Annotated in this window: 220 protein-coding genes, 4 tRNA genes and 4 pseudogenes (2 of these 228 cut by a window edge); 159 read left to right on the top strand and 69 right to left on the bottom strand. The window is 64.3% G+C overall.

All coding sequences use genetic code 11. The annotated features are described in order from the left end of the window. Positions 1-1,325 carry the 5' portion of a glycerol-3-phosphate 1-O-acyltransferase PlsB gene (gene plsB / locus ACYUME_RS20455; RefSeq protein WP_460416568.1) on the bottom strand. The gene continues 1,165 nt to the left of window position 1, outside the view, so the window shows 1,325 of its 2,490 coding nt (coding positions 1-1,325); it begins with the start codon at positions 1,323-1,325; the stop codon falls past the left edge of the window. Between the two features lie 228 nt (positions 1,326-1,553). Between plsB and ACYUME_RS20450 the strand changes: the two genes are divergently transcribed. Further along, complete coding sequence (locus tag ACYUME_RS20450) at positions 1,554-1,763, top strand: cold-shock protein (protein WP_011535295.1); 210 nt, start codon at positions 1,554-1,556, stop codon at positions 1,761-1,763. 77 nt (positions 1,764-1,840) lie between these two features. On the opposite strand, the gene ACYUME_RS20445 is transcribed toward ACYUME_RS20450, so the two are convergent. The 4 genes from ACYUME_RS20445 to ACYUME_RS20430 form a co-directional block, all read right to left on the bottom strand. After that, entirely contained in the window at positions 1,841-2,218 is a 378-nt protein-coding gene (locus ACYUME_RS20445) for a hypothetical protein (RefSeq protein ID WP_279887587.1), read from the bottom strand. 16 nt (positions 2,219-2,234) lie between these two features. Further along, positions 2,235-3,047, bottom strand: coding sequence for a putative RNA methyltransferase (locus ACYUME_RS20440; protein WP_460416565.1), 813 nt, complete (start codon positions 3,045-3,047; stop codon positions 2,235-2,237). Then, positions 3,047-4,198, bottom strand: a complete 1,152-nt coding sequence (gene dapE / locus ACYUME_RS20435) for a succinyl-diaminopimelate desuccinylase (RefSeq protein ID WP_460416563.1) — start codon at positions 4,196-4,198, stop codon at positions 3,047-3,049. The genes ACYUME_RS20440 and dapE overlap by 1 nt, the downstream gene beginning before the upstream one ends. Positions 4,199-4,394: 196 nt before the next feature. Further along, on the bottom strand, positions 4,395-6,986 hold the full coding sequence (locus ACYUME_RS20430; RefSeq protein WP_460416561.1) for a glycosyltransferase: 2,592 nt from the start codon (positions 6,984-6,986) through the stop codon (positions 4,395-4,397). 240 nt (positions 6,987-7,226) lie between these two features. On the opposite strand from ACYUME_RS20430, the gene tcdA reads away from it, so the two are divergent. After that, entirely contained in the window at positions 7,227-8,036 is an 810-nt protein-coding gene (tcdA, locus tag ACYUME_RS20425) for a tRNA cyclic N6-threonylcarbamoyladenosine(37) synthase TcdA (RefSeq protein WP_279887594.1), read from the top strand. Between the two features lie 72 nt (positions 8,037-8,108). On the opposite strand, the gene ACYUME_RS20420 is transcribed toward tcdA, so the two are convergent. From ACYUME_RS20420 to ACYUME_RS20405, 4 genes are all read right to left on the bottom strand, one after another. Further along, positions 8,109-8,519: a SufE family protein gene (locus tag ACYUME_RS20420; protein ID WP_460416559.1), complete on the bottom strand. Its 411-nt coding sequence runs from the start codon at positions 8,517-8,519 to the stop codon at positions 8,109-8,111. Further along, on the bottom strand, positions 8,516-9,721 hold the full coding sequence (locus tag ACYUME_RS20415; protein WP_279887598.1) for a cysteine desulfurase: 1,206 nt from the start codon (positions 9,719-9,721) through the stop codon (positions 8,516-8,518). Before ACYUME_RS20415 ends, ACYUME_RS20420 begins: the two co-directional genes overlap by 4 nt. Before the next feature lie 80 nt (positions 9,722-9,801). Then, on the bottom strand, positions 9,802-10,836 hold the full coding sequence (dapD, locus tag ACYUME_RS20410; RefSeq protein ID WP_279887599.1) for a 2,3,4,5-tetrahydropyridine-2,6-dicarboxylate N-succinyltransferase: 1,035 nt from the start codon (positions 10,834-10,836) through the stop codon (positions 9,802-9,804). A gap of 44 nt (positions 10,837-10,880) precedes the next feature. After that, positions 10,881-11,228, bottom strand: coding sequence for an ArsC family reductase (locus ACYUME_RS20405; RefSeq protein ID WP_279887600.1), 348 nt, complete (start codon positions 11,226-11,228; stop codon positions 10,881-10,883). A 279-nt stretch (positions 11,229-11,507) separates the two neighbouring features. Here ACYUME_RS20405 and ACYUME_RS20400 point away from each other — a divergent pair, with 279 nt between their 5' ends. After that, positions 11,508-13,154 (top strand): Na+/H+ antiporter, encoded by a 1,647-nt coding sequence (locus tag ACYUME_RS20400; RefSeq protein ID WP_279887601.1) that lies wholly within the window; start codon positions 11,508-11,510, stop codon positions 13,152-13,154. Here ACYUME_RS20400 and ACYUME_RS20395 read toward each other — a convergent pair. From ACYUME_RS20395 to map, 4 genes are all read right to left on the bottom strand, one after another. After that, complete coding sequence (locus ACYUME_RS20395) at positions 13,147-13,899, bottom strand: M12 family metallopeptidase (protein WP_460416557.1); 753 nt, start codon at positions 13,897-13,899, stop codon at positions 13,147-13,149. The two genes, ACYUME_RS20400 and ACYUME_RS20395, sit on opposite strands and share 8 nt — an antisense overlap. A 113-nt stretch (positions 13,900-14,012) precedes the next feature. Continuing rightward, positions 14,013-15,215, bottom strand: a complete 1,203-nt coding sequence (gene dapC / locus ACYUME_RS20390) for a succinyldiaminopimelate transaminase (protein ID WP_460416555.1) — start codon at positions 15,213-15,215, stop codon at positions 14,013-14,015. 21 nt (positions 15,216-15,236) lie between these two features. Then, positions 15,237-17,939 (bottom strand): [protein-PII] uridylyltransferase, encoded by a 2,703-nt coding sequence (locus ACYUME_RS20385; RefSeq protein WP_460416553.1) that lies wholly within the window; start codon positions 17,937-17,939, stop codon positions 15,237-15,239. 26 nt (positions 17,940-17,965) lie between these two features. Further along, the gene (gene map, locus ACYUME_RS20380; protein WP_279887918.1) at positions 17,966-18,748 is read right to left on the bottom strand and encodes a type I methionyl aminopeptidase; all 783 of its coding nucleotides are present in this window, start codon (positions 18,746-18,748) and stop codon (positions 17,966-17,968) included. Positions 18,749-19,094: 346 nt separating this feature from the next. Here map and rpsB point away from each other — a divergent pair, with 346 nt between their 5' ends. The 23 genes from rpsB to ispD all read left to right on the top strand — a co-directional run bounded on the left by rpsB (position 19,095) and on the right by ispD (position 45,067). Continuing rightward, positions 19,095-19,832, top strand: coding sequence for a 30S ribosomal protein S2 (gene rpsB / locus ACYUME_RS20375; protein ID WP_028690678.1), 738 nt, complete (start codon positions 19,095-19,097; stop codon positions 19,830-19,832). 185 nt (positions 19,833-20,017) lie between these two features. Then, entirely contained in the window at positions 20,018-20,881 is an 864-nt protein-coding gene (tsf, locus tag ACYUME_RS20370; protein WP_008094914.1) for a translation elongation factor Ts, read from the top strand. Between the two features lie 181 nt (positions 20,882-21,062). Then, positions 21,063-21,806, top strand: coding sequence for a UMP kinase (gene pyrH / locus ACYUME_RS20365; protein ID WP_166883533.1), 744 nt, complete (start codon positions 21,063-21,065; stop codon positions 21,804-21,806). Continuing rightward, positions 21,803-22,360 (top strand): ribosome recycling factor, encoded by a 558-nt coding sequence (frr, locus tag ACYUME_RS20360; RefSeq protein ID WP_279887917.1) that lies wholly within the window; start codon positions 21,803-21,805, stop codon positions 22,358-22,360. Before pyrH ends, frr begins: the two co-directional genes overlap by 4 nt. A gap of 18 nt (positions 22,361-22,378) precedes the next feature. Beyond that, a complete protein-coding gene (uppS, locus tag ACYUME_RS20355; protein ID WP_460416550.1) occupies positions 22,379-23,134 on the top strand; it encodes a polyprenyl diphosphate synthase in 756 nt (251 codons plus the stop codon). After that, on the top strand, positions 23,134-23,949 hold the full coding sequence (locus ACYUME_RS20350; RefSeq protein ID WP_460416548.1) for a phosphatidate cytidylyltransferase: 816 nt from the start codon (positions 23,134-23,136) through the stop codon (positions 23,947-23,949). Before uppS ends, ACYUME_RS20350 begins: the two co-directional genes overlap by 1 nt. Then, positions 23,946-25,136 (top strand): 1-deoxy-D-xylulose-5-phosphate reductoisomerase, encoded by a 1,191-nt coding sequence (gene ispC / locus ACYUME_RS20345; protein ID WP_279887914.1) that lies wholly within the window; start codon positions 23,946-23,948, stop codon positions 25,134-25,136. Before ACYUME_RS20350 ends, ispC begins: the two co-directional genes overlap by 4 nt. A gap of 42 nt (positions 25,137-25,178) precedes the next feature. Next, complete coding sequence (gene rseP, locus ACYUME_RS20340; RefSeq protein WP_460416546.1) at positions 25,179-26,531, top strand: RIP metalloprotease RseP; 1,353 nt, start codon at positions 25,179-25,181, stop codon at positions 26,529-26,531. Between the two features lie 75 nt (positions 26,532-26,606). Continuing rightward, entirely contained in the window at positions 26,607-28,967 is a 2,361-nt protein-coding gene (bamA, locus tag ACYUME_RS20335) for an outer membrane protein assembly factor BamA (RefSeq protein WP_279887911.1), read from the top strand. A gap of 44 nt (positions 28,968-29,011) precedes the next feature. After that, a complete protein-coding gene (locus ACYUME_RS20330) occupies positions 29,012-29,515 on the top strand; it encodes an OmpH/Skp family outer membrane protein (protein ID WP_279805038.1) in 504 nt (167 codons plus the stop codon). A 1-nt stretch (position 29,516) separates the two neighbouring features. Beyond that, a complete protein-coding gene (lpxD, locus tag ACYUME_RS20325) occupies positions 29,517-30,572 on the top strand; it encodes a UDP-3-O-(3-hydroxymyristoyl)glucosamine N-acyltransferase (RefSeq protein WP_279887909.1) in 1,056 nt (351 codons plus the stop codon). A 114-nt stretch (positions 30,573-30,686) separates the two neighbouring features. After that, the gene (fabZ, locus tag ACYUME_RS20320; RefSeq protein ID WP_051097422.1) at positions 30,687-31,127 is read left to right on the top strand and encodes a 3-hydroxyacyl-ACP dehydratase FabZ; all 441 of its coding nucleotides are present in this window, start codon (positions 30,687-30,689) and stop codon (positions 31,125-31,127) included. Further along, positions 31,124-31,900, top strand: coding sequence for an acyl-ACP--UDP-N-acetylglucosamine O-acyltransferase (lpxA, locus tag ACYUME_RS20315; RefSeq protein WP_460416544.1), 777 nt, complete (start codon positions 31,124-31,126; stop codon positions 31,898-31,900). Before fabZ ends, lpxA begins: the two co-directional genes overlap by 4 nt. 1 nt (position 31,901) lies before the next feature. Next, positions 31,902-33,029, top strand: coding sequence for a lipid-A-disaccharide synthase (gene lpxB, locus ACYUME_RS20310; protein ID WP_279887904.1), 1,128 nt, complete (start codon positions 31,902-31,904; stop codon positions 33,027-33,029). A gap of 1 nt (position 33,030) precedes the next feature. After that, positions 33,031-33,654: a ribonuclease HII gene (rnhB, locus tag ACYUME_RS20305; protein WP_279911425.1), complete on the top strand. Its 624-nt coding sequence runs from the start codon at positions 33,031-33,033 to the stop codon at positions 33,652-33,654. A gap of 161 nt (positions 33,655-33,815) precedes the next feature. After that, the gene (gene dnaE, locus ACYUME_RS20300; protein WP_460416542.1) at positions 33,816-37,340 is read left to right on the top strand and encodes a DNA polymerase III subunit alpha; all 3,525 of its coding nucleotides are present in this window, start codon (positions 33,816-33,818) and stop codon (positions 37,338-37,340) included. A 105-nt stretch (positions 37,341-37,445) separates the two neighbouring features. Beyond that, entirely contained in the window at positions 37,446-38,393 is a 948-nt protein-coding gene (locus tag ACYUME_RS20295) for an acetyl-CoA carboxylase carboxyltransferase subunit alpha (protein WP_279884742.1), read from the top strand. Positions 38,394-38,449: 56 nt separating this feature from the next. Then, positions 38,450-39,733 carry a tRNA lysidine(34) synthetase TilS gene (gene tilS, locus ACYUME_RS20290; protein WP_460416540.1) on the top strand — a complete coding sequence of 428 codons (1,284 nt, stop codon included), beginning with the start codon at positions 38,450-38,452 and terminating at the stop codon, positions 39,731-39,733. Between the two features lie 270 nt (positions 39,734-40,003). Next, positions 40,004-41,632 (top strand): CTP synthase, encoded by a 1,629-nt coding sequence (locus ACYUME_RS20285; protein ID WP_279884737.1) that lies wholly within the window; start codon positions 40,004-40,006, stop codon positions 41,630-41,632. 3 nt (positions 41,633-41,635) lie between these two features. Further along, entirely contained in the window at positions 41,636-42,481 is an 846-nt protein-coding gene (gene kdsA / locus ACYUME_RS20280) for a 3-deoxy-8-phosphooctulonate synthase (RefSeq protein WP_110992405.1), read from the top strand. 153 nt (positions 42,482-42,634) lie between these two features. Then, positions 42,635-43,924 carry a phosphopyruvate hydratase gene (gene eno, locus ACYUME_RS20275; RefSeq protein WP_460416538.1) on the top strand — a complete coding sequence of 430 codons (1,290 nt, stop codon included), beginning with the start codon at positions 42,635-42,637 and terminating at the stop codon, positions 43,922-43,924. 157 nt (positions 43,925-44,081) lie between these two features. Then, positions 44,082-44,363 carry a cell division protein FtsB gene (gene ftsB / locus ACYUME_RS20270; protein WP_011535259.1) on the top strand — a complete coding sequence of 94 codons (282 nt, stop codon included), beginning with the start codon at positions 44,082-44,084 and terminating at the stop codon, positions 44,361-44,363. Then, on the top strand, positions 44,360-45,067 hold the full coding sequence (gene ispD / locus ACYUME_RS20265) for a 2-C-methyl-D-erythritol 4-phosphate cytidylyltransferase (RefSeq protein ID WP_460416536.1): 708 nt from the start codon (positions 44,360-44,362) through the stop codon (positions 45,065-45,067). The genes ftsB and ispD overlap by 4 nt, the downstream gene beginning before the upstream one ends. A gap of 116 nt (positions 45,068-45,183) precedes the next feature. On the opposite strand, the gene ACYUME_RS20260 is transcribed toward ispD, so the two are convergent. Next, positions 45,184-46,080, bottom strand: coding sequence for a LysR substrate-binding domain-containing protein (locus ACYUME_RS20260; RefSeq protein WP_460416534.1), 897 nt, complete (start codon positions 46,078-46,080; stop codon positions 45,184-45,186). A gap of 108 nt (positions 46,081-46,188) precedes the next feature. Between ACYUME_RS20260 and ACYUME_RS20255 the strand changes: the two genes are divergently transcribed. The 8 genes from ACYUME_RS20255 to rpoS all read left to right on the top strand — a co-directional run bounded on the left by ACYUME_RS20255 (position 46,189) and on the right by rpoS (position 53,431). Beyond that, positions 46,189-47,301 (top strand): S-(hydroxymethyl)glutathione dehydrogenase/class III alcohol dehydrogenase, encoded by a 1,113-nt coding sequence (locus ACYUME_RS20255; protein ID WP_279884724.1) that lies wholly within the window; start codon positions 46,189-46,191, stop codon positions 47,299-47,301. 10 nt (positions 47,302-47,311) lie between these two features. Continuing rightward, positions 47,312-48,160 carry an S-formylglutathione hydrolase gene (gene fghA, locus ACYUME_RS20250; RefSeq protein WP_279884722.1) on the top strand — a complete coding sequence of 283 codons (849 nt, stop codon included), beginning with the start codon at positions 47,312-47,314 and terminating at the stop codon, positions 48,158-48,160. A 177-nt stretch (positions 48,161-48,337) separates the two neighbouring features. Then, entirely contained in the window at positions 48,338-48,811 is a 474-nt protein-coding gene (gene ispF, locus ACYUME_RS20245) for a 2-C-methyl-D-erythritol 2,4-cyclodiphosphate synthase (RefSeq protein ID WP_460416532.1), read from the top strand. Continuing rightward, positions 48,808-49,866, top strand: coding sequence for a tRNA pseudouridine(13) synthase TruD (truD, locus tag ACYUME_RS20240; protein WP_460416530.1), 1,059 nt, complete (start codon positions 48,808-48,810; stop codon positions 49,864-49,866). The genes ispF and truD overlap by 4 nt, the downstream gene beginning before the upstream one ends. Then, positions 49,854-50,603, top strand: a complete 750-nt coding sequence (surE, locus tag ACYUME_RS20235; protein ID WP_279884714.1) for a 5'/3'-nucleotidase SurE — start codon at positions 49,854-49,856, stop codon at positions 50,601-50,603. The genes truD and surE overlap by 13 nt, the downstream gene beginning before the upstream one ends. A 38-nt stretch (positions 50,604-50,641) precedes the next feature. Beyond that, positions 50,642-51,280, top strand: a complete 639-nt coding sequence (locus ACYUME_RS20230; RefSeq protein WP_279884747.1) for a protein-L-isoaspartate(D-aspartate) O-methyltransferase — start codon at positions 50,642-50,644, stop codon at positions 51,278-51,280. 180 nt (positions 51,281-51,460) lie between these two features. Further along, positions 51,461-52,318 carry a peptidoglycan DD-metalloendopeptidase family protein gene (locus ACYUME_RS20225; protein WP_460416528.1) on the top strand — a complete coding sequence of 286 codons (858 nt, stop codon included), beginning with the start codon at positions 51,461-51,463 and terminating at the stop codon, positions 52,316-52,318. Positions 52,319-52,423: 105 nt separating this feature from the next. Then, entirely contained in the window at positions 52,424-53,431 is a 1,008-nt protein-coding gene (gene rpoS / locus ACYUME_RS20220; protein ID WP_279884708.1) for an RNA polymerase sigma factor RpoS, read from the top strand. A gap of 498 nt (positions 53,432-53,929) precedes the next feature. On the opposite strand, the gene fdxA is transcribed toward rpoS, so the two are convergent. The 4 genes from fdxA to ACYUME_RS20200 all read right to left on the bottom strand — a co-directional run bounded on the left by fdxA (position 53,930) and on the right by ACYUME_RS20200 (position 59,698). Next, a complete protein-coding gene (gene fdxA, locus ACYUME_RS20215; protein WP_279884706.1) occupies positions 53,930-54,253 on the bottom strand; it encodes a ferredoxin FdxA in 324 nt (107 codons plus the stop codon). A 139-nt stretch (positions 54,254-54,392) separates the two neighbouring features. Continuing rightward, on the bottom strand, positions 54,393-56,966 hold the full coding sequence (mutS, locus tag ACYUME_RS20210) for a DNA mismatch repair protein MutS (protein ID WP_460419405.1): 2,574 nt from the start codon (positions 56,964-56,966) through the stop codon (positions 54,393-54,395). A 467-nt stretch (positions 56,967-57,433) separates the two neighbouring features. Beyond that, a complete protein-coding gene (locus tag ACYUME_RS20205; protein ID WP_460416525.1) occupies positions 57,434-59,392 on the bottom strand; it encodes an acyltransferase family protein in 1,959 nt (652 codons plus the stop codon). A 174-nt stretch (positions 59,393-59,566) separates the two neighbouring features. Then, on the bottom strand, positions 59,567-59,698 hold the full coding sequence (locus ACYUME_RS20200) for a hypothetical protein (protein ID WP_279884703.1): 132 nt from the start codon (positions 59,696-59,698) through the stop codon (positions 59,567-59,569). 99 nt (positions 59,699-59,797) lie between these two features. On the opposite strand from ACYUME_RS20200, the gene ACYUME_RS20195 reads away from it, so the two are divergent. The 45 genes and pseudogenes from ACYUME_RS20195 (at position 59,798) to recX (ending at position 93,103) form a co-directional block, all read left to right on the top strand. After that, positions 59,798-60,535, top strand: a complete 738-nt coding sequence (locus tag ACYUME_RS20195; RefSeq protein ID WP_279884701.1) for a LexA family transcriptional regulator — start codon at positions 59,798-59,800, stop codon at positions 60,533-60,535. Positions 60,536-61,003: 468 nt separating this feature from the next. Continuing rightward, a complete protein-coding gene (locus ACYUME_RS20190) occupies positions 61,004-61,657 on the top strand; it encodes a hypothetical protein (protein ID WP_279804952.1) in 654 nt (217 codons plus the stop codon). Further along, entirely contained in the window at positions 61,658-61,996 is a 339-nt protein-coding gene (locus tag ACYUME_RS20185) for a hypothetical protein (protein ID WP_279884699.1), read from the top strand. Positions 61,997-62,025: 29 nt separating this feature from the next. Next, complete coding sequence (locus ACYUME_RS20180) at positions 62,026-62,379, top strand: phage holin family protein (RefSeq protein ID WP_279884696.1); 354 nt, start codon at positions 62,026-62,028, stop codon at positions 62,377-62,379. Positions 62,380-62,393: 14 nt separating this feature from the next. Continuing rightward, on the top strand, positions 62,394-62,576 hold the full coding sequence (locus tag ACYUME_RS20175) for a hypothetical protein (protein WP_279884694.1): 183 nt from the start codon (positions 62,394-62,396) through the stop codon (positions 62,574-62,576). Between the two features lie 84 nt (positions 62,577-62,660). After that, the gene (locus ACYUME_RS20170; protein ID WP_279884692.1) at positions 62,661-63,152 is read left to right on the top strand and encodes a phage tail tube protein; all 492 of its coding nucleotides are present in this window, start codon (positions 62,661-62,663) and stop codon (positions 63,150-63,152) included. A 14-nt stretch (positions 63,153-63,166) separates the two neighbouring features. Continuing rightward, entirely contained in the window at positions 63,167-63,517 is a 351-nt protein-coding gene (locus ACYUME_RS20165) for a phage tail assembly chaperone family protein, TAC (protein WP_279884690.1), read from the top strand. A 29-nt stretch (positions 63,518-63,546) separates the two neighbouring features. After that, entirely contained in the window at positions 63,547-63,801 is a 255-nt protein-coding gene (locus tag ACYUME_RS20160) for a hypothetical protein (protein WP_460416521.1), read from the top strand. Between the two features lie 66 nt (positions 63,802-63,867). Further along, positions 63,868-65,118 (top strand): phage tail tape measure protein, encoded by a 1,251-nt coding sequence (locus ACYUME_RS20155; RefSeq protein WP_460416519.1) that lies wholly within the window; start codon positions 63,868-63,870, stop codon positions 65,116-65,118. Positions 65,119-65,134: 16 nt separating this feature from the next. Beyond that, complete coding sequence (locus ACYUME_RS20150; protein ID WP_279884682.1) at positions 65,135-65,467, top strand: phage tail protein; 333 nt, start codon at positions 65,135-65,137, stop codon at positions 65,465-65,467. Between the two features lie 15 nt (positions 65,468-65,482). After that, on the top strand, positions 65,483-66,235 hold the full coding sequence (locus tag ACYUME_RS20145) for a phage minor tail protein L (RefSeq protein WP_279884680.1): 753 nt from the start codon (positions 65,483-65,485) through the stop codon (positions 66,233-66,235). A 3-nt stretch (positions 66,236-66,238) separates the two neighbouring features. After that, positions 66,239-67,003 carry a C40 family peptidase gene (locus tag ACYUME_RS20140; RefSeq protein ID WP_460416517.1) on the top strand — a complete coding sequence of 255 codons (765 nt, stop codon included), beginning with the start codon at positions 66,239-66,241 and terminating at the stop codon, positions 67,001-67,003. A 40-nt stretch (positions 67,004-67,043) separates the two neighbouring features. Beyond that, complete coding sequence (locus ACYUME_RS20135) at positions 67,044-67,634, top strand: tail assembly protein (RefSeq protein WP_279884675.1); 591 nt, start codon at positions 67,044-67,046, stop codon at positions 67,632-67,634. 64 nt (positions 67,635-67,698) lie between these two features. Further along, entirely contained in the window at positions 67,699-68,313 is a 615-nt protein-coding gene (locus tag ACYUME_RS20130) for a tail assembly protein (RefSeq protein WP_279884673.1), read from the top strand. A gap of 104 nt (positions 68,314-68,417) precedes the next feature. Further along, positions 68,418-71,306 (top strand): annotated as a pseudogene (locus ACYUME_RS20125) (TipJ family phage tail tip protein); the annotation flags it as partial. 354 nt (positions 71,307-71,660) lie between these two features. Continuing rightward, complete coding sequence (locus ACYUME_RS20120) at positions 71,661-72,755, top strand: phage tail tip fiber protein (protein ID WP_460419403.1); 1,095 nt, start codon at positions 71,661-71,663, stop codon at positions 72,753-72,755. A 15-nt stretch (positions 72,756-72,770) separates the two neighbouring features. Next, positions 72,771-73,094: a hypothetical protein gene (locus ACYUME_RS20115; protein WP_460416514.1), complete on the top strand. Its 324-nt coding sequence runs from the start codon at positions 72,771-72,773 to the stop codon at positions 73,092-73,094. Further along, positions 73,094-73,771 carry a hypothetical protein gene (locus ACYUME_RS20110; protein WP_460416512.1) on the top strand — a complete coding sequence of 226 codons (678 nt, stop codon included), beginning with the start codon at positions 73,094-73,096 and terminating at the stop codon, positions 73,769-73,771. The genes ACYUME_RS20115 and ACYUME_RS20110 overlap by 1 nt, the downstream gene beginning before the upstream one ends. An 86-nt stretch (positions 73,772-73,857) precedes the next feature. Further along, a complete protein-coding gene (locus ACYUME_RS20105; RefSeq protein WP_279911427.1) occupies positions 73,858-74,469 on the top strand; it encodes a hypothetical protein in 612 nt (203 codons plus the stop codon). Positions 74,470-74,471: 2 nt separating this feature from the next. Beyond that, positions 74,472-75,014 carry a tail fiber assembly protein gene (locus ACYUME_RS20100; protein WP_460416510.1) on the top strand — a complete coding sequence of 181 codons (543 nt, stop codon included), beginning with the start codon at positions 74,472-74,474 and terminating at the stop codon, positions 75,012-75,014. Between the two features lie 29 nt (positions 75,015-75,043). Beyond that, positions 75,044-75,541, top strand: coding sequence for a hypothetical protein (locus tag ACYUME_RS20095; RefSeq protein WP_279880733.1), 498 nt, complete (start codon positions 75,044-75,046; stop codon positions 75,539-75,541). Further along, on the top strand, positions 75,538-76,095 hold the full coding sequence (locus ACYUME_RS20090; protein WP_279880736.1) for a phage baseplate assembly protein V: 558 nt from the start codon (positions 75,538-75,540) through the stop codon (positions 76,093-76,095). Before ACYUME_RS20095 ends, ACYUME_RS20090 begins: the two co-directional genes overlap by 4 nt. A 78-nt stretch (positions 76,096-76,173) precedes the next feature. Further along, positions 76,174-76,470 (top strand): hypothetical protein, encoded by a 297-nt coding sequence (locus tag ACYUME_RS20085; RefSeq protein WP_460416508.1) that lies wholly within the window; start codon positions 76,174-76,176, stop codon positions 76,468-76,470. Continuing rightward, on the top strand, positions 76,470-77,177 hold the full coding sequence (locus ACYUME_RS20080) for a hypothetical protein (protein WP_460416506.1): 708 nt from the start codon (positions 76,470-76,472) through the stop codon (positions 77,175-77,177). Before ACYUME_RS20085 ends, ACYUME_RS20080 begins: the two co-directional genes overlap by 1 nt. Before the next feature lie 8 nt (positions 77,178-77,185). Then, a complete protein-coding gene (locus ACYUME_RS20075; RefSeq protein ID WP_460416504.1) occupies positions 77,186-78,406 on the top strand; it encodes a pyocin knob domain-containing protein in 1,221 nt (406 codons plus the stop codon). Positions 78,407-78,418: 12 nt separating this feature from the next. After that, entirely contained in the window at positions 78,419-78,799 is a 381-nt protein-coding gene (locus tag ACYUME_RS20070; protein WP_460416502.1) for a tail fiber assembly protein, read from the top strand. 103 nt (positions 78,800-78,902) lie between these two features. After that, entirely contained in the window at positions 78,903-79,229 is a 327-nt protein-coding gene (locus tag ACYUME_RS20065; RefSeq protein ID WP_279880746.1) for a GPW/gp25 family protein, read from the top strand. Continuing rightward, positions 79,226-80,107 carry a baseplate assembly protein gene (locus ACYUME_RS20060; protein WP_460416500.1) on the top strand — a complete coding sequence of 294 codons (882 nt, stop codon included), beginning with the start codon at positions 79,226-79,228 and terminating at the stop codon, positions 80,105-80,107. The genes ACYUME_RS20065 and ACYUME_RS20060 overlap by 4 nt, the downstream gene beginning before the upstream one ends. Position 80,108: 1 nt before the next feature. Beyond that, a complete protein-coding gene (locus ACYUME_RS20055; RefSeq protein WP_279880750.1) occupies positions 80,109-80,717 on the top strand; it encodes a phage tail protein I in 609 nt (202 codons plus the stop codon). Further along, positions 80,710-82,197 (top strand): phage tail protein, encoded by a 1,488-nt coding sequence (locus ACYUME_RS20050; RefSeq protein ID WP_460416498.1) that lies wholly within the window; start codon positions 80,710-80,712, stop codon positions 82,195-82,197. The genes ACYUME_RS20055 and ACYUME_RS20050 overlap by 8 nt, the downstream gene beginning before the upstream one ends. 95 nt (positions 82,198-82,292) lie before the next feature. Then, a complete protein-coding gene (locus ACYUME_RS20045; protein ID WP_279880754.1) occupies positions 82,293-82,646 on the top strand; it encodes a phage tail assembly chaperone in 354 nt (117 codons plus the stop codon). Between the two features lie 82 nt (positions 82,647-82,728). Continuing rightward, complete coding sequence (locus ACYUME_RS20040; RefSeq protein ID WP_460416495.1) at positions 82,729-83,895, top strand: phage tail sheath subtilisin-like domain-containing protein; 1,167 nt, start codon at positions 82,729-82,731, stop codon at positions 83,893-83,895. 13 nt (positions 83,896-83,908) lie between these two features. After that, positions 83,909-84,418, top strand: coding sequence for a phage major tail tube protein (locus ACYUME_RS20035; RefSeq protein ID WP_279880758.1), 510 nt, complete (start codon positions 83,909-83,911; stop codon positions 84,416-84,418). A gap of 12 nt (positions 84,419-84,430) precedes the next feature. Further along, positions 84,431-84,733, top strand: coding sequence for a phage tail assembly protein (locus tag ACYUME_RS20030; RefSeq protein WP_460416493.1), 303 nt, complete (start codon positions 84,431-84,433; stop codon positions 84,731-84,733). A gap of 326 nt (positions 84,734-85,059) precedes the next feature. Beyond that, positions 85,060-86,658, top strand: a complete 1,599-nt coding sequence (locus tag ACYUME_RS20025; protein ID WP_460416491.1) for a hypothetical protein — start codon at positions 85,060-85,062, stop codon at positions 86,656-86,658. Positions 86,659-86,670: 12 nt separating this feature from the next. Next, a complete protein-coding gene (locus ACYUME_RS20020) occupies positions 86,671-87,516 on the top strand; it encodes a phage tail protein (protein ID WP_460416489.1) in 846 nt (281 codons plus the stop codon). Further along, entirely contained in the window at positions 87,491-87,697 is a 207-nt protein-coding gene (locus ACYUME_RS20015; protein ID WP_460416487.1) for a tail protein X, read from the top strand. The genes ACYUME_RS20020 and ACYUME_RS20015 overlap by 26 nt, the downstream gene beginning before the upstream one ends. A 46-nt stretch (positions 87,698-87,743) precedes the next feature. Further along, complete coding sequence (locus ACYUME_RS20010) at positions 87,744-88,778, top strand: phage late control D family protein (RefSeq protein WP_279880770.1); 1,035 nt, start codon at positions 87,744-87,746, stop codon at positions 88,776-88,778. Between the two features lie 143 nt (positions 88,779-88,921). Then, entirely contained in the window at positions 88,922-89,131 is a 210-nt protein-coding gene (locus tag ACYUME_RS20005) for a Com family DNA-binding transcriptional regulator (protein WP_279880772.1), read from the top strand. Next, positions 89,118-89,669, top strand: coding sequence for a glycoside hydrolase family 19 protein (locus ACYUME_RS20000; RefSeq protein ID WP_460416484.1), 552 nt, complete (start codon positions 89,118-89,120; stop codon positions 89,667-89,669). The genes ACYUME_RS20005 and ACYUME_RS20000 overlap by 14 nt, the downstream gene beginning before the upstream one ends. Further along, entirely contained in the window at positions 89,666-90,172 is a 507-nt protein-coding gene (locus ACYUME_RS19995; RefSeq protein WP_460416482.1) for a lysis protein, read from the top strand. Before ACYUME_RS20000 ends, ACYUME_RS19995 begins: the two co-directional genes overlap by 4 nt. Before the next feature lie 53 nt (positions 90,173-90,225). Beyond that, complete coding sequence (locus tag ACYUME_RS19990; protein ID WP_460416480.1) at positions 90,226-90,795, top strand: hypothetical protein; 570 nt, start codon at positions 90,226-90,228, stop codon at positions 90,793-90,795. Between the two features lie 174 nt (positions 90,796-90,969). Further along, positions 90,970-91,452: a CinA family protein gene (locus ACYUME_RS19985; protein WP_460416478.1), complete on the top strand. Its 483-nt coding sequence runs from the start codon at positions 90,970-90,972 to the stop codon at positions 91,450-91,452. 104 nt (positions 91,453-91,556) lie between these two features. Then, the gene (gene recA / locus ACYUME_RS19980; RefSeq protein ID WP_460416476.1) at positions 91,557-92,624 is read left to right on the top strand and encodes a recombinase RecA; all 1,068 of its coding nucleotides are present in this window, start codon (positions 91,557-91,559) and stop codon (positions 92,622-92,624) included. An 8-nt stretch (positions 92,625-92,632) separates the two neighbouring features. Continuing rightward, a complete protein-coding gene (recX, locus tag ACYUME_RS19975; protein ID WP_460416474.1) occupies positions 92,633-93,103 on the top strand; it encodes a recombination regulator RecX in 471 nt (156 codons plus the stop codon). Between the two features lie 62 nt (positions 93,104-93,165). Here recX and ACYUME_RS19970 read toward each other — a convergent pair whose 3' ends face one another. Beyond that, positions 93,166-94,284: an LOG family protein gene (locus ACYUME_RS19970; protein WP_279880784.1), complete on the bottom strand. Its 1,119-nt coding sequence runs from the start codon at positions 94,282-94,284 to the stop codon at positions 93,166-93,168. 310 nt (positions 94,285-94,594) lie between these two features. Here ACYUME_RS19970 and ACYUME_RS19965 point away from each other — a divergent pair, with 310 nt between their 5' ends. Next, positions 94,595-94,801 carry a hypothetical protein gene (locus tag ACYUME_RS19965; protein WP_279880787.1) on the top strand — a complete coding sequence of 69 codons (207 nt, stop codon included), beginning with the start codon at positions 94,595-94,597 and terminating at the stop codon, positions 94,799-94,801. A 1-nt stretch (position 94,802) separates the two neighbouring features. On the opposite strand, the gene ACYUME_RS19960 is transcribed toward ACYUME_RS19965, so the two are convergent. Then, on the bottom strand, positions 94,803-95,222 hold the full coding sequence (locus tag ACYUME_RS19960) for a quorum-sensing-regulated virulence factor family protein (protein ID WP_460416471.1): 420 nt from the start codon (positions 95,220-95,222) through the stop codon (positions 94,803-94,805). A gap of 214 nt (positions 95,223-95,436) precedes the next feature. Here ACYUME_RS19960 and ACYUME_RS19955 point away from each other — a divergent pair, with 214 nt between their 5' ends. The 3 genes from ACYUME_RS19955 (at position 95,437) to ACYUME_RS19945 (ending at position 97,493) form a co-directional block, all read left to right on the top strand. Continuing rightward, the gene (locus tag ACYUME_RS19955) at positions 95,437-96,147 is read left to right on the top strand and encodes a tRNA-uridine aminocarboxypropyltransferase (protein ID WP_279880792.1); all 711 of its coding nucleotides are present in this window, start codon (positions 95,437-95,439) and stop codon (positions 96,145-96,147) included. Between the two features lie 256 nt (positions 96,148-96,403). Next, complete coding sequence (erdR, locus tag ACYUME_RS19950; RefSeq protein WP_279804904.1) at positions 96,404-97,054, top strand: response regulator transcription factor ErdR; 651 nt, start codon at positions 96,404-96,406, stop codon at positions 97,052-97,054. A gap of 73 nt (positions 97,055-97,127) precedes the next feature. Beyond that, positions 97,128-97,493, top strand: a complete 366-nt coding sequence (locus ACYUME_RS19945) for a diacylglycerol kinase (RefSeq protein ID WP_460416469.1) — start codon at positions 97,128-97,130, stop codon at positions 97,491-97,493. Here the strand turns inward: ACYUME_RS19945 and finR are convergent. Then, entirely contained in the window at positions 97,490-98,416 is a 927-nt protein-coding gene (finR, locus tag ACYUME_RS19940) for a LysR family transcriptional regulator FinR (RefSeq protein ID WP_279880796.1), read from the bottom strand. The genes ACYUME_RS19945 and finR overlap by 4 nt on opposite strands. Before the next feature lie 120 nt (positions 98,417-98,536). Between finR and fpr the strand changes: the two genes are divergently transcribed. After that, positions 98,537-99,316: a ferredoxin-NADP reductase gene (fpr, locus tag ACYUME_RS19935; RefSeq protein ID WP_279880798.1), complete on the top strand. Its 780-nt coding sequence runs from the start codon at positions 98,537-98,539 to the stop codon at positions 99,314-99,316. Between the two features lie 175 nt (positions 99,317-99,491). On the opposite strand, the gene tsaA is transcribed toward fpr, so the two are convergent. From tsaA to rimO, 5 genes are all read right to left on the bottom strand, one after another. Beyond that, complete coding sequence (gene tsaA, locus ACYUME_RS19930) at positions 99,492-100,187, bottom strand: tRNA (N6-threonylcarbamoyladenosine(37)-N6)-methyltransferase TrmO (protein ID WP_460416466.1); 696 nt, start codon at positions 100,185-100,187, stop codon at positions 99,492-99,494. A 6-nt stretch (positions 100,188-100,193) separates the two neighbouring features. Further along, positions 100,194-100,655 (bottom strand): YehS family protein, encoded by a 462-nt coding sequence (locus tag ACYUME_RS19925; RefSeq protein ID WP_279880802.1) that lies wholly within the window; start codon positions 100,653-100,655, stop codon positions 100,194-100,196. Positions 100,656-100,704: 49 nt separating this feature from the next. Next, positions 100,705-101,415, bottom strand: a complete 711-nt coding sequence (locus ACYUME_RS19920) for an rRNA pseudouridine synthase (RefSeq protein WP_460416465.1) — start codon at positions 101,413-101,415, stop codon at positions 100,705-100,707. 73 nt (positions 101,416-101,488) lie between these two features. Then, positions 101,489-101,971 carry an acetyltransferase gene (locus tag ACYUME_RS19915; protein WP_460416463.1) on the bottom strand — a complete coding sequence of 161 codons (483 nt, stop codon included), beginning with the start codon at positions 101,969-101,971 and terminating at the stop codon, positions 101,489-101,491. A 95-nt stretch (positions 101,972-102,066) separates the two neighbouring features. Further along, entirely contained in the window at positions 102,067-103,398 is a 1,332-nt protein-coding gene (gene rimO, locus ACYUME_RS19910) for a 30S ribosomal protein S12 methylthiotransferase RimO (RefSeq protein WP_279880809.1), read from the bottom strand. 236 nt (positions 103,399-103,634) lie between these two features. Between rimO and ACYUME_RS19905 the strand changes: the two genes are divergently transcribed. Beyond that, complete coding sequence (locus tag ACYUME_RS19905) at positions 103,635-105,533, top strand: potassium transporter Kup (protein ID WP_460416462.1); 1,899 nt, start codon at positions 103,635-103,637, stop codon at positions 105,531-105,533. 100 nt (positions 105,534-105,633) lie between these two features. Here ACYUME_RS19905 and ACYUME_RS19900 read toward each other — a convergent pair whose 3' ends face one another. The 4 genes from ACYUME_RS19900 to ACYUME_RS19885 all read right to left on the bottom strand — a co-directional run bounded on the left by ACYUME_RS19900 (position 105,634) and on the right by ACYUME_RS19885 (position 110,214). Beyond that, positions 105,634-106,926 carry a virulence factor family protein gene (locus ACYUME_RS19900; RefSeq protein ID WP_279880814.1) on the bottom strand — a complete coding sequence of 431 codons (1,293 nt, stop codon included), beginning with the start codon at positions 106,924-106,926 and terminating at the stop codon, positions 105,634-105,636. Then, the gene (mprF, locus tag ACYUME_RS19895; RefSeq protein WP_460416460.1) at positions 106,926-109,568 is read right to left on the bottom strand and encodes a bifunctional lysylphosphatidylglycerol flippase/synthetase MprF; all 2,643 of its coding nucleotides are present in this window, start codon (positions 109,566-109,568) and stop codon (positions 106,926-106,928) included. Before mprF ends, ACYUME_RS19900 begins: the two co-directional genes overlap by 1 nt. 359 nt (positions 109,569-109,927) lie before the next feature. Beyond that, positions 109,928-110,004: transfer RNA gene (locus tag ACYUME_RS19890), tRNA-Met, on the bottom strand. Between the two features lie 133 nt (positions 110,005-110,137). Then, positions 110,138-110,214, bottom strand: a tRNA-Met gene (locus tag ACYUME_RS19885). A 211-nt stretch (positions 110,215-110,425) separates the two neighbouring features. Here ACYUME_RS19885 and dinB point away from each other — a divergent pair. Then, entirely contained in the window at positions 110,426-111,484 is a 1,059-nt protein-coding gene (gene dinB / locus ACYUME_RS19880; protein WP_460419401.1) for a DNA polymerase IV, read from the top strand. Positions 111,485-111,515: 31 nt separating this feature from the next. Here the strand turns inward: dinB and ACYUME_RS19875 are convergent, their stop codons facing one another. From ACYUME_RS19875 to ACYUME_RS19865, 3 genes are all read right to left on the bottom strand, one after another. Beyond that, positions 111,516-112,469 (bottom strand): hypothetical protein, encoded by a 954-nt coding sequence (locus tag ACYUME_RS19875; protein ID WP_460416458.1) that lies wholly within the window; start codon positions 112,467-112,469, stop codon positions 111,516-111,518. A gap of 21 nt (positions 112,470-112,490) precedes the next feature. After that, entirely contained in the window at positions 112,491-114,206 is a 1,716-nt protein-coding gene (locus ACYUME_RS19870; protein ID WP_460416456.1) for a proline--tRNA ligase, read from the bottom strand. A gap of 157 nt (positions 114,207-114,363) precedes the next feature. Next, positions 114,364-115,644 carry an OprD family porin gene (locus ACYUME_RS19865; protein WP_460416454.1) on the bottom strand — a complete coding sequence of 427 codons (1,281 nt, stop codon included), beginning with the start codon at positions 115,642-115,644 and terminating at the stop codon, positions 114,364-114,366. Between the two features lie 772 nt (positions 115,645-116,416). On the opposite strand from ACYUME_RS19865, the gene ACYUME_RS19860 reads away from it, so the two are divergent. Beyond that, positions 116,417-116,836, top strand: coding sequence for an HIT family protein (locus ACYUME_RS19860; protein WP_460416453.1), 420 nt, complete (start codon positions 116,417-116,419; stop codon positions 116,834-116,836). Between the two features lie 14 nt (positions 116,837-116,850). Beyond that, a complete protein-coding gene (locus ACYUME_RS19855; protein WP_279880877.1) occupies positions 116,851-117,051 on the top strand; it encodes a SlyX family protein in 201 nt (66 codons plus the stop codon). A 20-nt stretch (positions 117,052-117,071) separates the two neighbouring features. On the opposite strand, the gene ACYUME_RS19850 is transcribed toward ACYUME_RS19855, so the two are convergent. Continuing rightward, positions 117,072-117,665 carry a cold shock domain-containing protein membrane protein gene (locus tag ACYUME_RS19850; RefSeq protein WP_460416451.1) on the bottom strand — a complete coding sequence of 198 codons (594 nt, stop codon included), beginning with the start codon at positions 117,663-117,665 and terminating at the stop codon, positions 117,072-117,074. Between the two features lie 279 nt (positions 117,666-117,944). Here ACYUME_RS19850 and ACYUME_RS19845 point away from each other — a divergent pair, with 279 nt between their 5' ends. The 18 genes from ACYUME_RS19845 (at position 117,945) to ACYUME_RS19760 (ending at position 131,549) form a co-directional block, all read left to right on the top strand. Further along, positions 117,945-118,415, top strand: a complete 471-nt coding sequence (locus ACYUME_RS19845) for a Dps family protein (RefSeq protein ID WP_460416449.1) — start codon at positions 117,945-117,947, stop codon at positions 118,413-118,415. Positions 118,416-118,597: 182 nt separating this feature from the next. Continuing rightward, positions 118,598-118,921, top strand: coding sequence for a ribbon-helix-helix domain-containing protein (locus tag ACYUME_RS19840; protein WP_460419400.1), 324 nt, complete (start codon positions 118,598-118,600; stop codon positions 118,919-118,921). A 93-nt stretch (positions 118,922-119,014) separates the two neighbouring features. Beyond that, entirely contained in the window at positions 119,015-119,236 is a 222-nt protein-coding gene (locus tag ACYUME_RS19835; protein WP_460416447.1) for an FmdB family zinc ribbon protein, read from the top strand. Between the two features lie 92 nt (positions 119,237-119,328). Next, positions 119,329-121,104, top strand: a complete 1,776-nt coding sequence (aspS, locus tag ACYUME_RS19830) for an aspartate--tRNA ligase (RefSeq protein ID WP_279880832.1) — start codon at positions 119,329-119,331, stop codon at positions 121,102-121,104. A gap of 110 nt (positions 121,105-121,214) precedes the next feature. Continuing rightward, positions 121,215-121,967, top strand: coding sequence for a YebC/PmpR family DNA-binding transcriptional regulator (locus tag ACYUME_RS19825; RefSeq protein WP_460416445.1), 753 nt, complete (start codon positions 121,215-121,217; stop codon positions 121,965-121,967). 186 nt (positions 121,968-122,153) lie between these two features. Beyond that, the gene (gene ruvC, locus ACYUME_RS19820) at positions 122,154-122,678 is read left to right on the top strand and encodes a crossover junction endodeoxyribonuclease RuvC (protein ID WP_279880836.1); all 525 of its coding nucleotides are present in this window, start codon (positions 122,154-122,156) and stop codon (positions 122,676-122,678) included. Positions 122,679-122,786: 108 nt separating this feature from the next. Next, positions 122,787-123,404 carry a Holliday junction branch migration protein RuvA gene (ruvA, locus tag ACYUME_RS19815; RefSeq protein WP_279880838.1) on the top strand — a complete coding sequence of 206 codons (618 nt, stop codon included), beginning with the start codon at positions 122,787-122,789 and terminating at the stop codon, positions 123,402-123,404. Beyond that, positions 123,401-124,447: a Holliday junction branch migration DNA helicase RuvB gene (gene ruvB / locus ACYUME_RS19810; protein WP_240063769.1), complete on the top strand. Its 1,047-nt coding sequence runs from the start codon at positions 123,401-123,403 to the stop codon at positions 124,445-124,447. The genes ruvA and ruvB overlap by 4 nt, the downstream gene beginning before the upstream one ends. A 125-nt stretch (positions 124,448-124,572) precedes the next feature. After that, entirely contained in the window at positions 124,573-125,025 is a 453-nt protein-coding gene (ybgC, locus tag ACYUME_RS19805; protein ID WP_023628696.1) for a tol-pal system-associated acyl-CoA thioesterase, read from the top strand. Positions 125,026-125,027: 2 nt separating this feature from the next. Beyond that, entirely contained in the window at positions 125,028-125,723 is a 696-nt protein-coding gene (gene tolQ / locus ACYUME_RS19800) for a protein TolQ (protein WP_279880840.1), read from the top strand. A 14-nt stretch (positions 125,724-125,737) separates the two neighbouring features. Continuing rightward, positions 125,738-126,190, top strand: a complete 453-nt coding sequence (gene tolR, locus ACYUME_RS19795) for a protein TolR (RefSeq protein ID WP_054890995.1) — start codon at positions 125,738-125,740, stop codon at positions 126,188-126,190. After that, positions 126,190-127,254 (top strand): cell envelope integrity protein TolA, encoded by a 1,065-nt coding sequence (gene tolA, locus ACYUME_RS19790; protein ID WP_279880844.1) that lies wholly within the window; start codon positions 126,190-126,192, stop codon positions 127,252-127,254. Before tolR ends, tolA begins: the two co-directional genes overlap by 1 nt. Positions 127,255-127,301: 47 nt before the next feature. Beyond that, positions 127,302-128,552, top strand: coding sequence for a Tol-Pal system beta propeller repeat protein TolB (gene tolB, locus ACYUME_RS19785; RefSeq protein ID WP_279880882.1), 1,251 nt, complete (start codon positions 127,302-127,304; stop codon positions 128,550-128,552). A gap of 53 nt (positions 128,553-128,605) precedes the next feature. After that, entirely contained in the window at positions 128,606-129,103 is a 498-nt protein-coding gene (gene pal / locus ACYUME_RS19780; RefSeq protein WP_023381906.1) for a peptidoglycan-associated lipoprotein Pal, read from the top strand. 6 nt (positions 129,104-129,109) lie between these two features. Continuing rightward, positions 129,110-129,919: a tol-pal system protein YbgF gene (gene ybgF / locus ACYUME_RS19775; protein ID WP_460416441.1), complete on the top strand. Its 810-nt coding sequence runs from the start codon at positions 129,110-129,112 to the stop codon at positions 129,917-129,919. Between the two features lie 160 nt (positions 129,920-130,079). Continuing rightward, positions 130,080-130,727 (top strand): 7-carboxy-7-deazaguanine synthase QueE, encoded by a 648-nt coding sequence (queE, locus tag ACYUME_RS19770; RefSeq protein WP_279880848.1) that lies wholly within the window; start codon positions 130,080-130,082, stop codon positions 130,725-130,727. Between the two features lie 11 nt (positions 130,728-130,738). Next, the gene (gene queC / locus ACYUME_RS19765) at positions 130,739-131,413 is read left to right on the top strand and encodes a 7-cyano-7-deazaguanine synthase QueC (protein WP_279880851.1); all 675 of its coding nucleotides are present in this window, start codon (positions 130,739-130,741) and stop codon (positions 131,411-131,413) included. A gap of 60 nt (positions 131,414-131,473) precedes the next feature. Beyond that, positions 131,474-131,549: transfer RNA gene (locus tag ACYUME_RS19760), tRNA-Lys, on the top strand. 303 nt (positions 131,550-131,852) lie between these two features. On the opposite strand, the gene ACYUME_RS19755 is transcribed toward ACYUME_RS19760, so the two are convergent. Together ACYUME_RS19755 and ACYUME_RS19750 are read right to left on the bottom strand one after the other, a co-directional pair. After that, positions 131,853-133,385 (bottom strand): 4-hydroxyphenylacetate 3-hydroxylase family protein, encoded by a 1,533-nt coding sequence (locus ACYUME_RS19755; RefSeq protein WP_460416439.1) that lies wholly within the window; start codon positions 133,383-133,385, stop codon positions 131,853-131,855. A gap of 256 nt (positions 133,386-133,641) precedes the next feature. Then, positions 133,642-134,538, bottom strand: coding sequence for a LysR family transcriptional regulator (locus ACYUME_RS19750; protein WP_279880855.1), 897 nt, complete (start codon positions 134,536-134,538; stop codon positions 133,642-133,644). Between the two features lie 110 nt (positions 134,539-134,648). Here ACYUME_RS19750 and ACYUME_RS19745 point away from each other — a divergent pair, with 110 nt between their 5' ends. Genes ACYUME_RS19745 through ACYUME_RS19730 form a run of 4 tightly spaced genes read left to right on the top strand, consistent with a single transcriptional unit; the run spans position 134,649 to position 139,545 of the window. Beyond that, positions 134,649-136,118 carry an efflux transporter outer membrane subunit gene (locus ACYUME_RS19745; protein ID WP_460416437.1) on the top strand — a complete coding sequence of 490 codons (1,470 nt, stop codon included), beginning with the start codon at positions 134,649-134,651 and terminating at the stop codon, positions 136,116-136,118. Beyond that, a complete protein-coding gene (locus ACYUME_RS19740; protein ID WP_279880859.1) occupies positions 136,111-137,292 on the top strand; it encodes an HlyD family efflux transporter periplasmic adaptor subunit in 1,182 nt (393 codons plus the stop codon). The genes ACYUME_RS19745 and ACYUME_RS19740 overlap by 8 nt, the downstream gene beginning before the upstream one ends. Further along, a complete protein-coding gene (locus tag ACYUME_RS19735; RefSeq protein WP_279880861.1) occupies positions 137,289-138,818 on the top strand; it encodes a DHA2 family efflux MFS transporter permease subunit in 1,530 nt (509 codons plus the stop codon). The genes ACYUME_RS19740 and ACYUME_RS19735 overlap by 4 nt, the downstream gene beginning before the upstream one ends. A gap of 13 nt (positions 138,819-138,831) precedes the next feature. Next, positions 138,832-139,545, top strand: coding sequence for a siderophore-interacting protein (locus ACYUME_RS19730; protein WP_460416435.1), 714 nt, complete (start codon positions 138,832-138,834; stop codon positions 139,543-139,545). Between the two features lie 46 nt (positions 139,546-139,591). Here the strand turns inward: ACYUME_RS19730 and ACYUME_RS19725 are convergent, their stop codons facing one another. From ACYUME_RS19725 to ACYUME_RS19710, 4 genes are all read right to left on the bottom strand, one after another. Then, positions 139,592-140,353, bottom strand: a complete 762-nt coding sequence (locus tag ACYUME_RS19725; protein WP_460416433.1) for an FAD-binding oxidoreductase — start codon at positions 140,351-140,353, stop codon at positions 139,592-139,594. 14 nt (positions 140,354-140,367) lie between these two features. After that, a complete protein-coding gene (locus tag ACYUME_RS19720) occupies positions 140,368-141,420 on the bottom strand; it encodes a phenylacetate--CoA ligase (protein ID WP_460416431.1) in 1,053 nt (350 codons plus the stop codon). Positions 141,421-141,705: 285 nt separating this feature from the next. Next, entirely contained in the window at positions 141,706-142,995 is a 1,290-nt protein-coding gene (locus tag ACYUME_RS19715; RefSeq protein WP_460416429.1) for an NAD(P)/FAD-dependent oxidoreductase, read from the bottom strand. 52 nt (positions 142,996-143,047) lie between these two features. Beyond that, on the bottom strand, positions 143,048-144,598 hold the full coding sequence (locus ACYUME_RS19710) for an amino acid permease (RefSeq protein ID WP_460416428.1): 1,551 nt from the start codon (positions 144,596-144,598) through the stop codon (positions 143,048-143,050). Here ACYUME_RS19710 and ACYUME_RS19705 point away from each other — a divergent pair. Beyond that, entirely contained in the window at positions 144,590-144,889 is a 300-nt protein-coding gene (locus ACYUME_RS19705; protein ID WP_460416426.1) for a hypothetical protein, read from the top strand. The two genes, ACYUME_RS19710 and ACYUME_RS19705, sit on opposite strands and share 9 nt — an antisense overlap. 182 nt (positions 144,890-145,071) lie before the next feature. Here ACYUME_RS19705 and ACYUME_RS19700 read toward each other — a convergent pair whose 3' ends face one another. The 4 genes and pseudogenes from ACYUME_RS19700 to ACYUME_RS19685 form a co-directional block, all read right to left on the bottom strand. Next, a complete protein-coding gene (locus ACYUME_RS19700) occupies positions 145,072-146,841 on the bottom strand; it encodes a phosphoethanolamine transferase CptA (RefSeq protein ID WP_460416425.1) in 1,770 nt (589 codons plus the stop codon). Positions 146,842-147,846: 1,005 nt separating this feature from the next. Beyond that, positions 147,847-148,356, bottom strand: a pseudogene (locus ACYUME_RS19695) (methyl-accepting chemotaxis protein); the annotation flags it as partial. A 396-nt stretch (positions 148,357-148,752) separates the two neighbouring features. Then, positions 148,753-149,748, bottom strand: a pseudogene (locus ACYUME_RS19690) (PDC sensor domain-containing protein); the annotation flags it as partial. Positions 149,749-150,023: 275 nt separating this feature from the next. Further along, positions 150,024-151,376, bottom strand: coding sequence for an APC family permease (locus tag ACYUME_RS19685; protein ID WP_279885110.1), 1,353 nt, complete (start codon positions 151,374-151,376; stop codon positions 150,024-150,026). A gap of 562 nt (positions 151,377-151,938) precedes the next feature. Between ACYUME_RS19685 and ACYUME_RS19680 the strand changes: the two genes are divergently transcribed. Both ACYUME_RS19680 and nadA read left to right on the top strand, forming a co-directional pair. Next, complete coding sequence (locus tag ACYUME_RS19680; RefSeq protein ID WP_279885112.1) at positions 151,939-153,453, top strand: YdgA family protein; 1,515 nt, start codon at positions 151,939-151,941, stop codon at positions 153,451-153,453. Positions 153,454-153,733: 280 nt separating this feature from the next. Next, positions 153,734-154,792 (top strand): quinolinate synthase NadA, encoded by a 1,059-nt coding sequence (nadA, locus tag ACYUME_RS19675; RefSeq protein ID WP_460416423.1) that lies wholly within the window; start codon positions 153,734-153,736, stop codon positions 154,790-154,792. A gap of 116 nt (positions 154,793-154,908) precedes the next feature. On the opposite strand, the gene ACYUME_RS19670 is transcribed toward nadA, so the two are convergent. Then, positions 154,909-156,345: a M48 family metalloprotease gene (locus tag ACYUME_RS19670; protein ID WP_460416421.1), complete on the bottom strand. Its 1,437-nt coding sequence runs from the start codon at positions 156,343-156,345 to the stop codon at positions 154,909-154,911. A 106-nt stretch (positions 156,346-156,451) separates the two neighbouring features. Between ACYUME_RS19670 and ACYUME_RS19665 the strand changes: the two genes are divergently transcribed. Together ACYUME_RS19665 and ACYUME_RS19660 are read left to right on the top strand one after the other, a co-directional pair. After that, on the top strand, positions 156,452-156,691 hold the full coding sequence (locus tag ACYUME_RS19665) for a sulfurtransferase TusA family protein (RefSeq protein WP_011535136.1): 240 nt from the start codon (positions 156,452-156,454) through the stop codon (positions 156,689-156,691). Between the two features lie 21 nt (positions 156,692-156,712). Further along, complete coding sequence (locus tag ACYUME_RS19660) at positions 156,713-157,783, top strand: AI-2E family transporter (protein ID WP_460416419.1); 1,071 nt, start codon at positions 156,713-156,715, stop codon at positions 157,781-157,783. A 114-nt stretch (positions 157,784-157,897) separates the two neighbouring features. Here the strand turns inward: ACYUME_RS19660 and ACYUME_RS19655 are convergent, their stop codons facing one another. Together ACYUME_RS19655 and ACYUME_RS19650 are read right to left on the bottom strand one after the other, a co-directional pair. Further along, the gene (locus ACYUME_RS19655; protein ID WP_279885122.1) at positions 157,898-158,371 is read right to left on the bottom strand and encodes a peroxiredoxin; all 474 of its coding nucleotides are present in this window, start codon (positions 158,369-158,371) and stop codon (positions 157,898-157,900) included. 10 nt (positions 158,372-158,381) lie between these two features. Next, positions 158,382-158,942, bottom strand: coding sequence for a glycine cleavage system transcriptional repressor (locus ACYUME_RS19650; RefSeq protein WP_028692994.1), 561 nt, complete (start codon positions 158,940-158,942; stop codon positions 158,382-158,384). A gap of 260 nt (positions 158,943-159,202) precedes the next feature. Between ACYUME_RS19650 and dapA the strand changes: the two genes are divergently transcribed. The 5 genes from dapA (at position 159,203) to ACYUME_RS19625 (ending at position 162,903) form a co-directional block, all read left to right on the top strand. Next, positions 159,203-160,090 (top strand): 4-hydroxy-tetrahydrodipicolinate synthase, encoded by an 888-nt coding sequence (dapA, locus tag ACYUME_RS19645; protein WP_279885125.1) that lies wholly within the window; start codon positions 159,203-159,205, stop codon positions 160,088-160,090. Positions 160,091-160,107: 17 nt separating this feature from the next. After that, positions 160,108-161,223, top strand: a complete 1,116-nt coding sequence (gene bamC, locus ACYUME_RS19640) for an outer membrane protein assembly factor BamC (protein WP_279885126.1) — start codon at positions 160,108-160,110, stop codon at positions 161,221-161,223. Continuing rightward, positions 161,224-161,982 (top strand): MBL fold metallo-hydrolase, encoded by a 759-nt coding sequence (locus tag ACYUME_RS19635; RefSeq protein WP_279885128.1) that lies wholly within the window; start codon positions 161,224-161,226, stop codon positions 161,980-161,982. A gap of 29 nt (positions 161,983-162,011) precedes the next feature. Further along, positions 162,012-162,722, top strand: coding sequence for a phosphoribosylaminoimidazolesuccinocarboxamide synthase (gene purC, locus ACYUME_RS19630; RefSeq protein WP_004375217.1), 711 nt, complete (start codon positions 162,012-162,014; stop codon positions 162,720-162,722). Positions 162,723-162,813: 91 nt separating this feature from the next. Then, positions 162,814-162,903: transfer RNA gene (locus ACYUME_RS19625), tRNA-Ser, on the top strand. Between the two features lie 220 nt (positions 162,904-163,123). Here the strand turns inward: ACYUME_RS19625 and ACYUME_RS19620 are convergent. After that, positions 163,124-163,222 (bottom strand): annotated as a pseudogene (locus ACYUME_RS19620) (hypothetical protein); the annotation flags it as partial. Positions 163,223-163,721: 499 nt separating this feature from the next. On the opposite strand from ACYUME_RS19620, the gene ACYUME_RS19615 reads away from it, so the two are divergent. The 5 genes from ACYUME_RS19615 to mqo all read left to right on the top strand — a co-directional run bounded on the left by ACYUME_RS19615 (position 163,722) and on the right by mqo (position 169,850). Continuing rightward, the gene (locus ACYUME_RS19615) at positions 163,722-165,704 is read left to right on the top strand and encodes an acyltransferase family protein (protein WP_460416417.1); all 1,983 of its coding nucleotides are present in this window, start codon (positions 163,722-163,724) and stop codon (positions 165,702-165,704) included. 463 nt (positions 165,705-166,167) lie between these two features. After that, a complete protein-coding gene (locus ACYUME_RS19610) occupies positions 166,168-166,647 on the top strand; it encodes a hypothetical protein (protein WP_460416416.1) in 480 nt (159 codons plus the stop codon). Positions 166,648-166,658: 11 nt separating this feature from the next. Next, complete coding sequence (locus ACYUME_RS19605) at positions 166,659-166,901, top strand: hypothetical protein (RefSeq protein WP_460416415.1); 243 nt, start codon at positions 166,659-166,661, stop codon at positions 166,899-166,901. Between the two features lie 794 nt (positions 166,902-167,695). Next, positions 167,696-167,887, top strand: a complete 192-nt coding sequence (locus ACYUME_RS19600; protein WP_023630554.1) for a DUF4223 family protein — start codon at positions 167,696-167,698, stop codon at positions 167,885-167,887. Between the two features lie 325 nt (positions 167,888-168,212). Then, complete coding sequence (gene mqo / locus ACYUME_RS19595; RefSeq protein WP_460416413.1) at positions 168,213-169,850, top strand: malate dehydrogenase (quinone); 1,638 nt, start codon at positions 168,213-168,215, stop codon at positions 169,848-169,850. 169 nt (positions 169,851-170,019) lie between these two features. Here mqo and ACYUME_RS19590 read toward each other — a convergent pair whose 3' ends face one another. Further along, the gene (locus tag ACYUME_RS19590) at positions 170,020-170,355 is read right to left on the bottom strand and encodes an ArsR/SmtB family transcription factor (protein WP_279885141.1); all 336 of its coding nucleotides are present in this window, start codon (positions 170,353-170,355) and stop codon (positions 170,020-170,022) included. A gap of 45 nt (positions 170,356-170,400) precedes the next feature. On the opposite strand from ACYUME_RS19590, the gene ACYUME_RS19585 reads away from it, so the two are divergent. Then, entirely contained in the window at positions 170,401-171,492 is a 1,092-nt protein-coding gene (locus ACYUME_RS19585; RefSeq protein WP_460416412.1) for an NADH:flavin oxidoreductase/NADH oxidase, read from the top strand. 185 nt (positions 171,493-171,677) lie between these two features. On the opposite strand, the gene ACYUME_RS19580 is transcribed toward ACYUME_RS19585, so the two are convergent. The 5 genes from ACYUME_RS19580 to ACYUME_RS19560 form a co-directional block, all read right to left on the bottom strand. Beyond that, a complete protein-coding gene (locus ACYUME_RS19580; protein ID WP_460416410.1) occupies positions 171,678-172,916 on the bottom strand; it encodes an NAD(P)/FAD-dependent oxidoreductase in 1,239 nt (412 codons plus the stop codon). Between the two features lie 3 nt (positions 172,917-172,919). After that, positions 172,920-174,497, bottom strand: coding sequence for an aldehyde dehydrogenase (NADP(+)) (locus ACYUME_RS19575; protein ID WP_460416408.1), 1,578 nt, complete (start codon positions 174,495-174,497; stop codon positions 172,920-172,922). 159 nt (positions 174,498-174,656) lie between these two features. Next, positions 174,657-175,604 (bottom strand): dihydrodipicolinate synthase family protein, encoded by a 948-nt coding sequence (locus ACYUME_RS19570; RefSeq protein WP_460416407.1) that lies wholly within the window; start codon positions 175,602-175,604, stop codon positions 174,657-174,659. 41 nt (positions 175,605-175,645) lie between these two features. Next, positions 175,646-176,572, bottom strand: coding sequence for a 4-hydroxyproline epimerase (locus ACYUME_RS19565; RefSeq protein WP_460416405.1), 927 nt, complete (start codon positions 176,570-176,572; stop codon positions 175,646-175,648). Positions 176,573-176,682: 110 nt separating this feature from the next. After that, positions 176,683-178,299: an APC family permease gene (locus ACYUME_RS19560; protein ID WP_460416403.1), complete on the bottom strand. Its 1,617-nt coding sequence runs from the start codon at positions 178,297-178,299 to the stop codon at positions 176,683-176,685. A gap of 323 nt (positions 178,300-178,622) precedes the next feature. Here ACYUME_RS19560 and ACYUME_RS19555 point away from each other — a divergent pair, with 323 nt between their 5' ends. Next, entirely contained in the window at positions 178,623-179,402 is a 780-nt protein-coding gene (locus ACYUME_RS19555) for a PAS domain-containing protein (protein WP_460416402.1), read from the top strand. On the opposite strand, the gene ACYUME_RS19550 is transcribed toward ACYUME_RS19555, so the two are convergent. Beyond that, complete coding sequence (locus tag ACYUME_RS19550) at positions 179,390-180,277, bottom strand: LysR family transcriptional regulator (protein ID WP_279886508.1); 888 nt, start codon at positions 180,275-180,277, stop codon at positions 179,390-179,392. The genes ACYUME_RS19555 and ACYUME_RS19550 overlap by 13 nt on opposite strands. 189 nt (positions 180,278-180,466) lie before the next feature. Between ACYUME_RS19550 and moaB the strand changes: the two genes are divergently transcribed. Continuing rightward, positions 180,467-181,006, top strand: a complete 540-nt coding sequence (gene moaB / locus ACYUME_RS19545) for a molybdenum cofactor biosynthesis protein B (protein ID WP_279886511.1) — start codon at positions 180,467-180,469, stop codon at positions 181,004-181,006. A 211-nt stretch (positions 181,007-181,217) separates the two neighbouring features. On the opposite strand, the gene ACYUME_RS19540 is transcribed toward moaB, so the two are convergent. Continuing rightward, positions 181,218-182,117: a bestrophin family protein gene (locus ACYUME_RS19540; protein WP_279886513.1), complete on the bottom strand. Its 900-nt coding sequence runs from the start codon at positions 182,115-182,117 to the stop codon at positions 181,218-181,220. 21 nt (positions 182,118-182,138) lie between these two features. Further along, positions 182,139-183,158: a GTP 3',8-cyclase MoaA gene (gene moaA, locus ACYUME_RS19535; protein WP_460416399.1), complete on the bottom strand. Its 1,020-nt coding sequence runs from the start codon at positions 183,156-183,158 to the stop codon at positions 182,139-182,141. Between the two features lie 239 nt (positions 183,159-183,397). On the opposite strand from moaA, the gene ACYUME_RS19530 reads away from it, so the two are divergent. Continuing rightward, positions 183,398-185,728: an FdhF/YdeP family oxidoreductase gene (locus ACYUME_RS19530; RefSeq protein ID WP_460416397.1), complete on the top strand. Its 2,331-nt coding sequence runs from the start codon at positions 183,398-183,400 to the stop codon at positions 185,726-185,728. Between the two features lie 125 nt (positions 185,729-185,853). Here ACYUME_RS19530 and ACYUME_RS19525 read toward each other — a convergent pair whose 3' ends face one another. After that, complete coding sequence (locus ACYUME_RS19525) at positions 185,854-186,312, bottom strand: Lrp/AsnC family transcriptional regulator (RefSeq protein WP_279886520.1); 459 nt, start codon at positions 186,310-186,312, stop codon at positions 185,854-185,856. A 152-nt stretch (positions 186,313-186,464) separates the two neighbouring features. Here ACYUME_RS19525 and ACYUME_RS19520 point away from each other — a divergent pair, with 152 nt between their 5' ends. After that, on the top strand, positions 186,465-187,640 hold the full coding sequence (locus ACYUME_RS19520) for a trans-sulfuration enzyme family protein (RefSeq protein ID WP_460416395.1): 1,176 nt from the start codon (positions 186,465-186,467) through the stop codon (positions 187,638-187,640). Positions 187,641-187,745: 105 nt separating this feature from the next. Here ACYUME_RS19520 and ACYUME_RS19515 read toward each other — a convergent pair whose 3' ends face one another. Then, positions 187,746-187,982 (bottom strand): YdcH family protein, encoded by a 237-nt coding sequence (locus ACYUME_RS19515; RefSeq protein ID WP_460416393.1) that lies wholly within the window; start codon positions 187,980-187,982, stop codon positions 187,746-187,748. A gap of 117 nt (positions 187,983-188,099) precedes the next feature. On the opposite strand from ACYUME_RS19515, the gene ACYUME_RS19510 reads away from it, so the two are divergent. From ACYUME_RS19510 to ACYUME_RS19490, 5 genes are all read left to right on the top strand, one after another. Beyond that, complete coding sequence (locus ACYUME_RS19510) at positions 188,100-188,465, top strand: 5-carboxymethyl-2-hydroxymuconate Delta-isomerase (RefSeq protein ID WP_460416391.1); 366 nt, start codon at positions 188,100-188,102, stop codon at positions 188,463-188,465. A 164-nt stretch (positions 188,466-188,629) separates the two neighbouring features. Next, positions 188,630-190,267 carry a phosphoethanolamine transferase gene (locus tag ACYUME_RS19505; RefSeq protein ID WP_460416389.1) on the top strand — a complete coding sequence of 546 codons (1,638 nt, stop codon included), beginning with the start codon at positions 188,630-188,632 and terminating at the stop codon, positions 190,265-190,267. 93 nt (positions 190,268-190,360) lie between these two features. Further along, complete coding sequence (rnd, locus tag ACYUME_RS19500) at positions 190,361-191,494, top strand: ribonuclease D (protein ID WP_279886530.1); 1,134 nt, start codon at positions 190,361-190,363, stop codon at positions 191,492-191,494. Continuing rightward, a complete protein-coding gene (locus ACYUME_RS19495; RefSeq protein WP_279886535.1) occupies positions 191,491-191,784 on the top strand; it encodes a YcgL domain-containing protein in 294 nt (97 codons plus the stop codon). The genes rnd and ACYUME_RS19495 overlap by 4 nt, the downstream gene beginning before the upstream one ends. Before the next feature lie 76 nt (positions 191,785-191,860). Then, positions 191,861-192,793 (top strand): D-2-hydroxyacid dehydrogenase, encoded by a 933-nt coding sequence (locus ACYUME_RS19490; protein WP_460416386.1) that lies wholly within the window; start codon positions 191,861-191,863, stop codon positions 192,791-192,793. A gap of 64 nt (positions 192,794-192,857) precedes the next feature. Here the strand turns inward: ACYUME_RS19490 and ACYUME_RS19485 are convergent, their stop codons facing one another. Next, entirely contained in the window at positions 192,858-193,451 is a 594-nt protein-coding gene (locus tag ACYUME_RS19485) for a nitroreductase family protein (protein WP_279886541.1), read from the bottom strand. Positions 193,452-193,596: 145 nt separating this feature from the next. On the opposite strand from ACYUME_RS19485, the gene ACYUME_RS19480 reads away from it, so the two are divergent. After that, positions 193,597-194,046, top strand: coding sequence for a YcgN family cysteine cluster protein (locus ACYUME_RS19480; protein ID WP_279886543.1), 450 nt, complete (start codon positions 193,597-193,599; stop codon positions 194,044-194,046). Between the two features lie 26 nt (positions 194,047-194,072). Beyond that, the gene (locus tag ACYUME_RS19475; RefSeq protein ID WP_460416384.1) at positions 194,073-195,281 is read left to right on the top strand and encodes a hypothetical protein; all 1,209 of its coding nucleotides are present in this window, start codon (positions 194,073-194,075) and stop codon (positions 195,279-195,281) included. A gap of 138 nt (positions 195,282-195,419) precedes the next feature. On the opposite strand, the gene ACYUME_RS19470 is transcribed toward ACYUME_RS19475, so the two are convergent. Beyond that, the gene (locus tag ACYUME_RS19470) at positions 195,420-195,890 is read right to left on the bottom strand and encodes an RNA methyltransferase (protein ID WP_028693028.1); all 471 of its coding nucleotides are present in this window, start codon (positions 195,888-195,890) and stop codon (positions 195,420-195,422) included. A gap of 71 nt (positions 195,891-195,961) precedes the next feature. After that, positions 195,962-196,327, bottom strand: a complete 366-nt coding sequence (locus ACYUME_RS19465; protein ID WP_023632486.1) for a YajD family HNH nuclease — start codon at positions 196,325-196,327, stop codon at positions 195,962-195,964. A gap of 132 nt (positions 196,328-196,459) precedes the next feature. On the opposite strand from ACYUME_RS19465, the gene ACYUME_RS19460 reads away from it, so the two are divergent. Then, positions 196,460-196,735: a hypothetical protein gene (locus tag ACYUME_RS19460; RefSeq protein ID WP_460416382.1), complete on the top strand. Its 276-nt coding sequence runs from the start codon at positions 196,460-196,462 to the stop codon at positions 196,733-196,735. A 132-nt stretch (positions 196,736-196,867) separates the two neighbouring features. On the opposite strand, the gene ACYUME_RS19455 is transcribed toward ACYUME_RS19460, so the two are convergent. Next, positions 196,868-198,919 (bottom strand): S9 family peptidase, encoded by a 2,052-nt coding sequence (locus ACYUME_RS19455; protein ID WP_460416381.1) that lies wholly within the window; start codon positions 198,917-198,919, stop codon positions 196,868-196,870. A gap of 174 nt (positions 198,920-199,093) precedes the next feature. Between ACYUME_RS19455 and ACYUME_RS19450 the strand changes: the two genes are divergently transcribed. From ACYUME_RS19450 to ACYUME_RS19440, 3 genes are read left to right on the top strand one after another with little or no spacing between them, the layout of a single operon-like run. Further along, positions 199,094-199,600 carry an MFS transporter gene (locus ACYUME_RS19450; protein ID WP_460416379.1) on the top strand — a complete coding sequence of 169 codons (507 nt, stop codon included), beginning with the start codon at positions 199,094-199,096 and terminating at the stop codon, positions 199,598-199,600. A 17-nt stretch (positions 199,601-199,617) separates the two neighbouring features. Continuing rightward, positions 199,618-200,391, top strand: coding sequence for a class II glutamine amidotransferase (locus ACYUME_RS19445; protein ID WP_460416377.1), 774 nt, complete (start codon positions 199,618-199,620; stop codon positions 200,389-200,391). Positions 200,392-200,400: 9 nt separating this feature from the next. Further along, complete coding sequence (locus tag ACYUME_RS19440) at positions 200,401-200,922, top strand: DUF2937 family protein (protein WP_279887323.1); 522 nt, start codon at positions 200,401-200,403, stop codon at positions 200,920-200,922. Between the two features lie 43 nt (positions 200,923-200,965). Here the strand turns inward: ACYUME_RS19440 and ACYUME_RS19435 are convergent, their stop codons facing one another. Beyond that, positions 200,966-201,877 (bottom strand): LysR family transcriptional regulator, encoded by a 912-nt coding sequence (locus tag ACYUME_RS19435; protein WP_279887321.1) that lies wholly within the window; start codon positions 201,875-201,877, stop codon positions 200,966-200,968. Positions 201,878-202,006: 129 nt separating this feature from the next. Between ACYUME_RS19435 and ACYUME_RS19430 the strand changes: the two genes are divergently transcribed. Genes ACYUME_RS19430 through ACYUME_RS19415 form a run of 4 tightly spaced genes read left to right on the top strand, consistent with a single transcriptional unit; the run spans position 202,007 to position 205,710 of the window. Further along, complete coding sequence (locus tag ACYUME_RS19430; protein WP_279887319.1) at positions 202,007-203,293, top strand: MFS transporter; 1,287 nt, start codon at positions 202,007-202,009, stop codon at positions 203,291-203,293. Positions 203,294-203,303: 10 nt separating this feature from the next. Further along, positions 203,304-204,083 carry a 5-oxoprolinase subunit PxpA gene (locus ACYUME_RS19425; RefSeq protein ID WP_279887317.1) on the top strand — a complete coding sequence of 260 codons (780 nt, stop codon included), beginning with the start codon at positions 203,304-203,306 and terminating at the stop codon, positions 204,081-204,083. Continuing rightward, entirely contained in the window at positions 204,080-204,775 is a 696-nt protein-coding gene (gene pxpB, locus ACYUME_RS19420; RefSeq protein WP_460416375.1) for a 5-oxoprolinase subunit PxpB, read from the top strand. The genes ACYUME_RS19425 and pxpB overlap by 4 nt, the downstream gene beginning before the upstream one ends. Next, on the top strand, positions 204,772-205,710 hold the full coding sequence (locus ACYUME_RS19415) for a 5-oxoprolinase subunit C family protein (protein ID WP_460416373.1): 939 nt from the start codon (positions 204,772-204,774) through the stop codon (positions 205,708-205,710). The genes pxpB and ACYUME_RS19415 overlap by 4 nt, the downstream gene beginning before the upstream one ends. A 100-nt stretch (positions 205,711-205,810) precedes the next feature. On the opposite strand, the gene ACYUME_RS19410 is transcribed toward ACYUME_RS19415, so the two are convergent. Beyond that, a complete protein-coding gene (locus ACYUME_RS19410) occupies positions 205,811-206,989 on the bottom strand; it encodes a vWA domain-containing protein (protein ID WP_279887311.1) in 1,179 nt (392 codons plus the stop codon). A gap of 13 nt (positions 206,990-207,002) precedes the next feature. Then, positions 207,003-207,848 carry an AAA family ATPase gene (locus ACYUME_RS19405; RefSeq protein ID WP_279887309.1) on the bottom strand — a complete coding sequence of 282 codons (846 nt, stop codon included), beginning with the start codon at positions 207,846-207,848 and terminating at the stop codon, positions 207,003-207,005. Between the two features lie 297 nt (positions 207,849-208,145). Here ACYUME_RS19405 and cysK point away from each other — a divergent pair, with 297 nt between their 5' ends. From cysK to ACYUME_RS19335, 14 genes are all read left to right on the top strand, one after another. Next, the gene (gene cysK / locus ACYUME_RS19400) at positions 208,146-209,120 is read left to right on the top strand and encodes a cysteine synthase A (RefSeq protein ID WP_279887307.1); all 975 of its coding nucleotides are present in this window, start codon (positions 208,146-208,148) and stop codon (positions 209,118-209,120) included. 157 nt (positions 209,121-209,277) lie between these two features. After that, positions 209,278-210,213: an aspartyl/asparaginyl beta-hydroxylase domain-containing protein gene (locus tag ACYUME_RS19395; RefSeq protein WP_460416370.1), complete on the top strand. Its 936-nt coding sequence runs from the start codon at positions 209,278-209,280 to the stop codon at positions 210,211-210,213. A 14-nt stretch (positions 210,214-210,227) separates the two neighbouring features. After that, on the top strand, positions 210,228-210,959 hold the full coding sequence (locus tag ACYUME_RS19390) for a type II secretion system protein GspK (protein WP_460416368.1): 732 nt from the start codon (positions 210,228-210,230) through the stop codon (positions 210,957-210,959). Positions 210,960-211,048: 89 nt separating this feature from the next. Continuing rightward, positions 211,049-212,737, top strand: coding sequence for a GspE/PulE family protein (locus ACYUME_RS19385; protein ID WP_460416366.1), 1,689 nt, complete (start codon positions 211,049-211,051; stop codon positions 212,735-212,737). Continuing rightward, positions 212,737-213,927 carry a type II secretion system F family protein gene (locus ACYUME_RS19380; RefSeq protein WP_460416364.1) on the top strand — a complete coding sequence of 397 codons (1,191 nt, stop codon included), beginning with the start codon at positions 212,737-212,739 and terminating at the stop codon, positions 213,925-213,927. Before ACYUME_RS19385 ends, ACYUME_RS19380 begins: the two co-directional genes overlap by 1 nt. A 16-nt stretch (positions 213,928-213,943) precedes the next feature. Then, positions 213,944-214,354: a type II secretion system major pseudopilin GspG gene (gspG, locus tag ACYUME_RS19375; protein WP_279887300.1), complete on the top strand. Its 411-nt coding sequence runs from the start codon at positions 213,944-213,946 to the stop codon at positions 214,352-214,354. After that, the gene (locus ACYUME_RS19370; protein WP_279887298.1) at positions 214,355-214,795 is read left to right on the top strand and encodes a GspH/FimT family pseudopilin; all 441 of its coding nucleotides are present in this window, start codon (positions 214,355-214,357) and stop codon (positions 214,793-214,795) included. Then, positions 214,792-215,166 (top strand): type II secretion system protein, encoded by a 375-nt coding sequence (locus ACYUME_RS19365; RefSeq protein ID WP_279887296.1) that lies wholly within the window; start codon positions 214,792-214,794, stop codon positions 215,164-215,166. Before ACYUME_RS19370 ends, ACYUME_RS19365 begins: the two co-directional genes overlap by 4 nt. After that, positions 215,163-215,744 carry a prepilin-type N-terminal cleavage/methylation domain-containing protein gene (locus tag ACYUME_RS19360; RefSeq protein ID WP_460416361.1) on the top strand — a complete coding sequence of 194 codons (582 nt, stop codon included), beginning with the start codon at positions 215,163-215,165 and terminating at the stop codon, positions 215,742-215,744. Before ACYUME_RS19365 ends, ACYUME_RS19360 begins: the two co-directional genes overlap by 4 nt. Further along, positions 215,741-216,745 carry a PilN domain-containing protein gene (locus ACYUME_RS19355; protein ID WP_279887292.1) on the top strand — a complete coding sequence of 335 codons (1,005 nt, stop codon included), beginning with the start codon at positions 215,741-215,743 and terminating at the stop codon, positions 216,743-216,745. Before ACYUME_RS19360 ends, ACYUME_RS19355 begins: the two co-directional genes overlap by 4 nt. Then, entirely contained in the window at positions 216,742-217,335 is a 594-nt protein-coding gene (gene gspM / locus ACYUME_RS19350) for a type II secretion system protein GspM (RefSeq protein ID WP_279887291.1), read from the top strand. The genes ACYUME_RS19355 and gspM overlap by 4 nt, the downstream gene beginning before the upstream one ends. After that, entirely contained in the window at positions 217,328-217,822 is a 495-nt protein-coding gene (locus tag ACYUME_RS19345) for a hypothetical protein (protein WP_460416359.1), read from the top strand. Before gspM ends, ACYUME_RS19345 begins: the two co-directional genes overlap by 8 nt. A gap of 74 nt (positions 217,823-217,896) precedes the next feature. Next, the gene (gspD, locus tag ACYUME_RS19340) at positions 217,897-220,065 is read left to right on the top strand and encodes a type II secretion system secretin GspD (RefSeq protein ID WP_460419398.1); all 2,169 of its coding nucleotides are present in this window, start codon (positions 217,897-217,899) and stop codon (positions 220,063-220,065) included. A gap of 365 nt (positions 220,066-220,430) precedes the next feature. Continuing rightward, positions 220,431-221,318 (top strand): DMT family transporter, encoded by an 888-nt coding sequence (locus tag ACYUME_RS19335; RefSeq protein WP_279887288.1) that lies wholly within the window; start codon positions 220,431-220,433, stop codon positions 221,316-221,318. An 814-nt stretch (positions 221,319-222,132) separates the two neighbouring features. Here the strand turns inward: ACYUME_RS19335 and ACYUME_RS19330 are convergent. The 3 genes in view from ACYUME_RS19330 to ACYUME_RS19320 are tightly spaced (at most 23 nt apart) and all read right to left on the bottom strand, a layout consistent with a single transcriptional unit that may run on beyond the window. Beyond that, on the bottom strand, positions 222,133-222,579 hold the full coding sequence (locus ACYUME_RS19330) for a hypothetical protein (RefSeq protein ID WP_460416357.1): 447 nt from the start codon (positions 222,577-222,579) through the stop codon (positions 222,133-222,135). Further along, on the bottom strand, positions 222,555-223,436 hold the full coding sequence (locus ACYUME_RS19325) for an RHS repeat domain-containing protein (RefSeq protein WP_460416355.1): 882 nt from the start codon (positions 223,434-223,436) through the stop codon (positions 222,555-222,557). The genes ACYUME_RS19330 and ACYUME_RS19325 overlap by 25 nt, the downstream gene beginning before the upstream one ends. A 23-nt stretch (positions 223,437-223,459) precedes the next feature. Continuing rightward, positions 223,460-224,189 carry the 3' end of a hypothetical protein gene (locus ACYUME_RS19320; RefSeq protein WP_460416353.1) on the bottom strand. The gene runs 2,915 nt beyond the window's last position, so only the last 730 of its 3,645 coding nucleotides appear in the window; its start codon lies beyond the right edge, outside the window — the gene reads right to left on this strand; the stop codon is at positions 223,460-223,462.

The following is a 224,189-nucleotide window of genomic DNA, read 5'->3' as shown; positions in this document are numbered from 1 at the left end:
TCGCCCAGGTAGGTGCGGCCTTCCAGCACCCGCTCGTAACCGATGTACACCGGCACGAACACGATTGGCGTGCGCGAGGAGCGCAGGAAACTGCGCAGGGTGATCGCCAGCATGCCGGTGCGCGGCTGCAGCATGCGCCCGGTGCGCGAACGCCCGCCTTCGACGAAGTACTCCACCGGGAAACCCTTGGTGAACAGGGTATGCAGGTACTCGTTGAAGACCGCGGTGTACAACGGGTTGCCCTTGAACGTGCGGCGCATGAAGAAGGCACCGCCGCGGCGCAGCAGGCCGCCGATCACCGGCATGTTGAGGTTGATGCCAGCGGCGATGTGTGGCGGCGTCAGACCATTGCGGAACAGCAGGTAGGACAGCAGCAGGTAATCGATATGGCTGCGGTGGCAGGGCACGTAGATCACTTCATGGCCTGGGGCGATGCCCTGGACCTGCTCGATATGGTTGACCTTGATGCCGTCGTAGATCTTGTTCCAGAACCAGCTGAGCACCACTTCGAGGAAGCGGATCGCGGTGTAGGTGTAGTCCGAGGCGATCTCGTTGCCGTAGTGCAGTGCCTTGGCCTCGGCCTTGGCGTATGGGATCTTCTCGCGCTCGGCCTCGTCGCTGATGGCCTGGCGTACCAGCGGGTCGTGCACCAGGCCCTTGACCAGGTTGCGTCGGTGCGAGATGTCCGGGCCGATCACGGCGGTCTTCAGATTGCGAAAATGCACGCGCATGATGCGCTGGGCCATGCGCACGGTGCGTTCCTGGCCCTTGTTGTGCTCGACCAGCTCGCGCAGGTGAATGGGGGCGGAGAACTGAACGCGTGTCTTGCGCCCGAGGATCAGCACGCTCAGCAGGCGGCGCAGGCGTCCGGTAACCGCCCAGCTGTCGGCGAACAGCAGCTTCCAGGGGCTCGATTCACTGGCCGGCGTCTGGCCCCAGAACACGCTGACCGGAATGATCTGGGCGTCCTCTTCGGCATGCTGGCTGATCGCCGCGACCAGGCGTTCCAGCGTCGGCGGCGCGCCGCGCTTGTCGTGGCGACCGAGCCAGTCCGGGTCGGGCGTCAGGTAGAAGAAGGCCGCGGGTTCCTGCAGCGGGCCGACGACCACGGGCAACACCGGGCGTGGCAGCCCGGCCTTGGTGCATTCGTGGTCGATGACGGCGAGGTCGGTGAGCGACGGCGAGGGCAGGGCATAGAACACCGGCCGGCTGCGGTCGAGCTTGAGCGTCAGCGAGGATTGATTGATGGTTTCGGAGCGCACCCACAGGTAGAGAACGCGACGCAGGGCGCCGAAGATAAGGCGGCGCAGGGGGGAACGGGTCATGGGGGTGGGGCCCTGGTGAAGTTTCGGTGTTTTGCAGGCGGGTAGTCTGCCGTATCTGCGTAAGTTCAGCAAAAATCGGCAAAAATTCCCCCTGTCATGAATTTTTTTTGTTCCCTGTCATATACTCGGCCTGCCGCTTGCAGGATATTTCGGCAAGCTGCGTTAGGCGCGGGCGGTGAGCCCGTGTCGGCAAGGCGATCTTCAAAATAAAAATCCGGAGTAGTTCAGATGTCGTCTCGTGAGACTGGGAATGTGAAGTGGTTCAACGATGCCAAGGGTTACGGCTTCATTCAGCGCGAAGGTGGTGCGGACGTGTTCGTCCACTATCGGGCTATCCGCGGTGAGGGGCATCGCACCCTGGTCGAGGGGCAACAGGTTGAATACGCCCTCGTGCAAGGCCAGAAAGGCCTGCAGGCCGAGGACGTCGTCGGTCTCTGACCGTCGTCTTGAGCGGTAAGCTTCAAGCTGCAAGCTGTCCGTGGAGCTTGCAGCCTGATGCGATCGAACTTGTAGCTTCAGTTCGTACGCCAGGTGATTTCCTGCTCACCCTCGGCGCTGATGCGGATCCAGCGATCGGCATCTTCCTCCCCATCTTCCTCGGTCCAGCTCCCCGGCGCGCAACGCACTTCGACGTCGAGTGCGGCGAATGCCGCGCGGGCGCAGGCGATGTCGTCGGCCCACGGCGTCTGGTCGCTTTCCAGGTACAGACTGTTCCATTTCCCTACAGCTTTCGGTAACCAGGTGACCGGAATGTTACCGGCGGTGCATTTGAACGTCTGGCCTTTCTGCTTCCATTCGCTGCACGGGCCCAGGGCCTGGGTGAGCCAGGCGGCGATCTGCTTGTGGTCGACGTCTTCGTCCTTGAGGTAGATCTCGATATCGGGTTGACGCATGGGGGCTCCAGTGTGCTCAGTCTTGGCGCACGAAATAGTCATAACGCATGGAAACCGTGACCTCGAACGGCTCGGGCTGCTCGATCACCCGTGCGCGTTTCTCGGCGCTGGCACGCCAGCCGTGCGGCGTCATCGCCAGCAGATCGGCGCGGGCCTTGGCGTCGGCCAGGGCCAGGCGAAACTCGAGGACCTCGCCGTGGGCGTGGGCCATGCCTTCGGGTACCAGGGCCAGGTGCTTGTCGTCGGCGTACGGGCGCACTTCATCGTAGAGCACCTCGCGCAGCTCCATCAGGTGGCCGCTGGTCGGGCCGACCCGCATCAGACCGCCGCCTGGGGCGAGCAGGCGCTTGGCCTCCTGCCAGTCGAGCGGGCTGAACACGCTGGCGATGAAGTCGCAGCTGGCATCGGCCATGGGCACGCGGGCCATGCTGGCCACCATCCAGGTCACCTCGGGAGCGCGGCGGCAGGCACGCTTGACCGCCTCGCGGGAGATGTCCAGGGCGTAGCCGTCGGCCGCCGGCAGCGCCTGGGCAAGCTGCGCGGTGTAGTAGCCTTCGCCGCAGCCGATATCCAGCCAGGCCTGTGGCTGGCGCTCGACGGCGAGCTCGGCCAGGCGACGCGCCACGGGCGCGTAGTGGCCGGCGTCGAGGAAATCGCGACGGGCTTCGACCATGGCCTGGTTGTCGCCGGGGTCGCGGCTGTTCTTGTGCTGCACCGGCAGCAGGTTCAGGTAACCCTGGCGGGCGCGGTCGAAGCGGTGGCCGGCCGGGCAGGCCACGCCGTTGTCGAGGCGCGTCAGGGGCGCCTGGCAAAGAGGGCAGGCAAGCATCAGGCGAGCAACCGCACCAGGGTCTGGTAGTAGATCTCGGTCAGCAGGTCGAGGTCGCTGGCCAGGATGCGCTCGTCCACCTGGTGGATGGTGGCGTTGACCGGGCCGAGTTCGACCACCTGGGTGCCCATGGTGGCGATGAAGCGGCCGTCGGAGGTGCCGCCGCTGGTGGACGGTCGCGTTTCGCGGCCAGTGACCGCCTTGATGCTCGAGGACACCGCGTCGAGCAGTTCGCCCGGCTCGGTGAGGAACGGCAGGCCCGACAGCGCCCAGTCGATCGACCATTGCAGCTGGTGCTTGTCGAGGATCGCGGCGACGCGCTGCTGCAGGTCTTCGACCGTCGACTCGGTGGAGAAGCGGAAGTTGAACAGCGCGACCAGATCGCCTGGCACTACGTTGGTGGCGCCGGTACCGGAGTTGAGGTTGGAGATCTGGAAGCTGGTCGGCGGGAAGAACGCATTGCCTTCGTCCCAGTGCTCGGCTGCCAATTCTGCCAGGGCCGGCGCGGCGAGGTGGATCGGGTTGCGGGCCAGGTGCGGGTAGGCCACGTGGCCTTGCTTGCCACGCACGGTCAACTTGGCGCCGAGCGAGCCACGACGGCCATTCTTGACCACGTCGCCGAGCAGGGTGGTGCTCGATGGCTCGCCGACGATGCACCAGTCCAGGCGCTCGTTGCGTGCTTTCAAGCGCTCGACCACCGCCTTGGTGCCGTGGTGGGCCGGGCCCTCTTCGTCGCTGGTGATGAGGAAGGCGACCTTGCCACGGTGGTTCGGATGGTCCTGCACGAAGCGCTCGCAGGCCACCACCATCGATGCCAGGCTGCCCTTCATGTCGGCGGCGCCGCGGCCGCAGAGCATGCCGTCGGCATCGATCAGCGCCTCGAACGGCTCATGCTGCCACTGCTGCACGGGGCCGGTGGGGACCACGTCGGTGTGGCCGGCGAAGCACAGCACCGGACCGTCCTGGCTGCCGTGGGTGGCCCAGAAGTTATCGACGTCTTCGAAGCGCATCGGCTCGAGCTGGAAGCCGACGGCGCCCAGACGGTTCATCATCTGGGTCTGGCAGTCGGCGTCGAGCGGGGTGACCGAGGGGCGGCGGATCAGGTCGCAGGCCAGTTGCAGGGTGGGCGAAAGCTCGGCAGGGGCCGTCATTGAAGGACTCCGGGGCAAGGCAAGGCAGGAAATCTGAGGGGCGTTATCTTATATCAAACTGACAGGCCAATGGGGCCGCTGTGCGGCCCTTTCGCGACACAAGGCCGCTCCTACACAGGTACGCGATCCCCTGTAGGAGCGGCCTTGCCGAAGCGTCGGACCGGTCGGATAGGGGCGCGCAGCGCCCCCGGCATTCTCAAGCCTGTTGCGTTTCGGCGGCCTTTTCAGCGGGCTTGGGCAACGACGACAGCAACGCCATCACCAGCGCCGCCAGGTACGGCAAGGACTGCACCAGCAGCATCGCCACCCAGAAACGCATGTCCGAACTCGGCAGCCCCTGCACCAGGTAGATCCCCAGCGCCGCGCCCCACAGCAACAACATGATGAACAGCTCTTCGCGGGCTTCGGAAATCGCCACCAGCAGGCCATGGCTGTCGGCGTTCTTCGGTGTGCGGAAGAACGGCATGCTGCTGGTGAAGAACCCGTACAGCACCGCCTTGGCGATGGTGTGCGACAGCGCTAGCCCCGCCAGCGCGGCGGCGAAGGCATCCTTCAGGTCGACCCCCACCGCGCGGCGATAGAGGAAGACGATCTTGCCGACCTTGAAGAAGAACAGCGCCAGCGGCGGAATGGCGAACATCATCAGCGGCGGGTCGACCCGGTGCGGCACGATGATCATCGCCGCCGACCACAGCAGTGCGCCGACAGTGAAGAAGATGTTCATGCCGTCGGCGATCCATGGCAGCCAACCGGCCAGGAAGTGGTAGCGCTGGCCACGGGTCAGCTCGCTGCCCTTGCCGCGCAGCAGGGCGCCGGCGTGGTGCTTGATGATCTGGATGGCGCCGTAGGCCCAGCGGAAGCGCTGTTTCTTGAAGTCGATGAAGGTGTCGGGCATCAGGCCCTTGCCGTAGCTGTTGTGGGCATAGGCCGCCGACAGGCCTTTCTCGAACACGCGCAGGCCCAGCTCGGCGTCTTCGCAGATGCACCACTCGGCCCAGCCCAGCTCCTCGAGCACGCTGCGCCTGGTCATGGTCATGGTGCCGTGCTGGATGATCGCGTCACGGTCGTTGCGGGTGACCATGCCGATATGGAAGAAGCCCTTGTACTCGCTGTAGCACAGCTTCTTGAAGGCGCTCTCGTGCTGGTCGCGATAGTCCTGCGGCGATTGCACCACGGCGATCTTCGGGTCGGCGAAGTGCGGCACCATGTGCTTGAGCCAGTTGCGGTCGACGCAGTAGTCCGAGTCGATCACCGCGATCACTTCGGCATCCTTGGCCGTATGCGGGATCAGATAGTTCAGCGCGCCGCCCTTGAAGCCGGCCAGGGGCGCCACATGGAAGAACCTGAAGCGCTCGCCGAGCTTCTCGCAGTGGGCCTTGAGCGGCTCCCACACGGCGGGGTCCTTGGTGTTGTTGTCGATCACCAGCACTTCGTAGTCCGGGTAGTCCAGTGCGGCGAGGGCGTCGAGGGTCTGCTTGACCATCTCCGGCGGCTCGTTGTAGCACGGCACATGCACCGAAACCTTGGGGCGATAGGCGCTGTCGCCCTGCACGGGCAGGAACTCCCTTCGTCGCTTGTGGATCCACACGGCCTCGGCCAGTTCATGGGCTTCGGTCAGCAGCACGATGAACACCCCGAGAGCGCCCAGCGCCAGCAGCACGCCCACCGTCAGGCTGAACCAGGTGCTGTACTGCTGGCTGTAGTCGTAGGCGATCCACACCAGCACCGACCCGCACAGGAAGGTGATGAAGGTGAGGAAGGTGCGCCCGCGCTGGCGCAGGGCCGAGCCGTCGATCAGCAGGATGGCCAGGGCGATCATCGCCAGCACCACCGAGGCCACGGCCAGGGCGCGCCATTGCGGGATCGCCACGATCGGTCCTTCGAAGTTGAATTTCTGTTGGCGCTCGGCGTTGTAAACGCCCCAGTAGGCGCCTACCGAGCCTTCGTCGCTGGCCTTCCACGGTTGGTCGTAGGCTTCGATGACGAAGTAGTTGTAGCCGCGACGGTTGAGGGTATTGACCAGGGTGCGCAGGTAGATGGCCTGGTCAGCCTGGGTGGCGTCGGCGCCGCCGCGCATGCGGCCGTTGCTTGGCCAGCCGACCTCCGAGAGCAGCAGGGGCTTGCGCGGGAACTGCTTGCGCAGCTCGCGGGCACGATCCAGGACGAACTGCACCGAGTCCTGCATCGGCACGAACTCCCAGTACGGCAGGATGTGCGCGGCGACCAGGTCGACGTGCCTGGCCAGTTCCGGGTGGTCTTTCCAGATATGCCACTGTTCGCTGGTGGTCACCGGCACCTTGACCGCGGCGCGAACCCGGTCGAGGTAGCCGATCAGTTGCTCGGGGGTGACTTCCTCGCGGAACAGGGCTTCGTTGCCGACCACCACGCGTACCACGCTGCGCGAGGTGTTGGCCAGGCCGATGGCCTTCTCGATTTCGCGCTCGTTGCGCTCCAGGTCGTTGCTGATCCAGATGCCCAGGGTGACGCGCAGGCCCAGTTCCTCGGCCAGGCGTGGTACCTCGGCCTGGGTGCCTTCGACGGTGTAGATGCGGATGTTGTCGGTCAGCTTGTTCAACTGCTCGAGGTCCTGGCGGATCTCGTCCTCGCTGGGGTACTGGCCCTTCTGCGGGCTCTGGCCCAGGCGGAAGGGCGAGTAGGAAAAGCCGGAGATCTGCTCTGGCCAGGCGGGCGCGGAGACCGGGCGGTTGATCAGCGCCCAGAACCCGGTGAACAGCGCGGCGATGGCCAGGACCACCACCAGGTTGAGACCGAATTTGCGTGATGACATAGGTGTGCGTGATTCCGAAGAGGGGAGCGGGGTGGGGCCGTCGGGGTGTGAGTCCTACACTACCGGGGGTGCCGTCCATTGGATTTACGGACGAAGATGAAGTTCTGCGTCCGCTCTTTGTCGTCCATATCTGAGTGTTCGATAGGACATTAAAGCAGGGTTGGCACGACTGTTTCCAACGACAGCCCTTAATCACGCCGCTTGGCCTATAATGCGCGCCGGTTTTTTCGAGGTAGAGCCATGAGCACAGAAGATCCACGCTTTGCCGGCGTCGCCCGGCTGTACGGTGACGACGGCCTGCAGCGCCTGCGCCAGGCCCATGTGGCCATCGTCGGCATCGGCGGCGTCGGCTCGTGGGCAGCCGAGGCCATGGCCCGCAGCGGCGTGGGCGAGATCACTCTGTTCGACCTCGACGATGTCTGCGTGAGCAATACCAATCGCCAGGCCCACGCGCTGGAAGGGCAGGTCGGGCGACCCAAGGTCGAGGTGATGGCCGAGCGCCTGCGGGCGATCAACCCGGCCTGCACGGTGCATGCGGTGGCCGACTTCGTCACCCGCGACACCATGGCCGAGCACATCACCGAGCAGCTGGACTGCGTGATCGACTGCATCGACAGCGTGATGGCCAAGGCCGCGCTGATCGCCTGGTGCCGGCGACGCAAGATCGCCGTCGTCACCACCGGAGGCGCGGGCGGGCAGATCGACCCGACCCAGATCCAGATCGGCGACCTGAACAAGACCTTCAACGATCCGCTGGCCTCGCGGGTGCGTTCGACCTTGCGTCGGGATTACAACTTCTCGCGCAATACCAGCCGCAACTACGGCGTGCCGTGCGTGTTCTCCAGCGAGCAGCTGCGCTACCCCAAGGGGGATGGCAGCGTGTGTCTGCAGAAGAGCTTTGTCGGTGAAGGCGTGCGGCTGGACTGCGCCGGTGGGTTCGGCGCGGTGATGATGGTGACCGCGACCTTTGGCATGGTCGCGGCGAGCAAGGCCGTGGAGAAACTGGTGGCCGGGGCCAGGCGTCCGTCTGAGCGGGTCAGGCCTGAATGATCGAGTAGATCGCTATGGCCTGCTTCGCGGGCCTGTGGGAGCGGGTTTACCCGCGAAGCAGGCAGCGCCGATTCATCGATTGGAGGCGAGCTCAGCCATCCGCTGTAGCACGGCATGCAAGCCATTGCTGCGCGATGGCGACAACTGGCGCTCCAACCCAAGGCGGCCGAACCAGTCGCTCAGGTCCACCACCGCCAGCTCGTCGCGGTCCAGCCCCTGGACCCTGACCAGCAGCAGCGCCAGCAACCCGCGCAACAATCGCGCATCACTGGTTGCCTTGAACAGCCATTGGCCGTTCTCCTGGGTAGCGACAAGCCACACCAGGCTTTCACAGCCATGCACGCGGTTGGCATCGGTTTTTTCGCTGTCGTCCAGCGGCACCAATCGATCGCCCCATTGCATCAGCAGGCGAGCACGCTGCTCCCAGCCACGGGCCTGTTCGAAACTCTCCAACGCCTGGCTGGCTTCGGCCGACAGGCTCATCGCAGCAGCTCCAGGCCCTGATCGAGGGCCTCGAAGAAGCGCTGCAGGTCGTCACTGTCGCTGTACAACCCCAGCGACACGCGGATCGCGCCATCGAGTCCCAGCCCTTTGAGCAGAGGCATGGCGCAGTGATGCCCAGCGCGCACGGCGACACCCTGCTCGGTCAGCAAATGGGCGATATCGGCGTTGTGTATACCTTCGACGACGAAACTGGCCAGTGCCGCCTGGGGCGAGCCGAGCACGCGAATGCCCTCGCGATCCAGCAATCCTCGCAGCAGATGCCGATGCAGGCTTGCCTCATGGTTGGCCACGGCATTGGCATCCAGGCTGGCCAGGTAGTCCAGGGTAGCGCCTAGGCCGATGACCCCGGCGATCGGCGGCGTGCCGGCCTCGAAGCCCAACGGTGCCGGGCGGAAGCTGGCGTCCTGGTAGTCCGCCAACTGCACCATCTCGCCGCCATACTGCCAGTGGCGCAACAGTGCCAGCGCCTGCTGACGGCCATACAGCACGCCCACGCCGTCCGGGCCGTAGAGCTTGTGGCTGGAGAACACATAGAAGTCGCAGTCCAGTTGCCGCACATCGTGACGACCGTGGACTACGCCTTGGGCGCCATCGACCACGCTCAGCGCGCCCTGGGCGCGGGCGTGGGCCAGCAACGGCGCCAGCGGTTGCCAGGTCCCCAGCACGTTGGACAGCTGGCTGATCGCCAGCAAGCGGGTGCGCGGGCCGATCAGTTGCAGGGCCTGTTCCAGGTCGACATGCCCCTGGTCGTTCACCGGCAGGATCACCAGGCGCAGCTGACGTCGGTGCGCCAGCTGTTGCCAGGGCAGCAGATTGGCGTGGTGCTCCAGGGCGCTGACGGCGATTTCGTCGCCGGGCTCGAAGCGGTGTTCCAGGCCATAGGCCAGCAGGTTCAGTGCCGAGGTGGCCCCGTGGGTAAAGACGATCTGCCGTGCATGCTCGGCGTTGAGCCAGGCGGCGACCTTGTCACGGCTGCTTTCGAAGGCCTGGGTGGCCAGGGCTCCCGGCAGGTGTTGGGCACGGTGCACGTTGGCTGCGCCATGGCCATAGTAGTGGCTCAGGGCATCGAGCAGGGCCTGGGGCTTCTGGGTGGTGGCGGCGCTGTCCAGGTAGGTCTGGCGCTGCCGTTGCAGGGCGGCGATGGCGGGGAAATCGGCACGCCAGGGGGAGGGTTGGAACATGTTCGCGGGGCCTGGAATGAAAAATCGGGTCTGCCCGTAAGAGCAGACCCGATCTTATCACTTCGAACCTGAGTAGGTTCTCAGTTGTGCGCGTGCAGCGCCTCGTTCAGCTCGATGGCCGACTTGTGGGTCTTGCACTCCACCGCGCCATTGAGCGAGTTGCGACGGAACAGCAGGTCGGTCTGGCCGGCCAGGTCGCGGGCCTTGACCACTTTGACCAGCTGGTTGTTCTCGTCCAGCAGGTTCACCTTGGTACCCGCGGTGATGTACAGGCCGGCTTCGACGGTGTTGCGGTCGCCCAGCGGGATGCCGATGCCGGCGTTGGCGCCGATCAGGCAGCCTTCGCCGACCTTGATGACGATGTTGCCGCCACCGGACAGGGTGCCCATGGTCGAGCAGCCGCCGCCCAGGTCCGAGCCCTTGCCGACGAACACGCCGGCCGAGACACGGCCTTCGATCATCCCTGGGCCTTCGGTGCCGGCGTTAAAGTTGACGAAGCCTTCGTGCATGATGGTGGTGCCTTCGCCGATGTAGGCGCCCAGGCGCACACGGGCGGTGTCGGCGATGCGCACGCCGGCCGGGACCACGTAGTCGGTCATCTTCGGGAACTTGTCCACCGAGAACACTTCCAGCAGTTCGCCCTTCAGGCGCGCTTCCAGTTGCCGCTCGGCCAGTTCGGCCAGATCGACGGCACCCTGGTTGGTCCAGGCGACATTGGGCAGCAGCGGGAAGATACCGGCCAGCGATACGCCGTGCGGCTTGACCAGGCGGTGCGACAGCAGATGCAGCTTGAGATAGGCCTCCGGGGTCGATGCCAAGGCACCGTCTTCGGCCAGCAGGGTGGCGACCAGCGGCTTGTGGCTCTCGGCCAGGCGAGTCAGCAGGGCGGCCTGGGCAGCATCGACGCCCTTGAGGGCGTCGGCCAGTTGGGCGGCCTGGGCGGTCGTGAAGGCGATGGCCTGGTTGCCCCCTTCGTAGCCAAGGACTGGCGCGACGGCCGCGATCAGTTCGGCGGACGGCTTGAGCACCGGCAGCGCGTAGAAGACTTCCAGCCAGGCGCCCTGGCGGTTCTGGGTGCCGACACCGAAGGCCAGGCTGAACAGCGATTGAGACATGCGATTACCTCATGCGAAAAAGGGGGGGGGAGCGTAATGCGGGATCAGGCCAGCGCGGCGGCGTACGAGTCGGGCTTGAAGCCGACCAGGGTGCGATCACCAAGGTCGAGCACCGGGCGCTTGATCATCGACGGTTGGGCGAGCATCAGCTCGACGGCCTTGGCCTGGTCGAGGTCGGCCTTGCTGGCGTCGTCGAGCTTGCGGAAGGTGGTCCCGGCGCGATTGAGCACGACTTCCCAGCCGTGCTCATCGCACCAGCGGTTCAGGCTGTCACGGTCGATGCCTTGGGTCTTGTAGTCGTGGAACTCGAAACCGATGGCCTTTTCTTCAAGCCAGGTACGGGCCTTTTTCATGGTGTCGCAGGCTTTGATGCCGTAGAGAGTGTAAGCCATTGAATGCCTGGGGCTGCCGGGATCGACCAGGCATCCCCGATGCTCCTTGAAGATTGGGTGGGGCCGATTATGCGGCATCGATGGGACCGGCGCCACGGCTGCGGGCCGGAAGGCATGGGAGGATGTGTGTCACGGCGTCTCGCGTAGCATTGTGTTACATATTCCTGGGCAGGCTGCGACTATCGTGCAGCGGTCCAGGGTAGCCGGCGACCGCTAACATATTGTTTCAATGACGATGTTGCGCCCCACTGTTTGTCGAATCACTCAGGAAACTTGCCGATGCAGTCAGCCTATACCGTTCTTATCCTGCTGATGCTGGTGAGCGTGTCGAAATTGGTGGGGCGTGTGCTGCCGCTGCCGTTGCCACTGTTGCAGATCGCTGCCGGCGCCTTGCTCGCCTGGCCTACCTTGGGCTTGCATGTGGCACTGGATCCCGAACTGTTCCTGTTCCTGTTCCTGCCGCCCTTGCTGTTCGCCGATGGCTGGCGCATGCCCAAGCGCGAGCTATGGCGCATCCGTGGCCCGGTGGTGGCGCTGGCGGTGGGGTTGGTCCTGTTCACCGTGGTTGGCGCCGGCTACTTCATCCACTGGCTGCTGCCGAGCATACCGCTGCCGGTGGCTTTCGCCCTGGCCGCGGTCCTGTCGCCCACCGATGCCGTGGCCGTGTCGGCCATTACCCAGGACCGTCTGCCCACTCCCCTGATGCACATGCTGCAGGGCGAGGCCTTGATGAACGATGCGTCGGGCCTGGTGACCTTCAAGTTCGCCTTGGCGGCGGCGATCACCGGCGCGTTCTCGCTGACCCAGGCCAGCCTGACCTTCGTGCTGGTCGCCCTGGGCGGCCTGGCGGTGGGGGTGGCGCTGAGCTGGTTGGTCGGACGCCTGCGCATGTGGATGATCACGCGCGGCTGGGATGATCCAGCGACTCATGTCGTGTTCATGCTGTTGCTGCCGTTTGCCGCCTACGTGCTGGCCGAGCGACTGGGGGTGTCGGGCATCCTCTCGGCGGTGGCGGCGGGCATGATGCAGAGCTGGCTCGACCTGCTGCCGCGCCAGACCAGCACGCGCCTGCTCAACCGCAGTGTCTGGTCGTTGCTGGAGTTCGCCTTCAATGGCCTGATTTTCCTCCTGCTGGGGTTGCAGTTGCCGGACATCATCAAGGCTGTGGTCAGCGATGAAATGACCGTCTGGCCGACACTGGCGTGGCGCTGCCTGGATGTGGTGGCGATCTTCGCTGCCCTGGTGTTGCTGCGCTTCGTCTGGGTGCAGAGCATCTGGCGGGCAATCGGAGCGGTGCGTCGCTGGCGTGGCAAGCCCGCGCTGGTGCTGATGCCGACCGCGCGTTCCTGCTGGTTGCTGACCCTGGGCGGCGTGCGTGGCGCGGTGACCCTGGCCGGCGTCATGTCGGTGCCCTTGCTGATCGGGGCGGGCAAGGCGTTTCCTGAGCGGGATCTGCTGATCTTCATTGCCGCGGGGGTGATCCTGTTGTCGCTGGTCAGCGCCTGCATCGCCCTGCCGATCCTGTTGCGTGGCGTGACCAAGAGCCCGGACGAGCGCTTGCGCCAGGAAGTGCAGGAGGCCTGGCGGCGTACCGCGGAGGCGGCAATCCATGCGCTGGAGGCCGAGGACGTGACCGACGCCGGCGCCCCCCAGGACGCCGCGCAGGCCACGCTGGCCACCGAGCTCAAGGCGCGCTTGATGGCCGAGTACCGGGACGAGCTCGACAGTTACAACGACACCGCCGAGGCCCGGGCCCTGGCCGAACAGATGGACCTGCTGGAGCGTCGGTTGCGCTTGCGCGCACTGCGTGCCCAGCGTCTGGAGCTGTACGAGTTGCACCGCCAGCACCTGGTGGGCGACGAGGTGGTGCGCCAAGTGCTGGGAGAGCTGGACTTGAGCGAGGCGAATCTGGGCGCGGTCAAGTGAGGTCGGGTGAACCCTTGCCTGGGTAGATCATGCGCATGAACTGCTTGTCCTTGGCACTCAGTTCATGGCGCCAGCCCGAGGCGCAATCGCCAAGCGTGTGCGCCTGCCTGATGGGGTAGTGCATGATCGACCGACGATCGTAGCGCAGGGTGGTGCGCGGCTCGTAGGTGATGGGGTCGTAGTTTTGCCTGATCAGCCGCTCCAGCGTCTTGTCGAACGCGTGCCACGCGCGCTCCTGATCGCTGAATCGAGCGGCGATGTGGCGACGCAGTGCCGCCCTGTCCCAGGGAATGTTCGCATCGGGGTGCTGATGCTCGTGGAACAGGCCAAGAGCATGCCCGAACTCGTGCAGCACGGTGCTGTGGAAGTCGGGGTCAGTGGGTTTTATCCCCAGAGTCATGGTCTCGCCGTCCGCCACCAGCCGATGCTTGCCGTAATCGCTTTGGTTGAGCGTTTCCTCGGCATCGGTGCGGATGACGATCTCGGCATCCAGCTGGTCGTTGTCGGTCAGTACGAAGGACAGGTTGGCATGGTCGAGCCACTGCGAGGCAATCGTGAAGATCTGCTGCTTGAGTGCCTCGTCCGGTGTGCCCAGGAACGAGAGGCGCAGTGTCTGCCCGCCAGTCCAGAAGGTCTCGGGCAGGCCGATCGAGCGTTTGTTGCGGCCATTGACGACATTGCGCAGCCTGCCCTGCAGTGCCAGGCGTAGGTGGTGCACGGTTCTTTCCAGCAAAGGATCGTTCATGTTGCCCATCTCCAGAGTCAAGGAGCGGGCACTGTGCATGCGCAACGGTCTGGGCTGGTGGTATCCATGCATGCTTGCGGCTCGCGCTCGATGGCGCGAGCCGCAAGGGGGCGCTACCCTTGGCGCTGCTGGAGGAACGCGCGAATGCGCTCTGCTGCTTCGATGCATTCGGCCAGCGGCGCGACCAGCGCCATGCGCACGCGTCCAGCCCCAGGATTCACGCCGTCGACCTCGCGCGACAGGTACGACCCCGGCACCACGGTCACATGCTCGGCCTCGAACAGGTCGCGGGTGAAGTCCGCGTCGCTGCCAGACACCTTGGCCCACAGGTAGAAACTGCCGTCCGGACGTTGCACGTCCAGCACTGGTTGCAGGATGTCGAGCACGGCATCGTACTTGGCGCGGTACTGATCGCGGTTCTCGCGCACATGGCTCTCGTCCTGCCAGGCGGCGATGCTGGCCAGTTGGGTCTGCACCGGCATGGCGCAGCCATGGTAGGTGCGGTACAGCAGGAACGGCTTGATGATCTCGGCGTCACCGGCGACAAAACCCGAACGCAGGCCAGGCAGGTTGGAGCGCTTGGACAGGCTGTGGAACACCACGCAGCGCTTGAAGTCGCTGCGGCCCAGCTCGGCGCAGGCGCTGAGCAGGCCTGGTGGCGGGGCGTCCTCGTCGAAGTACAGCTCGCTGTAGCACTCGTCGGCGGCGATCACGAAGTCGTGCTCGTCGGCCAGGGCGATCAGCTTTTTCAGGGTGTCCATCGGCACCAGGGCGCCGGTGGGGTTGCCCGGGGAGCACAGGAACAGGATCTGGCAACGTTTCCATACTTCGGCCGGCACGGCGTCGAAGTCGGGGTTGAAGCCGTTGTTTTCCAGGCAGGGCAGGTAGTGCGGGGTGGCACCGGCCAGCAGGGCCGCGCCTTCGTAGATCTGGTAGAACGGGTTGGGGCTGACCACCAGGCCATCTGCCGAGCGATCGACCACGGCCTGGGTGAAGGCGAACAGCGCCTCGCGGGTGCCGTTGACCGGCAGGATATGGCGGTCGGCGTCCAGCCAGCCGGCCGGCACGCCGAAGCGCCGCTCGCACCACTGGCCGATGGCCTGGCGCAGGGCCGGCAGGCCCAAGGTGCTGGGGTAGACCGCCAGCTTGTCGAGGTTGTCGGCCATGGCCTTGGCGACGAAGGCCGGCGATTCGTGCTTCGGCTCGCCGATCGACAGGGCGATCGGGCGTTTGTCCGCCGCCGGCTTCACGCTCCCCAGCAGGGCACGCAGTTTCTCGAACGGGTAGGGCTGGAGCTGGGTCAGTGCTGGGTTCATTGGCGCAAGGTCTCGTTATCGTCAAAAGGTCATGCGGGTGGGGCTGGCATCGCTGGCCTGGCCGGCCTGCAGCTGCTGGACGATGGCCTCCTGCAGGCGGCTGCACAGCTGCGGATCGGACAGCGGCTGGTTGTCGGCGTCGGTGATGAAGAACACGTCCTCCACGCGCTCGCCGAGGGTGGCGATCTTGGCGTTCTGCAGCGAGATGTCGAACTCGAGGAAGATCCGCCCGATCCGCGCCAGCAGGCCGGGGCGGTCCGGCGCGGTGATCTCGAGGATGGTCACCGGTCGCTGGGCGTCGTTGAGGATGGTCACCTGGGGTGGAAAATCGAAGTGCTTGAGCTGACGCGGCACCCGGCGCTGGATGATGGTCGGGTAGTCCTCGGGGGTGCGCAGCGCTTCGGTCAGGCCGTCGCGGATCTGCCTGACCCGCTGCGGGTTGTCGCCGATCGAGCCGCCGTCGTTGTCGAGCACGATGTAGGTGTCGAGGGTGAACTGGCTGCTGGAGGTGATGATCCGCGCGTCATGGATGTTCAGGTTGAGCTGGGCCATGGCGGCCACGGTCACGGCGAAGAAATCGTGCTGGTCGGGGGCGTAGATGAAGATCTGCGTGCCACCCTCGAACTCGCGCTGGGTGGTTTCCTTGATCAGCACCAGTGGCCCGCCGTCGGCAGGCTGCTGGAGGATCGCATCGCTGTGCCAGGCCACGTCGGCGGCGGTGTGCTTGAGGAAGTAGTCGTCACCCAGTTGCGACCAGAGCTGTTCGACATCGTCCGGGTCGGTGCCCTCGCGCACCAGGATGTCGAGCGCGGCGCTCTGGGTCTGGCGGATCTGCTCCTCGCGGTCCAGCGGGTTCTCCAGGCCCCGGCGCAGCGCGCGCTTGGTCTCGGTGTAGAGCTGGCGCAGCAGGCTAGCGCGCCAGGAGTTCCACAGGCTGGGGTTGGTGGCGTTGATGTCGGCCACGGTCAGCACGTAGAGGTAGTCCAGGCGTGTTTCGTCGCCCACGTGCAGGGCGAAGTCGTTGATCACCTGTGGGTCGGAGAGGTCCTTGCGCTGGGCGGTGGTGGACATCACCAGGTGATTCTGCACCAGCCAGACGATCAGCCGGCTGTCCCACGCAGGCAGCTGATGACGCGCGCAGAAGGCCTGTGCGTCCACGGCGCCCAGTTCGGAGTGGTCGCCCTGGCGACCCTTGCCGATATCGTGATACAGGCCGGCCAGGTAGATCAGCTCGGGTTTGGGCAGGCGGCCCATGAGCTTGCTGGCCAGCGGGAATTTCTCGGAAACCGGGGTGTATTGCAGCTTGCGCAGGTGCTTGATCAGGTTGAGGGTGTGCGCATCGACCGTATAGATGTGGAACAGGTCGTGCTGCATCTGCCCGACGATCAGGCCGAACTCCGGCAGGTAGCGGCCGAGGATGCCGTAGCGGTTCATCCGCCGCAGGTTGCGGTGGATGCCGATCTCGCACTTGAACAGCTCGATGAACAGGCTGGTATTGCGGATATCGTTGCGGAACTTGTCGTCGATCAGGTGGCGATGTTCACGCAACAGGCGCACGGTGTCGGCGCGCACGCCTTTGATCTCGGGGTGCTGGGCCATCAGCACGAAGATCTCCAGCATGGCGAACGGGGTGCGTTTGAACACGTTCTGGTTGACCGCCTCTATATAGCCGTCGTGCAGGCGGAAGCGGGCGTTGAGTGGTTGCGTGGTGCCGCTGTCGTCATCGGCGAGGATCACCTCCTCGAAGTGCTGGATGATCAGGTCGCACAACTGGCTGATGCTCATCACCACCCGGTAGTACTGCTGCATGAACTGTTCGATCGCGCGCTTGGGGTTGTCGTCGGTGTAGCCCAGCAGCGCGGCGACGCTGCGCTGGTGGTCGAACAGCAGGCGGTCTTCGGCGCGTCCGGCGAGCATGTGCAGGGCGTAGCGCACGCGCCAGAGGAAGGCCTGGGACGAGGCCAGCAGCTCGTTCTCGCTTTCCAGCAGGAAGTCCTCGCCGGCCAGGGCGTGCAGGTTCAGGGTGCCGTACTGGCGCCTGGCCACCCAGAGCACGGTCTGGATATCGCGCAGACCACCTGGGCCGCCCTTGACGTTGGGCTCGAGGTTGTACTCGGTGTCGTTGTACTTGTGGTGGCGGGCCTTGAGCTCGGCGCGCTTGGCGAGGAAGAACTCCGCGGCAGGCCACATGTGCGCGGTGCTGGTGGCCTCGAGCATGCGCTGGCGCAGCGACTCGGGACCGGCGATGGTGCGGCTTTCCATCAGGTTGGTGATGACCGTCAGGTCGGCCCGGGCCTGCTCGGCGCATTCATCGACGGTGCGCACGCTCTGACCGACCTCCAGGCCGATGTCCCACAGCAGCGTGAGGAAGCGCTCGATGGCGTCGCGGTACTGCTCGTGCTCGGCGGCGTCGAGCAGGATCAGCAGGTCGATGTCCGAGAACGGGTGCAACTCGCCCCGGCCATAGCCGCCCACCGCCACCAGGGCGATGCCGTCCGGCGCGCCCCAGCTGAACTGGTGCCAGGCCTGCTGCAGGATATTGTCGACGAACCAGGCGCGGTCCTCGATCAGCCGGCGGATCTCGCGGCCTTCACGGAAACGCTTGTCGAGCACCTCGCCGGCCAGGCGGATGGCCTTCTTGAAGGCGGCGATAGGGCTTGCCTTGAGGGCCAGTTCCGCCTGGAACTGGCCACGGTCGAACAGCTCGGGATCCACCTGGGGCATCGAGTCGCGTTCCTGTGATGTGAATATCAGGCCGAGGTGCGCGGGATGGTGTCGTCCTTGCGCAGGGTGAAGATCTCGTAGCCGTTGGCGGTCACCACCAGGGTGTGTTCCCACTGGGCCGAGAGCTTGCGGTCCTTGGTAATGGCGGTCCAGCCGTCGCCCAGCACCTTGGTATCGGCCTTGCCCTGGTTGATCATCGGCTCGATGGTGAAGGTCATGCCTTCCTTGAGCTCCATGCCGGTGCCGGCCTTGCCGTAGTGCAGGATCTGCGGCTCCTCGTGGAACACCTTGCCGATGCCGTGGCCGCAGAACTCGCGGACCACCGAGAAGCCGTTCTTCTCGGCGTGCTTCTGGATCACTTCGCCGATGTCGCCCAGGCGGCAGCCCGGCTTGACCAGCTCGATGGCCTTGTACATGCATTCCTGGGTGACTTTCGACAGGCGCGCGGCCCACTCCGGCACGTCACCGACGTGGAACATGCGGCTGGTGTCGCCGTGGTAGCCATCCTTGATCACGGTGATGTCGATGTTGAGGGTGTCACCCTTCTTCAGCGGCTTGTCGTTGGGGATGCCGTGGCAGACCACGTGGTTGATCGAGGTGCAGATCGACTTCGGGTAGCCCTTGTAGTTGAGCGGGGCCGGGATGGCCTGCTGAACATTGACGATGTAGTCGTGGCAGATGCGGTCGAGTTCTTCGGTGGTGACACCGGGCTTGACGTGCTCTTCGATCATTTCCAGCACTTCGGCGGCCAGGCGGCCGGCGATGCGCATCTTTTCGATGTCTTCTGCAGTCTTGATGGTGACGGTCATACAGGCTCTCTACGGCGCCGCGTGCGGCGCGAACGAACGGGAAAGGCCGGATTCTACCAGAGCGCGGCGGCGATCTGTCGGGAGAGTCCCGTGGATCCGGTGGTCTATTGAGGGCATTCTGGCCGCAAAGCGCGGGTGCTGCAAAAACCGCTGACGGACGAAGCATCATCCGGGTTCCGTTCGCGTGCGGCCTGTGGTATAAAATGCGCCGCTTTCGGGGGATGTCCCTCGTCAGCTCAAACCCACACACGTGTCGACACGATGGCCTGGGTGCCCGGTTTCCCTGGAAACACGGGTTGGTCATTGGGATACGTGGAGGCCCAACCCGACTTATCAAGGAACTATCATGTCCCAAGTCAATATGCGCGATATGCTGAAGGCCGGTGTGCACTTCGGCCACCAGACCCGTTACTGGAACCCGAAAATGGGCAAGTACATTTTCGGCGCGCGTAACAAGATCCACATCATCAACCTGGAAAAAACCCTGCCGATGTTCAACGAAGCTCTGTCCTTCGTAGAGCGCCTGGCCCAGGGCAAGAACAAGATCATGTTCGTCGGCACCAAGCGTTCCGCCGGCAAGATCGTCGCCGAGCAAGCTGCTCGTTGCGGTTCGCCATACGTTGATCACCGTTGGTTGGGCGGCATGCTGACCAACTACAAGACCATCCGCGCTTCGATCAAGCGTCTGCGCGACCTGGAAACCCAGGCCGAAGACGGCACCTTCGCCAAGCTGACCAAGAAAGAAGCCCTGATGCGTTCGCGCGATCTGGAAAAGCTGGACCGCAGCCTGGGTGGTATCAAGGACATGGGCGGCCTGCCTGATGCCCTGTTCGTGATCGACGTCGACCACGAGCGCATTGCCATCACCGAAGCCAACAAGCTGGGCATCCCGGTCATCGGCGTTGTCGATACCAACAGCAGCCCGGAAGGTGTGGACTACATCATCCCAGGCAACGATGACGCCATCCGCGCCATCGAGCTGTACATGACTTCGATGGCCGACGCCGTCATCCGCGGCCGCAACAACGTTGCCGGCGGCACTGAAGTCTACGCTGAAGAAGCGGCTGCACCTGCTGCTGAGTAATTGACGCCTGGCGTCTACTTGGCACGCAAAAAGGGGGCTTGGCCCCCTTTTTGCCACCTTGAAATCCTGCTGTCAGCGAAGGCCCCGCATCATGGGCGAGCTGATATAAAGGCAGCGATTTGCAGAATTTAACGCCCGTGACGAGCGGGTGGAATGGTTGAAAAACTTTCCAAGAGGATTTTGAAATGGCAGCAATTACTGCAGCGCTGGTCAAAGAACTGCGCGAGCGTACCGGCGAAGGCATGATGGATTGCAAGAAGGCCCTGGAAAAGGCCGGCGGCGACATCGAGAAAGCCATTGACGACATGCGTGCCTCGGGCGCCATCAAGGCCGCCAAGAAGGCTGGCAACGTTGCCGCCGAAGGCGCCATCGCCGTCAAGACCGACGGTAAATCCGCCGTTCTGCTGGAAGTGAACTCGCAGACCGACTTCCTGGCCCTGCAAGACGACTTCAAGAACTTCGTTGCCGAAAGCCTCGAAGAAGCCTTCGCCCAGAAGCTGACCGACGCAGCTCCGCTGATCGCCTCGCGTGAAGCTGCTCGTGAAGCCCTGGTCGCCAAGTGCGGCGAGAACGTCAACATTCGTCGCCTGGTGCGCGTGGAAGGCGACGTTGTCGGTGCCTACCTGCACGGCAACAAGATCGGTGCCGTTGTTGTCCTGAAAGGCGGCGACGTCGAGCTGGCCAAGAACATCGCCATGCACGTTGCAGCTTCGAACCCAGAGTTCCTGGATGCGTCGGAAATCTCCGCCGAGGCCATCGAGCGTGAGAAGAACGTCTTCCTGCAGCTGAACGCCGACAAGATCGCCGGCAAGCCGGAAAACATCGTTGAGAACATGATCAACGGTCGTATCACCAAGTTCAAAGCCGAAGCCTCGCTGAAAGAGCAAGCCTTCGTCATGAACCCGGAAGTCAAGGTTGGCGAGCTGGCCAAGAAAGCTGGCGCCGAAATCGTTTCCTTCACCTACTTCAAGGTTGGCGAAGGCATCGAGAAGCCGGTTGACGACTTCGCTGCCGAAGTTGCCGCCCAGGTAGCTGCCGCCAAGCAGTAAGACGGACTCGTCTGTCGCCCCGAAGAGGCTGCCCGCTCACGCGCGCAGCCTCTTTGTCAAAGCGCGGAAGGGTTTATAAAGCCTTTCTTCGCTGGCACTGAAGCAGTGCCACGCTACAGTTAGCAGGCTGTGAACAGCCCGCACGGAATTTTCTAAAAGTACGCCGCAGGAGAGACTCGCAATGGCTCAGCAGGTGAGTGGTCGCCAACCTCGCTATAAACGCATTTTGCTCAAACTTAGCGGCGAGGCCCTGATGGGCTCGGAAGACTTCGGGATCGACCCGAAGGTGCTGGATCGCATGGCCCTGGAAGTGGGTCAGCTGGTGGGTATCGGTGTTCAGGTCGGCCTGGTGATCGGTGGTGGCAACCTGTTCCGCGGCGCCGCGCTCAGCGCAGCCGGCATGGATCGCGTCACCGGTGACCACATGGGCATGCTGGCCACCGTGATGAACGGCCTGGCCATGCGCGACGCCCTGGAGCGCTCGAACATCCCGGCGCTGGTCATGTCGGCCATTTCCATGGTCGGTGTCACCGATCATTACGATCGCCGCAAAGCAATTCGTCACCTCAACTCCGGTGATGTGGTAATTTTCTCCGCCGGTACCGGCAACCCGTTCTTCACCACCGACTCCGCAGCCTGCCTGCGAGCCATCGAAATCGATGCCGATGTCGTGCTGAAGGCGACCAAGGTCGATGGTGTGTACACTGCCGATCCATTCAAGGATCCGCACGCCGAGAAGTTCGATCACCTCACCTACGACGAGGTGCTGGATCGCAAGCTCGGCGTCATGGACCTTACCGCAATCTGCCTGTGCCGCGACCACAAGATGCCATTGCGGGTATTCAACATGAACAAGCCTGGCGCCCTGCTGAACATCGTGGTGGGTGGCGCTGAAGGTACTTTGATCGAGGAAGGCGAAGCATGATCAACGACATCAAGAAAGACGCGCAGGAGCGCATGGGCAAGTCCCTCGAGGCCCTGGCCCGCAACCTGGCGGCGATCCGCACCGGTCGCGCCCACCCGAGCATCCTGGACGGCGTCAAGGTGCCGGCCTGGGGCAGCGATATGCCGCTGAACCAGGTGGCCGCGATCACTGTCGAGGACGCCCGTACCCTGAAGATCGTCGCCCACGACAAGAACCTCAGCGCCGCCATCGAGAAGGCCATCCTGACTTCCGACCTGGGTCTGAACCCATCCAGCGCCGGCACCACCATTCGCGTGCCGATGCCGGCCCTGACCGAGGAGACCCGCAAGGGCTACACCAAGCAGGCCAGCGGCGTTGCCGAGGATGCCAAGGTCGCCGTGCGCAACGTCCGTCGCGACGCGCTCGCCGATCTGAAGAAGCTGACCAAGGACAAGGAAATCAGCGAGGACGAAGAGCGTCGCGCGGCTGACGAGATCCAGAAGCTGACCGACAAGTTCGTCGCCGAAGTCGACGCAGCCTTCAAAGCCAAGGAAAAGGACCTGATGGCCGTTTGAGGCCAGGGTTTCTCTTTAATGGAAAAGACCAAGTCGGCGGCACCTTCCTCGGTGCCGCGTCATGTCGCGATCATCATGGATGGCAACAACCGCTGGGCGAAGAAGCGTCTTCTGCCCGGCGTCGCCGGACACAAGGCGGGTGTGGATGCCGTCCGCGCGGTGATCGAAGTCTGCGCCGAGGCGAAGGTCGAAGTGCTCACGCTCTTCGCCTTCTCCAGCGAGAACTGGCAGCGTCCGGCCGAAGAGGTCGGGGCGTTGATGGAGCTGTTCTTCTCGGCCCTGCGGCGTGAGGCCAAGCGCCTGAACGACAACAACATCAGTCTACGCATCATTGGTGATCGATCGCGCTTCCATCCTGAGCTGCAGGCAGCGATGCGCGAGGCCGAGGCGGCCACGGCGGGCAGCAACCGCTTCATCCTGCAGATCGCCGCCAACTATGGTGGCCAGTGGGATATCGCCCAGGCCGCGCAGCGTCTGGCCAGGGAAGTCCAGGCCGGGCACCTGCGTCCGGACGATATCACCCCTGAGCTGCTGCAGACTTGCCTGGCCACCGGCGACCTGCCGCTGCCCGACCTGTGCATCCGCACCGGCGGTGAGCATCGCATCAGCAATTTCCTGCTGTGGCAGCTGGCTTACGCCGAGCTGTACTTCTCCGACCTGTACTGGCCGGACTTCAAACACGAGGCCATGCGCAGCGCGCTGGCCGATTTCGCTTCGCGCCAGCGCCGCTTCGGTAAGACCAGCGAGCAGGTCGAGGCTGGAGCCCGCGCTTAATGCTTAAACAACGCATCATTACCGCGCTGATCCTGTTGCCGATCGCGCTGGGCGGGTTCTTCCTGCTCAATGGTGGCGATTTCGCCCTGTTCATCGGCTTTGTGGTCACGCTCGGGGCCTGGGAGTGGGCGCGTCTGGCCGGCCTGGTGGCGCAGTCGCTGCGCATCGCCTATGCCGCGGTGGTCGCCGGGGCGCTGATGCTGCTCTACCTGATGCCGGACCTCGCGCCCTGGGTGCTGGGCGCCTCGGTGATCTGGTGGGCTTTGGCCACCTGGCTGGTGCTGACCTATCCGCGCAGCAACGAACTGTGGAGCAGCGCGGCATGTCGTTTGCTGATCGGTCTGCTGGTGCTGCTGCCGGCCTGGCAAGGCCTGGTGCTGCTCAAGCACTGGCCGTTGGGCAACTGGCTGATCCTGGCGGTCATGGTGCTGGTCTGGGCGGCCGACATCGGCGCCTATTTCTCCGGGCGTGCTTTCGGCAAGCGCAAGCTGGCGCCGCAGGTCAGTCCGGGCAAGAGCTGGGAAGGGGTCTACGGCGGCCTGGTGGTCAGTCTGCTGATCACCCTGGGCGTGGGCCTGACCCGCGACTGGAGCTTCGGTCAGGTAGTGCTGGGGTTGCTCGGCGCGGTGGTGGTGGTCATGTCGTCGGTGGTCGGTGACCTGACCGAAAGCATGTTCAAGCGCCGCGAAGGCATCAAGGACAGCAGCAACCTGCTGCCGGGGCACGGTGGCGTGCTTGATCGCATCGACAGCCTGACGGCGGCGATTCCGATGTTTGCCGTGCTGCTGTGGGCGGCTGAGTGGGGTGTGATGTGAGCGCCGTGCAACGCATAACCGTGCTGGGGGCCACCGGCTCCATCGGTCTGAGCACGCTGGACGTTATTGCCCGACACCCTGAACGTTATCAGGTGTTCGCCTTGAGCGGTTATTCGCGCATCGATGAGCTGCTGGCCCTGTGCGAGCGTCATCGTCCGGCCTTCGCCGTGGTGCCGAGCGCCGAGGCGGCCGAGCGGCTGCGCCAAGGGTTGGCCGCGGCCGGTTGCGCCACCGAGGTGCTGGAAGGCGAGGGCGGGCTGTGCCAGGTCGCATCCGCCAGCGAGGTGGACACGGTGATGGCCGCCATCGTCGGCGCAGCCGGCTTGCGTCCGACCCTGGCCGCGGTCGAGGCGGGCAAGAAGGTGCTGCTGGCCAACAAGGAGGCCCTGGTGATGTCCGGGGCACTGTTCATGGATGCGGTGCGTCGCAGCGGTTCGGTATTGCTGCCGATCGACAGCGAGCACAACGCGATCTTCCAGTGCATGCCTGGCGATTATGCCCGCGGCCTGAGCGCTGTCGGCGTGCGCCGGATCCTGCTGACCGCCTCCGGCGGCCCGTTCCGCGAAACCCCTGCCGAAGCGTTGCTGGATGTAACTCCGGAGCAGGCCTGCGCGCACCCTAACTGGTCCATGGGCCGCAAGATTTCGGTCGATTCGGCCAGCATGCTGAACAAAGGCCTTGAGCTGATCGAGGCCTGCTGGCTGTTCGATGCCAGGCCATCGCAGGTGGAAGTGGTGGTGCATCCGCAGAGCGTCATCCACTCGCTGGTGGACTACGTCGACGGCTCGGTGCTCGCCCAGCTGGGCAACCCGGACATGCGCACGCCGATCGCCAACGCCCTGGCCTGGCCGGAGCGCATCGATTCGGGCGTCGCGCCGCTGGACCTGTTCGCCATCGCTCGTCTGGATTTCCAATCCCCCGACGAACAGCGCTTCCCCTGCCTGCGCCTGGCGCGTCAGGCTGCCGAGGCGGGCAACAGCGCCCCGGCGGTGCTCAATGCCGCCAACGAAGTGGCCGTCGAGGCGTTCCTGCAGCGGCGTATCCGCTTCCCGGAGATCGCGGGTATGATCGAGCAGGTGCTCGACCAGGAGCCTGTGGTTCCACTGCCAACGCTCGATGCGGTGTTCGCCGCCGATCAGCGTGCCCGGGAGCTGTCCCGGGAATGGCTGCGACGCCACGGTCGCTGACCCTGGCGACCGACTCCGCCGAATGTCACCCGGAGACTGGACATGACTGCGCTTTACATGATTGTCGGCACACTGATAGCGCTTGGTGTGCTGGTCACGTTCCACGAGTTCGGTCACTTCTGGGTGGCCCGGCGTTGCGGCGTCAAGGTGCTGCGCTTCTCGGTCGGCTTCGGCACGCCGCTGGTGCGCTGGCATGATCGCCAGGGTACCGAGTTCGTGATCGCCGCGATTCCCCTGGGTGGCTACGTCAAGATGCTCGACGAGCGCGAGGGCGAAGTGCCGCCGGCGCTGGTCGAACAGTCGTTCAACCGCAAGAGCGTGCGTCAGCGCATCGCCATCGTCGCCGCTGGCCCCATCGCCAACTTCCTGCTGGCCATCCTGTTCTTCTGGGTGGTGGCCATGCTCGGCTCGCAGCAGGTGCGGCCGGTCATCGGCGCGGTCGAGTCGGGCAGTCTGGCGGCGACCGCCGGTCTGAACGTCGGCCAGGAAATCGTCTCCATCGACGGCAAGCCGACCAATGGCTGGTCGGCGGTCAACCTGCAACTGGTGCGGCGCCTCGGCGAGAGCGGCGTGTTGCGGGTGGGCGTGGTCGACGAGGGGGCGACGGCCGAGCGCCAGCATGAGATTCAGCTGAGCCATTGGCTCAAAGGGGCCGATGAGCCCGACCCGATCCAATCCCTGGGCCTGCGCCCCTGGCGCCCGGCAATGATCCCGGTGCTGGCCGAGATCGATCCCAAGGGGCCGGCCGCCGCCGCGGGGCTGAAAAGCGGCGACACGCTGCTGGCGCTCGATGGCGTGGCGCTGGCCGACTGGCAGCAGGTGGTGGACGCGGTGCGTGCCCGCCCGGATAGCAAGGTGACCCTGCGCATCGAGCGTGATGGCGCGCAACTCGAGGTGCCTGTCACCCTGGCGCGCAAGGGTGAAGGGCAGGCTTCCGGGGGGTACCTGGGGGCTGGCGTCAAAGCTGGCGAATGGCCGGCGCGCATGCTTCGCGAGGTCAGCTACGGACCGCTGGAAGCGCTGGGCGAGGGCCTCTCGCGCACCTGGAGCATGAGCGTCCTGACCCTTGAATCGCTGAAGAAAATGCTGTTCGGAGAGCTCTCGGTAAAAAACTTGAGCGGACCGATAACCATTGCTAAAGTGGCGGGCGCTTCAGCCCAGTCGGGCGTCGGGGATTTCCTTAATTTCCTGGCCTATCTGAGCATAAGCCTGGGGGTTCTGAATCTGCTGCCCATCCCGGTATTGGATGGGGGGCATTTGCTGTTCTACCTGATCGAATGGGCGCGCGGTCGCCCGCTCTCGGATCGGGTGCAAGGTTGGGGGGTCCAGATCGGTATCAGTTTGGTCATCGGGGTGATGTTGCTCGCCCTGATCAACGATCTGGGTCGACTATAAAAGCTTCGCTCAATCGCGAAACCTGCCGCCTCGTCGCGGCAGGTTGTTTATTGCCAGTTGGAATAAAAGGACTTCATGAAACGTCTGCTGCTAACTGCGGTGCTCTCCGCACTGATGATCGCTGAAGTTCACGCCGAGTCCTTCACCATCTCCGATATTCGTGTCAACGGCCTGCAGCGGGTGTCCGCTGGCAGCGTGTTCGGCGCATTGCCGCTGAATGTCGGCGACCAGGTCGACGACCGCCGCCTGGTCGAGTCGACCCGCTCGCTGTTCAAGACCGGCTTCTTCCAGGACATTCAGCTGAACCGCGACGGCAATGTCCTGATCATCAACGTGGTCGAGCGCCCGTCGGTCTCCAGCATCGAGATCGAAGGCAACAAGGCGATCAGCACCGAAGACCTGATGAAGGGCCTGAAGCAATCGGGCCTGGCCGAGGGCGAGATCTTCCAGCGCGCGACACTCGAAGGCGTGCGTAACGAACTGCAGCGCCAGTACGTCGCCCAGGGCCGCTACTCGGCCGAGGTCAACGCCGAAGTCGTGCCGCAGCCGCGCAACCGTGTCGGCCTGAAGATCAAGATCAACGAAGGCACCGTTGCCGCGATCCAGCACATCAACGTGGTGGGCAACACGGTGTTCGACGACGAGACCCTCGGTCAGCTGTTCGAACTGAAGACCACCAACTGGCTGTCGTTCTTCAAGAACGACGACAAGTACGCCCGCGAGAAACTGTCCGGTGACCTCGAGCGCCTGCGCTCCTACTACCTGGACCGCGGCTACATCAACATGGATATCGCTTCGACCCAGGTGTCCATCACCCCGGACAAGAAGCACGTCTACATCACCGTCAACATCAACGAAGGCGAGAAATACACCGTTCGCGACGTGAAGTTGTCCGGTGACCTCAAGGTGCCGGAAGACCAGGTCAAGTCGCTGCTGCTGGTGCAGCCAGGCCAGGTGTTCTCGCGCAAGGTGATGACCACCACCTCCGACCTGATCACCCGTCGCCTGGGTAACGAAGGCTACACCTTCGCCAACGTCAACGGCGTGCCACAGCCGAACGACCAGGATCACACCGTCGACATCATGTTCGTCGTCGATCCGGGCAAGCGTGCCTACGTCAACCGCATCAACTACCGCGGCAACACCAAGACCGAAGACGAAGTGCTGCGTCGCGAGATGCGCCAGATGGAAGGCGGCTGGGCTTCGACCTACCTGATCGACCAGTCCAAGACCCGTCTCGAGCGCCTGGGCTTCTTCAAGGAAGTCAACGTCGAGACCCCGCCGGTGCCGGGCACCGACGACCAGGTCGACGTCAACTACAGCGTCGAGGAGCAAGCCTCCGGCTCGATCACCGCCAGCGTCGGTTTCGCCCAGAGCGCCGGTCTGATCCTGGGTGGCTCGATCAGCCAAAGCAACTTCCTGGGTACCGGTAACAAGGTGTCGATCGGCCTGACCCGTTCCGAATACCAGACCCGCTACAACTTCGGCTTCGTCGACCCCTACTTCACCGCCGACGGTGTCAGCCTGGGCTACAACGCCTTCTACCGCAGCACCGACTATGACGACCTCGATGTCGACGTGGCCAGCTATGCGGTCGACAGCCTGGGTGCCGGTGTCAGCCTCGGCTACCCGATCAGCGAGACCTCGCGCCTGACCTACGGCCTGACCGTGCAGCAGGACAAGATCAAGACCGGCCGCTACACCGTCGACGAGATCTTCAAGTTCCTTCAGGACGAGGGCGACAACTTCCTGAACTTCAAGGCGTCGATCGGCTGGTCCGAATCGACCCTGAACAAAGGCGTGCTGGCGACCCGTGGTCACTCCCAGAGCCTGACCCTGGAAACCACCGTGCCGGGCAGCGACCTGTCGTTCTACAAGCTCGACTACCGTGGCCAGCTGTTCAAGCCGATCAACAACGAATACACCCTGCGCCTGCACACCGAGCTGGGCTATGGTGATGGTTTCGGTTCGACCTCCGGTCTGCCGTTCTATGAAAACTACTATGCCGGTGGCTTCAACTCGGTGCGTGGCTTCAAGGACAGCAGCCTGGGTCCTCGCAGCACGCCGAGCCGTGGCGCGGCCGTGACCGGCAACCAGGGCACCATCGCCGACCCGGATCAGGATCCGCTGCCGTTCGGTGGTAACGTGCTCGTCCAGGGTGGCGTGGAGCTGCTGTTCCCGCTGCCGTTCGTCAAGGATCAGCGTTCGCTGCGCACCTCCGTGTTCTGGGATGTGGGTAACGTGTTCGACACCAACTGCGGCTCCAAGCCCGATTGCGCGAAAGTCGGTTTCTCGGACATGGCCAGCTCGGTCGGTCTGGGGGTGACCTGGATCACCGCGCTGGGCCCGCTGAGCTTCAGCCTGGCGATGCCGATCAAGAAGCCGGACGACGCCGACACGCAGGTGTTCCAATTCTCTCTGGGCCAGACCTTCTGAGGTCGGCCCTCGCTTAACGACAACGGTTTATCCAGGAGTGCATCGTGCGTAAGTTGACTCAACTGGCCGTAGTGGCCGCGGCGCTGGTCGCCACCCCGGCTTTCGCCGAAATGAAGGTCGCCGTGCTGAACTATCAGATGGCGCTGCTGGAATCCGACGCGGCCAAGAAGTACGCCGTCGATGCGGAGAAGAAGTTCGGTCCGCAACTGACCAAGCTCAAGGGCCTGGAAAGCAGCGCCAAGGGCATCCAGGACCGCCTGATCAAGGGTGGCGACAAGATGCCTCAGCCGGAGCGCGAGCGCCTCGAGCTCGAGTTCAAGCAGAAAGCCCGTGACTTCCAGTTCCAGTCCAAGGAACTGAACGAGGCCAAGGCCGTGGCTGACCGCGACATGCTCAAGCAGCTCAAGCCCAAGCTCGACGGCGCCGTCGAGGAAGTGATCAAGAAAGGTGGCTACGACCTGGTGCTCGAGCGTGGTGCGGTGATCGATGTCAAGCCACAGTACGACATCACCCGCCAGGTTATCGAGCGCATGAACCAAGCGCGTTGATATGACCGTGACGATGACGCTCGGCCAGCTGGCCGAGGCCCTCGGGGCCACGCTGAAGGGCTCCGAGGCGCTGGAAATCACCGGCCTGGCCACCTTGCAGGAGGCCGGGCCCGGGCAATTGAGTTTCCTGGCTAACAAGCAGTACCGCAAGTTTCTGGACGATACCCAGGCCGGCGCGGTGCTGCTCAAGGCCGAGGACGCCGAAGGCTTCGCCGGCAGTGCGCTGATCGTCGCCGACCCTTACCTGGCCTATGCCCGTATTTCGCACCTGTTCGATCCAAAGCCCAAGGCTGTGGCGGGAATTCATCCCAGCGCCGTGGTGGCGGATGATGCACAGGTGGATGCCAGTGCCAGTATCGGCCCGTTCGCGGTGATCGAGAGCGGCGCGCGCATCGCTGCCAACGTGACCATCGGCGCGCATTGTTCCATCGGCGCGCGCTGTGTCATCGGCGAAGGTGGCTGGCTGGCGCCGCGGGTGACGCTGTATCACGACGTGACCATCGGCAAGCGTGTGGTGATCCAGTCAGGTGCGGTCATTGGCGGTGAAGGCTTCGGCTTCGCCAACGAGAAGGGCATCTGGCGCAAGATCGCGCAGATCGGTGGCGTGACGCTGGGCGACGACGTGGAGATCGGCGTGAATACCGCGGTCGACCGTGGCGCGCTGTCGGACACGCTCATCGGTGACGGCGTCAAGCTCGACAACCAGATCCAGATCGCCCACAACGTCCAGGTCGGTGACCACACGGCGATGGCGGCTTGCGTCGGTATTTCCGGCAGCACCAAGATCGGCAAGCACTGCATGATCGCCGGTGGTGTCGGCATGGTCGGGCATATCGATGTCTGCGATAACGTATTCGTCTCTGGAATGACCATGGTGACCCGTTCGATTACCGAACCTGGTGGCTATTCTTCCGGTACGGCCATGCAGCCGCTGGCCGAGTGGCGCAAGAGCGCCGCGCGTATCCGCCAGCTGGACGAGATGTCCAAGCGTCTCGGGCAGCTGGAAAAACGAGTCGACACCGTGACCTCAGGTGGCCAGCCGGCATCAGAAGGCTGATACCATTCCCTGAGCAAGCGTGAACCGTCGCTAGCTGGCTCCTCTTTGGATCTGCAAAAGGAGCGTGTGGTCAGCACCTGCGCTCCCTATTCTTATTACAGGCTTCCCCCCGAAATGATGGACATCAACGAGATTCGCGAATACCTGCCTCACCGTTACCCGTTCCTGCTGGTGGATCGGGTCACGGATCTGGACTTCGAGGCCCAAAGCATTCGTGCCTACAAGAATGTCAGCATCAATGAGCCGTTCTTCAATGGCCACTTCCCGGCGCATCCAATCATGCCGGGCGTGCTGATCATCGAGGCGATGGCCCAGGCGGCCGGAATTCTCGGATTCAAGATGCTCGACGCCAAACCGGCCGACGGCACCCTCTACTACTTCGTCGGCTCCGACAAGCTGCGCTTCCGCCAGCCGGTGCTGCCAGGCGACCAGCTGGTACTGGAAGCCAGATTCCTCAGCCGCAAGAGCATGATCTGGAAGTTCGAATGCCGTGCCCTGGTCGACGGCAAGCCGGTCTGCTCGGCCGAGATCACCTGCGCGGAACGCTCCCTATGAGTTCGATTGACCCACGGGCGATCATCGACCCCTCGGCCAGGCTGGCCGAGGGCGTCGAGGTCGGCCCCTGGTCGATCGTAGGCCCCGATGTGGAAATCGGGGAGGGTACCGTCGTCGGTCCGCACGTGGTGCTCAAGGGGCCGACCCGCATTGGCAAGCACAACCGCATCTTCCAGTTTTCCTCGATTGGCGAAGACACCCCTGACCTGAAGTACAAGGGTGAGCCGACGCGCCTGGTGATCGGCGACCATAACGTGATCCGCGAGGGTGTCACCATCCACCGCGGCACCGTGCAGGACCGTTCGGAAACGACCCTGGGCGACCACAACCTGATCATGGCCTATGCCCACATCGGCCATGACAGCGTCATCGGCAACCACTGCATCCTGGTCAACAACACTGCGTTGGCGGGCCACGTGCATGTGGGTGACTGGGCGATCCTGTCGGGCTACACGTTGGTGCACCAGTACTGCCACATCGGTGCCCACGCGTTTTCCGGCATGGGTACCGCGATCGGCAAGGACGTGCCAGCCTACGTCACGGTATTCGGCAGCCCGGCCGAAGCGCGCAGCATGAACTTCGAAGGTCTGCGCCGTCGTGGATTCAGCGACGAAGCGCTGCACGCCCTGCGTCGTGCCTACAAGATCGTCTACCGCCAGGGCCTGACCGTCGATGAGGCGCTCAAGGACCTGGAGGAACTGGTGAGCCAGTTCCCCGAGATCGATCTGTTCCGCCAATCGATCGCCAATTCCGCCCGCGGCATCACCCGCTGACATGGCGCGACTCTGCGTTGCGCTGGTCGCGGGCGAGGCCAGTGGCGACATTCTCGGCTCCGGCCTGATGCGGGCCATCAAGGCACGTCATCCCGATGTCCGTTTCATCGGTGTTGGCGGTCCCTTGATGGAAGCCGAAGGCATGACCTCCTATTTCCCGATGGAGCGCCTGGCCGTCATGGGCCTGGTCGAGGTGCTTGGACGCTTGCGTGAGCTGCTCAAGCGCCGCAAAGAATTGATCCAGACACTGATCGGCGAAAAGCCCGATGTGTTCATCGGCATCGACGCCCCCGATTTCACCCTCAATATCGAACTCAAGCTGCGCCAGGCCGGGATCAAGACCGTGCACTACGTCAGCCCGTCAGTCTGGGCCTGGCGTCAGAAGCGCGTGCTGAAGATCCGCGAGGGTTGCGATCTGATGCTGACCCTGCTGCCGTTCGAGGCGCGCTTCTACGAAGAACAAGGCGTGCCGGTGCGGTTCGTCGGCCATCCGCTGGCGGATACCATCCCCCTCGAAGCAGATCGCGGCGCGGCACGTGCCGAGCTGGGGCTGGGCGACGGCCCGGTGGTCGCGTTGATGCCTGGTAGCCGCGGCGGTGAGGTGGGGCGCCTGGGCGCCTTGTTCCTCGATGCCGCCCAGCGCCTGCGCGAGCTGGTGCCTGGCGTGCGCTTCGTATTGCCCTGCGCGAATGCCGCCCGGCGTGCCCAGGTCGAGCAGATGCTGGAAGGGCGCGAGCTACCGCTGACGCTGCTGGACGGTCGCTCGCATCAGGCGCTGGCTGCCTGTGACGCGGTGCTGATCGCCTCCGGTACCGCGACCCTGGAGGCGCTGCTGTACAAGCGGCCGATGGTGGTGGCCTACCGCCTGGCGCCGCTGACTTACTGGATCCTCAAGCGCATGGTCAAGAGCCCGTACGTGTCGCTGCCCAACCTGCTGGCCCAGCGCCTGCTGGTACCGGAGTTGCTGCAGGACGCCGCTACCAGCGAAGCCCTGGCACAGACCCTGGCGCCGCTGGTCAAGGACGGCTCGCAACAGACCGATAGCTTCGACCAGATCCACCGCACCCTGCGCCGCGACGCCTCCAACCAGGCGGCCGACGCGGTGCTCGCCCTGTTGAAGGACCGCTGACATGCAGATGGGACTGGATTTCAACCTGGTCGAAGAACTGGTGGCTGGCGTCGATGAAGTGGGCCGTGGCCCGCTGTGCGGCGCGGTGGTCACGGCGGCGGTGATTCTTGATCCGCGACGGCCGATCCTCGGTCTGAACGACTCGAAGAAGCTTACCGAAGCCAAGCGCGACGCACTGTTCGACGAGATCCGCGAAAAAGCCCTGAGCTTCTGCATCGCCCGGGCCGAGGTCGAGGAGATCGACCGCCTGAACATCCTCCAGGCCACCATGCTGGCCATGCAGCGCGCCGTCGAAGGGCTGCACATCACGCCGAAACTGGCGCTGATCGACGGCAACCGTTGCCCGAAACTGGCCGTGCCGGCGGCGCCGGTGGTCAAGGGTGACTCCCAGGTGCCGGCGATCGCGGCGGCCTCGATCCTGGCCAAGGTCACCCGTGATCGCGAGATGAGCGAGTTCGAGCTGATCTACCCGGGGTACGGGATCGGCGGGCACAAGGGCTATCCGACCCCGGTGCACCTCGAGGCCCTGGCCCGTCTTGGGCCGACGCCCATTCATCGGCGTTCGTTCGCCCCTGTTCGAGCCGCATGGGAAGCCCGTGAAGGGTTTTCCAGCTCTTTGATCTGATGCATTGGGGCCGCTCTGCGGCCCTTCGCGGGGAAACCCGCTCCCACAGGGATATCGATGAACCTGTGGGAGCGGGTTTACCCGCGAAGGGGCCCCAAAATGCATTGCGCAATTAAGCTACAATCCCGCCCTTGTCGTTCAGCACTGCTACAGGATCCTCCATGCCGGTCTCCTTCGTTCACCTTCGCGTGCACTCCGAATTCTCCCTGGTCGACGGCCTGGTGCGGATCAAGCCGCTGGCCAAGGCCCTGGCCGGGATGAACATGCCGGCGGTGGCGATCACCGACCAGAGCAACATGTGCTCGCTGGTGAAGTTCTACAAGACCGCCATGGGCGCCGGCATCAAGCCGATCTGCGGCGCCGATCTGTGGCTGGCCGGGGCCGATCCCGAGGCGCCGCTGTCGCGTATCTGCTTCCTGGCCATGAATCCCAAGGGTTATCGCAACCTCACCGAGCTGATTTCCCGTGGCTGGACCGACGGCCAGCGCAATGGCCTGGTCATCATCCAGCGCGACTGGATCGCCCCGGCCAGCGAGGGGCTGATCGCCCTGTCCGCAGGCAAAGAAGGCGATATCGGCGCGGCCCTGATGGCCGGACGCCAGGACGAGGCCGAGGCCCTGCTTGGGGACTGGATGGGCATGTTCCCGGATCGTTTCTACGTCGAACTGCAGCGCACCAACCGCGCCGGTGACGAAGAATACGTGCACGCCGCCGTGGCCCTGGCCGACAAGCTTGGCGCGCCGTTGGTGGCGACCAACGACGTGCGCTTCATCAAGCAGTCGGATTTCGACGCCCACGAAACCCGTGTGTGCATTGGCGAAGGCTGGACCCTCGACGACCCGCGCCGCCCGCGCGGCTACAGCGACCAGCAGTACCTCAAGTCGGCCGAAGAGATGGCCGAGCTGTTCAGCGACCTGCCCGACGCCATCGCCAACACCGTGGAGATCGCCAAGCGCTGCAACATCACCGTGCAGCTGGGCAAGTACTTCCTTCCCGATTTCCCCACGCCCAACGGCATGGGCATCGACGACTACCTGCGCCACGTCTCCCACGAAGGCCTGGAGGAGCGCCTGGCGGTGCTCTGGCCGAAAGAGACCACGCCCAATTACGAAGAGAAGCGCCAGGTCTACCTGGATCGCCTGAAGTTCGAGCTGGACATCATCATCCAGATGGGCTTCCCCGGCTACTTCCTCATCGTTATGGACTTCATCAAGTGGGCCAAGAACAACGACGTGCCGGTCGGCCCTGGCCGGGGCTCGGGTGCCGGTTCGTTGGTGGCCTACGTGCTGAAGATCACCGACCTCGATCCGCTGGCCTACGACCTGCTGTTCGAGCGCTTCCTCAACCCTGAACGTATTTCCATGCCCGACTTCGACGTCGACTTCTGCATGGATGGCCGCGACCGGGTGATCGACTACGTGGCCGAGGCCTACGGGCGCAACGCGGTGAGCCAGATCATCACCTTCGGCACCATGGCCGCCAAGGCGGTGGTGCGCGACGTGGCGCGGGTACAGGGCAAGTCCTATGGCCTGGCTGATCGCCTGTCGAAGATGATCCCGTTCGAAGTCGGCATGACCCTGGAGAAGGCCTACGAGCAGGAAGAGATCCTGCGCGACTTCCTCAAAAGCGACGAGGACGGCCGCGAGATCTGGGACATGGCCCTCAAGCTCGAGGGTGTCACCCGGGGCACCGGCAAGCACGCCGGTGGCGTGGTGATCGCGCCGACCAAGCTCACCGACTTCTCGCCGATTGCCTGTGACGAAGAGGGCGGCGGCCTGGTGACCCAGTTCGACAAGGACGACGTCGAGGCTGCGGGCCTGGTGAAGTTCGACTTCCTCGGCCTGCGTACGCTGACCATCATCAAGTGGGCGATGGAGATCATCAACCGCGAGCAGGCCAAGAAGAACCTGCCCGACGTCAACATCGACTTCATCCCGCTGGACGACCGCAAGACCTACGAGCTGCTGCAGAAAGCCGAGACCACGGCGGTGTTCCAGCTCGAATCCCGTGGCATGAAGGAGCTGATCAAGAAGCTCAAGCCCGACTGCCTGGAAGACCTCATCGCACTGGTGGCGCTGTTCCGTCCCGGCCCGCTGCAATCGGGCATGGTGGACGACTTCATCAACCGCAAGCACGGTCGCGCGGAGCTTGCCTACCCGCACTCCGACTACCAGTACGAAGGCCTCAAGCCGGTACTCGCGCCGACCTACGGCATCATCCTGTACCAGGAACAGGTGATGCAGATCGCCCAGGTGATGGCCGGCTACACCCTCGGTGGCGCCGACATGCTGCGGCGGGCCATGGGCAAGAAAAAGCCCGAGGAAATGGCCAAGCAGCGCGGTGGCTTCATCGAAGGTTGCGTGGCCAACAATATCGATGCGGACCTGGCCGGTAACATCTTCGACCTGGTAGAGAAGTTCGCAGGTTACGGCTTCAACAAATCCCACTCCGCCGCCTACGGCCTGGTGTCGTACCAGACTGCCTGGCTGAAGACTCATTATCCGGCGCCGTTCATGGCCGCGGTGCTGTCGGCGGATATGCACAACACCGACAAGGTGGTGGTGCTGGTCGAGGAAGTGCGCAGCATGAAGCTGCGCCTCGATGCGCCGGACGTGAACTTCTCCGACTTCAAGTTCACCGTCAACAACGATGGCCGCATCGTCTATGGCCTGGGCGCGATCAAGGGCGTCGGCGAGGGGCCGGTCGAGGCGATCGTCGAGGCACGGGCCGAGGGTGGTCCGTTCAAGGACCTGTTCGATTTCTGCGAGCGCATCGACCTCAAGCGTGTCAACAAGCGCACCCTTGACGCGCTGATCCGCAGTGGTGCGCTGGACCGCCTGGGACCGCATTTCCATGACGAGATCAAGGCCTACCAGGCCAACATCGACATCAACCGTGCGACCTTGCTGTCGGCGCTGAGCGAGGCGGTCAAGGCTGCCGAGCAGGCCGCCCATACCGCGGACAGTGGCCATGTCGACCTGTTCGGCGGCATGTTCGACGAGGCGGATGTCGACGTCTACGCCAACCATCGCAAGGTACGCGAGCTGACGCTCAAAGAGCGCCTCAAGGGCGAAAAGGACACCCTTGGCCTGTACCTGACCGGTCACCCGATCGACGAGTACGAGACCGAGATCCGCCGCTTCGCCCGCCAGCGTATCGTCGACCTCAAGCCGGCGCGCGACACCCAGACCATCGCCGGCATGATCATTGCCCTGCGGGTGATGAAGAACAAGAAGGGTGACAAGATGGGCTTCGTCACCCTGGATGACCGCTCCGGGCGCATCGAGGCCTCGCTGTTCGCCGACGCCTTCATGGGGGCCCAGGCCCTGTTGCAGACCGACGCCATGGTGGTGGTGGAGGGGGAGGTGAGCAACGATGACTTCTCCGGCGGCCTGCGCCTGCGGGTCAAGACCGTGATGACCATGGAGGACGCCCGGACCAAGCTGGCCGAGAGCCTACGCCTGAAGCTCAGCCACGAGGCACTCAAGGGTGACCGCCTCAGCTGGCTGGGTGAGCTGATCAACCGCCATCGCGGCGGCTGCCCGATCACACTGGAGTACACCGGCAGCGACGCCAAGGCCATGCTGCAGTTCGGCGACCAGTGGTCGATCGACCCGGCCGATGGCCTGATTCAGGCACTGCGTGACCAGTTCGGGCGTGAGAACGTCTTCCTGCAATACCGTTGAAACGACGAATTTTAATCTCGACCTTTATGCGCCTGATCCCTTAAGGTAGGGCGCCAAACGGATCCACCGGCCGGCCGCCTGGCCGTAGACCCAAGACGGAAGCCTATGAACCCGAATTTCCTCGATTTCGAACAGCCGATTGCCGACCTGCAAGCCAAGATCGAAGAGCTGCGCCTGGTGGGCAACGACAACTCGCTGAACATCAGCGATGAAATTGCCCGTCTGCAGGACAAGAGCAGCACCCTGACCGAGAGCATCTTCGGCAACCTGACCAGCTGGCAGATCGCCCGTCTGGCCCGTCACCCGCGTCGCCCGTATACCCTCGACTACATCGACCACATCTTCACCGAGTTCGAAGAGCTGCATGGCGATCGTCACTTCGCCGACGACGCCGCCATCGTCGGTGGCACCGCGCGCCTGAACGACAAGCCGGTGATGGTCATCGGTCACCAGAAGGGTCGCGAAGTGCGCGAGAAGGTGCGCCGCAACTTCGGCATGCCGCGTCCTGAAGGCTACCGCAAGGCCTGCCGTCTGATGGAGATGGCCGAGCGCTTCAAGATGCCGATCCTGACCTTCATCGACACCCCGGGCGCTTACCCAGGCATCGACGCCGAGGAGCGCAACCAGAGCGAGGCCATCGCCTGGAACCTGCGCGTGATGGCGCGGCTGAAGACGCCGATCATCGCCACCGTGATCGGTGAGGGTGGTTCCGGCGGCGCCCTGGCCATCGGCGTGTGCGACCAGCTGAACATGCTGCAGTATTCCACCTACTCGGTGATTTCGCCGGAAGGCTGCGCCTCGATCCTGTGGAAGACCGCCGACCGCGCGGCCGATGCCGCCGAGGCCATGGGTGTCACCGCCGAGCGCCTGAAGAGCCTGAACATCGTCGACAAGGTCATCCCGGAGCCGCTGGGCGGCGCCCACCGTGATCCGGCGCAAATGGCCGCGAGCGTTCGCGCCGACCTGATCGAACAGCTGGACATGCTCGGCAAGCTCGACAACGACGCGCTGCTCAAGCGCCGTTACGATCGCCTGATGAGCTACGGCCTCTGATGGATTCCGGGGGCCGCGAAGCGGCCCCCGGCGATCTCAAGCCCTGTGAGGCACTGATGCTCAACCTCACCCCCTGGCTCAACGCCCCCGCCTGGTACGTCGCCTTCTCCGGCGGCCTGGACTCCACCGTCCTCCTGCACCAGCTCGCCGACTACATCCGCAACCACCCCGCGCCCCCTCTGCGCGCCATCCATGTCCATCACGGCCTGCAAGCCGCCGCCGATGCCTGGCCTGACCACTGCCGAGCGGTATGCGCTGCCCTGGGTGTCGAACTCGATGTGGTCCCTGTCCAGGTCGCCCCCGGCGCCAGCCTCGAACAGGCGGCCCGCAATGCCCGCTACGGCGCCTTCGAAACACGGCTGGGCGCAGGCGAGGTGCTGTTCACCGGCCAGCACCGCAACGATCAGGCCGAAACCCTGCTATTGCGCCTGCTGCGCGGCGCCGGCCTGCGTGGACTGGCCGCCATGGCGCAACAGCGGCCGCTGGGCCAGGGCAACCTGGTGCGGCCGCTGCTGGGGTTGTCGCGCCAGCAGTTGCAGGCCTACGCCGACAGACACGGGCTGGTATGGGTCGACGACCCTTCCAACAGCGACACCACCTTCGCCCGCAACTTCCTGCGCGCAGAGGTCTTGCCAATGCTGCGCCAGCGCTGGCCCCAGGCCGAAGTCAGTCTGGCGCGCAGCGCCGAACACCTGGGCGAGGCGCTGGGGCTGCTGGACGAACTGGCCGCCAGCGACCTGGCACACGCCTGCGACAACGCGCCGCTGCCTTGGTCGGGATTGGACTCTCTGAGCCTTGCGGCACTCATCGCGCTGTCCCCGGCGCGCCAGCGCAACGCCCTGCGGTTCTGGCTAGGCCAGCGTACGCGCCTGCCAGATAGCCGCCACTGGGCCGGCTGGAGCGATCTGCGCGACGCGACGGCCGATGCCTGCCCGGTCTGGCGCCTGACCGATGGCGAGCTGCACCGCAGCCACGGGCGTATCTGGTGGCTGAGTGGCGATTGGCTGGGCACGGTGGCGGGCGAGCACCCCTGGCTCGACAGCGCGCAACCGTTGCGCCTGCCGGGCAATGGCAGTGTCCGTCTGGCGTCTGGTCTTGCGGGTAACGACCTGCATGTCCGCTACCGCCAGGGCGGCGAGATCATGCACCTGCCCGGTCGCGGTCGGCGCGATCTCAAGCGCCTGCTCAACGAGCTGCAGGTCCCGCACTTCGTGCGCCCGCGCCTGCCGCTGCTGTATCACGGCGAGCAATTGCTGGCGGTGGCCAACCTGCCCGAGCTGGCGCAGGCGGATTGCCAGTTGCACTGGCAGCCGCCGACGAGCGTGCAAGGTTTGAGCTGAAGGGTACATTCGGGTAGACTACCCTCCCTTCTTGATACAGCTTCTGTGGGTTGCGCAAAAACACAGGAGTTGCCGATTACCAAGCAGTTTTTTGCTGGGCTGATTTCTTAAAATGACGAGCGAGCTCCATGCCGGGGATACCCCTGGTCTGTACAGACGCGGCAGTTTTTCGAGATGCACTGTGATTGACGCAGGTGATCGGGGGCTTCGGCCTTCCTTCGCTTTCTCCGGCGGCCCATGCCGCCTTAACGCAGACTTCTAGGGTTTTTCATGACGCGCTACATATTCGTCACGGGCGGTGTTGTTTCTTCATTGGGGAAAGGCATTGCCTCGGCTTCCCTGGCGGCCATCCTGGAAGCGCGGGGGCTCAAGGTCACCATGCTCAAGCTGGACCCGTACATCAACGTCGACCCGGGCACCATGAGCCCGTTCCAGCACGGTGAAGTGTTCGTCACCCACGACGGCGCCGAGACCGACCTCGACCTGGGCCACTACGAGCGGTTCATCCGCACCACGATGACCCAGAACAACAACTTCACCACCGGCCGCATCTACGAGCACGTGCTGCGTAAAGAACGCCGTGGTGACTACCTGGGCGCGACCATCCAGGTCATCCCGCACATCACCGACGAGATCAAGCGCCGCATCATCAAGGGCGCCGGCGATGCCGACGTCGCGCTGGTCGAGATTGGCGGCACCGTGGGCGACATCGAATCGCAGCCGTTCCTCGAGGCGATCCGCCAGCTGCGCGTCGAAGTGGGCTCCAAGCGCGCCATGCTGATGCACCTGACCCTGGTCCCGTACATCGCCACCGCCGGCGAGACCAAGACCAAGCCGACCCAGCACTCGGTCAAGGAGCTGCGCTCCATCGGCCTGCAGCCGGACGTGCTGATCTGCCGCTCCGACCACCCGGTCGACGCTTCGTCGCGTCGCAAGATCGCGCTGTTCACCAACGTCGAAGAGCGTGCGGTGATCTCGCTGGAAGACGTCGACACCATCTACAAGATTCCTGGCGTGCTGCACGCCCAGGGCCTGGACGACTTCGTCGTCGAGCGCTTCGGCCTGCAGTGCAACAGCGCCGACCTGTCCGAGTGGGACAAGGTCGTCGACGCCAAGCTCAACCCTGAGCAGGAAGTGACCATCGCCATGGTCGGCAAGTACATGGAGCTGCTGGATGCGTACAAGTCGCTGATCGAAGCGATGAGCCACGCCGGCATCACCAACCGTACCAAGGTCAACCTGCGCTACATCGACTCCGAAGACATCGAGAACCAGGGCACCAGCCTGCTCGAAGGCGCCGATGCCATCCTGGTCCCGGGCGGTTTCGGCCTGCGCGGCGTGGAAGGCAAGATCACCGCGGTGCAGTACGCCCGTGAGAACAAGGTCCCGTACCTGGGCATCTGCCTGGGCATGCAGGTGGCCGTGATCGAGTTCGCCCGTAACGTGATGGGCTGGACAGACGCCAACTCCACCGAGTTCGACCGCAACAGCGGCCACCCGGTGGTCGGCCTGATCACCGAGTGGTCCGATGCCACCGGCGCGGTCGAGACCCGTACCGAAGCCTCCGACCTGGGCGGCACCATGCGCCTGGGCGCGCAGGACTGCCAACTGATCGCCGGCTCCAAGGTTCACGACTGCTACGGCAAGGATGTGATCACCGAGCGTCACCGTCACCGCTACGAAGTCAACAACGTCCTGCTGCCGCAACTGGTCGATGCTGGCCTGGTGGTTTCCGGTCGTTCCGAGGATGGTGCGCTGGTCGAAGTGGTCGAGTCCAAGGATCACCCATGGTTCGTCGCCTGCCAGTTCCACCCGGAATTCACCTCGACCCCGCGTGACGGCCACCCGCTGTTCAGCGGCTTCGTCAAGGCGGCCCTGGCACAGAAGAACAAGGCCTGATCCATGACTCAGAAGATCATTCGCGTCGGTAACATCGAGATCGCCAACGACAAGCCGTTCGTCCTGTTCGGCGGCATGAACGTCCTGGAGTCCCGTGACCTGGCCCTGAAGGTCTGCGAGGAGTACGTACGGGTGACCGAGAAACTCGGCATCCCGTACGTGTTCAAGGCCAGCTTCGACAAGGCCAACCGCTCGTCGGTGGCCTCGTACCGTGGCCCGGGCATGGAAGAAGGCCTGAAGATCTTCGAGGAGATCAAGCAGACCTTCAACGTGCCGGTGATCACCGACGTGCACGAGCCCTACCAGTGCGAGCCGGTGGCCAAGGTGTGCGACATCATCCAGCTGCCGGCCTTCCTGTCGCGCCAGACCGACCTGGTCGTGGCGATGGCCAAGACCGGTGCCGTGATCAACATCAAGAAGGCGCAGTTCCTGGCGCCCCACGAGATGAAGCACATCCTCGCCAAGTGCGTCGAGGCCGGCAACGACCAGCTCATCCTCTGTGAGCGCGGTTCGAGCTTCGGCTACAACAACCTGGTCGTGGACATGCTCGGCTTCGGCATCATGAAGCAGTTCGAGTACCCGGTGTTCTTCGACGTGACCCACTCGCTGCAGACGCCGGGTGGTCGCGCCGACTCCGCTGGCGGTCGCCGCGCCCAGGTCACCGATCTGGCCAAGGCCGGCATGAGCCAGGGCCTGGCGGGCCTGTTCCTCGAGGCCCACCCGGACCCGGACAACGCCAAGTGCGACGGACCGTGCGCCCTGCGCCTGGACAAGCTGGAGCCGTTCCTGGCCCAGCTCAAGCAACTGGACGACCTGGTGAAAAGTTTTCCGACGGTAGAAACCGCGTAAAGCTCGTTTCTCGGGTAAAGTACCGCCCGTTCCACCCCTGACCTGTCGGTCAGGGGCTCCCTTCGCCAGGCCTGCCCGTGCCATGTCGCCTGGTGAACGGCAAGAATTCCCAAAAGCTGCGTTGTTTTCGTCAATTCTGGAGTGCTTACAACAATGGCAAAGATCGTCGACATCAAAGGTCGTGAAGTTCTCGATTCGCGTGGCAACCCCACCGTGGAAGCCGATGTCCTGCTCGACAACGGCATCATCGGCAGCGCCTGCGCGCCGTCGGGTGCTTCCACTGGCTCGCGCGAAGCGCTGGAGCTGCGTGATGGCGACAAGAGCCGTTACCTGGGCAAGGGCGTGCTGAAGGCCGTCGCCAACATCAACGGCCCGATCCGCGACCTGCTGCTGGGCAAGGACCCGGCCGACCAGAAGGCCCTGGACCGTGCCATGATCGAGCTGGACGGTACCGAGAACAAGGCCAAGCTGGGCGCCAACGCCATCCTGGCCGTGTCCCTGGCCGCCGCCAAGGCCGCTGCCCAGGACCAGGACCTGCCGCTGTACGCGCACATCGCCAACCTCAACGGCACTCCGGGCCAGTACTCCATGCCGGTGCCGATGATGAACATCATCAACGGCGGCGAGCACGCCGACAACAACGTCGACATCCAGGAGTTCATGGTGCAGCCGGTTGGCGCCAAGACCTTCTCCGACGGCCTGCGCATGGGCACCGAGATCTTCCACCACCTCAAGGCCGTGCTGAAGGCCCGTGGCCTGAACACCGCCGTCGGTGACGAAGGTGGCTTCGCCCCGAACCTGGCTTCCAACGAAGACGCCCTGGCAGCCATTGCCGAAGCCGTCGAGAAGGCCGGCTACAAGCTGGGCACCGACGTGACCCTGGCCCTGGACTGCGCGGCTTCCGAATTCTATGAAGACGGCAAGTACAACCTGTCCGGCGAAGGCAAGTCGTTCGACGCCGAAGGTTTCGCCGACTACCTCAAGGGCCTGACCGAGCGCTTCCCGATCATCTCGATCGAAGACGGCCTGGACGAGTCCGACTGGGCCGGCTGGAAGATCCTCACCGACAAGATCGGCGCCAAGGTGCAACTGGTCGGCGACGACCTGTTCGTGACCAACACCAAGATCCTCAAGGAAGGCATCGAGAAGGGCATCGGCAACTCGATCCTGATCAAGTTCAACCAGATCGGTTCGCTGACCGAGACCCTGGAAGCCATCCAGATGGCCAAGGCCGCCGGCTACACCGCGGTGATCTCGCACCGTTCCGGTGAAACCGAAGACTCGACCATCGCCGACCTGGCCGTGGGTACCGCCGCCGGCCAGATCAAGACCGGTTCGCTGTGCCGTTCCGACCGCGTCAGCAAGTACAACCAACTGCTGCGCATCGAAGAGCAACTGGGCGCCAAGGCCGTATATCGCGGTCGTGCCGAGTTTCGCGGCTGAGCAAGAGATGGTAAAAAGGCAGCAGCCGGGGCCAGCTGAACGTTCGTACTGATCGTTCGGTTGTCTCCACGGGTTTCTGTCGACGAAGCCTGGCCTCGGCCAGGCTTCGTGCTATCGGAAGCTCGCCGCGGCGGCCTTTTTTACCCTGGATATCTTCATGCGCAGTCCCTATTGGTTGTTCCTCGTCCTGCTCCTGCTGCTCGGCGGCCTGCAATATCGCCTTTGGGTAGGTAATGGCAGCCTGGCGCAAGTGACCGAACTCAAGCAGCAGATCGCCGACCAGCATGCGGAAAACGAGCGCCTGCTGGAGCGCAATCGCGTGCTCGATGCCGAGGTCCTGGAGTTGAAGAAAGGTATGGAGACCGTGGAAGAACGGGCTCGTCATGAACTGGGAATGGTCAAGGAGGGCGAAACCCTCTACCAGCTGCCGCAGAAATGACAAACCACCTGCCGGCCTTCTGGGCCGTGATTCCCGCCGCGGGTGTTGGTGCCCGCATGGCTGCCGACCGTCCCAAGCAGTACCTGCAACTGGGCGGGCAGACGATCCTCGAGCATAGCCTCGACTGTTTCCTCGACCATCCCACGCTCAAGGGCGTGGTGGTCAGCATTGCCGAAGACGATCCGTACTGGCCTGGGCTGCGCTGCGCCAGCGATGCGCGCATCCGGTGTGCGCCGGGAGGGCGTGAGCGGGCTGATTCGGTACTCAATGCCTTGTTGTTGCTGCATGCCCAAGGGGCGTCCGACGACGACTGGGTGCTGGTGCACGATGCCGCGCGGCCGAACCTGGCGCGCAGTGATCTGGACAAGTTGCTGTCAGCCCTGGCTGAAGATCCTGTCGGTGGATTGCTCGCCGTTCCCGCCCGGGACACGCTTAAACGTGCCGACGGCGAGGGCAGGGTGACGGCCACGGTCGATCGCAGCACCGTCTGGCAGGCCTACACCCCGCAGATGTTTCGTCTCGGCATGTTGCATCGGGCGCTGGCCGAATGCCTGGTGTCCGATGTGGCGGTCACCGACGAGTCGTCGGCCATCGAATGGGCCGGTTATGCGCCGCGCCTGGTCGAGGGGCGCGGCGACAACATCAAGGTGACCCGGCCGGAAGATCTGGAGTGGTTGCGCCAGCGTTGGGCCGGGCGCCGTTGAAATAGGCGGTGCTGATGCGGATGCGTGGGAGCGGGCTTGCCCCGCGATGGCGTCAGCCTGGCAATCAGCGTCACTTGTTATGACGCTATCGCGGGACAAGCCCGCTCCCACGCTGTTTAGAGAGTCCTGTACTCCGGCAACTGCGCCAACCCTTCCTTCAGGTAATCGACCAGTCGGCGTACCTTCGGCGACTGGTGCCGCTGCTGCGGATACAACGCCCACACCGCCGTGTTCGGCGGCTGATGCCCCTCCAGTAACGACACCAGCGCCCCGCTGTGCAGATGCTCGAGCACGTAATAGTCCGGCAACTGGCACAGCCCCATCCCTTGCAATGCCGCGTCCAGCACCGCCTGGCCACTGTTGCAACGCCAGTTGCCCTGTACCCGCTGGCTGATCTCGCGACCCTCCTGCTGCAGCGCCCAGAGGTCGGAACTGCCGATCAGGCAGTTGTGCCGCGCCAGCTCCGACAGACTGTGCGGTCGACCATAGCGTTCCAGGTACGCTGGCGACGCGCACAGGTACATGCGCCGTGGCGCCAGGCGCGTGGCCACCAGCCGTGAGTCCTGCAGGCGTCCCAGGCGGATCGCCAGGTCCATGCCTTCATGCAGCAGATCGAGGGTACGGTTGCTCAACTCGACATCCACCCGCAATTGCGGATAAAGACCCATGAACCGCGTCACCAGCGGCACGATGAAGCGTTCGCCATAGGCCACCGCGCAGGTCATGCGCAGCAGCCCCTTGGGTTCGCTGGCGAGGTCGCCCATGGCGCGCAAGGCCTCTTCGCGACCATCTTGCAAGCGCTGGCAATGCTGCAGGAAGGTCTGCCCGGCCTCGCTCAGGGTGACTCGTCGCGTACTGCGGTACAGCAGGCGGGTCTGCAGGCGTTCTTCCAGGCGGGCGATCTGCCGGCTGATGTGCGAGGACGACACGCCCAGGCGTTCGGCGGCGGCGGTGAACTGGCCTGATTCGGCCACCGCGACGAACTCGTCGATACCCTCCCAGCGACTGCTCATGGATTATCCCTGTATGGCAATAATGTTTTGTAATTGGCTGGATTATTCATCAAAAGGCAGTGAATTACACTGGCAGCCAGTAACCGACACCTTCTCTGGAGACCTTTGATGATCAAGTCCCGCGCCGCCGTCGCCTTCGAGGCCAAGAAACCCCTGGAAATCGTCGAGGTGGACGTGGCCATGCCCAAGGCTGGCGAAGTGCTGCTGCGCGTCGTCGCCTCGGGCGTCTGCCACACCGACGCCTACACCCTGTCCGGCGCCGACCCGGAGGGCATCTTCCCGTCGATTCTCGGCCACGAGGGCGGGGCGATCGTCGAGGCGGTGGGCGAGGGCGTGACTTCGGTCGCCGTCGGTGACCATGTGATTCCCCTGTACACCCCGGAATGCGGCAAGTGCAAATTCTGCCTGTCGGGCAAGACCAACCTCTGCCAGGCCATTCGAGCCACCCAAGGCAAGGGCCTGATGCCCGACGGCACCACCCGCTTCAGCTACAAGGGTCAGCAGCTGTTCCACTACATGGGCACCTCGACCTTCTCCGAGTACACCGTGCTGCCGGAAATCTCCGTGGCCAAGATCCAGAAGCAAGCGCCACTGGAGAAGGTCTGTCTGCTCGGTTGCGGCGTGACCACCGGCATCGGCGCCGTGCTCAACACCGCCAAGGTCAAGCCGGGTGACACCGTGGCCATCTTCGGCCTCGGCGGCATCGGCTTGTCGGCGGTGATCGGCGCGGTCAAGGCCAAGGCTTCGCGCATCATCGCCATCGACATCAACCCGGCCAAGTTCGAGATCGCCCGCCAGCTGGGCGCCACCGACTGCATCAACCCGAAAGACTACGACCGCCCGATCCAGGAAGTGATCGTCGATCTCACCGACGGTGGCGTCGACTTCTCCTTCGAGTGCATCGGCAACGTGCAACTGATGCGTGCGGCGCTGGAGTGCTGCCACAAGGGCTGGGGCGAGTCGGTGATCATCGGCGTGGCCGGTGCCGGCCAGGAGATCGCCACCCGTCCGTTCCAGCTGGTCACCGGGCGCGTCTGGCGCGGTTCGGCCTTTGGCGGCGTGCGTGGCCGCAGCGAGCTGCCAAGCTACGTCGAGATGTCCGAGAAGGGCGAGATCCCGCTGGACACCTTCATCACCCACACCATGGGCCTGGAGGACATCAACAAAGCCTTCGACCTGATGCACGAAGGCAAGAGCATCCGTAGCGTGATCCACTTCTGAGGGCCTCGCCATGACCCTGGAAAACCTCTCCTGCCAGAAGAGCTTCGGCGGCTGGCACAAGCGTTACCGGCACAGCTCCAAGGTGCTCGGCTGCGACATGGTGTTCGCCGTCTACCTGCCGCCCCAGGCCGAGCAGGGCGAAAAGCTGCCGGTGCTGTACTGGCTCAGCGGCCTGACCTGCACCGACGAGAACTTCATGCAGAAGGCCGGCGCCCAGCGCCTGGCCGCGGAGCTCGGGCTGATCATCGTCGCGCCGGACACCAGCCCGCGTGGCGACCAGGTGCCGGGCGACCCGGATGGCGCCTGGGACTTCGGCCTGGGCGCGGGGTTCTACCTCAATGCCACCCAGCAGCCCTGGGCCCAGCACTACCGGATGCACGACTACGTGGTTGAGGAGCTGCCGGCCCTGATCGAGGCGCACTTCCCGGCGTCGGATCAGCGCGGCATCAGCGGCCACTCCATGGGCGGGCACGGCGCGCTGGTCTGTGCTCTGCGCAATCCTGGGCGTTATCGCTCGGTGTCGGCATTCTCGCCGATCAGCAATCCGATGGATTGCCCCTGGGGCGAGAAGGCGTTTTCCCGCTACCTGGGGGATGACCGTGCGCGCTGGCGGGAATGGGATGCCAGCGTGCTGCTGGCGGAGGCTGGTGAATGCCCGCCATTGCTGGTGGATCAGGGCGATCGCGATGACTTCCTCGAGAAGCAGCTCAAGCCGCAAGCGCTGGAGCAGGCGGCGCGCAAGGGGGGGCATGCACTGACCCTGCGCCTGCAGCCGGGCTATGACCATAGCTACTACTTCATCGCCAGCTTCATCGATGAGCACCTGCGTCATCATGCGGTGGCGCTGGGCAGGGTGTGAGCTGACAGCATGGTGTTGGCTTTTTCACGGGTAAACCCGCTCCCACAGGGTATCTGCAGCCCTCGGCTTGCAGCGTTCCTTGTGGGAGCGGGTTCACCCGCGAAGGGCTGCGCAGCAGCCCCAATACTGCATGAAAGCAGGTAGAATCACGCCCTGACTCAATCAGGGCGTTTTTCTATGCGTATTGGCCATGGCTACGATGTCCACCGTTTCTGCGACGGTGATTTCATTACCCTGGGCGGGGTGCGTATCCCCCATAAATTTGGCCTGCTGGCCCACTCCGACGGCGATGTGCTGCTGCACGCGGTAAGCGACGCGCTGTTGGGGGCTGCGGCGCTGGGCGATATCGGCAAGCATTTCCCCGACACCGATGCGCGCTACAAAGGTATCGACAGCCGCGAGTTGCTGCGCCACGTGCTGCGCATCGTCGCTGACAAGGGCTGGAAGGTCGGCAACGTCGACGCCACCGTCGTCGCCCAGGCTCCGAAGATGGCCCCGTATATCGAGACCATGCGCCAGCAGATCGCCGCAGACCTGCAGGTCGAACTCGACCAGGTCAACGTCAAGGCCACCACCGAAGAAAAGCTGGGCTTCACCGGCCGCGAGGAGGGCATCGCCGTGCATGCGGTCGCCCTGCTGCTGCCAGCATGACCGAATTTGAACTGCTGGGCCCTCGGGCCTCGGGCGAAGCCTTGGGCAGCGCGGTGCTCAAGGCGGTGGCCGAAGACTTCCAGGTCGATGAAGTCCTCGATATCCCGCTGTCCGGTCAGGGCGAGCACCTGTGGTTGTGGGTCGAGAAGCGCGACCTCAACACCGAAGAGGCGGCCCGTCGCCTGGCCCGAGCCGCCGGCGTGCCGGTGCGCGCCATCAGCTATGCCGGCCTCAAGGACCGCCAGGCCTTGACCCGCCAGTGGTTCAGCCTGCACCTGCCGGGCAAGGCCGACCCCGACCTGTCCCGCGCCGAGGACGACACCCTGCGGGTGCTCAAGCAGGTGCGCCACCAGCGCAAGCTGCAGCGTGGCGCGCATTCGGCCAATGGCTTCACCTTGCGCCTGACCGCGCTGCAGGCGGACCGTCAGGCCCTCGATGCCCGCCTGGAACAACTCAAGCAGCAGGGCGTGCCCAACTACTTCGGCAGCCAGCGCTTCGGCCATGCCGGTGGCAACGTGCACGACGCCCAGGACTGGGCCGCTCGCCAGGCGCTGCCCGAGCAGCGCAATGTGCGCTCGCGGATGCTGTCGGCCGGGCGCAGCTACCTGTTCAACCAGGTATTGGCGGCTCGGGTGACCGATGGCAGCTGGCAGCGCGCCCAGGTCGGCGACCTGCTGGCGTTCACCGACAGTCGCAGTTTCTTCCCGGCAGGGGAGGCCGAGTGCAGCGATCCACGCCTGGCCATTCTCGACCTGCACCCCACCGGTCCGCTGTGGGGCGAGGGGCAGTCGCCCTGCGCTGGCGCGACCCAGGCGCTCGAGAGTGACGTCGCCGCCCGCCATCCGGCATTGTGCCAATGGCTGGCACGAGCGGGCATGGATCACGAACGGCGCATCCTGCGGCTCCCTATCGGGCGTCTGACGTGGCATTATCCCGAGCCTGATATCCTGCAACTGGAATTCGTCCTTCCGGCCGGATGCTTCGCCACCGTGGTGGTGCGCGAACTCGTCGATCTGGTGCCGGCAGGGCAGACGGACAGCCCATGCGTATTCTGATTTCGAATGACGACGGTGTTACCGCACCTGGCATCGCCGCGCTGCATGACGCGCTGGCGGATTACGCCGAGTGCGTGGTGATTGCCCCGGATCAAGACAAGAGCGGTGCCAGCAGTTCGCTGACGCTCGACCGGCCGCTGCACCCGCAGACCCTGGCCAACGGCTTCATCAGCCTCAACGGCACGCCGACCGACTGCGTGCACCTGGGGCTGAACGGCCTGTTGCCGGAAACCCCCGACATGGTGGTGTCCGGTATCAACCTGGGCGCCAACCTGGGTGACGACGTGCTGTATTCCGGCACGGTCGCCGCGGCGCTGGAAGGGCGTTTCCTCGGTGGAACCTCGCTGGCGTTCTCGTTGCTTTCGCGCCTGCCCGACAACCTGCCGAGCGCCGCCTACATCGCCCGCCGCCTGGTCGAGGCGCAGTCGCGGCTGGAACTGCCGCCGCGCACCGTGCTCAACGTCAATATTCCCAACCTGCCGCTGGAGCACATCCGTGGCATCCAGCTTACCCGCCTGGGGCACCGGGCGCGGGCGGCGGCGCCGACCAAGGTGGTCAACCCGCGCGGCAAGGAAGGTTACTGGATCGCCGTGGCCGGAGATGCCGAAGACGGCGGACCGGGCACCGACTTCCACGCGGTGATGCAAGGCTACGTGTCGATCACGCCGTTGCAGCTGGACCGCACCTTCAACGATGCCTTCGAGCGCTTCGAGGGCTGGCTGGAGGGCGTGCTCTGATGCGCGAGCAGGACGATCTGATGCGGCGTGGGATCGGCATGACCTCCCAGCGTACCCGGGAGCGGCTGATCCAGCGCCTGTACGAAGAAGGCGTCTCGAACGCCAAGGTACTCGAGACCATTCGCCGCACCCCGCGCCATCTGTTCGTCGACGAGGCCCTGGCCCATCGCGCGTATGAGGACACGGCCCTGCCGATCGGCCATAACCAGACCATCTCCCAGCCGTTCATGGTCGCGCACATGAGCGAGTTGCTGCTCGAAGCCGGGCCGCTGGACAAGGTGCTGGAGATCGGCACCGGTTCGGGCTACCAGACGGCGATACTGGCCCAACTGGTCGAGCGGGTTTTTTCGGTGGAGCGGATCAAGGTCCTGCAGGACCGGGCCAAGGAGCGCCTGGTCGAGCTCAACCTGCGCAACGTGGTGTTCCGCTGGGGGGACGGTTGCGAAGGCTGGCCGGCGCTGGCCCCCTACAATGGCATCATCGTCACGGCCGTGGCGCCCGAGGTACCCCAGGCATTGCTCGATCAGCTGGCACCGGGCGGACGCATGGTGATCCCGGTCGGGCCGGCCGGGGAGGCGCAGCAACTGATGCTGATCGTGCGTGAGGAGCAGGGCTTCTCGCGCCGGGTGCTCGGTACGGTGCGCTTCGTGCCGCTGCTCAACGGCCCTGTGGCCTGAGCGACGCAGGCACAATAATTTGCGCCGCCAACGAATTAGTGCGCCTGGTGTCTGTCTATCTGGCGTGGCTCCTGGCGCAGACCGGGGCATGACGGGCCCCGCAAGGTGGGTGGCTCGGTTATAATTGAAACATTGTTGCATTTTGCAGCGTCATCTATTGGCACCATGAGGGGAGCGCGGGTGGGTCACACAGTCATGCGGCAGCGCAGGGATCGGTCGGGTTTGAGGCTTCTGGTGATTGCGCTGGCCATGGGCACCCTGCTGGCCGGTTGCTCCAGTACCGGCTCGAACGGCGCGCGTGTGGTCGATCGCAACAACGCGGCGCCCAAGCGTGCGACCGTGACCTCGGGGCAGTACATCGTCAAGCCCGGCGATACGTTGTTCTCCATCGCATTCCGCTACGGCTGGGACTACAAGGAGCTGGCGGCGCGCAACAATATCGCCGCGCCCTATACCATCCGCCCGGGCCAGCCGATTCGCTTCAGCAGCGGTGCTGGTGGCAGCACCACGGTGGTCACGACCAGCCCGTCTTCGTCGAGTCGGACCACGGTCATACGCCGTCCGGTCACGACTACCTCGCCCCCTGCCGGCAATGGCAAAAGTGCCACAACTGCCCCTTCCACCACCTCGCAAACGGTTGCCCAGGTGCCCGCCGCAGAGCGTGCCGTGGGCGGTTGGACCTGGCCGGCGAACGGCGTGCTGATTGGAAAATTCGCTTCAAACGGTAGTTTGAATAAAGGCATTGATATCGCCGGTGATTTGGGACAGCCTGTTTTTGCTGCGTCTGATGGAGCGGTGGTCTACGCCGGCAGTGGCTTGAGGGGCTATGGCGAGCTCATCATCATCAAACACAGCGATACCTACGTCAGCGCCTACGGTCACAACCGCAGGCTCTTGGTTCGGGAGGGGCAGCAGGTCAAGGCAGGGCAGACGATCGCAGAAATGGGGTCCACGGGCACTGATCGGGTGAAGCTGCATTTCGAGATTCGCCGTCAGGGTAAACCCGTCGATCCTCTCCAGTTCCTGCCACGCCGTTGATTGTTGTCCCAGCCTGTTCCTTGGATGTAGAGGGGACAGGCTCCAGCGCTGCCATGGAAAGGTGACGCTCGAGTCTGAGTTCGAACTCAGCAAAGGACTATAACAATGGCTCTCAGTAAAGAAGTGCCGGAGTTTGACATCGACGATGATCTGCTTCTCATGGAGACAGGCATCGTATTGGAAACGGATGTGGTGTCAGACGAACCTGCTGTACCTTCGGTTCGGACCAAGTCGAAATCGGGCGCATCGCCCAAGCAGCACAAGTACATCGATTACAGCCGGGCGCTCGATGCCACCCAGCTGTATCTCAACGAAATCGGCTTCTCGCCTCTGCTGTCGCCGGAGGAGGAAGTGCATTTCGCACGCCTGTCGCAAAAAGGCGACCCTGCCGGTCGCAAGCGCATGATCGAAAGCAACCTGCGCCTGGTGGTCAAGATCGCCCGCCGTTACGTCAATCGTGGCCTGTCCCTGCTCGATCTGATCGAGGAAGGCAACCTGGGCCTGATCCGGGCGGTGGAGAAGTTCGACCCCGAGCGTGGCTTCCGCTTCTCGACCTATGCGACCTGGTGGATCCGCCAGACCATCGAGCGGGCGATCATGAATCAGACCCGCACCATCCGCCTGCCCATTCACGTGGTCAAGGAGCTCAACGTCTACCTGCGGGCTGCCCGCGAGCTGACGCAGAAGCTCGATCACGAGCCGTCACCGGAAGAAATCGCCAGCCTGCTGGAAAAGCCGGTGGCGGAGGTCAAGCGCATGCTCGGTCTCAACGAGCGCGTGTCCTCGGTGGATGTCTCGCTTGGCCCGGACTCCGACAAGACACTGCTCGACACGCTCACCGACGACCGTCCGACAGATCCCTGCGAGCTGCTGCAGGACGATGACCTGTCACAGAGCATCGATCAGTGGCTCGGCGAGCTGACCGACAAGCAACGCGAGGTGGTGGTCCGTCGCTTCGGTCTGCGTGGCCATGAGAGCAGCACCCTGGAGGACGTCGGGCTGGAAATCGGTCTGACCCGCGAGCGTGTTCGGCAGATCCAGGTCGAGGGGCTCAAGCGTCTACGCGAGATCCTCGAAAAGAATGGCCTGTCCAGTGAGTCGCTGTTCCAGTAATCGCTACTCAGGTGAAATGCAAACGCCCCGATATCGTTCGGGGCGTTTGCATTTCACCCTGACCTGAGGCTGCTGACCTCCCCACCGCAATATTTATTTATCCACCCTCGTGGTACAGCGTGTAAGCAATTGCTTACTCGTTATGTAAGTAATCGCTGTAGGGATCAGTAAATCAATGTCGTTTTCAATGACGTACATTTCATAAGCGACTGAAAAATATGGAGTTTTAATTCAAATAAAAATCTAGCACCTGAAACAAGTGGGGAGATCTACCGCTTGTTTCCCCTCGGGGAATCGCTAGTATTCGAACTGTGTCGACGGACTGACACAGGCTTTCAAGGATGACGGCCAAGGACATCGCAGGACGCGATTCATCAGGATGATGATTGGGACATACAGGGACTACGGAAAAAATGTGGGCGGGTCAAACCGCCCCTTTTTTTTGCCCGTTGAAAATGAAAAAAGGCCCTTGCGGGCCTTTTTCGTATCCGGAGGCGATCAGCGTTCCAGGTCGGCAATCTTGCCTGGCTTGCCATCCCACTCTTCGGCGTCCGGCAGGGCGTCTTTCTTCTCGGTGATGTTCGGCCAGATCTCCGCGAGCTCGGCGTTCAGCTCGATGAAGTTCTCCATGCCGGCAGGTATTTCGTCTTCCGAGAAAATGGCCTGGGCTGGGCATTCAGGTTCGCACAGCGCACAGTCGATGCACTCGTCCGGGTGAATGACCAGGAAGTTCGGGCCTTCGTAGAAGCAGTCCACCGGACAGACTTCCACGCAGTCGGTGTACTTGCATTTGATGCAGTTGTCGGTGACGACGAAGGTCATTTCTAATTCTCTCCTCAGGCGACGGCAGCTTGCCCTTCCTTCCAGGGCAGCGCGGCTCACGGTGGTGGCTGCAGGCCAGGCTAATAACCTGCAGCACTCGCAAACCGCGCCGGATTCTACCAGCTTGCGCGGTGGGCCGTTATAACAGGTTTTTCAGTTGATATAGCATTTCGATAGCTTGGCGCGGCGTCATGTCGTCCAGGTCCAGCTTGCCCAGCTTCTCGATGGCCGGGTGTGGCAGGCTGGCGAACAGGTCGCTCTGGTGCGGCACGCTTGGCTCGCCCTTGCTCTTGCTGGCAATCGGCGCTTCATGGGGCAGGCTGGCGGTTTCCAGGCGGCCCAGGTGTTCGCGGGCACGCTGGATCACCGGCGCCGGCACTCCGGCCAACTGTGCCACGGCCAGGCCGTAGCTCTGGCTGGCGGGCCCGGGCAGCACATGGTGCAGGAACACGATGCGCTCGTTGTGCTCGGTGGCGTTCAGGTGCACGTTGGCCACCAGCGGCTCGCTCTCCGGCAGCACGGTCAGCTCGAAGTAGTGGGTGGCGAACAGCGTGTAGGCGCGCAGCTGGGCCAGGCGCTCGGCGGCGGCCCAGGCCAGCGACAGGCCGTCGAAGGTGCTGGTGCCGCGACCGACTTCGTCCATCAGCACCAGGCTGCGGTCGGTGGCGTTGTGCAGGATGTTCGCGGTCTCGCTCATCTCGACCATGAAGGTCGAGCGCCCGCCCGCCAGGTCGTCGCTGGAGCCGATACGGGTGAAGATGCGGTCCACCAGCGACAGCTCGCAGCGGGCGGCCGGCACGAAGCTGCCGATATGCGCCATCAGCACGATCAGCGCGGTCTGGCGCATGTAGGTGGACTTACCGCCCATGTTCGGGCCGGTGATGATCAGCATGCGCGTGCTGTCGTCCAGGCCCAGGTCGTTGGCCACGAACGGCGTGGTCAGTACTTGCTCGACCACCGGGTGACGGCCCTGGTCGATGCGCAGGCAAGGTTCGTCGACGAAGCTTGGGCAGTTCAGGTCCAGGTTCAGCGCGCGCTCGGCCAGGTTGCTCAGCACGTCCAGCTCGGCCAGGGCGGCGGCGCTGTCCTGCAGCGGCGCCAGGTGGCCGATCAGGGTCTCGAGCAGGGCGTCGTAGAGCATCTTCTCGCGGCTCAGGGCGCGGCTCTTGGCTGATAGGGCCTTGTCCTCGAATGCCTTGAGCTCGGGGGTGATGAAGCGCTCGGCGCCCTTGAGGGTCTGGCGCCGGATGTAGTCGCCCGGCGCCTGTTCGGCCTGCTTGGTCGGCAGTTCGATGTAGTAGCCGTGCACACGGTTGTAGCCGACCTTGAGGTTGGCAAGGCCAGTGCGGGCCTTCTCGCGGGCTTCCAGGTCGATGAGGAACTGGCCGGCGTTCTCGCTCATGGCCAGCAGCTCGTCGAGCTCGCTGTCGTAGCCGGTCTTGAGCACGCCGCCGTCGCGGATCACCGCTGGCGGGTTGTCGATGATCGCCCGCTCCAGCAGCCCGGCCAATTCAGGGTAGGTGCCGGTGATGGCGGCCAGGCGGGCCAGGTGCGGGGCTTCCAGTTCGGCCATGGCGTTCTGCAGCTCGGGCAGGGCGCCGAGGGCGTCGCGCAGGCGCGCCAGATCACGGGGCCGGGCGTTGCGCAGGCCGATGCGCGCGAGAATGCGCTCGATGTCGCCAATTTCCTTGAGCTGCGGTTGCAGCTTCTCGAAGCGGTAGCCGTCGAGCAGGCAGCGGATCGAGTCCTGGCGAGCCTTCAGCACTTTCAGGTCGCGCAATGGACGGTTCAGCCAGCGGGTCAGCAGGCGGCTGGCCATGGCGGTCTGGCAGCGGTCGATGACCGACTGCAGGGTATTGTCGCGCCCGCCGGCCAGGTTGATGTCCAGCTCCAGGTTGCGGCGGCTGGCGGCATCGAGGATGACCGTGTCGTCCAGGCGCTCGTGGCGCAGGCTGCGCAGGTGGGGCAGGGCGGTGCGCTGGGTTTCCTTGGCATAGCCCAGCAGGCAGCCCGCGGCGCCGATGGCCAGGGTCAGCTTGTCGCAGCCGAAGCCCTTGAGGTCCTGGGTGGCGAACTGCTGACACAGGCTCTTGCGCGCCGAATCGCGGTCGAAGTCCCATGGCGCGCGACGGCGCGCGCCCGGGCGTTTCTCCGCCGGCAGGCCCTGCGGCCAGTCGTCGGGGATCAGCAGTTCCACCGGGTTGATGCGCTCGAGCTCGGCCAGCAGGTTCTCCCAGCCCTTGATCTCCTGCACCGTGAAGTTGCCGCTGGTGATGTCCAGCACAGCCAGGCCGAACAGGCGCTCGTCGCCCAGCAGGGCGGCGATCAGGTTGTCGCGGCGCTCGTCGAGCAGCGCCTCGTCACTGATCGTGCCGGGGGTGATGATGCGCACCACCTGGCGCTCCACCGGGCCCTTGCTGGTGGCCGGGTCGCCGATCTGCTCGCAGATCACCACCGACTCGCCGAGCTTGACCAGCTTGGCCAGGTAGCCCTCGAGCGAATGGAATGGAATCCCGCACATGGGGATCGACTGGCCGGCCGACTGCCCGCGGGCGGTCAGGGTGATATCCAGCAGTTTCGCGGCCTTCTTCGCGTCTTCGTAGAAGATCTCGTAGAAGTCGCCCATGCGGTAGAACATCAGCTGGTCCGGATGCTGGTTCTTCAGCTTCCAGTACTGCTGCATCATTGGGGTGTGTGCGGAGAAGTCAGAAATTGCTTTATTCATCAAGTGGTTAGAGCATTTTTCTCAAAGGTGTGGGGCAAATTTGGGGTTTTCCGCTTTGTTTTTGGATGCTGTCCCAGATCTACTGAAACTCTGTCGAAGACTCGTCATCCATCCATTTTGCGTAGACCTCCACCAGCATGGTGAAGTCCTTGTAACCCATTTGCTGCGCGATGAGCGCAAGGTTACCACGGGCAGTCAGGCACCAGCACGCATAGGTGTGTCGAGTTTGGTTTTGCCCCGAGCCGGTGCCGCCACCAACGACGCGCTGCAGGCGGCATGATGGCGGGCGAGCGCGAGGCCATGAGGACGCAAACCATGGCTGATGCTGTCGATTTTGCCGATGACCGGGTTGAGTATTTTCTCCAGCTGTCGCTTCAGCGTCTTGCGCGGTTGACGCGGCGCCCGAAGCCTCCCGTTGCAGGATGCGCGGTGCGCCGCTTTCAGAGTTGGGGCGGTCAGTGGAAGGTGTCTGCCAGGCCGATATCGCGAAGTGCATCTGCGGAGCTGCGCGGGATGCTGGAAAATACATGTTTAACAAATGTGGCGGTCAAGTGGTTCCAGTCTTCCATGAACGGAACACCGTTTACACTGGCCGGACACTTGGCTTTCTGATAGCCGCACAGTAACTCGATGACGTCTACGAAATGATAATTCAGGTCGCTGGGCACATCGCTCGATGTTTGTGTTTGTGTCGTTGCTGGATAAATGGCTTTCTCCAAGCAGGCTCTTGAGTCTTTGCCACTGGCGAACATGGTGTTCATGCACGTCTCACCTTTGCTGGAATCGAGTTGGTAGTAATCGCCAAATATGTAGGCTTCAGCGCCAGTGCGTGCTTTCAGGGCTTTGAGTAGCTCGAACCTAAATTTGTTGGCCTGGTACTCGAAGGGGCGATGTGAAACCAGGAAGATTTTTTCAACTGATTTCAGAATCTCTTTGTCGTTTGCGTACCGGTCAAAGGCAGAGCAATTTTTCTCATATTTAGACTCGGTGGTTGTGACGGTGATACGGGAGCTATTTATGTCTACCTGGCAGTGGAGATAGCTGATCGAAATGGTACGGTACTGTTTGTGGTCGATGTTTTCATTGATGCCTATCGACCAGTTCGGAACATAAGAGTCGCCGATGATAAGGATGGTTTTTGCTGGGGCTTCTGCCGTCCGATAGATGGCACTGTTCTGTGAATCATTTGTGAAGCGCTGGAGCAGATCATGTTCCGCCTGTTGAGCGGTGAGCGGGTAAAAACCTTCTGCTCGCTCGGGGAACCCTGAGTTTGCGTTGCCGATGTACCCCACCACTGCCAGCGCCATGCCAGCCGCCAGCGCCGCCGAGATCACGGCGTTGGATGCCCGGCCCTTCGTTCTCCTCGCTGGATTCTCGATGAGCCTGTAACTGATGATGGAGAGCACGAATGTGAGTGCGATCAGCAGCGTGATGAGAGGTTTGCTCAGGTCTTGCGAGAAGTGGAGCTTGGCCAGTGCCAGCACGGGCTGGTGCCACAGATACGCGCTGTAGCTGAGCATTCCGACGAGCAGGGCTGCGCGCAGGGTGAGCAGGCGGTAGACCAGGCTCCCCTCGCGAGAGAACTGGATGATGAGTGCTGCCCCGACTACGGCAGGTAGCGTATGTAGGGCGCCCAGGTGCGCCATTTTCTTGTACGCGAAGATCGATACCAGTACCAACACCAAGCCAAGGGCGCTCATGATGCTGGTGAGCCGGCTGCTGGTTGGCTTCCAACCGATCATGGCAATGAGGGCGCCGGTCAGAATCTCCCATGCTCTGGCAGGCAGCAGATAGAACGCGCCTGTCTGGTCCTTTCCATAGAGCCAGACCGAAAAGGCGAGGCTCATAATCAGCAGAGCGCAAAGCAGCATGGTCAGTGAACGAGTTCCTGTCTTCCACAGCGCCAGAATGAGGAGGGGAAAGATAATGTAATACTGCTCTTCTACTGCAAGGCTCCATGTGTGCAAGAGCGGCTTGAGGCTTGCAGTGGTGTCAAAGTATCCGCTTTGCATCCAGAACAAAATATTCGAACTGAATGTCAGTGTGGCCAAGATGCTTTGGGCGAATGACTGCATTTCCGCCGGGGGAAGTGTGTACCAGGCAAACGGGATGGTGCACGCAATCACTAAGAACAACGCAGGTAGTATTCGCTTGGCTCGTCTACTGTAAAAAGATGAGAGCTTGAATGTTCCGGCGTTCTTCTCCATTAAAATGATGGAGGTGATCAAAAAGCCGCTGATGACAAAAAAGATGTCAACGCCTACAAAGCCGCCACGAAAGGAGTTTAACCCGGCATGAAACAAAATGACCGGCAGCACGGCTAGGGCGCGAAGTCCATCAATGTCCGGGCGGTATGATAAATGCCCGTTGTTTTTTAGGGCGCTATCTGTCCCTTGCATTTTCAGCGATGTCATTACGAGAGAAACTCCGGGTGAAAGCACGCTAAATCCGTAAGGCACGCATTTTACCCGTATTGAATTCGTCGGGCAAAAGTGGGCGCTCTGCCTGCCGACGATAAAGTAGCAAACCGGGAGAATACGCCAATATTCAGCACGGCCCGCCGAACCGGCAGACCCTTCCTGCTAGTTTCAGTCGTGGCTCCTGCGTGCAGCAAGGCCGAGGTGCTGCTGCTGGATCTGCGGCTGCCTGGTGAGTTCAGCGGCTTTACAGCCGGCGGTGGCGACGAAGTACTCGAGCTGGCGGAAGGTGAAGCCGATCATCGTGGTCCCTCTTGTGCCGTGGGGATTGCCTGGCCTGAGGCTACCCTATCCAGGGCGACGCGATTGCAATTTCGCCGCACTGCCGGCAATATGCATTTTATGCAAAAGCGCAACGTAGCCACCGTACTCAGAGAACTGCTCGATCGCCACGGCCTGTCACCGACGGAGCTGCACCGGCGCACGGGTGTACCGCAATCGACCCTGTCGCGGATCCTCGCCGAGAAGATCGTCGATCCGTCGGACAAGCATGTGTCGAGGATCGCCGAATATTTTGGCGTGAGCACCGACCAACTGCGGGGGCGTGCCGAGCTGGGCGAGTCGCGTGACGCGGCGCCCCTGACCCAGGGCCATTCGGCCCTGAGCGATATCAGCCTGTGGGACGATGAAACTCCCGTCGAGGACGACGAGGTGTCCGTTCCTTTTCTCCGTGAGGTCGAGTTGGCAGCAGGATCAGGAAGATTCGTCATCGAAGAGAGCGAGAACGCGCGCCTGCGTTTCGGCAAGCGCAGCCTGCGCCACAACGGTGTGCAGTTCGATCACGCCAAGTGCGTGACGGTGCGCGGCAACAGCATGTTGCCGGTACTGCGCGATGGCGCGACGGTCGGGGTCAACACCGGTCGATGCGGTATCGGTGACATCATCGATGGCGATCTCTACGCCATCAACCACAATGGCCAGCTGCGGGTGAAGCAGGTCTACCGTCTGCCTACCGGCATCCGCTTGCGCAGCTTCAATCGCGATGAACACCCCGACGAGGACTACAGCTTCCAGCAGATGCAGGACGAGCAAATCAGCCTGCTGGGTCATGTGTTCTGGTGGGGCATGTACGCCCGCTAACTCCCTTTCCCTGGAAAAGCCCGCTTCGGCGGGTTTTTTTTCGTCTTCAGAAAATCCCTACGGCCCGCATCCGCAAAGGCCCTCATGCATTTCAGCAAATGCACGTGCATAAATATTTCCAAAATTGCATTGACTGCATATGCATTGATGCATAACCTGTGTCTCAAGCCGGTCAGCAACCGGTTGTTACACAGGCAGCGATGAACAGGCCTCGACTGTTCAGAGGGTTGGCAACTGGCCCGGGTGTGCAGCGTAAAGCACCACGATCAGTTATCCGGCGGGCAGGCGGCCGCGGTCGGAGTCACCAATTTGAAGCGGAACCGCGCGGCGTCACCAGTCGTGGCCGGCGGTTCGACAACGCATTACTGAAAAGCCTGCGTGGCGGGCTTTTTGGAATGCCGAGGCAGTGCGAGGCGCTTGAGCTCTCGCCAGCTTCATACCTACGGAATTCATCGCAACGGAGGTGAAATGGGTTTCGAAATCATCAACATGGGCGCGGCGCCCACTGGCGTCGGCGGCGACACGGTGCGCACCGGCTTCGACAAGGTCAACCGCAACCTGGCGCAGCTCAAGGACCGCGCCCTGCAGCCCGACTACTCGACGCTGTCCGGCCAGCTGTACCGCGAGGTCGGCGTGATGGCGGTGTCCAACTACGTGAACGCGTTCACGCTCAAGACCAAGGTGCCCAGCGCCGGCGGCATTGCGCCGATGGTGCGCCTGCATGGCTGCCTGGCCACTTACACGTCGCCGATCACCATCGACCTGAGCTGGTACTTCTACGACGGCAAGATCGTCGCGGCCACCGCGCTGGTCAACACGTCCTCGCGGGAGATGGGCACCCTGGCCGCCAACAATGGCCTGCAGATCATCCTCTACGAGGAAAACGGCCTGGCCAACCTGTACCTGAAGTTCCCGGCCCGGGCCTACTACCCGCGCTTCGCGGTCAGTTGCCTGAACACCGGTGCGCTGGCCATGCCCGGAGGGCAGGAGTCGGACTGGGGCATCGTGGTCGACGGGCCGCCACCGGCCGCGGCCTTGCAGCAGGTGCCGTTCACCATCGTCACCACCCTCAACACAGCCAACTGCAAGGTCGGCAACGACGGCACGATCAAGGTGGCCTGAATGCGCGCAATCATCACGCTGCTCAACGACGGCAGCACCTACGACATCACCCCGGCAGAGGCGCGACTGGCCTCGCAGGCACTCGGCGAGGGCCGGTTCAGGATCACCGGCAGCCAGGGCCTGGTGCCTTTCCCGCCGGCCAGTGTCGGTTGGGGCTACTCGCTCAGCCACATGGACAGCAAGGCCGACGTGGCCATCGAGCATGACCCGGCCTCGGGCGACCTGCTGGTGACCGTCACCCGCGACGGCCAGCCCTATCGGCTGATCAGCACGCTGATGCTGCATGTCCTGGCCGAAGCGCTTCCCGACGTGCCGATCATCCAGTCGATGGAGGGATGAACATGGCCATTTTTCAAGGAGGGAGGACTTTGACAAACGAACAACAGGCACTGCTCGACATGCCGATCTGGCTGGTGATCGCCCTGGCTTTGCTGGGCGGTCTGTCCGGCGAAATGTGGCGCGCGGACAAGGCTGGTGCCCGTGGCTGGGCGCTGCTACGGCGCCTGGCGCTGCGCTCCGGGGCCTGCATGGTCTGTGGTGTCTCGACGGTCATGCTGCTGTACGCCAGCGGCATGTCGATCTGGAGCGCCAGCGCCTTCGGCTGCCTCACCGCCATGGCGGGCGCCGATGTCGCCATAGGCCTTTATGAACGCTGGGCGGCTCGCCGCCTGGGTATCGAGCAACCGGTGGCCGGCGCCGACGCCGACGACCGTGGACGCTGAAACAGGAGCCCCGCATGAGCGAAACGCAACTCGAAGCACTGTTGCTGGCCCTGGGCAACCAGGCTGCGGTGCAGACCGCCCTGGGCCAGTCGATCGAACGGCTGGCGCTGAGCAACGAACAACTGGTGGCCTATCTGAAGAGCCGTGAACCGGACCCTGACGCGCCGCCTTATCTGGATGGCTCGAAGCCAGCCTGAAGCTTTCCCCTTTATCTGTAGCACCCGACCGACCGTCCGGGATTTCCCGCGACGGCTTTCATCATGTTCAAGGAGAACACCCCTATGTCGATTCTTACCCAAGGCACCCAGATCTACGCACTGGTTCCACCGGTCTCCGGCACCGGTCCGCTCAGCGTGCTGCAAGTCGAGCACGTGACTTCGTTCGAACCGGGCGGCGCGCCGGCCGAGCAGATCGAGGACACCAGCCTCGACGCCGCGGAGCGCACCTACAAGAAAGGCCTGCGCACCCCTGGCACGGCCACCCTGGGCCTCAACGCCGATCCGACCAATGCCAGCCACATCCGCCTGCACCAGTTGTCCGAAGCCAAGGGCAACACCACCGTCAAGTGGGTGGTGGGCTGGTCCGACGGCAAGGATGTCGCGCCAACGGTCAACAGCAAGGGCGATGGCTTCGAGCTGCCGGCCACCCGTACCTGGTTTGCCTTCGAAGGCTACGTGGCCGACTTCCCGTTCAACTTCGCCCTCAACGCGGTGGTCACCACCTCGGTGAGCATCCAGCGCACCGGCGGCTCCACCTGGGCGAAAAAGGCCTGAGCCCGGAGGACTGAATGAACATCAATCAACTCAAGGCCCTGGGCGGCATCGTCGACAGCCAGCGCGTGCGCAAGGAAGTCGTCTGGAACCGGCCTGACCCACAGACCGGCGAGATGCTCGCCCAGACCCTGGTGGTGCATGTGCGCCGTCATTCGTTCGGGGTGATCGAGCGCCTGTTCGCCGAGCAGGAATCGTCCCACAGCCGCAATGCCCATTACCTCGCCGCGTCGATCAGCCTCGGCGAGGAGGGCGAGGAGCCACTGCGCGTCGAGGATGCCTTCAACCTCGAGCCGTCGCTGGGCTTCGTGCTGCTCAACGCCATCAACGAAGTCAACGGCACCGGAAACACCCCGGCAAAGAACTGACGGCCGCCGATGAGTTCTGGCACGAGCTGGTGCTCAACGGCATCGGCGGCCGCACGATTGGCGAGGCCAAGGAACGGCTGAGCTACGCGGAAGCCAGGGACTGGGCGCAGTACATCCAGCGCCATGGCTCCTTGCACGGCGGTCGCCGGCTGGAGGCCAGTATCGCCATGTTGGCGCTGCAGGCCAACCATCAAGCCGGTGGCAGCGCCGAGTTGATCGATTTCATGCCTCACGAGCGGCGCCAGGGGGTGTCGCTCGAGAGTGCCATGCAGCAGTGGTGCTGAAGACCGGCACCACCTTCTTCACGAAACCCGCCGCAGCGGGTTTCACCATGATCAGGGAGTAGGCCCATGGCAACCAACCTTGCCAGTTTCAGCCCGACGATCGACCTCTCCAGCCTCGAACGGGCACTGTCCAGGGCATCGGCCCTCAGTGACCGCACCCTGCGCGAGATGCAGAAGAACGTCGAGGCTTTCAACCAGAAGTACCTCAAAAGTGTGGGCGCCGTCGCCGATTCGAGCCTGGACATCTCGAGAAAGGCACTGGATCGCTTCCAGTCCGCCTATGCGCCACCTAGCTGGGATCAGGCGGTGCAGGACGATCCTGTCAGGCCCTACAGCGAAGCGCTGCGCAAGCAGCACGCCGCCACCGAGCTCGACGTGGCGAAGATGGGCATGAGCAAGCGCCGCGCCGGCCTGGCCGACCAGCTGTTCAAGGTCGACGAAGGCTACCGCGCCGAACGGGACCAGTTCGAACAGGCCAACCCGCTGGGCGCCAATGGCCCTGACGGGGCGAACTACCAGCAACAGCTGGAGGACATGCGCGCCCGGCATGCCGACATGACCAACCAGGTGCTCAACGACTATGACCTGATGAGTCAGGCGCGTGGCGACTGGATGGTCGGCGCGTCCGCGGCGTGGCAGGAGTATCTCGATACTTCCAGCAACGTCGCGGCGCAATCGCAAGCAGTCTTCGCCAGCGTCTTCGACCGCATGGGCAGCGCCGTGCAGACCTTCGCCACCACCGGCAAGCTGTCGTTCTCCGACTTCGCCAAGTCGGTGATCGCCGACATGGCCGCGCTGGCGGCCAAGACCGCGGCCTCCAAGGCGCTGAGCAGCCTGCTCGGGTTTGGCATGAACCTCGTCGGCTCGTGGTTCAGCGGTGGTTCCGCGCCCACCGCCACCAACATGTCCGTGGGCGGCACCAGTACCACCTTCACCCCGCAGCTCGACGTCAGCGGCCTGAAGTTCGCCAAGGGCGGTGCCTTCACCAACAGTGTCGCCACGGGTCCGACCCTGGCACCGATGGCGCTGTTCGGCGAAGCCGGTCCCGAAGCGATCATGCCACTGACGCGCGGCGCCGACGGCGCCTTGGGCGTCCGTGCCCTGGGCGCTGGCTCGGGCGCCAGCCACAGCAGTGAAGTGGTGATCCAGCAGACCATCAACGTGGCCGCTGGTGACGGTAACGCCGCGGCGGGCGAGGGCAATGCCCAGCGCCTGGCCAACGCCTATGCCGGCGCCGCCCGCCAGGGCGCCAGCGAGCAGATTTCCCGCGAGCTGATGCCGGGCGGGCAGATCTGGTCGGCCATCCATGGCCGTTGATCAAGGAGAACATCACATGGAAACCTTTACCTGGAGCCCCAGGACCGAACCGACCGGCACCGTGGAATACCGCGTGCGCACGGTGCAGTTCGGCGACGGCTACCAACAGGCGGTGGCCGATGGCATCAACAATCGCAGCCAGTCCTGGCCGCTGGTGTTCATCGGTGACGAGATCAAGATCCGCGCGATCGCCGAGTTCCTCGACCGCCACGCTGGCAGTCGTGCCTTTCGCTGGACCGCGCCACTGGGCAAGCCGGGCTTGTACCGCTGCAAGGGCTATCAGCCGACCGCCAAGGGCGGCGGCCTGTACAGCATCAGTGCGACCTTCGAGCAGGCTTTTCACCCATGACCGAGGAGAGCAGACATGGCTCTGATCAATGACATCCAGAAACTCGAGCCGGGCGCGGAAATCGTGCTGTTCGAGATCGACGGCAGCGAGTTCGGCGCCGACACCCTGCGCTTTCACGGTCATGCCATCACCCATGAGCCCGATGCCGTCGCTGCGGCGGACCAGGCCAAGGCCGACTTGCCGGCCCGCTCGATCTGGTGGCAGGGCAACGAGTACGCCGCCTGGCCGGTGCAGGTCGACGGCATAGGCGCCAACAGCAATGGTCGCGCCACGCGGCCGAAGTTCACCGCTGGCAACGTCGATGGCCGGGTCACCGCCTTGTGCCTGGCCTTCGAGGACCTGCTCAAGTTCAAGCTGACCGTGCGCCAGACCTTGGGCCAGTACCTGGATGCGCGCAACTTCGCCGCCGGCAATGCTCAGGCCGATCCTACCCAGGAAGCCCTGGAGATCTGGTTCCTCGACCAGAAGACCCAGGAGGACGACGAGCAAGTGCAGTGGGAGTTGTCGTCCCCCGGCGAGATCGACAACCACGGCTTGCCGGGTCGGCAGATGACCGCCTACTGCCATTGGGCCATGACCAATGGCTATCGCGGCCCGAACTGCGGCTACACCGGCAGCTTGCGTTTCGACGACGAAGACCGCCCCACCGACGATCCGGCCAAGGATCGCTGCAAGGGCGGCCTGGGCTCGTGCAAGCTGCGCTTCGGCGAGGCGGCCGAGCTGCCCCACGGCGGCTTTCCGGCCGTCTCGCTGATCGCCCGGAGCTGAACCATGGCACCGGAGCTGCTCGATGCGATTCGTGGCCATGCCGCCGAGGACTACCCCCGCGAAGCCTGCGGACTGGTCATCGAGCGGGCGGGGCAGTTGCAGTACCAGCGTTGCCGCAACACCGCCAGCGAGCCCGGCGAAGAGTTCCGCATCGATCCGCACGACTACGCGGCGGCGGAAGACCTGGGGGAGATCGTCGCGGTGGTGCATTCGCATCCCGATGCCAGCAGCCTGCCGTCCACCCGCGATCTGGCCATGTGCGAGGCCACGGGCCTGCCCTGGCATATCCTGTCCTGGCCGGAAGGCGACTTGCGCACGATCCGGCCCAAGGGCGACACGCCGTTGCTCGGACGCCCTTTCGTGCATGGCCTGTGGGACTGCTGGCAGGTGTGCGCCGACTGGTATCTGCGCGAATGGGGCCTGACCTTCCCCCACTACAGCCGCGAGGATGGTTGGTGGGAGGACGCCCAGGGCCCGAGCCTGTACGAGCAGGCCTATGCCAACGCCGGCTTCGTCGCGGTGGACACACCGCAACGTGGCGACATGCTGGTCATGGCCATCGGTCGCACCGCCCATCCCAACCACGCCGGCATCTACCTGGGCAGCGACCCCCGCCTGCCTGGCGAGCCATGGACGCCGACCGGCGCCGGCCCGTTCCTGCTGCACCATCTGTATGGACGCCCCAGCGAAGTGATCGTCTTCGGTGGCCCGTGGCTGGATCGCACTCGGCTGGTGCTGCGTCATCGCGATGCCGCCGCCAGCGGTTGAGCGGCTTTCGTTTCAAGCAGATTCTCACAGGAGGCCATAGATGGCTGTATCCGTGATCAATGCGCCAGCCACGACCACCATCAAGTTGTCCGGTGTGCTGGCGCGCAAGTTCGGCCGCGAGCACCGGCGGCGCCTGGACAGTGGCCAGGCCTGGGAGGTGTTCCGTGCCTTGCGCAACACCCTGGAAGGTTTCGAGCAAGAGATCCGTCGGCTCGACCGCCTGGGCATGCGCTTCGCGATCTTTCGCAATCGCCGCAACGTCGACAGCAATGCCTTCGCCCTGGGCGGCACCAGTGAACTGCGCATCGTCCCGGTGCTGGCCGGCAGCAAGCGTGGCGGCATCCTGCAGACCATCGTCGGCGCGGTGATGATCGTCGGCGGGCTGTACTTCGGGCAGACCTGGGCGGTGCAGATGGGCGCCGGCCTCATGGCCGGCGGCGTGATGCAGATGCTCAGCCCGCAGCCCAAGGGGCTCAAGCTCAGCGCCAGCCCTTCGAACACCCCAGGCTACGCCTTCGGCAATGCCCGCAACACCGTGACCACCGGCCTGCCGGTGCCGCTGTGCATCGGCAGGCGCCGCTGGGGCGGGGCGATCGTCAGCGCGGCCATCTACGCCGAGGATCGCCTGTGAGGGCAGGGCGCCACTCGGTCAATGCGGCTGCCCCTGGCAGCCGTCTTTCGCAGAAGGAGTTGCAATGTCAGCAGCCACCATTCATTCGCCGCTGACCCGTGTCAGGCTCGGCGGCCAACTGCGTCAGTTCGGCAAGACCTTCGAACTGGCGGTCAACACCCCGCGCGAGGCGATCAAGGCCTTGTGCGTGCTGCTACCTGGTTTCGAGCGGTTTCTCGCCAATGCCCGTTCGCGCGGGCTGGAGTTCGCCGTGTTCAACGACCACCGCAATGTCGGCGAGGCGGAGCTCGGTTTCCAGGCCCGGGAGGAAATCCGCATTGTCCCGGTGGTCGCCGGCAGCAAGCGCGCTGGCACCCTGCAGACCATCGTCGGCGTCGTGATGATCGCCGCCGCCGCCATCTACAGCGGTGGCGTCGGTGCCGCGTTCGCCTCGGAGGGGACGGTGGGCTTCGTCGCCAACATGGGCGCGGCCATGGCGCTGGGAGGCGTCATGCAACTGCTCAGCCCGCAGCCCAAGGGGTTGAGCATGAGCCAGGCACCGGAGAACACCCCCGGCTACGCCTTCGGCGCGGCGCGCAACACCACCGCCTCGGGCAACCCGGTGCCGCTGTGCGTCGGCAAGCGGCGCTGGGGCGGCGCCATCATCAGCGCGGCGATCTACGCCGAGGACCGGCTCTGAGCGCCAGGGTCACAATGCCAGGTACAGCGCCATAGCGGTCCTGAACCCCCGGCCATATTCAGCCAACCGCCTCGGAGGCGGTTTTTTTACGCCTGGAGGAACACATGGGCGAAACCAACAGACCCGTGATCACCGGTCGCAAAGGTGGTCAGAAGAAGCCCAAGACGCCGGTCGAGGCGCCGGACAGCCTGCGCTCCATCGCGGTCGCCAAGATGCTCCTGGCCATCGGCGAGGGCGAGTTCGCCGGCACGCCGACCGCCCGCGACATCTACCTCGACGGCACGCCGTTGATGGACGACCAGGGCAACTACAACTTCCCTGGTGTCAAATGGGAGTGGCGCACCGGCTCGGTGGAGCAACCCCACATTCCCGGCATCCCGTCGGTGGACAACGAGATCAGCCAGGGCATCGAGCTGCGCAGCGACAAGCCCTGGGTCCATGCCATCAGTGACACCCGCCTGTCGGCGGTGCGTCTGCGCTTTGCCTGGCCAGCACTGCAGGCCATGGATGGGGCCGGCAACATCAACGGTCATCGCATCGAGTATGTGGTCGAGGTGGCCACCGACGGCGGCGCCTACCAGGAAGTGCTCAAGGACGCGGTACATGGCAAGACCACCAGCGCCTACGAGCGTACCCGGCGCATCGACCTGCCCAAGGCGACGACCGGCTGGACCTTGCGCGTGCGCCGGCTGACGGCGAACCAGAACAACAACAAGGTCGCCGACACCATGCAGCTCGCCGGCCTGACCGAGGTGATCGACGCCAAGCTGCGCTACCCCAACACGGCGCTGCTGTACATCGAGTTCTCCGCCGAGCAGTTCCGCAATATCCCGGCGGTGACCGTGGAATGCCGTGGCCGCAAGTGGCCGGTGCCGAGCAACTACGACCCGGACACTCGCGCCTACATCGGCGTGTGGGACGGCACCTTCAAGGAGGCCTGGACCGACAACCCGGCCTGGGTCACCTATGGCATCTGCACCAACGACCGCTTCGGCCTGGGCCGCCGGATCAAGCCCTGGATGGTCGACAAGTGGGAGCTGTACCGCATCGCCCAGTACTGTGACCAACTGGTGCCGGACGGCAAGGGAGGCCAGGAGCCGCGCTTCATCTGCAACCTCAACCTGCAGAGCAAGGCCGAGGCCTGGTCGCTGCTGCGCGATATCGCCGGTATCTATCGCGGCATGACCTACTGGGCCCAGGGCCAGCTGTACAGCCTGGCCGACATGCCGCGGGCCACCGACTTCGACTTCGCCTACACCCGCGCCAATGTCATCGGCGGCAAGTTCAACTATTCCAGCGGCTCGGAGCGCAGCCGCTACAGCCGGGCACTGATCAGCTACGACAACCCGCTCAACAGCTACGACACCGATGTCACGGTGGTCACCGACGAGAAGCTGCAGCGTCGCTACGGCGACAATCCGCTGGAGATCAGCGCCATCGGTTGCACCCGCGAGTCCGAAGCGCAACGCCGTGGCAAATGGGCGCTGGCGACCAACGCCCGGGACCGTGGCATCAGTTTCCGGGTGGGCATGGACGGGCGCATCCCGTTGCCGGGCTTCGTCATTCCGGTGGCCGACGAACTGCTCGCCGGGCGCGCCATCGGCGGGCGAATCGCCACCGCCAGCGGCCGCCAGGTCACCCTCGACCGTGACACCCAGGCCAAGCCGGGCGACCGGCTGATTCTCAACCTGCCCGACGGCACCTGCGAGGCGCGCACGGTGGACGCTGTCGAAGGCCGCCGCCTGACGCTGACCACCGCCTACAGCGTCGCCCCCGAGGCCGAGCTGGTCTGGGCCCTGGATGCGCCGGACCTGAGCGTGCCGCTGTACCGGGTGACCAGCGTGTCGCGCCCGGAGCCTGGGATCTACGAGATCAGCGCGGTGCAGTACGAGCCGAGCAAGTTCGCCCACATCGACAGCGGCGCGCGGCTGGAGGAGCGTCCGATCAGCGTCACGCCGATCAACCTGGTGCCACCACCGGCCAGTGTCAGCCTGGCCAGCAACCATGCTGTCAGCCAGGGACTGGCGGTCAGCACCCTGACCATTTCCTGGCCCGCCGTGGCTGGCGCGGTGGCCTACGAAGTGGAGTGGCGCAAGGACGATGGCAACTGGGTCAGCCTGCCACGCAGCGGCGCCACCAGCGTCGATGTCGTGGGCATCTACGCCGGTGACTACCTGGCCCGGGTGCGTTCGATCAGCGTGGGCGAGATCACCTCGATCTGGAAGCTGTCCGCGCTGACCACGCTGCAGGGCAAGGTCGGCACGCCAGCGGCGGTGGCGGAGCTGCTGGCGACCAGCAAGGTGTTCGGCATCGGCCTGAACTGGCGGTTCCCGGAGGGCACCGGCGATACCCAGCGCACGGAAATCTGGCATGGCACCAGTGCCAACCGCGCCGAGGCGAAGAAGCTCGGCGACTTCGCCTACCCGCAGGCCGAGCATGAGCTGCAGGGCCTGGCCGCCGGCGCGCAGCTGTTCTTCTGGGCGCGCCTGGTGGACCGTAGCGGCAACGTCGGCAAATGGTACCCGGACGGCATCGGCGTGCGCGGCCAGTCCAGCGCCGAGCAAAGCGACTATGACCGCTACTTCTCCGGCAAGATCAGCGAGTCGGCGCTGGGCAAGCACCTGTTCGACCGTATCGAGTTGATCGATGGCACGGGCAACGGCTCGGTGAACCAGCGCCTGCAAAGCCTGAACAGCGACGTGCAGTCGCGCCTGGACGATGTCGCCCGCGCCGCCAACGCGCTGAGCTACGACTCGGCCAAGGCCTACGTGGCGGGCGATATCGTGCGCCAGGCCCAGGGCCTGTACCAGGCGCTCAAGGCGGTGCCGATCAAGACGCCACCACCGAGCGCCGCCTATTGGCTGGACATCGGCCAGGTGGTCAAGGACAGCAACGGCCTGGCGGCGCGAATGAGCAAGGCGGAAAGCCAGATCACCGCCGCCGAAGGCGTCAACACGGTGCAGAACACCCAGCTCACCGGGCTGCAGAGCGCGCTGTCGGGCAAGGCCGATGCCGCGGCCGTGACCACCCTGAGCAACAAGGTCAGCGAGGCCCAGGGCAAGCTCGACAGCCAGGCCAGCGCGATCACCGGCCTCAAGGCCGCCCTGGGCCAGCAGCCGGACAACCTGGTGATCAAGGGCGACTTCGAGGATGGCGACGCCCAGCCCTGGACCTTCGACGCCAAGCTCTACCCGGCGCCCGTGGTCGTGGTCCCGACGAACCTGGCCGGTACCCGCTACGGCAAGGCCATCGCCTTCTACGGCAACAGCTTCTGCGGTACCGGCAACAACATCCTCTGCGCCTCGGACGAGCAGTTCGACCTGGCGGCCGAGGTCAGTGCCGACGAAATGTCCGCCGGACAGACCGCGCAGTTGCAGATGCAGTTCTACGACAAGGACAACAAGAACCTCGGCTACCTGGTCGCCTTTAGCTTCCCGGCTGCCAGCGCCCAGGGTTTCCGCAAGCTCGCCGGGCGGGTCAAGGCGCCGGCCGGAGCGGTCAAGGGGCGCATCCTCACCCGCACTGAACCGGCCAACGGCAGCGGCCGTTCGCTGTGGTGCAACATCGTCGCCCGGCGTGTCACCCAGGCCGACAATGCCAACGCCAGCGCCATCAGCGAGCTGGGCGCGACGGTCAGCCAGCAGGGCCAGACCTTGGTCGCCCAGGGTTCGTCCATCACCGACCTGACCAGTCGCGTCGGCGACGTGGCGGGCCAGGCAGCCGGCCAGGCCAAGGCCATCAGCACCCTGCAGACCCAGGCGACCCAGCTCGACGGCAAGGTCACCGCCCAGGGCACGCGCCTGGATGGCATCTACGCCCAGGTCAACCCGCCGCTGGCGGGCAGCGGTACCGACCTGGCGGGTGCCAGCCAGACGTTCGTCGGCGTGTGGTCCGAGCAGTCGGCGCGCATCGAGGAAGGCCTGGCCATGGCGCGCAAGCTCGACACCGTGCAGGTGCAGCAGGGCCAGACCAATGCCTCGGTGCAGCAGATCAGCCAGGCGCAGGTCGGGATCGACAAGAAGCTGTCGACGATGTGGTCGGTGAAGATGGAGGTGACCAACGACGGCCAGTACGTGGCAGCGGGCGTGTCCCTTGGTATCGAGGACAAGCAGAGCCGGTTCCTGGTGCGCGCCGACAACTTCTCGGTGGTCGGCACCCAGGCCGGTGGCCAGGTGTTCACGCCGTTCTCGGTGAACAACGGCCAGGTGTTCATGAACTCCGCGCTGATCCAGGACGGTGCTATCAGCAGCGCCAAGATCGGCAACGTCATCCAGTCGAACAACTACGTGCCCGGCAAGACCGGCTGGCGCCTGGACAAGAGCGGCGCGTTCGAGATCAACGGCTCGGTGGATGGCCAGGGTCGCCTGGTGATCACCAACCAGCTGATCCAGATTTTCGACGCCAACAACACCCTGCGCGTGCGCATGGGGATCTGGGGGTGATGAATGAAGCTCGGGTTGCAAACCTGGAATGAAGACGCGAGCCCGAACCTGGACACCAGCAACCGACTGGGCACCCTGCTCGGCTCGGTGGTGACCGGGACTCGTGCGGGAAGCCTGATCGTGCCGGAGCTGGCGCGTGGCGAGCCGTTCTATTTCTTCCACCCTGATGCATTGCCGTCGCGACCACCGAGCTTTCAGCTGCCCTACGAGCTGATCTATCCGGTGGTCAAGCTCCAGGGGCAAACGCTCAGCTGGAGTTTCCCGGCGTTCCGTTACACGGGCGCCTACGCGCAATACGGCTACAGCGTTTCGGTGGAAATTATCTATGGGGTGTTCTGATGGGGCTGGAAGTCTTTGCCGAAGGCAATCACATTCAACTGACGGGCAACAATCCGGTGCTCAGCCTGGTGCACAAGCGCACGGTCGCGCTGGTCGAAGGATTCGATCCGTTCAACCGCACGCTGATGGCCGGCGCCGATGTGACCTTGCCTGCCCACGGCGTGCTGTTGCTAGGCGATACCCAGGGCCAGTACATCTCGGTGGAGTACGGGCTGGGGCACAAGGATGTGGTTCGGTTCGCCTGCTTCAACCCCACGGTCATCACGATCTATGTGTTCGCCAAGGCGCCGATCATGCCAAGCCAGTGGGGTTTGCAGAGCTACTCGGCGACCGGTGAACTGTTGTATGACTCAAGCCACAAGACTTTGCGCATCGCCTATGCCGGGCCGGTGACCAAGGCTGGGATGGCTTTCCCGGTGGTGCCTGGCAACACCTATGCCGCCGGGCTGGCGTACTACCGCCGTTACTACCTGGTCCCGCCATTCCACACCACGACGTTTGTCCAGCGCGACATGATCCGCGTCGATCACGGCAGGGTCAGTCTGGGCCGCCGCCTGGCGGTCATCGAGGACAGCAGCTGGTCCGACGAAGTGTTCCTGGAGCCCAATGCAAGCATGCCTGATCCAGAGCCCGGCCCAATGGCGCCGCTGATCATCGCGAGCGTTTCCGGCTACTGACGGTAACGCTCGTTCTCAAGCGGCAACCTTCCTCCAACCCGTAGCGCCAGCCACAGGCTGGCGAACGGTCCAGCATGGAACTTCACATGGCCAAGCAGACCATCAATCTCGGCACTGCCCCAGGCGGTGCCGGCGGCGACACCCAGCGTTCAGCCTGGGTCAAGGCCGTCGCCAATTTCGACGAGCTCTATCAAGCCGATGCCAACTTGCAGACCAGCAAGGCGGCTGCCGGCACCAATGCCGACATCAAGGCGCTGACCGGCCTGGTCACGCCGCTGACCCTGGCCCAGGGCGGGACCGGCGGTAAAAGCGCGGTCGAGGCACGTACCGCCTTGGGACTGGGCAGCGCGGCGACACGCAATGTCGGGCAGACCGCAGGCAGCCTGCTGGAAGTGGGGGCGTTCGGCCTCGGCGGCAAGTCATCGCCCTACAGTGATTCGATCAACCGCATGGAGGGCGGGTTCTCCCTGATCACGCCCAACACCCAATATGTCGGGGCCACGGGCATCGGCTACGGCTCGGTGCTGACGGTGCCCTACAGCGAGGCCGAGTTCCGCGGCGCGCAGCTGTTCTTCGGGCAGTCGCCGGAAGCTCGCCTGGTCCTGCGCTCAGGCAGCTTCGCCACGGCGACCTTCAACGTCATCTACCACACCGGCAACACCACCCGTGCCGCCGATGGCACCCTCAAGGCGATCTGACCATGACCCGAGCCGCAATCAACCTCAACGGCCCGACCGGCGAGGTCATCGACGTGACGTCCCTGGGGCGCGACACGATCAGCTGTCACAAGGCTGGTACTGGTGAATACCGGGTGCTGGGCACCCTCGGCATGGCGCCGCCACCGGAGGGCTGGGGGTATGTCATCAACCCGCTGGACGCCGGTGTCGAGGTGCGCATCCGGCATGTCGCTCCGACGCTGGAGATCAGCGTCAGTCGCGACGGTGTCGCCACCGACCTGCAGCACAGCCTGACCTTGCACGTGGCCGTCGAGCCACTGCCACCCGAGCCGTTGCCCGAGCCGCGTCCCGACCCGCTTGCCGCCGCCCAGCGCGAGATTGGCAAGCGGCGCGCTGCCGCCGACCTGGCCATTGCCCCGCTGCAGGACGCCGTTGACCTCGAGGAGGCCAGCGATCTGGAGCAGGACAGCCTCAGGGCCTGGAAACGCTACCGCGTGGCGCTCAACCGCCTGCCGGACCAGGACGGTTTCCCGGAAACCATCGAGTGGCCGTCCGCCCCGCAATGATCGCCGCTTTCTTGCATGAGGAATCGCCCATGAGCGAACTCTCCACACTCAGCGCGGCGCTGACCGCCAGGGTGCGCGAAGCGATGCCGGCGCTGGCCTCGGTCGACAGCCATGACCGTGCCGATCCCTCGCCCGCGCTGCCGGCCCTGCGCCACGGCATCCTGCGCATGACCGCCGACGGCGCCCCCCGCGATGGTCGCTCGGTGCTGATCGCCACCTTCGAGGCCGACATCACCCCGGATGCCACGCAGCCCGAGGCGCGCCTGCAGGGCAGCGAACTGGCGGCGCAACTGATGGACTTGCTGCGCCAGCAGCTATGGGGCCTGGATTTCGTCGAAGCCAGCCGCAACGTGCAGGCGCAGTACGAAGGCGTCGGCTGGAAGGTGCGCTGGGAGCAGCCGATCCTGTTCGGCGAGCCGCAGTGGGCCTGGCCCGACCAACCACCCGGCAGCCTGCTGCTGGGCGTCGATCCGCGCACCGGCGCCGGCAATGAGCACGAGTACCTGGCGCCGGAGGACCTGGCATGAGTTACGCCACGGCGATGCACGACCGCATGCTGGCCTGCCTGGTGATTCCCTGCGCGGTGGTCGCGGTGGACCTGGTCGCGGCGCGGGTGCGGGTCGGCGATGGCGACTGGACCAGCGCCTGGGTGCGCTGGCACAGCCTGGCCGCTGGCAAGGCGCGGCACTGGCGAGCGCCAAGCCTGGGCGAGCAGGGCGTGCTGATCAGCCCCAGCGGCGAACCGGCGCAAGGCACTTTCGTGCCCGGCCTGTACGGCAATGCCGGCAGCGCGCCGGATGAGCGCGACCATGTCGAGGTCTGGCGCTTCGAGGATGGCGGCTCGCTGAGCTACGACTGGCAGGCCGGACGCTACGACATCCAGCTGCCCACGGGCAACGCCACGGTCAAGGTCGGCGCCAGCACCCTGGTGGTCAACGATGGCGCCATCACCCTCGACGCCGCCGCCATCACCCTGACCGGCAATGTCACGGTCAAGGGGCCGCTGCTGGTCAGCGGCGACATCAACGGTGGTGGGCGGATCATCGATACCGCCGGCAACACCGCCAATCACAAGCACTGATACCCATCGCCTGTGCGCCCATGGGGCTCGCAGGCAGGGCCGCCAGGCCAAGGGTAGGACCTAGAACAGGGGCCTGATATGCCGCAAGGTTTCGAGAGCTACAACGTCGACGGTTCGCTGAACACCCGTGTCACGGATCGCATCACCCGGATTCTCGGCAAGGTCGGCCCGGTGAGCGCAGCGGGGTCCATCACCATTCCCGAATTCGCCCACGGCACACCGTGGACAGCCATTCTCCAGCGCAACACCACCGACGGGTTCAACCCGTTCCGCTGTGTCCACGCCTCGGTCAGCGGCACCACGCTGTCCTGGAATCTGACCGGGTTGGCAGGCTGGGCCATACAGCCAGGCACCATTGTCTATGGGGTGTACTGATGCCCGCGGGTCTTCAGGTACTCAACGACAAAGCCCTCATCCAGATCGACGGAACGTTCCAGAATCTGTGCCTGGTGGCCAAGGGCACGATCAGCACCACCACCGGTAACCAGTCCCCGTATCCATGGGCGCGGTTCGCCCGGATCGACTATCCGGTGGCCGCTCGCCAACCGATCATTGCCTTCAATACCCAGGGCTGGGCCTGCTACCTGGTCGATGACACCGGCTTCAGGGTCTTCGGCATGCCGGCTTCCGGGTCGGGCAGCGCCCCGCTAGTCGTCGAGTACTTCATCTTCGACCTGCCGCAATACGCCCAGGCCCTCGGCAACGTCGGTCTGCAGGTCTGGAGCGAGCAGGGCCTCGAAGTGTTCCACAGCAAGAACAGGTACATGCGCGTCGTTGGGTCGTACTCCGTCGATATCGCCTACGACACGACCCATACCGGTACGGCGCCACCCGGCATCAAGCTCGCCGTGGCGCCGGGCGTGCAGAGCGTGGGCTATCTGTCCGAGCGCATCGGCACCAATACCCAGATGGGGCTGGCCGTGCGCATGTGGCATGGCCAGTGCCAGACCCCTGCCGCCGGCGGCAGCTACCTGATCAGCAACAAACTCATCACCGTCTTCGCCGGGCCGGGCCTGGCCAGCAACCAAGGCGCGGTCGGGGCCTACAACAACGGCTTGGTGGTGGACGTTACAGGATACTAGGAGGTCATATGCCACTCGATTCGGTCAAACTGGGAACTCCTCCCACTGGCGCGGACGGTGACGTTGCGCGCACCGCGTTCATGCGGATCAACAACAACTTCAAGATGATGGACGACATGGGGCTGACCGCGCCCATTTCGCCTACCCGAGACATTGCCGATCTGAACCAGGCCACCAGCCCAGGTTGGTACAGTGCGTTGAGCGGCACCGCGACTCACCTGCCGCCAGGGATGAGCTATCCCCTGGTCTGTGTCGCCCAGGCAGCCGTCGGTTTCATCGTGCAGACCGCGCTCGACCCCATGACGGGGAAGTCGGCCAGCCGCGGGTTCAATGCCAACATCCAGACCTGGAGCGACTGGCGAACCACGCCCGCGTCGTCCGACCTCGGCTCTGCGGCCTTCGCCGCGCTGACCACCTCCACGGCCGACTCGACCACTGGCCGGGTATTGAAGGTCGGGGACTTTGGCGTCGGCGGTTTCACCCCAGGCGTGCTGGAGAGCGACATCAACGCGCTGCGCTCCACCGGTGACTATTACGTCGAGGGCAAGGGACTGAATATCCTGCCGCTCAACACCAACGGTTACCTGCGCGTCTGCTCGGTGGCGGGCGCCTACTCCATGCAGTCGTTCACCGCCTACAACGACAGTGGCATCTACCAGCGCATGCTGATCAATGGCACGTGGACCGGATGGTTCGAGAAATGCGCCCCGACCACTCGCTTGAGCGTTTCAAGCAACCTGAACTTCGAATACAACCGTGATTGTCAATTTGTCGATACCACGGCCAACCGACCCGCGTTCATTGCCTACGGTGTCGTACGCACCATGTGGCGTCATGCCAACAGCGAGTGCGTGCAGCTCGCCTGGTCCGTTACCAATGAGCTGACGGCCATGCGCCGGGTGATCGGTGGGGCCTGGACGGCATGGGCCAATACCACGCCAATGGGGACTGTGGGGCAGGGCTGGCAGGCGACTGCCCGGGCCCTCAATACCTCGTACCTGAACGACAGCGGACGGCCGATCCAGGTCAAGGCCCTGGTCGGCCCCGCCACTCAGATCAACTCGTACCTGCAGTGGGTGGTCAATGGCGTCACCCTCCCCGGGTCCTATAGCGGCGCGGCAGGGCAGTACATCGACAGTGGCGCCATCATCGTGCCGGCGGGCGCGTCATACGGCCTGTTCGGCAATAACAACCCTGGTGCGCTCAACAGCTGGATGGAAATGCGATGACAGGAGGTCACGATGTTTGATCCACAGATGAAGTACTACCGAGACGAGCCCTGGGATGGCCTGGCCATGATCCATGCGTTCAAGGCCGATGGTTCGCAGGACGACTTTATCGACGAGTCACGGGTGCCGATGACCGAGGCCGAAGTCGAGGACTACTACCGGCGGACGTTGACGCTCGATCCTCTCAGGGCTGCCCAGGCCGAGATCCTGCGTCTGCGTGGCCTTGCCGATAGCGCCATCGCCCCCCTGCAGGATGCCGCCGAGCTGGGCGATGCCCGCGAGGCGGAGGCCGTTCGGCTGACGGCGTGGAAGCGCTACCGCGTGACGCTGAACCGTGTGCCCGAACAGTCAGGCTACCCTGCCGAGATCGACTGGCCGGCACTGCCGTCCTGAACGCGTCGAATCACGCCCCAAGCCCGCAGCCGCGGGCTTTTTCATATCAGGAGAACGTCATGCATATCCATCCAAGGGATGTGCCCGGGACAGGAGGTGCTCCATGATCGGCCTGGACCGGCGTACCGGGCAGCCACTGTCGGGCATTGCCCACCTGCGTCAATCCATCGAGGACATCCTCACCACCCCCCTGGGCAGCCGGCGCATGCGCCCCGAGTACGGCAGCCAGCTGCGCCGCTACGTCGACCTGCCGGTCAACGAAGGCTGGAAGAGCGCGGTACAGGCTGAAGTGGCCCGCGCGCTCGGGCGTTGGGAGCCGCGCCTGAAACTGGAGCGGGTCAAGGTCATCGCCGTGCTCGACGGCCAGGTCAGCCTGGCCTTGAGCGGCCGCTACCTGGGCGACGACGCGCTGGTGGAGGTGAGCGTATGAGCCAGGTCGACCTGTCGAAACTGCCCGCCCCGCAATTGCTCGAAGACCTCGATTTCGAGGTGCTGTATCAAGAGGACCTGGCCAGTTTCCGCGTCCAGCTCGGCGACAGCTGGAGCGCCAACCTGGAAAGCGATCCGGTGACCAAGCTGCTCGAGGTCGGCACCTACCGCAAGCTGCTCAACCGGGCGCGCATCAACGATGCGGCCAAGGCCCTGCTGCTCGCTTACGCCCAGGGCCGCGACCTCGACCAGCTGGCGGCCAATGTCGGCTTGCAGCGCCTGGTGATCCAGGCCGCGGACCCGAGCACGACACCACCGACCGAGGCGGTGCTCGAATCCGACGATGCCCTGCGCGAGCGGGTGCAACTGGTCTACGAGGGCCTGACCACCGCCGGTCCGCGCAACAGCTACATCCTCCATGCCCGCAACGCCTCGGGACGGGTCGCCGACGCGACCGCCGAAAGCCCGTCGCCGGCCGTGGTGGACGTCACCGTGCTGAGCCTGGACGGCGATGGCCTGGCCAGCCCCGAGCTGCTGGCGCAGGTCAGCGCCTACCTCAACGACGACGATGTTCGCCCGGTCGCCGACCGGGTCAACGTGCGTAGCGCCGAAGTGTTGCCCTATCACGTCGAGGCGGTGCTGCACATGGCCGACAACGGCCCGGAGTTCGAGGCGATCCTCGCCGAGTGCAGGCGTCGTCTTCAGGCCTGGATCAACCCACGTCGGCGGCTGGGCGTCGAGGTCGCCCGCTCGGGGGTCGATGCGCAGCTGCACATCGACGGCGTGAGCCGCGTCGAGCTGATCGGCTGGGACGACATCCGTCCCAGCAAGGCGCAGGCGGCCTGGTGCATCGGCATCGACCTGCGACGGGGGGGCTGACATGCACAGCCTCCTGCCGCTCAACCGCACGCCGCTGGAGCGGGCCATCGAGGTGGCCGCCGACGAAGACCTCAAGACTACGTTGCGCACCCTCTACAACCCCGACACCTGCCCGGCGCACCTGCTCTACCAGCTGGCCTGGGCCTGGTCGGTGGACCGCTGGGACGACAGCTGGAGCGAGGCGATCAAGCGCTCGGTGATCCGCTCGGCATTCTTCGTTCACGCCCACAAGGGCACCACTGGCGCCCTCAGGCGGGTGGTCGAACCCTTCGGTTACCTGATCGAGGTGCAGGAGTGGTGGCAGACCGAGCCTGCCGGGGTGCCGGGGACGTTCGCCCTGAAAGTGGGGGTGACCGACACCGGCATCAGCGAGCAAACCTACAACGAACTGTCGTCGCTGATCGACGACGCAAGGCCGGTCAGCCGCCACATGACGGGGCTTGCCATCAGCCTCGAAAGCCGCGGCGCTCTTCATTTCGGCTGCGCGCTGCAGGACGGCGACGAGCTCGACGTCTACCCGCTGGCGCCTTCTGACGTGATCGTCAGCGGCACTATCGGTCGCGGCGGTCGGGAACACACAATCGATACCTTGGACATTGCACATGGTTGACCAGAATTCCCAGTTCTACGCCATCCTCACCAACGTGGGCGCGGCGAAACAGGCCAACGCGGATGCCTTGGGCATCCCGTGGAAAATCACCCAGATGGGCGTGGGCGACGCCAACGGCGCCGACCCCACGCCAAACGCCACCCAGACCAGGCTGATCAACGAATGGCGTCGCGCGCCGTTGAACCAACTGAAGGTCGACGACAAGAACGCCTCGGTCATCGTGGCGGAACAGATCATTCCGGCCGATGCAGGCGGCCACTGGATTCGCGAAATTGCACTGTACGACGCCGACGGCGACATGGTGGCGATAGCCAATTGCGCGCCGACCTACAAGCCACTGTTGAGTCAAGGCTCGGGACGCACTCAGGTCGTGCGGATGAATCTGGTGGTGAGCAGTGCCAGCAATGTGCAACTCAAGATCGACCCGTCGGTAGTGCTCGCGACTCGCGAATATGTCGATGCAGCAATCTTGAATATCTTGCCGGCAAACAAGGCGGCCGGTGCTTATACGAAGGTGACCATTGATGATCGGGGCGTGGTCCTGCAGGGCGCTAATCCAACGACGCTCGCGGGCTTCGGCATCCAGGACGCCTACACTAAGGTCGCCCTCGATACCGTACTGGCTTTAAAAGCCAGCACGCAGGACGTTTACTCCAAGGCGGCCGTTGACGCGGCGCTATCCACCAAGGCTGGGCACGCCACAACACTGGCCGGCTATGGCATCACCGACGCTCTGCCGAACCTCAACCCGTTGCCCTACGGTAGTTATGATCTGCATGGAACCAACTACGCGTTCGTCAGTTCGCCGCTTGAGTCCAGCATCTGTCAAAACGCCTTCTGGGACGGCCAAGCATGGCGAAAGCACGATACATCGAAGCCAGCGGTCACTGTCAGTGCGGCGGGTGGTCAAGCCACCGTGCGGACATGGCCAGCGGGTGACCCAACCTACACGTCGGCGCGCATCCTGGATTCGAGCATGGAGGCCACGGTCGCGGATCTTGATGGAGGCACGACGCCTGCAAAGTGGGTGAGCGTCGCGGGCCTCTCCTATTACGTCTGGAAAAAACTGGCGGCGGCGTCCGAGTCGATAGCGGGGGTTGCCAGATTTGCAACACTCGCGGAAGTGGTAGCGGGAGCCGCCGGATATCTCACTGTATGCCCGGCGTATTTGACGGCGGGATTTGGCGCAAACCTCAGTGCCGGTAATGGCTATATAAAACTGCCGCAGTGGATGGGTGGTTTCATGGTGCAGTGGTCCTACAGTGATGAGTCAAATTCAGCAGTGGACTATCGATATTTTCCCGTGCCGTTTACCACCGCTTTTGCTGGATGGCTGCAACTTTCTTCTGAAACCATCAATGGATTCGGAGGCAGTTACGGGACCATTCTCCAGATAGTCGATAACAATCGATACCTTTGGTCCGCCGGGGGGACTTTTGGTGGTGGTGGCAAGGGCTGGGTACTGGCATTCGGTCGCTAGGGTGAAATATGAAAAACGTTATGAGGTTTAGCTGTTCTACCGGGTGTTTCTATGATTCGCGTATCCATCAAGAGATACCGGATGACGCCCTGTCAGTGACTCAGGAAGAATTCAACGATCTGTGCGCCGGGCGTAACACTGGCCAGCAAATCCTGCTGGAAAACGGAAAGTTGACTCTGGCCGATCGTGAGCCAGTCGTACTGTCGCGAGATGAGGCCGCGGCCAAGGAGCGAGCATGGCGCGACAGCGCCTTGGCCGATATTCAGTGGTTGCGCGATCGTCACCGTGACCAACTGGAAATTGGCTCGACTGCCACGCTTGCGCCGGCGCAGTTCAAAGCGCTGTTGGTATACCTGCAGGTGCTGCGTGACTGGCCCCAGTCCGAGCAGTTCCCCCAGATCGAGCACCGGCCAGTCGCGCCGCCCTGGATCTCTGAACACATTCAATGACGCCCCGCACTGACGGGGCGTTTTCCTTTCCGATGGACCCTTGGCCTCGCTCTGCGGGGCCTTTTCGTATCTGGAGACTTACATGAGCGGATTCTTCCACGGCGTCACCGTGACCAACGTCGACACCGGCGCGCGCAACATCGCGCTGCCGTCATCCTCGATCATCGGCCTGGTCGACACTTTCACCGAAGGCCCGGGCGTCACCGCCAAGGCCAACGACCTGGTGCTGATCACCAGCGAGCGCGAAGCGGTCGCGGCATTCGGCCAGGACGCGGCGATCACCAAGGCCTGTCGCGCCATCTACAGCCGCGCCAAGGCAGTCATCGTCGCTTGCGGCGTGGCCAAGCTCGAGGATGCCGCCGAGCAGACCTCGGCGATCATCGGCAACGTGCTGGCCGACGGCAAGCGCACCGGCTTGCAGGCGCTGCTCGACGGCAAGAGCCGTTTCAACGCCCAGCCGCGCCTGCTGGTCACCCCGAAACACAGCGCCACCCAGGCGGTCGCTACCGCCCTGGTGGCTTTGGCCGACAAGCTGCGCGCCATCGCCATCATCGACGGCCCCAACACCACCGATGAAGCGGCCATCGCCTACGCCAAGAACTTCGGTGCCAAGCGCGCGTTCCTGGTCGACCCGGGCGTGCGCTACTGGGACAACGCCGAAGAGGCCACCGTCGATGCACCGGGCTCGGCCTGGGTCGCCGGCCTGTTCGCCTTCACCGACCGCGAGTACGGCTTCTGGGCGTCGCCTTCGAACAAGGAGTTCGTCGGCATCACCGGCACCACCCGCGCGGTGGAGTTCCTCGACGGTGACGACAGCTGCCGCGCCAACCTGCTGAACAACGCCAACATCGCCACCATCATCCGCGACGACGGCTTCCGCCTGTGGGGCAACCGTACCCTGTCGAGCGACCCGAAATGGGCTTTCGTCACCCGCGTGCGGACCATGGACATCGTCATGGACGCGATCCTCTACGGCCACAAGTGGGCCGTGGACCGCTCCATCACCGCCACCTACGTCAAGGACGTCACCGAGGGCCTGCAGGCCTTCATGCGCGACCTGAAGAACCAGGGCGCGATCATCAACTTCGAGGTCTATGCCGACCCGGAGCTGAACACCGCCAGCCAGCTCGAGCAGGGCAAGGTGTACTGGAACATCCGCTTCACCGATGTACCGCCTGCCGAGAACCCCAATTTCCGCGTCGAAGTCACCAACCAGTGGCTGACCGAAGTCCTCGATTCCGCCGCTTAAGGAGCGCATCCACATGGCAATGATTCCCGAAACACTGGCCAACCTGAACCTGTTCGTCGATGGCGTCAGCTTCCAGGGCGACGTGCCCAGCCTGACCCTGCCCAAGCTCACCCTGAAGATGGAGGAGCACCGCCCCGGTGGCATGGACATGCCGGTCGAGATGGACCTGGGCATGGAGAAGCAGGAGGCGGCCTTCACCACCACTGGCGTGCGCCGCGAGTCGCTGAAGTTCTTCGGCCTGGCCGATGGCACCGCCTTCAACGGCACCTTCCGCGGCGCCTTCAAGGGCCTGAAGGGCAAGATCAACCCAGTGATCGTCACCCTGCGCGGTTCGCTGAAGGAAATCGACATGGGCGACTGGAAATCCGGCGACAAGGCCGAGATCAAGCACAGCGTCGCCGTCACCTACTACAAGCTCGAAGTCGATGGCCGCCTGGTTTACGAGATCGACGCCCTGGGCATGAAGCGGGTGATCGATGGGGTCGACCAGCTGGCCGCGCAACGCGCCGCCCTTGGTCTTTAAGGAGAACGCTCGATGGCTCAAGCGAAAAAGATGCCGCAATGGCTGACGGTCGATGCCGAGCGCGTGACCGTGCGCCTGTCGCGCCCCAGCGAGGCCAATGGCGTGCAGGTCGACAGCCTGTCGCTGCGCGCCCCGACCGTGCGCGACATTCGCAATGCCCAGGCCGGCGGCGCGGGTGACGACGAGCAGCGCGAGCTGAACTTGTTCGCCTCGCTGGCCGAAGTCGGCGTAAAGGATCTCGAAGGTCTGGCCCTGAAGGACTACAGCCGGCTGCAGGCTGGCTATTTTCGCCTGGTGCAGGACGACGAGCTTTGACCCGGCCCGGCAGAAGGCCGCCGCCAGGCGGCTGGCCAGGGAGCTGCATTTTTCCGCCAGCGAAATCATGACCATGTCGTACAGCGACATGGTTTGGTGGCTGGTGGAGTGAAAGGGAGACACGGATGGCGAACAGATCTACGCAAGCGCTAGGCGCAGCCTCCGTCCCGGAGCTCGGGGGATCGTTGAGGGGGGAGCGACTCCTCACGGTACCCATGGGGGCGTTTGGGGTGACCCAGCGGCCGCCCGATGTTGGTGGTGGTAGTGCCACGCCGCCCCGGCAAGGGAAGGAGGCTGTCGAGGACAAGGCCGGACAGACCGAATCCTTGAAGGTACAGCAACAGCAGGTTGGCCTGCTTCAGCAAAACAAGGCACTTCTGGAGCGCGCCCTGAACACCCGGGCGATTCCACCGGCGCCGACACCGTTGGCCCAGGCCATGCAGACCGCGCGCGATGCCGTATCGTCGCTGGTGGCTGCTGGCGGCGGTTACCTGCTGGCGAAGGGAATCGCCCAGGCACCCGCCGCGATTGGCAAAACCTGGAACAGGAGCAGTGGTACGTCTGACAGCGAGGGCCATCCTGACGGAGCCCAGGTCAGCGCACCCGCTCGTCCGGGTACTGTGTATCTGCCTGCGTTGCTCATCGGCAGCACTGACCGCACACCAGCCATGGAAGACTACCCGCTCGGCGCGGATGCAGGCCCCGCGCCAGTGCCCAGACCCGCCGAGCCGGGGCGCTGGGCGCGGGCGCTGCTGGCTGGCAAGTCGGCTGCCGGCATGGCGGGGCTGGACGCCGGGATGAAACTTATCTTCACTGCGACCACTGCCTCCACGCCAGACCAGGTGGGCGAGGGGGTGGGGGGCGCCATAGGTGGCTTCCTTGGCGCCGTGCCGGGGGCCATGCTGGGTGGGAAGCTCAAGGCCGGGGCTCCGGTTGCCTCGCTGGCGTTCTCCTTCGTCGGCGACAAGGTCGGCGGCGCGCTGGGCAAGGCGCTGATGGCCGCTCCTGGAGACGCATCACGACAAGCATCGGCAACCAATACCGGAGGCGGGCAATCGACACCTCCCGTGAGTGCCTCCTCGCCATCGCCTGCGACCACCTTGTGGGGCACCCTGGCCGGTGCCGTGGGGATCGGTGCGGGGGCGGCGGCGTTCAGGCACCGGGGCCGGCTGAGTCGTCTGGCGCGTGGCAAACGCAGCCCGATGTTGGAAGAGCCTTATCCATTGGGCGCGGACGCCGGGCCATCGCCCACGGGCATCAATCCTGCGGCGGGACGCTGGACCAGGCTGAAGGACGCGTTCAAGGCACCGGGCAAATTGCCTTGGCTGGAGGCCGGGATGAAGGCGGGCTACACCTACGCCACCGCCAAGACGCCCGAGGAGAAGGGGGCCGGCTACGGTGGCGCGATAGGTGGCGCGGTAGGCACGGCGCTGGGGGGCTTGCTCCTTGGCGGCATCGTCGGACCACCCGTTGCAATGCTGATTGGCAATGCGGTCGGTGACAAGGTCGGCGGTGTGGTTGGCGGATGGATCGGCAAGACGCTCTTCGCTGCCTCCGACGGGCCCCGCGAGAAACATCGCTCGGCGATTGCTCTGCGAGACCCACGCCAGACCACCCAGGTCCCCAGGGGGGAAGTCATCGACGAGCAGGTCGGCACAAGGATGGCCAGACAGCTCTTGTCACCGACAGCCCCGTTGAGGCTGCCGGAAGCCGACCCCTCTCCGGCACAGGGCCAAGGAGCGACTGCGCAACCGGTCACCCAGCAATTCACCTTCACCGCGAACATGCCCATCACCGTGCAAGGCAGCATCGATGCGCCCAACCAGCTCGCCCAGCAACTCGAGGAAGCGGTCCGGCGGGTGATGCAGGACCTGCACAGGCAGGCCTACAACGCACAGCTGGCCGATCACCCCAATGCATTCTGAACAGGAGGAACCATGACCTATCTGGAGCAGCTGCAAGCCACGCTGCACGCCCTGGTCAAGGCGGGAGAGGCAGGGCGTCGGCGTGCCGACGCCATGCTCGATCCGCTGAACGAGGCGATCGGCCATGTGCAGGGCGCGGTCGCCGAACTGGAAGGTTTGCCGGTGGTGGGGCCGATCATCGGCGCCAAGCTGCAACGCACGCTGCGGGCCATCGCCACGGCCCAGGCTCGGGTGGCCAAAGTGATTGCCCGGTACGACCAGGCACTGGGCGTGGTGCGCCAGGTGCGTGAGCGGATCGATGTGTTCGCCGGCCACGTGGCCAAGGCCGGGGCGGCGATTCGCCGGGTGGCGGGGGAGGTGCGTTCGACGGTGAATGGCGTGTTGTCCACGCTGGGCTTCGCGCCTCAGACGACACCCGCCGCCGAAGCGATCAAGCCGTTCCCGCATCTGCTGGTGTTGCAGCCCCTGAAGGCCGGCGCCGCGCCGTACTACTTCAATCTCGACACCGCCGCCTTCGACCAGTTGCGCCGGCAGACGCGTTTTCGCTGGGCCGGGCAGGAACGCCTGAGCCGCGCGAATGCGCAGCAGGCCATCAGCCTGGGCGAGGAGAGCATCAATATCCGTGGTGCGATCTTCCCTGGGTTCAAGGGCGGTCTCGGCCAACTGCAGACGCTGCGCAGCATCGGCCGCCAGTTGCTGCCGTTGTCGTTGACCACCGGCTACGGCGAGGTGCTCGGCACCTGGTGCCTGACCAGCATCGAAGAGGAACAGAGCATGCTGCTGGCCGGCGGCATTGCGCGCAAACAAGGTTTTTCACTGGAGTTCGTGAGCTATGGCCAGGACCTGCAAAACGTCTGAGGGCGACATGCTCGACACCCTTTGTCAGCACTACTACGGGCACCTGGGCGGCACGCTTGAGGCGGTGCTCAATGCCAACCAGGGGCTGGCTGACGAAGCGCAGCCGTTTCGTGCTGGCGTGAAGATTCAGCTGCCGGAGCTGCCGGTGACCGCGAGCGACGCCGTCCAGTTGTGGGATTGACCAGCAGCGAGATGGCACCTTTCAAATCACCACTGGAGCCTGAACCATGCAGCCCCAATTTCGCATCACCGCGGACGGCAACGACATCACCCGGTTGATCAATGACCGCCTGCTGCTGCTGCGTACCACCGACAAGCCCGGCGTCGAGTCGGACGAGTTCGAACTGCGCATCGATGCCCGCGACGGCGCCATTGCGCTGCCGGCCAGGGGCGCGCTGCTCGAGGTCCACCTGGGCTATGCCGGACAACCCTTGAGCCGCCTGGGCCGCTATAGCGTGGATGAGGTCGAGCTGTCCGGCCCGCCCGATACCCTGGTGATCCGCGGCAAGGCCAGCGACCTGCGTGGCACCGGCAAGACCATCCGCAGCGGCAGTTGGGAGAACGTGACGCTGCAACGCATCGTCGCCGAAATCGCCGCGCGCAACGGCTGGCAGGCGGTCTGCCCGCTGGCTGTGCAGGTGCCACGGGTCGATCAGTACAGCGAGTCGGATTTCAACTTCATCACCCGCCTTGCCCGCCTGCACGACTGCACCGCCAAACTGGCCAACGGGCAATTGCTGGTGATGCCGCGCCAGGGCGGACACAGCGCCAGCGGCAAATCGTTGGGCGTGGTGACCATCGCCCGTGCCGATGTCAGTCAGTGGCAGTTCAGGCTGGCGGACAAGAACACCCACAAGGCGGTCAGGGCCCGGCATCAGGACAGCGCCAGCGGTCGTCTGCAGGCTGTGGAGTTGATCAACGGCGACGCGCCCGACGGCCTGCAGCCGGTGTATACCGACCGCCATCTGTATCCCACCCGCGCCGCCGCCGAGCAGGCCGCCCGGGCGCGCCTGGCCAGCTTCAATCGCGACAGCGCCAGCGTGCGCCTGGACATGCCGGGGCGCACCGACCTGTTCGCCGAACGCAGCATCGAGACCCGCGGTTTTCTCGCCGGACTGGACGGGACGTACCTGATCGAGTCGGTGGAGCAGGTATTCACCGCCAGTGGCTGGCGTACCACCGTGCAGTGCAACGGCGGGCGCCAGGGCAAGGCCCGGGCCAAGGGCGCGGCGCCGCAGCGCAGCGGGGCATTCAAGGCCTGACGGCCATGGAGAGGGTTTCCCGGTGCCTGCGGGTCAATGCAGTTCCTATAGTCGTCGTCAAATCGACGGGCCCGACCAGGGAGGGCGGCACATGCGTGACTTACCCCTGTCGGAGGTGACCTTCGAACCGTCAGGACCAGCACATGTTCATCGATCTACGCTGTGGCCAGTGCAACAAGCTGCTGGCACGCATCACCCCCGTTTCCGAGCTCCAGATCAAGTGCGGCCGCTGCCGCACCTTGAATCATGTGAAAGCCACGCGCTTCGAGCCATCGCCCATGAGCGAACCCGTGGCGGCGATCGCCGCCGTTCGATCAGACCGCAATGGAGAACCCATCGATGCCGCTCACTGAACAGCAGCTTCGCCAGATCTACCCGCTCGCCGGCCAGCGCGCCGCGACCTTTCTTCCCGCTCTCAACAGTGCCATGGCCAATTGGGAAATCGACCACCCCAAGCGCATCGCAGCCTTCCTGGCCCAGGTCGGCCACGAGTCCGGCCAGTTGCGTTACGTCAAGGAGCTGGGCAACGACCGCTACCTGGCCCGCTACGACACTGGCAGCCTGGCGCTGCGCCTGGGCAACACGCCCGAGGCCGATGGCGATGGCCAGCGCTATTGTGGGCGCGGGCTGATCCAGGTGACCGGACGCAACAATTACCAGGCTTGCAGTCGCGCACTGTTCGGTGACGAGCGCCTGCTGGCGCAGCCGCAGATCCTCGAGCAACCGCGCTGGGCCTGCGAGTCGGCGGCCTGGTTCTGGCATTCGCGCGGGCTCAATGCGCTGGCCGATCAGGGCGAATTCAACCGAATCACCCGGCATATCAATGGCGGATTGAATGGCCTGTCCGATCGCCTCGAACTGTGGAGCCGGGCGCGCGAGGTGCTGTGTTGAGTCGCTTGCAGTTGGCGCTCTGCTTGCTGCTGATGACGCTCAGTGCGGCATCGGCCTGGCAGGTACAGGCCTGGCGTCATGGGCGCCAGCAGGCCCTGCAGGAGCAGGAACTGGCACAGCAGCGCCTTGACCAGGCCGAGGCGCTGCAGCGGCTGATGCTGGCCGAGCGCGAACAGCGCCTGAGCCTCGAGCGGCGCCTTAAGGACAATGAATCGAAGCATTTCCAGGAGCTCAATGATGCCCAACAGTCTCAAGCCCGTCTGCGTGATCGCCTTGCTACTGCCGATCTGCGCCTGTCGGTCCTGGTCGAGCGTGACAGCCGTTGCCCCGCAGTGCCTGCCACCACCGGCGCCGGCGGCCTGGATCATGACCCCGTACGCGCCCGACTTGACCCAGCGCATGCTCGACGAATTGTCGCCATCACCGACGACGGTGACCGCGGATTGATCGCCTTGCGCGCCTGCCAGGACTATGTGCGCGCGCTTGCACTACCTGACCGGTGATCGGGATCACGGCATAATGCCGGTCCAGACGCATTGCCGGAAGCAAGGAACGCATGATATCGACCGCGAAGGATTCGCCCTCCCGCCTGTTGCAATGGCTGATCATCGTCGTGGGGGCGCTGCCGGTGTTCCTGCTGGCTTTCTGGGTGCCGCCGTTCGCCGAGGGTGACGAGGCGATCGCCCTGAACCGGTTTCTCGATGAGCAGTTGCTAGGGCGTGTCGGGCCCTGGTCATCCGAGTTCCCGCTGATGGCCAAGGCGGTTGCCAACTACATTGCCATCGCCGCGTTGCCTGGCGCACTGGCGTTGATCCTGGCGTGGCGTCGTCACCTGCGCCCGTTCGGACAGCTGCCCGACCTGGCGCCGTATCGCTGGCTGCTGTTCCTTGCCGGTCTGCTGGCGCTCTCGGCGCTGGTCATCCACCAGCACTATTTCAGCTATACCGACTTCGCCCTGCATCGCCCCAGGTTTCGTGTGTTTGGTCGTTATCGCGCGCTGTATCCCTTTTATGCCGCGGCGGCGATGCTGGCGATCGAGCTGGTGATCCTGTGCAACTACGCAGTGTTCGTGCATTACCCGTGGCAGTGGCTGTCGCGGCGTGCCGGCGCCCGTGGCGGGTGTTAGGCTTTGTACGAAAAGTGCCTGCGCGACGATCATGCTGCGTTGAAAACAGGCTCGGAATGCTCATTGACAACCAGTCAACTCCGCTTCCTTGCCTGTTTTCGCCTTGCCTGATCGCCGCTCGGCGACTTTTCGTACAAGCCCTAGGGTATGCGCAGTCTCAACGAGGAGCCCGACATGGACCCGATCACCGTTCTCTCCCAACGCCTGGGCGAGCACCTGCGACGTTTCAACGCCCAGGTGAGCACCGCCGAGTCCTGCACGGGCGGCGGCATCGCCGAGGCCATCACCCGTGTTCCCGGCAGCTCGGCCTGGTTCGAGGCCGGCTATGTCACCTATTCCAATGCGCAGAAGACTCGCCAGCTGGGCGTTCCCGAGCCGCTGTTCGCCCAGGTCGGCGCGGTCAGCCAGGAGGTGGTCGAGGCGATGGTGCGTGGCGCCCAGGCCGCCAGCGGCGCGCGCTTCGCCGTGGCGGTGAGCGGCGTGGCCGGGCCCGACGGCGGTTCGCCGGCCAAGCCGGTGGGCACGGTCTGGCTGGCCTGGGCCGATGGCAGCCAGGTCAACAGCGAGCGGCGCCACTTCGATGGCGACCGCGAAGCGGTCCGTCGACAGACGGTAATCGCCGCGCTAGACGGCTTGTTACAGCTTGGTGCCGAGTAAATCGTCCGGCGGGGGTTTGCGGAAACGAATCCCTGTGGAATAATACTGGCTACTTATACAGTTGTTCCGGCCCCAGGGCCTAAGTCGATCACGTGAGGATTTCAATGGACGACAACAAGAAGCGCGCCTTGGCTGCGGCCCTGGGTCAAATCGAACGCCAATTCGGCAAGGGCGCAGTCATGCGCATGGGCGATCACGAGCGTCAGGCCATCCCGGCCATCTCCACCGGTTCCCTGGGCCTGGACATCGCACTGGGCATCGGCGGTCTGCCGAAGGGCCGTATCGTTGAGATCTATGGCCCGGAATCCTCGGGCAAGACCACGCTGACCCTGTCGGTCATCGCCGAAGCCCAGAAGAACGGCGCCACTTGCGCCTTCGTCGACGCCGAGCATGCCCTCGACCCCGAGTATGCCGGCAAGCTGGGTGTCAACGTCGATGATCTGCTGGTCTCGCAGCCGGACACTGGCGAGCAGGCCCTGGAGATCACCGACATGCTGGTGCGCTCCAACGCCGTCGACGTGATCATCGTCGACTCCGTGGCAGCCCTGGTGCCCAAGGCCGAGATCGAAGGCGAGATGGGCGACATGCACGTTGGCCTGCAAGCCCGCCTGATGTCCCAGGCCCTGCGCAAGATCACCGGCAACATCAAGAACGCCAACTGCCTGGTCATCTTCATCAACCAGATCCGCATGAAGATCGGCGTGATGTTCGGCAGCCCGGAAACCACTACCGGCGGTAACGCCCTGAAGTTCTACGCCTCGGTGCGCCTGGACATCCGTCGTACCGGCGCGGTCAAGGAAGGCGACGAAGTGGTCGGCAGCGAAACCCGCGTCAAGATCGTCAAGAACAAGGTCTCGCCACCGTTCCGTCAGGCCGAGTTCCAGATTCTCTACGGCAAGGGCATCTACCGCAACGGCGAGATCATCGACCTGGGCGTTTCTCAAGGCCTGGTGGAGAAATCCGGGGCCTGGTACAGCTACCAGGGCAACAAGATCGGTCAGGGCAAGGCCAACGCCGCCAAGTACCTGCACGAGAATCCAGCCATTGGCGCCGAGATCGAGAAGCAGATTCGCGACAAGCTGCTCACCGCAGGTGCCGTGGCCGCTGCTGGCAAGGCCGCTGCCGTTGAAGCCGATGCCGACGACATGGCCGACGCCGACGCCGGTTATTGATCGGCTCCATGTCCGTCGTACTCGACACTCCCGTCGCCGTTCGGCGGACAGCCATGGACCTGCTCGCCCGCCGCGAGCACGGTCGTGTCGAGCTGACGCGCAAGCTGCGTCAGCGCGGTGCTCCGGATGAGCTGATCGAGCCCGCGCTCGATCGGCTTGCCGAAGAAGGGCTGCTCAGTGAGGCCCGTTACCTCGAAAGTTTCATCCGCTACCGTTCCGGTGCTGGTTACGGCCCGGCGCGAATTCGCGAGGAGCTGGGGCAGCGTGGACTTGCCCGTGGTGATATCGACCAGGCCCTGCGTGAAAGCGAGGTCGACTGGGCCGCGCAGCTGCGCGATGTCTGGCAGCGCAAGTTCGCCGGACAACGCCCTCATGATCCACGCAGCCGTGCGCAGCAGACACGCTTTCTGGCCTACCGTGGTTTTTCCATGGAGATGATCGGCCGGCTGCTCAGTGGTCGCGACCTCGACGACTACTGAAGCCTTGAATGATGCCCTGCATGGTCGCCTTGAAAGAGGCGGTCATGCAGGGCATTTTTCGTTCAGCTGACTTTCAAGGCTTCCCGTGCCCGCTGGGTGGTATGCATCGGCTGGGGTTTGGCCCAGTTCTCCGGCAGGTTGATGAAATCCACCAGCTCGCGCAGACGCCCCTGGTCGCGACCGTTGAAGGCGAAGGTCAAGCGTGTCAGGTGGCTGAAGTTACCTTCCTCGTGCTCGGCACCGCTGTCCGGTTGCTGGTGGAACCTGCCGCTCAGGCGCAAGTCGGCGAAGCCTTCCTCCACATCATGCAGCGCCGCGTCGCTGAGTGGGTGATGCATGCGGATCACGAACTGGTTCTTCAGCCAGCGGCTGGAGTGGTAGTTGCTGTAGAACTGGTTGATTTCCTCCACCGCCTCATCGGCACTATGTACCAGGCGCACCAGCTTGAGGTCGCTGGGCAGGATGTAGCGGTTTTCCTCGAGCTGGCGGCTGATGAAACTCAGCGCGTCGCGCCAGAAGCTGCCGCCGGGCGAGTCCAGCAGTACCACTGGCACCAGCGGGCTCTTGCCTGTCTGGATCAAGGTCAGCACTTCCAGCGCCTCGTCGAGGGTGCCGAAGCCCCCTGGACACAGCACCAGCGCATCGGCCTCCTTGACGAAGAACAGCTTGCGGATGAAGAAGAAATGGAACGGCAGCAGCTTGTCGGTGCCGTCGACCGTGGCGTTGGCGTGCTGCTCGAACGGCAGGGTGATGTTGAAGCCCAGGCTGTGCTCGGTGCCGGCGCCTTCATGGGCCGCGGCCATGATGCCGCCGCCGGCGCCAGTGATCACCATCAGGTCCGAGCGCGCCAGGGTCACCCCCAGCTCTCGCGCCAGGGCATACATGGGATGTTCCACGGGGGTGCGTGCCGAGCCGAACACCGTGACCTTGCGTCGCCCCTTGTAGCGCTCGAGCGTGCGGAACGCGTGGTCGAGCTCGCGCAAGGCCTGCAGGGTGATCTTGGCGTTCCAGCGGTTGCGATCGTCATGGGCCATGCGCAGGACGGTCAGCATCATGTCGCGGTACAGCGGCAGGTTGGGGCTGTTGGGCGCGACCAGTTGCAGTTGTTCGTCGATCTTGCTCAAGTCGATGCCGCTGTCGCGGAAGTGGTTGAACAACAGCTCGTTCGGTTGATAAGGCATTCAACGTCTCCTTCTGCAGCAAAACCTCTGACCGGGCCGATGGTGTGTCCCGGCCGCGACACTGCGTGTGTCGCTGGCTGCTGTAGCCTGAGTGTGATCCTCAAGCGTTGCAGTAGGCCTTCAAGGCCATGATGCAGTGGCAATTCCATCTTGTTGTCGTTGTGCTGGGTACTCGCTTTCAATCTAGACGCTGGCACGCGTTCACGCCGCTTTCGGCAATAGAGAGAGCCGCTGGTCGGATCGGATCCAAGCGGTTCGGCGCTTTGGTTTACTGGGAGGGCACAGGCGCACGATGCACGGAGGTGGCGGTATGCATCGGCTGGTGATCGAGGTGGATGGGCAACTCTTGCAGTTGCTGGAGCGGTCAGCGTTGGAGCATCGCTTGAGCCTGGAGGGTGAATGCCTGCGGCGCCTGGAGGGCGACGAGCGGCATTCGCGTTATCTGCAGGCCTTGCTGGCGGAGTTGCGCGCCGATGAAGAGCAGCGGCGCGCCAGTGACAGCGATCGGGTGGCCTGAATCACTTCTTCTTGTTGCCTGCCATGCAACTGGCGGCGTCGAACGCCTGGTCCATGACCGGTTGGTTGGTCTTGTACACGCTGAAGCGGTAGACCATCACCGCACCCTTGGACATCAACTGGCGGTAACCATTGTTGCGGCACACGCTGTCGCCCAGTTGGCTGCGCACCTGGGCGGGATTGGCCTGCATGCGCTCGGCATGCTCCTGACGCACGCTCAGGTGATTGATCAGGGCCTTGCCTTCTACGGTGTAGCCCTGGTCGAGAATGTCTTCGTTGATGGCCCGCGGGGTGCCGACGCTGCTTTCCTTGGCGACCTTCTGCAGCGTCTGGGTGAGCTCGTACTCCTGCTTGGACGCAGCCTGGGCGGCCAGGGGCAGGGCGAGCAGCAGGCTCAGGGTCGGGGCAATAAGACGCAGCATGGATCTCTCCTGGTTCGATGACTGGCGCTTTGACCTGCGCCGGCGGGCGGCGTTCCATGAAACCCTTGGGGTTTCCGGCCGCTGGAAGAGGCGATTATAAAGGAGCGCAAGGCAGCGCTGCACGGCAAATGACGCCCGCTCTGGTAGACTGGCGCTCTGTCACTCAGCGAGTCGTCCCTGTGTTTGTCCCATCCCTTTGCCTGGGCCTGCGGCCATGAGCCACGCGGTAGCACGCCTGCGCGCCGAACGCCTGGCCCGTAGCATCAAGCCCTTCATCGCCCGTGGCTCGCGTGCCGAACGCTGCCCGGATTGCCGGGTGATCGCCACCCATTGCCTGTGTGCCTGGAAGCCCCGCGTGCAGGCCGAGTCCGGGGTGTGTCTGTTGATGCACGACACCGAGCCGTTGAAGCCGACCAATACCGGCTGGCTGATCGCCGACCTGATCGAGCACACGTCGGCCTTCGGCTGGTTGCGCACTTCGGTGGACGAGCAGTTGCTGGCGTTGCTCGACGACCCGCAGTGGCAGCCCTACATCGTCTTTCCCGGCGAATTCGTCGCCCAGGAGCGAGTGGTCGGCGAAGTCGCGCGCGAACCCGGCAAGCGTCCGCTGTTCATCCTGCTCGACGCCACCTGGACGGAAGCGCGCAAGATGTTCCGCAAGAGTCCGTACCTGGACAAGTTCCCCGTGCTGAGCCTGCAGGCCGAGCAAATGTCGCGCTACCGTCTGCGCCGTTCCAAGCGCGACGACCACTTCTGCACCGCGGAAGTGGCCGCCATGTGCCTGGACCTGGCGGGGGACACCCAGGCTTCGCAGGCGCTCGACGCCTACCTCGACCTGTTCAGCCTGCACTACCTCAGCGGCAAGCGCCGCCTGCCACTGGACGAGCAGGATGAGGTCCACCAGCGTTTGCATACCTTCCTATAGTCCAAGGGGCAGGCGCGAAGGATTGGTTCATACTGTCGGGGCTGGCAGCCAGGGTGGGCGGGACGACCGGGCAATTGGCTTGACCACCCGGGACCTGCTCGGCATCCTTGGCGCCGCTTCGGGCACGACGAAGTTGCCGTTATCCCGGACTTTGCCGTGCCATCCCGGCCGGCGGCCCCGCCGTTCGCGCCATGAGTTGCCCGCCAGGCGCTTTCCGTACCCCTTGCGCCTGGCACAGAACAGGATCCATAGATCGATGGCCACATACGAAATCCTGATTGCCGATGACCACCCCTTGTTTCGCAGCGCGATGCGCCAGGCCGTCACGCTCGGCCTGGGCCCTGACGTGCGTCTGGTGGAGGTGGCGAGCATCGCCGAACTGGAAACCCGCCTGAGCGAAAAAGCTGACTGGGACCTGGTCCTGCTGGACCTGAACATGCCCGGCGCCTACGGCTTCTCGGGGCTGGTGCTGCTGCGCGGACAATACCCGCAGATCCCGGTGGTGATGGTTTCGGCCCAGGAAGAGGCGGCGGTCGTGGTCAAGTCCCGCGAGTTTGGCGCCAGCGGTTTCATTCCCAAGTCGAGCAACCTGGAGGTCATCCAGGATGCCGTGCAGAAGGTGCTCGACGGCGATGTCTGGTGGCCGCCGCAAGCCTTCGACAAGGTCGATGTCTCGGCCGAAGCCAAGGCCGCCAGCGAGGGGCTGGCCAGTCTCACGCCGCAGCAGTTCCGCGTGCTGACCATGGTCTGCGAGGGCCTGCTGAACAAGCAGATCGCCTACGAGCTGAATGTGTCCGAGGCGACCATCAAGGCCCACGTGACGGCGATCTTCCGCAAGCTGGGCGTGCGTACGCGGACCCAGGCGGCGCTGCTGCTGCAACAACTTGAATCGGTTTCGGCCAGCTAAGTAGCCGAGCGTTCACGCTTTTTTGACCCGTGCTGGATTAGCCTTCCGGCCTTTCAACGGTGAAGTGACACCCATGTCGCCATTCAAGGGCCAGACCGGCCTCAAACGCATCTTCAACGCCGCCGGCTATTCGCTCGACGGTCTGCGCGCCGCCTTCAAGGGCGAGGCCGCCTTCCGCCAACTGGTGCTGCTCAACGTGCTGCTGATCCCGACGGCCTTCTGGCTGCCGGTCAGCCGTGTCGAGCGGGCCATGCTGATCGCCGTGTGCCTGCTCGGTCTGATCGTCGAGCTGCTCAATTCGGCGGTCGAGGCGGCGATCGACCGTATTTCCCTCGATCGCCACCCGCTGTCGAAGAACGCCAAGGACATGGGCAGCGCCGCGCAACTGGTGGCGATGACCATGGTCGCGGTGGTCTGGGGCGTGATCCTGCTCGGCTAGGCGATCGGCGGCAGGACGATCTCGTCACTGCGTTGCACGCCGGCGGTGAAGCTGCGGCACAGCTCGAGAAACTCGCGCATGGCGGAGGTCTGGTACTTCTGCTTGTGCCAGATGAAGTAGAACTGCCGCGACAGGTCCAGGGCCGGGGTTTCCACCGCGACCAGGCTGCCGCGGCGGAAGGCGTCGCGCAGGGCCAGGCGCGATATGCAGCCGATGCCCAGGCCCGACTCCACGGCGCGCTTGATCGCTTCGGTGTGCTCCAGCTCCAGGCGTATGTTCAGGTTGGCGCGGTGATGACGCATGGCCTGATCGAAGGTCAGGCGTGTGCCCGAGCCCTGTTCGCGCAGGATCCAGGCCTCATGGGAAAGCTGCTCGATATCGGCGTGGCCGACCTTGGCCAGCGGATGCTGCGGTGCGCAGAACACCACCAGCTCGTCTTCCACCCAGGGTTGCACCTCGAGGTCGGGATGGTTGCAGTCACCTTCGATTAGACCCAGGTCAATTTCGTAGTGGGCCACTTGCTGCACGATATGCGCAGTGTTCTGTACATGCAGTTTCACCTGGCTCTCCGGGTGGACCTGCATGAAACTGCCGATCAGCAGCGTGGCGAGATAGTTGCCGATGGTCAGGGTGGCGCCGACCGCCAGCGAGCCGAACCCCGACTTGCCGTTGAGCAGGTCCTCGATTTCCTTGGCCTGGTCGAGCAGGGCGACCGCCTGGGGCAGCAATTGATGGCCCAGGGCATTCAGGCTCAGGCGTTTGCCTGCGCGGTCGAAGAGCTGGCAGCTGGACTGGCGTTCCAGTTCGGTGATCGACGTGCTTGCGGCCGATTGTGACAAGGCCAGCACGCCAGCAGCCCGGGACACGCTCTGGTGCTGGGCGACGGCGACGAAGACCTGGAGCTGACGAAGTGTGAATCGCATATCTATATAACCGATAACACATATCTTGATAATTCAGTTAACAGATATTGTCGCTGCCCCTAAACTATCGCGCAACTGCGCGTCCTGCGCGCGCCGCGTTTTCCTTCAGGAGCCCCATCGATGAGCAACATGAACCACGAACGTGTCCTCAGTGTGCACCACTGGAACGACACCCTGTTCAGCTTCAAGTGCACCCGCGACCCGGGCCTGCGCTTCGAGAACGGTCAGTTCGTGATGATCGGCCTGCAGCAGGACAGTGGCCGCCCGCTCATGCGCGCCTACTCCATCGCTTCGCCGAACTGGGAAGAGCATCTGGAGTTCTTCAGCATCAAGGTGCCGGACGGTCCGCTGACCTCCCAGCTGCAGCACCTGAAGGAAGGCGACGAGATCATCATCAGCAAGAAACCGACCGGCACCCTGGTGCTCGACGACCTGAACCCGGGCAAGCACCTGTACCTGCTGAGCACCGGCACCGGCCTGGCCCCGTTCATGAGCGTGATCCAGGACCCCGAGACCTACGAGCGTTTCGAAAAGGTGATCCTGGTCCATGGCGTGCGTTACGTGAACGAAGTGGCCTACCGCGAGTTCATCACCGAGCACCTGCCGCAGAACGAGTTCTTCGGCGAGTCGGTGCGTGACAAGCTGATCTACTACCCGACCGTGACGCGCGAGCCGTTCGAAAACCAGGGTCGTCTGACCGACCTGATGCGCAGCGGCAAGCTGTTCACTGATATCGGCCTGCCACCGATCAATCCGCAGGACGATCGTGCGATGATCTGCGGCAGCCCGAGCATGCTCGACGAGACCAGCGAAGTGCTGGACAGCTTCGGCCTGAAGATTTCCCCGCGCATGCGCGAGCCGGGCGACTACCTGATCGAGCGTGCCTTCGTCGAGAAGTGAGGCGAGCGGCAGGAATGAAAAAAACGCAGGCTTGGCCTGCGTTTTTTTATGTCTGCGATATTGGTGGGGGGCGATGCTGGGCCTTTCGCGGGTAAACCCGCTCCTACAGGGACCAGTGAAGATCCTGTGGGAGCGGGCTTGCCCGCGAAGAGGCCGGACCTGAAAACGGATGGTTTCAGCGTTCGCGCACCACTTCCAGCACCCGAATCGCATCCGGTTGCGGGTAGTGCCACCTGACCTGCACATCCCAGAACCTTACGCCGTACACCCGCTCCGGCGGTGGTATCTGGTAGGCCGGGCGCGGATCCTGCGCCAGGCATTGCTCGATCAGCTCGACCAGTGCTTCGCCCAGGCGCGATGCGTGCTCGCGCGCCTGGGACAGGGCCGCGTCGCTCCACTGCACCGCAATGGGCGCCGGCGCGCCGTCGGCCATGCGATTGGTCGCTTCGGCGAGGCTGTCGGCATAAGGCACGTAGGGCTTGATGTCCAGCACCGGTGTGCCGTCCAGCAGGTCGATGCCCGAGAGCAGCAGGCGCCCTGGCTCGACACCCTCCAGGCGTACCACCGACTGGCCGATGCCGTTGGGCCGGTGGGTGGCCCGAGTGGCAAACACCCCCATGCTCTTGTTGCCGCCCAGGCGCGGTGGGCGAACCTTCAGGCGTGGCTTGTCCTCCAGGGCCTCATGGAAGAGAAACAGCAGCCAGACGTGGCTGACCTGCTCCAACCCCTGCACCGCGTCGCCTTGGTCGAACGGCGGCAGCAGTTCCAGCACGCCACGCGCCGCTGGCGCCAGCTGTGGCTGGCGCGGAATGGCGAACTTCTCCTTGAAGCAGGAGCGCACGATGCCGACCGGCGAGACCGTATGCTGCATCGCCGCTCAGCCGCGCACGCGAAGGGTGAGGCCCTTGAGGAAGTTGCGCAGCAACTGATCGCCACAGGGACGGTAGTTGTCGTGGCCGACCTTGCGGAACAGCGCGCTCAGTTCGGGCTTGGACACCGGGAAATTGACCGATTTCAGCACGGCGTGCAGGTCGTCTTCCTTCAACTCGAACGCCACGCGCAGTTTCTTGAGCACGGTGTTGTTGGTCACCGGCACTTCGATCGGCTGCGCCGGGCGGCTGTCGTCGCGGCCGCGACGATGGATCACCAGGCCATCGAGAAAATGCGCCATGACGTTCTCGGGGCAGCGCACGAAGCCAGGTTCCTCTTCCTTCTTCACGTAGCCGGCGACGGCCTCGGCGGTCACCTGCAGGCCGGACAGCCCGATGATCTCGGCCATCTTCTGGTCGTTGACCTTGAGCATGTAGCGCAGGCTGCGCAGTACATCGTTGTGGTTCATTGCGGCGAATCCTGTTCAAGTGCCGCGCCATCGTGGCGCGGCGGTGATGCTAGAAACGTTCGGTGGCGGCCAGATAGCGCCATTGACCCACGGGCAGCTTGCCCATGGATACTCCGCCCAGGCGGATGCGGCGCATGCCCAGTACCTTGAGGCCGGCGGTCTCGCACAGTTGCTCGATGACGCCCGCCTGAGGGTTCTTCAGGACGATGCGCAGGTGCTGTTCGTTCTGCCAGCTGGCCTTGGCGCGCGGCAGTTCCACGCCCTTGCGCTCGACCCCGCGCGCCAGGCGCTCCAGCGACCCCGGCTTGGCTTCGCCGCTGACCTGGACGATGTATTCCTGCTCCATGCGGCGCAGGTCGGCGTCGAGCTTGCGGGTTACCCGCCAGTCCTGGGTGAACAGTTGCAGGCCGCTGGCGCCGGGCAACAGCGGGGCGACGCAGGCCTGCCGGGCGAAATGCCCGTGCAGCGGGCGCACCGTGTCACGCTGGGCGTCGCTGAGGCTGGCCATGGTCATGCCCGCCTGAGCGCTTGCCAGGTCCTGGCCGGCGAGCTGGTTGAGCAGCAAGGTGACCGGCTCGAGTGCTTCGGCGCGGGCACCGGGCAGCAATTCGACCCGTTGCTCCATGACCTTGAATTGCGGCTGCTCGACCACCGCGCCGTCGACTGTGACCCAGCCTCCCTCGATGTACAGCTCAGCCTCTCGGCGGGAGCAGCCAAGCTGTTCGATCAGGCGTTTGGACAGGCGGATGGGTTCGGACATGGACAATGGATTCACGCGGCGGGAAAAGCCGCCATTGTACCTGCCTGGGCAGGGTTGCGGCTGCAAATCGCTGTCATTTGCGCCATTTCGGGGCAGACCAGGAGGTTGGATGCGCCAGCTTCATATGTAGAAGGGGATAGGGCTGGCCCAGGCCGTCGGTTTCCGAGCGGCCGACCACCTCGAAGCCCTCATGCAGATAGAAGCCCAGCGCCTGGGGATTCTGCTCGTTGACGTCCAGTCGTTCGGCATTGAGCTCAGCCACGGCGTGGCGCAGCAGGCGTTGCCCGACACCTTGGCCACGGCACTCGGGGTCGACGAACAGCAGATCGACGCGACCATTGGCCACACCTGCAAAGCCGAGGATGCGCCGCTTCCTGTCCATGCAGCAAACCAGCATCACCGCGTCCAGGTACTTGCGCAGCACGTGGTCGCGCAGCAGCAGCAGGTAGCCCTCGGGCAGGAAGTCGTGGGTGGCGCGCACCGAGGCTTCCCAGATCCGCACCAGTTCCGGGTAGTCGGCGTAACGCGGGGTGTGCAATGTCAGCGCTGCCTTCATCCTGATCGGCTCCTGTGCATCGAATGGCCTCTGCACAACCATAGATGCAAAAAAATACCCCGCCAGTGGCGGGGTATCGTGCGCTGCGTGGCGACTCAGATGGGCTCGGCCCACATGTCGTACTCATCGGCATCGACGATGCGGCAACGCACCTTGTCGCCCGGCTTGAAGCCGTGGTCGCCATCGATGAACACGCTGCCGTCGATTTCCGGAGCGTCGAAGAAGCTGCGGCCCACCGAGCCTTGCTCCTCGACTTCGTCGATCAACACTTCGATCTCCTTGCCGATGCGCTGTTGCAGGCGTGCGGCGCTGATGGCCTGCTGATGGGCCATGAAGCGATCCCAGCGATCCTGCTTGATGTCGTCCGGCACCTCTTCCAGGCCCAGGTCATTGGCCGGGGCGCCTTCGACCGGCGAATACTGGAAGCAGCCGACGCGGTCGAGCTGGGCTTCGGTCAGCCAGTCGAGCAGGTACTGGAAGTCTTCCTCGGTCTCGCCGGGGAAGCCGACGATGAAGGTCGAACGGATCACCAGCTCCGGGCACTGCTCGCGCCAGTTCTTGATGCGCGCCAGGGTGCGGTCTTCGAAGGCCGGGCGCTTCATCGACTTGAGCACCTTGGGGCTGGCGTGCTGGAACGGGATGTCCAGGTACGGCAGGATCTTGCCGGCGGCCATCAGCGGGATCACGTCATCGACGTTCGGGTATGGGTACACGTAGTGCAGGCGCACCCAGGCGCCCAGGCTGCTCAGGGCCTCGCACAGCTCGAGCATGCGGGTCTTGACCGGGCGGCCGTTCCAGAAGTCGGTCTTGTACTTGACGTCGACGCCGTAGGCGCTGGTGTCCTGGGAGATCACCAGGATCTCCTTGACGCCGGCCTTGACCAGGCGCTCGGCCTCGCTCAGCACTTCACCGACCGGACGGCTGACCAGCTTGCCGCGCATCGACGGGATGATGCAGAAGCTGCAGCTGTGGTTGCAGCCTTCGGAAATCTTCAGGTAGGCGTAGTGGCGCGGGGTCAGCTTGACGCCTTGCGGTGGCACCAGGTCGATCAGCGGGTTGTGATCCTGGCGTGGCGGCACCACCTCGTGCACGGCGTTGACCACCTGCTCGTACTGCTGCGGGCCGGTGACCGACAGCACGCTCGGGTGCACGTCGCGGATGTTGCCTTCCTCGACACCCATGCAACCGGTGACGATGACCTTGCCGTTTTCCTTGATCGCCTCGCCGATCACCTCCAGCGACTCGGCCTTGGCGCTGTCGATGAAGCCGCAGGTGTTGACCACCACCACGTCGGCGTCCTCGTAGGTGGGCACGACTTCATAGCCCTCCATGCGCAGCTGGGTCAGGATGCGCTCGGAATCGACCAGGGCCTTGGGGCAACCCAGGGAAACGAAGCCGACCTTTGGGGTGGCGGGAGTGGTGGACATGGCTAACCTCGGTATTGAATACAGGTCGCCCGACCGGTGACGGGGGCGATCCTGGTGGGCGCTTTCGGCGCCTCTGATCAAAAAGTGCGCAATTCTAGCGAGCGCAAGGACGCTTGACCAGCAGAAATACGACGAACGCTGCGCTATGCTGCGCGCCGTTGCGCCGGGGCATCCGGGATGGCCCGGCGCGGGTGGGAATTCAACCGGTCTAGATGACCGTCTGCGGGGAGAGGGCGATGGTTCAGGCAAGCAGTCACGCCGAAGGCGGGCAGGGCGTGGCACGGCCGTTGGGCCTGCTGGTGGCGGCTGTTGGGGTGGTCTATGGCGATATCGGCACCAGCCCGCTGTACACCCTCAAGGAGGTCTTTACCGGCGGCTATGGCGTGCAGGTCAACCACGATGGCGTGCTCGGCATCCTGTCGTTGATCCTCTGGTCGCTGCTGTGGGTGGTGTCGTTCAAGTATGTGATGTTCATCCTGCGCGCCGACAACCAGGGCGAGGGCGGAACCATGGCCCTGACCGCACTGGCGCGGCGGGCCACGGCGCAGTACCCGCGGTTGCGCATGCTGATGGTCGGCTGCGGCTTGGTCGGCGCCTCGCTGTTCTACGGTGACAGCATGATCACCCCGGCGGTGTCGGTGCTGTCGGCGGTGGAGGGCATGGGCCTGGCGTTCGAGGGCATCGACCATTGGGTAGTGCCAATTTCGCTGGTGGTGCTGGTGGCGCTGTTCCTGGTGCAGAAGCACGGCACGGAGAAGATCGGCAAGGCGTTCGGTCCGATCATGGTCGCCTGGTTCCTGGCCCTGGCGGCGCTCGGGGTACATGGCATTTCGCAGAGCCCGGAGGTGCTCAAGGCCTTCAACCCGGGGTGGGCGCTGAATTTCTTCATCGTTCATCCGGGCATGGGCGTGGCTATTCTCGGTGCCGTGGTGCTGGCGCTGACCGGTGCCGAGGCCCTGTACGCCGACATGGGCCACTTCGGTCGCAAGCCCATCGCCCGCGCCTGGTTCGCCCTGGTGCTACCGGCGCTGGTGCTCAACTACTTTGGCCAGGGTGCGATGCTGCTGCAGAACCCGGAGGCGGCGCGCAACCCGTTCTACCTGCTGGCGCCGTCCTGGGCGCTGCTGCCGCTGGTCGGCCTGGCCACCATGGCCACGGTGATCGCTTCGCAGGCGGTGATCTCGGGTGCCTTCTCCCTGACCCGCCAGGCCATCCAGCTGGGCTACGTGCCGCGCATGCAGATTCAGCACACCTCCAGCGACGAGCAGGGACAGATCTACATCGGCGCGGTCAACTGGACGCTGATGGTCGGCGTGGTGCTGCTGGTGATCGGCTTCGAGTCGTCCGGCGCCCTGGCCGCGGCCTACGGCGTGGCGGTGACCGGCACCATGCTGATGACCACCATCCTGGTCTCGGCGGTCATGCTGCTGCTGTGGAAGTGGCCACCGGTGCTGGCGGTGCCGCTGCTGGTGGGCTTCCTGTTCGTCGATGGGCTGTTCTTCGCCGCCAACGTGCCGAAGATCGCCCAGGGTGGCGCCTTCCCGGTGCTGGCGGGGATCGTGTTGTTCGTGCTGATGAGTACCTGGAAGCGCGGCAAGCAGATCCTGGTCGATCGCATCGACGAGGGCGCGCTGCCGCTGCCGGTGTTCATCGGCAGCATCCGCGTGCAGCCGCCGCACCGGGTCGAAGGCACCGCCGTATTCCTGACGGCGCGTCCCGATGCGGTGCCCCATGCGCTGCTGCACAACATGCTGCATAACCAGGTGCTGCACAGCCAGGTCGTGTTGTTGACGGTGGTCAGCGAGGATCGGCCACGGGTGCCCGAGGCCGAGCGTTTCGAGGTGGAAGCGTATGGCGACGGGTTCTTCCGGGTGCTGCTGCACTTTGGCTTCATGGATGAGCCGGACGTACCGGCGGCGCTGAAGCTGTGCCATCTGGACGGCCTGGACTTCAGCCCCATGCGCACCACCTACTTCCTCAGTCGGGAGACGGTGATTGCTTCGCGCCTGGAAGGGATGTCGCGCTGGCGGGGGAATCTGTTCGCGTTCCTGCTGAAGAACGCCAACGGCAACCTGCGGTTCTTCAACCTGCCGCTCAATCGGGCGATCGAGTTGGGGACGCAGGTCGAGATCTGAGGGCGAAAGCATCGCGGGGCAAGCCCGCTCCCACAAGGCCTATGTAATCCTCGTGGGAGCGGGCTTGCCCCGCGATGGGCCGCACAGTGATCGGTTTACATCATTTCTCAGCGACGTTGGCCTTTCCCTGGCGGGTCTCGATCTCGCCGATCAGGCGCTTGGCCAGGGCCGGGTAGTTCTCGTCGAAGTGATGCCCGCCGGGCAGCTTCATGCGCTCGCCCACGGCCGTCTTGTCGGTGCAGCCGCTTTCGTCGGTCTCTTCCACACCGTAGATGCACACCACCTTCGCTGCCGGCAGTCTGGCCATCTCAGGCCCGGTCGGCGCCTCTTGGCCTTCCTTGCCCAGCCAGCCCTCCACCTCGATCTCGAAGCTGCCGCTGCGGGCGAAGGCCAGCAGGATCACCGCGTCGATACGTTTCTGGTCTTCGGCGGGCAGGCGGTTGTAGATGGCGGGCAGCACGTCGGCGCCGAACGAGTAGCCGGTCAGCACGAAGCGCTTGGTGCCCCATTTCTGACGATAGTGCTGCATCAGCTCGGACAGGTCGGCGGCGCTCTGTTCCGGGGTCTTGTGCTGCCAGTAGTAGCGCAGGGTGTCGATGCCGACCACAGGGTAGCCGAGCTTGGCCATTTCGCCGGCGACATCGCGGTCCAGGTCACGCCAGCCGCCATCGCCGGACAGGAACAGGGTCACGGTGTCGGTGGTCTGGCCGGCCGGCACTTCCACCACGGGAATGGACAGGGCGTTGCCGTCCTGGCCTACCAGGGCCTGGGTCAGCTGGGCCTTGAGCACCTGGGGCAGATGGATATCGTAGTCGGCGATGCTGGTCTCGGCGTTGGCCTGGTCGCGTACGAAGGCGGCGCTGGCGTCATCCGGGTTGTCGTTCCAGGCGACGTTCCAGTGGCCATGGGCGGCGGCCTTGGGCAAGGCGGCCTGGCAGCCCGGCTGTTCGAGGGCAAAATCCACGGAGATGGCGCGGGCCTTGTCGTCGTTCTGGGTGGCGAGCCAACGCCAGGCCTGGCTGGCGCCTGGGCCGATGCCGGCGACCAGGGTCGGTTTGTCCGCCAGCTGTGTGAAGGCCTGGTCCAGCGCCGCCTGCTGCTTGGCGCAATCGGCGGGCGGCAGGATGACCTGCACCAACTGGGCCTCGCCGGCCTGGCTCAGGTCGAGCAGCTGCTTGTCGGACAAGGCCTGGTCCTGCGGCACACCAATGGCCACCCGGGCCTTGGCATGCACGCCGGGCGTGGCGCGGGTCAGGCTGCTGCCATCGCTCAGGGTCAGATGCTCCAGGCGGGCTTCGGGGGCCGGGCGGGTCCACAGCCAGAAGGCGCTGCCACCGGCCAGCGCGGCCAGCAACAGGGGAATCATTACGTACAGCCAATAGCGTCGGATCATCAACGTTTCACCAATCCAGTCAGGCCGCCGGCGATCAGGGCGGCAGTGTCAGCCAGTGCCACCAGCGGGTCGAGCCCGGCCGGCACGGCCATGTAGCGAGGTTCCCAGCCCGGTTGGAACTTGTCCTTGAAGCGCCGCAGGCCCTGGAAGTTGTAGAGCTGCTCGCCACGCTGGAACACCATCGAGCCCAGGCGTTGGGTCAAGGGCGCGCCACGGCGCGGTTGCAGGCCGGAAAGGGGCACCATGCCCAGGCTGAAGCGGCCATAGTCGTGGCTCTTATAGTGAAGGATCAGGCCGATCATCATGAATTCCATGGTCAGCTTCGGCGCCTCGGGGTGGGCGCGCATCAGGTCGAGGCTGGCCAGTTCGTTGCTGTGGGTCTCCAGCAGGTTGGCAAACGCCACCGGTCGACCCTGGAAACGAATCAGCGCGATACGAAAGTGCTGCAGGTACTCGGGGCTGAAGCGGCCAAGGGAGAAGCCTTTTTCGCGCACGTTCTTGCCGGTGAGCCAGGCGTCGGAAATTTCCTTTAGCTCGGCCAGGGGGGCGTGACCGGGCTCGTGGATTTCCAGGGCCAGACCGTCGCGGCCGCCTCGGTTCCAGGTGTAGCGCAGGTCCTTCATCTCCTTGCCCTTGGCCTCGATGTCGAACTGGCGCAGGTCGACCCGGGCCTCTTCGCCCAGCTTGATCGCGGTCAGGCCGATGTCCATGTAGAACGGCAGGTTCTCCGCGCGCACCTGGTAGAACACCGGTCGGGCATGATGCAGGTCGCACAGGTCGCGGAACTGCCAGATCATCTCGGCACGTTCCTGGGCCGGGCCGATCGGATCGTACAGTGCCACCAGGCTGCGACCGCGACGGGCGTACATCAGGAAGGCGTTGTTATTGGGGTGGAACAGCAGCGCCTTGTCACCGGTCAGGGCCAGGCCGCCGTCGGGCTGGTCCGAGGCCAGCAGGATCTGGTTGGCGCGCTGCAGTTCTTCTTCGTTGGGCAGGTGGATCACCGGGCGGGCGGTGCGCAGCAGCCAGGTCAGGGCAACCACCACCAGCAGCACCGCGCTGCCCAGCGCTGCGCGCAGGCCACGCGGGGCGTCGGCGTCCAGGGTGAATTGCCACCACAGCTTGTGGGTGTAGGGAACGTCCTGGTAGGCGAACAGCAGCAGCCATACCGAGGCACCGACCACGCAGGCGCTAGCCGCCAGGTACACCGGCGAGAAGGGCAGCTCGAGCAGTCGGCTGGGGCGGTAGAACGAACGACGGAACAAGGCGAGCAGGGCCGCGGTGAAGCACATCAGCGTCGCTTCTTCCCAGTCGAAGCCCTTGAGCAGCGACAGCACGGCGCCCACCAGCAGCAACACGGTGGTCAGCAGCCAGGCAGCCGACAGGCGTCGACGCAGGCCCTGTGCAAGCAGCAGGCACAGCACGCCGATCAGGCTGGCGCCGAAGTGCGAGGCATCGATCAGCCGGTGGGGAATCAGAAAGCCCATGTGCTCCAGACGGCTGTCGATCTCGGGGGTGGCGCCTGAGAACAGCAGCACCACGCCAGACAGGAACACCAGGATCGCCAGTACCGGTGCCGCCAGGCCGGAGGCCGCGCGGATGGCCTGCTGGGCGACCAGCAGCCGGCGTGCCTCGTTGGCCAGCAGCAGCACGCAGGCCACCAGCAGAGGCAGCACCACGTAGATCAGGCGGTACAGCAGCAGCGCGGCGGCCAGTGGCGCTGCCCCCAGCTGGTTGGCGAACGCGGCCAGCAAGATGGCTTCGAACACGCCTACGCCGCCCGGTACGTGGCTGAGCACACCAGCCGCCAGGGCCAGCAGATAGACGAGCACGAAGGCGCCGAAGGGCGGGGCTTCAGGCAACAGCAGGTAGAGCACGGTGGCGGCCGCGGCCACATCCAGCGCGGTGATCAGCAGTTGCAGTGCGCTCAGGCGGGCGCCCGGCAGGCGCAGGGTACGACGACCGAACTGCACGAACAGGTTGTCGGCCAGCGGTTGTTCCGGCAGGCGCCGGCGGTAGAGACCAAGCACCAGGGCCGCTGCCGCGACCAATACCGCCACCGCGATCGTGCCCAGCAGTGGGGCGGGCAGGCGCAGCGCGGCTGCGGCCGCCGGCAGATCGCTCAGCGTGGCGATCGCTGCCAATGGGGGCAGCGCGCATCCCAGCGAAAGGCTGGCGAACACGGTCATTCGCGCCACCTCCACGGCCCCGAGCCCCTGGCGGGCATATAGGCGATAGCGTACCGAGCCGCCCGACAGCATCGACAGGCCGATGGCATTGCCGATGGCGAACGCGCTGAAACCGCCCAGCACCAGGGTGCGTGGCGGGAGCTTTACCGCGGCGTAGCGACTGGCCGACCATTCGTAGCCGAGCAGGATCACGAAGCCGACCACGGTGGCCAGCAGCGCGCCGAGCAATGCCTGGGTCGGCACGCTGAGCATGGCATCGTGCAGTGCGTAGATGTCCAGCTCGCTCAACAGGTGCCGGCAGGCGATCAGGCCCATGGCGAACAGCAGCAGGGTCAGGGCCAGGCCAAGTGGTTGGCGGTATTTGCTCAGGCGTTCCAGCCAGGGCAGGCGTTGTGCCGCCGCAGGCAAGGCCGTGGTCAGCGGTGCCTGGGTTTCGGGAGTGGGGGCGGTCATGGGGTGCCTCGTGCGATCAGCGCGAGGCAGGAGCGGGCTACGGCCAAGTGGAAATCCCTTTGGAAAAACGTGTCCAGATATTACTCCGGGCCGGGTGGTTTATCTGTTTCAGGATAGTTAAAGATAGTTCATCCAGCTCGGGTGGCAGCGGTTCGAAGCCCCGATGAACTGTGGGAGCTGAACAAGGCAGTTGTTCCCGCAGGCGTTGTGGCAGCTTGAGAAAGCTGTATGCGAATACCAGCGAAGCGGGCGACAGGTATTGTTGGTGATCAGGTGCAACGGAGGGGGATAAAACGGGGAGGCAGAATGCAACAAGCCCCGCGTTATCTTTCGATAAGCGGGGCCTGTCCTGACGAATATGGTTGCGGGAGCCGGATTTGAACCGACGACCTTCGGGTTATGAGCCCGACGAGCTACCAGGCTGCTCCATCCCGCGTCAGTGGTGCGCATTCTACGGATATGCACTTGGGTGTCAAGCGTTAATCTTTGATTTCTCGCGTTTTTTTTCATGAAGCAAATTTTAGACAATAAAAAAGGCCACTGTCGAAACAGTGGCCTTTTCTTGAATCTGGTTGCGGGAGCCGGATTTGAACCGACGACCTTCGGGTTATGAGCCCGACGAGCTACCAGGCTGCTCCATCCCGCGCCTGTGAGATCGAATTCTACGGAATTACTTCCGGGTGTCAAGCAATAATTCAAAAAAATCCTTTTTTGTTCAAACCCTTAGCGGCTGTAATCGTGTCGCGGCTCAGGTACGACGGGGGTTGCAGGGCGATTATCGTGCCCGGGGTGTCCCGTTGTCGGGGGCATGGAGTAGTATCTGTATGAATTTACAGTACTGGCTGTCGTCCATGTCCCTGCGCAAGATTATCCATATCGACTGTGACTGTTTTTACGCTGCCATCGAGATGCGTGACGATCCACGTCTGGTCGGGCGCCCCATGGCGGTCGGAGGACAGCCGGGCAAGCGTGGGGTGATCGCCACCTGCAACTACGAGGCCCGCGCCTATGGTGTGCGCTCGGCCATGGCGTCGGGCCATGCGCTGAAACTGTGCCCGGACCTGGAGATCGTCAAGCCACGCTTTGAGGCCTACCGCGAGGCATCTCGAGAGATTCACGGGATCTTCCGTGACTACACCGAGCTGATCGAGCCGCTGTCGCTGGACGAGGCCTACCTGGATGTCACCGACAGCCAGTGGTTTTCCGGTAGCGCCACGCGTATTGCCGAGGACATTCGCCGCCGGGTTGCCCAGCAGTTGCATATCACCGTTTCCGCGGGGGTGGCGCCGAACAAGTTCCTGGCCAAGATCGCCAGCGACTGGCGCAAGCCCAATGGCCTTTTCGTCATCACCCCGGACCAGGTGGAGGCGTTCGTCGCGGCGTTGCCAGTGGCACGCCTGCATGGGGTGGGCAAGGTCACGGCGGACAAGCTCTCGCGGCTGGGGATCGATACCTGCCTGTCATTGCGCGAGTGGTCGCGGCTGGCGCTGGTGCGCGAGTTCGGCAGTTTCGGCGAGCGGCTGTGGGGGCTGGCGCAGGGGATAGATGAGCGGGCGGTGCAAAGCGACAGTCGACGGCAGTCGGTCAGCGTCGAAAACACCTACGACCATGACCTGCCTGACCTGAACAGTTGCCTGGAAAAGCTGCCGGAGCTGTTGGCCAGCCTGAACGAGCGGATTACGCGGATGGACAGCAGCTATCGGCCCGACAAGCCCTTCGTAAAGGTCAAGTTCCATGATTTCAGCCAGACCACCCTGGAGCAGGCGGGGGCGGGTAGGGATCTGGAAAGTTATCGGCAGTTGCTCAGCCAGGCGTTTGCCCGGGGTGGCAAGCCGGTGCGGTTGCTGGGCGTTGGGGTAAGGCTGCGCGATCTGCGCGGGGCGCATGAGCAGTTGGAGTTGTTCGAAGACAAATAGAAGAGGGGCTGCAAAGCAGCCCCTCTTCTATTTACTGCACGCCCGGATCGGCTACCAGGCGCCCGGTGGCCTTGGTCAGGGTCTGCAGGAACTCCTGCTGCAGCTCCGGATCGTTGCGGGTCAGCTCGATCAGGCTCTGCTCCAGCTCGCTGGCTTCTTCTTCCAGGCCCAGTTCCGACAGGCGCTTGACCCGGTGCACCCACTGGCCGACATCATCATCCTCGAGGTCGTCGAAGATCAGCTCATGGGCCTCGAGCAGCTTGCCGCGCAGGTTGTTGCTGACCAGTAGGCTGGCATCGCCACGCACCTGGTTGTCCTCGTCGACCACCTGCAGGTGCAGGGTGCCGATATGATTGAGGTTCTGCTCGGAGAACGGGCTGTCGAGCAGGTTCAGCCGCAGCACACCGTTCTTGTCGGTGGTCAGCTCGTGGGTCATCTTGCCGGCCTTGACCTCGACCAGGCGCTCGTTCCACGGCAGGCTGATGGACTCCTCGCGCTTGCCTTTCTCGACCTCGTCGATGCCGGCCAGGTTCTGCTGCGCGCGGCCATTGGACTGCACGTTCATGAACGGGTTGACGCCGGCCAGGCCATAGCTGAGCCAGTCGTGGGTCATGCTGTCCGGCAGGTTGCCCAGCGCGAACACATTGACCACGTTGGCGCCGACACCGGCAACCACGGCCACCGTGCCCAGGGGGATCTCGTAGATTTCCCGCCAGGGTTGGTACGGGGTGTAGCGGTCGTAGCGGCGCGTCACTTCGAACTCGGTGACTTCGAAGCGCTTGAGTTCATGAATGCGCACGCGCCGTTGCGGAAGCTCCATCACCTTGGGCTCGCCGACATCGATCTGCAGACTGTGCTCGAGCAGCTTGCGCTCGACGCGCTCCTCATGGTCGCTACGCTGGGACATCTGGTTGGCGCAACCGCTGAGCAGCAGGGCGCCGCACAGTGCGGCGCCCCCCAGGGTGTAGGTACTTCGCTTGGACATGATCACTCGCGTAACGGGTTATCAGCGGCGGATGCGGGCCTGCAGGAAGGTCAGCACGTCCTCGAGCGGCAGTGCCTGGGCCTCCGATTCGGTGCGGTGCTTGTATTCCAGGTTGCCTTCGGCCAGGCCGCGGTCGCTGACGACGATGCGGTGCGGAATGCCGATCAGCTCCATGTCGGCGAACTTGATGCCGGGGCTGGTCTTCTTGTCGCGGTCGTCCAGCAGTACTTCGTAGCCTGCGGCGGTCAGTTCGGCGTACAGCTTGTCGGTCGCCTCGCGAACCACGTCGGTTTCGTAGCGCAGTGGCACCAGGGCGATCTGGAACGGCGCCAGGGCGTCGTTCCAGATGATGCCCTTGTCGTCGTGGTTCTGCTCGATGGCGGCGGCGACCACGCGGGACACGCCGATGCCGTAGCAGCCCATCGACAGTACGACAGGCTTGCCGTTCTCGCCCAGTACCTGGCACTTGAGCGCCTCGCTGTACTTGGTGCCGAGCTGGAAGATATGCCCAACCTCGATGCCGCGCTTGATCACCAGGGTGCCCTGGCCGTCCGGGCTCGGATCGCCTTCGACCACGTTGCGCAGGTCGGCGACCTGTGGAACCGGCAGGTCGCGCTCCCAGTTCACGCCGAAATAGTGCTTGTCGTCGATGTTGGCGCCGATGCCGAAGTCGCTCATCAGGGCGACCGAGCGGTCGATGACGCATTCCAGCGGCAGGTTCAGCGGGCCGAGGGAGCCTGCACCGGCACCGATGGCGGCGCGCAGTTCGGCGTCGGAAGCCATCACCAGCGGGTCGGCGACCTGCTCCAGCTTGGCGGCCTTGATTTCGTTGAGCTCGTGGTCGCCACGGATGACCAGGGCGACCAGCTTGCCTTCCTCGGCACCGTGGACGATCAGGGTCTTGACGGTCTTCTCGATCGCCAGGCCGAAGTTCTCCACCAGGTCGGCGATGGTCTTGGCGTTTGGCGTGTCGACCAGGCGCAATTCTTCGGTAGGAGCCGGGCGCACGGTTTCACGCGGGATGGCTTCGGCCTTCTCGATGTTGGCGGCGTAGTCGGAGGTATCGCTGAAGATCACGTCGTCCTCGCCGGAAGAGGCGAGCACATGGAATTCGTGCGAGTAACTGCCACCGATGGAGCCGGTATCGGCCTGCACCGGGCGGAAGTCCAGGCCCAGGCGGGTGAAGATATTGGAGTACGCCAGGTGCATGCGGTCGTAGGTTTCCTGCAGGGAAGCCTGGTCGGCATGGAAGGAGTAGGCGTCCTTCATGATGAACTCGCGGCCACGCATCAGGCCGAAGCGCGGACGGATCTCGTCACGGAACTTGGTCTGGATCTGGTACATGTTCAGCGGCAGCTGCTTGTAGCTCGACAGCTCGTTGCGGGCCAGGTCGGTGATCACTTCCTCGTGGGTCGGGCCGACGCAGAAATCGCGCTGGTGGCGATCCTTCAGGCGCAGCAGCTCAGGGCCGTACTGCTCCCAGCGACCGGATTCCTGCCACAGTTCGGCGGGCTGGATGCTCGGCATCAATACTTCGAGCGCCCCGGCGGCGTTCATTTCCTCGCGGACCACCGCCTCGACCTTGCGCATCACCCGCAGGCCCATCGGCAGCCAGGTGTACAGGCCGGAGGCCAGTTTGCGGATCATGCCGGCGCGCAGCATGAGCTGGTGGCTGATGACCACTGCATCGGCCGGGGTTTCTTTCTGGGTGGCGAGCAAGTATTGACTGGTGCGCATGGTGAGCCGTGTCGATTGCCTGAAAGTGAAATGACCCCGCATTGTACGGGGGCGAGACGAAAGCGTACAGAATGCAGCACGCGGGCGATTCTGTCAGCCAAGAAAAAGCCCGGCGTGTGCCGGGCTCGTTCATTCGCGGGGCAATGCAAGCGCAGGCTTACAGGATGCTCAGCGGGTACTCGACGATCAGGCGCAGTTCGTCCAGCGACGGGGAGCCATAGTAGACGCCGTCGGCGGAGCGGTAGGTGGCTTGACGCACGCGGAAGCTCAGGTCCTTGGCCGGGCCTTCCTGGAGCACGTACTTGATGTCGATGTCGCGTTCCCATTCCTTGCCGTTGTTGGTGCCGGCGACGTTGGCGTCGCTACCGCGGGCATAACGGGTCATGAAGGTCAGGCCTGGAATGCCGAACTCGGCGAAGTTCAGGTCGTAACGGGCCTGCCAGGATTTCTCGTCTTCGGCGTTGAAGTCGGAGCGGGCGATGGAGTTGGCCAGGAACACGGTGCCGCCGCCATCCACGCCGTAGGCGTAGTCGCCGTCGCCGGTGACCTTCTGGTAGGCGAGGGTGAAGGTGTGGGCGCCGATGTTGTAGGCGGCCGAGAGGCTGAAGGCGCGGTTGTCCAGCTTGTCGCCGTCGAAGGCCTTGACCTTGGCGGCGCCGTCGCTCTTGGTGTCATAGATGTTGAAGTCGAACACCAGGCCTTGCTTGTCGGAGATCGGCAGCGCCCAGTTGACGTTGGCGTAGTACTTGCGCCAGTAGTCCTCGACCTTCGAGTAGTACAGGCTGGTGGACAGGCTGTCGGTGAAGGCGTAGGTACCGCCGACGACATCGGCCTCGGTCAGGTGCAGGCTGTCGCGGTAGGTCTGGGCCTGGGCATTCATCCCGGTGAAGCGACCGGCGTGCAGGGTCAGGCCCTTGATTTCATTGCTGGTGATCAGTGCGCCTTCGGCGACTTCCGGCAGCAGGCGGCTGTCGTCGGTAGCGAACACGGGCAGGGCGGTGAACTGGTTGCCGACCTTGAGCACGGTGTCGGAGACACGGAACTTGATGGCGGCGCCGCCTTCGGAGTAGTCGTCCTGCGAGCGACCGTCGGAGCCCTGTGGGAACAGGCCGGTGCCGGCGCGACCTTTGCCGCTGTCCAGTTTCAGCCCGAGCATGCCGATGGCGTCGATACCCACGCCCACGGTGCCCTGGGTGAAGCCCGACTCGAAGGTGCCGAGGAAGCCCAGGCCGGTTTCTTCAACGCGGCTCTGGCGATTGCCGTCTTCATCCCGCTCGTTGTTGCGGAAGTCACGGCTGAAATACAGCATCCGGGTCTTGACGTTGAGTTTGCTGTCTTCGACGAAACCCTTGGATTCATCCTGCGAAGAGGCAATGGCCATCTGCGAAGTCCCTGCCGCGACGGCCAGGGCGATCATGCTCCACTTCATCACGCGCATCGTGATTTGCTCCTTTGGTTTTTAGGAAGAGTACCGCTGCACCCGGATGTTTTAGTTATAGGGGCAGCTCTTTCTTGTTATGTCGGCGAAAATGTATATCACGCAGACTATTCTTGGCGATATGGGCGGAAACGACCTTTCGGTAACTTTACGGCCATGTCGCTGTTGGTTATTTCCATGTCGCAAATCACGCCCGTTTATATAGGGCGCACAACACCAGCGCTGTCTCGAAACCGTCATGAATGTATAAATACAAAGTACGGCTTGTGAAACTCCCTGGTTAACCGATGCCGCTGTTGTTATTTGTCGCGCTCACCTTGCAATGCAGGGGGCGTGCCGACTTGGCGTATGGAGAATGCAACAAGCGTGCTCAAAATCGCGAACGCTTGATGAAATTTTCACATTTCACCGGCCTGGATGGGGCAAACCACCGTAAACACGGGGTGTTGCCCGCCTTCTTGTGAAGGGTTAGGTGACGGCGCTGACGCCAGGCTAAGCTGCCTTCCAAGTCAAGGTGTTACCGGCCATTGTTGATCCTGGCTGTTTTATGTGACGCAAGTGTGGTGGCGGTGTTGGCGGCGGCATCATTATGGTGCGAAAAGTAGCGAAGTGTTACCGAAGCGGGGCGGCAGGCCCGTCACTCATGTGCTTCAGCTGCCGTCCGGTGTCTGTTTTGCTGTTTGAAGCGTGTGGCGATGGAGGAAGCGGGGTATCCTGCGCGTCCGTATCTCCGCCCGCATGGGCGGGCTGTTCGCTGTCAAGGAGGTTTGCCGTGTTCACCCTCGATTCGCGCCTGCAACAGGATTCCCTGGTGCTTGGCGATCTGCCACTGTGCCGTCTGCTGCTGAGCAAGGACGCCAACTATCCCTGGTTCATTCTGGTGCCGCGCCGTGCTGATGTCAGCGAACTGTTCGAGCTCGACGAGGTAGACCAGCGGCAGCTGTGGGAGGAGACGACCGCGCTGGCCGAGGCTCTGAAAGATGCCTTCGCCGCCGACAAGATGAATGTCGCGACCCTCGGCAATGTGGTCAGCCAACTGCACATGCATGTGATCGTGCGCCGCCATGGCGATGCGGCCTGGCCTGCACCTGTTTGGGGCAAGGTACCGGCTATCGGCTATACGCAAGAGCAGGTGGAGGGTATTGGCCAGCGGATGCGTGCATTGCTTGGCGATAGCTTCAAGGGGGTCTGAACGTGTCGCAGGAAATGGAATCGCGTATCACCGAGCTGGAAACCCGTCAGGCTTTCCAGGATGACACTATCCAGGCGCTCAACGATGTGGTGGTCGAGCAGCATCGAGTCATCGAGCGGCTGCAGTTGCAGATGGCCGAGCTGATCAAGCGTCACGAAGAGATGGTCGGCCAATACGCTGGCGGGGGAGAGGAGCCACCGCCGCCTCATTATTGAGTGCGGCGGAGGCGGCGTGGTCAGCGGCGCGAAACCGCCACCACGTCTTCGGCCTGCAGGCCTTTGTCGCGGTGCATCACCGAGAACTCCACGCGTTGCCCCTCGACCAGGACGCGATGGCCCTCGCCGCGGATGGCGCGAAAGTGCACGAAGATATCGTCACCGGAGTCGCGGGAGATGAAGCCGAAGCCCTTGGAGGTGTTGAACCACTTCACCGTGCCGGTATCGCGCTTGCCGCCATCCTGCGGGGCGCCCTGACTGGTCCTGGCCTTTCGCGTGCCGCGGGCGAAGCCGGCGACCAGGTGCAGGGCGCAGGCCAGCGTGGCGCAGGCCAGTGCTGGCAGGTTGCCCAGCTCCGGACGGGCCAGCAGGGTGAGGGTTTGCAGGATCACGGCCACGACCAGCAGGATGCTGCTGGCGCGTTGCAGTTGCTGGCGCATGCCCTTGTAGTAATGCGGCAGGACAGGGGCCAGCACCAGGTTCAGCAGGCCGAGCAGCGCCAGATAGACCGCTTCTGGTTGTTGGAGGAAAGGTGTTGCGTCAGTTTTCAGGCTGGGTATGAGCGATAGCAGCAAAGCCGCCACGCCCGTCACCAGATGGACGATCTTGAACATTGGGTTTGGCTCACGTTGATAAGGCCGATCACAGGATGAGCTGGTCGCACGGTGCGCATGAGGTGTAAGCGCGAAAACGTGACGGGCCAGCCTATGCACCCGGCACTGACAATCCGCACGGGTGGCACGCTGCCTATTTAACAGCAAAGGCGGGGGCTTCTCAAACGGCACGCTCCAGATGGTCGCGGCGATGGCATCGTGTCACGGGCGCCGCGCAGCGACTCTTGTTACAGTTGTCCTGCCCGCTTGCTTATCAAGCCTTATGGAAAGGGGAACTTCATGGCAATCGATATCGGTATCAGTGAAGAAGATCGCAAGTCCATCGCCGATGGGCTGTCCCGACTGTTGTCGGATACCTATGTGCTGTATCTGAAGACCCATAGCTTTCATTGGAACGTCAAGGGTCCGTCGTTTCGAACCCTGCACCTGATGTTCGAGGAGCAATACAACGAACTGGCCCTGGCGGTCGACTCCATTGCCGAGCGCATTCGCGCACTGGGTTTTCCAGCGCCGGGGGCCTATTCCTTCTATGCCCGCCACTCTTCGATCAAGGAAGAGGAGGGGGTGCCGCCTGCCGATGAAATGATCCGCCAGTTGGTCGAGGGCCAGCAGGCGGTGGTGCGTACGGCGCGCAGCATCTTCCCGGTGGTGGACAAGGTCAGTGATGAGCCGACGGCCGACTTGCTCACCCAGCGCATGCAGGTGCATGAGAAAACCGCCTGGATGTTGCGCGTCCTGCTCGAAAAATGATGATTGCCGCCTGATCGTCGTGCGGTCTGCCAGGCCGGGCCCGAGACAGGGTCCGGTCGTTTTGCGGGGAAGGTCTTGCCGCTGCCAGGCAAAACCGTTTCGCGGCTTCATTGGCGTCATTGATTCCACTCGCAGGAGCGAGTGGAGGGAGTTCGTGACGATGGAGCGAAGCGATGACGCATATGGTGCAGGGTATCAATGGCGGTGCGCGGCAGGGGGCGGGCAGGCCCCGCCTGGACCCCTTCAGGCATGATTTCGACATGAATCAGGCCGGGCCTGTCTCGCGTTCCGTGCGGCTCAACGGCTTCGCTACCTGTCTGCGCCTGGAGGCGGTGTACTGGCGGATCCTGGAGCGTATCGCCGAGGCCAATCACTGCTCGGTGAGCGCCGTGCTGTCCTACGTGGATCGCGAGGTGCACTTGCGCCATGGTGGCGTGAGGAATTTCAGCGGGCTTGTCCGGGTCATCTGCGTGAACTGGCTGCAGGATATGCCGGATGCGCATTGACCGCCCAGCGGGCTGCGCTGCACTGCTTAACCATATATAATCCCGCTCTTTGCTGCCCTGGGCAGCGTGCGATGTGGTTGACGAGAAACACCGATGCCCCTTTACGACTATCAATGTGCATCCTGCGATCACCGGATGGAGGTGTTGCAGAAGATCAGCGCCGCGCCGCTGAGCGATTGCCCGGTGTGCCAGGCGCCTTCATTGAGGAAGCTGCTGTCGGTCCCCGGCTTTCGCCTGAGCGGCAACGGCTGGTACGAGACCGACTTCAAGACCGGGGCGAAAAAGAATCTGGCAGGCGGCGACAAGGCCGACTGAGTTGAATTGCACCGACCAGGTCTTGCAGTATTAGCCCCTTGGGCGGCCAAGACCTCCACCGAATACACGAATCACGAGAAGAAACCACGATCATGATGCGCAGCCACTATTGCGGCCAACTGAACGAGTCCCTGGACGGCCAGGAAGTCACCCTTTGCGGCTGGGTCCATCGTCGTCGCGACCACGGCGGGGTGATCTTCCTCGACATCCGTGACCGTGAAGGCATGGCCCAGGTCGTGTTCGACCCGGATCGCGCCGAGACCTTCGCCGCCGCCGACCGCGTGCGCAGCGAATACGTCGTGCAGATCACCGGCAAGGTGCGCAAGCGCCCTGACGGCGCGGTGAACGCCAACATGGCGTCCGGCGCCATCGAGATCCTCGGCTACCAGCTGAACGTGCTCAACGAAGCGGAAACCCCGCCGTTCCCGCTGAACGAATACTCCGACGTCGGCGAGGAAACCCGCCTGCGCTACCGCTTCATCGACCTGCGTCGCCCAGAGATGGCCGACAAGCTGCGCCTGCGGTCGCGCATCACCAGCAGCATCCGTCGCTTCCTCGACGAGAACGGCTTCCTCGACGTCGAAACGCCGATCCTGACCCGCGCCACGCCGGAAGGCGCACGTGACTACCTGGTCCCGAGCCGTACCCACGCCGGCAGCTTCTTCGCCCTGCCGCAGTCGCCGCAGCTGTTCAAGCAACTGCTGATGGTCGCCGGCTTCGACCGCTACTACCAGATCGCCAAGTGCTTCCGCGACGAAGACCTGCGCGCCGACCGCCAGCCGGAATTCACCCAGATCGACATCGAGACCAGCTTCCTCGACGAGTCCGAGATCATGGGCCTGACCGAAAGCATGATCCGCAAGCTGTTCAAGGAAGTGCTGGACCTGGAGTTCGGTGAGTTCCCGCACATGACCTTCGAAGAAGCCATGCGCCGCTACGGTTCCGACAAGCCGGACCTGCGTATCCCGCTGGAACTGGTCGACGTCGCCGATCAGCTGAAGGATGTCGACTTCAAGGTCTTCGCCGGCCCGGCCAACGATCCGAAGTGCCGCGTCACCGCCCTGCGGCTGCCGGGCGGCGCCAGCATGCCGCGCAGCAAGATCGACGAGTACACCAAGTTTGTCGGCATCTACGGGGCCAAGGGCCTGGCCTACATCAAGGTCAACGAGCGCGCCAAGGGTGTCGAGGGTCTGCAGTCGCCGATCGTCAAGAACATCCCCGAGGCCAACCTCAACAACATCCTCGACCGCGTAGGCGCAGTCGATGGCGACATCGTGTTCTTCGGTGCCGACAAGTTCAAGATCGTCAGCGAGGCCCTGGGCGCGCTGCGTATCCGCCTGGGCCACGACTTCGAGCTGCTGACCTGCCAGTGGGCGCCTATGTGGGTCGTCGACTTCCCGATGTTCGAAGAGAACGAAGACGGCAGCTTCACCGCGCTGCACCACCCGTTCACCGCGCCGAAGTGCACCCCCGAAGAGCTGGAGGCCAACCCGGCCACCGCGCTGTCGCGTGCCTACGACATGGTCCTGAACGGCACCGAGCTGGGTGGCGGTTCGATCCGTATCCACCGCAAAGAGATGCAGCAAGCGGTCTTCCGCCTGCTGGGCATCGAAGCGGCGGAACAGGAAGAGAAATTCGGCTTCCTGCTCGACGCCCTGAAGTTCGGCGCACCGCCTCACGGTGGCCTGGCCTTCGGCCTGGACCGCCTGGTCATGCTGATGACCGGCGCCCAGTCGATCCGTGAAGTGATCGCCTTCCCGAAAACCCAGAGCGCCGCGTGCGTCATGACCCAGGCCCCGGGCATGGTCGACGCCAAGGCCCTGCGTGAGCTGCACATCCGCCTGCGCGAGCAGACCAAGGTCGAGTGATCGACCGGGGCGCCCCGGTAACGGGGTGCCCCCGCGCTTGAGGCGCAGGATTCTTCACGTTCCGCCCTTCGGGGCGGAACCTGTTTCTGTTTCAAGGATTCGGAGTCGTTATGGCTGGTCATTCCAAGTGGGCGAACATCAAGCACCGCAAAGAGCGCCAGGATGCCAAGAGAGGCAAGGTCTTCACCAAGTGGATCCGCGAACTGACCGTCGCGGCCAAGCAGGGCGGTCCTGACCCGGCTTCCAACCCGCGGCTGCGCCTGGCGCTGGACAAGGCCCTGGGTGCCAACATGAGTCGCGACATCATCGATCGCGCCGTGGCCCGTGGTGCCGGCACCAACGAAAGCGACAACGTCGAAGAGCTGAGCTACGAGGGCTACGGCCCGGGCGGTGTGGCGATCATGGTCGAGGCCATGACCGACAACCGCAACCGTACCGCCGCCGCCGTGCGCCACGCCTTCACCAAGTGCGGCGGCAACCTCGGCACCGACGGCTCGGTGGCCTACCTGTTCGAGCGCAAGGGGCAGATCAGCTTCGCCGCTGAACTGAAGGTCGACGAGGATGCGCTGATGGAAGCCGCGATGGAGGCCGACGCCGACGATGTGGTGGCCAACGACGACGGCTCCTTCGAGGTGTTCACCTCGTTCAACAGCGTCTACGCCGTGCGCAATGCGCTCCAAGAGGCCGGCTTCAAGGCTTCGGACGCCGAGATCGTGATGCAGCCGACCACCAGCGCCGAACTGGACAAGGACGGCGCGGAGAAGGTGCTCAAGCTGATCGACATGCTCGAGGACCTGGACGACGTGCAGAACGTCTACTCCAATGCGCAGATCTCGGATGAGATCATGGAAAGCCTCGGCTAAGGTGTTCTGGCGATCCATGCCGGTTCTTTAGCGTTCTTCAGCGCCTGTACCGGCCCTTTCGCGGGTAAACCCGCTCCCACAGGTACCGCACCGACTCTGAATGTGGTGCGGTACCTGTGGGAGCGGGTTTACCCGCGAAAGGGCCGGTACAGTTTGCAGAGACGCACAATTTTTTCGACAGGCACTATGACTCTGATTCTTGGTATCGACCCCGGCTCGCGCATCACCGGCTTCGGCGTGGTCCGCCAGACCGCCCGTGGCTGCGAGTACGTGGCCTCGGGCTGCATCCGCACCGGCGGCGGCGAGCTGCACGAGCGTCTGCAGATCGTCTTTCGCGGGGTGAGCGAGATCATTCGCCAGCACGAGCCGGTGACCATGGGCATCGAGCGGGTGTTCATGGCGCGCAACGCCGATTCGGCGCTCAAGTTGGGGCAGGCCCGGGGCGCGGCCATCGTCGCCGCCGCCGAGGCGGGGCTGGAGATCGCCGAATACAGTGCCAGCCAGGTCAAGCAGGCCGTAGCCGGTACCGGTGGCGCCAACAAGGAGCAGGTGATGCTGATGGTGATGCATCTGCTCAAGTTGACCCAGAAACCGCAAGTCGATGCCTCGGATGCCCTGGCCATCGCCCTGTGCCATGCCCATACCCGCTCCAGCCTCGTACCCCATGGGCTGGCGACGGCCCGGCGGCGCGGCGGGCGCTTGCGTCTGTAAGCGCTTCATGCGCTGATACATATTTTGTCCAGGTGGCGCGCTCACCTGGCGCATTTGCTGATAGGGTGGTCCGGTTTTCGACCGGCGCCCGAGAGGAAGGATCGGAACGTGATTGGACGTTTGCGCGGCACCCTGGCGGAAAAACAGCCGCCGCACCTTGTTATCGACGTCAACGGCGTGGGCTATGAGCTTGAAGTACCGATGACCACCCTGTATCGCCTGCCCAAGGTCGGCGAGCCAGTGACCGTGCACACCCACCTGGTGGTGCGCGAAGACGCTCACCTGCTCTATGGCTTCGCGGAAAAGCGCGAGCGTGAGCTGTTCCGCGAGCTGATCCGGCTGAACGGCGTGGGGCCGAAGCTGGCGCTGGCGCTGATGTCCGGCCTGGAAGTGGACGAGCTGGTGCGCTGCGTGCAGGCCCAGGACGCCTCGGTGCTGGTGCGCGTGCCCGGTGTCGGCAAGAAAACCGCCGAACGCCTGCTGGTCGAACTCAAGGACCGCTTCAAGGCCTGGGAAACCTCGCCGGCGATGTTCACCCTGGTCTCCGACGGCCCGCTGCCGGTGGCCAGTGAGTCCTCGGCCGAGGCCGATGCGGTCAGCGCCCTGGTCTCCCTGGGCTACAAGCCACAGGAAGCGAGCAAGGCGATCGCCGCGATCAAGGACAAGGCCGGCCTGAGCAGTGAGGAACTGATCCGTCGCAGCCTCAAGGGGATGATTGCCAAGTGATCGAGACCGACCGCCTGATCGCCGCCTCCGGGCGTGACCGTGAAGAGGTCCAGGACCGCGCGATCCGTCCGCTGCGCCTGGACGAATACATTGGCCAGCCCGTGGTGCGCGAGCAGATGGCGCTGTTCATCCAGGCCGCGCGTGGCCGCAACGAGTCCCTCGACCACACCCTGATCTTCGGGCCGCCCGGCCTGGGCAAGACCACCCTGGCCAACATCATCGCCCAGGAAATGGGCGTGTCGGTCAAGAGCACCTCGGGCCCGATCCTCGAGCGTCCGGGCGACCTGGCGGCGATGCTGACCAACCTCGAGCCCCATGATGTGCTGTTCATCGACGAGATCCATCGCCTGTCGCCGGTGGTCGAGGAGGTGCTGTACCCGGCGATGGAGGACTTCCAGCTGGATATCATGATCGGCGAGGGCCCGGCCGCGCGCTCGATCAAGCTCGACCTGCCGCCGTTCACCCTGGTCGGCGCCACCACCCGTGCCGGCATGCTGACCAACCCACTGCGCGATCGTTTCGGCATCGTCCAGCGCCTGGAGTTCTACAGCAACAAGGACCTGGCCACCATCGTCAGCCGTTCGGCCGGTATTCTCGGACTGCCGATGGATGACAAGGGTGCCTTCGAGATCGCCCGCCGGGCACGGGGCACGCCACGCATCGCCAATCGCCTGCTGCGCCGGGTGCGCGACTATGCCGAAGTGCGCGGCAAGGGCGAGATCACCAAGGCGGTCGCGGACATGGCGCTCAACCTGCTGGATGTCGACGAGCGTGGCTTCGATCACTCCGACCGGCGTCTGCTGCTGACCATGATCGAGAAGTTCGACGGCGGTCCGGTGGGGCTCGACAACATTGCCGCGGCGATCGGCGAGGAGCGTCACACCATCGAGGACGTGCTCGAGCCCTATCTGATCCAGCAGGGCTACATCATGCGCACCCCGCGTGGTCGCGTGGTTACCCGGCATGCCTACCTGCATTTCGGCCTGAACATCCCCGGGCGCTTCTGTGAAGGCGGGGAATATGCCGCGCAGGACGACGAATGACAGATCGAATCGGTATTTTCGTGGTCCTACCGCTGGCACGCCATCGACTCGCTGGCAATCCGACATTATCGATGCAAAAACAGTTGCCGGGGCGGATTGGCAAGTACAGGAGTAAGCACTAGAGTATGCGCGCGCAAAATGGGCTGGAACCGTTCGCACACCGCTGTCGCGTCTATTACGAGGATACCGACGCGGGCGGCGTGGTGTATTACGTCAACTACCTCAAATTCATGGAGCGCGCACGCACCGAGCGGCTGCGTCACCTGGGATTCTCCCAGGCCCAGCTGGCGCAGGACAACCTGCTGTTCGTGGTTCATTCCAGCGAGGCGCGCTACCACGCGCCGGCCCGCCTGGACGACGAGCTGCGGGTGACCGCGCAGGTGCTTGAATTGAATCGCGCCAGCCTGCGCTTCGTGCAGCAGGTGTGGCGAGCAAAGGATGAAGTGCTGCTCTGCGAAGGGCAGTTCCTGGTGGCCGCCGTGCGCGCCGACACTTTCAAACCCCGGGCCATTCCCCCAGAGCTGCGCGACGCCTTTCTGGCGGACGGCACGGGTACTCAATCGAACGCAGGAGAATAAGCGTGGAAGCAAACGTCGTCGACCATACCTCCATGTGGAGCCTGGTCGCCAATGCCAGTGTCGTGGTTCAGCTGGTGATGCTGACCCTCGTGGCAGCCTCGGTGACCTCTTGGATCATGATCTTCCAGCGCAGCAACATGCTGCGCGCCGGTCGTCGTGCACTGGACGCTTTCGAAGAGCGCTTCTGGTCGGGTATCGACCTGTCCAAGCTGTACCGCCAGGCCGGCAGCAATCCGGATCCGGACTCGGGTGTCGAGCAGGTCTTTCGTGCCGGCTTCAAGGAGTTTTCGCGTCTGCGCCAGCAGCCGGGCGTCGACCCGGACGCAGTCATGGAAGGTGTTGGCCGCGCCATGCGCGTCGCCATCTCCCGCGAGGAAGAGAAGCTCGAGCAGAGCCTGCCGTTCCTGGCCACCGTCGGTTCCACCAGCCCGTACATCGGTCTGTTCGGTACCGTCTGGGGGATCATGAACTCCTTCCGCGGCCTGGCCAGCGCCCAGCAGGCCACCCTGGCCACCGTGGCACCGGGTATCGCCGAAGCCCTGATCGCCACCGCGATCGGTCTGTTCGCCGCGATCCCGGCCGTTATCGCCTACAACCGTTTCTCCGCGCGCAGTGAAGTGCTGATTGGCCGCTACTACACCTTCGCCGACGAGTTCCAGGCGATCCTGCACCGCAAAGTACACACCAGCGAAGAGTGATCAGGTAGAAACCCATGGCCCGAGTTCGCCACAAACGCAAGCCGGTCGCCGAGATGAACGTGGTGCCCTACATCGACGTGATGCTGGTGCTGCTGGTCATCTTCATGGTGACCGCCCCCATGCTCAACCAGGGTGTGAAGGTGGACCTGCCCAAGGTTTCCAGCGAAGCCCTGCCGCAGGACAACAACGTTCAGATCCTGACCATCTCGATCAAGGCCGACAAGACCTACTACTGGAACCTTGGCAGCGAAGTCGACACCGACAAGCAGATGGACAAGGCCATGACCCTGCCGGAAATGACCAATGCAGTGACCAAGATCATCGCCGCCGGTCGTGACCAGGGCAAGCAGACCCAGGTCTTCATCCGTGGCGACAAGGCCGTCGACTATGGGGCGGTCATGGGCGCCATGGGCGGGTTGCAGAAGGCTGGTGTCGGAAACGTTGGCCTGATTACCGAGGCGCCCTGATGCAACAGCGAGAGCCATCCGCCTCGGAAAGCTATTTCTGGCCCAGTGTCTGGGCCATCGGCCTGCATGTGCTGGTGTTCGCCATGCTGTTCGTCAGCTTTGCCATGACGCCCGAGCTGCCGCCCTCCAAGCCCATCGTCCAGGCCACGCTCTATCAGCTCAAGTCCAAGAGTCAGGCGACCACCCAGACCAATCAGAAGATTGCCGGGGAAGCGAAGAAGACCGCTTCGCGCCAGACCGAAGTCGAGCAACTGGAGCAGAAGAAGGTCGAGCAAGAGGCCGTGAAGGCCGCGGAACAAAAGAAAGCCGACGCCGCTCAAAAGGCCGAGGAGGCGCGCGAGGCCGCCGAGGCGAAGAAAGCCGAAGCCGCCGAGCAGAAGAAGGCCGCCGAGGCCAAGAAAGCCGAGGAAGCGAAGAAGGCCGCTGAAAAGCAGCAGGCCGACATCGCCAAGAAGAAGGCCGAGGAAGAGGCCAAGAAGAAGGCTGAGGAAGAAGCCAAGAAAGCAGCCGCGGAAGAGGCGAAGAAGAAAGCCGCCGAAGACGCGAAGAAAAAAGCGGCCGAGGACGCCAAGAAGAAAGCGGCGGCCGAGGACGCGAAGAAGAAGGCAGCTGAAGAGGCCAAGAAAAAGGCCGCGGCAGACGCCCAGAAGAAAAAAGCACAGGAAGCGGCCCGCAAGGCGGCGGAAGACAAGAAGGCCCAGGCACTCGCCGAGCTGTTGTCCGACACCACCGAGCGGCAGCAGGCGCTGGCCGACGAGCAGGGTGACCAGGTGGCCGGCGACTTCGACGACCTGATCCGCATGCGCGCGGCCGAAGGTTGGGCGCGTCCGCCATCTGCGCGCAAGGGCATGACGGTAGTTCTGCAGATCAACATGCTGCCGGACGGCACCATCACCAACGTGAGTGTGGCCAAGTCCAGCGGCGACGGTCCGTTCGACAGCTCGGCCGTGGCCGCGGTGAAGAACATTGGTCGGTTGACCGAGATGCAGGGCTTGAAGCCGAGCGATTTCAATCCGTATCGTTCATTCAAGATGACATTTACACCTGAGGATCTAGCGTTGTGATTAAACGTCTGAGAGGACTCCTGGTCTTGCTCTGCTGCGTGGCAGGCATGGCCATGGCCGAGGAAAAGAACATCCTGGTCACCAGCGGCAGCGACCGGGCAACCCCCATCGCGGTAGTGCCGTTCGGCGTGCAGGGTGGCAGCGTGCTGCCGGAAGACATGGCCGACATCATCGGCAACGACCTGCGCAACTCCGGTTACTACGCGCCAATCCCGCGGCAGAACATGATCAGCCAGCCGAGCCAGGCCAGCGAAGTGATCTTCCGCGACTGGAAAGCCCTGGGCGCCCAGTACGTCATGGTTGGCAGCATCGTGCCGGCCGGTGGTCGCCTGCAGGTGCAGTACGCGCTGTTCAACGTCGCCACCGAGCAGCAGGTACTGACCGGTAGCGTCGCGGGCGGCGTCGACCAGCTGCGCGACATGGCGCACTACATCGCCGACCAGTCGTTCGAGAAGCTCACCGGCATCAAGGGCGCGTTCTCCACTCGCATGCTCTACGTGACCGCCGAGCGCTTCTCGACCAACAACACCCGCTACACCCTGCAGCGTTCGGACTACGACGGTGCTCGCGCAGTGACCCTGTTGCAGTCGCGCGAGCCGATCCTGTCGCCACGCTTCGCGCCGGATGGCAAGCGTATCGCCTATGTCTCGTTCGAGCAGAAGCGCCCACGTATCTTCGTCCAGCACATCGATACCGGTCGCCGCGAGCAGATCACCAACTTCGAGGGCCTGAACGGCGCGCCGGCCTGGTCGCCCGACGGTACCCGCCTGGCGTTCGTGCTGTCGAAAGACGGCAACCCGGACATCTATGTGATGAACGTGGCGTCGCGCCAGATCAGCCGTGTCACCGCCGGCCCGGGCATCAATACCGAGCCGTTCTGGGGCAAGGATGGCAACACCCTGTACTTCACCTCCGACCGTGGCGGCAAGCCGCAGATCTATAAACAGTCGGTCGGTGGCGGTGGCGCCGAGCGCGTGACGTTCGTGGGTAACTACAACGCCAACCCGAAACTGTCGGCGGACGAGAAGACCCTGGTGATGATTCATCGCCAGCAGGGTTTCACCAACTTCAAGGTGGCCGCCCAGGACCTGCAACGCGGAAGTGTAAAGATTCTCTCCGAGACCAGTCTTGATGAGTCTCCCACTGTTGCGCCAAACGGCACCATGCTAATCTACGCCACCCGCCAGCAGGGCCGGGGAGTCTTGATGCTCGTGTCGCTTAACGGCCGTGTGAGGCTCCCACTTCCTACCGCTCAAGGCGAAGTCAGAGAACCGTCCTGGTCCCCTTACCTGAACTGATTGCGGCGTAATATTTTTGCTTAACACACTGGGGTTTCATTAGGAGTTTCACGATGGAAATGCTGAAGTTTGGTAAATTCGCTGCGCTGGCTCTGGCCATGGCCGTAGCTGTAGGTTGCTCCTCGAAGGGCGGTGACAACGCTGGTGAAGGCGCTGTCGATCCGAACGCTGGCTACGGTGCCAACACTGGCGCTGTCGACGGCTCCCTGAGCGAAGAAGCCGCCCTGCGCGCAATCACCACCTTCTACTTCGAATACGACAGCTCGGATCTGAAGCCAGAAGCCATGCGCGCCCTGGACGTTCACGCCAAGGACCTGAAAGCCAACGGCAACCGCGTTGTTCTGGAAGGCAACACCGACGAGCGCGGCACCCGCGAGTACAACATGGCTCTGGGTGAGCGTCGTGCCAAGGCCGTTCAGCGCTACCTGGTTCTGCAGGGCGTTTCCCCTGCTCAGCTGGAACTGGTTTCCTACGGCGAAGAGCGTCCAGTTGCCACCGGCAACGACGAGCAGTCCTGGGCTCAGAACCGTCGCGTAGAACTGCGTAAGTAAGTTCTTATGCGTATGTGCCGTCGTGCTGTAACCGTCCTCGCACTCAGCCTGCCCCTCTCGGCGTGGGCTGCGGTTCCCGTAGTAGATGACAACGCCGGTGGTTATCCACCCGCGGGTTATGGCACGAGCGGCGCCTATGCCGGAGCAGGGGCTTCGGCCCCTGCTTCTGCAAACGGCCAGCTGTTCATGCAGCTGCAGCAGATGCAGGACCAGATTTCCCGCCAGCAAGGCATCATCGAAGAGCTGCAGAACGATGTGTCGCGCATGAAGCAGGAAAACCTCGAGCGCTACCAGGATCTCGACCGCCGCATCAGCAGCGGTGCCGCGCCTGCCGCGACTCCCGACAATTCCTCCACCGGTGGCGCGAACAACGCAGCCACGGGTGCCGCCGCCGGCGCCAGCGCCGCGCAGCCACCGGCCGCCAGCAGCGAGCCGGGTGATCCGGCGAAAGAGAAGCTGTATTACGACGCCGCTTTCGACCTGATCAAGCAAAAAGACTTCGACAAGGCCAGCCAGGCTTTCAACGCCTTCCTGCGCAAGTACCCCAACAGTCAGTACGCCGGCAATGCCCAGTACTGGCTCGGCGAGGTCAACCTCGCCAAGGGCGACCTGCAGGGCGCGAGCCAGGCCTTCGCCAAGGTCAGCCAGCTGTACCCGCAGCACAGCAAGGTGCCAGATTCGCTCTACAAGCTGGCTGATGTCGAGCGCCGCATGGGCCACACCGACAAGGTCAAGGGCATCCTGCAGCAGGTCATCACCCAGTACCCCGGCACCTCCGCCGCGCAACTGGCGCAACGCGACCTGCAGAAGCTGTAAGCAGCAGCGTTTGAAAGAAACCCGCGCCTGACGCGGGTTTTTTCGTTAGAATCTCTGCCCTTTTTTCGTAAACACGCTGTTGCGGATAACGCCATGTCGAGTCCGCGACAGTGCCTGACGGAGGCGGACAGCCTGTTCAGCTGTCACGCCCGTGGCGATCATGCAAGACACATTACGCATCACCGAAGTGTTTTACTCGTTGCAGGGTGAAACGCGAACGGCCGGGCTGCCCACGGTATTCGTGCGCCTGACCGGTTGCCCCCTGCGCTGTCAGTATTGCGACAGTGCCTATGCCTTCAGTGGCGGTACTATTCGCACCCTCGATTCGATCCTCGAGCAGGTCGCCGGCTTCAAGCCGCGCTACGTCTGCGTGACCGGTGGCGAGCCGCTGGCTCAGCCCAATGCGCTGCCCTTGCTGCGGCGCCTGTGCGATGCCGGTTATGAGGTGTCGCTGGAAACCAGTGGCGCCCTCGATATCAGTGCAACCGACACCCGAGTCAGTCGCGTGGTCGACCTCAAGACGCCCGGCTCCGAGGAATCGCATCGCAACCGCTACGAGAACATCGAGCTGCTGACCGGCAACGACCAGGTCAAGTTCGTCATCTGTTCCCGCGAGGACTACGACTGGGCGGTTTCCAAGCTGATCCAGTACAACCTGGCAGAGCGTGCCGGCGAGGTGCTGTTCTCGCCCAGCCACCACCAGGTCAATGCCAGTGACCTGGCCGACTGGATCGTTGCCGACAACCTGCCCGTGCGTTTCCAGCTGCAGCTGCACAAGCTGCTGTGGAACGACGAACCTGGACGCTGAGAGGACAAGACATGAATGAGAAACGTGCGGTAATCCTGCTGTCCGGTGGCCTGGACTCGGCCACCGTGGTCGCGATGGCCAAGGCCGATGGCTACCAGTGCTACACCATGAGCTTCGACTACGGCCAGCGCCATCGTGCCGAGCTCAATGCCGCGGCGCGGGTGGCTCGCGACCTGGGCGTGGTCGAGCACAAGGTGATCGGCCTGAACCTCGATGGTATCGGCGGTTCGGCCCTGACCGACAGCAGCATCGATGTACCCGAGGCGCCGAGCGAGGGCATTCCGGTCACCTACGTGCCGGCCCGCAACACCGTGTTCCTGTCGCTGGCCCTGGGCTGGGCGGAAGTGCTCGAGGCCCGTGATATCTTCATCGGTGTCAACGCCGTGGATTATTCCGGCTATCCGGACTGCCGCCCGGAGTTCGTCGAAGCCTTCGAACGCATGGCCAACCTGGCCACCAAGGCCGGCGTGGAAGGGCAGGGCTTCCGCATCCAGGCGCCATTGCAGAACCTGAGCAAGGCGCAGATCGTCCAGGCGGGTATTGCCCGTGGCGTGGACTACAGCCTGACCGTCTCCTGCTATCAGGCCGATGACGATGGCCGTGCCTGTGGCAAATGCGACAGCTGCCGCCTGCGGGCCGATGGCTTCAAGGCGGCCGGTGTAGAGGATCCGACCCGGTATTTTTGATTTTTTTCTGATGGGGTGTTGATTTCCTCTGGGAAATCAGTAATATACGCGCCATCCAACGGGTCGTTAGCTCAGTTGGTAGAGCAGTTGGCTTTTAACCAATTGGTCGTAGGTTCGAATCCTACACGACCCACCATATTCGCAGCGGATCCGCTGCTACGAGAAGCCCGCCGTTTTCGGCGGGCTTTTTCGTTTTCGGCAGAAAAACCATTGCGAGCGCCGATCATGTGTTGCCTGGCCCCGGCAAGGTGACTGCGCAATGAATCATTGCAAACAACGCAGCCGACAAGCCGACAAGGTTGTTCTAAGGTGTATCGACCAGTAGCGCTGAAAGGATTCACACATGGACGTGTGCATTGATTCAGAAGAGCGATACCCACGCGGCGAGGCTGCGCGCCCACGCCGGGCGGCAGCCTCGATTTTCGCGCGTCGCGCAGCCTCAGCGCGCCGCGTAGGCCGCCTTGAAGTCCGGCGCGGTCCAGCCCGTGAGGTCGTACTCGGCCATGCATTGTTCAGCCAGGGCTCGCATTTGCTCGGTGCGCCCCGAATGGCTGGCGATGTGCAGGGTATCCAATCGGCTCTTCTCGTAGCTGCCGGAGTAGTTGACCTCGTACAACTCATGACGCGAGCCGAACTCGGTGCCGATGGCGTCCCACAACAGCTTCAGGGTCTTGGCCCGTTCCTCGGCACCGATGCCGTTGGAGCCGCGGGCGTACTGGTCGAGGAACGGCCGCACCTCGGGGTTGAGGAAGTCCTTGGCGTGGGACGGCAGGTAGATCAGGCCGCTGGCCACGGTCTTGCGGATCAGGTTGATCACCCGGCTGTAGGCATCCCCCGCCATGGCGCGGTAGGCCAGGGCCGATTCCAGGTTGGGCAGCAAAAACTCCTCGTTCCAGTTCTCGGTGCGGTAGGCCATCGAGTCGGACAAGCCCCAGAGCATGTGGCGCAAGGCGATGGCTTCGCCCACCGCGCCCTGCACGCCCTGGAAGTCGCGGGTGCCGCAGATCTCCACGGCCTTGAGGAACAGCCCGCAGATGAAGTCCATCTTCACCGCCAGGCGGGTGCAGCCGTGCATCAAGGTGCGGCCGAAGAAGCCGGACTTCTGGATGAAGCTGTTGGACATCTCCACCCCGTACATGAACACGTCCTGCCACGGCACGAAGGCGCGATCGAAGATCAGGATGCAGTCGTTCTCGTCCATGCGGCTCGACAGCGGGTAGTCGAACGGGCTGCCGTTCTTGCTGGCCGCCTGCTCGTAGGAGGTGCGGCAGATCAGCTTCACGCCCTTGGCGCCGGTGGGGATCATGAAGATCGGCGAGTACTTCTTATCCTGGTACATCACGTTGTAGTGGGCAACGAAGGTGTACTGGGTCAGCGCCGCGCCGGTGGCCACCACCTTGGCGCCGCTGATGTAGAGACCGTCGGCGGTTTCCTCGACGACCCGCACGAACACATTGGAGGTGTTCGGGTCCTGGTTGCGGTCCACCGGCGGGTTGACCACGGCGTGGTTGATGAACGGCAGGCGCTCGCGGCTGTAGTTGTACCAGCGTGTGGCGTTCTCGGCGTACTCGCCATACAGGTCGCGGTTGGGGCCGAAGGTGCCGATCCAGGCACCCTTGAAGTCCGGGGTGCGACCCATCCAGCCATAGCTAAGACGGGCGGTTTCGGCGATCGCGTCGCGGGCGGCGACCTGTTCCTCGACCGTGCGCGGCGCCTGGAAGAAGCGGTGGCAGCGCAGCCCCGGGGCGCCATCGATCTCGATGGTGAGCTTGTCGCGCAGCGCAGGGTCATGCAGCGCATCGTAGAAGCGCGCGTTCATCAGCGCGGCATTGCGAAACGCCGGGTGCTCGGTGACATCCTCGACCCGCTCGCCGTTGATCCAGACTTCCCGGCCGTCCCGCAGGCTTTCCAGGTACTCCTGGGAGGTCTGAAGGCCCCTGCGTTCTTGAGAGAAACCGTTTCGATCCATCATGTGTCTGCTCCGTGTCCGTTTGCTCACGCGCCTTGAGTGCCGGGCGGCGCGCTGTTGTTGTGAGGTAAATGCTGGCTTGCACGGACCACAACTTAGGTATGAGTGTGACTAAATGTAAATTTCGAAACGTGCAATCTACGATTGCTCGCAGGAGGGGTTGTGGGCGCTTTTTGGCGCTGGCTACTGTTGGCGGTTTTTGTCGATTGCAGGAGCGCCGCCGCGGGCTCGCATTTGCCCGCGTGGCAAGCTGATCGATTCAGCCACCGGAGCATTCCTGCACCAGTTGGCGCAGCCAGCGATGCACCTGGTCGTTGTTCACCCGGGGATGCCAGGCCTGGCAGAACTCGCCGCCGGGGGTTTCCACCGGCAGGGTGAAAATGTGCAGTGGCAACAACGGCAGCGACCACTCGACGAAGCGCCTCGGGATTATCGCGACCATCTCCGAAGAGCTGGCCAGCTGCATGGCGGCCTGGAAGCCTGGCACCACCAGCGGCACCTTGCGTTGCAGGCCGAGCTTTTCCAGCTCGAGGTCCAGCGGACCACGGGTGCGGCCACGGCGCGACACCGAAAGGTGCGGGAACGCCACCAGGTCCTCGGCGCTGACACTGTCCAGGCGGGCGAGGGGGTGCTGGTTGTTGACCACGCCAACGAAGGTGTCGATGTACAGACGCTGTTTATAGACCTCGGGACCGAGCGGGCCGGCGATGCCGATGTCCAGGTCGATCAGCCCGTCGCGCAGCGCGGCGACGTCCTCGTTGCCCTGGGCCATGAAGCTCAAGGTCACGTGCGGGGCCTGTTGCGCGACGCGCTGGCTCAAGCGCAGGGCCCAGGCTCCGGTAAAGCCATCCTCGGTGCGCAGGGTGAATACTCGCTTTACCGTGCCGAGGTCGAGCTTCTGTTTGGTGCCCAGCACATGACGCGCTTCCTCGAGCAGGTTATGCACCTGAGGCGCCAGCTCCAGCGCCAGGGGGGTGGGTACCAGACGCCGACCGGCCAGTACGAACAACGGGTCGCCCATCGCCTCGCGCAGGTTCGACAGGCGTCGGCTCATGGCCGGGATGCTCAGGTTCATGCGTTCGGCGGCGCCGGTGACACTGCCTTCGCGCAGCATCGAATCGAAGGTCAGCAGCAGGTTCAGGTCCGGTAGGTTCATTGCGCAGTCCTTTGCAAAAAATGCAAGTCTAGTCTCTGGTTATTGCAATTTTCAATATTCCAGGGGCTCCCTAACATTCCACTGCAACCCAACCCTCCAAGGATGTTGTGATGGAATCCTCTCATTCGCTTCAGCAGGGGCTGGCGATCTGCCTGCTGCTGGCGCTGCCTGGCTGCGTCAGCCCCGGGCATAGCCCCGAACCGCCGAAACCCCTGGTGCCCGAACAGCTCGAGGCTGGCCGGGACATCGACCGCGTCGCCACTCAGCCCTCGTCCTCGCTGGACGACCGCTGGTGGCAGCGCTTCAACGACACCGATCTCGATCGCCTGCTGGTCGCCGCCCTGGATGCCGCCCCCAGCCTGGCGATCGCCAGTGCGCGGATCGACCGGGCGCAAGCCGAGGCCGGCATTACCCTGGCCAATACCCGGCCGAATCTCTCGGCCATGACCCAGATCCTGCGCAGCCAGGATTCACAGCATTACAAGACCGGCGCCGATGAGGCCGGGGTCTGGCACACCGATGGCCAGGCGCTGCTGCAAGGGCGCTACAACCTCGATCTGTGGGGCCTGAACCGCGCCCTGAACGAGGCAGCAGTGGGCAGCCTGCGCGCCGCCCAGGCCGACCAGGCGGTCGCTCGCCTGGCGCTCAGCGGCAGCCTGGTGGAAACCTGGTTCGCCCTGGGCGGGGTGCTCGAACAGCAGGCCATCGTCGAGCAGACCCTGGAACAGCGCCGCAGCATCCTGCGCCTGAGCGAGGACCGGCTGAAGTCCGGTCTGGGCACCCAGGTCGACGTTGTTCGCGCCCGTGGCCCGATTCCCTTGCTCGAAGCCGAACAGGCGCGTCTGCAAGGCGTCGCTCGTGGCTATCAGTTGCGTCTTGCCGCCTTGGCCGGCAAGGGCCCTGGCTGGGGCGAGCAATGGCGGCCACGCATCGCCGACCCGCGTCGCAGCGTAACCCTGCCCAGCCACCTGCCGGCCGAGCTGATCGGTGGCCGGCCTGACGTGGTCGCCCAGCGCTGGCGTGTCGAAGCCCAGGGCAAGCGCATCGGCGCGGCTCGCGCGGCGTTCTATCCGAATATCGATTTGCTCGCATTCGCCGGCTTCCAGAGTTTCAGTTTCCAGAACCTGTTCCACCACGACAGCCGCACTTATGGCGTGGGCCCCGCAGTGACCTTGCCGATCTTCGACGCCGGGCGCCTGCGCAGCCAATACCAGGGGCAGCAGGCCGGCTATGCCGAGGCCGTGGCCAGCTACAACCAGACGCTGGTCAATGCCTTGGGAGAAGTCGCCGGGCATGTCTCGCAACTGCGCGCCATCGAAGGCCAGCGCCTGAAGACCGTGCAGGGCCTGGACGAGGCCGAGCAGGTCTACGACCTGGAAAGCCTGCGCTATCGCCAGAGCCTCACCGATTTCCTGCATGTGCTCGATGCCCAGACCCGGGTGCTCGACACGCGCATGCAACTGGTCCAGCTGAAAACCTCGGCGCTGCAGAACCAGGCCGGCCTGCTGCGCGCCCTGGGCGGCGGCTGGAAAGAAGCCGATCAGACCCCTACCACGCTTGCGGGAGCCTCCCATGACTGATGCCACCCAAACTCCAGCCCCGGCGCCGACCAAGTCGCGCCGTGGCCTGATTTTCCTGCTCATTGCCCTGGTCGCCGTGGCGGCGGCTGTCGTTGCCGGCCTGTGGTACTGGATGTATGGCCGCCTCTACGAGACCACCGACAACGCCTATGTCCGCGGCGATGTGGTGCTGATCTCGGCCCAGGTGCGCGGCACCGCCACCGCGGTGAACATCCAGAACACCGATAGGGTCAAGGCCGGCGATGCCCTGGTCGAAATCGACCCGGCCGACGCGCGCCTGAGCCTGGACGCCGCCACCCATCAACTGGCCCTGACCGTGCGCACGGTCAACAGCCTGTACGCCGAGGAAAACGACCTGAGCGCCCAGGTCAAGCTGCGCCAGGCCGAAGCCAACCGGGCCAACCAGGACCTGCAACGGCGCCGCTCGGTGATCGCCCAGGGCGGCGTGTCCGGCGAGGACCTGCATCACGCCGAGGAAGCCGCGCAGATCGCCCAGTCGGGGCTGCGCGCGGCCGAGGCCAAGCTGGTGGCGCTGCAGGCGCGGATCCAGGGCACCACGGTGGAGAACCATCCGCAGGTGGCCGCCGCCGCCGAGCGGGTGCGCGAAGCCTACCTGGCGCTGGCGCGGACCAAGGTGCCGGCGCCGGTCGACGGCCTGATCACCAAGCGTGCCGTGCAGGTGGGCCAGCATATCGAGCCGGGCACCGTGCTGATGGGCCTGGTGCCCCTGGACAAGGTCTGGGTCGAAGCCAACTTCAAGGAGTCGCAGCTGGGCCAGATCAAGGTTGGCCAGCGTGTCGAGCTGTTCGCCGACCTGTATGGCGAAAGCGTGGTCTACCACGGCCGCATCCAGGGCATCGAGGCGGGCAGCGGGGCGGCCTTCGCCACCATCCCCGCGCAGAACGCCACCGGCAACTGGATCAAGGTGGTGCAGCGGGTACCGGTGCGCATTGCCCTGGACCGCGAGGAGGTGCTGCGTCACCCGCTGCGCATCGGCCTGTCGATGACGGCCAAGGCCACCCTGGGTGAGCCGGACGAGCCAGCGCCGACCAGTGTGCAGGACAACACCGAGGTCTACGGCAGTGTCGGCAGCGGCAGCGATGCGCTGGTGAACCGGATCATTGCCGAGAACCTGCAGGTGTCGAAGCTTAGCGTGTCGAGGAACGACCGATGAGCAGCGCCAAGCGTCCCATCGAGCCGCTCAGTGGCGGCACGCTGGTGCTCGGCGCGCTGGCGATCGGCATGGCCAACTTCATGATGGTGCTCGACACCACCATCGCCAACGTCGCGGTGCCGACCATTTCCGGCAACCTTGGCGTGGCCCCCGACCAGGGTACCTGGGTGCTGACCTCGTTCAGCATCTCCCTGGCCATCGGCCTGCCGCTCACTGGCTGGCTCGCCCAGCGCTTTGGCCAGGTCAAGCTGTTCCTCAGCGCCGTGGTGCTGTTCGTGCTGGCCTCGGTGTGCTGCGGCCTGGCGCCGAACCTGACCTCGCTGCTGGTGTTCCGGGTGTTCCAGGGCGCCGTCTGCGGCCCCCTGGCGCCGTTGTCCCAGGCGCTGCTGGTGGCGATATTCCCGCCCGCGCGGCGCACCACGGCGTTGGTGGTGTGGTCGATGACAACTTTCCTCGGGCCGGTCTGCGGCCCGATTCTCGGCGGTTACCTGACCGACAACATCAGCTGGCCGTGGATCTTCTATATAAATGTGCCGGTCGGCATCTTCATCCTGCTCGCCCTCGGCCAGGTGCTGAACGGGCGCGACAACCCCACGCGCAAATTGCCGGTGGACGTGGTCGGCCTGCTGCTGCTGATGGTCGCCGTCGGGTCGCTGCAGATCCTGCTCGACAAGGGCCAGGACCTGGACTGGTTCGCCTCCACGCCGATTCGCGCCCTGGGGGTGATCACCGTGCTGGGCTTCGCCTCGCTGATCACCTGGGAGCTGACCGCGCAGCATCCGATCCTCGATCTGCGCCTGTTCAAGGAGCGCAACTATGCCATCGGCACGGTGTGCGTGAGCCTGGGCTTCGCCTTGTACTTCGCCTCGCTGGTGCTGGTGCCGCTGTGGCTGCAGACCGAAATGGGCTACACCGCGACCTGGGCCGGTATCGCCACCGCGCCGCTGGGGATCGCCGGGGTGGCGCTGGCGCCTTTCATCGGCCGGATGATGCAGCACGCCGACGCGCGGGTACTGGCGAGCATGGCGTTCATCTGCTGGATCGGCGCGTCACTGTGGCGCATGCATTTCGAGACCAACCTGGACATTGCCTTCATTGGCTGGAACTCGGTGCTGATGGGCGCCGGCACGGCGTTCCTGTTCACCCCGCTGGTGGCCATCTCGCTGTCGCGCCTGCCGCCAGAGAAGATCCCCGCGGCCCTGGGCCTGCAGAACGCCCTGCGCATGACCGGCGCCAGCTTCGCGGTCTCGCTCGGCCCGGCCTTCTGGGACCACCGGGCGCGCCAGCACCAGGTGGAACTGGCCGAGCGCATCACCCCGTTCGATCACTGGAGCGCCCAGGCCCAGGACAACCTCGGCCAGCTCGGGCTGTCGGCCCAGGGCGCCCTGGAATCGCTGGGACGCACCATCGACCGACAGGCGCACATGCTGGCCCTGAACGATTTCTCACTGGCCAGCGCCTGGTTGTTCTGCGCGGTGCTGGGGATCGTCTGGCTGGCCCGTTCACCCAAGGCGAAAGCCAAGTAAATCTGGAGTTTTCATGCTCGAATTTCGCAAGAAGCTGAAATACAACCTCGAAGTCACCGATGTCCGCGATGTCACGCCGCTGGTGCGGCGTGTCACCTTAAAGGGCGATCTGTTCGCCGGGGAGTCGCCCTGTGAGCCGGGGCAATGGCTGAAGCTGTTCCTGCCCAGCGGCGCCAGCCAGGTCTCCCGGGCCTACACCATACGCCGGCACTATCCGAAGTCGGCGCGGGTCGAGGTCGACTTCGTGCGCCATGACCATGGCCCGGCGGGGCGTTGGGTGGAGCGGACCTGGGTCGGCGAGCAGATTGGCTGCTCGGCGTTGCGCGGCGGTTTCCAGCGCCAGGAGGATGCCGAATGGATGGTGCTGACGGCCGATGAAACCGGTACCCCGGCGGTGATGAGCATTCTCGAAAGCCTGTCGCCGCGCGACCGCGCGCTGGTGGTGCTGGAAGCTGCGAGCCAGACCGAACGGCAGGCGGTGGACTCGCTGGCGACGGTCAATTGCAAGTGGTACTTCCGCGATGACTACCTGGGCTATAGAAACCTGTTGCTCGACGGCATCAGCAATCTGACGTTGCCCTCGGGGATCGGCCAGTTCTGGATCGCCGGCGAGGCGAAGGCGGTCAACGAGGTGCGTGACTACCTCACCGAAACCTGTTCGATCCAGCGGCGTCTGGTGCGTGGCAAGGGCTATTGGATGCGCAACGTCGCCGATTATCGCGATTGAGCGCACGTTCGCCTTGCGCTGCCTGGCAGCGCAGGGCCCGCTGGCCTCAGCAAACCTGCAACACAGGTTCGGCCAGACGTTCGAAATGCAGGCGCTCGGCTGCCAGGCCGTAATCCTTCAGCGCCGCACCCACCGTCTCGACCATGGCCTGCGGGCCACACAAAAACGCCGCATCGAGCCGGCTGACGTCGATCCATTCGCGAAACAGCGTGTCGCACATGGCCAGGTCCAGGCGCCCGGACGGAAGCCCGTTGTCGTTGCTTTCCCGGCTGAACAGCAGGATCAGTTCCAGGCGTTGCCCATACCGGGCCTGCAGCGCGGCCAGGCGTTCGCCGAACAGCAGGCTGGCGCGGTCGCGGTTGCCGTAGACCAGGGTGAAGCGGCTGCCCTCGTCGTTTTCCAGGGTGGTCTTGATGACCGGCAGCAGCGCCGTGATGCCGCTGCCCGAGGCCATGCCCAGGCAATGATGAGCCTGGGCCTGTTGCTGCTCGGGGCGATAGGATGAGCCCGCCGGTGGCATCACCAGCAGGGTGTCGCCCACCGCCAGCTGGGTGTTGGCGTAGCTCGAGAAACGGCCTTGCGGCACATGCCGGATCGCTACCCGTAGTTCGCCGTCGTCAGGCGCGCTGAAGATCGAGTACGAACGCCGCACCGGTTCGCCTTGCAACTGTGCTTCCAGTTGCAAGTACTGGCCTTGCTCGAAGCGGTAGGTCGCCGCCAGGTGCGAGGGCACGGCAAAGGCGATCGAAACGGTATCGGCGCTCTCGCGGCGGATATCGGCGACTTGCAGCGGGTGCATCACGGTCATGGCGCGGGTCCTGTTCAGGCGCTCTGGCGCAAGAGAGTGGCTTCGGGGCCGGCGAGACGCTCCAGGCGGCGCATGCTGTGCGTGGTGCCGGGTAGCAGGCGGCCGATCTCGCCGGTACGGTAACGGATCATCGGCAGCGCCTCGCGGCTCAGGGTAGTCAGCACCACCTCGCCGAAGTGGCCATCGGGCAGCGCCGTAGCGCTGTCCGGATCGATGATCTCTGGATAGAAGTGGTCTTCCCAAAGTGTGACGCCATCGCGGGCTTGCAGGCATTCCATGCCGATGCCGGGGTCCATCAGGGCCGGCACGCCGTACAAGGCCAGGGTCTGAACGCCCAGGCGCCGCTCCAGTTCCTGGCGCAGGCTGCTGGCGCACGGCTGCGGGCCGAGCAGCACGGTGCGCAAGGACAGCGCAGGCAGGGCGATGCCCTGGCGTTCCAGTTCATGGGCCAAGGCCAGCAGTTGCGCAGGGTTGGCCACGAGCATTTGCGGCTGGAAGTCGCACAGCAGGCGAACCTGCTCGCACGCTTCGCGGGCCGCCAGGGGGATCAGTGCGCAGCGCAGGCGTTCGGCTCCCAGTTGCAGGCCGGCGCCGGCGCTGAAACCGTCCAGGTCGCCGAGCACATGCAGGCGGTCGCCGGCATGGGCGCCGGCAACGCGCAGCGAGCGTGCGACCAGCGCCGCCCAGACCTCCTGGTCGTTGCGTGTGTAGCCAATGAGCGGCGATCGGGCGCTGCCGTCGTGGCAGGCTTGCAGGCGCACCACTTGCCGCGCCGGTACGGCGAACAGCGAGAACGGGTAGTGGTGGTGCAGTTCGGCGTTGCCGATGAAAGGAAAGCGGGCGAGGTCGCCGAGGTGCTGCAGCTGCTCCGGGTGCAGCCCCATGGCTTCGAACTGCTGGCGGTACCAGGGCACGTTGCGCCAGGCGTGTTTCAGCGACCAGCGCAAGCGGCGCAGCTGCACGTCGCGCAGTTGTTCGAGGCTGCAGGTTTCCAGGGTGTCGCGATGGGGCGAGGTGAGCGGGCGTTGTTCGAAGGCAGCGATATCGAGGCGTGTGTTGGCGTTCATCTTCCAAGTCCGTTTGGTAGGTCGACCATCAGGCTTGCATGCTATGCCGGGGTATCGGGGATGGCTACTCGCATTGCCCGGCCCGCCGTGTGCCGGGCGCGAACCGTTTCCGCGCCTGTCGGCTCGCGTCCGCGGCGCCTGCTTCGCGGCTGAAGCCGCTCCCACAGGATCGCCGTTGTCTCGGGCATTGTGTAGCACCTGTACCCGCGAAGCAGGCGCTGCGTTGTTCGCGGTGGTTCTGCGCCCAGACAAGCCCGCGCTCACCGGGCGCGCAGCCCGGACCGCTCAACGATTCAGGCGTCGTGCATCGAACGCATCGCGGGCCTGGAAGGCACTGTAGGTGGCTTGCGCGGCCAGCATCCCAGCCAGTCCGTAGGTGCGCTCGAGGCCGAATCTGGCGAAGCCTGCCGGTACCGGCAGCCGACGGGCGATCGCGTCGGCCAGCACCTCGCCGGCCACGGTGGTCGGCGCCATGCCGTGCCCGCCGAACCCCACCGCGTGCCAGATGCCTTGCGCATCCTGGCCGATCTGGGCCATCTGGTGGCGCCCGTAGCTCATCAGCCCGCCCCAGGCGTACTCCAGTGGCACGTCCTCGAGCTGTGGGTAGACGCTCAGCAGGTCGGCCTTGAGCAATCGGGCGATGGCCTGCGGCCCACGGTCGAGGATGGAGATGCGCCCGCCCCAGAGAATCCGCGTGTCTTTCAGTGGCCGGTAGTAATCGAAGGCGAAGCGCGTGTCGTAGATCGCCGACTGGCAGGCGATGGCGTCCTTCAGGCGCTCGCCCAGCGGAGCGGTCGCCACCACATAGGTGGCGATCGGTAGCACGGCGCGCTCGATCGGCGGGTAGACGCCTCGGGCATAGCCGCCACCGGAAAACACCACTTCCTCGGCGTGCACTTCACCTTGTCCGGTGCGCACGATGTAACCGTGGGGCTTTTTCTCGATGGCGATGACCGGCGATTGCTCGAAGATCGTCACGCCCGCTTGCGTGGCGGCCCGGGCGATGCCACAGACGTACTTCAGCGGGTGGAAGTGGAAGGCGTTGCGCTCCAGCAGTCCGCCATAGTAACGCTCGCTCCTGAGCTGCTCTTTCAGCTCGCCGGGCGCGATGTGCGTCCACTCCACGCCATAGGCTTGCTTCATCAGCTGGCGGGGTTTTTCCAGGCGCGACGGGTCGTTGAACCAGTTGGCCAGGATCACGCCCTGGTCGACCAGGTCGCAGTCGATGGCGTATCTGCGGGTGCGTTCGCGGATCAGCTCGACGGCGTTGAGCGTCAGCTGGTACAGGCGGCGTGCTTCGCTGGCGCCGAGGGTCGCCAGCAGGTCGGCGTTGCCGAGGCTGTAGCCGCCGAACACGAAACCGCCGTTGCGCCCCGAGGCGCCATGGCCGACGCGTCGTGCTTCGAGCACGGTCACATCGCCTACCCCGCGCTCGGCCAGTCCCAGTGCCGTCGACAGACCGGCCAGGCCACCGCCGAGAATGCACACGCGAGTGTCGGTTCGACCCGACTGGGCCGGGTAGTGGGGTCTGTCGGCGGTAGCTTCGTAGTAGGAATCGAGCAAGGTGCTGTTCATCATGATCCCAGGCAGTGATGGGCGGGCCGGACCAGGCCCGCCATTGGTGTTGTCAGGCGGGTTGCTGGTGGGTGGTGACGGAGGTTTCGGCGACGGCCTTGCTGTCTTCGGCCTTGCGCGTCTCGATCACCGAGAAATCCATCTGCCGATAGCGCACGACTCGGGAGCCGGTGACCAGCTTGTGGCCGAACCACATGACCGTGAACAGCACCAGGCCGACGTAGGTGGCGAAGGCGCCGATCCAGTCGATCTGCCCGCCCATGAAGGCCTGGTAGTTCTGCCCGAGCATCACCACCATGCACAGGCCGAAGGCAAACAGCGGTCCGAACGGGAAGAACTTCGAGACGTACGGCAGCCTGGCCAGGTCATGGCCTTGCAGCAGGTAGCCGCGGCGGAAGCGGTAATGACTGACCGCGATGCCCAGCCAGGCGATGAAACCGAGCATGCCGGAGGTGTTCAGCAGCCACAGGTAGAGCTTGCCGGGGCTGAACAGGAAGCTCAGCAGGCACAGGCCGGCGACCGCTGCGGTGGCCAGCAGCGCCCAGACCGGCGTGCCGCTGCGGGTCACGCGGGCGAAGATGGCGGGCGCCTTGCGTTCCCGAGCCAGGCTGTAGAGCATGCGCGAGGAGGCGTACATGCCCGAGTTGCCGGCGGACAGCACCGAAGTGAGGATCACCGCGTTCATCACCGCGGCGGCGGCGAGCATGTCGGCCTTGGCGAAGATCAGCGTGAACGGGCTGATGGTGATGTCGGACAGGCCGTCCTTGAGCAGTCGCGGGTCGGTGTAGGGGATCAGCAGGCCGATCACGATGATGGTGAATACGTAGAACAGCAGGATCCGCCAGAAGATCTGGCGCACGGCCTTGGGAATGTTGCGCCCGGGGTTGGTCGTTTCGCCAGCGGCGATGCCGACGAACTCGGTGCCCTGGAACGAGAAGCCGACGATCATTGCCACGCCGATCAGCGCCGGCAGGCCGCCGGCGATCGGCGCGTCAGCGATCTGCCAGAGGTGGCTGCCGCCGTCCTGGCCGCCTTCGAGGATGCCCAGCAGCATCAGCACGCCCACGGCGATGAAGATGATGATGGTGACGACCTTGATCAGGGCGAACCAGAACTCCGCCTCGCCGAAGAAGCGTACCGACGCGACATTCAGGGCGAACAGCAGCGCCAGGAAGGCCGCGCTCCAGATCACCCCGGGCGTATCCGGGAACCAGTAGACCATGATGATCTGCACGGCCACCAGGTCCACGGCGATGGTCACGGCCCAGGAGTACCAGTAGTTCCAGCCCAGGGCGAAGCCGAAGCTTTCATCCACGTAGCGCGAGGCGTAGGTGGAGAACGAGCCGCTGACCGGCATGCAGGCGGCCAGTTCGCCGAGGCTGGTCATCAGGAAGTAGACCATCAGGCCGATCACCGCGAACGCCAGCAGCGCGCCGCCGGGGCCGGACTGGGCGATGGTGGCGCCGGAGGAGACGAACAGGCCGGTACCGATCGAGCCGCCGATGGCGATCATGTTCAGGTGGCGGCTGGTGAGGGTGCGCTTGAGGTGTCCGGAAGCTGGAGGTGCGCCAGTCGAACTGGCGTCGTGGTTCGCATGGGTCATGGGCAACCTGCTGATCTGCATTCAAGTGAGTTGTTGTTCTTGTTGTGTTCTGACCACTTCCAATTGCAGGGAGGGCGAGCGCGGGATGAGCGCCGGCCTGCCAGCGGTTTCTCCAGGACCGTGGCGGTGGTGATTGCATTGATAGAGATCAGTATTGGCCTGGAAAGGCGCGGACAACAAACGACCATTAATCGTCACATCATTCCTTTTTGGAATGATATTTTTCGTCGTTTTGGTGGGGTATTAAGCGCACTCTATAGCGCGATGTTTGCTTGTTGTCCTTATTTTTAAGGTGCCTGTTCTCGTCTATTTAGACATTAATATCGTCTTTTTGTCTTGTTTGGCTGTGTGCCAGATAATGTGTTCGGAAAAAAATTCATCAATATGCGCGCAAAAAAAGCCGATATCTGATTGCTCGGATATCGGCTTCGACGTTGTTGCGGCCTGTGGTCGGCGCGGGCGTGGTGGAGGGCTTAGCCCTCGTCGGGGTGGGGAGCGTCGTTGCTGGCGGTACGTTGTTCTTTCTCGGCCTTGTCCATCGGCAGCTTGTCGAATTCACGCAACCCGTTGCTGGCGTAGGGGTCGCCGATCCAGCGCGGGCCGGCGACGAATTGTGGGTTCACCAGGCTCTTGGCTGGTTCGTAACCGTCATAGCTCAGCCCCGCCAAGTCGGAAAGGGTGTGGATGAGGTGCGAGCTGCTGTAGGCCCGGTTGACCATCGAGCGAAGGTCCCGGGGAGCGCTCGCCTGCCAGCTGGACGAAGTCCAGAGCAGGAACGGGATGGTGTACATCGGCCGCGTGGGGTCGGCCTCGTTGCGGCCCAGGCGGTCATGGTTGCCCGAGTTGTAGACATCCTCGCCATGGTCGGAGAGGTACAGCAGGAAACCGTTCGGGGTGCTGGCCGCGTACCGCTTGATCAGGTCGGAAACGACGAAGTCGTTGTAGCGTACCGCGTTGTCGTAGAAGTTGTAGGTTTGCAGCTGGCTGGGCGTCAGTGTCGGCGGCGCGCCGTTGCCATCGTTGAAGTGGGCGAACTCTGCCGGGTAGCGGTAGCGATAGTCCATGTGGGTGCCCAGCAGGTGGACGATGATCAGCTTCTTCGGCGCAGCGTCGCGCAGGGCCTTTTCGAAGGGCGCCAGCACCACGCTGTCGTACTGGCTGGCGTTCTGGTTGCGCTGGTTGTTCAGGTAGACCGGTACGTCCGTCTGCTGGGAGAAGGTCGTGAGCATGGTGTTGCGCTTGGTCATCGTCTGTTGGTTGGTGATCCAGAAGGTCTTGTAGCCGGCCTGTTTCATCAGGTTGATCAGCGACGGTTCGCTGAGAAAGCGATCAGGGTGCTGTTCGTCGCCGAAGGTGAGGATCTGCTGCATCACTTCGATGGTGTAGGGGCGCGGCGAGACGACGTCGCGGAACACGGTGAGGCGCTTGTCGCTGGCGGCCAGGGCGTCGAGGTTCGGCGTGGTGTCGCGGTCGTAGCCATACAGGCGCATGTGTTCGCGGGTGGTGGACTCGCCCAGCACCAGCACCAGGGTGCGCGGGGCATCGCCGCTGCTGTCCTTGAGATTCTGCAGCGGTGGCAGGGCGGCGTTCTGCTGCAGCAATGCCTGCATGCTGTCCAGTTGCTGGCGGTATTGCCGGTAGCCGACCACCAGTTGCCATGGCACCGCAGCGGCCATGCGCTGTTCGACCTTTTCCTGGGCATCGGCGAAGTTGCGCTGTTGGCCGACCATCTGTTTGTAGAAGGGGTAGCCCAGGGTCGCCAGCAACAACAGGGCGACCACTGGCAGGCGGCCGTACAGTGGCAGGGTGACCGGGCGGATGCGTTTGAACAGCAGTACGGCGACGATGCTGTAGAGCAGCAATGCCAGGCCCAGCCAGATGCTGAAGTACTGGCTGAAGTATTCGCTGGCCTCGGTGGTGTTGGATTCGAACATCACGAAGATGACGCTTTGCGAGAATTCCTGGTGGTAGATGGCGAAGTAGCTCAGGCCGACCAGGGAGCTGGCCCAGAGCACCAGGCCGATCAGTGCGGCGAGCGGGCGGGTCAGGCGTGGCAGCAGCAGTATCGGTGCCAGCCACAGGCTGCTGAGGACGAAGGCGTCGCGAAAGCCGGCGAAGCCGGTGGTGCCGCTGAACAGCAGTAGCGCTTGGGTGATGCCGGAGAAGTACCAGAAGAACAGCACAAGCCAGCCGAGGCCGGCCCAGTCGATGGATTCGCGAGCGGGGGGAGTTGTGCGTGACACGAGTGCCTCGGGGAGCGGTTGTCTGCTGGATTGGTTGGCGGGCGACGCTAAAGGGGGCAACGTGAAAAGATCGTCAACAATTCATGAAAGTCTCGGGGCGGCTGACGAGTGAGATCCGAATAAGCTGCTCTTGATGTTTGCTCTTGATGTTTGCTCTTGATGTTTGCTCTTGATGTTTGCTCTTGATGTTTGCTCTTGATGTTTGCTCTTGATGTTTGCTCTTGATGTTTGTTCTTGCTTCTAAGTGCGCGATAGTTCAGGCAACACCAATTGCGACTTCAGGAGGCCGAGTGGAGTTCTTGCGGAGGGAGGTGACGGGCATGGATGCCCGTCAAGCGCTGCGCCCCAGGATGGGGCGTTCAGCGCGGTCCTCCCGGGAGCAAGAACGGAGCGAGGGAACCCCGGAGCGAAGCGTAGGGGCCGGATGATGGAGCGCAGCGTTTTTTGGTTACTTTTTGTCGCGTTTGACAAAAAGTGACCCGCCGTAAGGGCGGAAGGGTGACTATGCGTCGGCATCGCAAATGAATGCGCATATAACTTTCAATACAGACTCTTTAAAAGTCAAAGTCAAAGTCAAAGTCAAATGCGGTCGGCGTGGGTTTCTACAGCTGTAAGCGCATTCATTTACGATGTCGACGCATAGTCACCTTTCCGCCCTTACGGCGGGTCACTTTTTGTCAAACGCGACAAAAAGTAACCAAAAAACGCTGCGCTCCATTCATCCGGCCCTACGCTTCGCTCCGGGTTCCCTCACTCCGGCCTTGCTCCCGGGAGGGCCGCGCTGCAGGGCCCATCCTGGGCCCCAGCGCTTGACGGGCATCCATGCCCGTCACCTCCCTCCGCAAGGCCTACGTTCGGCCTCCTGAAGTCGCGAAGTAACGGGCGGCGCCTGGGCTGGCGCAGCTGACGCTAGTTGATAGTGAGGTTGAACATGCGATTGCCAAGATCAAGATCAAGATCAAGATCAAGATCAAGATCAAGATCAAGATCAAGATCAAGACATGGTTAGACTCGGAACTGCTCCATCAACACCTGCTGCTGGTTGGCCAGCCGATTAAGTGCCTGGCTGATCCGCGCCGATTCATCGGCCTGCCCGGACAGCGACTCCGTCACATCACGGATCCCCGCCACGTTGCGGTTGACCTCCTCGGCCACGGCGCTCTGCTCCTCGGCAGCCGAGGCGATCTGCAGGTTCATGTCGGTAATCACCGCCACCGCCTCGCCGATGCGCTGCAGCGCCGGCAAGGTCTGCTCCATCTGCGCCGCACTGTCCTGGGCCTGACGCTGGCCGGCATGCATGGCGCCAACCACGTCCTGAGTACCTTGCTGCAGACCTTCGATGACCTGGCGAATTTCTTCGACCGAGACCTGCGTGCGCTGGGCCAGGTTGCGCACCTCGTCGGCCACCACCGCGAAACCACGCCCGGCCTCGCCAGCCCGGGCCGCCTCGATCGCGGCATTGAGCGCCAGCAGATTGGTCTGCTCGGCGATGGCACGGATCACCTCGAGCACCGAGCCGATCTGCTCGCCACGGCTCTCCAGGGCGCGCGCCTCATCCATCGCCGCGTCCATGCCGCCGGCCAGCTGGTCGATCGCCGTGCGGGTCGCGGCCACCAGGGCCAGGCCATCGCGGGTCGCCTGGTCGGCACCCCGCGCCGCCTGGGCTGCCTGGGCGGCGTTGTGGGCTACATCGTGCGCGGTGGAGCTCATCTCGTTGGCGGCGGTAGCCACCTGCTCGATCTCTCGATGCTGCTGCTGCATGCCGTCGCTGGTCTGGCTGGCGATCAGCGCCGACTGGTCGGCGGTGCCACGGGCTTCCTGCAGCGAACCCTTGAGCTGGGCGATCACCGGTTGCAGCTTGTCGAGGAAACGGTTGAACCAGCCCGTCAGTTGGCCCAGTTCATCGTCACGGGCGTAGTCCAGGCGCCGGGTCAGGTCGCCTTCGCCACTGGCGATGTCCTCCAGCCGCGCGGCCACGGCGAGAATCGGCCGGGTCACGCCGCGTGCGGTCAGCCACACCAGTAGCAGGCCCAGCACTGCGGCGCCCAGGCCGATCAACAGGCTGGTGAGGTTGGCGCTTTGGTTCTGGCCGTCCAGCCTCTGGTTGAGGGCGACGGCGGGCGCCTGCAAGACCTGCTCGGGTAGCTCCAGCAAGACCTGCCATGGCGCCGCGCCGGGAATCGGCGCGAAGGGGCGGGAAATGCGCATGGTGCCGCCGTCCAGGCGCTCGAGTGCCTGGCCTGCGCGCAGCGGGGTACCCAGACCGCTGGCGCCGAACGCCTGCTCCACGGTCTTGCTCAACTGGCCGGCGTCCTGGCTATGTCCGGCCAGCAATCCCGACGGGCTGACGATGCTGACCTGGCCCTGGCCATCGAACAGTTCCTGGCGCCCGGCCAGGCTCAGCTGCTGCAGGTTGTCCAGGCCGATGTCCAGGCCGACCACGCCGACCACCTTGCCGTTTTCCAGCAGTGGCAGGGCGATGCTGGTCATCAGCACCTGGTGGCCATTGACCTCGTCGAAGTAAGGATCGAGCACGCAGGCCTTGGCGGTTTCCAGTGGGCAGGTCAGCCAGCGGTTGTAGGGCGAACCATTGGCGCCGATGCTGGTGTCGGCGAGCATCGATTCGGGCATCGCCTCGCTTTCGAGGGCGCCGGTGCTCGGCTGCGACCAGTACAGGGAGAAGCGCCCGCTGTCGTTGCTGCCGCGCTCGGCCTGGCCCGCGAAATGCGCATCCTGCTGATCCAGGGCGTTGGGCTGGAACACCAGGTACAGGCCGATCAGGTCGGCGTTGCCGCCCAGGGCGGTGCGAGCTTCGCGGGTCAGCTCGTCGCGCAGCTGCGCGCCTCCGCGGGCCTTGAGCGCCTGCACCAGGCGGGCGAAACCGTTGCCGTACTGGTAGGCATCCATGAAGTAGCGCTGGATGCGCAGGGCCTGGGTTTCGCCCTGGGCCTGCAGGCGCAGGCGGGCGCTCCGGTCGAGCAGCGCGGTGTTGGCCTGGAACACTTGCTCGGCACTGTGCCGGGCCTGGGTCAGCGAGGTGGTGACCAACAGGGCGACGATGGCCAGTAGGCACAGGCCGGCGAGCAGGGTGATCTTCCACTGGATGGAGAGACTTCGCTGCGACATGGGCGTTTCCTTCTCGGGCAAACAGGACGCCCGCGGTCAGGCGGGCGTCGGCGGGGTTAGTCGGCGATGCAGTTCGGTGGCGCGATCCTGAAGGCCTTGGTCAACCAGGCCAGGTAGAACACCCCCAGCAGGGCCCAGGCGCCGCCGAACAACAGCGAGTGCTGGTTCAGGTCCAGCCATAGCGAGACGATGATGCAGAAGCCTATCGTCGGCAGCACCAGATACTTGAGGTTGTTCGTCAGGCCCTTGTTCTGCCTTTCGCGCAGGTAGCAGTGGTTGATCACCGACAGGTTGACGAAGCTGAACGCCACCAGCGCGCCGAAGTTGATCACCGAGGTGGCGGTGACCAGGTCGAAGAAGATCGCCGACAGCGAGATCAGGCCGACCACGACGATGTTCAGCACCGGGGTCTTGTAGCGCGGGTGCAGGCGGGCGAACACGCCGGCCGGGATCACATTGTCGCGCCCCATCACGTACAGCAAGCGCGACACGCTGGTCTGCGAGGCCAGGCCCGAGGCGATGGTGTTGATCACCGTGCAGGCGATGAACACCGACTGGAACAGCTTGCCGCCGACATACAGGGCGATTTCCGGCAGGGCCGCCTCCTGGTCATGGAAGCGCGCCATGGTCGGGAAGTAGGCCTGGATGAAGTACGACACCAGGATGAACACCGCGCCGCCGATCAGCGCGGTGAGGAAGATCGCCCGTGGGATGGTCTTGCCCGGGTCGCGGGTTTCCTCCGACAGGCACGTCACCGCGTCGAAGCCCAGGAACGAGAAGCACAGGATGGTCGCGCCGGCGGCCAGGGCGGCGAACTGGGTCTGCTCATCGGCGAAAGGCACCAGGCTCCAGGCCGTGCCCAGGCCCTCGCCATGGTCCAGGCCACGCCAGCACAGATAGATGAACACGGCGATGATCGCCACCTGCACGGCCACGAACAGCAGGTTGAAATGCGCCACCAGGTTGACGCTGCGCATGTTGATCAGGCTGATCAGGGCGACGAAGCCGACCACCCACACCCAGGCCGGCACCTCGGGGAACATCGCCGACAGGTACAGCTTGGCCAGCAACGCGTTGACCATGGGCAGCAGCAGGTAGTCCAGCAGCGACGACCAGCCCACCAGGAACCCCACGTGCGGGTTGATGGCGCGCTGGGTATAGGTGTACGCCGAGCCCGACTGCGGGAAGCGTCGTACCAGGGTGCCATAGCTCACGGCGGTGAACAGGATGCCGGCCAGGGCCAGGATGTAGGCGCTGGGTACGTGCCCGGCGGTGATGCCGGAGACGATGCCGAAGGTGTCGAACACGGTCATCGGAGTGAGATAGGCCAAGCCGATGATCACCACGTGCCAGAGGCGCAGGGACTTGTGGAACTGGGCATTGCCGGAGGCGCTGTGATCAGGCTGCATGCGGGCGATGCTCCTGGATCAGGACGGCGGGCACGGCGTGGCGCGGGCGCGACAGGGGCGAGCGGGTGGGCTCCATGTTGTTCACCTTTTATGTTGGAGCTGCGAAGTGCGCGGTTGGGCGCTGGTGTCAGGGCTGGCAGGGCCGAAGCGAGGAAGGCGGCGCGTGGGGGCTGGGTCGGACAGGCATGATGGCGGCGCGTTTTTCTTCTTCGTGGCGTGGGCGCATGCAAGGTGGGAGAGATAGAAAACGATGGTCAAATGAGTGTCAAGTTAAACATGACAAGGTGTTCGGTGTTTGAGTGAAAAGTCGGTTTTTATGGCTGTTATGCAGTGTTTATGGCCGATTTGTCGGCGTATTTTTCGATTTTTGTGTTCGTAAAAATTTACGATGGAGACCATCCAAATGAAAGGCTGCAAGGTTTAGGACAGACACCTCCAGACGCAGAAAATCTCGACGAATACGCCGCATGGCCTTGGGGGGCAATGGTATTCTTGGCGCCTTGCGCGCCGACCTCCGCGGTTCGCGTTCTCGCCCCTCTACGGACAGCAATCGGTTCTATTCATGAAGAAATCAGTAGGCATCCTCTCCGGCCTGGCCGTCGCCATCGCCGTCGCAACCACCGCTGGCGCCTGGTACACCGGCAAGCAACTGCCCGCCGAGCTCGAACGCTCCATCGCCCGAGGCAACGAAGAGCTGAAGAAGGCCATGGTCGGCAACGGTGGCAGCATGACCATCGAACTGGTCTCGCTGGAACAGCGTTTCTTCACCAGCACCGCGCACTACCGCTTCAAGGTCGAGAACGTGCAGGTCGGCGAAGCCGAGAAACTGAACTTCGAGGTGGGCGCGACCGACCAGATCGAGCACGGTCCGTTTCCCTGGTCGCGGGTCAAGGCGTTCAAGCTGATGCCAGTGCTGGCCACCAGCAACAGCACGCTGGACAAGGATGACTTCACCGCCGCCTGGTTCGCCGCGGCGGGCGACAAGCCGCCGGTCACCAGCCAGGTCAGCCTGGGCTACGACGGCAGCGTCGACAGCGATATCCGCCTGGCGCCGGTCACGCTCAAGGAGGATGGCGCCAACGTCCTGGACTTCTCCGGCCTGCAACTGCAGCTGCGTGGCGATCGCGATGGCAAGGCGGTGGAGATTCACAGCAACGCCGAGCGCCTGGAACTGAGCTTCGTCGACGAGCAGCAGACGCCGGTGAAGATCCTGCTCAACGGCTTCAAGGCGGGCGGCAAGCTCAGCGAGACCGGCCATGACATGGTCTACGTCGGCAACTTCGATCTGGCCCTGGCCAACACCCAGGCCACCTTTGGCCCCAAGCAGGAAACCCTGGTGCTCAAGGGCCTGCAACAGAACAACCTGTACAACGCCGAGGGCGAGGCCAAGGACAAGCTGGCCGGACGCCTGGAATACAAGGTCGACGACATCAGCTACGCCGGGCGCAAGGTCGGCAGCGCCGAGATGGTGCTGACCATGAAGTCCATCGACATCCCGGCCATGCAGGCCTTGATGGAGTGGTACCAGACGCGCATGCCGGAAATCCAGCAGGCCGCCGCCCAGGGCGAGGCCGTGCCGTCGCTTGACATGACGCCCGAAGAACAGGCCAAGGTGCAGGGCGACCTGCAGCGACTGCTGGTGGCCAAGCCCCAGGTGGCGGTGGAAAAGCTGGCGTTCAAGACCGCCAATGGCGTGAGCCAGTTCGACCTGGCGATGGACTTCGCCAATCCGACCTCCTTCGACCTGCCGGCGGACCAGTTGGGCAAGCAACTGGTCACGCAACTCAAGGCCAAGCTCAGCGTCTCCAAGCCGATGGTCGCCGACCTGGCTACCCTGCAGGCGCTGCTCGATGGCGAAACCGATGCCCAGGCCATCGCCCAGCAGTCCAGCCAGGCCGGCGAGATGGTCGGCATGATGGCGCTGCAGAGCGGCATGGCCACGGTGCAGGGCAGTGACGTGGTGTCGAGCCTGCACTATGCCGATGGCATGGTCGACTTCAACGGCAAGAAAATGACCGTCGAAGAGTTCGCCATGCTGATCAGCGGCCACCTGGCGGCACTCCAGCCGCAGGGTTGATTGCTGGCTCGCGGTCCCTTTCGCGGGGCAAGCCCGCTCCCACGAAGTCGCCATGACTTGGATGGTTTCGTGGGAGCGGGCTTGCCCCGCGACTGCATTGGGGTGGCCAACGTAAAAACCCCTTTTGCATCCCTCCGATTGCCTGTAGCCTTCGCGTCCGATAAGAATCCGCGCCCGCAGAGGGGTCGAGACGCTGGCCGTCCGGCACCATTAGCCGATCTGCCAGGGCCGGGTGATACACTCGACTGACGCGCCCAGGCGCCCCGCAGGTCCAGCGATCATGACCCAGATTTCCGAACGCCTGTTGGTTCAGGCCCACCTCGATGCCAAGCAGCCCCATCCGCTGACGCCCGAGCAGGAGGCCGATTACCGTGCGGCCATCGCCGCCGAGCTGAAGAAGCAGAATGCCGTGCTGGTGGCCCACTACTATTGCGACCCAGTGATCCAGGCCCTGGCCGAGGAAACCGGTGGCTGCGTCTCCGACTCGCTGGAGATGGCGCGCTTCGGCAAGAACCATCCGGCCGAGACGGTGGTGGTGGCGGGGGTGCGCTTCATGGGCGAGACCGCGAAGATCCTGACCCCGGAAAAGCGCGTGCTGATGCCGACCCTGGAGGCGACCTGCTCCCTTGACCTGGGCTGCCCGGTGGAGGCTTTCTCCGCCTTCTGCGATCAGCATCCCGAGCGCACCGTGGTGGTCTACGCCAACACCTCCGCCGCTGTGAAGGCGCGCGCTGACTGGGTGGTGACGTCCAGCTGCGCGCTTGAGATCGTCGAAAGCCTGATGGACAACGGCGAGACCATTATCTGGGGGCCGGACCAGCACCTGGGGCGCTACATCCAGAAGCAGACCGGTGCCGACATGCTGTTGTGGGACGGTGCCTGCATCGTCCACGAAGAGTTCAAGTCGCGCCAGCTGGCCGACATGAAGGCGTTGTACCCGGACGCGGCGATCCTGGTTCACCCGGAGTCGCCGGAAGCGGTGATCGACCTGGCCGACGCGGTGGGTTCCACCAGCCAGTTGATCAAGGCGGCGCAGACCTTGCCGAACAAGACCTTCATCGTCGCCACCGACCGCGGCATCTTCTACAAGATGCAGCAGCTGTGCCCGGATAAAGAGTTCGTCGAGGCGCCGACTGCTGGTAATGGCGCGGCATGCCGTAGCTGCGCGCACTGCCCGTGGATGGCCATGAACACGCTGGAACGCGTGCTGGATTGCCTGCGTCAGGGCAGCAACGAGATCTTCGTCGAGCCGGCGCTGATTCCCAAGGCGATCAAGCCGTTGAACCGTATGCTGGACTTCACCCAGGCAGCGCGCTTGAAGTTGTCGGGTAACGCCTGACGCTGTTGCCTCTGTAGGAGCGGCTTCAGCCGCGATGCAGGCACCGCGGTGTCTGTCACCCGCTTGGCGGGTAATCGCGGCTAAAGCCGCTCCTACAGGGCGATCGGTGCTGGAGCCTAGCGCCCCATCATCTCCTTGACCATCCGCTGCTGCTCCATGATCTCGCGCTGGCGCTGGTCGATCTGCGAGGCCAGCGGGAAGTTGCTGCCAGCACGGCGTTTGGCGTAGTCAAGCTGCTGGATCGCCTGGTCGAAGTCGCCGACCAGGGTGAAGTATTCGGCACGGGCGCGGTGCAGGCCGATGGTGTTGCCCGACAGGCCACGCACTTCAGCCACGTCGTACCACACATCTGGATCGTCCGGTCGGCTCTTGACCAGATCATCCAGCACCTTTTCCGCCTCGGCCGGCTTGCCCTGCTTGATCAGCAGGTCGGCGCGCACCTGTTTCAGCGGATAGTTGCCCGGATACAGCCCTTGCATGCGCTGGGCGCGTTGCTGGGCGTCGGCCAGGCGGTTGTTGGTGATGTCGAGGTCGATCTGCGCCAGGTTGTAGGTGATGTCGTTGGGCGCCTTGGTCAGCAGCGGCTTGAGGTTCTCCCGCGCTTCGTTGAGCTGGCCGCCCTTGATCTGCGCCAGGGCCAGGCCATAGCGCGCGGCGTCCATCTGTGGGTTCTCGTCGAGCTGGGCACGGAAGCGCTTGGCGGCAAGGCCCGGAGTGCCTTCATAAGTCAGTGCCACGCGGGCGCGGATCAATTGGTAGCGCAAGGTGTCCTCGGTGCCATCCTTGCGGGCTTGTTCGGCGCGGTTGCGGGTGTCGGCGATACGCGATTCGGTGACTGGGTGAGTCAGCAGGAATTCCGGCGGCTTGGCGTCATAGCGGTACTGGCGCGCCAAGCGCTCGAACATGTTGGGCATGTTGCGCGGATCGTAGCCGGCCTTTTCCAGGTTGAGGATGCCGATGCGGTCTGCTTCCTGTTCGTTCTGCCGGGAGAAGCGCCGCTGCTCCTGGATCGCCGCGGCCTGGGTGCCGGCAATGACGCCGATACCGGCATCGCCACCGCCACCGGCGGCCAGCACGATGCCGGCCAGCAGTGCGGCCATCATGGGTAGTTGCATGCGTTGCTGGGCTTCGACGCCCCGGGCGAAGTGACGTTGCGACAAGTGCGCCAGTTCGTGGGCCAATACCGAGGCGTACTCGCCTTCGGTCTGGGCGTTGAGGAACAGGCCGCCGTTGACCCCGATGATGCCGCCGGGCGCGGCGAAGGCGTTGAGTTCCTTGCTGTCGATGAGGATGAACTCGAGGCGGCGGTCCTGTACCTGGCTGGTCTCGGCCAGCTTGTACACGGTGGTCTCGACGAAGTCCTTGAGCTGCGGGTCGTTCAGCTGGTTGACCTGACCCCGCAGCAGGCTCAGCCAGGCGCGGCCGAGCTGGTGTTCCTGCTGCGGCGAGACGATCGCGGAGCTGGCGTCGCCCAGTGACGGCAGGTCGTCGGCGTGGCCGGGAAGGGCCATCAGGCAGGCCAGCGTCAGCAGGGTGGGGCGCAGTAGATTCATGCAGAAGCTCGCGTCGGTCAAAAGGCTTACTGTAGCCGGGTCGCGCGATGCAGACCAGTGGCGCTATCCTACGGGACTTTTCTGCCCCGCCCCGGAGACATGCCTGATGAGCGACACCCCGACCTGCGACGCCGAACTCGACGCCAGCGGGCTGAATTGCCCCCTGCCGCTGCTCAAGGCCAAGATGGAACTCAACCGCCTGGCCAGTGGCGCGGTGCTCAAGGTGATCGCCACCGATGCCGGTTCGCAACGCGACTTCCGCACTTTCGCCCAGCTTGCCGGTCATACGCTGCTACGCGAAACGGCCGAAGCTGGGGTGTACACCTACTGGCTGCGCAAGGCCTGAGTCTTTTTCCAAGGATCGTCAATGTTCAAAGTGCTACGCGACTGGATGCAGCGCTACTTCTCCGACGAGGAGGCGGTGGTGCTGGCGGTCCTGCTGTTCCTGGCCTTCACGGTGGTACTGACCCTGGGCGGCATGCTCGCGCCGGTGCTGGCCGGCATGGTGCTGGCGTTTCTCATGCAGGGCCTGGTCAATGCCCTGGAGCGCCTCCGGGTGCCGACCCGGATCGCGGTATGGCTGGTGTTCGCCTTGTTCATGGGCGCGCTGGCGGTGTTCCTGCTGGTACTGGTGCCGCTGCTCTGGCATCAGTTGATCACCTTGTTCAACGAGTTGCCGGGCATGCTCGGCAAGTGGCAGTCGTTGCTGCTCCTGCTGCCGGAGCGCTACCCGCATCTGGTGTCGGACGAGCAGGTGCTGCGCGCCATCGAGTCGGTGCGCGGTGAGATCGGCAAGTTCGGCCAGTGGGCGCTGACTTTCTCGCTGTCGAGCCTGCCGCTGCTGGTCAACGCCATGATCTACCTGGTGCTGGTGCCGATCCTGGTGTTCTTCTTCCTCAAGGACCGCGAGCTGATCGGTCGCTGGGTCAGCGGCTATCTGCCGCGCCAGCGCAGCCTGCTCAACCGGGTAGGCGACGAGATGAACCGGCAGATCGCCAACTATATCCGCGGCAAGGGCATCGAGATCCTGATCTGCGGGATCGCCACCTATATCGCCTTCATCAGCCTGGGGCTCAACTATGCGGCCTTGCTGGCGCTGCTGGTGGGGCTGTCGGTGGTGGTGCCGTATGTCGGCGCGGTGGTGGTGACGGTGCCGGTGACGCTGATCGCGCTGTTCCAGTGGGGCTGGGGCGACCAGTTCATCTACCTGATGGCGGTGTACGCGATCATCCAGGCGCTCGATGGCAACGTGCTGGTGCCGCTGCTGTTCTCCGAGGCGGTGAGCCTGCACCCGGTGGCGATCATCTGCGCGGTGCTGCTGTTCGGCGGGCTGTGGGGGTTCTGGGGGATCTTCTTCGCGATCCCGCTGGCGACGCTGTTCAAGGCAGTGCTGGATGCCTGGCCACGGCAGGACAGGTCTGTGGCGCCGATGCTGTAGTTTTGGGGCTGCTTTGCAGCCCTATCGCGACACAAGGCCGCTCCTACAGGGATCGCGTTCCCCTGTAGGAGCGGCCTTGTGTCGCGAATGGGGCGCAAAGCGCCCCCAGCGCCCTCAAGCCTTGTTAAGGTTTTGGGCTGCCGCAAGCACGGCATCCACATGCCCCGGCACCTTCACCCCACGCCATTCCTGGCGCAGCACACCGTCCTTGTCGATCAGGAAGGTGCTGCGGTCCACGCCCAAATACTCCTTGCCATACAGCTTCTTCAGCTTGATCACGTCGAACAGCTGGCACAGCGCCTCGTCCTTGTCGCTGATCAGCTCGAAGGTGAAGCCCTGCTTGGCCTTGAAGTTCTCATGGGACTTGATGCCATCGCGCGACACACCGAACACCACGGTGTTGGCGGCCTGGAACGCCGCATGCTGGTCACGGAAGCCCTGGCCTTCGGTGGTGCAGCCCGGGGTGCTGTCCTTGGGATAGAAGTACAGCACCACCTGCTGGCCCTTGAGTTCGGCGAGGCTGACGGCCTGGCCGCTGGTGGCCTGGGCCTGGAAATCGGCGACGGGTTGGTCGAGTGCTACGGCCATGGGAGCTTCCTTACATAGGGTTCTGTGGGCGCCACGGTTCGATCAGCGCGTCCAGGTTCAGGGCGTCGGCGAAGTCGAGGAACTGATCGCGCAGCCAGCTGATCTGGGTGCCGGCCGGCAGGATCACGGTGAACTGGGCGTTGAGCATGCTGCTGCCGGTCTGCGGCGCGAGGTAGGTGTCGCAGGTCATCGCTTCGAGCTCGACGCGGTGGTCGAGGAAGAACTGGCACAGCTCGTTGATGATGTCCGGGCGATAGGCGGCGCTGACGTAGGCCACATAGGGCAGGGCCTGCGGGCGCACTTCCTGGTCGGCGCTGCGCACCACGTCCAGGGTCAGGCCGTGCTTCTTGCCCAGGCCTGGCAACGTGGCTTCGAGGCGGGCCAGGGCATCCCAGCTGCCGCCGACCTGCAGCACCAGGGCGCTGGTCTCGCCGTGGCGCGACAGGCGCGAGGTGACCACCGCGCAGCGGTTGTCGAAGGCCGCGCGGCTGAGAACGTTGGCCAGTTCCATGGGGTTGGGGCCCAGGGCGCTGATGACGAGGAATTGTTCGCGAACGGTGGGGGTGGACATGCAGCATTCCTAAAGCGATGAGCGGTCGGTGCAGGACGGGGGCAAGCCTCCTTTGTCAGCAGGGCCCTGGCCGGTTTTGGCGGCTGTGGACGCAGGCCGGGAGCACTGTCGACGGCCCGGCGGGCCGGACTGCACCGATCAAAGGATCAAGGGTAGCGAAAACCGGCGCGAAGGGGAATGCTCCGCCCGCCTGCTTCGCTTGTGCAAGGCCGATGGCGCCAGTACCATTACCGCTCTCTTTTTCCGGCAGGAGCAGTTTCATGATTGCGGGCAGTATGGTGGCATTGGTCACACCCATGGATGCACAAGGGCGTCTGGACTGGGACAGCCTCGACAAGCTTGTAGACTTCCATCTGGAAAAGGGTACCCATGCGATCGTCGCTGTCGGCACCACCGGTGAATCCGCGACCCTGGATGTCGAGGAGCACATCCTGGTGATCAAGCACGTGGTCGAGCGGGTCAAGCACAGCAAGAAGCGCATCCCGGTGATCGCCGGTACCGGTGCCAACTCCACTGCCGAAGCCGTGCACCTGACCAAGAACGCCAAGAATGCCGGCGCCGACGCCTGCCTGCTCGTCGTGCCGTACTACAACAAGCCGACCCAGGAAGGCCTGTACCAGCACTTCAAGCACATCGCCGAGGCCGTCGACATCCCGCAGATCCTCTACAACGTGCCCGGCCGCACCTCCTGCGACATGCAGGCCGATACCGTGATCCGCCTGTCGACGGTCAAGAACATCATCGGCATCAAGGAAGCGACCGGCGACCTGGTCCGTGCCAAGGCCATCCTGGACGGCGTCGACAAGGACTTCATCGTCCTCTCCGGCGACGATCCGACTGCCGTCGAGCTGATCCTGATGGGCGGCAAGGGCAACATCTCGGTCACCGCCAACGTCGCCCCGCGCGAAATGGCCGACCTGTGCGAGGCCGCCCTCGAGGGCAATGCCGAGAAGGCCCGCGCGATCAACGAAAAACTCATGCCGCTGCATAAAGACCTGTTCTGCGAGGCCAACCCGATCCCGGTGAAATGGGCACTCGTCGAAATGGGCCTGATGCAGCAGGGCATCCGCCTGCCGCTGACCTGGCTGAGCGAAGGCTGTCACGAAAAAGTCCGTACTGCCTTGCGCCAGTCCGGCGTACTGGTTTAATCGAGGAAGTACACCGCATGAAGCGACTGGCTGGTCTTTCCGCTCTCGCCCTGATCATTTCCAGCACCAGTGGGTGCGGCTGGCTGTGGGGCGAGGATGGCTATTTCCGCGACCGCGGCAGCGATTACCTGCAGGCGCACCCGACCGCGCCAATGCAGCTGCCGCCGGACGCCAGCAACGTCAAACGCCTGGACCCGCTGCTGCCGATCCCGCGCAACGTGGCCGACGATCGCGCCACTGGCGAGTTCGAGGTACCCCGTCCGCAGCCGCTGTCGGCCAGCGCCGACGTCAGCGACTATACCTTGCAGCGCAGCGGCAGCAGCCGTTGGGTGCTGGCCCAGCATGCGCCGGCCGAAGTCTGGCCGGTGGCTCGCCAGTTCTTCGAGGACAACGGTTTCCGTATCGCCGAAGAGCGCCCGCAGACCGGCGAATTCAACACCACCTGGCAGCGCTTCGACGAACTGTCGGCCTCCCTCGGCCAGCGTCTGGCCAGCGCCTCCAGCAGCCCGGACAGCGAAGTCCGTGTGCGGGTGCGTATGGAACCCGGCGTGCAGCGCAACACCTCCGAGGTGTATGTGGTCACGGTCGAGCGTCCGGCCGGCAGCAGCGCCGAGCCTGATTTCCCATCCAGCGCCAGCAACAGCGGCGCCGATGCGCTGCTGGTCGACGAGATGCTGGCCAGCATGAACCGCAGCGCCGAGAAGGGCGGTTCGGTATCCCTGCTCGCCGCTCGCGATTTTGATGCCCCGAGCCAGGTCAGCCTGAGCGAGGACGGCAGCGGCAACCCGGTGCTGTACCTCGGTTCCGACCTGGATCGCGCCTGGTCCGGCGTCGGCCGCGCCCTGGAACAGGGCGAGTGGCGCGTCGAGGACATCAACCGCAGCCTGGGCCTGTACTACATCAACCTGTCCGAGAAGCCTGACGACAAGCAGAAGGAGCCTGGCTTCTTCAGTCGCCTGTTCGGTAGCGAGCCGTCCAAGGAAGAGCGTGAAGCCCGTGCTGAACGCTACCAGGTACGCCTGAGCAAGGTTGGCGAGAACGTCCAGGTGACCGTCGAGAAGAACATCAACACCGTGGCCCCGGCCGATGTGGCCCGCCGCGTGCTGAGCGCGATCCAGGACCGTCTGGGCTAAGTGCGCTTCGCGGTTCTCGGAAGCGGCAGCCAGGGAAACGGCACGCTCATCGCCAGTGGTGACACCTTCATCCTGGTCGACTGCGGCTTTTCCCTGCGCGAGACCGAGCGGCGCCTGGCGCTGCTCGGGGTGTCGGCCACGCAACTGAGCGCGGTGCTGGTGACCCATGAACATGCCGACCACGTGCATGGGGTGGGGTTGCTGTCGCGCCGCTACAATGTACCGGTCTACCTCAGCCAGGGTACCTTGCGCGGGCTGCGCAAGCCGGTTGAAGTGGCCGGTTTCATCGGTTGTGGCGACGTGCTGCGCATCGGCGAGCTGGAGGTCAGTGCCTCGCGGGTCGAGCATGACGCCTACGAGCCGTTGCAGTATGTGATCAGCGATGGTCGCCGCCGCTTTGGCATGCTGACCGACCTGGGCAGCTACGACAGCCATCTGTTGGCGCGCTACCAGGATCTGGATGCGTTGCTGATCGAGGCCAACCACTGCCGCGACCTGCTGGCCCGTGGGCACTACCCGCGCTTTCTCAAGCTGCGGGTCGGCGGCAGCCAGGGACATTTGAACAACCACCAGGCCGCGAGCCTGGTGGCCGAGTTGGGCTGGCAACGCCTGCAGCACCTGGTGCTGGCCCACCTCAGCAGCAAGAACAACCTGCCACACCTGGCCCGCCAGTGCTTTGTCGACGCCCTCGGGTGCGACCCGGACTGGCTCCAGGTGGCCAACCAAGATCAAGGGCTCGACTGGCGCCAGATCGCCTAGCCCACCTACTCAAGCAAGCGGAGCCCATCATGGAAAAACGCGACGAACTCTACCGCGGCAAGGCCAAATCGGTTTACAAAACTGACGACGCCGACCGCTTGATCCTGCTGTTCCGTAACGACACCTCGGCGTTCGACGGCAAGCGCATCGAACAACTCGACCGCAAGGGCATGGTGAACAACAAGTTCAATGCCTTCATCATGCAGAAGCTCGAAGAAGCCGGCGTGCCGACCCAGTTCGACAAGCTGCTGGGCGACAACGAGTGCCTGGTGAAGAAGCTCGACATGATCCCGGTCGAGTGCGTGGTGCGCAACTACGCTGCTGGCAGCCTGGTCAAGCGCCTGGGCGTGGAGGAGGGCATCAAGCTGGAGCCGTCCACCTTCGAGCTGTTCCTGAAGAACGACGAGAAGGGCGACCCCTTCATCAACGAATCCCATGTTGTCGCTTTCGGCTGGGGCACCGCCGAGCAACTGGCCGAGATGAAGAAGCTGTCGCTGAAGGTCAACGAAGTGCTGAGCAAGCTGTTCGATGACGCGGGCCTCTTGCTGGTCGACTTCAAGCTGGAGTTCGGCGTGTTCCACGGCCAGATCGTCCTGGGCGACGAATTCAGCCCGGACGGCTGCCGCCTGTGGGACAAGGAAACCCGCAAGAAGATGGACAAGGACCGCTTCCGCCAGGGTCTGGGCGACGTGATCGAAGCCTACGAAGAAGTCGCCAAGCGCCTGGGCGTGCCGCTGTAAGCGGCGCGTTCACGCAAGCGCCTGATACCACGCGAATTTTTTTCAAAAAAGGTTTGCCAGAAACGAAATCGCTGGTATGATGCGCGCCATTGGAGAGATGCCGGAGTGGTCGAACGGGACGGATTCGAAATCCGTTGTACTGGCAACAGTACCTAGGGTTCAAATCCCTATCTCTCCGCCATATGCGAAGTAGTCGAAGCCCCCGAAAACGTTGAGTTTTCGGGGGCTTCGTCGTTTTGGGTATCTGGCTAGGGCGAACGCCTGTACGGGCCGCATTGAACGTCAGGACGAGGCGCTCGATCAAGTGCCCCTTCCATGCTTGGGTGCTAGCACCAAAAGAGCACCAAAAGCAAAAGGGGACGGATGGGCCTGTTCCGTGACAATGGACGCCAAGAGGCTGGCTATTGAGCCGCCTTCCTCAAGCCTTTTGCATATTCGTTCGGTGAACGATAGCCCAGTGCTGAGTGCAGTCGGCTGCTGTTGTAAAACCCGTGGATGTAGCTTGCAACTGCCAGGTGGTGGGCACTGAATGTTCAGGAGGCGGGGGGGTAGTTGACTTCTGCTGTGAAATCCCAGGAGGCAACGGAGCAAGCCGAGCGCTATTCAGTGCCCTTTGGGCATTTCGCAGGTAGATACAAAAAGCGCGCAGGCCCTTTGTGTATGGGGCTTGCGCGCTTTTTCTCGTCAATACCCCAGCACGATTGGTGTATGTGCTGTTTATTTGCTGAGAAGAGGCAAAGTGAGGGGTGGGGAGGATATAGGTCGTCAACTCAGAGTTATTCACCTTCGGAGATGGTGCCGAGTGCAGCTAGTGCGGCTCGGCATAAGAGGGGGGCAAAGCCCTGATCAATTTGTGTGTCGTGTCAATCTAGTATCACCGCGCTGAATTATGCGATGATTCCAAGCCTACTCAACAGGCATCCTGTTGAACACAACATAACCACCGAGCTTTGATGAGTGCAACACCTAGATAAAGAGGTTCCCTTGAGACGGAATAGCATGGATTTCAGGCGCGATATTAATGGATTGCGAGCCTGGGCCGTAGTTTTTGTAATCCTCTATCATTTTGGAATTCCTGGGTTCGGCGGCGGATTCGTTGGCGTGGATATATTCTTCGTCATCTCAGGATATCTGATGGCCGGAATTATATTTTCTGAGCTTCATGAAACGACGCTGTCGAATGGGCGCGGTTCTTTTTCACTGCTGCGATTCTATTATTCCAGGGCGAAGCGAATTATCCCGCCACTCCTCGTTCTCTGTCTTGTACTTATCATTGTAGGCTGGTTCCTACTCTCCCCGACTTACTTTAAAATGCTCGGGAAGCACGTCGTTTCGGCTATATTATTCGTCTCTAACTTCGTTTTCTGGGGGGAGTCTGGATATTTTGACTTGGCCTCGCACGACAAATTGCTGCTGCATACTTGGTCCTTGTCCGTAGAGTGGCAATTCTACTTAATTCTCCCTGTGGTCATGCTGATTTCATGGCGCGTACACCCGCGCCGCAATACTTTGATTGCAGTGCTCGGGTTCGTATTTTTGCTGTCTCTGGCATATTCGATTTTCATTACCCCCAAGCAGACTTCTGAGGCATTCTACTTACTTCCCTCCAGAGCCTGGGAAATGACAGTTGGGGCCCTTGCGTATCTCATCGCAAACAGGTTTCACCTACCAAGCTGGCTCAAAAGTACCTTTGAATACTTAGGGTTCAGCCTAATTATTGCCTGCCTCGCCGTGTTCAGTAAGGATACCCTGTGGCCAAGTTGGCACGCATTAACTCCAGTAATTGGCACGGTGCTGGTTATACTCGCAGGTCGCCAGGACTCAATGTGGACGGGTTCAGCTATTGCTCAAAGGTTGGGAGACTGGTCCTACTCCCTTTATCTCTGGCACTGGCCGTTTGTGGCTGCGCTTTACTATCTGCTGCGCCAGAACCAGCCCGCCGCAATCGCTACCGGACTCGCTTTTACCTTGGCGCTCGGCTGGCTCTCCTATCGTCTAGTGGAAAATCCTGCGCGAAAGAGATTATCACGCATCAGCATTCCCTCCGGGCTTGGAGCCATATGTGCCGCGGTGACCATATTGGCATTTGCAGGCTGGCTGGTGCAGACACAACCAGGGCTTTATAAGAAATTCCCTCCGGAAGCGCTGGCCGCTTTCGAAGAGGCGAAAAACAGAAATCCACGTTTCACTGAATGCCATGTCAACGGACTAACACCTGTACCTGAATGCAGGTATGGCGGTGACCAACTAGGCGTTATCGTCTTAGGGGACAGTCATGGCGAGGCAATGATCCGCTCAATCGAAAAGGCACTGCCAGAAAAGAATTTATACGCACTGGATTGGACTTACAGCGGATGCCCAACCATCGCTGGTATAAAAGGTAATGACTCCAGTTATCGCTGTGGCGAAGTGGTCAAGCAGTTCCTGATAAAGCAAAAGTCGCTGCCTGCACACGTACCTGTCGTTCTGATCAGTCGAATGTCTGTCTATCTATTTGGGTTCAATGAGGTTGATCGACCTCTTGATGCAGGCGTGCCGAATCTTTATCTGACCAAGCCTTACCCGGCGCGTAGCCCCGAGTTCCTGCAGGAAATGCGAGAAGGCTTAATCAGCACTGCATGCGAGCTCGCAAAGAGTCGCCCGGTGTATATGGTTCGCCCCACTCCAGAAATGATGGTCAACGTTCCGCTTGCCATGGGACGCGCGCTGCTGTTGGGTAAGGCTAGAGATGTCGCGGTATCAGTGGATGAATATCACAGGCGAAATGCTTTCGCTTGGGAGACCCAGGACATGGCAGCAAAACAATGCGGAGTCAAGATTCTCGACCCTACGCCCTATCTCTGTGATGACAAGAACTGCATGGGCGGCGTGAACGGGCGCCCCATCTATTTTGACGACGACCACCTGAGCGAGCGGGGAGGAAACCTGCTGATTCCGATGTTTCGCAGCATCTTTAATACCGCAGACTTCGCCAAGCAGTAAGCAACCCGCCGTCGCACCTGGTGCGGAGAACGGGGATTGAAACAGGGGGGGCACAGATCAGGCTGCTATGACATTTGGGAGCCTGGGCACGACCGAGTTTTAGGGCGGATTTAGGGCAAAAATGGGGCCGCATTGGGCCGCGATGAGCCATTGTTGACGTGGCGATTGTCAGTGTTTACCGCCCCAAAGCGGCTTGATGCGCAAGGCGGACGGGTTCAAATCCCTATCTCTCCGCCGTACATGAGAAGGCCCCGAGATGAAAGTCTCGGGGCTTTTTCATTGTCCCTCTTTTTTGCAACGGCTTCGCCAATAGCCGGCATTGGCGTCTGGGCATCAAGCGCGCAAAGAACTGGAGGCAGCAGGAAACCGCTAGCGTCATCCGCTGCTGGCAACCTGCCACGATTTGCAGCTGCATCACGTGTCATAGAGAATCGCGACCTTTGTTTGCGTAAGGATGCGTGCAATGAAGTTCGAAGGGACTTTCCAATACATGGGCAACCACGGGATCGTCTTCAACGTCTCGCAGATCACCCTGACCGACAGCTCGCGCGGGCGCCTGCGCGAGCTGCATTTCGGCGAAGCGAGAAGCGCCCATTACGAGGTCAACAGCAAGGTTGTCGAGACGTACGACAGGATGTTGGCCAAGGGGCTTCCCTGTGTGATGAAGATCGGCATCTCCAAGCCGCTGACCCGCCAGCAGGGCGATACCCTCAATGCCCAGCGCACCAAGGTTGCCAACCTCGCCGCCTCGGCGTTCGCCGCTGCCACCAGTTCTGTAGCATCGCCCTACGTTGGTGTGCCGGTGGGCGCTGGGGTACGTGCTTATGCCAATGACGTCCTGCCCACCTATCATGCCGGCGATGTGCTGGTCAGCATCGAGGCGCAGGTCAATGGCGGCATCGGGCCGCAGCACACCACCTCGACCCTGATTATCAAGACCTGAGGGAGGCGTCTGTGTCCGAAATTATCTATGCGGTCATCGCCCTGGTGCTTTACGGCCTGCTGGATCGGTTTCTCAGGCCTTACCCGCTGCGCAAGTGGCTTGGGGTGGTGTTGGTGGTGATCGGTGTTGGCGGTTGCATCGTTGTCAGCCAGGCCCGTTTGTTCGGGTTGGACCTGGGATTGCTGTCGGTGCTTGCCACGGGGGTGGGCGTGGGCCTGTTCGTGAGGCGGCGACGATTCGAACAGGTTGCTTGATGCGATAAAGATCCTTGCCGGTATCTTGGCTGAGGTTTTTCGAGGTGTTCGACGTTAGCGTTGCAGCGCCTTTCAGATCGAGCGCCGCCCGCGCGGCGCATCGCGACGCAAGGCCGCTCCTACATCTGTTTCGGGCCAGTCAATCCTGTGCCATTACCTCGTCCGCCTTGTTGGTCCGACGCGGTTTCAGTGTGGGCACCACTGGCGCCTCACCTGTCTCAAGACAGGCACCAAGGCGGGCAACCATGGCCTGACAGGTTCGGCACGTTGCAACAAATGTAGGAGCGGCCTTGCGTCGCGATGCGCCGCGCGGGCGGCGCTCGATTTGGTAGGCGCTGCAAGGGGCGCGGCGGACACCTGGTGGCCTTCACTCGGTCAATCGCTCTCGCGCCCAAAGATCTTGAAATGCAGGCATCCTGGCTAAAAGCCCCATAGTTCGCGTTACGGGGCTTTCTGCATTAAACAGCAGGGCCATTCGTTCAAGGCTTTTGCGATTCTTGGGTATGAACGCTCCAGTTCAAGAACGCCGGGGTCGCTTTGCGACCCTTTCGCGACACAAGGCCGCTCCTACAGGGTGCGCGGTAGCCTGTAGGAAGGGGGCGATCTGCGCGAACTACGCCAAACTGTAACGTTTTAGCAATTAGTTCAATACGCTTAGTTACCGTGCCGACAACTTGTTAGTTGACCACCGTCAACGAGTGCAACTGTACTAACGCCTTTCGCTCACACCCCCTTTTCCCGTATGATCCGCGCGCCATCAGTGTGATGGTGGATCATGGATTATAAGGATTGTTATGAAAAAGCTGATCAAAGCTACTGTCGCTGTTGCTGTCGTTTCGGGCGTTGCCCTGCTGTCCGGCTGCACTGGCCAGGTCTACAACCAGCCTAAGAACTGCTCGTACGACTACCTGTTCCACCCATCGGTTTCCATCTCCAAGATCATCGGCGGCTGCGGCCCGATCGATAAACTGCCCCAGCAGCAGTAATCTTGGAAATACCCTGATCGGGTCGCTCGCGGCCTGATCCAAGACCCCCGGCCATGGATGTGGCCGGGGGTTTTTGTTTTTAGGGCGTGGCGGCTTGTCGCGTGGCAACCTGTCGTCTTGACGCCCCGGCCCGCGTTTGTTTGTGCTGGCAATTCGGTTACAATCCGTAAATCGTTTCAGCCTTGTCGGTCAATCCGACCAAAGGCTGGCACGTCCAATGTCTCTCTGGCTGCTGAACAATGATCACAACAAGCCTGCGCTGAAGAACATGGAAATCCGGGCCAGCCACAGGCCCACCCTCCGTTCTACTGACTGGAATCGATCAATGTTCAAGAAAGCTGGCAAGACCTTGCTGGGTCTGGCAGTCGCGGCGAGCTTCATGCAAGCGCACGCCGAAGACACCAAGAAAGTCGACGTGCTGCTGGTCGGCGGCGGCATCATGAGTTCCACCCTGGCGGTCTGGCTCAACGAGCTGGAGCCGACCTGGTCGATGGAAATGGTCGAGCGCCTGGATGGCGTCGCCGAAGAGAGCTCCAACGGCTGGAACAACGCCGGTACCGGCCACTCCGCGCTGGCCGAGCTGAACTACACCCCGCTGGACAAAGATGGCAAGGTCAACATCACCAAGGCCATCGAGATCAACGAGTCGTTCCAGATCTCCCGCCAGTTCTGGGCCTGGCAGGTACGCCAGGGCGTGCTGAAGAACCCGCACTCGTTCATCAACACCACCCCGCACATGAGCTTCGTCTGGGGCGATGACAACATCAAGTTCCTGAAGCAGCGCTACGACGCCCTGCAGGCCAGCCCGCTGTTCCGTTCGATGCAGTACTCGGAAGACCACGCGCAGATCGCCAAGTGGGTCCCGCTGATGATGGAAGGCCGCGATCCAAGCCAGAAGCTGGCCGTGACCTGGAGCCCGATCGGCACCGACGTCAACTTCGGTGAGATCACCCGTCAGTTCGTCGGTCACCTGAAGACCAAAGAGAACTTCGACCTGAAGCTGTCCAGCGAAGTGCAGGACATCACCCGCAACGAAGACGGCTCCTGGCACGTCGAGTACAAGAACCTGAAGGATGGCACCGAGCACGCCACCGACGCCAAGTTCCTGTTCATCGGCGCCGGCGGCGGCGCGCTGAAGCTGCTGCAGAAGTCGGGCATTCCGGAAGCCAAGGAATACGCAGGCTTCCCGGTGGGCGGCTCGTTCCTGGTGACCGAGAACCCGACCGTTGCCATGCAGCACATGGCCAAGGCCTACGGCATCGCCTCGACCGGCGCGCCACCCATGTCGGTTCCGCACCTGGATACCCGCGTGCTGGACGGCAAGCGCGTGATCCTGTTCGGGCCATTCGCCACCTTCTCGACCAAGTTCCTGAAGAACGGCTCGTACCTGGACCTGCTGAGCAGCACCACCACCCACAACGTCTGGCCGATGGCCCGTGTCGGCATCGACCAGTACCCGCTGGTCGAGTACCTCGCCGGCCAGCTGATGCAGTCCGACGACGACCGTTTCGCCGCCCTGCAGACCTACTTCCCGAACGCCAAGAAGGAAGACTGGAAACTGTGGCAAGCCGGTCAGCGCGTGCAGATCATCAAGCGTGACGCCGACAAGGGTGGCGTGCTGAAGCTGGGCACCGAGGTCGTGGCTTCCGAAGACCGCACCATCGCCGGCCTGCTGGGCGCCTCGCCAGGTGCCTCGACCGCCGCGCCGATCATGCTCAACGTGCTGGAAACCGTGTTCAAGGAGAAGGTCGCCACCCCTGAGTGGCAGGCCCGGATCAAGGAGATCGTCCCGAGCTACGGCACCAAGCTGAACGATTCGGCCGCCGCCACCCAGAAAGAGTGGGACTACACCGCCGAAGTCCTGCAGCTGGAGAAGCCGCCGGTGATCGACCAGAGCGTCGAGACCCGCGTGGCGCCAGCCGCACCGGTCGAGAGCAAGCCTGCGAACGACATGGCGCTGTAAGGCCCCTGCTTGCCGGGCTTGCCCGGCAACACCGACCACGAGGATCGCCCCTGGCGGCCTCGTGGTTTTTTTTTGCCTGCCAAAGATTGCCCAGCCCGTCGGGCGCGCACTGTCCTCTGTGGGAGCGGGTTTATCGCTGTCTCAGGTACTGCAGGATTTTTCGACAGGCTCAACGCTGTTCGAGAATGCTGCCCAGCAACCCTGGAAAGCGGCTTTCGAGCGCGTCGCCGCGCAGCGAGTTCATGTGCGTGGTACCGACGTTGCGGGTGTACACCAACCCGGAATCACGCAAGACACGGAAATGATGGGACATGCTGGACTTGGGCCGGCCACCGTCCAGTTCGCCGCAGCTGGCCTCGGCGACGCCCGCCAGGTGGCGCACGATTTCCATGCGCACAGGGTCGCTCAGGGCGTAGAGCAGGCGCTCCAGCGTCAGGTCTTCGGGATTGGGGTGGGTATAGGCTCGCATGGACGACATGATAACGGGGGTTTCACAAATTGCCATAGTTCGAATATGATCGAACAATCGTAAACATCCTGGAGTCTCGTCATGGCTGCATTGTTCGAACCCTATACCCTCAAAGACGTCACCCTGCGCAACCGCATCGCCATTCCGCCGATGTGCCAGTACATGGCCGAGGATGGCCTGATCAACGACTGGCACCATGTCCACCTGGCCGGCCTGGCCCGTGGCGGTGCCGGTCTGGTGGTGGTCGAGGCCACCGCCGTTTCGCCGGAAGGGCGCATCACCCCCGGCTGCGCCGGCATCTGGAACGACGCCCAGGCCCAGGCTTTCGTGCCGGTGGTCAAGGCGATCAAGGCCGCCGGTTCCGTGCCGGGCATCCAGATTGCCCACGCCGGTCGCAAGGCCAGCGCCAACCGTCCCTGGGAAGGTGACGACCATATCGCCACCGACGATGCCCGTGGCTGGGACACCATCGCCCCATCCGCCATCGCCTTCGGCGGCAACCTGCCGAAAGTGCCGAAGGCCATGACCCTGGACGATATCGCCCGGGTCAAGCAGGACTTCGTCGAGGCCGCGCGCCGTGCCCGCGATGCCGGCTTCGAGTGGATCGAGCTGCACTTCGCCCATGGTTACCTGGGCCAGAGCTTCTTCTCCGAGCACTCCAACCAGCGTACCGACGCCTATGGCGGCAGCTTCGACAACCGCACGCGCTTCCTGTTGGAAACCCTGGCCGCCGTGCGTGAGGTGTGGCCGGAGAACCTGCCGTTGACCGCTCGCTTTGGCGTGGTGGAATACGATGGCCGTGACGAGCAGACCCTGCAGGAGTCCATCGAACTGGCCCGTCGCTTCAAGGCTGGCGGTCTCGATCTGCTGAGTGTCAGCGTCGGCTTCACCATTCCCCAGACCAACATCCCGTGGGGCCCGGCGTTCCTGGGGCCGATCGCCGAGCGGGTGCGCCGCGAAGCGAAGCTGCCGGTGACCTCGGCCTGGGGCTTTGGCACGCCGGAGCTGGCCGAGGGCGCTTTGCAGGCCAACCAGCTCGACCTGGTGTCGGTGGGACGTGCGCACCTGGCTGATCCGCACTGGCCGTATGCTGCTGCCAAGGCACTGGGCGTGGACAAGGCGGCGTGGACGCTGCCGGCGCCTTATGCGCACTGGCTTGAGCGGTATCGCTGAGTGAGGCTGGGGCCGCTCTCATGAGGCAAGACCTAATTCTTTGATCTCACTGGGGCAGCGTGGGAGCGGGCTTGCCCCGCGATATGGTGTATGGCACCGGCTTTGCCGGTGATCGCGGGGCAAGCCCGCTCCCACGCTGGTAGTGTTTGCAACGTTATTCTTTGAACGGCCTGGTGCCCGAAAAATCAGAATCGATCCAACCTGTACGCCTGTTCCCCCTCGGCCCCCGCAGCCAACTGTCCCACCCACTCCGCCGTCACCGCCGCCTGGGTCAACCCCAGGTGCTGGTGCCCGAACGCCAGCAACACCTTGCCATCGGCCACCCGGTCGATCACCGGCAGCGAATCCGGCAGCGAAGGCCGGAACCCCATCCACGGCGTCGCCCCCTCGGCATCCAGCTCGCGCCGGAACAAGCCCTTGCTCAACCGATGCAGTTGCCACGCCCGCTGCATGCTCGGCGGCGCCTCGAGCCCGGCGAACTCCACCGTGCCGGCCAGGCGCAGGCCGTCGGCCATGGGCGTCATGATGAACTTGCGCTCCAGCGAGGTGACGGCGAACGGCAGGCGTTGATGCTCCGCCGGCAGCATCAGGTGGTAGCCGCGCTCGGTATCCAGCGGTACCTGCCGACCGGTCAGGGCGGCCGTGAGCCTGGCCGAATGTGCCCCGGCGCTGATCAACACCTGGCGGGCCTCGAGGGTGCCCTGGTCACTGGCGAGGCTGATGCCCTGGCCATGCACCTGGCCGCCATCGACCTCGGCGCGCAGAAAGCGCACGCCACTGGCCCTGGCGGCGCTGAACAGCTCGCAGACCACCTGATAGGGGTCGAGGAAGTGACCGGTGCGCGGGAAGAACAGGCCACCCAGGATCGACGGGCTCAACTGCGGTGCCGCTTCGCTCACCGCTTCTGCCGACCACAGGTCCACGGGCACGGCCTGTGCCTGCATGCGGGCGCGCAACGTCGTGAGCGCCTGGCGCGATTCGTGGCGTTCGAATACCAGCAGCGAACCGTCTTCCTTGAGCAAGTGGCCGCGATCGATGGAGGCGAGCAGCCGTTGCCAGGCGCCGAGGCTGCTTTCGTTCAGCGCACGAAGGCCCGCGACGCTGCGCTGGAACGGCGCCGGTCGCAGGTTGAGCAGCAGACGGGTGAACCAGGGCAGGGCCCGTGGCAGGTACTTCCAGTCCAGGCGCAGCGGGCCCATCGGGTCCAGCAGCATGGCCGGCAGGCGCTTGAGAATCGACAGGTCGGCGATGGGGAACACTTGCTCGGTGGCCAGGTGCCCGGCATTGCCAAACGACGCACCGTGGCCCGGCGCCTGGCGATCGATCAGCAGCACCCGGCGGCCCTGGCGGGCCAGCTGCAGGGCGCAGGCGACGCCGACGATGCCGGCGCCGACCACGGCGATGTCCGTGTCAGTGGCGGCCATGGTTCAGCCTTCCCGCCGGCCATCGAGCAAGCGGCGCAGCTGCAGCGGGTTGCCGTGTTGCAGCGCATCGGGCAGCAGTGCATCGGGGAAGTCCTGGTAGCACACCGGGCGCAGGAAACGCAGGATCGCCGCGGTGCCCACCGAGGTAGCGCGGGTGTCGGAAGTGGCCGGGAACGGACCGCCGTGGACCATCGCGTCGCACACCTCGACCCCGGTCGGCCAACCGTTGACCAGGATCCGCCCGGCTTTGCGTTCGAGGGTGGGCAGCAACTGCCGGGCGCGGTCGAGGTCGGCGGCGTCCAGGTGCAGGGTGGCGGTCAGCTGTCCTTCCAGGTGTTCGGCGACCTGACGGATCTGCTCGTCGCTGTCGCAAGCGACCAGCAGCGAGGCGGCGCCGAACACTTCGGCCTGCAGCGCCGGGTCGGCGAGAAACGCCTGGGCCGAGGTGGCGAACAGGTGCGCCTGGCACTGGTTCGGGCCTTGATTGGGCTGGCCGCTGGCGATCTGGCGGGCATTGCGGTTCTCACCCAGTGCGGCGACGCCATTGGCATAGGCGCTGGCAATGCCGGGGGTGAGCATGGTCTGCGCTGCGGCTTGCCGGACATGCTCGGCGGCGGCATCGATGAAGCGCTCGAGGGCTGGACCCTGGCGGGCGATCAGCAGCCCGGGGTTGGTGCAGAACTGGCCGGCGCCCTGGGTCAGCGAAGTGACGAAGGCTTGGGCCAGAGGTTCCGCTCGGGCCTGCAGGGCCGCTTCGAAGAGGAACACCGGGTTGATCGCGCTCATTTCGGCATAGACGGGGATTGGCTCGGGACGTGCCTGGGCGGCCTGGCACAACGCGAGGCCGCCGCTGCGCGAACCGGTGAAGCCGACGGCCTTGATGCGTGGGTCGCTGACCAGACCGATACCGACCTCACGGCCGGCGCCGTACAGCAGCGAGAACACGCCGTCGGGCAGCTCGCACTGCGCGACCGCCCGGGCCACGGCCTGGCCGACCAGTTCGCTGGTGCCGGGGTGGGCGCCATGGGCCTTGACCAGCACCGGGCAACCGGCGGCCAGTGCCGAGGCGGTGTCGCCGCCGGCCACCGAGAAGGCCAGCGGGAAATTGCTGGCGCCGAACACCGCCACCGGCCCCAGGGCAACCTGGCGTTGGCGCAGGTCGGGACGCGGTAGTGGCTGGCGCTCGGGCAGGGCGTTGTCCACGCGTACATCCAGCCATTCACCGGCCCGGACCACGCGCGCGAAGGTGCGCAGTTGCGCGCAGGTGCGGCCGCGCTCGCCCAGCAGACGAGCCTCGGGCAGGCCGGTCTCGGCGTTGGCGCGGTCGATCAAGGCATCGCCCAGGGCTTCGATCTGCTCGGCGATGGTTTCGAGAAAGTGGGCGCGTTGTTCCAGGGTGGTTTCGCGGTAGGCATCGAATGCCGCCCAGGCCAGGGCGCAGGCCTGGGTGACCTGTGCGGCGCTGGCGCCGGCGTAGGCGGGTTCCAGGGCCTGGTTGCTGGCCGGATCGATGGCGCGGATCGGTGCTTCGGTGCCGACCACGGAGCGTTGGCCAATTAGCAGGTTACCGGTGAGGGGCATGAGGACATCCTTTGGAAATAAAATTCAGAATCAAGGGCGTACCGCGACCCTGTGGGAGCGGGTTTACCCGCGAAACAAGCAACTCGGTGCATGGCACCGGCTTTGCCGGTGTTCGCGGGTGAACCCGCTCCCACAGGGGAGGGCGGCCTGTCCTCGATATCAAGCCTGGTTCTGCTCGGCCGACCAGCTGGCGTACCAGGTGCGGAACAGCGCGTACTGCTGTTCGGCGTAGTGGCGCTGGGCGTCGGTGAGGGCGTCGGTTTCGTTGAAGTGCAGGCGGTACTCGCTGTCGCCGTTGAGCACCATCAGGTGCTTGTAGTACAGCACCAGGTCGCAGCCTTCATCGAACGAAGACAGCACCGCCAGCGCCGACTCCAGCTCCCGGGCCTGGCGTCGGGCCTTGGCATCGCCCTTGGCGGCGCGCTTGCTCAGGCTGACCAATTGCAGCACTTCACGGGGCAGCGCGTTGCCGATGCCGGTGATGGCGCCGGTGGCGTTGCAGTTGACGAAACCATGCACCACTTGCGTGTCGACGCCGACCATCAGGGTCACGTCGTCGTCCTGGGAGGTGATGTGCTCGGCGGCGTAGCGCAGGTCGGCGGCGCCGCCGAACTCCTTGAAGCCGATCAGGTTGGGGTACTCGCGGCGCAGCTCGAAGAACAGGTCGGCGCGGGTGGCGAAACCGTAGTAGGGGCTGTTGTAGATCACCGCCGGCAGCTTCGGCGCGGCGCCGAGGATCGCCGAGAAGTGGTGCTTCTGCGCGGTCAGCGAGGCGCCACGGGACAGCACCCGGGGGATGACCATCAGGCCGGCGGCGCCGACCTTGGCGGCGTGGGCGGCATGGGACACCGCTTCACGAGTGTTCACCGCGCCGGTGCCGACGATGGTCGGGATGCCGGCGGCCACCAGGCGCGCCACGCCCTCCTGGCGCTCGGCCTCGGTCAAAAGCGGCCAGTCGCCCATCGAGCCGCAGTACACCACCGCGCTCATGCCGGCGTCGATCAGTTCGCGGCCCTTGCGCACCAGGGCGTCGAAGTCCGGCTTGCGCTCGGCGGTGCAGGGGGTCATCAGGGCGGGCATGGTGCCGGTGAAGATGTTGTCGGTCATTGTTGTCACTCCTGGCGGTATTCAGTGGGAAATGAACGGGGTCAGATGCCCCAGGCGAACGGATCCTGCTCGTCGATCAGCAGGGTGCTGTCGGCGGTCATATGGGCGCGGCCGGTGATGAACGGGCGAATGCGTTCGCCGTCGCGTTCGTAGCGGCCGTGGAACTGGCTGCCGGTGATGCTGGCCTGGACCCAGGTCTGGCCTTCGGCGAGCTTGCCGTCGGCGGCCAGGCACGCCAGCTTGGCGCTGGTGCCGGTGCCGCAGGGCGAGCGGTCGTAGGCCTTGCCGGGGCACATGACGAAGTTGCGGCTGTCGGCGTTGGCATCGTCGGCGAACAGCTCGACGTGGTCGATCGGGGCGCCGTCTTCACCGCTGATGCCTTGGGCTTCGAGGGCCTTGAGCAAGGCCCAGGTGTAGTCAGTGAGCGCTTCGCGGTTGTCCAGCGCGATGCGCTGGCCATGCTCGGACACCAGGAAGAACCAGTTGCCGCCCCAGGCGATGTCGCCGCGTACCAGGCCATGCCCTGGCACGTCCACCGCCACCTGCTGGCGGTAGCGGTAGGACGGCACGTTGCCGACGGTGATGGCGCCGTCGTCATGCAGGGTGGCGCTGACCGGGCCGACCGGCGTGTCGATCTTGTGCTGGCCCGGTTCGATCAGGCCCAGGTGGCGCAACGAGGCGACCAGGCCGATGGTGCCGTGGCCGCACATGTTCAGGTAGCCGGCATTGTTGAAGAAGATCACCCCGCAGGTGGCATCCGCAGAGACCGGCGGGCAGTACAGCGCGCCCACCAGCACATCGTTGCCGCGCGGCTCCAGCAGGCAGGCGCGGCGCCAGTGGTCGTGCAGCTCGCGCAGTTCGTCGCGCTGCTCGGCCATGTTGCGGCCGTGCAGGGGCGGGAAGCCCTTCATCACCAGGCGGGTCGGTTCGCCGCCGGTATGGGAGTCGATGACGTGGATCTCTTTCATAGGTCAGTTCGTTCCAACGTGGGGGGAATCGTGGGAGCGGGCTTGCCCCGCGATGAGGCCGCTTGCCCTGAATCGCGGGGCAAGCCCGCTCCCACGAGATTCCCGTCTGTTCAGGAGGCCAGTGCAGCCGGCTCGTGTCCGCGATGCGTTTCGGCACCCGCTTCGCTTTCATCGTCGCCATCGAGCCGCACCAGTTGGGCCGGCACGCCGGTGGCCGCGCCCCAGTAGTAGATGCCCAGGGCGCTGGCGGCGACGATCACGGTGTCCAGCGGATGGCCGATCACGCCCAGGCCGCCGAAGCTGCCCAGCCAGGAAAGGAAAATGGTCACGGCATAGAAGCCGATCAGCCAGGCCGACGAGCGCACCTGCTGGCCCAGCGACAGGTGTTCGGTGGGCACGAAGCGGCGGCACAGCAGGTACAGCACGAACATCACGATCTGCAGCGCCAGCAGCCAGGACACGGTGTTCCAGCCCGACCAGTAGACGATCAGCGCGGCGATGATGAACGACAGCGGGCCGAGCACGCCCATGCCCTTGACCCGGAACGGCCGGGCCATGTCGGGGGCGCTGCGGCGCAGGGCGGCGACCGATACCGGGGCCACCGCGTAGCTCAGCACCAGGGCGGCGGACACCACGTTGATCAGCGCTTCCCAGGATGGGAACGGCAGGGTCCAGAACACCGCCAGGCCGAAGGTCAGCCACAGTGCCGGGCGCGGGATGCCGGACTGCTCGTCGATGCGGGTGAAGTACTTGAAGAAGGTGCCGGTCTGCGCCCAGCCGTAGACCACCCGTGGGGTGGCGTTCATGTAGATGTTGCCGCAGCCGCTGGGCGAGATCACCGCGTCGGCCACCACCAGGTAGGCCAGCCAGCCGACGCCCAGGGCCAGGGCGATGTCACGGTAGGGCAGGGCCAGTTCCTTGGTCACTCCGGCCCAGCCGTTGGCGAGCATTTCGGTCGGCACGCTGCCGAGGAACGCCAGTTGCAGCAGGGCGTAGATCGCGGTGGACAGCAGCACCGAAAGAATCAGCGCGATGGGGATGGTGCGCTGCGGGTTCTTCACCTCGCTGGCCACCGAGATGATCGGCGTGAGCCCCAGGTAGGCGAAGATGATGCCGCCGGCCGACACCGCCATCTCCACGCCGGACAGGCCGAACGGCGCGAAGCCCTGGACCTCGAAGTTCTCCGGTTTGAAGAAGGTGAACAGCACGCCGATCACCAGCAGCGGCACGATGAACTTGAACACGCTGACCAGGTTGTTGGCCTTGGCGAAGGTCTTCACGCTGCGGTAGTTGAGCAGGAAGAACAGTCCGAGCAGGGCGAACTGCACCAGCCAGCCGAGTACCGTCGGGTCGCTGGAGCCGGTCTTGGTCAGGGCCGGGAACCAGGCCGCGGCGTACTGGCGCGAGGCGACCACTTCGATGGCGATCAGGCTGGAGAAGGCGATCAGGGTGATGAAACCCATCAGGTAGCCGAGCAACGGGCCATGGGAGTACACCGGGTAGCGCACCACGCCACCGGCCCGTGGCAGGGCGGCGCCGAGTTCGCAGTAGACGATGCCCAGCAGCAGCACGGCGAAGCCGCCGAGGAACCAGGAGAGGATGCCGGCCGGGCCGGCGATGGCCGAGACGTGGCTGGCGGCGAACAGCCAGCCGGAGCCGAAGATGGCGCCCAGGCCGATGAAGGTGAGGTCCAGCAGTGACAGCTGTTTCTTGAATTTGCCTGACATGGTTGCGCCTTCTTGTAGGTTTTGGATAGGCAGGTCTGATGTCACGATGCGGCTTGGTCGGCCGCGCTCTTGTAGGTCGTGGGGCGGCTTGCGTGGGGCATAGAGTGGACCGATCAGGGCGTCGGTTCTTGATGGTTTTCTGCAGGAGGGATGACGAAATCGGCATAGTCAGGCAGAAAGGCTGGTGCGGCAGGCTTGGGGTGATTTAGGTTGGCGTTGCCGGCCTATCGCGGGGCAAGCCCGCTCCCACGAGTACCGTGCAACTGGCGTGGGAGCGGGCTTGACCCGCGACAGGGCTGGTAAATCCCAAAGAGAAATCCGGCATGTTCAAGACCTCACTGACAGCGCTGTACCAGCACCTCGACCAGCACCGCCCCGAATCCCTCGAGGCCCTGCTCACCGGTGTGGTCTGGCTGCTGCCCATGCTCGACGTGATCACCAACGCGGCGATCTTCATCAAGGACGACCAGGCCCGCTATGTGCTGGCCAACCGCACGCTGGTGCAGCGCTGTGGCCTGAAGCAGTTGCAGCCGTTGCTGGGCAAGACCAGCGCCGAGGTGTTCCCGGCGCGTCTTGGCCCCGGCTACACCGAGCAGGATCGGCGGGTGCTGGAGCAAGGCCTGGTGCTGGAAGACCAGCTGGAGCTGCACCTGTACGGCAGCCGTGAACCGGGCTGGTGCCTGACCCACAAGCGCCCGCTGTGCGATCCGGCAGGAAGGATCATCGGCCTGGTGGGCATTTCGGTCGACCTGCAGTCAGCCGCCGACACCCATCCGGCCTATCAGCGCCTGGCGGCGGTGGATGCGCATATCCGCGCGCATTTCCATCAGCCGATCAGCCTGGGCGAGCTGACCCGCATCGCCGGTATCTCGGTGGCGCAACTGGAGCGTTACTGCAAGCGGGTGTTTCACCTCACGCCCCGGCAGATGATCCACAAGGCCCGTCTGGAGCACGCGCACCAGCTGCTGCACAGCGACCTGCCGATCATCGAGGTGGCGTTGCGCTGCGGCTACACCGACCACAGCGCCTTCAGCCGGCAGTTCCGCCAACTGACCGGCTTCACTCCGCGCCAGTACCGCCAGGCGACGGCTCAGGAGGATTGAAACAGCGCGCGGGCTTCGTCGAAGCATTGCTCGGCGATGGCCGAGCGTGGCTCGCTGCGGCGCAGCAACAGGCCGACCGGGCTGTGGATGCTGGCGTCCTGCACCGGGATGATGCGCATGTGCTGGCTGAGCTCCTCCAGCCCGCAGTCCAGCGGCATGATCGCGCAGCACACGCCGGTGTTGATCGCCTGGATCAGCTGGAAGGTCGAATCGCTCTCCAGCACGGCGTTGGGTTCCAGGCCGCGACTGCGAAAACTCAGGTCGAGGGACTGGCGGTAGTGCATGCCCTTGCTCAGCAGGCCCAGGGGCAGGTCGCCGAGGTCGTCCCAGCGCAGGCTGTCGGTCTCGAAGTGGAAGTGCCGGGTATCGTGCAGCAAGCCCATGGTGGTGGTACTCAGCTCGATCACGTCGAAGAAGCTGGTGTTGACCTGGTCGAGGTAGCAGATGCCCAGGTCGAGCTGGTTGCGGCTCAGGCCATCGACCACCTGCTCGGAGCTCAGCGACGACAACTGGAAATGGAGCTCGGGGTACTTCTCGCGCAGCGGCATCAGCAATTGCATCGGGTTGAAGCTGGCCAGCGGCACGGTGCCCAGGCGCAGGCTGCCGACCACCTGACCGCGGCAGCTGGCGGCCTCGGCCTGCAGGCCGTCGTGGGCGGCGAGCAGGGTGCGGGCCCAGGCCAGAATGCGCTCGCCGGCTTCGGTGAAGCCTTCGAAGCGCTGGCCGCGCTTGACCAGCACCAGGTCCAGTTCGTCCTCGAGGTTGCGCAGGCGCATGGACAGGGTCGGCTGGGTGATATGGCAAAGCGCCGCGGCCTGGCCGAAGTGGCGGGTCTGGTCGAGGGCGATGAGGAACTTGAGCTGTTTGATGTCCATGGTGCGGCCTGGGTTGCAAGGTGGATAGACCTTAACCAAGAGTGAAGCAGCTGGCTAATCATTCGTGAGCGGATCGACGCTTTCAGCACCAGTGATAGAGGGCGTCGATCATCCGTTGCATGGTATCGATTGGACGCTCGCCTGGCTTGTCTCTAACGTGGCCGCCAGTTCAATCCTGGAGCAGAGGCCATGAGCGTGAAACCGGACGCGGTGTTCGTACCGCTGAACATTGCGGTGCTGACCGTCAGCGACACCCGTACCTACGATACCGACACCTCCGGCGAGCTGCTGGCCAGCCGCGCCGTCGGCGTGGGTCACCGCCTGGTGGCGCGGGAGCTGCTCAAGGACGACCTGTACAAGATCCGCGCCCAGGTCGCCACCTGGATCGCCGACGAGCAGGTGCAGGTGGTGCTGATCACCGGTGGCACCGGCTTCACCGGGCGTGACAGCACGCCAGAGGCGGTGGACTGCCTGCTGGACAAGCGCATCGATGGTTTCGGCGAGCTGTTCCGTGCCCTGTCGATTCTCGATATCGGCACCTCCACCGTGCAGAGCCGGGCGCTGGCGGGCATGGCCAACGGTACCCTGGTGTGCTGCCTGCCGGGCTCGACCGGGGCGTGCCGCACGGCGTGGGAGGGCATCCTCGCCGAACAGCTGGATGCGCGGCACCGGCCGTGCAACTTCGTCGCGCACCTGAAGCCGATCGGGCCATGTGAAAGCCGAGGTTGAGCACAGGGATCCATCGACCGCACTGACCCCTAGCCTTGCGTAACTCCTGTGGGAGCGGGTTCACCCGCGAAGCAAGCGATGCGGCGCATGGCACTGGCTGCGCCGGTGTTCGCGGCTAAAGCCGCTCCCACAGGGAGCACACTGACCTCAAGCCATGTGCTGTTCCTGGGAGCGGCGGTGCGCCGATGCGACTTGCCCCGCGACGAGGCCATCAGCTCAATACATGATCCACCGGCACCAACGCCGGCGGCAGCGGCTCATGCCCCAGCGCCGACAGTACATCGCGCTCGACGGTGCGCACCATCGCATCGGTCGGCAGGTCGTTCTCGTCCCGCCCGAATGGATCTTCCAGTTCGTTGCCGATCGCATCCAGCCCGAAGAACGTGTAGCTGACGATGGTGGTGAACAGCGGCGCCAGCCAGCCCAGCGGTTCGGCCAGGGCGAACGGCAGCAGCATGCAGAAGATGTAGATGGTGCGGTGCAGCAGCAGGGTATAGGGGAAGGGCAGTGGCGTGCCCTTGATCCGCTCGCAGGTGGCCTGCACGTCCGAAAGCCCGGTCAGGCGCTGCTCCAGCACGGTGTAGCGGAACTCGCTGATCGCGCCGTCCTTCGCCAGCCGTGAGCACTGTTCGCCGATATCGCGCAGGATACCGTCGCACACATTGTGCGCGGTGATCGGCGCGTCCTCGGCCAGCCAGGTGCGGGCCAGGGGCAGTTCGTCTTCGTTGCGCAGCCGGGCGTTGAGGGCATGGGCGAAACCGCACAGGCCGCGCAGCATCTGCGCGCGCAGGTGTCGATCCTCGATCGCCACGCTTTCGCGCACGAACGAGCGCACCTCGATGATCAGCCGTCCCCAGGCCTTGCGGCCCTCCCACCAGCGGTCGTAGCAGGCGTTGTTGCGAAAGCTCATGAAGATCGACAGCGACAGCCCCAGCAGGGTGAAGGGCGTGGCGCTGACCGGATAGAACAATGCCGGGTAGTGGCGCTCGATCAGCACGATCAGCGCCGCCAGCAGTGTCACGCCCAGGCAGCGCAGGGCGATGCGCTTCACGATCGAGCCCTTGAGGGTGAACAGCACACGCAGCATGTCGGGGCGTGGATGGACGATCAAGGCGGTTCCAGAGGCGGCCGATCAGCCGCCGGTCATGTTCATGAAACGCAGGATCTGCACTTCGCCGCCGACTTCGAAATGGTGACGATAGGGCTTGAGCTGCATGGCATCGCGAATGGCCTGTTCCAGGCGCGCGCTGTCGCCGGGGTGCTGGCGCAGGACCTGCTTGAGGTCCACGGAGTGCTCGTTGCCCAGGCACAGCAGCAGGCGGCCCTCGACGGTCAGGCGCACGCGGTTGCAGGTGGCGCAGAAGTTGTGGCTGTGCGGCGAGATGAAGCCGACCCGGGTATTGGGCGCTTCGGCCAGGCGCCAGTAGCGCGCCGGGCCCTGGGAGGATTCGGCCGACTCGATCAGGGTGAAGTGCTCGGCCAGACGGGCGCGCACGTCGTCGCTGGAGCAGAACGACTCGCCGCGCTCATGCTCGCTGATCACGCCCAGGGGCATCTCTTCGATGAAGGAAATGTCCAGCTCGCGGTCGATGGCGAAGCGCACCAGGTCGACGATCTCGTGGTCGTTGCGGCCCTTGAGCACCACCGCGTTGAGCTTGGTGCGGCGAAAACCGGCGGCGCGCGCGGCGTCGATGCCGGCGATCACCTGCGCGAGGTCGCCGGTGCGGGTCAGGGCGCGGAAGCGTTCGGGGTCGAGGCTGTCCAGGCTGATGTTCAGGCGCGAGACGCCGGCGTCGAATAGTGGCTGGGCCAGGCGACCGAGTTGCGAGCCATTGCTGGTCAGGCACAGCTCGCGCAGGCCGGGCAGGGCGGCAATGCGCCCGCACAGTTCGACGATGCCTTGGCGCACCAGCGGCTCGCCGCCGGTCAGGCGGATCTTGCGGGTGCCCAGGGCGACGAAGCGCTCGGCGACCTGGTACAGCTCTTCGAGGCTGAGGATCTGCTGGCGCGGCAGGAACTGCATGTCTTCGGCCATGCAGTAGACGCAACGGAAGTCACAGCGGTCGGTGACCGACATCCGCAGGTAGTCGACTTTGCGGTTGAAACCGTCGATCAGGGCCTGGGGGTTCTTATCCACGTTCGCGCTCGGCATTGAAGTGAAGGGGGCGGCGAAAGGCCGCAGACAAGGTTCAAGCTATAACCTGAGTCCAACGCCGTCAAATTGCTTTCCCCGACCGTTCGATCAGTCTCCTCTATCAGTGCTGCAGGCCACGGCTGGCGAGGCCTGTATCGCGTGATCGAGATCGTTTATCACGCTTTCACTCATATCGATTGGACGCATGCAGGCGTGCTTCTTAGTCTGAAAAAAACATCGCGCGGGAAACACAGAGCATGAGCCAGGACGAACACATCAGGGACTACAAGGGGCCGGCCGCCGGCTGGGGCGCGCTCAAGAGCGTGACCAAGAGCTGGCTGGGCAGCGAGAACGCCTTCAAGAACCTGCGGGCCATGCTCAAGACCAACCAGAACGGCGGCTTCGACTGTCCCGGCTGTGCCTGGGGCGAGTCGCCGGAAAGCGACATGGTCAAGTTCTGCGAGAACGGCGCCAAGGCGGTCAACTGGGAAGCCACCGGTCGCTCGGTGGATCCGGCGTTCTTCGAGCGCTACAGCGTCAGCGCACTGCTCGAGCAGACCGACTACTGGCTCGAATACCAGGGCCGCATCACCCACCCGATGCGCTACGACGCGGCCACCGACCGCTATGTCGAGACCAGCTGGGACGAAGCCTTCGCCCTGGTCGCCCGGCACCTGAACAGCCTCGAATCGCCGAACCAGGCCGAGTTCTACACCTCGGGCCGGGCCAGCAACGAGGCGGCGTTCCTCTACCAGCTGTTCGTGCGTGCCTATGGCACCAACAACTTCCCCGACTGCTCGAACATGTGCCACGAAGCCAGTGGCGTGGGCATGGCCGAAACCCTCGGCGTGGGCAAGGGCACGGTGGTGTTCCATGACCTGGAGCTGGCCGACGCGATCTTCGTCATCGGCCAGAACCCCGGCACCAACCACCCGCGCATGCTCGAACCGCTGCGCGAGGCGGTCAGGCGCGGGGCCCAGGTGGTGTGCTTCAACCCGCTCAAGGAGCGCGGCCTGGAGCGCTTCCAGCACCCGCAGCACCCGTTCGAGATGCTCAGCAACGGTTCCGAGCCGACCAACACCGCCTACTTCCGCCCGGCCCTGGGCGGCGACATGGCGGCCATGCGCGGCATCGCCAAGTTCCTCCTGCAGTGGGAGCGCGAAGCCCAGGCCAATGGCCTGCCGGCGGTGTTCGACCATGCCTTCATCGCCGAGCACACCAGCGGGATCGAGGCTTACCTGGCCATGGTGGACGCCACGTCCTGGGAACACATCGTCGAGCAGTCCGGCCTGAGCAAGGCCGAGATCGAGTTGGCCGCGCGCATGTACCGCAAGGCCGAACGGGTGATCATGTGCTGGGCCATGGGCGTGACCCAGCATCGCCATTCGGTGCCGACCGTGCAGGAGATCGTCAACCTGCAGCTGCTGCGCGGCAACGTCGGCAAGCCGGGCGCCGGCCTGTCGCCGGTACGCGGCCACAGCAACGTGCAGGGCGACCGCACCATGGGCATCGACGAGAAGCCCAAGGCGGTGCTGCTCGATGCCATCGAAAAACGCTTCCAGTTCAAGGTGCCGCGCGAGCATGGCCACAACGCCGTGCTGGCGATCCAGGCCATGGAGGAGGGCCGGGCCAAGGTGTTCATCGCCCTGGGCGGCAACTTCGCCCAGGCCACCCCGGACACCCCGCGCACCCACGCGGCGCTGCGCAACTGCGAGCTGACCGTGCAGATCAGCACCAAGCTCAACCGCAGCCACCTGGTGCATGGCAAGCAGGCGCTGATCCTGCCCTGCCTGGGGCGTACCGAGATCGACATCCAGGCCGACGGGCCGCAGGGTGTCACCGTGGAAGACACCTTCAGCATGGTGCACATCTCCCATGGCCAGTTGCGGCCGCGCTCGCCGCACCTGCGTTCGGAGCCGGCCATCGTCGCCGGCATGGCCAAGGCCACCCTGGGTAGCAAGCCGATCGACTGGGACTACGCGATCGCCGACTATGGTCACACCCGCGACATGATCGCCGACGTGATCCCGGGCTTCGCCGATTTCAACGCGCGCCTGCAGCATCCCGGCGGCTTCCACCTGGGCAACAACGCCGCGGATCGCAACTTCCGCACGGCCACCGGCAAGGCATGCTTCACCCCGAGCCCGCTGCCCGAGCAACTGGTCAACGCCCAGGTGCTGGCGCGCGGCGACAAACCGGACCTGATCCTGCAGACCCTGCGTTCCCACGATCAGTACAACACCACCCTGTACGGGCTGGATGACCGCTACCGGGGCGTGTTCGGCCTGCGCGAGGTGGTGTTCGTCAACGAGGCCGACATCCGCCGCCTGGGCTTCGAGCCGGGCGAGCACGTGGACCTGGTGTCGCTGTGGGAGGACGGGCGCGAGCGGCGCGTGTCGGGGTTCCGCCTGGTGCCCTATGACGTGCCGCAAGGGCAGGCGGCGGCTTACTACCCGGAGACCAATCCGCTGGTGCCGCTGGAGAGCTATGGCGAGGGGACCTATACGCCGACCTCGAAGTTCGTGGCGATCAGGCTGGAGAAGGCCAAGGGCGGGAATCGGATCGAGGCGACAATCACAACCGACTGACAGGGTGTTGGTGCCAGCGTGGGAGCGGGCTTGCCCCGCGACATCCCCGTCCATGTCTACTCCAGCGGACCTGCCGACGCCATCGCGGGGCAAGCCCGCTCCCACGCCACCGCCTCCGCCCGGTCTTAGCGACGCACCGGGTACGCCGTGGTGTACTTCATCTGCTCCATGGCGAAGCTGGAGGTGATGTTGGACAGCCCGTCGGTGCTGGTGATCAGCTTCTTGTAGAAGCGGTCGTAGGCGGCGATGTCACCCACCACCACCCGCAGCATGTAGTCCCAGTCGCCGGACATGCGATACACCTCCATCACTTCCTCGAACGCCGTCACCGTGGCGGCGAACTGCGCCAGCCACGCGCTGTCGTGGCGCTGGGTCTTGAGCTGGACGAACACCGTCAGGCCTAGCCCCAGGCGCTCGGGGTCGAGCAGGGCGACGCGGCCGCGAATGTAACCTTCCTCCTCCAGGCGCTTGACCCGCTTCCAGCAAGGGGTGGTGGACAGGTTGACCGCCTCGGCCAGGTCCTTCAGGGACATGGACGCGTCGCGCTGGAGCAGGGTGAGGATGTGCTGGTCGAAACTGTCCATATCGCCGAATGACCCGAATCAGAAAAATTTTCCCGAGAATAGCGGCTCGGAGCGAACGTTGAAACCATTGCTGTGGGTTTGACGAAAGTAACGTTCCGGGGGCGCCGGCCCCTGGCGGATATGAGATAGTTGCGCTTTTCCATCCTCAGTCAATGGACCCGACCATGTCCGACAAACCGCGCAATTTCGCCACCCGCACCATCCACGCCGGTGAGCAGTCCAGCGTCGCAGACAATGCCATCTTCCCGGCCATTGTCACTTCCAGCTCGTTCATCAAGCGCGGCCTGGACGACAACCCCGAATACGCCTACAGCCGTGTCAGCAACCCGACCAGGCACGCCTACGAAACCTGCGTGGCCGCACTGGAGGAGGGCGTCGGCGCGGTCGCCTGCGCCTCGGGCGTCAGCGCCACCGCCACGGTGCTCGAACTGCTGTCCAAGGACGCCCATGTAGTGGTGATGAACGGCGTCTACGGCGGCACCTTCCGCCTGCTGGAAGACTACCGTGGACGCACCTCGGGCCTGACCACCACCTATGTCGACCTCAACGACATCGAGGCCGTGGCCGCGGCGATCCGTCCCGAGACCCAGCTGATCTGGATCGAGTCGCCGACCAACCCACTGCTGCACCTGGTGGACATCAAGGCGGTCTGCGACCTGGCCCGGGCCAGGGGTGTGATGACCTGCATCGACAACACCTTCTGCTCGCCGTGGAACCAGCAACCGATCACCCTCGGCGTGGACCTGGTGATGCACTCGGCGAGCAAGTACATCGGCGGTCACTCCGACCTCACCGGCGGCGTGGTGGTGGCGGCCAATCACGAGCTGCTGGGGCGTTTGCGCAAGATCAGCATGGCCGTGGGCGCGATCCAGGGACCGTTCGACTGCTACCTGGCGCTGCGCGGGCTCAAGACCCTGGACGTGCGCATGGAGCGCCAGAGCGCCAATGCCCTGCGCGTGGCGCAGTTCCTCGAACAGCATCCGCAGGTCGAGCAGGTCTATTACCCAGGGCTGGAAAGCCACCCGCAGCATGAACTGTGCAAGCGTCAGATGCGCACGGGTGGCGCGGTGGTGGCGCTGCGCATCAAGGGTGACCGAGCGGCGGTCAACCGTCTGGTCGAGGCGTTGTCGATCTTCGTCCTGGCCGACTCGCTGGGCGGGGTGGAGAGCATGATCAACCACTCCTGGAGCATGTCGCACAACTCGCTCAGCCCGGAGCAGAAAGGCGTGATGGGGATCAGCGAGAACCTGGTGCGGTTGTCGATCGGGATCGAGGATTACCGGGACCTGATCGAGGACCTGGAGACGGCGCTGAAGGCTTCTGCGTAATGGTTGCCGACGCCATCGCGGGGCAAGCCCGCTCCCACGCCAATCGCACATTTGCACATTCTGCGTGGGAGCGGGCTTGCCCCGCGATGGCGTCAGTGAGGAGAATCAGGGTTTGGGCGGATGGACGATCCGTTCGATCTTGTCCTTGATCAGCAGCCGTTCCTTGCGCAGCAGGTTGACGGTGTCGTCGTTGGTGGCGTTGCCTTCGGCGGCCACCACCTCCTTGTCCTTGGCGTTGTATTCCTTGTGCAGCTTGTGCAGGTCCTGGTTCTTGTCGATGAGGGCCTGGAACTGGTCGGCGGTCACGTGCAGGTCAGCGAGCAAATCATGCGGAACGGGCATTTCTTCACCTCTCTCAGGGGTTGGCAAACGGGCCTGAACCATGAGGATAGTCGCCTTTGCCGCAATGCGGGACTGGGTTAGGCTGTCGCACCTCCTTGCGTGAATGGAACCTGCGCCATGCCCCACCTGAACCTGGAATACAGCGACAACCTGCGCGAGCTCAATGTCGACGTACTGCTGCTGCGGCTGAATCACGCCCTGGTCGGCAGCGGCCAGTTCGCCGAAGAACTGGACATCAAGAGCCGTGCCCAGGCCTTCGGTCAATACCGGGTCGGTACCGCCCCGGGCGAGCGTGCCTTCGCCCATGTGCGCCTGGCGATCCTCAGTGGTCGTACGGCGCAAGTGAAGCAGCAACTGTCAGACAGCCTGCTCGAAGTGCTGCGCGATGCCATCGCGCCCCAGCCCGGCCTGGATATCCAGCTGTGCGTGGAGGTGCTGGACATCGAGCGCGAGCCGTACGCCAAACTTCGCCTGCCTGGCTGAATGGCAGCTGAATGAAAGTTGTTTAATCGATGAAAGATGCCGACCGACCAATTGTTGGCGTCTTTTTCACAAAAAATTGATGCTAGGATTTCTAGAGTTCGGCCAACTTCCCAACCTGCCCGTCCGGGCGTGTTGGCCGCTGATGAACTCTTACTGCGAACGCCATGCTCAAATTAAAATCCCTGCGGACCGAATGGGTCACGTTGCTGGCCAGCCTTTACCTGCTGATTGGTTTCAACGCACTGCTCTGGGAGCACCTGGAGTCCATCGTGCCGCCCGGCATGGTGGGACTATGGCTGAGTCTGGCGTTCGCCGTGCTGATGTTATTCGCCTTTAATCTGGTACTTACGCTGCTGGCGTTTCGTTATGTATTGAAACCGATATTGATTATCTTGTTCATGAGCGGCGCGGCAGTGGCCTACTTCATGAATCAATATGGCGTGCTTATTGATGCCGGCATGTTTCGCAATGTCGCCGAAACCAATATCGCGGAAGTGCGCGACCTGCTCTCCGTGAAGTTTGTCCTGTATATCCTGCTGCTGGGCGTGCTGCCTTCGCTGCTGGTGTGGAAGGCGACGATCGCCTATCGCCCGTGGTACCGCGAAGTGCTGGGCAAACTGGTGGTCGGCGGTGCGTGCGTCGCGGCGCTGGGCTCGGTGGCGCTGGTCAACTACCAGGGTTTGTCCTCGCTGTTTCGCAATCACCATGAATTGCGCCTGATGCTCACTCCGAGCAACATCGTCGGTGCCTCGTTCGGCTATGTTCGCGAACAGATCGGCACGGCCGCCAGACCGTTCCAGCAGTACGGCGAAGATGCACGGCGCGATGCCGCCTGGCAGCACCATGAGCGCAAGTCGCTGACGGTGCTGGTGGTCGGCGAAAGTGCGCGGGCAGACAACTTCGGCGTGCTCGGCTATGGCCGCGACACTACACCCCGCCTGGCGAAGGAACAGGGCCTGCTGGCGTTCAGCGATGTGCACTCCTGCGGCACCGAGACCGCGGTATCGGTGCCTTGCATGTTCTCCGGCATGCCGCGCAAGGACTATGACGCCAGCGTGGCCAAGAACCGCGAAGGGTTGCTCGACATCCTCCAGCGCGCGGGCCTGGCCGTGCAATGGCGCGACAACCAATCCGGTTGCAAGGGCACCTGCGACCGTGTGCAGTTCGTCGATGTCAGCAACCTCAAGGACCCGGCGCTGTGCGCGAGCGGCGAATGCCACGACGAAGTCCTGTTGCAAGGCCTGGGTGAGCTGCTCGACAACCTCGACAAGGACACTGTGCTGGTTCTGCACCAGATGGGCAGCCACGGCCCCGAATATTTCAAGCGCTACCCGGCGGGTAGCGAGCCGTTCACCCCGGTGTGCCGCAGCAATGCCCTGAACCAGTGCAGCGAGCAGGAGATCGTCAACGGCTACGACAACACCCTGGTCTACACCGACAAGGTGCTGGCGTCGCTGATCGATACCCTGCGCAGCAGGCAGGACAAGGTCGACACCGCGATGATCTATCTTTCCGACCATGGCGAGTCGCTGGGTGAATACAACCTGTTCCTGCACGGCACGCCCTACATGATGGCGCCGGACCAGCAGAAGCATGTGCCGTTGCTGGCCTGGTTCTCCGACAGCTACCGCCAGGACTTCGCCCTGGACACCGATTGCCTGGGCAAGCTGCGCGACGCGCCGCTGTCCCAGGACAACCTGTTCCACTCGATGCTCGGCCTGCTGCAGGTGCGCACCGGGGTCTACCAACAGTCGCTGGACATGTTCGCCGGCTGCCGGCCATGGCTGGCGGCGGAGCGCTGAGCGGGCGATCGCACGGCACCACGGATGGCGCGAGGTTTCACCCCCAGGGGCCGCGCCGTATATACTGCGCGCCAATGTTAGTGGGAGAGCCTCGTGGCCATCGAAATTCACTGGATCCGTGACGACCAGACCCTGGCCGAACACTGCCAAAGCTGGCGCGAACAGCCCTTCGTGGCGCTCGACACCGAATTCATGCGGGTCGACACCTTCTACCCCAAGGCCGGCCTGATTCAGGTCGGCGTCGGCCAATGCGCCTACCTGATCGATCCGTTGCTGATCCGCGACTGGCAGCCGCTGGCCGAGCTGCTCGACGACAGCGGCGTGGTCAAGGTGCTGCACGCCTGCAGCGAAGACCTGGAAGTGCTGCTGCGCCTGACCGGCAAGCTGCCCCAGCCGCTGTTCGACACGCAGCTGGCCGCCGGCTACCTGAACATCGGCTTCTCGATGGGCTATTCGCGCCTGGTGCAGGAAGTGCTGGGGCTCGAACTGCCCAAGGGCGAGACCCGCTCCGACTGGTTGCAGCGCCCGTTGTCGGACACCCAGGTGAGCTACGCCGCCGAAGATGCCGTGCATCTGGCCGAGCTGTTCGACGCCCTGCGCCCGCGCCTGTCCGATGACAAGTACGCCTGGGTACTGGAGGACGGTGCCGAGCTGGTCGCCGCGCTGCGCCGCGAGGTCGAGCCCGAAACCCTGTACCGCGACGTCAAGCTGGCCTGGAAGCTCGGTCGCCAGCAACTGGCGGTGCTGCGCGAACTGTGCGCCTGGCGCGAGCGCGAGGCCCGCAGCCGCGATGTGCCGCGCAATCGCATCCTCAAGGAACATTCGCTGTGGCCCATGGCCAAGAGTCAGCCCGACAGCCCGTCGGCGCTGGCGAAAATCGACGAGATGCACCCGCGTACCATCCGCCAGGACGGTGAGCAGTTGATCCAGCTGATCAAGCGCGCCGCCAGCCTGCCCGCGGAGCAATGGCCCGAGCCACTGCCCGAGCCGCTGCCGATCGAAGCCTCCGGCATCCTCAAGCGCCTGCGCGCCATCGGCCAGGCCGAAGGCGAGCGGCTGGGCATCGCGCCGGAACTGATGCTGCGCAAGAAAGCCCTCGAAGCGCTGCTCAAGAGCGGCTACCCCGACGGCCCCTATCAACTGCCCGATGCCCTGCGTGGCTGGCGCCGCGAGCGCATGGGCCAGGCCCTGCTGGACGACCTGGCCGGTGCCGGAGATTCCCGATGAAACGTATCTGTTCGATCTACAAGAGCCCGCGCAAGAACGAGATGTACCTCTACGTGCTCAAGGCCGAGGGCCTGGAGCGCGTACCGGAGGCACTGCTGCCGTTCTTCGGCACCCCCGTGCATGCCTTCGACCTGGTGCTCAGCCCCGAGCGCAAGCTGGCCCGTGAAGATATCGCCAAGGTGCTGGAGAACCTCGACAGCCAGGGCTACCACCTGCAGATGCCGCCGCCGGAAGACGAGTACATCGAGCACTTGCCCGAAGAGCTGCTGCGCCGCAACGACCCGGCCTGATCCAGGCACGGTCTTCTTTAGTTCCTGTGGCCCGCCTGGCGGGCCGCTTTCGTTGTTTGCCAAGGTTGTGTGTCACATGCGCGTTCTGATCGCTGAACAGGATCATGCCAACTACGCTCGCCTGCTGGGCGAGGCGGCGCCGGACCTGGAGGTCCTGACCAGTGGCGACTCCGCCGAACTGGCGCGCCTTGCGCCCGACTGCCCGGTATGGCTGGGCCAGCCGGACCTGCTGGCCAGCCTGCTGCGCCAGGGCCACCAGCCGCGCTGGATACAGTCGACCTGGGCCGGGATCACGCCGCTGCTGGCCGATGGCTTGCCGCGCGACTACCGCCTGACCCGCGCCGTGGGCATCTTTGGCCAGGTGATGGCCGAGTACATGCTCACCTACATGCTCGTCCATGAGCGCGATGTGCTGTCGCGTCTGGTCAGCCAGGTCGAGCGGCGCTGGGACGACCGTCCGGGCCGCACCCTGGAAGGGCGCCGGGTGCTGATCGTCGGCACCGGCGATATCGGCCAGCGCGTGGCCGAGTTCCTCGTGCCGTTCGGCGTCACGCTGTATGGCGTGGCCAGCGGCGCCCGCGAGCAGGCGCCGTTCGTCGAGGTGGCCGGGCTCGACCAGCTGCCGCGCCTGGTCGGCCAGGCCGACTACGTGCTCAACCTGCTGCCCGACACGCCGGCCACCCACGAGCTGTACGATGCGGCGCTGTTCAAGTGCTTCCAGCCCAACGCCCTGTTCATCAACGCCGGACGTGGCGTGGCGGTGGTCGATGGCGACCTGGTCGAGGCGCTCAAGCAGGGCCACCTGGCCGGCGCGGTGATCGATGTCTGCCGTCAGGAACCGCTGCCTCAGCGCCACCCGTTCTGGACCGCCTGGGGGTTGCTGCTGACCGGGCACAGTTCGGCGCCGACCTCGCCGGTGGCGATGGTGCGGTTGTTCGTCGAAAATGTGCGGGCGTACGCGGCGGGGCAGGGGCTGCGGGGCGAGGTGGATTTCACTCGCGGTTATTGAGTCGACCTGTACCGGCCTCTTCGCGGGTTTGCCCGCGAAGAGGCCGGTACGGGCCGCGAAAGGCTTACAGGCTGAACTCGCCTTCGGCAGCCAGCTCGCTCAGCGGCCGGCGTGGGCTCGGCACTTCGCGGGCCTGCAGGCCCTCGGCCAGGGTCGCCTTGTCGCCCAGCTTGCCGATCGCCACCATGGCGTGCAGCGCGTAGCCCTCGGGGATCTTCAGCTCGCGGCGTGCCAGGTCCTGGTCGAAACCGGCCATGCCATGGCTGTGCCAGCCGCTGATGCTGGCCTGCAGCGCCAGGTGGCCCCAGGCCGAGCCGGTATCGAAGGTGTGCCACAGCGCAGGCTTTTCCTCATCGGAGCCCGGTGCGGCGAAGGTGGTCTTGGAGATGATCAGCACCAAGGCCGAAGCCTGCTGCGCCCAGCTGCGGTTGAACTCGTTGAGGATGCCCAGGTAGCGCTCCCAGTTCGGCGTGTCGCGGCGTGCATAGAGGAAGCGCCACGGCTGCGAGTTGTAGGCCGACGGCGCCCAGCGCGCGGCCTCGAGGAAGCTCAGCAGGGTGTCCTGGCTGATCGGCTCGGCGGTGAAGGCACGGGGCGACCAGCGATTGATGAACTGCTCGTTGATGGCATAGTCGGCGATGCGTGGGGTGGCGCTCATGGCTGCTCCTGCAAGGGCGGGGGTAAAGAGCGCACGCTACTGCGTCCGCCTGCCACTGACAAGCGGTCTGGCGTTGCCGTCGGACTGCCTCTAGACTGGCGCCGCCGCGCGCCGCGGATTGATGTTGACTGCAGGAAACCGTGTGATGATCGCCGATACCGCGCCCTTCTGGCGGCGCAAGACCCTCGACCAGCTCGATGACAAGGAGTGGGAATCGCTCTGTGACGGCTGCGGCCTGTGCTGCCTGCAGAAACTCGAGGACGAAGAGGACAACAGCGTCTATTACACGAGCATCGCCTGCAAGTTGCTGGATCTGCAGACCTGCCAGTGCAGCGATTACCCCAATCGTTTCGCCCACGTCCCCGACTGCATCCAGCTCACCCCGGGCAAGGCCGACCAGTTCAAGTGGCTGCCGCCCACCTGCGGCTATCGCCTGGTCAGCGAAGGGCAGGACCTGCCCGCCTGGCACCACCTGGTCAGCGGTGATCGCCAGCAGGTGCATGAGCAGCGCATCTCCCGCTCCGGGCGCATGCTCAGTGAAAACGACGTGGATGAAGACGATTGGGAAGACCACCTCATCTTCCGCGCGGGTTGAGTTCTCGAGGAACAAGGAGTTTCGCTATGCGTCGCCCGCTGTTGTTGCTTGTCGGCCTGCTGCTCAGCTCGCAGGTACTGGCGAAGAAAGTCGACCTCGATTACCAGGTGCGCCTGCTGCCGCAGAGCGCACAGGCCGAGGTGCGTTTGACCCTGGCCGACGGCGCTGCGGTGCGCAGCCTGGATTTCGACCTGGGCAAGGGGGGCGCCTACAGCGACTTTCTCGCCGATGGCCAGTGGCAGGTTCGCGACGGGCGCGGCGTCTGGCACCCGGCCGCGGGCAAGACCAGCCTCAGTTACCGCGTACGGCTCGACCAGCAACCCCGTGGCGCCGCCCACGAATCGCGCATCACGCCGCACTGGGCGCTGTTTCGTGGCGACCAGCTGGTGCCACCGGCGCGCCTCGACCAGCAGGATGGCACCGAGCTGGTCTCGCGGCTGAGCTTCGACCTGCCGGCGGGCTGGAAAAGTGTCGAAACCGCCTGGCCACGCATTGGCCGGCAGAAATTTCGCATCGACGATGTGTCGCGTCTGTTCGACCGCCCCACCGGTTGGATGCTCGCCGGCAACCTGGGCAGCCGTCGGGCGCGCCTGGGCGACACCGAGGTGACCGTCGCCGCGCCGCAAGGGCAGGGCATGCGACGCATGGACACGCTGACCCTGCTGACCTTCGTCTGGCCGCAATTGCAGGCGGTGTTCCCGCGCAACCCGCCCAAGCTGCTGCTGGTCGGTGCCCGTGACGAGATGTGGCGGGGCGTGCTGCCTGGCAACAACTCGCTGTACCTGCACAGTACGCGGCCGCTGGTCAGCGAGAACGGCAGCAGCCCGGTGCTGCGCGAGCTGGTCCAGTTGTTCGCCCAGATCAACGACCGTGATGGCAGCGACTGGCTGGGCGAGAGCCTGGCTGACTATTACGCCACCGAGTTGCTGCGCCGCGCCGGCGGCATGAGCGATGACCGCTACGAGGCGTTGCAGGCCCGCCAGCACAAGCTGGCGGCCAAGGTGACTCACCTCAAGGGGGCCAAGGCCGATACCGCGCAGGTGGCCCGTGGCGTGCTGCTGCTCCAGGCGCTGGACCGCGAGATCCGCCTGCACAACCACGACAAGCGTTCGCTGGACGATGTCGCCCGGGCGCTGATGCGCCTGTCGAGCGTCAGCACCGAGGAGTTCGTGCAGATCAGCGAGAACGTGCTGGGGCGTCAGTCCGAGGTGCTGCAGAGCAAGGTGCTGCGCTAGGCTTCTTCGCGGGTAAACCCGCTCCCACAGAGGCTTCGCTGAACCCGGACTGCTCCCAAGGGTTGGATGGGGGTCCAACTTCGTTGGGGACAGTCCAGCCTGTGGGAGCGGGTTTACCCGCGAAAGGGCCTGGCCCGCTTACTTGAACTTCGGCCCCGAACGGGTATTCAGGCCCTTGGCCATGCGGTCGTACAGCACCACGTTCACCGTCGCCGCCAGGTTCATGCAGCCCTCGGTCGGGATGTAGATCGTCTCTTCGCACCAGCCCCGCACGTCTTCGCTCAACGAACCATCCTCGGGCCCGAAGATGTAGATCGCCCGGTCCGGGTGGGTGTATTCGGGTAGCGGCCTTGCGCCTTCCACCAGCTCCACGGCCACCGGTGTGCAGCCCAGGGGAATGATGCGCTGCAGGTCATCGATGCCGATCAGCGGGATGTCGTAGTGCACCCGCTTGGTATCGGTGACGAAATCGCGGGCGCGCTCATAGCGCTTGCCGGTGTAGAACACCGAATTGACGCCGTAGCAGCCTGCCGCGCGCATCACCGAGCCGACGTTCTCGGCCGATTTTGGGTTGAACAGGCCGATGCAGCTGTACCGTTTGTTAGCCACGTGTCGGGGCCCTTTGCAAAAAGAGCGCGATTATACGGGCTTGGCGATGGCGCGGGGGCGCGAAACGACGTTCAGTCCTTCTTCATCAATGCGGCCAGGCCGGCGAACGGGTTGTGGGTGGCCACGGCCACTTTCGGCGTGCTCAGCGAGCCTTCGCTGAAATACTGCTGGTCGGTGTAGCGGGCGTGCTCGTTGTCGTGGCAGTACAGGCACAGCAGTTCCCAGTTGGAGCCGTCCTGGGGGTTGTTGTCGTGATTGTGGTCACGGTGGTGCACGGTCAGCTCGGACAGGCGCTTGCCGGAAAATTCACGGGTACAGCGGCCACAGACGTGGGGGTACATCTTCAGCGCCTTGTCGCGATAGCCCATTTCCTTGTCGCGCTTGGCGTCGGCGAGGATGCGGTCGAGACGGGCGGTGGCGTCGGAGGTGGAGCTCATGGTGTTACCTTTTTTCTGATCAGGGCAATGACGGTTATGTCATCGAGTCTAGCGCGCCTGTGGGGCGGGCGGACAGGCGAAAGTGCGCCGTTCGGCGTAGTCTGTAGCAAGGTTTCTGACAGGAGGCTGCAGATGTTGCATGCGATCCTTGCCGCACTGCTGATCGGCGCGCTGCCCGTGGCCGAGGCCACGGGCCAGCAGCGCCCGCTCACGCCCGCTCCGGGCGCGCCGGGAACGCCGACCCCGACGCCTTATCCACAGGTCACGCCCAGCACGCCGCCCAAGGCCGGCGTCAACCGGCCCGGCGCGCCGTTGTTGCCGCCGATGCCCGTTCCGGGGCCGCCCAAGGACCAGCCCCTGCCGGGACTGAGCCAGGATCCGCCGAAAACGCCGAGCAAGACCGACTAGGCCCGCTGCCCCCACAGGCATGGCGAATGACTTGAGGTCAGTGCGGTCGCTGTGGGAGCGGGTTTACCCGCGAAAGCGCCAGATCAGGCAGTTGTGGTCATGCCTGGTGACGCATTCGCGGGCAGGCGGGTCTTACGCCACGCCCAGTTCGTTGAAGACGAACGCATACTCCAGCGCCACGTCGCGCAGCCCCTGGTAGCGCCCGCTCATGCCGCCGTGGCCGGCGCCCATCTCGGTCTTGAGCAGCAGCAGGTTGTCGTCGGTCTTGCGGGTACGCAGGCGCGCTACCCACTTGGCCGCTTCCCAGTACTGCACGCGGCTGTCGTTGTAGCCGGCGACCACCAGCATTGCCGGGTAGGCCTGGGCCGTGACGTTCTCGTAGGGGGCGTAGGCCTTGATCCGCTCATACACCTCGGGCTCCTCGGGGTTGCCCCATTCGTCGTACTCGGTGACGGTCAGCGGCAGCTCGGGGTCGAGCATGGTGTTGAGCACATCGACGAACGGCACTTCGGCGATGGCGCAGCGGAACAGCTCGGGGCGCAGGTTGAGCACCGCGCCCATCAGCAGGCCACCGGCGCTGCCACCGCTGATGGCCAGGTGATCGCGGGTGGTCACGCCTTTGGCGATCAGGTGCTCGGCGCAGGCGATGAAGTCGTCGAAGCTGTTGTGCTTGTGCTCCTGCTTGCCGGCCCGGTACCAGGCCTCGCCCAGCTCGCCGCCGCCACGCACATGGGCGATGGCGAAGGCCACGCCGCGCTCCAGCAGGCTCAGGCGGGCGTGGGAGAACCATGGGTCGAGGCTCTCGCCGTAGGCGCCGTAGCCGTAGAGGTAGAGCGGCACGTTCTTGCCTTCGTCGACGCGGCGGCGCACCAGGCTGATCGGCACCCGCGTGCCATCCTTGGCCACCGCCCACAGGCGCTGGCTGACGTAGTCGTCGGCGTCGAACGCGCCGAGCACCGGGGTCTGCTTGAGCACCTGCTGCTCACCCGTGGCCAGTTCCAGCTGGCGTACCTGGGCAGGACGGTTGAGGGCTTCGTAGCGCAAGCGGATACGCGGGCTGGCGAACTCCAGGCTGTCCTGCACATAGAGGCTGTAGGCGGCGTCCGGCAGTTCGACGCGATAGGCCGGCAGCCCCTGGGGGTGTACTTCGATGATCGGCAGGCCGCCTTCGCGCAGGCTCAGGGACAGCGCCGAGGCGTTGAGGCTCACGCCTTCGAGCATGACGTCGTCGCGGTGCGGCACCAGTACCTGCCATTGCCCGCGGCTCGGCACGTTGTCCGCCGGCGCCTGGAACAGGGCGAAGTTGATGCCGTCCTGGTTGCTGCGGATGAACCAGCGCCACTGGCCGTCGAGCGTGCCGTGGTCGGGGTAGTACTCGTGGCCCTCGACGCGCGGCGCCAGGCAGGCGAAATCGGCCTGTGGCGTGGCGGCATCGAGGACCCAGGCCTCGCTGGTGGTCTTGCTGTTGAGCAGCAGCACCAGCTGGCGCTCCGAGCTGGCGCGGTAGCAGTGCAGGAAGAAGCGCCCGTCGGCTTCCTCGAACACCGTGGCGGCACCGGCCTGGCCGAGGGTATGACGGCACAGGCGCCAGGGGCGATGGGTGTCGTCCAGTTCGGCGAAGAACAGTGTCTGGCTGTCGTTGGCCCAGGTCATGCTGCCGTCGCAGTCGTCGAAAGGCAGGGTGGTCAGCGCGCCACTGTCCAGGTCTTTGACGTACAGGGTGTAGATCTCGTCGCCACTGGTGTCGAGGCTGTAGGCCAGCAGGCGGTGATCGGGGCTGACGTTGAACGCGCCGAGGGACAGGAAGCCGCCGCCTGCCAGGGCGTTGGGGTCGAGCAGCAGTTGCTCGCGGCTTTCATCGACCGTGTTGCTGTCGTCACTTGGGCGTGGGCAGCGGTAGTGGCGCGGGTACTCGTCGCCGGCGGTGGTGCGGGTGTAGTAGAGGTACGGACCCCAGGGGGAGGGCAGCGACAGGTCGGTTTCGAGGATGCGCGACTTGATTTCCTCGAACAGCTGTTCACGCAGTGGCGCCTGGTCGGCCAGGCAGGCTTCCTGGTAGGCGTTTTCCTCGGCCAGGTAGGCCAGCACCTCGGGGGTGTCGCGCTGCTGCAGCCAGGCGTAGGGGTCGGCGCCTTCGGCCTGGTGGGCGATGGGGGCGGCAATCAGGGAGGAAGTGACGGGCATGGCGGTCTCTTTTCGGTGGCGTTCAAGGCCCAGTCGCGGGGCAAGCCCGCTCCCACGCTGAGCTGGATCAGATGGCGTGGGAGCGGGCTTGTCCCGCGATGAGGTCCCAGGGGGCGCCTATGCGCTTAAAAGTGTTTATCATAGGCGTCTCTTTGCCTGGCTTGCACGAACACCATGACCGAACACGACTATACGCTGGCCTGGGGCCTGTACGCCGTTGCCGCCCTGGGCTGCCTGCTGGTGGGTTTCAAGCTGACCGGCTGGATGTGGCGCTGGCTGCGCGAGCCTTTGCGGGTGATCCTCGCCGTGCTGCTGTTCGCGCCGACCATCGTCGATCCGGTCAAGGAAAGTTTCGCGCCGGCCATCGCCATCACCGCGCTGGACGTGGCCTTCAAGGTCGGCAACAACGCCTGGCGGGCCGCTTCGGATCTTGCCATGTACGGCATGATCGCCTTTGCCCTGTACATCGTCTTCGTGCTGATCCGCTGGCCGTTGGAAAAGCGTGCCCGTGAGCGCCGTGAGCAACGTGAGGCGGCTGCCCAGCGTGAGGCGCGGGAGGACGAGGCGCTGGTCGAGGCGCCGCTGGCCGCCCACCGCCAGGACCGCTACCGCGACGACCCGCAGCCCACTTCCGCGCGCCGTGCCGACCCCGGTCAGGGTCGCGTCGAACCTCGTCTGTAAGCCCAGGAGCCGCGAGCATGTGCGAACTGCTGGGCATGAGCGCCAACGTCCCCACCGATATCGTCTTCAGCTTCACCGGCCTGATGCAGCGCGGTGGACGGACCGGCCCGCACCGCGATGGCTGGGGCATCGGTTTCTACGAGGGGCGCGGCCTGCGCCTGTTCCAGGACCCGGCGGCGAGCAGCGAGTCGGAGGTGGCCAACCTGGTGCAGCGCTACCCGATCAAGAGCGAAGTGGTCATCGGCCATATCCGCCAGGCCAATGTCGGCAAGGTCTGCCTGTCCAACACCCACCCGTTCGTGCGCGAGCTGTGGGGCCGCAACTGGTGCTTCGCGCACAACGGCCAGCTGGGTGACTTCAGTGGCCAGCGCACGTTCTATCGTCCGATCGGCGACACCGACAGCGAGGCGGCCTTCTGCGACCTGCTCAACCGTGTGCGCGAAGCGTTCCCGGAGCCGGTCGAGGCGCAACAGTTGCTGCCGGTGCTGGTCGAGGCCTGCAGCGGTTACCGCGGCAAGGGCGTGTTCAACTGCCTGCTCAGCGACGGCGACTGGCTGTTCTGCTTCTGCTCGACCAAACTGGTGCACATCACCCGTCGTGCGCCGTTCGGCGCGGCACGGTTGAAGGACGTCGACCTGATCGTCGACTTCCACACGCAAACCACGCCCAACGACGTGGTCACGGTGATCGCCACCGAGGCCCTGACCGAGAACGAGACCTGGAACCGCTACGAGCCGGGTCAATGGGCGCTGTGGCGCCACGGTGAATGCGTCGCCCACGGGCAAAGCTAAGGACGCGGCATGTTCAGAAGTTACCTGCGGTTGCTGTTGTTCACCTGCGGCCTGTTGGCGGGTATCCAGGTGCCGGGGCTGGTCAAGGACTACGGCCAGCGGGTCGAGGCGCACCTGCTCGAGTCGCGCCAGGCGCTCGACGGCTTCCGCCAGACCGCGCAACGCTTTTTCAACGGTGATCTGCAGGCGTTGGTACGCCACTACCGTACCAGCGACGACCCGGTGTTCAACAGCGATGCCAACAGCATCGAGAGCCTGCTGATCCGCAATCAGTTGCTCGAGCATGAATGGCAGGCCCTGCAAGGCTCGTGGGTCAGCCGCACCTGGCATGTGCTGGTGCAGCCGGAGCCGGCCCTGCGCGAGGAGACGCTCAAGGGCTACAGCTATCAGATCCTGCTGGTTCCCGAGGCGATCGGCTGGGGGATCGGCGCCGGTTTCGTGCTGGCGTTCGTGGTCGAGAGCCTGTTGCTGGTGATTGGCTGGGTGATTCTCGGTGGGCGGCGCAAGGCGGTGAAAGAGAGCTGGCGCTGACGCCGTCTGTCCGCGAGAGGGCCGCTATTGCCCCTGAGGCTGGTCAGACCAATACGATCCGCTGCCCGCCCACATCCCGCGCATAGCGCTCCAGCACCTGGCGGCAAACCTCCACCACCTCGTCCACCAATGTCACCCCGGTCTGCCAGGCCACCACCAGTTCCAGGCTCGGTGGCGGTTGCAGGCCTTCGAGCAGCACCAGTTCGCCTCGACCCAACTCGCCATCCACCAGCGCCGGCGGCAGCGCGCCGATGCCGAAGCCGTCGCGCAGCAGCCGGGTGATCGCCGCCACCGAGTTCACGCAGTTCAGGCGCGGCGCTTCGACCCCGGCGGCCTGCAGCAGGCTGAGCACTTCCTGGTGCGGGCGCGAGTTCTTCGAGAAGGTGACGATTCGCTCGCGTGCCAGTTCCGCCAGCGACGCATAGTCGCGGTGGTGTGGCGAGCCGGCTGCGACGATCCAGCCCATGGGATAGCGCGCCAGGTCGTGGCTGCGGATCGAGGGTTCGCGCAACAGGTCGGTCTGCAGGATCACGTCGAGAAAGCCCTTGTGCAGCTGTTCGCGCAGGTTCAGCGCGGTATCGGCTACCAGCTCGATTTCCACCTGCGGGTAGCGCTCGCCCAGCTCCGCCACCAGCGCGCTCATCCAGGTGTGGATGACGGTGTCCATCACCCCCAGGCGAATGCGCCCGGTCTTGGCCCTGTCGCTGTCCAGCGACCGTTTCATGGCCTTGGCGGTCTCGAGCATGCGCTCGGCGTACTCCAGCACCTTGCTGCCCTCTGGTGTCAGGCTGACACCGCGCGAGTCGCGCAGCAGCAGTTTCACCCCCAGATCGGCCTCCAGCGCGGCGATACGGCTGGAGACCGAGGCCTGGGTGGTGAACAGCTTCTCGGCGGTGAGGCGGAAGCTCTTGAGCCGGGCGACCCAGACGAAGGTTTCGAGAAAGCGAAGGTTCATGATCAGTTTTTCTTGTTCCAGACCGGAGGTTTTTCTCGTTGGACGCACGGTGCGCGGCCTCTGAACATGACGCACAGGCCGCGACGCCCGACGTCGCCCGTAAAACAATACCAACAAGCCGAGGCAACCATGAACCCGACCGGCGTGCAGCAGCAGGCCCCCGCTCGATCCTCGAGCGGTCCCTTCGCCTGGTACCGCGACATCGATTCCCAGCAACGACGCACCTTCTGGAGCTGCAAGATCGGCTACGGCCTGGACGGCATGGACACCCAGATGCTGAGCTTCGTCATCCCCACCCTGATCCTGATCTGGGGCATTTCCACCGCCGAGGCCGGGCTGATCCATACCAGCACCTTGATCGCCTCGGCCCTGGGCGGCTGGATCGCCGGTATTCTCTCCGACCGTATCGGTCGGGTGCGCACCTTGCAGCTGACGGTGCTGTGGTTCGCGTTCTTCACCTTCCTCTGCGGCTTCGCCCAGAGCTACGAGCAGTTGCTGATCGCACGGACCTTGATGGGCTTCGGTTTCGGCGGCGAATGGACCGCCGGCGCGGTCCTCATCGGCGAGGTGATCCGCGCCCAGGACCGTGGCAAGGCCGTGGGCATGGTGCAGTCGGGCTGGGCCATCGGCTGGGGTCTGACGGCGATCCTCTATGCCCTGCTGTTCTCCTGGCTGCCGGCCGAGCAGGCCTGGCGCGCGCTGTTCCTGCTGGGCCTGCTGCCGGCGATCTTCGTCATCTTCGTGCGCCGCCTGGTCAAGGACCCGGAGGTCTATCGCCAAGCCAAGGCGCAGGAGCAACCCGAGGCGCCGTCGCACTTCTACGAGATCTTCGCCCCCGGCATGCTCTGGACCACGATTCGTGCCTCGCTGCTGACCACCGGCGCCCTGGGCGGCTACTACGCCATCACCTCGTGGCTGCCGACCTTCCTCAAGAACGAGCGCGGCCTCAGTGTGCTCGGCACCGGTGGCTACCTGGCCATGGTGATCGTCGGCTCCTACATCGGCTATGTGGTCAGCGCCTACCTCTGCGACCTGCTGGGGCGGCGCAAGAACTTCATCCTGTTCGCCGTGGGTTCGTTCGTCATCGTCCTGCTCTACACGCAGATGCCGGTCAGCGATGGCGTGATGCTGTGGCTGGGCTTCCCGCTGGGCTTCTTCGCCTCGGGCATCTTCAGCGGCATGGGGTCGTTCCTCACCGAGCTGTTCCCCACCCGCATCCGTGGTTCGGGCCAGGGCTTCTGCTACAACATCGGCAAGGTCGTCGCGGCGCTGTTCCCGCTGCTGATCGGCCTGCTGGGCGAAAAGATACCGCTGGGGCTGGGCATCGGCGCGTTCGCCGCGGTGTCCTATGGCGTGGTGATCCTGGCGGCCCTGAGCCTGCCGGAAACACGCGGCAAACAGCTCCAGGCGCGCTAAGGTAGGCAGCATGAACATCGAGACGGAGGTTCGCCAGGTGAAACGCCTGCTACTCAATTGCGACATGGGCGAGAGCTTCGGCAACTGGCGCATGGGCCAGGATGCCAAGGTCATGCCTTTCATCGACTGTGCCAACATCGCCTGTGGCTACCACGCCGGCGATCCAGGCACCATGCGCCGTACCGTGGCCTTGGCGCTGGAGCACCGGGTGGCCATCGGCGCGCATCCGGCCTATCCGGACCTGATGGGTTTTGGTCGTCGTTCCATGGCCTGCAGCAGCGAAGAGATCCGTGACCTGCTGCATTACCAGATCGGCGCCCTGGATGGCATCTGCAAGGTGCTCGGCGGCCGCGTCGCCTACGTCAAGCCCCATGGCGCGCTGTACAACGACATGATGGCCAACCCGGACATCCTGCGTACCGTGCTCGAGGCCGTGGCGGCCTTCGACGCCGACCTGCCGTTGATGCTCATGGCCACCGCCGACGACAGTGCTGCCCAGGCGCTGGGTGACGAGATTGGCGTGCCGCTGTGGTTCGAGGCTTTCGCCGACCGTGGCTACACCGCCAGCGGGCACCTGATGTCGCGCCGTTTGCCCAACGCGGTGCATCACGATCCGGCGCTGGTGGTCGAGCAGGCCCTGCGCCTGGCCAAGGGCGAGGCGCTGGTGGCCGACGACGGCAGCGAGGTGCGGCTGAACGCCAGTACCTTGTGCGTGCACGGTGACAACGACGGCTCGGTGGCCGCCGTGCGCCAGATCCGCCAGGCCCTCGATGCATTGGAGCAAGCATGACGCCACGTATCGAGGTCGTGGCCATCGACAGTCTTATGGTGCGCCTGTTCGACGCCATCGACGAAGGCAACATGCCGTGGATCCTCGCCGCCAGCCAGCGCCTGCGGGCGGTGTTCGGTGACAGCCTGGTCGACCTGGTGCCGTCCTACACCACGCTGATGGTGCAGTTCGACCTCGCGCCGGGCGAGGCGCGCCAGCGCATCCTGCAGGCCTTCGAGGGCTTGCGGCCGGATGCCGGCAATGCCGGGCGGCGGCACGAGATTCCGGTCTGGTATCACGCCAGTGTCGGCCCGGAGCTGCCGCTACTGGCGGCGCGCAGCGGGTTGAGCGAGGCCGAGGTGGTCAGCTTGCACAGTGGGCGCGACTATCCGGTCTTCGCCCTGGGCTTCGCGCCCGGTTTCGGTTTCATGGGGCTGGTCGACGAGCGTCTGGCGACGCCACGCCTGAGTACCCCGCGCAAGCGCGTGGCGGCGGGCAGCGTCGGCATTGCCGAGCGCCAGACCGCCGCGTATCCGGCGGTATCGCCGGGCGGCTGGAACCTTATCGGCCGCACGCCGGTGCGTCTGTTCGACCGCGAGCGCGACGGCTACAGCCTGTTGCAGCCAGGAGATCGCGTGCGCTTCGTGGCCGTCGGTCACGCAGAATTCATCAGTCTGGGCGGTGACGACAGCCCGTTGGAGGCCCAGGCATGAGCCGCTTGAGAATCGAAGCCAGCACGCCGCTGTGCCTGTTGCAGGATGCCGGGCGCTTCGGCGTCAGGCACCTGGGCGTGACCCAGGGCGGCGCGCTGGACTGGGTGGCCATGCGCTGGGCCAATTGGCTGCTGGGCAATGCCCTGGACAGCGCGGTGGTGGAGGTTGCGCTTGGCGGCTTTAGCGTGGTTGCCGAGCAGGATTGCGTGCTGGCGCTGGGCGGGGCCGACCTGGATGCGCAGGTCGACGGGCAGGCCGTGGCGCCCTGGACCTGCTTCAACCTGGGCAAGGACCAGCGCCTGACGCTGCGTCAGCCTCGCCAAGGGGTACGTGCTTATCTGGCGGTGCCAGGCGGGTTCGTGGGCGAGTCGGTGCTGGGAAGTTGTGCCACGGTGGTGCGGGAAGAGCTGGGCGGGATAGACGGCCAGGGGCGGGCGTTGGTGAAAGGGGAGGTGCTGCATGCTGCCGGAGCCATCGCGGGGCAAGTCGGGGCGTCGAACCGACGCTCCCACGTGCCCGAAGCGCTGAGGCCGGTGTATGCCGAGAAACCGGTATTGGATCTGGTGATGGGCGCGCAGATCGCTGACTTCGGCGGCACCAGCCTGTTCGAGGCGTTCAATCGTGACTGGACGCTGGACAGTCGTGCCGACCGCATGGGTATTCGCCTGCTCGGGCCACAACTGGCCTACCAGGGCGCACCGATGATCTCCGAGGGGATCCCGCTCGGTGCCGTTCAGGTGCCGCCGGATGGGCAGCCGATCGTGTTGCTCAATGACCGGCAGACCATTGGCGGTTATCCACGACTGGGGGCGTTGACGCCATTGGCGTTGGCGCAATTGGCGCAGTGCATGCCAGGGGCCGCGGTGCGGTTTCGGGCGGTGGTGCAGGATCAGACGTGGCGCGAGCAGCAGGCTTACCTGAAACGATGGGCATGAAGGCTTCGGCCCTGTCGCGGGGCAGGCCCGCCCCCACGAAGGCCAGAGGTGTGGCGTGGGAGCGGGCTTGCCCCGCGATAGGGCCGGCCCTGAAAAAGCATCACTTGGACAGGTAGCGCATCCCGTCTTCCAGCCCCTGCAAGGTCAGTGGAAACATCCTGTCCTCGATCAGGTCGCGCACCAGGTGGGTCGAGGCGGTGTAGTCCCAGGCCTGTTTCGGGTACGGGTTGATCCAGATGATCTTCCTGAACTTCTCCATGAAGCGCTGCATCCACACATACCCAGCTTCTTCGTTCCAGTGCTCGACGCTGCCGCCGGGCTGGGTGATCTCGTAGGGCGCCATGGCCGCGTCGCCGACGAACACCACCTTGTAGTCGTCGCCGTACTTGTGCAGCAGGTCGAAGGTGGAGAAGCGCTCTGAGGTACGACGCAAGTTGTTCTTCCACACCGACTCGTAGATGAAGTTGTGGAAGTAGTAGTACTCCAGGTGCTTGAACTCGGTCTTGCAGGCCGAGAACAGCTCCTCGCACACCTTCACATGGGCGTCCATCGAACCGCCGATGTCGAACAGCAACAGCAGCTTCACCGTGTTGCGCCGCTCGGGGCGCATCTGGATGTTCAAGAGGCCTGCGTCGCGGGCGGTATGGTCGATGGTGCCATCGATGTCCAGCTCCTCGGCGGCGCCCTCGCGGGCGAACTTGCGCAGGCGGCGCAGGGCCAGCTTGATGTTGCGCGTGCCCAGCTCGACCTGGTCGTCGAGGTTCTTGTACTCGCGCTGGTCCCAGACCTTCACCGCCTTGCCCTGGCGTTTGCCGGCCTCGCCGACGCGGATGCCCTCGGGGTTGAAACCGCCCGAGCCGAACGGGCTGGTGCCACCGGTGCCGATCCACTTGTTGCCGCCGGCGTGGCGTTCCTTCTGTTCTTCCAGGCGTTTCTTGAATTCCTCGATCAGCTTGTCCAGGCCGCCCAGGGACTGGATCTGCGCCCGCTCCTCATCGCTGAGCGAACGCTCGAACTCCTTGCGCAGCCATTCGTCGGGGATCAGTGCCTCGATATGTCGGTCGAGGTTTTCCAGCCCCTTGAAATAGGCGGCGAACGCGCGGTCGAACTTGTCGAAGTGGCGTTCGTCCTTCACCAGGATGGCGCGGGCCAGGTAGTAGAACGCGTCCATGTCGGCGAATACCACGCCCTTCTGCAGGGCATGGTGCAGATCGAGCAGCTCGCGCACCGACACCGGCACCTTGGCCGCGCGCATTTCATTGAACAGGTTGAGCAGCATGGCCCGGCTCCTGTCAGCGGTTGCCGCGCCGGCTCATGAAGGCCAGGCGCTCGAGCAGCTGCACGTCCTGCTCGTTCTTGACCAGGGCCCCGGCCAGCGGCGGGATGGCCTTGGTCGGGTCGCGTTCGCGCAGCACGGCCTCGCCGATGTTGTCGGCCATCAGCAGCTTGAGCCAGTCGACCAGTTCTGAGGTAGAGGGCTTCTTCTTCAGGCCCGGCACCTTGCGCACGTCGAAGAACACGTCCAGCGCCTCGCTGACCAGCGACTGGCTGATGTTCGGGTAATGCACGTCGACGATCTGTTGCAGCGTCTGGCGGTCGGGGAAGGCGATGTAGTGGAAGAAGCAGCGACGCAGGAAGGCATCCGGCAGCTCCTTTTCGTTGTTGGAGGTGATGATGATGATCGGGCGCTGTTTCGCCTTGATGGTCTCGTCGATCTCGTAGACGTAGAACTCCATCTTGTCGAGTTCCTGCAACAGGTCGTTGGGGAACTCGATGTCGGCCTTGTCGATCTCGTCGATCAGCAGGATCACCCGCTCGTCGGCCTCGAAGGCCTCCCACAGCTTGCCCTTCTTCAGGTAGTTGCGCACGTCGTGGACCTTGTCCACGCCCAGCTGCGAGTCGCGCAGGCGGCTGACCGCGTCGTACTCGTACAGGCCCTGGTGGGCCTTGGTGGTGGACTTGATGTGCCAGGTGATCAGGCGGGCGCCGAAGGAGGCGGCCAACTGCTCGGCGAGCATGGTCTTGCCGGTGCCCGGTTCGCCCTTGACCAGCAGCGGGCGCTCCAGGGTGATGGCCGCGTTGACCGCCAGCTTCAGGTCGTCTGTGGCGACGTAGTCGCGGGTGCCTTCGAACTTCATGAACCGATCCTCTGCACGGGTGTCAGCGAGGGCCCTTTCGCGGGCAAGCCCGCTCCCACAGGGGACGGTGCGATCCTTGTGGGAGCGGGCTTGCCCGCGAAAGGGCCGGCTCGGACAACATCTGTTTGTGATTTGTCAGCGACTATAACCCCGCACCCGCCACGTGCAAACGCAGACCGGGTATTCAGTCCCTGAATGGTCCGTCACCCTTGGTCTTGGAACGGGCTTTACGCTGTTCCAAGGCAGGCTTACCCTTTTAGGTCCACCCGCCAGTCCATGCATTAAAGGACCCTTGCCATGAGCCGTATCTACGCCGACAACGCACATTCCATCGGCAACACGCCGCTGGTGCAGATCAACCGCATCGCCCCGCGCGGGGTGACCATCCTGGCCAAGATCGAAGGGCGCAACCCGGGTTATTCGGTGAAGTGCCGGATCGGCGCGAACATGGTCTGGGACGCCGAGAGCAGTGGCAAGCTCAAGCCAGGCATGACCATCGTCGAGCCGACCTCGGGCAACACCGGCATCGGCCTGGCCTTCGTCGCCGCCGCCCGTGGCTACAAGCTGATCCTGACCATGCCAGCGTCGATGAGCCTGGAGCGGCGCAAGGTGCTCAAGGCCCTTGGCGCGGAGCTGGTGCTCACCGACCCGGCCAAGGGCATGAAAGGCGCCATCGAGAAGGCCAACGAGATCGTCGCCTCCGATCCCGCGCAGTATTTCCTGCCGGGGCAGTTCGACAACCCGGCCAACCCGGCGATCCACGAGAAGACCACCGGTCCGGAAATCTGGAACGATACCGATGGCGCGGTCGACGTGCTGGTGGCGGGCGTCGGCACCGGTGGCACCATCACCGGCGTGTCGCGCTACATCAAGCACACCCAGGGCAAGTCGATCCTGTCCGTGGCGGTAGAGCCGGTGAGCTCGCCGCTGATCAGCCAGACCCTGGCCGGCGAGGAGCTCAAGCCCAGCCCGCACAAGATCCAGGGCATCGGTGCCGGCTTCGTGCCGAAGAACCTCGACCTGTCGATCGTCGACCAGGTCGAGACGGTGACCGATGACGAGTCCAAGGCCATGGCCATTCGTCTGATGCAGGAGGAGGGCATCCTCTGTGGCATCTCCTGCGGCGCGGCGATGGCGGCGGCGGTGCGCCTGGCCGAGAAACCGGAGATGCAGGGCAAGACCATCGTGGTGATCCTGCCGGATTCGGGGGAGCGCTACCTGTCGAGCATGCTGTTCAGCGATCTGTTCAGCGAGCAGGAGAACCAGCAGTAAGCTTCAAGCTGCAAGCTGCAGGTCGAGGGCATGGCCGTATTGACGCGGATCAGCTTGGGGCTTGTCGCTTGCAGCTTCCGGCTTGCAGCTGCTCCTGATGGGTTTATCATGTCCGGCTATCCGGGGATGGCCTGATTTCCCCTCCAAGGAGTGTTGCATGACCTTTTCCTTCCTCGCCAAGGCGGGCGTCCTGCTGGTGTTCATCTCCAGCGTGCTGTTCGTGCATCTGCGCGGCAAGGCGCGCCTGCCGGTGCTGCGCCAGTTCGTCAACCATTCGGCGCTGTTCGCCCCTTACAACGCCCTGATGTACCTGTTCTCCGGCGTGCCCTCCAAGCCGTACCTGGATCGCCAGCGCTTCCCCGAGCTGGACGTGCTCAAGGACAACTGGCAAGTGATCCGCGAAGAGGCCATGCGCCTGTTCGACGAGGGTTACATCCGCGCGGCGGAAAAAGACAACGATGCCGGCTTCGGTTCGTTCTTCAAGAAGGGCTGGAAGCGTTTCTACCTGAAGTGGTACGACAAGCCGCTGCCGTCGGCTGAAATGCTCTGCCCCAAGACCGTCGAGCTGGTCAGCAGCATTCCCAACGTCAAGGGCGCGATGTTCGCCTTGCTGCCCGGCGGCAGCCACCTGAACCCGCACCGCGACCCGTTCGCCGGCTCCCTGCGCTACCACCTGGGCCTGACCACGCCGAACTCGGACAACTGCCGCATCTACGTCGACGGCCAGCCCTACGCCTGGCGTGACGGTGAGGACGTGATGTTCGACGAGACCTACGTGCACTGGGTCAAGAACGAGACCGACGTCACTCGCGTGATCCTGTTCTGCGACGTCGAGCGCCCGCTCAACAGCCCGCTGATGACCCGTATCAATCGCAAGGTCAGTGCCTTCCTCGGCCGCGCCACCGCGCCGCAGAACACCGACGACGAGCGGGTCGGCGGCATCAACCAGGCCTATGCCTGGAGCAAGCGTTTCAGCAATGTCATCAGCACCCGGGTCAAGCAGTTCAAGCGCGCCAACCCCAAGGTCTACCGCGTGCTGCGGCCGGTGCTGGCGGTCGTGGTGGCCTACGCGCTGTATCGCTGGTTGTTCTGAGGCGCCTGGTCCCCATGCGCGGCAGGATGCCGCGCCATCAGCAAGGCCTGGCGCTGATCCTGGTCCTGTGGCTGTTGGCCGTGTTGGGCCTGGCGATGGCGGGCGTGGTATCCACGGTGCGCCAGGAGAACCGGCAAAGCCATGCGCTGCTGCAGCGCAGCAAAGCGCTGAGCGCCGCGCAAGGCGGCGTCGCCCTGGCCATTCATGGCGTGCTCAAGGATCCACTGGCGGCATCCTTCGATGGCCGGGTCGCCCAGGCCACGCTCGATGGAGTGGGGCTCTCGCTTTCGGTGCGCAGCGAACATGGCAAGCTCGACTTGAACTTCGCGCGTCTGGAGCATGTCGAGCGACTGTTTCGCCAGATGGGCGCCAGCCCGGCGAGCGCGCGGTCCTGGATCGAGCAGATGCAAAAGCAGCGGGACGCCGGCAAGCCTTTGCGCCATCTGCCTGACCTGCTGAGCAGCACCACGGTCGATCCGGAGCTTTACCGGCGCATGCTGCCCTACGTGACCTTGTGGGGGGGCGATGGCGTGCCCCAGGCCACCTATGCCGACCCGGCGCTGATCGAAGCGCTGCGCTTGCCATCGACACAAGTCCTGGCCAGCAACCCTGGTTCGGTGCTGAGCATCGAGGTCGTTGCCGTCACGCCGGATGGTGTCACGGCGACGCTGCGGACCACCGTGCAATTGACCCCGGAAGACTCCGAAGCCAGCGTGTTCCGTACGTTGTGGTGGCAGGAAAGCTGAGGCCGGTGGTAGGCGAATGAAAGGCTAATTGTTATCATTCGTAACTTTGCGTTTCCATGTACCAGGAAACGAATGGATTGCAGAGTGATATGGACATCGTTTCTTCGGTTATTCAACACCTCGTGAGTGGCGGCGCCCTGGGTAGCGAAGGCCATGAACGTGTGGCCATGTTGCGGCGCGATCATGCCGATGCCGAACTCCCCGACCTTCTGTTGCGCGCGGGCTCGATCTCGGAGGCCCAGCTCGCGGGCGCCTGGGTGGATGTCCTGGGCTGGCCTCGCTTCGACGCCAGGGTACCCCCCGGCACCGACCTGCCGCTCATGCCGCTGCGCTTTCTCAGGCACCACGGCATCGTGCCGTGGCGGGTGGACGCACAAGGGCAGTTCGAGGTGCTGACCTGCCGCCCCGCCGATACCTATCCCATCAACGCTTTCGAATATGCCACCGGTTTCAAGGTGCGTGGGCTGATCGCGACGCAGGCCGAGGTCGAGCAGCAACTCGAGCTACGCTACGGGCAGGGTCGAGCGGCGCTGGGGTCGCTGCTCGATCAGGTCGACAGCGAAGGCGATACGCAGGATGTCGATCAGCTCAAGGACCTGGCCGCGGAGGCGCCGGTCATTCGCCTGGTCAACCTGATCCTGCAGCAGGCCATGGAGTCGCGCGCGTCGGATGTTCATGTCGAACCGTTCGAAAACCGCCTCAACGTGCGCTATCGCATCGATGGCGTGCTGCGTGAGACCGAGTCCCCGCCGGTGCGTTCGGCGTCGGCGGTGATCTCCCGCATCAAGATCATGGCCAAGCTCGATATCGCCGAGCGCCGCTTGCCCCAGGACGGTCGAATCATGGTGCGCCTGCTGGGGCGCCAGCTCGACCTACGGGTCTCGACCTTGCCGACCCGCTTCGGCGAATCGGTAGTGTTGCGCCTGCTCGATCGTGAAAACGTGGCGCTGGAGTTCGCCGACCTCGGTTTCAGCGGGCAGCGGCTGGAGCAACTGCTGGCGGTCCTGAACCGACCGCATGGCATCGTCCTGGTCACCGGGCCCACCGGTTCGGGAAAGACCACGACCCTGTATACCGCCCTGGCACGGCTCAATACCGCCGAGCGCAAGATCATCACCGTGGAGGACCCGGTCGAGTATCAACTCGATGGCGTCAACCAGTTGCAGGTAAAGCCTTCGATCGGCCTGGACTTCGCCAACGCCCTGCGCTCGATCGTGCGCCAGGATCCGGATGTGATCATGATCGGTGAAATCCGCGACCTGGAGACCTGCCGTATCGCCATCCAGTCAGCACTGACCGGACACCTGGTACTGTCCACGCTGCATACCAACAGTGCCTGTGCCAGCATCACCCGCCTGCTGGACATGGGGGCGGAAAGCTACCTGCTGGCCTCCACGGTCAATGCCGTGCTGGCCCAGCGTCTGGTGCGGCGGGTGGACCACGCGCAGTGCGAAGTCTTCGAAGCGCCCGAGGCGTTGATCCGCGAGCACCGCCTGGACCGCTTCACCGAACAGCGTCCGATCCGCCTGTACCGCCCCCGGCCAGACGCGGTCGAAGGCGGCTACCGAGGACGCGTGGTGATCAGCGAGCTGTTGCTGATGTCCGAGCGCATCCGCGCGTTGCTGATGGCGCGCGCCGACAGTGCGGCGCTGGAGCGGGTGGCACGGGAGGAGGGGCTGCGCACCCTGCACGAAGAAGGGCTGCGTCTGGCGGTGGCCGGGGTCACCAGCCTCGACGAGGTCCTGCGGGTGGCCCATGACGATGCTGGCGGTGAGTGATGGCCGAGTTTCGCTACGAAGCCATCGATCGCACGGGCGCACGCAGGCGGGGGCAGGTACAGGGCGACAGCCGCGAGCAGGCGATCAAGCATCTGCAGGGCGAAGGCTTGCTGATCGTCGAGCTACGCCCCGCGTCCCGCATTACCTTGCGGCGCAGCGGTGTGGACGCGCGGCAGATCGCCCATTTCACCGAGCAGTTGGCCACGTTGCTGGAGGCCGGGCAGCCGTTGGAAAGTGCCCTGGCCCTGCAGGCGCGCCAGACGGCCGAGCCTGCCGTGCAAGCCTTGTTCGAGCGATTGCTGGCCCAGGTCAAGGGCGGCGCCTCGCTGTCGGCGGCGATGGCGCGCGAGACCACGGTCTTCTCGGCCTTCTACCTGAGCATGGTCCGGGCAGGCGAAGCCAGCGGCACCCTGGCCGAGGCCATGGAGCAGTTGGCGGCCTACCTGGAGCGGGCGCGCAATCAGCGGACGGAGTTGATCAGCGCCTTGATCTATCCGGCGTTCCTGGTGATTGGCGTGCTCGGTTCGCTGGTGTTGTTGCTGACTTATGTCGTGCCGCAGTTCGTGCCGGTGTTCGCCGATCTGAACATTGCCTTGCCTGTGCTGACCCAGGCGATCCTCTGGCTGGGCGAGAGCCTTTCCCGTTGGGGGGCGTATCTGGCCGTGGCGCTGCTGTGCATCGGCTGGGGCATCGGCATGGCGTTGCGGGCCCCTGGGCGGCGCCTGGCGCTCGATGCCTGGGTGCTGAAGGTGCGTGGCCTGGGCGCCTTCGTCCAGGCCACGGAGACCGCGCGGCTGGCGCTGACCCTCGGCACCTTGCTCGACAAGCGTGTGTCGCTGCTGACCAGCATGGAGATCGCCAGCCAGGTCGCCAGCAATCGTGCCATGCGCGCCGCCATGCGGCAGGCCGCGCAGGATGCCCGCCAAGGCGAGGCGCTGGCCAGCGCGCTGGCGCGCACTGGCGTGTTCGCCGAGTTGACCATCCAGATGATCCGCGTGGGGGAGCAGTCCGGGCGCCTGAGCGACCTGCTGCTAAGGCTGGCGCGCATCTACGACAAGAGTACCCAGACCAGCATCAAGCGTTTCATGGCGGCGCTGGTGCCGACCCTGACGTTGGTCATGACCGTGCTGGTGGCTGTGATCATGTTGGCGATATTGATGCCACTGAGCAGCCTGACCAGCAGTATCTAGAGCGAAGAGAGGAAGCATGTTGAGCAGTCGTCGTAACCGGGGCTTTACCCTGCTGGAAATGCTCGCGGTGATCGTCCTGTTGGGGATCGTCGCGACCATCGTGGTACGCCAGGTCGGCGGCAACGTGGACAAGGGCAAGGTCGGTGCGGGCAAGGCACAGCTGGCCAGCCTGGGCATGAAGATCGAGAACTATGCCATGGACGTCGGCAGCCCGCCGCAGCGACTCGAGGATCTGCTCAGCAAGCCGGTCGACACACCGGCCTGGCAGGGGCCTTACGCCAAGCAGAGCGATCTGCGCGATCCCTTCGGGCATGGGTTCGGCTACCAGAGTCCAGGTGAGCATGGCAGCTTCGACCTGGTGTTTTTCGGGCGCGATGGCAAGCCCGGCGGTGAAGGTGCCGATGCCGACCTCGGTAGTTGGCAGTAAGTGTTGCAGCAGCGTGGCTTCACCTTGTTCGAGCTATTGGCCGTGCTAGCCCTGGCGGCGATCGCCAGCGCGCTGCTGGCCGGCCCGCTGTCGCGCGGCCTGGCCAGCGCGCGCGAGCGCGAGGCCAGTGGCGAGTTGCTGCAGACCTTGCGTCAGGCGCGTGCGCAGGCACAGGCAAGGCAGCAGCCGGTGACGCTGCGTTTCGATCAGCGCGCGCGTTGCTACCAGGCGGACGGCGAGCGTCGTCGATGCCTGCCCGCCAACCTGCACTGGACGCTGCACACCGCGTCGCTGACGGTCGAGCAGGCGCCGATGATCCGTTTTCACCCGGATGGCAGCTCGACCGGTGGCCATATCTTGCTGGACTCGGCCGCCGGTCGACGGCGCATCGACATCGCCTGGCTGACCGGCCTGGCCAGCCTGGAGCCGGCGGCACCATGATCGTGTCCCCCCGTCAGCGCGGCTTTACCCTGCTGGAACTGCTTGGCGCCACGGCCTTGCTGGCGATCGGCAGTGCCGTGCTGGTCTCGGGGCTGGGCGATGCGATGCGTGGCTACGTCCGCGATGAAGTGAAAACGCGCATGGCGTTGACGGCCCGCTCCCTGCTGGACGAGAGCGCAGAGGTTGCCGTGCAGGTTGGGGACATGCGGGGAGTAAGCGACGGTATCGAATGGCACCTGGTGTCCACCGTGCAGGAAAGCCTGCCGGGCCACGTCCTTTATCATCAGCGTTTGACCCTGCGCCTTGGCGATCGCGAAGAGCGCTTCTCGACCTTGCGCTTGCAGTCGCCGGGCCAGGCGGCCCAGCCATGAGGCGCATGCAAGGCTTCACCCTGCTCGAAACCCTCGCCGCGATCAGCCTGCTGGGGTTGCTGATGCTGTTGGTGGCCGGCAGTTTCACCAGCAGCGGCAGGACATTGCAGCGTACCTCGGAGCAGGCGGCGCGTCTGGAGCAGCTGCGTGCCGCCCAGGGCTTCCTGCGGCGGGCGCTGCAGGAAATGCAGGCGTTTCGCCATTTCCATGGAGAGCCACGGCATATGCAATTCCTCGCCCCGGTCCCGATTGGCATTGGCGGCCAGCTCAAGCGTCACCGATTGACCGTCGAGCAACAGGCAGTCGGTACCTGGGCCATGCGTGTGACGCTGCTCGATCGGGATGGCCGGCAACCCTGGGCTGACCCGCAGTTGCTGTTCGATCGGCTGCGCGAGGTGCGCTTCGCCTATCGCGGGCTGGACGAGATGCGCCGTGACACCGGCTGGCTGGAGCGCTGGCCGTGGCCAGAGCGTCTGCCCGCCCAGGTGCGCATCCAGGCCGATGCCGAGGGATCGGTGCGCTGGCCGACACTGAGCGTCAGCGTGCGAACCTCCGAACTGACAGGAATCGACCCATGAACATGTCACGGATAGCTGCCGTGGGCCTGAGTGGCGCGGCCGCGCGGTGGCGTCGCGCCGCGACGAACTTCATGCGCTGGTGGCGGGGCGAGTTACTTGCCTGCCTGCCCGCGAACTGGCGCCATGCCTGGCTGGCGCGTGGGCGCGTCAACACCCTGTGCTGGCCGCTGGCCGACGGCGCGCCGTTGCCGAGCGGGCAGCCTGTGACCTTGCTGCTGGCTCCGCAGCTGGCGCTGGTCTGTGCGCTGCAATTGCCGCGTCAGCCGCGCCGGGTGCTGCGCAAGGTCATGGCCTACGAGCTGGATAAACTGACGCCCTACACGGCGCAGCAGGCTTGTTTCGACATCGTCGTCGGCGATGATGCGCAGCACCTGGTGCTGGTCGAGCGCTTGCGCCTGGAGGCCATTTTGCAGCGACTCGAGGCCGAAGGTGTGCAGGTGCTCAGGGTCGATGTGCAGGACGAGGCAGGTGCCGCGCGTGGCCTGGACCTGGTGCCGGACGGGTGTCACGCGCGAGCCGCCAGGCGCCAGCGGGCCTGGCGTGGTGGATTGCTGGCGGTGATCGCGATATTGCTGATCGCCTGCCAGCAGGCCTGGATCGATCACCGCGAACGGGCGCTGGAGCTGCGTCGGGAGCAGCTGGCCGAGTTGCGCACGCGGGCGTTGCAGGTCGATGGCATGCGCAAGCAGCTGCAGAGTCGCCAGGCGCTGGAGCGGGCCTTGCAGCTTCAGGCCGCGCAGCGTCTTTCCAGTGCCGCGATGCTCGACCTGCTGTCGCGCTGCTTGCCGCAGGACAGCTGGCTCGAACACCTGCAGCTGGCGGAAGACGGCAGCCTCTCGCTCAGCGGCGGCAGCCCACGGGCAAGCGCTCTGCCCGCCGTGCTCGGTGAGTGCGCGGGCCTGGGCAAGGTGACCTTCAAGGGCGGAATCCAGGCGGATGCCGAAACCGGCCTGGAGCATTTCACGCTCCAGGCACGACGCCCGGAGGGAGAGGACCGATGAGGATGCGTTTGAGTGGCAACGCCCGACGCGGCCTGGCGCTGGCCTTGCTGCTGCTGGCGCTGGCGAGCCTGTATGGATTGTTGTTGCAGCCATGGCTGCTGGCACCGTTGCAGCAGCAGAGCGAGGAAGAAACGGTGCTACTGGCGTCCTATCAGCGCTATTGGGCACTGGAAACCCAGCGTGCGGCCATCGAGGCACGCCTGGCCGCCGCCGACAATCATCCGCTGCCGGCCGACAGCCTGCTGGCCGGCACCACGCCCGAGGTGGCACAAGCCCAGATGATGCAGTTGCTGGTCGACCGCATGAGTGTGCAGCCCGACACCGGCCTGCCCTGCGAGATGCTCAACCGGGCGCCGCGCACGCCATCGCTTCAGGGCCAGTTGACGCAGTTGGTGGTCGACGTGCAGATGCGTTGCGGCATCGAAGCCTTGGCGGCGACGCTGTACCGATTCGAAAACGAGCCGCCGTACCTGTTGGTCGACGCGCTGGATATTCGCCGACAGGACGCCGGCGGCAGCCAAGGTTCACTGGCGGTTCGCCTGCAGATCAGGAGCTATCAGGGGCGGGGCGAGGGGCAAGGGCATGAATGAGATCCGCCGCCTCGTTCGGCAGAACGCGCCGCTGCTGGCGCTGGCCGCTCTGGTGTTCACCTGTTGGATGGCACTGCTGGCCAGCAACCCCGCGCCTGAGTGGCCGCAGTCGCCCTTGCCCGCTACCGCGGCCCCTGTGGTACCGACGCCGGCCGAGGTACGTCCGTTGGTCGACCTGCAGACCTACTCGGGCATCTGGGAGGTGCCACTGTTCACGCCTGGGCGGCAGGCCGACGCCGGCAACGCCAGTCAGGTCGCGGCGCTGCCGCTGCCAGCCGACCTGGTGCTCACCGGGGTGATGGTGGCGCCACCGCTGCGCGTGGCGTTCCTGCGCCAAGGCACGGGCGAGGCCATCGCCCTGCGCGAAGGCCAGGCACTGCCCGGTGGCTGGACGGTAGCCCATATCGAAGAGCAGCGTGTCGAGCTGGTCAACGGCGGCAGCCACCAGGCACTCGAAATCAGCAGCCCCCGGCTGCCGCTCAACTGAAATCGTCGATCGTTCAATCCAAGGGTCTGAATTTCGTGGTCAATCGTTTTACGCTCAGCTGCCTTGCCGCGCTCATGCTGCAGGGCTGCGCTCACCCCGCCCACCCGCCTCGCCAGGCTGATGACCTGCTGCGCGAGGGGTTGGCCGGCACCGGCGACCAGCGCCCGGCCAGCGAACGTCAGCCTGTGGCCGATTCCGCCCCGCCTGTGGGTGAAACCGTGCCGGCGGCGCCTCGCCAGCAGATCCTGCGGGGCAGCCAGGCGCTGGTCGGCAACGCCGCCGCGCGCCCGCCGAGCAAGCGCGTGGCCGGGGAGGGCCAGGTCAGCTTCAACTTCGCCAACCAGCCCATCGCGGCGGTGATCAACACCGTGCTGGGCGACCTGCTGCAGGAGGACTTCAGCATTGCCCAGGGCGTGACCGGGGAAGTGTCGTTCTCCACCGCCAAACCGGTGGACAAGGGGCAGGCGCTGGCGATCCTCGAGACCTTGCTGGCCTGGACCAACAACGCCTTGGTCCGCCAGGATGGGCGTTACTGGGTGGTGCCGGCCAATCTCGCCGTGGCGGGGCAGATGACGCCCCAACGGCGAGTGCCGGCACCCGGCAGTGGTCTGAGCGCCCGGCTGTTCACCCTCGACTACATCTCGGCCACGGAAATGGGCAAGCTGCTCAAGCCGTTCGCCCGTGAGAACGCGTTCCTGCTGGTGGATCCGGCACGCAACGTGCTGGTCCTGGCCGGCACGCCGGATGAGCTGGCCAATTACCAGGACACCATCGACACGTTCGACCTCAACTGGCTCAAGGGCATGTCCATCGGCGTCTACGGCCTGCAGCGGGCCAATGTGGCCGAGCTGATGCCCGAGCTGATCCAGCTGTTCGGTCCGCGCAGCGCCACGCCGCTGGCCGGCATGGTGCGCTTCCTGCCCATCGAGCGGACCAACGCCATCGTCGCGATTTCCGCGCAGCCCGAATACCTCAGCGAAGTCGGGCGCTGGATCGATACCATCGACCAGGGCGGCGGTTACGAGCCGCAGATGTACGTGTACGACGTGCGCAACATGAAAGCCAGCGACCTGGCGCGTTACCTGCGCCAGATCTACGCCAGCGAACCTCAGGGCAATGGCAATGCCGGGCAGGTGGCGCCCGGCCTGCGAACCGTGACCCTGTCGTCCAGGCGCGGCATGGGCAGCGGCAGTGGCAGTGGCAGTCTGCCGATGGCTGCTTCCCAGGGGGGCATGGCTGGCTTTGGCGAGCTGTCCGGCAGTAACGAAGAGCAGGATCCCTTCGCCGATCAGGACGAGCAGGCGCCCGCCATGGCGCACGGCGCCTCGGGGCAGGGGGACGTCCAGGTGCGCATCACGGCCCAGCGCGCCAGCAATCAGCTGCTGGTGCGCTGTCGCCCGGCCCAGTGGCAGGAGATCCAGGCGGCGATTCGGCGGTTGGACAACCCGCCCCTGCAGGTGCAGATCGAAACGCGCATCCTCGAGGTCGGGCTCGAGGATGGCCTGAGCCTGGGCGTGCAGTGGTACCTGGGCCGCCTGGCCGGCAACGCGACCACCAAGGGCATCGAGAACGTGTCCGGCAGCCAGGGGGCCATGGGCGGTGGCGGGGCTGCCTTGAAGGCCACCGATTCGCTGTTCTATTCGTTCGTCAGCAACAACCTGCAGGTGGCCCTGCATGCCCTCGAAAGCAGCGGCAACACACGTGTGCTGTCGGCGCCGTCGCTGGTGGTGATGAACAACCAGAATGCGCAGATCCAGGTGGGCGACAACATCCCCATCAACCAGACCTCGATCAACCTCGACAATACCGCGGTCACCAGCAGCAGCGTGCAGTACGTGCAGACGGGGGTGATCCTCGATGTGGTGCCGCGCATCAACCCAGGGGGCCTGGTGTACATGGACATCCAGCAGCAGGTCAGCGATGCCAGCAAGCTGCGCGACAAGAATGGCAATCCGAGCATCTCGACCCGCGCGGTCTCCACCCAGGTGGCGGTGCAGAGTGGCCAGACCGTGCTGTTGGGCGGGTTGATCAAGCACAACGAAGCCAACAACGAAAGCCGAGTGCCGTGGCTGGGACGGGTGCCGGGGCTGGGCTGGCTGTTCAGTGATCGCCAGCGCAGCCAGGCGCGCACCGAGCTGATCGTGCTGATCACGCCGCGGGTGGTCAACGACAGTGGTGCGGCACGCCAGGTGACGGATGAATATCGGCAGAAGCTGCAACTGATCCAGCCCGGCCAGGGCTGATCGCCGGCGGGGCGCCCCGGCATCGCTTGTAACAACCGATGTCGGGCGCTATAGTCCGAACCGTCCACTTCAAGAAGACCTGTTCATGCCAGCCATCCCTTCCACCACTGCTGACGTTCTCGCGCCTGTCGCGGGCGTTGTCGTGCGTGGCAGCCAGCAGCCGGCCATGATCAGTCACTATCCACCACCTGTCAGTGGCGTGGTAGGCGGCGTAGCTCCGCCTCCTCGCGCAGTCGTGGTGCTGGGCTGATCGGCCGCTGGCCGCAGCCTCAGCGCACGCGCAACGCACTGAACACGGTCGACTATCGCTGATTACGCGATAGCTGCGCCCGTACGGCTTTCCTTGCCTTTACAGGTGGCAATACATGTCTGTCCTTTCCAAAGCATCCGTGGCCTCGGCGGCCACCACCAGCCTGTTCGTCCTGCTGTGGAGCAGCGGGGCGATCGTCTCCAAACTCGGCCTGGCCCAGGCCAGCCCCTTCGCCTTCCTCCTGCTGCGTTCGGCGCTGGCCCTGGCCGGGCTGCTGCTGATCGGCCCGTTGCTGGGGTTGCGCTGGCCGCGCAGCCGCAGTGGCATCCTGCGTGCACTGGGCACTGGTTGCGTGCTGCTGGGCGCCTACCAGATCTTCTACCTGCTGGCGTTGAACACCCACGTCACGCCCGGCGTCATGGCCACGGTCATGGGCGTGCAACCGATCCTCACTGTGGCGCTGATGGAGCGCCAGCGCTCCTGGAGTCGGTTGTTCGGCCTGGGCCTGGGGCTGGGCGGGCTGGTGATGGTGGTCTACCAGGGCATCAACCTGGGCGGGGTGTCGCTTGCCGGGATGCTGTTCGCCCTGCTGGCACTGGCCAGCATGACCTGTGGCTCGATCCTGCAGAAGCGCATCAGCGACAACCCCATGGGCACGCTGCCGCTGCAGTACCTGGCCGGCTTCGTCCTGTGCGCGGTGTTCGCCCCGTTGCAGCCGTTGCATGTGCAATGGAACGCCAGCTTCGTCGGCGCGCTGCTGTGGATGGGGTTGGTGGTTTCGCTGCTGGCCACGCTGCTGCTGTACCGACTGATCGCCCGGGGCAACCTGGTCAACGTGACCAGCCTGTTCTACCTGGTGCCGGCGGTGACCGCAGTGATGGATTTCATCATTTTCGGCAATCGCCTGGCGCCGCTCAGCCTGCTGGGCATGGGGTTGATTGTGGTCGGGTTGCTGTTCGTGTTCCGCAAGCCAGCGGGCCGCCTGGCCACGGCGAGAGAGTGATGGTGCGGGTGTCATAGGACGCCAGCGAAACACGCCTTGAACCCTCCGTTGGAGGGTTCAAGGCGGATGGGCCTTGCTCGATAAATAGCTCCATCGTTCTGCGCTTTGCCGCTACCTCGCAATCATCGAACGGAACGCGCAAGAATTCGGCACTCTGCACGCAGTACCGACCAGTGCGTAATTGCTGCCAAGGTACATAAGATTGGCTAATAAATAACAAACTGGAGGTGTATTTAAGTTTCGAGGCGAATCTTTGACATGGGGGCGGTATTCCGGCATGAGATTTTCCTGTCAAGTCTACCTCAAGCTTTACAGTCTCGAACCTGAGGTTGGCTCGTGCAGAGTTGCTGCTCATCGAAACCAACGCCGCAACATCTGGTGCAATGGGAATGACAGACACAAGCGCATCAAAATCAACGCCTACCTCAGCAATCGACGAAATAGGGGTTCGTCACATTGCCCCGTGCTGGCAGTAAACGGACGGGCTTCATTGATGATGTTCCCTTCTTTGAAATCGCTGACTCGGAGTTTTTTCAGTCCTTCGAGTGTCAGTGTGCGTGTCCCTGTTGTGCCAAGTATTTCAAGTCTTAATTCGCTGTCATTCACTGCTATGCAAGTGAGTTGCTGGTCATGGAATTAGCTGGATAGCATCGGCTTCTCTTTTCAATGGGAGTGGGCTGTGCGCCGCTGGCAAACCATGGTTCTTATGTTTGGGTGAACTATGGTTAATGGCGCACATTTAACTCTGCCATACCTGTTGTAGGCAGTAAGCCCCCATTCCTCGTCTGACAGGATGCATCGTGTCAGCGAGGGATCATGTATCTTGAACTGGCATTGGACGCCAGTATAGTGTCGTCGTGCGAGCTGCAAGAATTTCCGGGCCGTCTAGAAAAGAATTGGCAACTAGGTTATAGCTTTTTTGAGTATCGCCTTCAATGCTCATGGCGTTTATGATTCCGTCAAAGTTTTCGTTTCGACCACGCATCTTGAACTCCGTGACGCCTCGCAAAAGCAATTGCACTGAAAAATTTTCAAGTGTTTGTCGTTGAAAGGTGATTCGCATGTTTTGGTCAGCTTGGGGGCCATCCGGCGGATACACAATGCACGCCTCTTCGTCGATGTGAGTTTCTCCCCAGCATTCATAAGTGATGACAATACTGTCAGCAAACCCGCCGAAGTGCTTCATCAAAGCGTCAATGTCATCACTTGCGAGTAGCGGGAGCCAATTCTCTTGGGTCATTTGATCGGGCAGAAGGGGCATGGCGGACCTCGTCGTATTGAACCATCAGTTTTTTTATCCCAATTGTGCACATGATCTCCCAAAGGACGACCCTCGGTGTCAACATGGTTGCCGTGACTAAAATCGTAATCGACTTCAGCTTTTCCGTCAGCACCATATCGTCTGCCATCGCTATAGGATCCGTCGGCACGTTTACCAGGCCAGTAGTCGCTATTCGGTTCTCCCTTGAAGGGGCGAGACTCTTTCTCGCTTTCTTTTCCACCTTGGCTTTCCGGCGCTTTCTCATTATGAACGCTACCGTTCTGCCACTGCGCTGAATGACCGATATCTGCGCCGGGAAATGCCAACGGTCCAATGCTGACATCGCCCTGGGACTGCTGGCTAAAGCCGTTCATCGCCGAGCTGATCGTCAGGGCCGTCGACAATGCGGCTAGCGCATACACGGCCATCGGAATCAGGAAGGCATATTCACCCGTCGGGTCGACGTACTTGTACGGATTGTTGTTGGCATAGGCATAGCGGTTGAAGCTGTGCAGGTTGTCTTCCTGGTAATCGACCGGGTCGACACCCATGAACCGCCCCAGCACCGGATCGTAGTAGCGCGCGCCCATGTACGACAGCCCCGTGCCGTCGTCGAACGCCTTGCCATGAAAACCGATCTTGTTGCCGGCGCTGGCGGGCGCGCGATTCAGCTTCTCGCCGTAGGGCTTGTAGTTCTCCTTCCACAGCAGGTTGCCGGCGGCGTCGGTGGCCGCTTGCGGGCTGCCGGAGATGTCGTTGTGGAAATAGGTGACCACGTCGGCCATGGCGCTGTTGACCATGGCCAGGCAAAGGAGGGCGGCGCATAGCCGCCTGGCGAAGTGTTTCAAGGTATTCATCCTGTGTGTTCCTGGGCGTCCGTTCATGGGGTTACACGCTGGGCGATGCGCTTGTCGCCCAGGTAGAAGTATTCGGTGAGCGTGCCGCCATCGAGTTCGATCAGCTGCCTGCCGTCACGGTCGTGCATCTCGTAGACCTTGCGCCCGGCGCGGGTCACGCTGCTGCGCTGGTTGAGGCCGTCGTACTGGTACTCGATCTTGCTCGCGGGCGTGGCGCAGTTGATGCACACCAGGTTCGGCACGTCGTTGTAGCGGTAGCTGTTGCCGGCGCTGCTGGCGACGTTGCCGTAGGCGTCGTAGCCCAGGCTCGCGGCGCGCAGGCCGCTGACCGCGGCCAGGCGGTTCTGGGCGTCGTAGGCATAGTCGAGGGTGGCGCCGCCGAGGGTCTGGCGCAGCAGGTTGCCGCCGCCGTCGTAGGCGATGCTGCCGGCGCCCCAGAAGCCGGCGACGCTGGTCAGGCGGTTGATGGCGTCGTAGCCCAGGGTGCGGTTGAAGGCGCCGTCGACGCTGTCGCTGACGCTCAGCAGGTTGCCGTTGCCGTCGTAGCCGTAGGCGCTGTTCAGGTAGGTCGCCACGCCGGTCTTGGCGGTGCTGAAGCTGGCGGGCCAGAGGCGGGCGTTCTGCTCGTAGCTGCTCTGGGTGCCGTTGGCGTAGGTGATCTGGCGGACCATGCCGGAGGGCCAGTAGCTGACGTTGTTGACGTAGCCGGAGACGGTAGTGGGGCGGCCGAGCACATCGGGGCTGTAGCTGACC

It is taken from the genome of Pseudomonas sp. microsymbiont 2 (genome assembly GCF_054788395.1).
The sequence above is the reverse complement of the archived record's forward strand: the minus strand, read 5'-3'. Positions and strand labels throughout refer to the sequence as shown.

Bases quoted from the DNA above. Each gene is read 5' to 3' on its own strand.
- ACYUME_RS19565 (WP_460416405.1), bottom strand. From the start codon at position 176,572: ATGAAAGAGATCCACGTCATCGACTCCCATACCGGCGGCGAACCGACC.
- ACYUME_RS20385 (WP_460416553.1), bottom strand. From the start codon at position 17,939: ATGCCCCAGGTGGATCCCGAGCTGTTCGACCGTGGCCAGTTCCAGGCG.
- ACYUME_RS19465 (WP_023632486.1), bottom strand. From the start codon at position 196,327: ATGAGCTCCACCTCCGACGCCACCGCCCGTCTCGACCGCATCCTCGCC.
- ACYUME_RS19425 (WP_279887317.1), top strand. From the start codon at position 203,304: ATGAACATCGAGACGGAGGTTCGCCAGGTGAAACGCCTGCTACTCAAT.
- ACYUME_RS19395 (WP_460416370.1), top strand. From the start codon at position 209,278: ATGACCTTTTCCTTCCTCGCCAAGGCGGGCGTCCTGCTGGTGTTCATC.
- ACYUME_RS19660 (WP_460416419.1), top strand. From the start codon at position 156,713: ATGTTCAAAGTGCTACGCGACTGGATGCAGCGCTACTTCTCCGACGAG.
- dnaE (WP_460416542.1), top strand. From the start codon at position 33,816: ATGCCGGTCTCCTTCGTTCACCTTCGCGTGCACTCCGAATTCTCCCTG.
- ACYUME_RS19555 (WP_460416402.1), top strand. From the start codon at position 178,623: ATGTTCAAGACCTCACTGACAGCGCTGTACCAGCACCTCGACCAGCAC.
- ACYUME_RS19345 (WP_460416359.1), top strand. From the start codon at position 217,328: ATGAATGAGATCCGCCGCCTCGTTCGGCAGAACGCGCCGCTGCTGGCG.
- fpr (WP_279880798.1), top strand. From the start codon at position 98,537: ATGAGCAACATGAACCACGAACGTGTCCTCAGTGTGCACCACTGGAAC.
- ACYUME_RS20020 (WP_460416489.1), top strand. From the start codon at position 86,671: ATGACCTATCTGGAGCAGCTGCAAGCCACGCTGCACGCCCTGGTCAAG.
- ACYUME_RS19415 (WP_460416373.1), top strand. From the start codon at position 204,772: ATGAGCCGCTTGAGAATCGAAGCCAGCACGCCGCTGTGCCTGTTGCAG.
- ACYUME_RS19655 (WP_279885122.1), bottom strand. From the start codon at position 158,371: ATGGCCGTAGCACTCGACCAACCCGTCGCCGATTTCCAGGCCCAGGCC.
- ACYUME_RS19960 (WP_460416471.1), bottom strand. From the start codon at position 95,222: ATGCTGCGTCTTATTGCCCCGACCCTGAGCCTGCTGCTCGCCCTGCCC.
- ACYUME_RS19685 (WP_279885110.1), bottom strand. From the start codon at position 151,376: ATGCAGCCTGATCACAGCGCCTCCGGCAATGCCCAGTTCCACAAGTCC.
- ACYUME_RS19900 (WP_279880814.1), bottom strand. From the start codon at position 106,926: ATGATCCGACGCTATTGGCTGTACGTAATGATTCCCCTGTTGCTGGCC.
- ACYUME_RS20260 (WP_460416534.1), bottom strand. From the start codon at position 46,080: ATGAGCAGTCGCTGGGAGGGTATCGACGAGTTCGTCGCGGTGGCCGAA.
- ACYUME_RS20255 (WP_279884724.1), top strand. From the start codon at position 46,189: ATGATCAAGTCCCGCGCCGCCGTCGCCTTCGAGGCCAAGAAACCCCTG.
- ACYUME_RS19475 (WP_460416384.1), top strand. From the start codon at position 194,073: ATGCGTCGCCCGCTGTTGTTGCTTGTCGGCCTGCTGCTCAGCTCGCAG.
- dapE (WP_460416563.1), bottom strand. From the start codon at position 4,198: ATGACGGCCCCTGCCGAGCTTTCGCCCACCCTGCAACTGGCCTGCGAC.
- ACYUME_RS19665 (WP_011535136.1), top strand. From the start codon at position 156,452: ATGAGCGACACCCCGACCTGCGACGCCGAACTCGACGCCAGCGGGCTG.
- ACYUME_RS19585 (WP_460416412.1), top strand. From the start codon at position 170,401: ATGGCTGCATTGTTCGAACCCTATACCCTCAAAGACGTCACCCTGCGC.
- ACYUME_RS19850 (WP_460416451.1), bottom strand. From the start codon at position 117,665: ATGTTCAAGATCGTCCATCTGGTGACGGGCGTGGCGGCTTTGCTGCTA.
- rpsB (WP_028690678.1), top strand. From the start codon at position 19,095: ATGTCCCAAGTCAATATGCGCGATATGCTGAAGGCCGGTGTGCACTTC.
- ACYUME_RS19925 (WP_279880802.1), bottom strand. From the start codon at position 100,655: ATGAACCACAACGATGTACTGCGCAGCCTGCGCTACATGCTCAAGGTC.
- ACYUME_RS19430 (WP_279887319.1), top strand. From the start codon at position 202,007: ATGAACCCGACCGGCGTGCAGCAGCAGGCCCCCGCTCGATCCTCGAGC.
- ACYUME_RS19710 (WP_460416428.1), bottom strand. From the start codon at position 144,598: ATGACCCATGCGAACCACGACGCCAGTTCGACTGGCGCACCTCCAGCT.
- ACYUME_RS19990 (WP_460416480.1), top strand. From the start codon at position 90,226: ATGATATCGACCGCGAAGGATTCGCCCTCCCGCCTGTTGCAATGGCTG.
- uppS (WP_460416550.1), top strand. From the start codon at position 22,379: ATGGAAAAGACCAAGTCGGCGGCACCTTCCTCGGTGCCGCGTCATGTC.
- ACYUME_RS19560 (WP_460416403.1), bottom strand. From the start codon at position 178,299: ATGTCAGGCAAATTCAAGAAACAGCTGTCACTGCTGGACCTCACCTTC.
- ACYUME_RS20295 (WP_279884742.1), top strand. From the start codon at position 37,446: ATGAACCCGAATTTCCTCGATTTCGAACAGCCGATTGCCGACCTGCAA.
- ACYUME_RS19480 (WP_279886543.1), top strand. From the start codon at position 193,597: ATGATCGCCGATACCGCGCCCTTCTGGCGGCGCAAGACCCTCGACCAG.
- ACYUME_RS19705 (WP_460416426.1), top strand. From the start codon at position 144,590: ATGGGTCATGGGCAACCTGCTGATCTGCATTCAAGTGAGTTGTTGTTC.
- ACYUME_RS20135 (WP_279884675.1), top strand. From the start codon at position 67,044: ATGGCTGTATCCGTGATCAATGCGCCAGCCACGACCACCATCAAGTTG.
- ACYUME_RS19965 (WP_279880787.1), top strand. From the start codon at position 94,595: ATGCATCGGCTGGTGATCGAGGTGGATGGGCAACTCTTGCAGTTGCTG.
- ACYUME_RS20205 (WP_460416525.1), bottom strand. From the start codon at position 59,392: ATGACATCGCTGAAAATGCAAGGGACAGATAGCGCCCTAAAAAACAAC.
- tolB (WP_279880882.1), top strand. From the start codon at position 127,302: ATGGCCATGGCCGAGGAAAAGAACATCCTGGTCACCAGCGGCAGCGAC.
- ACYUME_RS20190 (WP_279804952.1), top strand. From the start codon at position 61,004: ATGGGTTTCGAAATCATCAACATGGGCGCGGCGCCCACTGGCGTCGGC.
- ACYUME_RS19755 (WP_460416439.1), bottom strand. From the start codon at position 133,385: ATGATGGATCGAAACGGTTTCTCTCAAGAACGCAGGGGCCTTCAGACC.
- ACYUME_RS19865 (WP_460416454.1), bottom strand. From the start codon at position 115,644: ATGCGCGTGATGAAGTGGAGCATGATCGCCCTGGCCGTCGCGGCAGGG.
- ACYUME_RS20350 (WP_460416548.1), top strand. From the start codon at position 23,134: ATGCTTAAACAACGCATCATTACCGCGCTGATCCTGTTGCCGATCGCG.
- bamC (WP_279885126.1), top strand. From the start codon at position 160,108: ATGAAGCGACTGGCTGGTCTTTCCGCTCTCGCCCTGATCATTTCCAGC.
- ACYUME_RS19385 (WP_460416366.1), top strand. From the start codon at position 211,049: ATGGACATCGTTTCTTCGGTTATTCAACACCTCGTGAGTGGCGGCGCC.
- dapC (WP_460416555.1), bottom strand. From the start codon at position 15,215: ATGAACCCAGCACTGACCCAGCTCCAGCCCTACCCGTTCGAGAAACTG.
- ACYUME_RS19920 (WP_460416465.1), bottom strand. From the start codon at position 101,415: ATGTCCGAACCCATCCGCCTGTCCAAACGCCTGATCGAACAGCTTGGC.
- ACYUME_RS19730 (WP_460416435.1), top strand. From the start codon at position 138,832: ATGCTCGAATTTCGCAAGAAGCTGAAATACAACCTCGAAGTCACCGAT.
- ACYUME_RS20165 (WP_279884690.1), top strand. From the start codon at position 63,167: ATGAACATCAATCAACTCAAGGCCCTGGGCGGCATCGTCGACAGCCAG.
- rimO (WP_279880809.1), bottom strand. From the start codon at position 103,398: ATGTCCACCACTCCCGCCACCCCAAAGGTCGGCTTCGTTTCCCTGGGT.
- map (WP_279887918.1), bottom strand. From the start codon at position 18,748: ATGACCGTCACCATCAAGACTGCAGAAGACATCGAAAAGATGCGCATC.
- ACYUME_RS19445 (WP_460416377.1), top strand. From the start codon at position 199,618: ATGTGCGAACTGCTGGGCATGAGCGCCAACGTCCCCACCGATATCGTC.
- ACYUME_RS19355 (WP_279887292.1), top strand. From the start codon at position 215,741: ATGAACATGTCACGGATAGCTGCCGTGGGCCTGAGTGGCGCGGCCGCG.
- ispD (WP_460416536.1), top strand. From the start codon at position 44,360: ATGACAAACCACCTGCCGGCCTTCTGGGCCGTGATTCCCGCCGCGGGT.
- pyrH (WP_166883533.1), top strand. From the start codon at position 21,063: ATGGCTCAGCAGGTGAGTGGTCGCCAACCTCGCTATAAACGCATTTTG.
- lpxA (WP_460416544.1), top strand. From the start codon at position 31,124: ATGAGTTCGATTGACCCACGGGCGATCATCGACCCCTCGGCCAGGCTG.
- ACYUME_RS20420 (WP_460416559.1), bottom strand. From the start codon at position 8,519: ATGAGCCTGTCGGCCGAAGCCAGCCAGGCGTTGGAGAGTTTCGAACAG.
- moaA (WP_460416399.1), bottom strand. From the start codon at position 183,158: ATGCCGAGCGCGAACGTGGATAAGAACCCCCAGGCCCTGATCGACGGT.
- ftsB (WP_011535259.1), top strand. From the start codon at position 44,082: ATGCGCAGTCCCTATTGGTTGTTCCTCGTCCTGCTCCTGCTGCTCGGC.
- queE (WP_279880848.1), top strand. From the start codon at position 130,080: ATGCAAGACACATTACGCATCACCGAAGTGTTTTACTCGTTGCAGGGT.
- ybgF (WP_460416441.1), top strand. From the start codon at position 129,110: ATGCGTATGTGCCGTCGTGCTGTAACCGTCCTCGCACTCAGCCTGCCC.
- ACYUME_RS20050 (WP_460416498.1), top strand. From the start codon at position 80,710: ATGGTTGACCAGAATTCCCAGTTCTACGCCATCCTCACCAACGTGGGC.
- ACYUME_RS19550 (WP_279886508.1), bottom strand. From the start codon at position 180,277: ATGGACATCAAACAGCTCAAGTTCCTCATCGCCCTCGACCAGACCCGC.
- queC (WP_279880851.1), top strand. From the start codon at position 130,739: ATGAATGAGAAACGTGCGGTAATCCTGCTGTCCGGTGGCCTGGACTCG.
- ACYUME_RS20035 (WP_279880758.1), top strand. From the start codon at position 83,909: ATGGCAATGATTCCCGAAACACTGGCCAACCTGAACCTGTTCGTCGAT.
- ACYUME_RS19680 (WP_279885112.1), top strand. From the start codon at position 151,939: ATGAAGAAATCAGTAGGCATCCTCTCCGGCCTGGCCGTCGCCATCGCC.
- fabZ (WP_051097422.1), top strand. From the start codon at position 30,687: ATGATGGACATCAACGAGATTCGCGAATACCTGCCTCACCGTTACCCG.
- ACYUME_RS19495 (WP_279886535.1), top strand. From the start codon at position 191,491: ATGAAACGTATCTGTTCGATCTACAAGAGCCCGCGCAAGAACGAGATG.
- tolA (WP_279880844.1), top strand. From the start codon at position 126,190: ATGCAACAGCGAGAGCCATCCGCCTCGGAAAGCTATTTCTGGCCCAGT.
- moaB (WP_279886511.1), top strand. From the start codon at position 180,467: ATGAGCGTGAAACCGGACGCGGTGTTCGTACCGCTGAACATTGCGGTG.
- ACYUME_RS20285 (WP_279884737.1), top strand. From the start codon at position 40,004: ATGACGCGCTACATATTCGTCACGGGCGGTGTTGTTTCTTCATTGGGG.
- ACYUME_RS20150 (WP_279884682.1), top strand. From the start codon at position 65,135: ATGGAAACCTTTACCTGGAGCCCCAGGACCGAACCGACCGGCACCGTG.
- ACYUME_RS20450 (WP_011535295.1), top strand. From the start codon at position 1,554: ATGTCGTCTCGTGAGACTGGGAATGTGAAGTGGTTCAACGATGCCAAG.
- ACYUME_RS19985 (WP_460416478.1), top strand. From the start codon at position 90,970: ATGGACCCGATCACCGTTCTCTCCCAACGCCTGGGCGAGCACCTGCGA.
- ACYUME_RS20175 (WP_279884694.1), top strand. From the start codon at position 62,394: ATGAGCGAAACGCAACTCGAAGCACTGTTGCTGGCCCTGGGCAACCAG.
- bamA (WP_279887911.1), top strand. From the start codon at position 26,607: ATGAAACGTCTGCTGCTAACTGCGGTGCTCTCCGCACTGATGATCGCT.
- ACYUME_RS20095 (WP_279880733.1), top strand. From the start codon at position 75,044: ATGAGCGAACTCTCCACACTCAGCGCGGCGCTGACCGCCAGGGTGCGC.
- gspD (WP_460419398.1), top strand. From the start codon at position 217,897: ATGCTGCAGGGCTGCGCTCACCCCGCCCACCCGCCTCGCCAGGCTGAT.
- ACYUME_RS20030 (WP_460416493.1), top strand. From the start codon at position 84,431: ATGGCTCAAGCGAAAAAGATGCCGCAATGGCTGACGGTCGATGCCGAG.
- ACYUME_RS19450 (WP_460416379.1), top strand. From the start codon at position 199,094: ATGACCGAACACGACTATACGCTGGCCTGGGGCCTGTACGCCGTTGCC.
- ACYUME_RS19510 (WP_460416391.1), top strand. From the start codon at position 188,100: ATGCCCCACCTGAACCTGGAATACAGCGACAACCTGCGCGAGCTCAAT.
- mqo (WP_460416413.1), top strand. From the start codon at position 168,213: ATGTTCAAGAAAGCTGGCAAGACCTTGCTGGGTCTGGCAGTCGCGGCG.
- ACYUME_RS19855 (WP_279880877.1), top strand. From the start codon at position 116,851: ATGGAATCGCGTATCACCGAGCTGGAAACCCGTCAGGCTTTCCAGGAT.
- tsf (WP_008094914.1), top strand. From the start codon at position 20,018: ATGGCAGCAATTACTGCAGCGCTGGTCAAAGAACTGCGCGAGCGTACC.
- ACYUME_RS20170 (WP_279884692.1), top strand. From the start codon at position 62,661: ATGTCGATTCTTACCCAAGGCACCCAGATCTACGCACTGGTTCCACCG.
- ruvC (WP_279880836.1), top strand. From the start codon at position 122,154: ATGACTCTGATTCTTGGTATCGACCCCGGCTCGCGCATCACCGGCTTC.
- truD (WP_460416530.1), top strand. From the start codon at position 48,808: ATGACCGAATTTGAACTGCTGGGCCCTCGGGCCTCGGGCGAAGCCTTG.
- ACYUME_RS19825 (WP_460416445.1), top strand. From the start codon at position 121,215: ATGGCTGGTCATTCCAAGTGGGCGAACATCAAGCACCGCAAAGAGCGC.
- mprF (WP_460416460.1), bottom strand. From the start codon at position 109,568: ATGACCGCCCCCACTCCCGAAACCCAGGCACCGCTGACCACGGCCTTG.
- ACYUME_RS20440 (WP_460416565.1), bottom strand. From the start codon at position 3,047: ATGCTTGCCTGCCCTCTTTGCCAGGCGCCCCTGACGCGCCTCGACAAC.
- ACYUME_RS19600 (WP_023630554.1), top strand. From the start codon at position 167,696: ATGAAAAAGCTGATCAAAGCTACTGTCGCTGTTGCTGTCGTTTCGGGC.
- ACYUME_RS19485 (WP_279886541.1), bottom strand. From the start codon at position 193,451: ATGAGCGCCACCCCACGCATCGCCGACTATGCCATCAACGAGCAGTTC.
- ACYUME_RS19575 (WP_460416408.1), bottom strand. From the start codon at position 174,497: ATGCCCCTCACCGGTAACCTGCTAATTGGCCAACGCTCCGTGGTCGGC.
- erdR (WP_279804904.1), top strand. From the start codon at position 96,404: ATGGCCACATACGAAATCCTGATTGCCGATGACCACCCCTTGTTTCGC.
- ACYUME_RS19725 (WP_460416433.1), bottom strand. From the start codon at position 140,353: ATGACCGTGATGCACCCGCTGCAAGTCGCCGATATCCGCCGCGAGAGC.
- ACYUME_RS20100 (WP_460416510.1), top strand. From the start codon at position 74,472: ATGACCCGAGCCGCAATCAACCTCAACGGCCCGACCGGCGAGGTCATC.
- ACYUME_RS19525 (WP_279886520.1), bottom strand. From the start codon at position 186,312: ATGGACAGTTTCGACCAGCACATCCTCACCCTGCTCCAGCGCGACGCG.
- recX (WP_460416474.1), top strand. From the start codon at position 92,633: ATGTCCGTCGTACTCGACACTCCCGTCGCCGTTCGGCGGACAGCCATG.
- ACYUME_RS19335 (WP_279887288.1), top strand. From the start codon at position 220,431: ATGTCTGTCCTTTCCAAAGCATCCGTGGCCTCGGCGGCCACCACCAGC.
- ACYUME_RS19740 (WP_279880859.1), top strand. From the start codon at position 136,111: ATGACTGATGCCACCCAAACTCCAGCCCCGGCGCCGACCAAGTCGCGC.
- nadA (WP_460416423.1), top strand. From the start codon at position 153,734: ATGACCCAGATTTCCGAACGCCTGTTGGTTCAGGCCCACCTCGATGCC.
- ACYUME_RS20060 (WP_460416500.1), top strand. From the start codon at position 79,226: ATGAGCCAGGTCGACCTGTCGAAACTGCCCGCCCCGCAATTGCTCGAA.
- ACYUME_RS20080 (WP_460416506.1), top strand. From the start codon at position 76,470: ATGCCCGCGGGTCTTCAGGTACTCAACGACAAAGCCCTCATCCAGATC.
- recA (WP_460416476.1), top strand. From the start codon at position 91,557: ATGGACGACAACAAGAAGCGCGCCTTGGCTGCGGCCCTGGGTCAAATC.
- ACYUME_RS19515 (WP_460416393.1), bottom strand. From the start codon at position 187,982: ATGCCCGTTCCGCATGATTTGCTCGCTGACCTGCACGTGACCGCCGAC.
- eno (WP_460416538.1), top strand. From the start codon at position 42,635: ATGGCAAAGATCGTCGACATCAAAGGTCGTGAAGTTCTCGATTCGCGT.
- ACYUME_RS19405 (WP_279887309.1), bottom strand. From the start codon at position 207,848: ATGAAGTTCGAAGGCACCCGCGACTACGTCGCCACAGACGACCTGAAG.
- ACYUME_RS19440 (WP_279887323.1), top strand. From the start codon at position 200,401: ATGTTCAGAAGTTACCTGCGGTTGCTGTTGTTCACCTGCGGCCTGTTG.
- ACYUME_RS19590 (WP_279885141.1), bottom strand. From the start codon at position 170,355: ATGGCAATTTGTGAAACCCCCGTTATCATGTCGTCCATGCGAGCCTAT.
- ACYUME_RS19325 (WP_460416355.1), bottom strand. From the start codon at position 223,436: ATGAATACCTTGAAACACTTCGCCAGGCGGCTATGCGCCGCCCTCCTT.
- ACYUME_RS20075 (WP_460416504.1), top strand. From the start codon at position 77,186: ATGCCACTCGATTCGGTCAAACTGGGAACTCCTCCCACTGGCGCGGAC.
- ACYUME_RS20055 (WP_279880750.1), top strand. From the start codon at position 80,109: ATGCACAGCCTCCTGCCGCTCAACCGCACGCCGCTGGAGCGGGCCATC.
- ACYUME_RS19360 (WP_460416361.1), top strand. From the start codon at position 215,163: ATGAGGCGCATGCAAGGCTTCACCCTGCTCGAAACCCTCGCCGCGATC.
- gspG (WP_279887300.1), top strand. From the start codon at position 213,944: ATGTTGAGCAGTCGTCGTAACCGGGGCTTTACCCTGCTGGAAATGCTC.
- ACYUME_RS19435 (WP_279887321.1), bottom strand. From the start codon at position 201,877: ATGAACCTTCGCTTTCTCGAAACCTTCGTCTGGGTCGCCCGGCTCAAG.
- ACYUME_RS19875 (WP_460416458.1), bottom strand. From the start codon at position 112,469: ATGTCCAAGCGAAGTACCTACACCCTGGGGGGCGCCGCACTGTGCGGC.
- ACYUME_RS20200 (WP_279884703.1), bottom strand. From the start codon at position 59,698: ATGATCGGCTTCACCTTCCGCCAGCTCGAGTACTTCGTCGCCACCGCC.
- ACYUME_RS20070 (WP_460416502.1), top strand. From the start codon at position 78,419: ATGTTTGATCCACAGATGAAGTACTACCGAGACGAGCCCTGGGATGGC.
- ACYUME_RS19520 (WP_460416395.1), top strand. From the start codon at position 186,465: ATGGACCCGACCATGTCCGACAAACCGCGCAATTTCGCCACCCGCACC.
- rnhB (WP_279911425.1), top strand. From the start codon at position 33,031: ATGCAGATGGGACTGGATTTCAACCTGGTCGAAGAACTGGTGGCTGGC.
- kdsA (WP_110992405.1), top strand. From the start codon at position 41,636: ATGACTCAGAAGATCATTCGCGTCGGTAACATCGAGATCGCCAACGAC.
- ACYUME_RS20185 (WP_279884699.1), top strand. From the start codon at position 61,658: ATGCGCGCAATCATCACGCTGCTCAACGACGGCAGCACCTACGACATC.
- ACYUME_RS19915 (WP_460416463.1), bottom strand. From the start codon at position 101,971: ATGAAGGCAGCGCTGACATTGCACACCCCGCGTTACGCCGACTACCCG.
- ACYUME_RS19455 (WP_460416381.1), bottom strand. From the start codon at position 198,919: ATGCCCGTCACTTCCTCCCTGATTGCCGCCCCCATCGCCCACCAGGCC.
- ACYUME_RS19410 (WP_279887311.1), bottom strand. From the start codon at position 206,989: ATGCTGCTCAACCTGTTCAATGAAATGCGCGCGGCCAAGGTGCCGGTG.
- ACYUME_RS20140 (WP_460416517.1), top strand. From the start codon at position 66,239: ATGGCACCGGAGCTGCTCGATGCGATTCGTGGCCATGCCGCCGAGGAC.
- ACYUME_RS19735 (WP_279880861.1), top strand. From the start codon at position 137,289: ATGAGCAGCGCCAAGCGTCCCATCGAGCCGCTCAGTGGCGGCACGCTG.
- ACYUME_RS20405 (WP_279887600.1), bottom strand. From the start codon at position 11,228: ATGGCTTACACTCTCTACGGCATCAAAGCCTGCGACACCATGAAAAAG.
- tsaA (WP_460416466.1), bottom strand. From the start codon at position 100,187: ATGCAGCATACGGTCTCGCCGGTCGGCATCGTGCGCTCCTGCTTCAAG.
- ACYUME_RS20065 (WP_279880746.1), top strand. From the start codon at position 78,903: ATGATCGGCCTGGACCGGCGTACCGGGCAGCCACTGTCGGGCATTGCC.
- ACYUME_RS19460 (WP_460416382.1), top strand. From the start codon at position 196,460: ATGTTGCATGCGATCCTTGCCGCACTGCTGATCGGCGCGCTGCCCGTG.
- ACYUME_RS19530 (WP_460416397.1), top strand. From the start codon at position 183,398: ATGAGCCAGGACGAACACATCAGGGACTACAAGGGGCCGGCCGCCGGC.
- ACYUME_RS20110 (WP_460416512.1), top strand. From the start codon at position 73,094: ATGGGGCTGGAAGTCTTTGCCGAAGGCAATCACATTCAACTGACGGGC.
- pal (WP_023381906.1), top strand. From the start codon at position 128,606: ATGGAAATGCTGAAGTTTGGTAAATTCGCTGCGCTGGCTCTGGCCATG.
- rpoS (WP_279884708.1), top strand. From the start codon at position 52,424: ATGGCTCTCAGTAAAGAAGTGCCGGAGTTTGACATCGACGATGATCTG.
- ACYUME_RS19720 (WP_460416431.1), bottom strand. From the start codon at position 141,420: ATGAACGCCAACACACGCCTCGATATCGCTGCCTTCGAACAACGCCCG.
- ACYUME_RS19570 (WP_460416407.1), bottom strand. From the start codon at position 175,604: ATGACCGACAACATCTTCACCGGCACCATGCCCGCCCTGATGACCCCC.
- ACYUME_RS19845 (WP_460416449.1), top strand. From the start codon at position 117,945: ATGGCAATCGATATCGGTATCAGTGAAGAAGATCGCAAGTCCATCGCC.
- ACYUME_RS19840 (WP_460419400.1), top strand. From the start codon at position 118,598: ATGGTGCAGGGTATCAATGGCGGTGCGCGGCAGGGGGCGGGCAGGCCC.
- ACYUME_RS19905 (WP_460416462.1), top strand. From the start codon at position 103,635: ATGGTTCAGGCAAGCAGTCACGCCGAAGGCGGGCAGGGCGTGGCACGG.
- fghA (WP_279884722.1), top strand. From the start codon at position 47,312: ATGACCCTGGAAAACCTCTCCTGCCAGAAGAGCTTCGGCGGCTGGCAC.
- ACYUME_RS20120 (WP_460419403.1), top strand. From the start codon at position 71,661: ATGTCCGCCGGACAGACCGCGCAGTTGCAGATGCAGTTCTACGACAAG.
- ACYUME_RS20155 (WP_460416519.1), top strand. From the start codon at position 63,868: ATGGCAACCAACCTTGCCAGTTTCAGCCCGACGATCGACCTCTCCAGC.
- ACYUME_RS20445 (WP_279887587.1), bottom strand. From the start codon at position 2,218: ATGCGTCAACCCGATATCGAGATCTACCTCAAGGACGAAGACGTCGAC.
- frr (WP_279887917.1), top strand. From the start codon at position 21,803: ATGATCAACGACATCAAGAAAGACGCGCAGGAGCGCATGGGCAAGTCC.
- ACYUME_RS19835 (WP_460416447.1), top strand. From the start codon at position 119,015: ATGCCCCTTTACGACTATCAATGTGCATCCTGCGATCACCGGATGGAG.
- fdxA (WP_279884706.1), bottom strand. From the start codon at position 54,253: ATGACCTTCGTCGTCACCGACAACTGCATCAAATGCAAGTACACCGAC.
- ACYUME_RS19750 (WP_279880855.1), bottom strand. From the start codon at position 134,538: ATGAACCTACCGGACCTGAACCTGCTGCTGACCTTCGATTCGATGCTG.
- ACYUME_RS19870 (WP_460416456.1), bottom strand. From the start codon at position 114,206: ATGCGCACCAGTCAATACTTGCTCGCCACCCAGAAAGAAACCCCGGCC.
- pxpB (WP_460416375.1), top strand. From the start codon at position 204,080: ATGACGCCACGTATCGAGGTCGTGGCCATCGACAGTCTTATGGTGCGC.
- ACYUME_RS20040 (WP_460416495.1), top strand. From the start codon at position 82,729: ATGAGCGGATTCTTCCACGGCGTCACCGTGACCAACGTCGACACCGGC.
- gspM (WP_279887291.1), top strand. From the start codon at position 216,742: ATGAGGATGCGTTTGAGTGGCAACGCCCGACGCGGCCTGGCGCTGGCC.
- ACYUME_RS20395 (WP_460416557.1), bottom strand. From the start codon at position 13,899: ATGAACGATCCTTTGCTGGAAAGAACCGTGCACCACCTACGCCTGGCA.
- ACYUME_RS20195 (WP_279884701.1), top strand. From the start codon at position 59,798: ATGCAAAAGCGCAACGTAGCCACCGTACTCAGAGAACTGCTCGATCGC.
- ACYUME_RS20130 (WP_279884673.1), top strand. From the start codon at position 67,699: ATGTCAGCAGCCACCATTCATTCGCCGCTGACCCGTGTCAGGCTCGGC.
- dapA (WP_279885125.1), top strand. From the start codon at position 159,203: ATGATTGCGGGCAGTATGGTGGCATTGGTCACACCCATGGATGCACAA.
- ACYUME_RS20005 (WP_279880772.1), top strand. From the start codon at position 88,922: ATGTTCATCGATCTACGCTGTGGCCAGTGCAACAAGCTGCTGGCACGC.
- cysK (WP_279887307.1), top strand. From the start codon at position 208,146: ATGAGCCGTATCTACGCCGACAACGCACATTCCATCGGCAACACGCCG.
- ACYUME_RS19715 (WP_460416429.1), bottom strand. From the start codon at position 142,995: ATGAACAGCACCTTGCTCGATTCCTACTACGAAGCTACCGCCGACAGA.
- ACYUME_RS20400 (WP_279887601.1), top strand. From the start codon at position 11,508: ATGCAGTCAGCCTATACCGTTCTTATCCTGCTGATGCTGGTGAGCGTG.
- surE (WP_279884714.1), top strand. From the start codon at position 49,854: ATGCGTATTCTGATTTCGAATGACGACGGTGTTACCGCACCTGGCATC.
- ACYUME_RS19945 (WP_460416469.1), top strand. From the start codon at position 97,128: ATGTCGCCATTCAAGGGCCAGACCGGCCTCAAACGCATCTTCAACGCC.
- ybgC (WP_023628696.1), top strand. From the start codon at position 124,573: ATGCGCGCGCAAAATGGGCTGGAACCGTTCGCACACCGCTGTCGCGTC.
- ACYUME_RS19490 (WP_460416386.1), top strand. From the start codon at position 191,861: ATGCGCGTTCTGATCGCTGAACAGGATCATGCCAACTACGCTCGCCTG.
- ACYUME_RS19380 (WP_460416364.1), top strand. From the start codon at position 212,737: ATGGCCGAGTTTCGCTACGAAGCCATCGATCGCACGGGCGCACGCAGG.
- ACYUME_RS19670 (WP_460416421.1), bottom strand. From the start codon at position 156,345: ATGAATCTACTGCGCCCCACCCTGCTGACGCTGGCCTGCCTGATGGCC.
- ACYUME_RS19610 (WP_460416416.1), top strand. From the start codon at position 166,168: ATGAAGTTCGAAGGGACTTTCCAATACATGGGCAACCACGGGATCGTC.
- tilS (WP_460416540.1), top strand. From the start codon at position 38,450: ATGCTCAACCTCACCCCCTGGCTCAACGCCCCCGCCTGGTACGTCGCC.
- ACYUME_RS20085 (WP_460416508.1), top strand. From the start codon at position 76,174: ATGCCGCAAGGTTTCGAGAGCTACAACGTCGACGGTTCGCTGAACACC.
- aspS (WP_279880832.1), top strand. From the start codon at position 119,329: ATGATGCGCAGCCACTATTGCGGCCAACTGAACGAGTCCCTGGACGGC.
- ACYUME_RS19615 (WP_460416417.1), top strand. From the start codon at position 163,722: ATGGATTTCAGGCGCGATATTAATGGATTGCGAGCCTGGGCCGTAGTT.
- lpxD (WP_279887909.1), top strand. From the start codon at position 29,517: ATGACCGTGACGATGACGCTCGGCCAGCTGGCCGAGGCCCTCGGGGCC.
- ACYUME_RS20010 (WP_279880770.1), top strand. From the start codon at position 87,744: ATGCAGCCCCAATTTCGCATCACCGCGGACGGCAACGACATCACCCGG.
- ACYUME_RS19650 (WP_028692994.1), bottom strand. From the start codon at position 158,942: ATGTCCACCCCCACCGTTCGCGAACAATTCCTCGTCATCAGCGCCCTG.
- ispF (WP_460416532.1), top strand. From the start codon at position 48,338: ATGCGTATTGGCCATGGCTACGATGTCCACCGTTTCTGCGACGGTGAT.
- ACYUME_RS19970 (WP_279880784.1), bottom strand. From the start codon at position 94,284: ATGCCTTATCAACCGAACGAGCTGTTGTTCAACCACTTCCGCGACAGC.
- ACYUME_RS20415 (WP_279887598.1), bottom strand. From the start codon at position 9,721: ATGTTCCAACCCTCCCCCTGGCGTGCCGATTTCCCCGCCATCGCCGCC.
- dapD (WP_279887599.1), bottom strand. From the start codon at position 10,836: ATGTCTCAATCGCTGTTCAGCCTGGCCTTCGGTGTCGGCACCCAGAAC.
- ACYUME_RS19955 (WP_279880792.1), top strand. From the start codon at position 95,437: ATGAGCCACGCGGTAGCACGCCTGCGCGCCGAACGCCTGGCCCGTAGC.
- lpxB (WP_279887904.1), top strand. From the start codon at position 31,902: ATGGCGCGACTCTGCGTTGCGCTGGTCGCGGGCGAGGCCAGTGGCGAC.
- tcdA (WP_279887594.1), top strand. From the start codon at position 7,227: ATGAGCACAGAAGATCCACGCTTTGCCGGCGTCGCCCGGCTGTACGGT.
- finR (WP_279880796.1), bottom strand. From the start codon at position 98,416: ATGCGATTCACACTTCGTCAGCTCCAGGTCTTCGTCGCCGTCGCCCAG.
- ACYUME_RS20090 (WP_279880736.1), top strand. From the start codon at position 75,538: ATGAGTTACGCCACGGCGATGCACGACCGCATGCTGGCCTGCCTGGTG.
- ACYUME_RS19330 (WP_460416357.1), bottom strand. From the start codon at position 222,579: ATGCCCCTTCTGCCCGATCAAATGACCCAAGAGAATTGGCTCCCGCTA.
- ACYUME_RS20000 (WP_460416484.1), top strand. From the start codon at position 89,118: ATGCCGCTCACTGAACAGCAGCTTCGCCAGATCTACCCGCTCGCCGGC.
- ACYUME_RS20015 (WP_460416487.1), top strand. From the start codon at position 87,491: ATGGCCAGGACCTGCAAAACGTCTGAGGGCGACATGCTCGACACCCTT.
- tolR (WP_054890995.1), top strand. From the start codon at position 125,738: ATGGCCCGAGTTCGCCACAAACGCAAGCCGGTCGCCGAGATGAACGTG.
- ACYUME_RS19745 (WP_460416437.1), top strand. From the start codon at position 134,649: ATGGAATCCTCTCATTCGCTTCAGCAGGGGCTGGCGATCTGCCTGCTG.
- purC (WP_004375217.1), top strand. From the start codon at position 162,012: ATGGAAAAACGCGACGAACTCTACCGCGGCAAGGCCAAATCGGTTTAC.
- ACYUME_RS19580 (WP_460416410.1), bottom strand. From the start codon at position 172,916: ATGGCCGCCACTGACACGGACATCGCCGTGGTCGGCGCCGGCATCGTC.
- ACYUME_RS20430 (WP_460416561.1), bottom strand. From the start codon at position 6,986: ATGTCATCACGCAAATTCGGTCTCAACCTGGTGGTGGTCCTGGCCATC.
- ACYUME_RS19390 (WP_460416368.1), top strand. From the start codon at position 210,228: ATGCGCGGCAGGATGCCGCGCCATCAGCAAGGCCTGGCGCTGATCCTG.
- ACYUME_RS19505 (WP_460416389.1), top strand. From the start codon at position 188,630: ATGCTCAAATTAAAATCCCTGCGGACCGAATGGGTCACGTTGCTGGCC.
- rseP (WP_460416546.1), top strand. From the start codon at position 25,179: ATGACTGCGCTTTACATGATTGTCGGCACACTGATAGCGCTTGGTGTG.
- ACYUME_RS20145 (WP_279884680.1), top strand. From the start codon at position 65,483: ATGGCTCTGATCAATGACATCCAGAAACTCGAGCCGGGCGCGGAAATC.
- ACYUME_RS20230 (WP_279884747.1), top strand. From the start codon at position 50,642: ATGACCTCCCAGCGTACCCGGGAGCGGCTGATCCAGCGCCTGTACGAA.
- ACYUME_RS19365 (WP_279887296.1), top strand. From the start codon at position 214,792: ATGATCGTGTCCCCCCGTCAGCGCGGCTTTACCCTGCTGGAACTGCTT.
- ACYUME_RS20105 (WP_279911427.1), top strand. From the start codon at position 73,858: ATGGCCAAGCAGACCATCAATCTCGGCACTGCCCCAGGCGGTGCCGGC.